The sequence below is a fragment of the Streptomyces sp. NPDC016851 genome, assembly GCF_055562795.1.
Map to the genome: position 1 here is coordinate 56078 of NZ_JBVHEP010000004.1, position 222726 is coordinate 278803.

The window sequence follows — 222726 nt, forward strand, 5'->3', positions numbered from 1 at the left end:
TGGCCGCCTGGGGCAGCGACCACACCGTGGGCGCCTCCCTCGTCACCGGCATCGGTGTCGTGGAGGGAGTGGAGTGCCTGATCACGGCCAACGACCCGACCGTGCGCGGGGGCGCGAGCAACCCCTGGTCGCTGAAGAAGGCCCTGCGCGCGAACGACATCGCGCTCACCAACCGGCTGCCCTGCATCAGCCTGGTGGAGTCCGGCGGCGCCGACCTGCCCTCCCAGAAGGAGATCTTCATCCCCGGAGGTGCCATCTTCCGGGACCTGACCCGGCTGTCCGCCGCCGGCATCCCCACCCTCGCGGTCGTCTTCGGCAACTCCACCGCCGGAGGCGCCTACATCCCCGGCATGTCCGACCACGTGATCATGGTCAAGGAGCGGGCCAAGGTGTTCCTCGGCGGTCCGCCCCTGGTGAAGATGGCCACGGGGGAGGAGAGCGACGACGAGTCCCTGGGCGGCGCCGAGATGCACGCGCGCGTGTCGGGCCTCGCCGACCACTTCGCCGTCGACGAGCACGACGCGCTCCGGCAGGCCCGCCGCGTGGTCGCCCGCCTCAACCACCGCAAGGCGTACGGCGATCCGGGCCCGGCCGAGCCCCCCAAGTACGACGCCGACGAACTCCTCGGCATCGTCCCCGGCGACCTCAAGAGCCCCTTCGACCCACGTGAGGTCATCGCCCGCATCGTCGACGCCTCCGACTTCGACGAGTTCAAACCGCTGTACGGGACGAGCCTGACCACCGGCTGGGCCGCACTCCACGGCTATCCGGTCGGCATTCTGGCCAATGCCCAGGGGGTCCTCTTCAGCGATGAGTCCCAGAAGGCCGCCCAGTTCATCCAGCTCGCCAACCAGCGCGACATCCCGCTGCTCTTCCTGCACAACACCACCGGCTACATGGTCGGCAAGGAGTACGAGCAGGGCGGCATCATCAAACACGGCGCGATGATGATCAACGCGGTCAGCAACAGCCGCGTCCCGCACCTCTCGGTCCTCATGGGCGCCTCCTACGGCGCCGGCCACTACGGCATGTGCGGCCGGGCCTACGACCCGCGTTTCCTCTTCGCCTGGCCCAGCGCCAAGTCGGCCGTGATGGGCCCGCAGCAGCTCGCGGGCGTGCTGTCGATCGTCGCCCGCCAGTCGGCGGCGGCGAAGGGACAGCCGTACGACGAGGAGGCGGACGCCGCCCTGCGCGCCATGGTGGAGCAGCAGATCGAGTCCGAGTCGCTGCCGATGTTCCTGTCCGGGCGGCTGTACGACGACGGCGTCATCGACCCGCGCGACACCCGCACCGTCCTCGGCCTGTGCCTGTCCGCCATCCACACCGCCCCCTACGAGGGCGCGCGCGGCGGCTTCGGCGTCTTCCGGATGTGAGGAACCCTCAGTGATCACTTCTGTGCTCGTCGCCAACCGGGGCGAGATAGCCTGCCGCGTCTTCCGCACCTGCCGCGAGCTCGGCATCCGCACGGTCGCCGTGCACTCGGACGCCGACGAGAACGCCCTCCACGCGCGCGTGGCCGACACGGCCGTACGACTTCCCGGAGCCGCGCCCGCCGACACCTACCTGCGCGGCGACCTGATCGTGAAGGCGGCCCTCGCGGCCGGAGCGGACGCCGTGCACCCCGGCTACGGCTTCCTCTCCGAGAACGTCGGCTTCGCCCGGGCCGTCCTGGACGCGGGCCTGGTCTGGATCGGCCCGCCCCCGGAGGCCATCGAGGCGATGGCGTCCAAGACCCGCGCCAAGCGGCTCATGGGGCTGAAGCCGCTCACCGACGTCACCGAGGCCGACCTCCCGGTCCTGGTGAAGGCGGCGGCGGGCGGCGGCGGACGCGGCATGCGCGTCGTACGGCACCTGGCGGACCTGGACGCCGAGTTGGCCGCCGCACGGGCCGAAGCGGAGAGCGCCTTCGGCGACGGCGAGGTCTTCGTCGAGCCGTACGTGGAGAACGGCCGCCACGTCGAGGTGCAGATCCTCGCCGACACCCACGGCACCGTCTGGCCGCTCGGCACCCGCGACTGCTCCCTCCAGCGCCGCCACCAGAAAGTCGTCGAGGAGGCCCCCGCCCCCGGCCTCTCCGAGGAACTCCAGGAGGAACTGAGCGCCCTCGCCGTACGGGCCGCCCGAGCCGTCGACTACGTGGGGGCCGGCACGGTCGAGTTCCTCGTCGCCGACGGCAGGGCCCACTTCCTGGAGATGAACACCCGCCTCCAGGTCGAACACCCCGTGACGGAAGCCGTGTTCGGCCTCGACCTGGTCGCCGAACAGATCCGCGTCGCCGAGGGCCACCCCCTCGACCACACCCCGCCACGCGCGCGTGGCCACGCCGTGGAGGCCCGCCTCTACGCCGAGGACCCGTCCCGCGACTGGTCCCCCCAGGCCGGCCGCCTGCACCGCCTCGCCCTGCCCGAGGGCATCCGCCTCGACACCGGCTACACCGACGGCGACGACATCGGCGTCCACTACGACCCCATGCTCGCCAAGGCCGTGGCCCACGCCCCCACGCGCACGGAGGCGATCCGCAAGCTCGCCTCCGCCCTGGAACGGGCCGTCATCCACGGCCCCGTCACCAACCGCGACCTCCTGGTCCGCTCCCTGCGCCACCCGGAGTTCACCGCGGCCCGCATGGACACCGGCTTCTACGACCGCCACCTGCCGCACCTGACCGAGCCGTCCCCCGACCTGCACGCCCCCCTGGCCGCCGCCCTCGCCGACGCCCAGGGCCGCTCCCGCTTCGGCGGCTGGCGCAACGTCCCCTCACAACCGCAGACCAAGCGGTACGCCGTGGCCGGGCAGGAACACGAGGTCCACTACCGGCACACGCGCACGGGCCTGGAGGCGGACGGCGTACGGGTGGTACACGCCGACGCGCACCTCGTGGTCCTCGAAGTGGACGGAGTACGGCGCAAGTTCGAGGTGGCCACCTACGGCGACCGGATCCACGTGAACAACACGGCCCTGACGGCCCTGCCCCGCTTCCCCGACCCGACGACCCAGCACGCCCCCGGCTCCCTTCTGGCTCCCATGCCGGGCACGGTCGTCCGCGTGGCCGAGGGTGCCACCGCGGGGAGTGCCGTAAAGGCCGGAGACCCCCTCCTCTGGCTGGAGGCGATGAAGATGCAGCACAAGATCACGGCCCCGGCCACGGGAACGCTGAGTGAGTTGTGCGTCGTGGCAGGACAACAGGTCGAGCCGGGCGCGCTGTTGGCAGTGGTGAAGGAGACCCCTTAGGGGCGCGGGGCTGCATTGATATGCGGCTCCGCCGCGTGAGCGCGACCAGCCACACACCACCCGCACCCGAAAGGACTCCCATGGACACCGAAGACCACAAGGCCCTCCGAGAGGCCGTCTCAGCCCTGGGCAACCGCCACGGCCGCGGATGCGACCCCGCACAACTCTGGTCCGACGCGGGAAAACTCGGCTACCTCGGCGTCAACCTCCCCGAGGAATACGGAGGCGGAGGCGGAGGCATATCCGAACTCTCCATCGTCCTGGAAGAACTCGGCGCGGCAGGCTGCCCCCTCCTCATGCTGGTCGTCTCACCAGCCATCTGCGGCACGGTAATAGCCCGCTTCGGCACAGACGCCCAGAAACAACACTGGCTCCCCGCCCTGGCAGACGGCACCCGCCTCATGGCCTTCGGCATCACCGAACCCGACGCCGGCTCCAACTCACACCGCATCACGACCACAGCTCACCGCGATGGAGACAACTGGATCCTCAACGGCCGCAAGGTCTTCATCTCCGGCGTCGACCTCGCGGACGCGACCCTCATCGTCGGCCGCACCGAGGACGCCCGCACCGGCCGCCTCAAGCCCTGCCTGTTCATCGTCCCGCGCGACGCGCCCGGCTTCACCCGCCGCCCCATCGACATGGAACTCAACGCCGCCGAGAAGCAGTTCGAGCTGACGCTGGACGACGTACGGCTGCCCGCCGACGCCCTCGTCGGCGACGAGGACGCGGGGCTGCTCCAGCTCTTCGCCGGCCTCAACCCCGAGCGCATCATGACGGCCGCCTTCGCGATCGGCATGGGCCGCCACGCCCTCGCGAAAGCCGTCGAGTACGCCCGCGACCGACAGGTCTGGGACACCCCCATCGGCGCCCACCAGGCCATCGCCCACCCCCTGGCCCAGGCGCACATCGACCTCGAACTCGCGCGCCTGATGATGCAGAAGGCGGCCCGGCTGTACGACGCCGGCGACGACATGGGCGCGGGCGAGGCCGCCAACATGGCGAAGTACGCGGCGGGGGAGGCCTGTGTGAAGGCAGTGGACCAGGCCGTGCACACCCTCGGCGGCAACGGCCTCACCCGCGAGTTCGGACTCGCCTCGCTGATAACGGCCGCGCGCGTGGCTCGTATCGCCCCGGTGAGCCGGGAGATGATTCTCAACTACGTCTCCCACCAGACCCTGGGCCTGCCCAAGTCGTACTGAGACGGCCCGCGCGAGGAGGAACCATGTTCCGCAGCGAGTACGCAGACGTTCCGCCCGTCGACCTGCCCATCCACGACGCCGTCCTGGCCCGGGCCGCGGAGTTCGGCGACATCCCGGCGCTGATCGACGGCACGGACGGCACCACCCTCTCGTACGAGCAGGTGGACCGGTTCCACCGGCGCGTCGCCGCCGCCCTCGCCGAGGCCGGGGTGCGCAAGGGCGACGTCCTCGCCCTGCACAGCCCCAACACCATCGCCTTCCCGACCGCCTTCTACGCCGCCACGCGCGCGGGCGCCACCGTCACCACCGTGCACCCGCTCGCCACGGCCCAGGAGTTCGCCAAGCAGCTCACCGACTGCGCGGCCCGCTGGATCATCACCGTCTCGCCCCTGCTGGACATCGCGCGCCGGGCCGCCGAACTCGCGGGCGGCGTACACGAGATCTTCGTGTGCGACAGCGCGACCGGACACCGCTCCCTGATCGACATGCTGGCGTCCGCCGCCCCGGAGCCGCAGGTCGCCATCGACCCCGTGGAGGACGTGGCGGCCCTGCCGTACTCCTCCGGGACCACCGGCACCCCCAAGGGCGTGATGCTCACCCACCGGCAGATCGCCACCAACCTCGCCCAGCTCCACCCGGCGATACCCGCCGGACCGGGAGACCGTGTCCTGGCCGTTCTGCCCTTTTTCCACATATACGGGTTGACGGCCCTGATGAACGCGCCCCTGAGGCAGGGCGCCACCGTCGTCGTCCTGCCCCGCTTCGACCTGGAGCAGTTCCTCGCGGCCGTCCAGAACCACCGCATCACCGCCCTCTACGTGGCCCCGCCGATCGTGCTGGCCCTCGCCAAGCACCCGGCGGTCGCGCAGTACGACCTGTCGTCGCTGAAGTACATCATCAGCGCCGCCGCACCCCTGGACGCCCGCCTTGCCGCCGCCTGCTCGGAGCGGCTGGGTCTGCCGCCGATCGGCCAGGCCTACGGCATGACGGAACTGTCGCCCGGCACGCACGTCGTCCCGCTGGACGCGATGAGCGACGCGCCGCCCGGCACCGTCGGCAAGCTCATCGCCGGCACCGAGATGCGCATCGTCTCCCTCGACGACCCGGACAAGGACCTGCCCGCCGGCGAGTCCGGCGAGATCCTCATCCGCGGCCCGCAGGTCATGAAGGGCTACCTCGGCCGCCCCGACGCCACCAGCGCGATGATCGACACCGACGGCTGGCTGCACACCGGCGATGTGGGGCACGTGGACGAGGCTGGCTGGCTGTTCGTCGTCGACCGCGTCAAGGAACTCATCAAGTACAAGGGCTTCCAGGTGGCCCCCGCCGAGTTGGAGGCCCTGCTGCTCACCCACCCGGGCATCGCCGACGCCGCCGTCATCGGCGTGTACGACGACGACGGCAACGAGATCCCGCACGCGTACGTGGTCCGCCGGCCCGACCGCACCGACCTGTCCGAGGCGGAGATCATGATGTACGTCGCCGAGCGCGTGGCCCCCTACAAGCGGATCCGGCACGTCACCTTCATCGACGGCGTCCCCCGGGCGGCCTCCGGCAAGATCCTCCGCCGACAGCTCAGGGAGCGGGCATGACTCTGATCGGCAGGGCACGCGCGCGTGCCGTGGAAACCCTCACCCTCGACTCGCCCCACACCCGCAACGCCCTGTCGGCCGCCCTCGTCGGCGAACTGGCCGACGCGCTCGCGGACGCCGGCCGGGACCCCGGCGTCCGCGCGGTCGTCCTCACCCACACCGGCAACACCTTCAGCGCGGGCGCGGACCTCAAGGACCCGCCGCCCCCCGAGGCGCTGGTCGCCCTGCTCCGCCGGATCATCGACCTGCCCAAGCCGGTCGTCGCCCGGGTCACCGGCCACGTCCGCGCGGGCGGCCTCGGCCTGCTGGCCGCCTGCGACATCGCCGCCGCCTCCACCGAGGCCACCTTCGCCTTCACGGAGGTCCGCATCGGCGTCGCCCCCGCGGTCATCTCCCTGCCGCTGCTGCCGCGCACCGACCCGCGCGCCCTGTCCCGGTACTACCTCACCGGCGAACGCTTCGGTGCCGCCGAGGCCACCGCGACCGGCCTGCTCACCACCCACGCCGACGACGTGGACACCGCACTGGCCCCCATCCTCGACGGCCTGCGCAGATCCGCCCCCGACGCCCTGGCCGAGACGAAACGGCTGCTCACGGCTAGGGTGCTGGAAGCCTTCGACCGGGACGCGGCCGTCCTGACCGCGCTCTCGGCCCGGCTGTTCTCCTCCCCGCAGGCCCGCGAGGGGATGACGGCCTTCCTCGAACGACGGGATCCGGCATGGGTGGTGTGAGGACATGGGCGGTGTGAGCACGGTCGACCGCGCGGAGAGAGACCGTGCGGAGCGAGTCCCCAAGCAGGACCGCAGCCGGGCCACCCGGCAGCGGCTCCTGGAAGCCGCCGTGTCCTGCCTCGCCGAACACGGCTGGGGCGGATCCACCGTCTCCGTCGTCGCCGAACGCGCCGGCGTCTCCCGCGGCGCCGCCCAGCACCACTTCCCGACCCGCGAGGACCTCTTCACGGCGGCCGTCGAGTACGTCGCCGAGGAACGCTCCACGGCCCTGCGCGCCCTGTTCCCCGAGGGCGCGGCCGGAGACCGGCACGCGGTCGTCGCGGCCCTCGTCGACCTCTACACCGGGCCGCTGTTCCGCGCGGCTCTCCACCTCTGGGTGGCCGCCTCCAACGAGGAGCAGCTCCGCGCCCGCGTCACCGAACTCGAATCCCGCGTGGGCCGCGAGACCCACCGCATAGCCGTCGACCTGTTGTCCGCCGACGAATCCGTCCCCGGCGTCCGCGAAACCGTCCAGGGCCTCCTCGACATGGCCCGCGGCCTCGGCCTGGCCAACCTCCTCACCGACGACGCGGCCCGCCGGGAACGGGTGGTCGAGCAGTGGGCGGGGCTGCTGGAGCAGGCGCTGGGCAGCCGCTAGAGGGCGTCCGCCCGGAGATGCCCGCCCGGAGATGTCCGCCCAGGGACGTCCGCTCAGGGACTGAGCCGCTCCACGCGCCAGCTCCCGTCCGCCCGCTCCACGTACCGCAACCGGTCGTGCAGCCGGTTCTCACGGCCCTGCCAGAACTCCACCGTCTGCGGGGCCACCCGGAAACCGCCCCAGTGCGGCGGCACGGGCACCTGCTCGCCCTCGGGATAGCGGGCGGCCAGCTCGGCGTACGCCCCGTCGATGTCCGCACGCGTGGCGATCACCGAGGACTGCGCGCTGGCCCACGCCCCGAGCTGCGATCCGTGCGGCCGGGTCCGGAAGTACGCCGCCGTCTCGTCCCGCCCGGTCCGCCGCGCCACCCCGGTGACGATGACCTGCCGGGCCATCGGATGCCAGGGGAACAGCAGCGAGACGTACGGGTTCTCCGCCAGGTCACGGGCCTTGCGGGAGTCGTAGTTCGTGTAGAAGACGAAGCCCTGTTCGTCGAAGTGCTTCAGCAGCACCGTGCGGGAGCTGGGCCGGCCCTCGGCGTCGGCCGTCGAGACGATCATGGCGTTGGGCTCGAACAGCCCGCCGTCCGTCGCGGCCTGCTTGAACCAGCGCGCGAACTGCTCGACGGGGGTGGCGGCCAGCTCGTTCTCGGAGAGGCCCTCGGCCCGGTACTGCTTGCGCATCGAGGCCAGGTCGAAGGGGACGGCGTCGCGGTCGGTCACCCGGTCATCTTGCCGTATGGACGGTGTCCTTCGTCACTGCCTGGCACTGAGTGCCGTGAACCCTCCCCAACGGTGGCACTCGGGGATATCGTTTCCGTGCCGTTCCGGTTGGGTGACCGCCAGCCGCACGGGGCATCACAGGGGAGACCTTCCGGGACCGCGAGTCGCCGCACACGACCGTGGATCTCCGGACGGCCGCCCGCTTCGCAAGCTGACTGACACATGGTTCGTTCGTCCCACCCCACATCACACCATCTGTCGCTTACATCACGAGGAGCCGCCTGATGTCCGACTTCGTACCCGGGCTCGAGGGAATCGTCGCGTTCGAGACGGAGATCGCCGAGCCGGACAAGGAGGGCGGCGCCCTGCGTTATCGGGGCGTCGACATCGAGGACCTCGTCGGCCACGTCTCCTTCGGCAACGTCTGGGGCCTGCTCGTCGACGGCGCCTTCAACCCGGGCCTGCCGCCCGCCGAGCCGTTCCCCATCCCCGTCCACTCCGGCGACATCCGCGTCGACGTCCAGTCCGCGCTGGCCATGCTCGCGCCCGTCTGGGGCCTGAAACCCCTCCTGGACATCGACGCCGAAGAGGCCCGCGAGGACCTGGCCCGGGCGGCCGTCATGGCCCTGTCCTACGTCGCCCAGTCGGCCCGCGGCCAGGGCCTGCCGATGGTCCCGCAGCGCGAGATCGACAAGGCCCACTCGGTCGTCGAGCGCTTCATGATCCGCTGGCGGGGCGAGCCGGACCCCAAGCACGTGGCGGCGGTGGACGCCTACTGGACGAGCGCCGCGGAACACGGCATGAACGCGTCCACCTTCACGGCCCGCGTGATCGCCTCGACCGGCGCGGACGTGGCGGCGGCCCTGTCGGGAGCCGTCGGCGCGATGTCGGGCCCCCTCCACGGCGGCGCCCCCTCCCGCGTCCTCGGCATGATCGAGGAGATCGAACGCACGGGAGACGCCGAGGCCTACGTCAAGAACGCGCTCGACAAGGGCGAACGCCTCATGGGCTTCGGCCACCGCGTCTACCGCGCCGAAGACCCCCGCGCCCGAGTCCTGCGCCGCACCGCCCGCGAACTCGGCGCCCCCCGCTTCGAGGTCGCCGAGGCCCTGGAGAAGGCGGCCCTGGCGGAACTCCACGCCCGCCGCCCCGACCGGGTCCTGGCCACCAACGTCGAGTTCTGGGCCGCCATCGTCCTCGACTTCGCCGAGGTCCCCGCCCACATGTTCACCTCGATGTTCACCTGCGCCCGCACGGCCGGCTGGTCCGCCCACATCCTCGAGCAGAAGCGCACGGGCCGCCTGGTCCGCCCCTCGGCCCGCTACACGGGCCCCGGCTCCCGCAACCCACGCGAGATCGAGGGCTACGAGGACATCGCCCACTGACCCGACTCACACACGGCCTCACCCCGCTCGGGGTGAGGCCGTGGCGCACGTCTCACCCCGTGAGCCGGTCCAGCTCCTCCCCGATCGCCTCCCGCAACGGGCCGTGCCGCGCCCCGAGCGCATACCGCTCCCCGCTCCACATCTCCCGCGGATAGAGCCACACGGGCCGCCGCACGAGATCCTCGGGCTCCCAGTCGTACCGCGGCCACACATGCGCGTGCAGGAACCCGTCGGCGTTCCCGAGGATCTCCAGATTGACCCGCCGGAACCCCGACTCCACCCGCCGGCAGGCCCGCTCGACGGCTTCCCCCAGCCGCTCCATGTCCCCCAGAAACGCCAGCCGCCTGCTCCGCGGCAACTCCGACAGCCGCTCCACAGAGGGATCATCGGTCAACAACACCGAGTAGCCGGGCAAAAACTGCACATCACCGATCGCCGCGAACCCGGCGTCCAGCCTCCGCATCACGGCCGGATTCTCACCCCGCAGGGCGCTGCCGATCCGGTCGTCGCGCCACTCACCCACCACCATCGCCCCCCTCGAAAACGCAGACGACCCGCGAGCCTGGTCCTCCGGAGGAGGGCCGGCCGGACGTACCGGCGGCTCGCGGGTCGGGTGACTGCTGGAGATTGGGCCGGCTGCACGCTTCGCTCACGCGCTGGTCCGGCACCGCACTGTGTGTGGTGTCGGGCCGCTAGCCCGCAGCCACCTCACGCGTCCGGTTCTCATACATCTGCCGAACCACCTCCCTTCTCGTGTACCTGGAACCCTAGGAAACGGTCCCGCCTCGGATCAACCGATTTTCTGAGACCTTGACCCCATGACGCAGCGACAGGCGATTCTCAGCGGTTCGGTGTTCGAGGAGCGGATCGGATACGCCCGGGCCGTGGTGGACGGGGACTGGGTGCATGTGTCGGGGACGACCGGGTTCGACTACGCGGACATGACGATCTCCGACGACGTCGTGGAGCAGGCCGAGCAGTGTCTGCGGAACATAGGGGCCGCGCTGGAGAAGGCGGGATGTTCGTTCGCGGACGTCGTGCGGGTGCGGTACCTGCTGCCGGAGCGGGAGGACTTCGAACCGTGCTGGCCGGTGCTGCGGGCGTGCTTCGGTGAGGTGCGGCCGGCCGCGACGATGGTGGTGTGCGGGCTGGCGGACGCCCGGATGAAGATCGAGATCGAGGTGTACGCGCGCCGCGGGAGTGGTACTGGGGGTGTGGCGTTGATCGACTGAGTCCGCGGCAGGCCGCCGTCAAGGCGTTGACGTGGGGATCGCCGCCGTACAACGATTCCTTCAATGTTGTGGGAACTTGGTGTGCGCTGGGTCACGTTCCAGTTGAATGATTGCAAGTAGCGAACCGACGTGACGTACGTGCGGACGCAAGCCTGCAGGGGGTCCAGGTGAGTGCTTCCCGGCGTAGTGGGACCACCGACGAGTTGGGGCCGGACGAGCCCGAGCGGGACGGTTCGGACGGCTCGGACCTGCTCGCCGCGCTGCTGGACGGCATGGACGCGGCGCTGTGCGCCTTCGACGCCGACGGGGTCGTGACGCACTGGAACCGCGAGGCCGAGCGGATTCTGGGCTGGAGCGCGGACGAGGCCGTGGGGCGGCGGGGCTTCGCCGGGTGGGCCGTGCGCAGCGCGGACGCCGAGGAGGTCGAGGGGCGGCTGATGTCCGCCATGCATGCGCCGGGGCGCCAGGTCCACGAGTTCGCGCTGCTGACGAAGGACGGCGGGCGGGTCCTCGTACGGATGCAGTCGGCGGCCGTGCGGGGTCCGGACGGAAAGCCCGCGGGTGTGTACTGCGCCTTCAGCGAGGTGCACACGCAGATCGATCTGGAGCGGTCGATCGCCCTCAGCGAGGCGCTGTTCGAGGACGCCAGCTGGGGTGTCGTGCTGGTGGACGTCGACCTGCGGCCCGCCGTGGTGAACGCGCACGCGGCCCGGGCGCTGGGCACGGGGCGTACGTCCGTGCTCGGGCGGCCGCTCGGGGAGCTGCTCACGCAGGGCGTGGAGGAGCTGGAGAGCGCGCTTCAGCATGTGCTGGCCGAAGGCGCGCCGCCCGCGCCCGCCGAGGTGTGGGTGACGGTGCGCGCATCGGAGGGGGAGCGGCGGCGGTGCTGGCGCAGCGGTTTCCTGCGGCTGGCCTCGCCACTCGCGGAGGAGCCGGTTCCGCTGGGTGTCGGCTGGCTGTTCCAGGACGTGACGGAGGCCAAGCAGAGCGAGCAGGAGGCGTCACTGCTGCGGTTCCGCACGCAGCAGCTGCACCGGGCCTCGCGGGCCGCCGCCGAGTGCGAGGACCCGGCGGAGGCCGCGACGGTCCACCTGGACTTCGCGCTGGCCGGTTTCGCCGACCACGCGGTGATCGACCGGGTGGCCGGCGGCGCGCTCGGCGACGCGGAGACCGAGGGGCCGGTTCGGCTGGTGCGGGTCGCCGAGACACCCTCCGGCGCGCCGGGGCCGAGCAAGCTCGCCGACCGCGCGGGTCTGCCCGTGCGGTACGCCGAGGGGCATCCGGCCCTGCAGTGCGTGGAACGCGTCGGCGCGCTGCGGGCGAGCGCAGGCACGATCCCGCCCGAGCAGGCCCGGGAGTGGGCGCTGGCCCGCCAGTGGCCGCCGGACGCCGTGCACGCCCTGTGCGCGGTGCTGCGCAGCCGGGGGCGGACGCTGGGCGTCGTGACGTTCCTGCGGGGCGCGGGGCGCAGCGCCTTCGAGCGGTCCGACGCGATGTACGCGGAGGACGTGGCGGTCCGGATCGCCGCGTCGCTGGATCTCGCGGGGCTGTGGGACGAGGAGTGAGCGGCGGTCAGTGCCGGTAGAAGATCCGGTCCCGGTATTGCTCCATGACCCGCGCGTTCCAGTCGTGGCCTCCGTCGACGTTCCCGGAGCGCAGCAGCGGCGGTTCTACGCCGCGGTCGGCGAGGGTGGCGGCCGTCGTCGCCATGACGGCCTGGAGGAGGGCCGAGGTGACGACCGTGGAGGCGGGGGCGAAGGGGGCGGGGACGGTGTCGAGGGTGAGTTCCGCGTCGCCGACGGCGATCTTCGAGTCGAGGACGAGATCGCAGTGGTCCTTGAGGTACGTCCCCGAGGTGTGCCGCGACGTCGTCTCGGAGGCGTACGCCACCGACGTCACGCCGATGACCCGCACGCCCAGGGCGCGCGCGTGCAGGGCCATCTCCACGGGAAGGGCGTTGCGCCCCGACAGGGAGATGATCAGCAGGGCGTCGCCCGCGCGGAGCGGGGAACTGTCCAGGACGGCGCTCGCGAGGCCGTCGACGCGTTCCAGGGCGGAGCCGAGCGGCGCGGGCATGACGTCGACGCCGACGACACCGGGCACGGCCAGCAGGTTCATCAGGGCGAGACCGCCGGCGCGGTAGACGAGGTCCTGTGCGGCGAGGGAGGAGTGCCCGGCGCCGAAGGCGAAGAGGCGGCCGCCGTTCTCGACGGTGTCGGCGAGGAGCGTCCCGGCCGCCGCGATGCTGTCGGCCTCCTCGTCGCGGACCCGCCGCAGCAGGCCGATCGCGGCGTCGAGGAACTGGCCGGCCGGCGCGCGGTCGCTCATACGGGGTCCCTTCGGGCTGGGCTGGGGCCGAGTGTCGCGCATCACGGTGCGGTCTGGACCAGTGCGGTGTCAATACGGCCGTGAAAGGCTCCGCCGTACCCCGGCGCGGGCCCGGATAACCTTCGCTTTCCCTCCCGCGGCACGGTTGTCGGTGGTATCCGGCAGAATTGAGTGCAGGGCCAGCGCACACGCCGGTGAGCCGTCCAGCCTCCGGCAGATCTCACTCGAGGGGCACGTATGTCCGGACTGATCGACACCACGGAGATGTATCTCCGCACCATCCTCGAGCTGGAGGAAGAGGGCGTGGTCCCCATGCGCGCCCGTATCGCCGAGCGGCTGGACCAGAGCGGGCCGACGGTGAGCCAGACCGTGGCGCGGATGGAGCGCGACGGCCTGGTGTCCGTCGCCAGCGACCGGCACCTGGAGCTCACCGACGAGGGCCGCCGTCTCGCCACGCGCGTGATGCGCAAGCACCGCCTCGCCGAGTGTCTGCTCGTCGACGTGATCGGCCTGGAGTGGGAGCAGGTCCACGCCGAGGCGTGCCGCTGGGAGCATGTGATGAGCGAGGCCGTGGAGCGCCGCGTCCTGGAGCTGCTGCGGCACCCGACGGAGTCGCCGTACGGCAACCCGATCCCGGGTCTGGAGGAGCTCGGCGAGAAGGACGGCGCCGACCCGTTCCTGGACGAGGGCATGGTGTCGCTGGCCAGCCTCGACCCGGGCGCCGAGGGCAAGACGGTCGTGGTGCGCCGGATCGGCGAGCCGATCCAGACGGACGCGCAGCTGATGTACACGCTGCGGCGCGCGGGCGTGCAGCCCGGCTCGGTGGTGAGTGTGACGGAGTCGGCGGGCGGTGTGCTGGTGGGCAGCGGCGGCGAGGCGGCCGAGCTGGAGTCGGACATCGCCTCCCACGTGTTCGTCGCCAAGCCCTGATCCCGGTCCCGGGGTCCTCGCCAACTCACGTTGCCCGTGGGGTGGTTGTGGCGTTGGCGTGATCCCGTCGAATCCGGTATTCAGTCCGTCGAATGGCAGCGCCCGCTCGTTTCCCGTGCGACGCTGTCGCGTGAGGCATATGACCTGAGGGCTCTTGGCCGCGGCTCGACAGCGATGTCACCCGGCCGGGGAGGGGGCGCGAGGATGTGCCGTGGACAAGCGGAGGGCCCCGGCGCCGTGTGGCGCCGGGGCCTGTCCTCCCCTGTGCTGACCCGGAGCCCCGAGCTCTCAGGGTCATCCCCCGCGGACCGGTTTCCCCGAGCGGTCCGCCCCCCGCTGAAGATCTCCCCTCGGCCGAGGCGATCAATCCTTGAGGGCGGTCACTCGAACGAGGGGTGTTGCCCGCGAGAACGGCCTCTTCGAATGGCCATTCGATAATCTGCGAGTGACGTACCGACCGGAACGTGCGCTAACAGGGATGTGCGCTCCGGCAGGAACGCAAGGAACCACAAGAACCACAAGAACCACAAGGAACGGCAACAGGCACAGCAGGCAGAACACGGTTCACAGGACCGACCGGCCCGAGACGGCCACGGTCCGCGCGAAGCTGGGGGGTGCCAGGGCATGGCGCGACGCATCGACGTGACCGGGACGGGCGGCGTACGCCTCGCGGCCTGGGAGTTCGGCGACCCGCCCAAGACCGATCCAGCCGGATCCGGGCCGGCGCGGGACGTGCCCGACGGCTCCCCGGGCGTGCTGTTACTGCACGGCCTCATGGGCCGCGCCTCGCACTGGGCGTCCACCGCCCGCTGGCTCTCCGGCCGGTACCGGGCGGTCGCCCTCGACCAGCGCGGCCACGGCCGCAGCGACAAGCCCCCGCAGGCCTCCTTCACGCGTGACGCCTACGTCGACGACGCCGAGGCCGCCCTCGAACAGCTCGGCCTCGCCCCGGTCGTCCTCATCGGCCACGCCATGGGCGCGCTGACCGCCTGGCAGCTCGCCGCCAGGCGCCCCGATCTGGTCCGTGGCCTGATCATCTGCGACATGCGGGCCTCCGCGCTCGGCGCCGCCTCGCAGCGCGAGTGGGACCAGTGGTTCAAGTCCTGGCCGCTGCCGTTCGCCACGCTCGCCGACGTCCGCAAGTGGTTCGGCGAGGACGACCCCTGGGTGGAGCGGCCCAACCCGGCCCGCGGCGAGTTCTACGCCGAGGTGATGTCCGAGTCTCCGGACGGCTGGCGTCCGGTCTTCGACCCGGAGCAGATGCTCCGCTCCCGCGAGACGTGGGTGTACGACGCGCACTGGGAGGAGCTGGCCCAGGTCCGCTGCCCCGCCCTGGTGGTGCGCGGCCTCGACGGCGAGCTGGGCCGGGCCGAGGCCCAGGAGATGGTCCGCGTCCTGCCCCGCGGCCAGTACGCGGAGGTGGCCGACGCCGGCCACCTGGTGCACTACGACCAGCCAGAGGCCTGGCGCGCGGCGATCGAACCGTTCCTGGACGCCCTCAGCACCGACTGAGGCCCCCCAGGCCCCCCAGGACCCCCGCTCACCCCTTGCTGACCGCCGTCAGGATCTCCGGCAGCCGCCGGGCCGTCTGCGGAGCGGCGAGCCGCAGTCCCGCCGCCGTGAGCACCGCCGCGTACCCGGTGCCCACCGGCAGCAGCAGCCACGCCCAGTCGTCGCCGTCGGCGCTCAGGTTCAGCCAGATCGTGAGCGCGATGACGGGTGCGCACAGCAGCGCGGCGGCGATCATGCCGCCGAAGATGGAGATCCAGGCGAGCCCGGTCTGCCCGGGGGCGACGTTCTTGTAGCCCTCCTGCGGGATGGAGTAGGGGAAGCGGGCCGATGTCCACGCCCCCGTCGCGAGCATCGCGCCGAGCAGCGCGAAGGACAGCCCCAGCGCCTCGGGCAGCCGCCGCCAGTCGCCGAGCATGGCTGTCGTCACGAGGGTGACGAGCGTGGCGTACGGCAGGGTGATCAGCAGCAGGGCCAGGGCGCGGGCGCGCAGCTCGACGTAGGCGTCGCGGGTCGACGAGATCGTCATCGCGACCATCCAGAACGCCGAGGTGTCCTGACCGAACTGGTTGTACATCTGGATGCCGAGCATCCCGGCGGCGAAGCAGGCGAAGTACACGGACCCGGTGCCCTGCCACGCGTTGAACACGGGCACGATCAGCCCGATGGCCAGCGATGTCACCCACGCCGCCTTGGTCTTGGGGTCGCGCCACACGTATCGCAGGCTGCGCTCCATGACCGTCCCCGTACGGCCCGCCGGCAGCAGCCGCCCGAGCCCGGTCGACGAGCGCTCGCGGGCGGCCGACTCGGCGGCCGGCAGCGTCGACCCGTCGGGCGAGGTCATCAGCCGGGTCAGATGCCGCGACCACACGGCGAGCAGCGCGGCCAGCGCGCCCGCCGTCAGCGCCAGTTGCGCGAGGGCGCGACCGTACGCCCCCTCGCCCACCGCGTGCACGGCCCCGACGGCCGACGCGGGCGGCACCCACTGCAGCACGTCCGCCACCGGGTCGAGCTCACCCAGCCCCGACGCCCCGAGCCGCTGCGCACCGAAGTTGACGACCTGCGCCCCGATCGCGATGACGAGCCCGCTCAGCACCGCGAGGTCCCGCCCCTTGCGGCTGGTCAGCAGCCGTACGTTGGCGGCGGCCACGGCCCGCGCGAGAGCCACGCACACCAGCAGCGCCAGCGCGACGGCGACCACCCCCACCGCGAACGCCGCCCCGCCCCGGGCCACCGCGACCACGGAACCGACCAGCAGACACAGCGTGAACAGCGGCCCGATGCCGACCAGCGACGCCACGAGCAGCGCCCGCACCAGCGGCCGGGGCCGCAGCGGCAGCATCACCAGCCGGGTCGGATCCAGCGTCTCGTCACCACTGGGGAAGAACAGCGGCATCACCGCCCAGCCGAGCCCCAGCACCGCCGCCGCCAGCACGACCAGCGACTCGACGTGCGCGTGCCCGCGCAGCGCGATCAGACCGATCAGCTGCAGCGCGGCGAACAGCAGGGCACAGACCGCCGACGCGATGTAGGCGGCCTTCCGCCCGCCGGACTGCCGCAGCCCGTTGCGCAGCAGCGACAGCTTCAGCCGTACGAAGACCGGGGTGATCGTGGCGTCGCTCACCGGGACCCGCCGCCCAGCCAGTCGAGATCGGATCCGGCGTCCCGGCTCTGCGCCCCGACGAGCTCCAGGAACGCCCGCTGCAACGAGGGCGCGTCACCCCGCACCTCCGCGAGCGTCCCGTGCGCGCGGATCCGCCCGGCGGCCATGACGGCCACCCAGTCGCACAGCGACTCGACGAGCTCCATGACGTGGGAAGAGAACACGACCGTGGCGCCGGAGGCGGTGTACCGCTCCAGGACGCCCCGGATGGTCTGGGCGGAGACGGGATCGACGCCCTCGAACGGCTCGTCCAGGAACAGCACTTCGGGATTGTGGAGGAGAGCCGCGGCGAGCCCGATCTTCTTGCGCATGCCGGTCGAGTAGTCGACGACGAGCTTGTGCTGCGCCCCCGCCAGATCGAGGACGTCGAGGAGCTGCGTGGCCCGCTTGTCGACCTCGGCACCGGGCAGCCCGCGCAACCGCCCGGTGTACGCCAGCAGTTCCCGCCCCGACAGCCGCTCGAACAGCCGCAGCCCCTCCGGCAGCACCCCGATCCGCGCCTTCACCTCGACGGGGTCCCGCCACACGTCGTGCCCGACCACCTCGACGGTCCCGTGGTCGGGCCTGAGCAGCCCGGTCACCATCGACAACGTGGTGGTCTTCCCGGCCCCGTTCGGCCCGACGAGCCCGATGAACTTGCCCGCGGGCAACTCCAGATCGACCCCGGCAACAGCAACCTGCTGCCCGAACCGCTTCCAGAGCCCCTGCACACGCACAGCGCTGGATCCCACCGCGTCTCCCTCCGTCACCTTGAACCCTACGGTGGAGAAGCGTCCCTAAAAGGGGCGCGGGGAACTGCGCGAGCAACCGAACACAACCCGCGGCCGCCACGAAACGGCAACCAGGCAGACGAACAGGCGCTTACCGATCCCTGCCGCACGCATAAGCCAACGGCGAGATCAACTCCTCCGCATCCGGCAGCCACCGATTCGCAGGCGTAGGCCGGCAGGCCCACTGCACAGCCCCCCGAGACCCGAACCGCGTGGGCGGCGCAGCCACGTACGCGCCCTCACCCAGCACCGTCAGATCCAGCGACGACAACGACCACCCCAGCTTCCGCACCAGATCAGGCACCTTCACGGAGGCCCCCGGCAGCACGAAGAACTCCATCCGCCGATCCGGCGTGAGCGTCACCGGCCCCAGCGTCAGCTCCATCCGCTCCATACGCGCCAGCGCGAGAAACCCGGCGGTCTCCGGCACGGAGATCGCGTCGAACGTACGCCCCGTCGGCAGCAGGATCGACGCCGTCGGCTGCTTCTGCCACATCCGCCGCGCGACGGTCGCACTGCCCGTCGCCTGCGACTCCCAGTCCGGACGCGCCGGGTGTGACCCGGGCGCCGGGCACGCGGCGTCACCGCAGGAGCAGCGCTGAGCGCCGTCGGCGGCTTCCAGCCAGGTCCCGGGGAAGACGTCCCAGTGGCGCTCCTCGGCGTAGCGGACAGCGGTCTCCAGCAGCGATTCCCCGCGCTGCTTCGGGATCTGAGCGGCTTCGGTGCCGGCGATCGTCTCTTCCACGATGAACACAACTCTGGTCGTCACCAGGGGTTACGCCCGCTCGCGTGCGCGGGGAGGAGCATCGCCCCTGAGGTCGGGGCGCATGGGTGCATGTGCGGGGGCGCGCAGGAGGAACCGTGGCCGGGGCTGGGTAGCCACGAGGGGGGCCGGCAACAGCCGTTACCCCGGCAATCCTCACATGCCTCGCATTTTCGCCTGGTCGGCGGGGCATTGATCTTCACGGCCGGAACTTTTCGCTGGGACGCGAGGGGCCCGGCCGCGGAAGACACGTCAACTCGGTGCGTGGGCAGGCACCGCAGCCACAGGGGGTACGCCATGGCCGCAAGGCCGCTCGTCGCCAGGCAGCCGAACGAACGGCTCCAGGCGCTCATCCAGGAAGCCGGATGCTCCAACGCCGGCCTCGCCCGCCGGGTCAACATGTGCGGTGCGGAGCACGGCCTCGACCTGCGCTACGACAAGACGTCGGTGGCGCGCTGGCTGCGTGGGCAGCAGCCACGGGGACGGGCACCGGCGATCATCGCCGAGGCGCTCGGCCGCAAGCTCGGCCGTACGGTCACGATCGACGAGATCGGCATGGCCAACGGCAAGAACCTCGCCTCGGGTGTGGGTCTCCAGTTCTCGCCGACGGTGCTGGGGGCCATCGAGCAGGTCTGCGAGCTGTGGCGCAGTGACGTGGGGCGGCGGGACTTCCTGTCCGGCTCCTCCGTCGCCGCGTCCGCGCTGGTCGAGCCCAGCCGCGACTGGCTGATCTCCGCACCCGACGGCCAGGTGGCGCGCTCGGCCGGGCCGCGGGTCGGGCAGTCCGACGTGCAGGCGGTGCGGGCCATGACGCAGGCGCTGGTGGATCTCGACCACCAGTACGGCAGCGGGCATGTCCGGCCGGTCGTCGTGCACTACCTCAACAGCGTGGTCTCGGGGCTGCTGGCGGGGTCGTACCGGGAGGCGGTCGGGCGGGACCTGTTCGCCGCGGTGGCCCGGCTGACCGAACTCGCCGGATACATGGCCGTGGACACCGGGCAGCCCGGTCTGGCCCAGCGCTACTACATCCAGGCGCTGCGGCTGGCCCAGGCGGCCGGGGACCGGGGCTACGGCGGGTACGTGCTCGCCGCCTCCATGAGCCATCTCGCCGCTCAGCTCGGAAACCCGCGGGAGATCGCGCAGTTGGCACGGGCGGCGCAGGAGGGGGCGCGGGGGCGCGTGACGCCGCGCGCGGAGTCGATGTTCCACGCGGCGGAGGCGCGCGGGCACGCCCTGCTGGGCGACGCGCGCGCCGCCCAGTCCAGCGCCGGGCGCGCGGTGAGCGCCCTGGAGGCGGCCGACCCGGACACCGGGGACGACCCGGCGTGGATCGCGCACTTCGACGAGGCCTATCTCGCCGACGAGTTGGCCCACTGCCACCGGGATCTGGGGCAGGCCGAGGCGGCGGCGCGGTGCGCGCAGGAGTCGCTGGCCGGGCATCCCGAGACGCGGGCGCGCCGCCGGGCCATCGGTTATGTGCTGTTGGCCACGGCGCAGGTGCAGCAGCGCGAGATCGAAGAGGCCTGCAACACGGGCATGAAGGCCGTCGAACTGCTGGAGGGGCTGCGCTCCAACCGGGGTGCCGAGTATCTGGAGGACTTCCAGCAGCGACTGGAGCCGTACCGGGAGGAAGCGGTGGTCAGGGAGTTCGGGGCGCGGCTGGACCTTCAGACGGCGGCGTGAACACGGGGTCTGCGGATGCGTGAACGTACGGGAACGGCCGCTTGACGCGAAGGAGGTGACGGGGGCGGCGTGCCGTGACCCGGTTTTGTTACCGCGCTCACAGGGCAGGAGGTCGCGTCCTGTGCTGCGTGGCACGGGGCTCAGGGGACCCGGTAGCGTGACCCGACGATTCACAAGGTCCCCCATTAGTAGGAGTCCCGGTGACGCAGAGTGGACAGGGCGAGGAGCCCTCGGCGCGCCCCGCGCGCGAAGGCATCGTGCTGCCCTCCGACGGTGGCGAGCCCCTGCTGCCGGGCATGACGGGCGGACCGGGTGACGCGCCCGCCGGCCGCCGGTCCGGCCCGCCCCCGACCGGCCAGGCCCCGGCCTCCGCCCCCGCCGAGGGGCAGACCTGGGGCCAGCCGTGGGGCCCCGACCAGCAGCCCCCGTCCGCGCAGCCGGGCCAGAGCTGGCAGTCCCCGCCGCCCCAGCAGTGGACGGAGCCACCGGCATGGGATGCCCAGCACCCCGCCCCCGGCACACCGGGCCCGGGCGAGCTGCCCCCGGAGGGCACCCAGCCCCCGAACCCGTACGCCGGCACCTACGGCCCGCCCGCGGCCGCAGCCCCGCTCCCTCCGGAGGGCGCGTACGGCTCCGCCGGCACGGCGGGTTCACACCCCCAGGGCACCGACGCGTACAGCTCCCCTGCCGGGGCAGCGGGCTCTCAGGGCACCGCCGGGTACGGCACCGGTCCTGCCGGACAGCAGCCGCATCAGGCTGACGCGTACGGGCCCGGGTCTGCCGGTGGGCAGGCGCCTCAGCAGTCCGGCGCGTACGGGCCCGGATCCTCCGGTGGGCAGCAGCCGCAGCAGGCCGATGCCTACGGGCGCGGCCCCGCGGGTGGGGATCAGCCGCAGCAGTCCGGTGCCTACGGGTCCGGGTCCTCCGGTGGACAGCAGCCGCAGCAGGCTGATGCCTACGGGCGCGGCCCCGCAAGCGGGCAGCAGCCCCAGCAGTCCGGCGCCTACGGGCCCGGAACCTCCGGCGGACAGCAGCCGCAGCAGCCCGGCGCGTACGGGCCCGCCGCTGGGCAGTCGCCGCAGCAGGCCGATGCGTACGGGGCTCCCGCCGGAGGCGCCCTGCCCCCGGCCTCCGGTGCGTACGGGCCTGCCGGTGGGCAGTCGCCCCAGCAGAACGACGCCTACGGGGCCGCTGCCGGGCGTGCCCCGCTGCCCCCGGCCGTCGACGAGGGGGCGACCCAGTATCTGCCGCCCGTCGCCTCCGGCCCCGCCGATGAAGGGGTGACGCAGTACATACCCCCGGTGGGCCCGGGCGCGCTGCCGCCCGAGATGCCCGCCGAGCAGGACTCCGAGGCCACGCGGTTCCTGGGGACCGGGCCGTTGCCGCCCGCCTCGAACCCGGACGCCGAGGCGACGCAGTACATCGCGCCGGTCCCCGGCGGGGGCCAGCAGCCGCCCGCCGGGTTCGAGAACCTCTTCCGCAGCGAGTCCGGTGCCGAGAGCCCGGCCGCGGCCACCCAGCAGATACCCCGCTTCGAGCAGCCGGAGCCGCAGCCTTCCTACGCCCCGCCCGGCGGCGGACGGCCCGGCCGTGGCGGCCGGACCGGCTCGCGTGTGCCCGTCATCGCGGCCGTCGGCATCGGCATCGCCGTCCTCGGCATCGGCGCCGGCGCGCTGCTCGCCGGCGGCGGAGGCGGTGACGACGACGGCGGCGACAACAACAAGACCGTGGCCGCCTCGGCGCCCGCGACGGACGGTTCCGCCTCGCCGTCCGCGGACCCGGCCCGCGCGCAGGCGGTCGAGCTGGACAAGCTGCTCGCCGACAGCGGCGACAGCCGCAGCACGGTGATCAACGCGGTGGCCGACGTCAAGGGCTGCGACAACCTCGCCCAGGCCGCCAAGGACCTGCGGGACGCGGCCAAGCAGCGCAACCAGCTGGTCACCCGGCTCTCCGGCATCGCGGTCGACAAGCTGCCCGAACACGCCGCGCTGACCACCGCCCTCACCAAGGCGTGGCAGGCCTCCGCCTCGGCCGACAACCACTACGCGGCCTGGGCCGACCAGACCGCGGGCAAGAAGGGCTGCAAGAAGGGTCAGGCCCGCGTCACCGGCCAGACGCAGGCCGGCAACCGGGCCAGTGGTGTCGCGAGCACGGAGAAGACCAAGGCGGCCCGGCTGTGGAACGGCATCGCGAAGACGTACGGCCTGACCGAGCGCCAGCCCACGCAGCTGTGAGGCGACCGGAGCTCAGCAGGTGACCCAGTAGGCGACTCAGTAGTTCACGTCGGCGTTCTGAAGGGTGCTCGTCGTGTCGACGAAGCCCTTCCGCGCCGACACCAGCCGTCCCTCCCGCACCACCTGAAGGGTCACGTTCGCATTGACCAGGCGCGGGAAGCCGGCGGCGGCGAGCTTGTCCTGGAACCGCCACTGGAGCGTCGGCGTGAGCCCGCCCGTGTCGACCCGGAGGCCGTCGTCGAGGGCCTCCGTGACCGTGTCGGCGGTCACCTCACCCCCGCCGAGCGACTCGATGACCTTGTGGAACGCCGTGTAGGCGATCCAGGTGGTCTGCACTCCGGCGTCCGCGGGGTCGATGCGGTTGTCGTCGAAGGCCTCTTCCTTGATCACCCGCTTCATCGCGTCCCAGCGGGGATCGCTCGCCACCGGGTACCAGCCGGTGATGTACGAGCCCTCGTACGGCCCCGACGCCCCGCCGGTCGCGTCGATCACCGTCTGGTCGACGCTGCCGAGCACGGTGGCCGTCCGTACGTCGGGGTAGTCCTCGCGGGCCCGGCGGAAGGAGTCCATGAAGGTGCCGTTGCGGTCCCCGAGCGCGGGCACCACACACCCCGCGCTCCCCGGGTCCCCGGTCGTGGTGCGCAGTGCGAGGTCGGCCTGGCCGTCGTACTCGGTGGCGTCCTCCGCCGCCCGCTGGTCCCGCGCGGGCTTGTGCCCGCCCGCCTTCAGGCCGGAGTCGAGCAGCGGGGGCAGCTGGTCGCCCGTGATGGTGTCGGGCCGGATCAGCGCCACGGGCCCGCAGTCACCGGCGAGCGCGCTGCCGAGCCCCGCGAGCAGCGCCGGCTGGCCGCCGTTGACGGGGTAGGACAGCGGGCTGGTGAACTCGGCGTTGGTGATGCCGTAGCCGCCTATGTACGGGATTCCCGCGCCCTCCAGCGACGGGAAGAACGAGTCGGCGTACTGGCTGTAGGATCCTACGACCGCGACGGCGTTCTCCTTGACGGCCCGTCGGGCGCACTTGGCGGCGGCCACGCTGTCGTTGTGATCGTTGCAGGTCAGCACGTTGAGCTTGCGGCCGTTGATCCCGCCGTGGGTGTTGACCCAGCGGGCGTAGGCGCGGGCGAAGGCGGGCATGCCGGGCTTGTTGGTGGCCTTGGTGTCCTGTGGCGCCCAGGTCATGACGGTGATCGGGTCGTCCCCGGCATCCCCCGTGGTGCCGGGGACGACCCCGCAGCCGGCGAGGAGCGACGCGCACGCGACCGCCGTGCCCGCGGAGAGGACGCCGGATCTGGCGTGACGGGTGAGGAGGCCGGGGAGGAATGTGCTGCGCTTGCGTCGCCTGCCGGTCATGACTCCGCACGATTCCGCCACATGACTAACCCGTGAGTGATCTCCGGTCAACGATCGGTGACGCGCAGGTGAATTGCAGGGGTCGGTGTGACCGATGTGAAGGGGAACGTACGATCGATGACCGTGCAAGCTTCGGAGAACTCTTCCCGTCGTGGCCGTCGCTCATCCACCATGGGCGGCATGCCTGTCAATGACATGCCGTGGTGGCGCTGGCGCAGCAACGTGCGCTCGGCGCTGCACATGCTCTCGGATCCCGTGTTCCAGCGGGACGTCTGGCTGGCCGGCGTGGACGGCTACGGCGACGTGACCGACGCGGTGTACCGGCTGGTCGAGGACACCTGGCTGGACCACTGGTCCGCCGAGAAGTACGTCGGCACGATCTTCCGCGACTCGCAGGAGGCGGCCCTCGTCGACACCGCCGTGCTGCGGGTGCTGCGGATCATGCACCAGGTCGGGCCGGACGCGCCGGTCGCCGCGTACCTCGAGCACCAGGCGTGGCCCGACGCGGTCCAGGCGGCCCGGGACGCGCATGTCCGGCTGTCCGTGAGTGACGGCGACGAGCCGGACGCGCCGCCGCGCAGCCTGGAGGTGCTGCAGATCATGACGAGGTCCGCGTAGCGGGACGATTGCCGGTGGTCTCGCACCTTGTGGGAACCTGTCCTGCATGAACGAGCAGTCCACCAGCGCCGCGGCCCCGGCCGACCAGTACGTCCTCACCCTCTCCTGTCCGGACAGGAAGGGCATCGTGCACGCCGTGTCGAGCTATCTGTTCATGACCGGCTGCAACATCGAGGACAGCCAGCAGTTCGGCGACCACGACACGGGACTGTTCTTCATGCGGGTCCACTTCTCGGCGGAAGCGCCGGTGACCCTGGACAAGCTGCGGGCCAGCTTCGCGGCGATCGGTGATTCCTTCCAGATGGACTGGCAGCTCAACCGGGCCGACGAGAAGATGCGCATCCTGCTGATGGTCAGCAAGTTCGGGCACTGCCTGAACGATCTGCTGTTCCGGGCGCGGACCGGGGCGTTGCCGGTGGAGATCGCGGGTGTGGTGTCCAACCACACGGACTTTGCGGAGCTGGTGGGCTCGTACAACATCCCCTTCCACCACATCCCGGTGACGAAGGACACGAAGCCGGAGGCAGAGGCCCGGCTGCTCGACATCGTGCGGGAGGAGGGTGTCGAGCTGGTCGTGCTCGCGCGGTACATGCAGGTGCTGTCGGACGACCTGTGCAAGGCGCTCGCCGGGGGGATCATCAACATCCACCACTCGTTCCTGCCGAGCTTCAAGGGCGCGAAGCCGTATCACCAGGCTCACGCCCGGGGTGTGAAGTTGATCGGGGCGACTGCTCACTATGTGACCGCTGATCTCGATGAGGGGCCGATCATCGAGCAGGAGGTCGAGCGGGTTCGGCACGACGTGACGCCGGAGGGGCTGGTCGCGATCGGGCGGGACGTGGAGTGCCGGGCGCTGGCGCGGGCCGTGAAGTGGCATGCCGAGCGGAGGATTCTGCTCAATGGGCGGCGGACTGTGATTTTCGCCTAGGAGCTCGGGGGGTTCCGGTTGCGTGGCGGGTGCGGGTGGAGTGTGGCTTGTCGCGCAGTTCCCCGCGCCCCTAAGTCACTCACATCCTGCTCAGTGAAGCGGCCGCGAACAGGACATCCCTGATCGCCTCCCTGTCTCCCACCTGGCCCGCCGCCGCCTCCTGCGGAGGTACGTGGCCCGCTGCCAGGCGGCAGAACTCGACGCCGTCCAGGGCCACGTGGGCGACCTCGTGCTCGGCCGAGCCCTTCGCGGCGGGGGAGTCCAGGGGGATCAGCCACTCGCCGCCGCCCGAGCCCTCGATCTCCAGGCGGAGGCTGCGGCCCGGTTCGCCCGCCGTCACGAGGTGGCGGTGGTGGGCGGGTGCCGCCAGGCCGTTGCGCCGGCGGTGGGCCAGGACGTCCGGCAGCATGCGGGCGGCCAGGTCGATCATGCGGTGCAGATGGCGCGGCGAAGGCGGGTCGTACGGGTAGTCGACCGCGTCCGCGATGTCCTCCGCGTGCACCCAGCACTCGAAGGCCCGGTCGAGCATCGCGTCGTGCAGGGGCAGCTCGAAGTCGCCGTACGGCACCGGCAGCCCGCCGACGCCGCTGCCCGTGAAGGACACCGTGCGGACGAGGTTGTGGCTCTGCTCCCGCCAGGGCGCCCGCACGGCACGGGTGGGCGGGAAGTGGGAGGCGCTCCAGTACGCCTCGGTGCGGGCCGCCGGGGTGGGCCGCCGGGACGTGACGTCGCCCAGCGGGTCGTCCAGGCCCAGCGCGACCGCGACCAGCCCGTCCACACTGAGCAGGTGCGCGATGACGCCGGCGACGGTGGTACGGCGGCTCGTGGCCTCGTCGCCCCGGAACCAGCGCAGCCGTACCGGCGCATGCCACTCGGCGTCGCCGAAGTCCTGGAGCAGGGCGTCCAGCCGCGCGGTCTCGGTGTCGTACGCGGCGGCCCAGTCCGGTACCGGGATGCGCGGCGGGCGGCGCTCCAGGCAGGACTCCAGGACCCGGGTGCGCAGGCCCGGGTCCAGGTCGAGGCTGTCGGGGCGTTGCAGCAGCCCGACCGCCTCGCGCAGCCGCCGCGCCTCGTCGGCGCACGCGCCGCACTCGCCGAGGTGCTCCTCGACGGCCGTGGCCTCCTCCGCCGAGCACGCGGCCAGTGCCCAGGCGCCGAGCAGGGCCTTCAGCACGGGGTGCTCGAACACGGGCCGTGCGGGCGGCGGCTGTGCGGCGTCACCGGGATCCTCCAGCGCGGGCAGCGGCAGCCCGGTGTCCTCGACGGAGGCCCGGGGCGTGGGGATCCGCGGCGGGCGCCGCGGTTCCTCGTCATCACCGTCGTACGCCTCGAACCGGTCCGGCCCGTTCACCCCGCACCCCCGTGTCCGGGCGGTGCGCCGGGTGCCTCCGAGTCGTGGGCGGTGGCCAGGAGTTGCAGGCCCAGGCGGAGGCGGCGGCGGGCCTCGTCCTCGGTGATGCCGAGGTCGGTGGCGGTCTGGCGGTAGTCGCGGCGCTGGAAGTAGGCCCGCTCCAGGGCCGAGCGCAGCGGGACCGGCATGGACTGGACGATGTAGTCGGCGCGGGCGGCGACCGAGGCCCGGCGCACGGTGTGCTCCAGTTCCTCCGCGGAGCCGGAGCCCTCGAGGGCGAGCGCGGCGGTCTCGGTGGCGCGCAGGCGCTGGACGGCCAGGCGGTGGGTCAGCGTGGCGACCCAGGTGCGCAAAGGGCCCTGTTTCGGGTCGTAGGTGTCCGGATGCTCCCAGACGTGGATGAAGACCTCGCGTGTGATGCCGTCGGCGGCGCGCTCGTCGCCGAGGACGCGGTGGGCGAGGCCGTGCACGAGGGAGGCGAACCGGTCGTAGAGCTCGCCGAGGGCGGCGGCCTCCCCGCGGGCGAGCCGCTGCTGCATCTTGCGGTCCCAGCGAGGCGGTACGTCTTTTTTCGCCATGCGGCCCCCTCACCCCCTGCTCGTGTCCCGCGCCCGTGCCCTGTCCAGCCTGTGTCCGACGTCTCCCCGAATGTAGTCGGCACGTCCGGTAGCGCACGCCCCTTTGTGGCAATGTGCGCCCCCTGACCGGCCGCAGGTGGTAGGGGACCGCCGCGGCGCGCGCCGAGTGCCGTCGGGCCGCGCCTACCCAGCCCTCCTCCGATCAGACCTGACTGAAGAGGATCGAACAGGAACGAAGTCGACTAAAACAAGCCTCTTCTGCGAGGGATCCGTTTTTCGGCTTGTGTTTCAGGGAACGGCCGCTGGGCAGCCGCGCTCAAGGAAGCGTAGGGACTGCTTCCGTTTTGGCGATCGAAGGGCGTGGTGGTGACCTTCAAAGTGACCGGCGGTGAGCAGGGCGAATGGGCCGTGCTCCAGGTGTCGGGCGAGCTGGATCTGGTGACGTCGCCGGTGCTGCGGCAGCGTGTGCACGACGCGGTGGCCGAGGGGCACCACTGTCTTGTCCTCGACTTGTCCGAGGTGTTCTTCTGCGATTCCAGCGGCGTCGGCGTGCTGATCGCCGCCCGCCGGCTGATCCGCTCCTGCCAGGGCCGGCTGCGGCTGGTGCTGCCCGCCCGGGGTGCGGCCGACGGGTCGCATGTCAACCGGGTCCTCGGCGCGCTGGGCGTCCGCAGGCTGTTCGACGTGTACGGCGATGTGGACGCGGCCCTGGGCGACGAGGGCGAACCCCTGTCCGCGTGAGGAGCCGGTGACGCACGGTAGGGCGAGTGTTGCCGTTCCGACACGCCGTTGTCCCGGAATTCCCCCGGTCTTGGCACAAGTGACGTTTTCCCGCGCCCGAACGGCCCCCTCCGTCGTACGCTCCGAGCGAGAAGCACCCCACCTGACGTAAGGCGGCCCGAAAGAGACATGGTCAGCAGCGAGTACGAGCGCAGGATCGCCGCCCGGTTCGCCACCTTCGACCAGGACGGCAACGGCTACATCGACCGCGAGGACTTCTACGGCGCGGCCAAGGCGCTGCTCGCGGAGTTCGCCGTGGCGGCCCGGTCCGACAAGGGCCAGGCGCTGTACGGCGGCGCCGAGGGCTTCTGGCAGGGCATGGCCGGGATCGCGGACCGCGACGGAGACCAGCGCATCACGCGCGAGGAGTTCGTCAACGGCGCGGTCAAGCGGCTGCGCGACAACCCCGACCGCTTCGCCGAGATCGCCCGTCCCTTCCTGCACGCGGCCCTGGACGTCGCCGACACCGACGGTGACGGCGCGGCGACGGTCGAGGAGGCCGCCCGCGTCCTGACGTGCCTCGGCGTCCCCGAGGACGTCGCCGGCCCGGCCGCCGCCACGCTCGACACGGACGGTGACGGCAAGGTCGGCGAGGCCGAGGTCGTGTCCGCCTTCGCCCGCTACTTCACCGTGCCCGAGTAGCCGCCCCGGGCGCCGGGCGTCACGTGCCCGCATAGCGCTCGCGCAGCTTGTACTTCAGCACCTTCCGCAGGGTCTCGCCCCGCGGAAGGGAGTCCACCACCTCCAGCCGCTCGGGCAGCTTGTGCACGGACAGTCCCTCCGCGCGCAGGAAGGCGGTCGCGGACGCGAGCGTCAACACCTCGGCTTCCGGGGGCTGTTCCACCACCGCGCACACCAACTCCCCGCGCGCCGCGTCCGGCAGCCCGATCACCGCCACGTCCCCGACCGCCGGATGCCGGTGCAGCAGGTCCTCGACCTCCTGGGCCGAGATGTTCTCACCCTTGCGGATGATCACGTCCTTCAGCCGGCCGGTGAGGACCAGGTGCCCGGTCTCCGTCAGCCGCCCGAGGTCGCCGGTGCGCAGGAACCCCTCCTCGTCGAAGGCCTCGGCCGTCTGCCCGGGGTCCAGATACCCCCGGCACACCGCCTCCCCGCGCAACCGCACTTCCCCGTCCACGATCCGTATCTCCATCCCCTCCGGCGGCCGCCCCTCGGTGGTCGCCAGCAGCTCGGGGGTGTCGTCCGGCGACCCCATGGTGATCATCGGCACCTCGGTCATGCCGTAGCCGTGGGTGAGTTGCACGCCCATCTCGCGGACGACGGCGTGGTACAGCTCCGGCGGCTTGGGCGCCCCGCCTCCCGCCAGCAGCCGCAGCGAGGGGACGACCGGAACGCCCGGCTGTTTGCGCTGCTCCGCCAGGAACATCGAGTAGAACGCCGTCGAGCCGCCCGCCATCGTCACCCCGTGCGCGCGGTACGCCGCCAGCGCCTCCGGCAGCGCGAACTGCTCGAACAGCACGGCCGGGAAGCCGTACAGCAGCAGCATCACCGTGTAGTCGGGCCCGCCTATGTGGGCGTACGGGAAGGCGATCGACCCCACGTCGTCCGCCGAGGGGCGCAGCGCGTGGGCGAGGCAGGAGCCGCCCGCGAGCAGGGAACGGTCCGTGTGCAGTACGCCCTTGGGGGCGGAGGTCGTGCCGGACGTCCAGTAGATCCAGCGGACGGCGGTGCCGTCACAGGGCGGGGGAGGCAGCACGGACGGATCGCCGTCGGGCAGGGCGTCGTAGGCCTCGAAGACGCCCCTCGCGCCGAGCCGCCGGGCCATCTCCGTGTGGTCGAAGCCGCGCCACACGCCCGGCACCGCGAAGAACTCCGCCTTCGACTCGCGCAGCGCGAAGCCGACCTCGCGGTCCCGGTAGAAGGGGATCACCGGGGTCTGCACGGCGCCCAGGCGGGCCAGCGCGAAGGAGAGCAGGGCCGTCTCGATGCGGGTGGGCAGCTGCCAGGAGACCACCGTGCCGGGGCGTACGCCCATGCCGTACAGGCCGGCCGCGACCCGCTCGGCGCGTGTCCGCAGGGCGCCGAAGGTGAGCGCGCGGTCGTCCTGGAGGAAGAGCGGACGGCCGGGGGTGAGGGCGGCCCGGCGGGCGACCAGCTCCCACAGGGTGCGGGACGAACTCAGGGCGTGCGGGGTCTCGGTCACGGCTGCCCCCTGCTGCTTGGCTGACGGGTCGTCAGGTGGGATGCTATCTGACGCTGCATCAGATAAGTACCGTCCGGCGGAGGGGACCCATGGCGACCGAACTGCCCCGCATCATCAGCGTCGACGACCACGTGATCGAGCCCGCGCACCTCTTCGACACCTGGCTGCCGGCCAAGTACCGCGACCGCGGGCCGAAGGCGCTGACCGCCGGCATCGGTGACCTCGCCTACGTCGGCGGCAAGTACCGCATCACGATGGATCCGGACGGCCCGCCCACCGACTGGTGGATCTACGAGGACCTGAAGTTCCCGTACAAGCGCAACATCGCCGCCGTCGGCTTCGACCGGGACCAGATGACCCTGGAGGGCATCACCCGGGACGAGATGCGGCGCGGCTGCTGGGACCCCAAGGCACGGCTGGAGGACATGGACCTCAACCATGTCGAGGCCAGCCTCTGCTTCCCGAGCTTCCCCAGGTTCTGCGGCCAGACCTTCGCCGAGGCGCACGACAAGGAGGTCGCCCTGGCCTGCGTGCGCGCCTACAACGACTGGATGGTCCAGGAGTGGTGCGGGGACAGCGGCGGGCGGCTCATCCCGCTGTGCCTGATCCCGCTGTGGGACGTCGGCCTGGCGGTCGCCGAGATCCGGCGCAACGCCGCGCGCGGTGTGAAGGCGGTGACCTTCTCCGAGATCCCCACCCACCTCGGGCTGCCGTCCATCCACTCCGGCTACTGGGACCCGTTCTTCGCGGTCTGCGAGGAGACCGGGACGGTCGTCAACATGCACATCGGGTCCTCGTCCCAGATGCCGGCCGCCTCCCCGGACGCCCCGCCCGCCGTCCAGGCCTCGCTCAGCTTCAACAACGCGATGGCCTCCATGATGGACTTCCTCTTCAGTGGGGTCCTGGTGCGCTTCCCGCGCCTCAAACTCGCCTACTCCGAAGGGCAGATGGGCTGGGTCCCGTACGCCCTGGAGCGCGCCGACGACGTCTGGGAGGAACACCGCGCCTGGGGCGGCGTCCGCGACGCGATCCCCGAGCCGCCGTCGACGTACTACTACCGGCAGATGTTCTGCTGCTTCTTCCGCGACAAGCACGGAGTGGCCTCGATCGACGTCGTGGGCCGCGACAACGCCACCTTCGAGACCGACTACCCGCACGTCGACTCGACCTTCCCGCACACCAAAGAGGTCGCCCTCGACCATGTGAAGGGCCTCGACGACGAGACGGTGTACAAGCTGATGCGGGGCAACGCCATCCGGATGCTGGACCTGGACCTCGACCGCTGATGGACCTGTCGGACACGCCCGAGGAGGCGGAGTTCCGGGCCCGGCTGCGGGAGTGGCTCGCGAAGACGCTCCCCGGACTCCCGGCCGAGCCGTCCCCCGACGACTGGCCCGGGCGGCGGGCCTACGACCTCGGCTGGCAGCGCAGGCTCCACGACGCCGGGTACGCCGACGTCCACTGGGACGCCTCCCCGGCCATCCGGCTGATCTTCCTGGAGGAGACGGAGAAGGCGGGCGCGCCCTACGTGGGCGCCAACTTCGTGGGGCTGCTGCACGCCGGTCCGACGATCGCCGCCGAGGGCACGGACGAGCAGCGGGCGCGCTGGCTGCCGCCGATCCTGCGCGGCGAGGAGGTCTGGTGCCAGGGCTTCAGCGAACCGGACGCCGGCTCCGACCTCGCGGCCCTGCGCACGCGCGCGTGGCGCGACGGCGACACCTACGTGGTGACCGGCTCCAAGATCTGGACCTCCCACGCGGAAGTCGCCGACTGGTGCGAGCTGTTGGTCCGCACCGACCCCGAGGCGCCCAAACACCGGGGCATCACCTGGCTGGCCATGCCCATGGACGCGCCCGGCATCACCGTGCGGCCGCTGCGCACGCTCGCCGGGTCGGCCGAGTTCGCCGAGGTCTTCCTCGACGAGGTGCGGGTGCCGGTCGGGAACCGGGTCGGGGACGAGAACGACGGCTGGCGCGTGACCATGGTGACGCTGTCCTTCGAACGCGGCACGGCCTTCGCCGGCGAGGTCGTCGCCTGCCGCCGCGTCCTCGGCGAACTGGCCCTCGCGGCCCGCGAGAACGGCCGCTGGGACGACCCCGCGCTGCGGCGCCGGCTGGGCAGGCTGCACGCCGAGTTCCGGGCGCTGTGGCGGCTGACGCAGTGGAACGTGAGCGCGGCGCAGGCGTCGGGCGGCGTGCCGGGCGTCGGCGGCTCGGTCTTCAAGCTGCGGTACTCGCACGCCCGCCAGGAGCTCTACGACGCCGCCGCCGAGGTCCTGGGCGCCGACTGCCTCGACCTGGACCGCCCCTGGACGCCGGCCCGCCTCTCCTCCCTGTCGTACACCATCGCGGCCGGCACCTCGCAGATCCAGCACAGCATCATCGCCGAGCGGATCCTCGGCCTGCCGAAGGGACGGTGACCGTGCGCTTCCGGCTGACGGACGACCAGCGGGCCTTGCGGGACGCGATGCGGCAGCTGCTGGCACGGCACTTCGACGGGGCGGCGCTGCGGTCCGCCGCGCAGGGCCCCGCCCGGCTCGACCGGGCGCTGTGGCGGGCCCTCGGCGACGCCGGGTTCTTCGCGCTGCGGTTGCCTCAGGCCCAGGGCGGGGTGGGACTCGGGCTGCCGGAGGCGGTGTTGGTGTTCGAGGAGGCGGGGCGGGTGCTGCTGCCCGGGCCGTTGGCCGCCACCCATCTCGCGGCCGGTGTGGTGCCGGGTGCCGCCACCGGGGAGACGGTCGTCGCGGCCGTGGACGGCGGGCTCGTGGAGTGGCCGGCCCAGGCCGACGTCGTACGGGGTGACACCGCCGGAGCCGTGCCGGTGCGCTCCCTCGACCCGCTGACGCCGCTGCACCGCGTGCCCGGCGCCGTGGCGGCGGACCCGGACCCCGTCGCCGTCCTCCTCACCGCCGCCGAGCAACTGGGCACGGCCGCCCGTGTCGGCGAACTGGCGGTGCAACACGCCCGGGCGCGCGAACAGTTCGGACGGCCCGTCGGGAGCTTCCAGGCGGTGGCACACCTGTGCGCCGGGATGCTGGTCCGGTCTCGGACGGCCCGCGCGGCGGTGTACGCGGCGGCCGTCACGGCGGACCCGGTCGACATCGCCGCCGCCCGTCTGCTCGCCGACGACGCCGCCGTGCGCGGCGCCCGCGACTGTCTCCAGGTGCACGGCGGCATGGGCTTCACCTGGGAGTCCGAGGTCCATCTCCATCTGAAGCGCGCATGGGTTCGAACCCAACGTACGGGCGGTGTCACGGAGAGTGAGGAGATTCTCGCGGCCGCTCTGGCGGCCGGAGCGGCCTGACAGGCCCTCTGGCTGCGGAGTCGCCGAATATGCCCGTGGAGATGTCGCGGATCGTGGCATCGCGTGATCACGGAGCGTTGATACCGGCTTGTGTCCCCGGAGCGACTCGTCACGGCCCGGAGTCGACTGCGGGCTCCGGTACGTTGTGTGAGATGCGAGTGGTTCTGAGCGCGGTACGACCCAGTCGGGCCGCCTGTTCGACTCCCCGCAGCGAGCGTCGCACAGTATGCCGCACGGGTACTCCTTCGCGCTGGAATATGCCCGAAGCGCTTGTTGGGGTGACTGTACGTCAACCATGCTGTCCCACAAGGGATTCACGTTCCGTGATCCTTGCCCCGGCCGTTGTTCTGGCCATGCAGAAAATGGCTACGATCGTGGCCTTCGTGAGGCGCGAGCCTAAGTGTCCGCCGGTTCGGATGGTGTGAGCGGTGCAGGTGCTTCAAGTGCAGCTGGAGATCCGGCCCGACCCCGCAGAAGTGGGGCGGGCCCGGCGGTGGGCCCGCTCCCGCCTGGCCGGGTCGGGCATACAGGCCGACGAGCCGCTCGCCGAGACCCTGATCCTGCTCGTCTCGGAGCTGGTCACCAACGCCGTGGTGCACACCGGCCGGCCCGCCGTGCTGCGGCTGTCCCTGCCGCACGCGGTGACGGAGGAGGTCACCGTCCGCCTGGAGGTCGCCGACCGCAGCGGCCGGGCCCCCGTGCCCCGGTGCGCGGACGACGACGCGACCGGCGGCCGGGGCCTCGCCCTCGTCGACGGCCTCGCCGACCGCTGGGGCTGGAGCGTCGAGAGCACCGGCAAGCGCATCTGGTGCGAACTGGACCGGTGCTCGAAGTCCCCCGGGGTCACGGCGGCGTGCGGAGGCGGCGCGGTGGCGTACGGCGGCGGGGCGTCCTTCGAGGGGCTGGCGTACGAGGCGGTGTGAGGCGGGCCGGGGCTGCTTGCGCTCCCCGTCCGTGACCTGCCGGGTGCGAGGCGCACGAGGTGCGGTGTACGGCGGCACATGCCGCGCGGTGTTGCGGCGAAGCCGGGGCACGGTCGCACGGCAGGACCGCCGTTTTCGTCATGGCATGCGGCGATGCGCCGGGATGTGCTTCCGTGCGCGCCCATGGAGAAAGCCGCATACGCCACAAATCCCCGAACGGGTGTTGACGCCTCGTGACCGTTTGCTCACGCTTGTGGGCAGCGATTCGCCGTGAGGGGACGGCGAGGGCCGGCGACGGCGGCCCTCGGCGAGTGTGAGTCGTGACTCGGCGTCGGCTCCCCGTCAGGGCCACGGGAGCCGGGGCGGGAGCGCCGGAGTCGGGTGGCGGCGCGCGCTGTCGTGCTCGGGGCGAGCAGCGCGGCGCCGCCATCCAGCTTCCCGGGGGCGGGGTGGCGGCCTGGCGTGCGGGCTACAGGACGGCGACCGGGGCCACCGGTGAGCCGGTCGCTCCCGTGAACGGCTCGGGCGTCGCCGCCAGCAGGAACGTGTAGCGGCCCGTTTCTCCACAGGCTGTGGACAACTTTTCGAGATCCCAGTTCTGGCCCTGCGGCATCCCCATCTCCACCAGATGCAGGGCGTGCACCGGCAGCCACAGGCCCTCCACCTCGGGCGGGAACACCTCGAAGGTGAGGGTGTCGTTGGCGACCGCCGCGACATCGCGCGCGTGGAACCACTCCGGCGTCCGGATCGACAGCCCCGGCGACGGATACGCGTACCCGTGCCGGTCCCCGGCCAGGCAGAGCTGGACCTGCCCCGTCCGTACGAGCACGATGTCGCCGGACCGCACGCGCGTACCGGCCAGGTCCTCGGCCGCGTCCAGGTCCTCGGGCGTGACGGCGTGCCCGCCGTCGAGCCGGTCCGTGCCCCGGGCCCGGGCGACGTCGAGCAGCACTCCGCGCGAGACGAGGTGCCGGACCTTGTCGATGCCGCTGAACTCGGCGCCGTCGTGCGGGGTGATGGAGTGCGCGGGGCGGCCGTTGTAGAGCCTGCCCGAATGCGAGACGTGCGGCAGCGCGTCCCAGTGGGTGGCCGCCTGGAGCCCCATGGTCACGGCGTCGTCGCTGCACGCGACGGTGCCCGGGCCGAAGAGCTCCTGGTTGATCTGCACCATGACGTGCAGCGGGTCGATGCGCCCCGGGATCATCCCCGTCTGGACGCCGTCACGCCTCAGGGGCAGCGCGAGCGGGATCCGGCGACCGTTGCGGACCGTCGCCGCGGCCTGACGGACGACCTCGTCGGTGATCAGGTTCAGCGTGCCGAGCTCGTCGGTGTCTCCCCAACGCCCCCAGTTGTTCACGCGCTTGGCGATGTCGTGGAACGCGTCCGGCAGCGACATGAGTCCTCCCCGGGGGCTTGTGTTCCCGTATCTGACGGGTCGTAGAATCTGGAGTCCGCGAAATCTAACGGTCCGTCAGAAACCGTGGGACGGGAAGGGGCCGGGCGTGGGGAACTTCTTGGCAGGCAAGGTCGTCGCCGTCACGGGCGCCGGGCGGGGCATCGGCCGGGCGGTCGCGCTCGCGGCGGCGGCGGAGGGGGCGAAGGTCGTCGTCAACGACTACGGCGTGGCGGTCGACGGCGCCTCCCCGACCAGTGAGGTCGCCGAGGCCGTGGTCAAGGAGATCGAGGCGGCGGGCGGGGAGGCGGTCGCCGTCGCCGACGACATCTCCACGATGGCGGGCGGGCAGCGGGTCGTCGCCGTGGCGCTGTCGTCGTACGGGCGGCTCGACGGGGTGGTCTGCGTGGCCGGGATCCTCCGGGAACGGATGCTGTTCAACATGACCGAGGAGGAGTGGGACCCGGTCGTCGCGACGCACCTGAAGGGCACGTTCACGGTGTTCCGGGCCGCCTCGGCGGTGATGCGCAAGCAGCGCGCCGGCACGCTGATCGGCTTCACCAGCGGCAACCACCAGGGGTCGGTGTCGCAGGCCAACTACAGCGCGGCCAAGGGCGGGATCATCTCGCTCGTGCGGAGCGCGGCGCTGGGCTTGCACAAGTACGGGGTGACCGCGAACGCGGTGGCGCCGGTCGCGCGGACGCGGATGTCCGCGGGTGTTCCGGTGGAACTGGCGGAGATCGGGGAGCCGGAGGATGTCGCCGCGCTGGTGGTGTATCTGCTGTCCGAGGAGGCTTCCCGGCAGGGGATCACGGGGCAGGTGTATACCGCCGCCGGAGCCAAGATCGCCGTGTGGGCGCAGCCGAGGGAGTTGCGGGCCGTGTACGCCGAGGGCGGTACGTGGACGCCGGAGCGGATCGCGGAGGTGTTGCCCGGGTCGGTGGGGGTGGATCCGATGCCGATGCTGGAGCGGGTGCGGGAGATGGAGCGGGCGGCTCGGGAGGGGGAGCGGCCGAACGCCCAGTAGCTCGGGGGTGCGTGTGGTGGGGCGGCTGCGGGTGCGTTGTGGTTTCTCGCGCAGTTCCCCGCGCCCCTCAGGTTGCTTCGCAACCCGCGGGCAGTCGTGCCTCCCCCAGTGCCTTAAGGGCCTGGGAGGTGCCCCCAGGCGGCACGGGTGGGCGCGGGCGGCACCCCGTAGCGCCGGGTTGCGCCACCCACCCGGCATCAGCCTCATCGCAGCAGTCACTTTGGACGAGGGGCGGCAATCGTGGATTTCGGGTTCGCGCAGGACGACGAGGACTTTCGGGGCGAGGTCAGGGACTGGCTCGCCGCGCATGCCGAGGGGGCGAGTGATCGCCGTTCCTGGGAGCGCACGCTCGGAGCGGCCGGGTGGATCGGGATCGGGTGGGGTGCGGGCGGGTACGGCAATCGCACCGCCACGCTCACCCAACAGGTCGTCTGGGCCGAGGAGTACGCCCGGTCGGGAGCGCCCCCGCGCTCCGGGCACATCGGTGAGAACCTCCTGGCCCCCACGCTCCTCGCGCACGGCACCGAGACGCAGAAGTCCCGCTTCCTGCCCCCGATCGCCGCCGGTGAGGAACTCTGGTGCCAGGGCTACAGCGAACCCGGCGCCGGCTCCGACCTGGCCGGGGTCCGTACCGCGGCCGTGCGCGAGGCGGACGGCCGTACCTACCGCGTCACCGGGCAGAAGATCTGGACGTCACTCGCGCACGAGGCCGACTGGTGCTTCGTGCTCGCCCGCACCGAGCCCGGTTCGCGGCGACACCGCGGACTGACCTTCCTCCTCGTCCCCATGGACCAGCCGGGCCGCATCGAGGTCCGCCCCATCCGGCAGCTGACGGGCACCAGCGACTTCAACGAGGTCTTCTTCGACGGGGCGCGCGCGGAGCACGTCGTCGGCGGCGAGGGCAACGGCTGGCGCGTCGCCATGAGCCTCCTCGGCTTCGAGCGGGGCGTGTCCACGCTGGCGCAGCAGATCGGGTTCGCCGAGGAGCTGGGCAGCGTGGTGCGGGCGGCCGTGGAGTCGGGTGCGGTCGGGGATCCCGTCGTACGGGAACGGCTCGTCCGGCAGTGGGCCGAGCTGCGCACCATGCGCTGGAACGCCCTGCGCACCCTGGGCGGTTCGGGCGACGCGGGGGCCCCGAGCGTGGCGAAGCTGCTCTGGGCCGGCTGGCACCAGCGGCTCGGGGAGCTGGCGGTGCTGGTGCGGGGCGCGGCGGCGAGCGCCGGTCCGGCGGACTGGTCGGTGTCGTCGCCGTACGCACTGGACGCGGCGCAGCACCTCTTCCTCTTCTCCCGGGCCGACACCATCTACGGCGGCTCGGACCAGATCCAGCGCACGATCATCGCCGAGCGGGTGCTCGGCCTGCCCAGGGAGCCCAAGGGAGCCGCGTGATGCGAGGCGTGATCTTCGACGGGAAGCAGGTCCGGGTCGTCACGGACCTGGAGGTGCGGGAGCCGGGGCCGGGTGAGGTGCGCGTCGCGATCTCCGCGGCGGGGCTGTGCCACAGCGATCTGTCGGTGGTGGACGGGACCATACCCTTCCCGGTTCCCGTGGTGCTGGGCCATGAGGGAGCGGGTGTGGTGGAGGCGGTGGGGGAGGGCGTCACCCATGTCGCGCCCGGGGATCACGTGTCCCTGTCCACGCTCGCGAACTGCGGTACGTGCGCGGAGTGCGACCGGGGGCGCCCGACCATGTGCCGGCAGGCCATCGGGCGTCCCGGCCGGCCGTTCCGTCACGCCGGCCTGCCGGTCCACCAGTTCGCCGCGAACTCGGCGTTCGCGGAGCGCACGGTCGTGAAGGCCGTACAGGCGGTCCGGATCCCCGAGGACATCCCGATGGCGTCGGCGGCGCTCATCGGGTGCGGGGTGCTGACGGGGGTGGGCGCCGTGCTGAACCGGGCGCGGGTCGACCGCGGCGACAGTGTGCTGGTGATCGGGACGGGCGGCATCGGCCTGAACGTGTTGCAGGGGGCGCGGCTCGCGGGCGCCCTGCGGATCGTGGCCGTCGACGCCAACCCGGCGAAGGAGGACATGGCACGCCGCTTCGGCGCGACCCACTTCCTCACCTCGACGGAGGGCGTGCGGGACGTCCTGCCCACGGGCGCGGACCACGCCTTCGAGTGCGCCGGCCGGGTGGAGCTGATCCGCCAGGCGATCGACGCACTGGACCGGCACGGCCAGGCGGTCCTCCTCGGGGTGCCGCCGGCCACGGCCGAGGCGTCCTTCCGCGTCTCGTCGATGTACCTCGACAAGTCCATCCTGGGCTGCCGCTACGGCTCCTCCCGCCCCCAGCGGGACATCGCCCTCTACGCCGAGCTGTACCGCCAGGGCAGGCTGCTGCTCGACGAACTCGTCACCCGGACCTACCCGGTCGAGGACTTCGAGAAGGCGGCGGCGGACGCGGAGGCGGGGCGGGTGGCGCGCGGGGTGCTCACGTTCTGACGGCCCCCGTGTCTCTGGCGGTCCGGAAGGTCCGCCGGTAGGCGGTGGGCGTGACACCGAGCGCCGTCTGGAGGTGCTGGCGCATCGACTGCGCCGTGCCGAAGCCGGCGTCGCGGGCCACCTGGTCGACGGACCGTTCGGTGGTCTCCAGCAGGTGCCGGGCCCGTTCCACGCGCTGCTGGGTGAGCCACTGGCCCGGGCTGACGCCGGTCTCCTCGCGGAAGCGGCGGGTGAACGTGCGGACCGACATGGACTCCTGGGCGGCCATGTCGCGCAACTGGACCGGCTCGTGGAGGCGGCCCAGGGCCCAGGCGCGGGCGGTGGTGGTGGAGGCCTGCTGCGGATCGGGCACCGGACGCTCGATGTACTGCGCCTGACCGCCGTCGCGGTGCGGCGGTACGACCGTACGACGGGCCACGTCGTTGGCGACGGCGGTGCCGTGGTCCCGGCGCACCATGTGCAGGCACAGGTCGATGCCGGCCGCGACGCCCGCCGAGGTCAGCACGTCGCCGTCGTCGATGAACAGCACGTCCGGGTCGACCCGGACCTTGGGGAAGAGCCGCTGGAGGCGCGCGGCGTCGGCCCAGTGGGTCGTGGCGGGGCGGCCGTCGAGGAGTCCGGCGGCGGCGAGGACGTAGACGCCGGTGCAGATGGAGGCCAGCCGGGTGCCGGGCCGGAGGAGGGCGAGGGCGGCGGCCAGTTCGTCGGTCAGCACGCCCTCGTCGTAGACCGGGCCGAGTTCGTACGACGCCGGGACGATCACCGTGTGGGCGTCGGCCAGGGCCTCGGGGCCGTGCGCGACGTGGATGGCGAAGTCGGCGTCCGTCTCGACCGGGCCCGGCGGGCGGACCGAGCAGGTCACGACCTCGTACAGGTGCCGTCCCAGGGCGTCCTTGGGGCGGCCGAAGATACGGTGCGGGATGCCCAGCTCGAAGGGGAGCAGCCCGTCGAGGGCGAGGACGACCACGCGGTGGGGGCGGAAGCCGGCGGCCGGGTCCGGGGCCGGACTGGAGTGGCTGGCCGATGTCATGGCCCGATCCTAGCGAATGCTGTCTTCCGGGCCACTCGATGGAGTCTGTCGCGGGCCGGAAGCTCTATGTCGTGACCCAGACAAGCGAAGCCGCAGCAGTCGCACCGCAGCCGCCGAAGCCGGGCCGCGGCGGCCGCCGCATACGTGTGCACCGGGCCTGGTTCGTCGCCGCCGTCACCTTCGTGACGATCATCGGCGCGGCCGCCTTCCGTTCCGTGCCGGGCCTGCTCATCGACCCGTTGCACGAGGAGTTCGACTGGTCGCGCGGCACGATCAGCGCCGCGGTCTCGGTCAATCTCGCGCTGTACGGTCTGACGGCCCCGTTCGCGGCGGCCCTGATGGACCGCTTCGGCATCCGCCGGGTCGTCGCGGTCGCCCTGACGGTCATCGCGCTCGGTTCGGGTCTCACGGTGTGGATGACGGCGGCCTGGCAACTGATGCTGTGCTGGGGCCTGCTGGTCGGCCTCGGCTCCGGCTCCATGGCGCTGGCGTTCGCGGCGACCGTCACCAACCGCTGGTTCACCGAGCGGCGCGGCCTGGTCACCGGCATCCTCACCGCCGCGTCCGCCTCCGGCCAGCTGATCTTCCTGCCCCTGCTGTCCTGGATCGTCGAGCGGCACGACTGGCGCCCTGCGGCCGTGACGGTCGCGCTCGCCGCCCTCGCCGTCGTCCCGTTCGTCTGGCTCCTGCTGCGCGACCACCCCGCGGACGTGGGCCTGAAGCCGTACGGCGCCACCGAGTTCGTACCGAAGCCCGCACCGGCCCCCGGCGCCGCCCGCCGGGCCGTGACCGTCCTGTTCTCGGCCGCGCGCACCGGCCCGTTCTGGCTGCTCGCCGGCACTTTCGCGATCTGCGGCGCCTCGACCAACGGCCTGATCCAGACCCACTTCGTGCCCGCCGCCCACGACCACGGCATGCCCCTGACGACCGCCGCCTCACTGCTCGCGGTCATCGGCGTCTTCGACGTCGTCGGCACGATCGCCTCCGGCTGGTTCACCGACCGCTTCGAAGCCCGGCGCCTGCTCGCCGTCTACTACTCCCTGCGGGGCATCTCGCTCCTCTTCCTGCCCCTGCTCCTGGTGACACCGAGCGTCCAACCCCCGATGATCTTCTTCATCGTCTTCTACGGCCTCGACTGGGTCGCCACCGTCCCGCCCACCCTCGCCCTGTGCCGCGAGCAGTACGGCGAGGACAGCGCGATCGTCTTCGGCTGGGTCCTCGCCTCCCACCAGGTCGGCGCTGCCCTGGTCGCCTTCCTCGGCGGCGTCGCCCGCGACGCGTTCGGCTCGTACGACGTGGTCTGGTACGCGTCGGGGGCGTTGTGCGCGGTGGCGGCGCTGATGGCGTTGGTGATCCGGCGGCGGGGGGTGGGGCCGGGGGTGGAGGCCGTGGCCTGAGAGCGGGCTCTCGCGCTTTCAGGCGGCAGGGCCGGGCTCGGTGAACGCTCGTCGGCTGTGCAGGAGCAGCTCGCGCAGGGCGGGGCCGTGCGGGCTCTTCCACACCAGGGCGAGCAACGCCGGTGTGTCGACGTCGTCGATGGGGCGTGCGGTGAGCCGGTCGCGGTGGTGCGCGGCCATCGACTCGCTGAGGACGGCGACGCCGAGCCCGCGGACGGCGAGGTCGGCGATGGCGTCCGCGGAGCCGGCTTGCAGGGTGATCGCGGGCTGCAGGCTCTGCGCGGCGCAGGCACGGTCGAACACGGTGCGCAGACCCGTGCCGGGTGGCATGCACACGATGGGGTGGGCGGCCACGTCGCGCAGAGTGACCCGCCGCCGTTTCGCCAGGGGGTGGTCGGCCGGAACCGCTGTGACGAGCCGCTCGCTGATGATGGTCAGCGCGTCCAGCCCGTCGGGAGGGGCGGTTGCTGTCCCGATGAGTGCCAGGTCGATGGTGCCGGCGCGTACGCCCTCGACGAGCCGGTCGGAGTTGTCCTCCAGCAGGGCGATCTCCACGCCCGGATGCGCGCGGTGGAATGCGGCGAGGGCGTCGAACAGCGGCGTGACGGTGCAGCCGATGACCATCCCGACCGTGAGCCGGCCCCGGATCAGGTCGGTGACCTCACCCACCGCCTGCCCGACCGCCTCGGCCGCGGCGAGCGCGGCACGGGCGTGTTCGAGCGCGGCCTTTCCCGCGACGGTGAGGGTGGCGGTGCGCGCCGACCGGTGGAACAGCTCGGCGCCGAGTTCGCGCTCCAACTGGCGGATCTGCGCGCTGACGCCGGACTGGCTGATGTGCACGCGCTCGGCCGCCCGCGTGAAGTTCTGCTCTTCGGCGACGGCGACGAAGTACTCCAGCTGCCTCATTTCCATGACTGCGAATTCTAGTTTCCAGAAGAACCATCTGTTGGACTTCTGGCTGACGGGCGACGAGGCTGGAAAGCGCAAGGGAGCACTGGAAGGCACTGAAGCCCGACGTCAGGAGGTATCCGTGCCGGAGTACGAGAAGGCCATGCGGCCCGAGGACATCACCCGCTTGTTCGTCGAACGCTCCAACGCCGGTGACGCGGCCGGGGTCGCCGCACTGTACGAAGAGGACGCGGTGCTGGCCTACCCGCCCGGTGAACGGACGGTGGGCCGGGAGGCGATCCGTGCGCTGTGGGAGAAGGTGCTGGCCGGCCGTCCCCGCTTCGAGCCGGAAGAACCGCTGCCGACGCTGGTCAGCGACGGCATCGCCCTCACCTCGACCCCACCGAAGGACGGCACCGGCGCCCGCGCCCAGGTCGTCCGTCGCCAGCCCGACGGAAGCTGGCTACGCCTGCTCGACCAGCCCGAGTTCGTCCCGCCCGGCCGCTGAGTTCCTCGTCCCCTCGCCGATGACCTGGTCGGACACCACCTCCAGGACTGCGGTTGTGGAGCAGGTATCGATCAATCTTCGTCGGGACGCCACAGCCAGCGCAGAGCGTCCGGCAGCAGGACGCCGCCGTGGTTGGGGCTGTGCCCGCCGTCTCCCAGGACAAGACGGAAGTCGTAGCCCGCTTCAGCGAGAGCGGCTGCCACGCGCAGGTTTTCGGCGAGCCAGTTCCACTGTGGCTCATTCCAGTGCAGGTCGCGGTGGCCGCCTTGCATGAAGATGCGCAGCGGCTTGCGCGGGACGCGGGAGATGAGGTCTGGGTAGGGGTTGCCGTCCGGCATCTGCGCGAAGCTGGACAGGTATCCGATGACGCGGCGGAACTTGTCCGGACGCAGCCACGCGGCGGTGAAGGCGCAGTTGCCACCGCTGCTCCCGCCGCAGATGCCCCACCTTTCGGGCGACTGGGCGATGGTGTAGCGCTCCGCGACCTGCGGGATGATCTCGGTGAGGAGGAAGGTGACGTACCGGTCGTCGAAGGCGTCGTACTCGTTGTTGCGGTTCTTCGGGTTCTCCGCATCGGGGAAGACGCCAGGATCGACGAACACGCCGATGGTGACAGGGATGTCGCCGCGGTGAATGAGGTTGTCCAGGACGATCGCGCCGCGTACCTCCCCTGCGGGGTCCAGGTACCACCATCCGTCCTGGAACACCATCAAGGATGCCGGTTCCGCCGGGTCGTACTGTTCAGGCACGTGTATCCAGAACTTCCGGAAGGTTCCCGGGTAGACCTCGCTGTCCCTCCACTCGAGCTCGACCGTCTCGCCGGCGGGCACACCCGGCTGTGGAGCGGAATCGGGTCCGTGGACGTAGCGCACGTCCGACTGGTCGATCGGAAGTGGCTGGTAGGGCATCTCGATGGTCACGGGGAGACACCGTAGGGCGATCACCACCCTTGACCGCAATGCAGTTTCCTGGACCGGTGGCGCCGGGGTCTTCGCGGTGCTGGTAGGCCGACGGCGTCGAGCCCCTGGCGGGCTGGGCCTATCCTGAAACCAGCACATTCGCCTCTTGGAAGGTCCGTCGATGACAATCGGCATGGTTCTCGGTGACGTGGTCGTCGTGGCGTCGCAGGTTCGTTCACGTTCGGCCTACCGAGGAGTTTGCCGTGTCCACGATCCACTGGGTCGATGCTCAACCCCGTTCCGCCCGCTGGCATTCTGAGTCCGGGCTGCCCCTGCCCCGTCGGGTCGTCGTCGCCGACGACCGGATGAGGGCCGCCGTCGCTTACCGGCTGGCCTGTGAGGGCACCGCGTTGTTGTGGCGCGGGGATTTTCAGAACGCGCGGCAGTTGTTGCGTGCCATGGACCGTCGTATCCGTAGTGCCGCGCCCGGTATCGCGGGGACGCCCGCCGAGACTTTTCATCTGTACCGGCGGTTTCGTGCTCACCGTGCACGCGTGCTGGGGAAGCTGCTCGTGTTGCTGGAGGGCGAGTACGTACTGGCTCTGCGGCGGGCGCCCGATGTGCGCGTGGCGTGCCGTGAGGCGTACGGGCCGCCCGGCGGGGACATGGCCGTCGCCCTGACCGAACTGCTGGGTGTGATCAGTGCCCGGCAGTGGCGGGAGAAGGGTGTGGAGGTTCCGGCACTGGGGGCACGGATTCATCCGCACTACGGGGTGTTCGCACCGACGAGGAGTGAGTACGTCGACCTGGTCGCGCAGGCGCCGTTGCCAGGCCCTGGCATGCGTGCCGCGTTCGACCTGGGTACCGGCACCGGTGTGCTCGCCGCCGTGCTCGCCCGGCGAGGTGTCCGGCAGGTCGTGGCCACGGATGTCAGCGCCCGGGCGCGGGCGTGTGCCCGGGACAACGTCGAGCGGTTGGGGCTCGGGTCGGTGGTCCGCGTCACCGGGCCCGAGCTGTATCCCGACGGGCGCGCCGGCCTGGTGGTGTGCAACCCGCCCTGGCTCCCCGCTCGCCCCGCCTCCGACCTCGACCTCGGTGTCTACGACGCGGGCGGCGGCATGCTCCGCGGGTTCCTCGACGGGCTCACCGGCCGGCTGGAGCCGGGCGGTGAGGGCTGGCTCGTGCTGTCCGACCTGGCCGAACGCCTCGGGCTGCGCAGCCGGGAGGAGCTGATGGCCGCCGTGGAGGGGGCCGGGCTGCGGGTGATCGACCGTCTGGACACCCGCCCGCGCCACACGCGCGTGCGGGACACGGACGATCCGCTGCACGCCGTACGGGCCGCCGAGGTCACGTCACTGTGGCGGCTGGCCGTCGCCTGATCCGTACCGGCCCGATCAGTCCGACAGCCGCGCGAAGCGCCCCCGGTGGAAGAGCAGCGGTCCCTCCGGAGCCGGATCGTCGGCGGCCGTGCCGAGGGCGTCCACCCGGCCCACCACGATGAGGTGGTCGCCGCCGGTGTGGACGGCGTGGACCGCGCAGTCGATCCAGGCGACGGCACCCGACAGGCGCGGCGAGCCGGACACCGGCGCCGCGTCGTACACCACCCCCGCGAACTTGTCCGCGCCGCTCACCGCGAAGGCGCGGCACAGCTCGCCCTGGTGGGCCGCGAGGACGTTCACGCAGAACACCCCGGCCCGGGCGATACGCGGCCAGGTCGTCGATGTGCGGCCGACCATGAAGGCGACCAGCGGCGGGTCGAGGGAGAGGGAGGTGAAGGACTGGCAGGCGAAGCCGGCGGGGGAGTCGGTGGGGGTGGCGGGGGATGCCGTGATGACGGCCACTCCCGTCGCGAAATTTCCCAGGACGCGGCGGAATTCCGCCGGGTCGACGGGAGCGCGTTCGTCCTCGCCGACGCACCGCAGGTCGGGGCGCGGCAGCACTTCGACGGGCTCCGGCGCGGCGGTGCGGACCGACCGGAGGTAGCGGACGGCGGCTTCGGCCATTCCTGCTTGTCCCATCACACCTGCATTGAAGCTGACGGAGCGTCAGATAGGAAGGTCCGGTGGGGCCCGATGGTGTCAGTTGCCCCGGTACTTCGGGCTCCGCCGCTCCACGAAGCTCCGTACTCCCTCCTGCGCGTCCGCCGTCGTCATGTTGATCTCCTGCGCGGCCGCCTCCGCGGCGAAGGCCGTGGCGCGGTCGGTGTCGAGGGAGGCGTTGACGAGCTGCTTGGTCAGGGCGAGGGCGCGGGTCGGGCCGGTGGCGAGGCGTTCGGCCCAGGCGCGGGACGTCTTCTCCAGGTCGGCGTCCGGGACGACCCGGTTGACCAGCCCCATCCGCTCCGCGTCGGTCGCCGTGAGCGCGTCGCCGAAGAACATCAGCTCCTTGGCGCGCTGCGGGCCGATGAGGCGGGGGAGGAGGTAGGCGCCGCCGGCGTCGGGGACCAGTCCGCGTCGTACGAACACCTCGATGAAGCGGGCTGATTCGGCCGCCAGGACCAGGTCGCAGGCGAACGCCAGATGCGCGCCCAGCCCGGCCGCCGTGCCGTTGACCGCCGCGATCACCGGCTTCTCGCAGTCCAGGACGGCGGCGATCAGGCGCTGGGCGCCGGTGCGGAGGGTGCGGGCGACATCGCCGGCGACGCGGGCGGCGGGCGCTGCGGCCGTGGCCCGGAGGTCCGCGCCGGCGCAGAAGCCGCGGCCTGTTCCCGTGAGGACGATCGCTCGTACCTGCGGCGACGCGGACGCCTCCGACAGGAGCCGGACGATCTCGTCCCGCTGGGCCGGCGTGAGGGCGTTGAGGGTCTCGGGACGGTTGAGGGTGACGGTGAGGATGTGGTCCGCGGTGGTGTGCAGGACGGCGGGTTCCGTCATCGGCTGCACACCGCCAGGGCGTCCAGCGCCACCGCGCCCTGCCCCTGGGGCAGCACCATGAGCGGGTTGATGTCCAACTCGGCGAGCTGGTCACCGAGTTCCAGCGCCATGCGCTGTACGCGCAGGACGACCTCGACGAGTGCGTCCAGATCCGCCGGCGGCCGGCCACGGACCCCGTCGAGCAGCGCCCGCCCCCGCAGCCCGGCCAGCATGTCGCGCGCCTGGTCCTCGCCGAACGGCGGCACCCCTACGGCGGTGTCGCGCAGGACCTCGACGAGGACCCCTCCGAGGCCGACCGTCACCGTCGGCCCGAACAGGTCGTCGTGCGTGACTCCGACGACCATCTCGACGCCGTGCTCGACCATCTGGCAGACCAGTACGCCGTCCAGCGGGACGTCCTCGTAGCGGGCGATGTCGGTCAGCTCCCGGTAGGCGTCGCGGACCTGGCTCGCCGAGGTGAGCCCGATCTTCACCAGGCCCAGTTCGGTCTTGTGGGCGATCCGGGCGCCCGAGGCCTTCATCACCACCGGGTAACCCACCAGCCCGGCCGCCCGTACGGCCGCCGCCGCGCTGGTCACCAGCTGCTCCCGCGGCACGCGGATGCCGTACGCCCGCAGCAGCTGCTTCGCCGCGTGCTCGCTGAGCTGTTCGCCGGGCCGCATCAGCGCCTGGGCCTTGCGGTAGGAGGGGGAGGGGGTGCGGGGGGCGTCGTCGAAGGGGGAGCGGTAGCCGGTCGTGAAGCGGTGGTGGGCGAGGTGGGCGCGGACGGCGGTGAGGCAGTTGCCGACCGTGCGGAAGGTGGCCACGCGGGAGGAGCCGAGCAGGACCTCGCGGTAGGCCGGCTCGGTGCCGACCGGTGAGCCCCACACCACGCACACCAGCTTGTCGGTCTGTTCCGCCGCGTCGACCAGGTCCTGGACGAGCCGGTCGCTGAGCGGGGGGAACGGCCCGGTGATCGGGCAGATGAGCACGCCCACCTCGGGGTCGTCGAGGATCGCGTCGATGATCTTCCGGCCGCGCCGGTCGCCGACCGGGTGACCGCCGTTGTCGACGGGGTTGGCGACGCTCAGGTACTCGGGTATCCACTGGTGCAGCTCGGCCTGTTTCGCCTCCGACAGGACCGGCAGCCGCAGGCCCGCCTCAGTCGCCAGGTCGGCGACGTGCGCGCCCGTGCCGCCGGAGATCGAGTAGACGACGACCCCGTCGGCGCGCGGTGGGCGGGCCCGGGCCAACAAGGCGGCCGTGTCCTGGAGTTCGTCGAGCCCGTCGACGCGGATCACGCCGTACTGCCGCAGCGCCGCGTCCACCACGGCGTCGGCGCCGGTCAGTTTGCCGGTGTGGGAGGCGGCCGTGCGGGCGCCGGTCTCGGTGCGGCCCACCTTGACGGCGACGACCGGCACGCCGCGCCGGGCGGCCCGGTCGGCGGCGAGCAGGAAGGAGCGGCCGTCCTTCAGCCCCTCCAGGTAGCAGGCGACGGCGCCGACCTCGGGCTGCTCGGCGAAGTAGGAGAGGAAGTCGGCGCTCTCCAGGTCGGCCTCGTTGCCGGTGGGCGCCCAGTGGGAGAGCCGGATGCCGAGTTCCTGGAGCGCGAAGAGGGGGCGGCCCTGGTGGCCGGACTGGGTGATCAGCGCGATCGCCGGGCCCTGAAGGTCGTCACGGAACCGCTCGAAGGCGTTGAGGTTGGTGTTGGGGCCCAGCAGCCGCATCCCGGACCGCTCGACGGCGGCGGCCAGTCGCCGCTGGGCGGCCTCGCCCTCCGGCCCTGTCTCCGCGAACCCGGAGGCGAAGACGACCGCGAACCGGGCCTTGGCCTCGGCCAGTTCCTCGACCACGGGGAGGGGGTCGCCGACCAGCACCACGGCCAGGTCGACCTGTTCGGGCAGGCCGGCGACGGAAGGGCAGCAGGGCATGCCGAAGACGGACGGGCGGCTCGGATGCACCGGATACAGCCGGGCCCCGACCCGTTCCGCCCAGTCGGCCAGTTGCCGCGTGATGCCGGTGTTCGGTCGCCCCTCGGCATCGGACGCGCCGATCACGGCGACGGACCGGGGGCGGAAGAAGCGGTCCATGTCGGGTACGTCCGCGTGCAGTGGACGCCCGCTGACATCGAGGTCTCCCGTCCGGGCCGGCCTGCCGTGCACGACGGGCCCGGGCCGCTCGCCACAGGCGAGAGCCCGGGTCCGGCGGGAGTCGGTGGTGAGGGTGCCGTGGGTCGATCCAAGCATCGTTTCCGCCCGCTCCTGTGAGACAGCCGCTAACTGACGCCCTGTCAGATTATCCGAACCGGCGTGATGTCAGGAACGGTTGAGCGCGGGTGAAGTTGCCGCCGGGTGTACGTCCGTACGCCGTGTGCCACGCTGAGCCCATGAGTGAGGCCGCCTCCGGTATCCGGCTGATGACCATGAACGTGCTGGCGCCGCAGTACGCCGACGGTGCGCGCCGGCGGGCGGTCCTGGCCCGCGAGATCGAGCGCCAGGACCCGGACGTGCTCGCGCTGCAGGAAGTCGCCCCCGAGGACGTGGCGGCGCTCGTCGACGCCGGCTGGCACGTCGCCGCGCACCCTCGCCGGTCCCCCGACGGTGTGGGCGCCGTCCTGGCCGCCCGCCACCCCTTCGGGCACACCGTGACGGACCCCCTCCAGGTGACCGAGCGCACGGCGCACACCAGCTGGTGCGGAGTCGTCGCCGCCGAGCTACGGCTTCCCGAACCCTTCGGCACGATCCTCGTCGTGCATCACAAGCCGAGCTGGCCCTACGGCTACGAGTACGAACGGGAGTTGCAGGCGCTCGCCACCGCCAGGCTCGTGGACGGCGTCACCGCCGAACGCCCCGTGCGCCACACCGTCCTGCTCGGCGACTTCGACGCCACCCCCGAGGCCGCCAGCCTGCGCTTCTTCCAGGGGCTGCAGTCGCTCGACGGCATGAGCGTCTGCTTCCAGGACACCTGGTCGGCCGTGCACCCCAAGGAACCGGGCCCCACGTTCAGCCCGGCCAACCCGCTCGTGCGGCAGGGGGACATGCCCGAGGCCTCGGATCGCCGTATCGACTACATCCTGCTCCGGTGCGGCCCGCACGGCCCCACCCTGCGGGTCTCCTCGTGCCGGCGGGTCCTGGTGCGACCGGTGGACGGCGTGTACGCGAGCGACCACTACGGCCTGGTCGCCGACCTGACACTGCCCGATCACCCTCCGGGCCGGTGGGCCTAGGCGGTGTCCCCCTGGCCCGGGAGCCGTGACACGCTCCCCGAGCCGTCCCGGGCGATGGCCTTCGCGATCTTCATCGCGTCGATCGCCATCTCGCGGAGCATGCCGCTGATCGGGTTGGTGAAGCCGGTGAAGTACAGGCCGGGGGCGGTCCGTGGGCTGCGCGGGCCCTGGACGACGGGCTTCCCGCGGGCGTCGAGTACGTCGAGGTGGCCGACGAGGCCCTCCAGGGCCCGGGTGTAGCCGGTGGCCGCGACGACGGCGTTCGGGGAGAGGCGGCCGCCGTCGGCGAGGACGACCTTGCCGTCCTCGAAGCCCTCCACGGCCGCCACGACCTCCACCCTGCCCGTGCGTACGGCGTCGATCAGGCCGACGTCCTGGACGGGCACGGCGCCCTCGGTGACCCGGGTGTAGAGGCCGGTGTCGGGGCGCGGCAGGCCGTGGGCGGACAGGTCGGGCACGCTCAGTCTGCCCAGCTGCCGGGCCATCCGGTCGACCAGGCCGACCGGCAGGTGCCGTGCCATGACGCCCGAGTACTGCGCGGCCCAGCCCGCCGTCGAGCGCCGCAGGATGTGCGGGACGGTGCGGATGGACAGCCGTACCCGGGCGCCGCCGTCCGCCAGGTCCACGGCGATCTCGGCGCCCGTGTTCCCGGCGCCCACGACGAGGACCTCGCGGCCCGCGAAGGGCTCGGCGTTGCGGTAGGCGGACGCGTGCAGGAACTCGCCGGTGTAGGTGTCGCGGCCGGGCCAGTCGGGCACGCGGGGCGTGTGGTTGTAGCCGGTGGCCACGACGACCGCCGCGCCGGTCAGTTCCCGGCCGCCGGTGGCGTGCAGCAGCCAGCCCGTGCCGTCGGGTGCGCGCTCGATGCGGGAGACCTCGACGCCGGTGACGACCTCGAGCCGGTGGTGCTCGGCGTACTTCTCCAGGTAGCGCACCACGTTGTCCCGGGACACCCACCGCCCGAACCGCCGTGGCATCGGCAGCCCGGGCAGGGACGACAGCCGGCGGGTGGTGTGCAGGTGCAGCCGGTCGTAGTGGCCGCGCCAGGACGACCCGACGCGGTCGGACTTCTCCAGGACGACGGCCCGCATGCCCCGGGCCCGCAGCGCGTACGCGGCGGAGAGCCCGCCCGGGCCGCCGCCGATGACGTAGACGGGGCGGTCGGGTGCGGGGGGTGCGGGGGAGTGTGTGGGGGGTGTGGAGTCGGCCATGAGCGGGAGCGTAGCCACGGACCCGCTTGATGGGTCTCGGTCAAGACCGGAATTGGTTTCGGATTGATCACGGCTGTGGCAGGACGGGGTGGAGCTGGTGGGCCGGCGGGCCCGGTTGTGGTGAGCCGGTGATCGATCCCGACGGATCGCAGGGTGCGGCCTCCTGCGCGGACGGGGAGTTCGGAGGCCGCGGCCCTCCTCCCGGGTGACAATCGGGGCATGGCAACGGATCTTCACGAGCTGCTGAGGTCGCTGCGGGTCTGGGACCCGCAGGTCACTCGACTGCCCTCCTTCGACCCGACGACCGCCCCCGACACCCCGCTGCCGCTCTTCACCGAGTGGTTCGCGGCGGCGGTGGCGGCCGGGCAGACCGAGCCGCACACCGTGTCGCTGGCGACCTCCGACGAGTCCGGCCTGCCCGACGTACGGATCGTCATGCTGCACGGCGCCGACGAGACCGGCTGGTCCTTCGCGTCCCACGCCGGTAGCCGCAAGGGCCGCCACCTCGGCGCCCGCCCGTACGCCGCGCTGTGCTTCTACTGGCCCGTCCTGGGCCGGCAGGTACGGGTGCGCGGCCCGGTGTCGTCGGCTCCGTCCGAGGAGGCCCAGGGCGACCTCCACGCCCGCTCGACGGGCGCGCTGGCCGCGGCGCTGACCGGCCGCCAGAGCGAGATCCTGGGCTCGGTGGAGGAGATGGCACGGGCCTCGCAGGCGGCGTGGGAACGGGCCCGGAGCGAGCCGGAGGCACCCGTACCGTCCTGGACCCTGTACCGGCTGCGGCCGGACGAGGTGGAGTTCTTCCAGGGGGACGAGGCGCGGCGGCACGTACGGCTCCGCTACCGGAGCACGGCTGAAGGGTGGACGCGGGAACTGCTGTGGCCGTGAACGGGCCCGGGGTCAGCGCGCGTTGCGCATCCCGAGAATGTAGGCCGCGGTGAGCGCGACGGCACGGTCTTCGTCGTGCGACAGCTCCGCGAGGGCATGTGACGCCGTGCTTCCCGGGATGTCCGCGAGCGCCTGGGTCAGCCGTCGACGTGCGGACGATCCGACGGTGCCGTCGGCCAGGCGGTCGACGAGCCCGGCGGCGATCCGGTCCGCCGACGCGGGACGACTCGCCAGCGCGCTCAGCGCGTCGGCCGCGTCGACGTCGTTCGCCGCCTCGACGATCATGTCGATGAGCGTGGGGACCGCGTCGGCCACGCCACGTGCCCCGAGCGCCACGGCCGCGTACCTGCGGACCACCAGGTCGGGGTGTGCGAGGGCGTCCCGCAGCAGTGCGGTCGCCTGACCGTCCGGAATCTCCGCGAGGGACTGGACGGCACGTTGGCGCACCTCGGCCGCCGGTGAACCGAGGCCCTCCGCCAGCAGCGCCGGTGCGCCGTCGCCCGATCGTGCCAGAGCCCATCGAAGGGCCCCGGCGACGTTCGGGTCGGTCTCGCTCAGCACCGCCTCGACCAGTGCTTCCACCGGCACCGGAACCTCGTCGACGGAGGACAGCGCCGCGCGTTGGCGCGTTCCGGCGCTCTTCGACCCCAACCCCTGCAGAAGCGCGACGACCTGGAGGACGTCCTCCCAGGCGGCGGGTTCCGCGGCACCGATCCGGCTCAGTCGCGTGAGCAGCTCCGTCTCGGCCGCGATGCGTTCCCGCGTCCGGCGGACGAGGTCGTCGACGAGTCCCGAGGGCGTGAAACCGGGCTCGTCGAGCCCGCGCTTGACCTCACGCAGCGAAAGCCCGAGCGACCGCAGGCTCTCGATGTGGAAGATCCGCCTGACGTCCTCGCCGGAGTACTCGCGATAACCGGCGTCCGTACGACCCGTGGGCCGCACCAGGCCGAGCGATTCGTAGTGCCTGAGCATGCGGGCGCTGACCCCCGACCGCCGTGCCACATCACCGATCAGCACTGCCTGTCATCCCTCCTGGCGGGTCGGGCCGAGAGCCACGACGCGCTTCGCCTCCTCGACCGCGAACTCGAACCCGGCGTCCGGGTCACGCGACAGCCGTTCCGTGGCGAGCGCATGCGCGCGCACGCCGGGGTCGGGATCCGCCGTCGCCGCGCGCAGGCACGGCATGATCCCCTCACCGAGCGCGATCAGCGCGCGGCTGAGACTCAACTGCGTCTCACGGTCACCGCGCCCGAGCTGAGTCACCAACACACCTGCCAGTCCCGTCTGTTCACCTTCGGGCACGAGAACGGCCGCTGCCCGCCAGGCGCTCCGGGCCACCTCGTCGTCGGTATCGGTCAGAAGTGCCCGTGTGATCGCGGGCCAGACCTGCCGATCCCCGATCTTGGACAGCGTGTGCAATGCCTGGCTCCGTGCCTGCGCACGCTCCGAGCGGAGTTCCCCGAGAAGCTCGGGGACCGTCATCGACGCAGGGTGGCGGGTGAGCGCCCAGGTGAGCATGTCGCGGACGTAGAACTCCGGCTCGACCGCGCATCGTTCGATGAGCTTGCCGATGAACCGCGGGTCAGGGGCTGTGCCGACGGCCAGCGCCGCTCGCAGCCGCACGGACGAGTTGTTGTCCTCCAGGCACTGGAGACCTTTCATCGGGACCACCTCCTCGCCACAGTGAAGGCCTTGTCACGGTGTCAAGGTCAAGCGGTTACGGCCGGCCCCGTGAAGTCGTACACCGCGAAGTCCGCCACCGGCCGGTATCCGATGCGCTGGTACAGGCCGTTGCTGGTCGGGTTGGACAGGTCCGTGAAGAGGAGCACCTCCTGCGCTCCGGCGGCCAGGGCGGCGCGGCTGACCTCGGCCGTGGCGGCGCCCGCGTAGCCGCGGCCGCGCAGGTGGGGCGGGGTGTAGACCGGGGCGACGCGGATCTGGCCGGCGACCTGAGGGGTCCTTCCGGCCATGGCGGCCAGGGTGCCGTCGGGTGTCTCCCAGAACGTGATGCCGCCCTGCGCGATGCGGGCGTCCGCCCACTCGCCGGCGTCCCGGAAGACGCCCGAGCCGACGGCTGCGACGAACTCTTCGTGCCAGCGGACGAGGAGCTCCCGGTCCGCCTGACCGGCGACGCGGGGACCGCCGGGCGGAAGGGGACGGGGCACGGTCAGGGTGCCGAGCCGGTAGAGCCGGTTGCGCTCCCGGAGGGTGGCCGTGGCGCCTGTGTGCCGCTGCCAGGCCTCGGCGAAGGCGGTGGCGGTGTCGCGGTCGGCGTGCACGCCGGGCAGGCGTTGCCCGAGGGCGGCCAGCCGCGCGGCCAGCGCGTCGGCCTCCTCGACCGTCAGAACGGTGAGGTTCAGCCGGTGCGGTGGTGTGCGGAAGAAGGTCGCCCGGACCGCGCCGTCCTGCTCCAGCAGGCCGAACTCCGGCACTCCGTCGCCGTAGACGTGCGGGCCGCGCGTGCGCAGGTTCTCCGTGACGGTCAACGGGAGGGTGTGCAAACCCGGTCGGGAGCGCAGGAAGGCGTCGGCCCGGGTCAGGAAGGCGTCGAGGTCCTGGGTGAGGTGCCAGTCGTCGGTGCGCATGTCTCATGGTGCCGCCCGCGCCCCGGCTCATGCCCGCGAATTACTCCCCGTGCCCGCGGCGCGCACACCGGTTACGCGTCCGGTTCGGGATCCGTCGCCAGCCGTGCGTGCAGGTGGGCGTCCCGGAACGCGTCGTGCCGGCCCTCCTCGAAGATCGCCCCGCGCAGGGTCCCCTCGTACGCGAACCCGCACCGCTCGGCGATCCGGCAGGAGGCGTCGTGGCCGACGGCGTGGTCCAGTTCCAGCCGGTGCAGGCCGAGTTCGGTGAGGGCCCAGTGGGCGGCGAGCAGCAGGGCCCGGGTGGCGACGCCCTGGCCGCGGGCCTCGGGGAGCACCCAGTAGCCGACGCGGGCGACCTTCAGGTGGTACTTGATCTCGTTGACGCCGATGTGCCCCAGGGTGGTGCCGCTGCGGGCGTCCGCGACCCGGAACGACATGGACGTGCCCTCCGTCGCGCTCTGGGCGCGCGCGAGCAGCGACTCCCGGGCGCTCGCCCGGTCCGTGACCAGCCTCAGCGGGGTGTTCCAGCGCTGGAACTCCGGGTCCCGCATCCCGCGCAGCCACGTCTCGACGTCGGCGCCGGACGTGGGGTCCCAGGGGAGTAGACGAAGGCCGCGGCCGTGGATTTCCGGGAGGGGGCCGGTCAGGGACCGGTCGCGTATGGGGGCCATGGGGCCATTCAAGCGCGTGGGGCGGCGCGGTTCACCCGTGTTCCGGGCCCGGCACGACCCGGAACACGGGGATCCCGTCCCGGAACGCGACCTCCAGTTCCGCCCCGGCGCACAGCTCCCCGGCCGGCGGTTCCCCCGTCGGCGGTTCTCCCGTCGGGGGTTCTCCGGTCGGGGGTTCTCCCGCCCCCACGATCTCCGTCATCATCCGCGGCCCCTCGGCGAGATCGACCACGGCGGCGACGTACGGGGTGCGCTCCGCGAAGGGTGGCAGGTCGTTGCGGTGGACGACGGACCAGGTGTAGAGGGTGGCGCGGCCACTCGCGGGCTCCCAGGCGACGTCCTCGCTCCAGCAGTGGGGGCAGAACTCGCGCGGATAGTGGTGGGCCCGGACGCAGGCCCGGCAGCGGCGGATCAGCAGCCGGCCCTCGGCGGCCGCGTCCCAGTACGTCCGGGTGAAGGCGTCCGGCTCGGGCAGGTCGAACCGCCCGGCCATCAGAACAGCCCCAGCGCGCTGTCCAGCGACCAGGTCTGCCAGGACATCCCGAACAGGCCGACCACCGACATCAGCGCCATCATCGAGTTCTGCCCCTGCTCGGCCACTTCGTGGATCATGAGGGTGAAGTAGAGGGCGTTGAGGAGGAACCCGCCGGCCAGGGCGATCGGGGTGAGGAAGCCGGTGATCAGGCCCAGTCCGAGGGCGAGTTCCGCGTAGACGACGACGTACGCCATCGCGCGCGGGTGGGGCGCGACCACTTTGTCGAAGCCCGACCGTACGGCGCCCCAGCGGTGCTCGGCCGCTATCCCGGCCGCCCACGTGATGCCGGTGCCGCGTGCGAACCAGGCCTTGCGGTCCTTGTGCCGCCAGCTCTCCAGCCACCACAGCCCGAGCCCGATCCGCAGCACGGCCAGCCATTCCGCTCCGCTGAGCCAGATCGTGTCCATGCCCATGCTCCCGCATCGCCGCAACCCGACACTGAGACCTGACGGTACGTCAGATAATGCGCGTGGAACAGGCCTTGTCGCGACCCAGCGGGTATTCGAGCCGGTCCCGTCGGCGTACGCCGTCCCGGACAAGTCCGCGGCGGGGGCGGTCGGTTGATCCGCGATTCACGACGAGCCGCGCCGCTGGATGCTGGTCCTGGCGGTGTTGCGGATCCGCTTGGTGCGACCGCCGTCGGCGAGGATCTCGAGGGCGGCGGCGTCGGCGCCCGACGATTCAGCCGTTTTGAGCTGGAGCCAGTTGGATGACTCGAGCAAGGCGTCGGGACGCCATGGCCGCCCCAGCGTGACGGCCCGGAAGAGAGACCACTCGCGCAGGCGCTGGGTCAGGAACGGATGGTGCGTCGTGGCCCGGGTCATCATCTCGGCCCAGGGCTCGTAGGCGGGTCCGGGGTGGAGTTCGGCGGCCCGGCGGTCAAGGTGCCGCAGGACGGCGGACCGAGCCATCGAAGGGTCCGGGTCGGTGAGTACTTCGCTGACCAGGCCGGCCTCGTCGGCGTCGGTCACCTGCTCCAGCGCGCTCAGATAGGCCCGGAAGCGGAGGTGCTCGGCTGGTTCCTCGGGCGGTGCGTCGGGGTGGTTCATGCGGCCTGCTCCCGGCTTCCCGGCCCGCGCTGCGAACGCGGGCCTACTGCGATCCACAAGTCCTAGGTGAGGTGTTTGACCCGGCGCAAGGTCAGGGCGGTCTCCACGGTCAGCACACCGTCGAGTACACCGATCTTCTCCCTCAAGTACGTGTAGAGCTCGCCCGTACCGGAACTGCCGACGAAGGCGACGAGGTTGGCCTGGCCGGTGGTGGCCGCGGCGAAGCGGACCTCGGGGTGTTCTGCCAGCGCCCGTCCGACAGCATCGAGCGCGGAGGGGGTGACGGTGAGCCAGAGCATCGCGCCGACGCCATGGCCGAGAGATTCGCTGTCGTGCTGCACGTCGCAGTAGAGGACACCCGTGGAGAACAGGCGCTCCAGGCGCCGCTTGACCGCGGACTCCGACTGTCCGGTGCTGCTCTTCAGCTCGCTGAAGGTGGCTCGTCCGTCCCGCCGCAGCACGGCGACCAGCGCCTCGTCGGCTTCATCGAGCAAGACGGCGGCAGCGGTCGGCTCGACCCGCGCGGGACGCAGTGCCGCCTCCTGGCCGGGATCGAGGGCCTGCGTCTTGTCGAGCCAGCCGCGTGGGCCGCCGTAGAAGGAGTGCAGCAGACAGTGGGCACTGACCGAGATCACGCGGGGTGTGCGCTGCAGGCGGTCGAAGAGCAACTCGTCGCGCTCCTGCGGGCTGCGCGGCTTCAAGGCGCACAACACCTCGGTGCCGCCGGAGATCAGATCGATGTAGGAGATGTCGGAGCGCCGGGCCAGTGCCTTCGCGAGCTGTTCCGCCACGTCGGGGGTGCAGCGCAGCCGGACGATCCAGGTCTGCCGACCGAGCAGGCGTTCGTCGGTCATGCCGACCACCCTCAGCCCGGCGGTGGTGCGCAGCTTGCGGAAGCGGCGGGCGATGGTCTGGTCGGACACCCCGAGGACCTCGGCGATACGGCTGAACGGCGCCCGTCCGTCGACCTGGAGGGCATGGAGCAGCTTCCGGTCGAGGGCGTCGAGGGAATGGGACTCCACCGGTTGTCTCCTGCTGCGAGAAGGTGATGCTCACGGTATGTCGTAACTGCAGTGCCATGCCGTATCCGCGGCGCCCGCGTGACCCGGGACCGGGGCGGGGGAGCAGTCGGTCCCGGGCCAGTACGTGATGTGCGGCGGTCGCCGTCACCGCTCCTGATGGTTGGCCTGCAGGGCGGGCCCGGGCGCGGGCTGGTGCGCCCCGGGGCCGGTGGCGTGACGGCCATGGACGGCACCCACGCCGCCGGTGGCCGGAGGGGCCGAGTGCTGCGGGCGGCGCAGCAGGAGCACCCCGACGACGGCGGCCAGCAGGGCCAGGACGGCGGAGACGATCAGGCACAGCTGGAGTCCGTCGACGAATGCCCCGGACAGGGCGCCCAGGACGCGGGGGGTGTCGGCGCCGAAGTCCGTGCCGCCGACGGCGCTCAGTCCGCCGGTGTCCGCGACCGCGGTGGCGTGCCGGACCGTCGATTCGGCCAGACCGGCGTCGGTGAGGTGACCGGGCAGGGCGTCCACGGCCTTGGCGGACAGCAGGGCGCCGAGGATGGCGGGGCCGAGGGCGGCGCCGACCTGACGGAAGGCGTTGTTGCCGGCCGCGGCCATGCCGGCCTGGTGGTGCGGTACCGAGCCGACCGCGGTGGCCGTCATCGGAGTGATGACGAAGGCCATGCCCAGGCCGAGCAGGGCCAGCCGCCAGGCCAGGGAGCCGAACGAGGTGTCGGTGCCGATCGTGGTGAGCGACAGCAACGCACCCGCGGTGACGAACAGGCCGCCGGGGATAAGAACGCGTGGTGAGATGCGGTGCGTCAGATGCCCGACGGGCCGGCCGAGCAGCAGCGGCATCATGGAGACCATCAGCAGCCGCCAGCCCGACTCCAGGGTGGAGAGCTGCTGCACCGTGCCGAAGTAGAGGCTGAGGGCGAAGAAGAACCCGATCAGTCCGAGGAAGCTGATCATGGCGATGACGGTGGTGGCCGTGAAGGCCGGGCTGCGGAACAGCGTCAGGTCCAGCATCGGACTGCCGGCGCGCCGCTCCACCAGGACGAACGCGACGGAGCTGACCGCGGCGGTGGACAGGGCCACCATCACCTTCTCGTCCGTGAAGGAGGCGACGCCGCCTTCGATGATCCCGTACACCAGGGCGGTGATCGCCAGTGCCGCGGTGATCTGGCCCGGCCAGTCCAGTCGGCGCGCGCCCGGGGCACGGGAGTCGGCCAGCAGTGTCGCCGCGCATGCCATGGCGAGCAGCGAGGCGGGGATGGGCAGGAGATAGATCCAGCGCCACGCGAAGTGGTCGAGGATCACTCCGGCGATGACGGGACCGATGGCCAGCGCCGCCGTGAGCGACGTGGCCCACAGGCCGATGACCTTGCCGCGTTCACGTGGGTCGGGGACCGCGTGGCTGATCAGCGCCAGTGTCGTGGGCAGCAGCGCGGCCGAGCCGAGCCCGGCCAGCGCCTGACCGACCCACACGACCTCGATCGACTGTGCGCACAGCGCGACCAGGGCCCCCAGCCCGCTGAAGCCCAGGCCCGCCTGGAACACCTTCTTGCGGCCGTGGACATCACCGAAGACGCCCGCGGTCAGGATCAGGGCGGCCATGGGCAGCACGAACGCATCGGACACCCAGGAGAGTTGCGAGGTCGATGTGTCCAGCGCCCGCTGGATGGCGGGCAGACTCGCCGAGACGGTGGTCACCGGCAGATAAGCGACGAACACACCGACACAGGCCATGACGAGCGTGGCCGCCCGCCGCTCCTGTGGCGCGTTCGCCGTTGTCGTGACGTTCACGGAACTCTCCCTTACAGCGCCGGGCGCTGCGGTCGGCTGACTTTCGCCGCCACCTTCCGACCGCCGGGGAGTTGAAGCCAGCCACTGCCTCGATGTCCCGGGAATCCGACATCAGGGCCCCTGATATCGAGGAATTCCGACACCGAGGCGCAGACTGCTGAGCAGTTCAGGATTAACGGGCTCAGGATCCTGACGGAGTCTGTGTGGCGTCGTGGCGCCCGCGGGCGGCGCGAATGGCGTTCCGGTGAGTGTCGGCCCAGGTGTTGAGGGCGCTCAGCGGTTCGAGGAGCGTGCGGCCGAGTTCGGTCAACTCGTAGTCGACGCGGGGCGGGACCGTGGCGTGAGGAGTACGGGTGACCAGGCCGTCGCGGGCGAGATTGCGCAGGGTCAGGGTGAGCATGCGCTGGCTGATTCCCTCGATGGCGCGGTGCAGTTCGTTGAAGCGGTAGACGCGTTGTCCCAGGAGGATGACGACCAGCACGCTCCACTTGGTGCCGACGAATTCGCAGATGTCCTTGATCGCGCAGTCGCCGTCGGCGGGGACGGGCACGGGCACATTCAGGTGCGTGGCTGACATCAAAGTGCCTCCTTACGGCGGACCTCATGCTCACCTAATTTGAGGTTGCGCACAAGAAACGACCATTGGGGCGGCCTGCGCGGCTGTCCCCTCCGGCCGCATGCCCACGCTCCGGCCGGAGCCTTTCGAAGGGCACGTCCCAGATGTCTTTGTCACTCGACCCCGCCGGTCAGGACCTGCTGTTCCGCGAGGCCCGTACCCCGCACGCCTTCACGGACGAGCCGGTCACCGACGACCAGATCCGGGCCGTCTACGACCTGGTCAAGTTCGCCCCCACGTCACTCAACCAGCAGCCCCTGCGCATCGTCCTCATCCGGAGCCCCGAGGCCCGCGCCCGTCTGGCCCCGTACATGTACGACGAGAACCGGGACCAGCTGCTCGGCGCACCGCTCAACGCGGTCCTCCTCGCCGACAACGAGTTCCACGAGCAACTGCCCCGCCTGTTCCCCGTCTTCCCGCAGGCCAAGGACCTCTACTACGCCGAACGCCCGGCGCGCGAGCAGTCCGCCGCGTTCAACGCGGCCCTTCAGATGGGGTATCTGATCCTCGCGATCCGGGCCGCCGGCCTGGCTGCCGGGCCCATGACGGGCTTCGACTTCCCGGGCGTCGCCAAGGAATTCGCCGGCCCCGACCACAGCGTGGTGGCCGTGATGAACATCGGCCGGCCGGGCGAGAACGCCTTCTTCCCACGCCTCCCGCGCCTGGACTACGACGAGGTCGTGACCACCGTCTGACCGGCAGGAATGCCCTTCCCGCACCCTGGCACCCCCCGCACCCCCGCAACCGAGGCCGCCCTTCCGGTGGCCGAAAGGAAGCTGAAATGAGCGCTTTCCTCCTGTTCGAGAGCAAAGAGATCATCGACAACCAGAAGATGGAGGAATACAAGGCCCAGGTGCTGCCCGTCGTCGCCAAGTTCGGCGGCATCTACCGCGTCATCGCGGGAAACCCGTCGAACGTCGAGGGTGACTGGCACCCCGCCTACCTGGTGATGCTGGAGTTCCCCTCGGTCGAGCAGGCCAAAGCCTGGTACGACTCGCCCGAATACGAGCCGCTGAAGCAGCTGCGTCTGGCGAGCGCCCGCGGCACCGGCGTGCTCATCGAAGGGCTCCCGGCCGCCGGGTGAGCCGGGTGTCACCGGCCCCCGGAAGGGCCCCACTGCTGTGCCCACAATTCAATTCGTTCCGTCAAGGGCGACAATCATCACACCCTTCCGTGGGCCATGAGCACGGTTTTGCCGGTGATACGTTTGGCAGTGAAATGACAGGGCGGCGCTGTTTTCCCGCGCCGGTAATCCGTCGAAATTCAGGAGACTGGCACATTGGCCAAGGTACTCATCATCGCGTCCGATGGCACCGCCATCGATCACCTCGACTATGCCTATTTCCGCATGCTGGAGGAAGGGCTGGAGGTGACGATCGCCGCCCCGCGCAAGGGGCAGGTCAAGAGCAGTGTGCACTGGGGCGGTCCCGACACCTACCTCTACTACATCGAGCGACCGGGCTACGTCCTGCCCGCTCATGCGTCCTTCGACGAAATCGATCCCACGGAATACGACGGCATTCTGCTGCCCGGCGGCCGTGCTCCCGAATACCTGCGCAATGACGAGCGCTGCCTTTCGATCGTGCGCCACTTCATCGAGAGCGGAAAGCCGGTGGCCGCCCTGTGCCATGCCCCGCTGCTGCTCCTCGCCGCAGGTGTGACAGGGCGGTCGATGGTCTGCGCGGACGACATCGCGGTCGACGTCACCTCGTCGAAGAACACGTATGTGGAGAACAAGGGCGAGGCCCCCGGGCAGCCGGACCACGTGGTCGACGGCAACATCGTCACCGCGCGCGGCTGGTGGCACTACCACTCCTGGGTCCGGGAGTTCCTCAACCTCCTGCAGGAGCGTGGCGTCGAGCCTCTGAGCAGGCCCGCTTCGCGCCCGTCCCGTGTGCTCATCCTCGCCGGCGAGCACTCGAGCGCCGGACAGCTGTCGTACGCGCTCGAACGCACCCTGGAGGCAGGCCACTCGGCGACCGTCGCCGCGCCGGAGAAGACCGTCCTCAAGACCATCATCGACCCGCGGGAGGAGGGTTGGGATCCGAGCGAGGAGACGCCCGGACCCTACAACTTCGAGTCGCTGGGCTTCCTGATCCCGTCCGACCTCACGATCGACGAGGTCGACCCCGCTGAGTTCGACGCCCTGCTCATCCCGGGCGGCCGCGCCACGGAGTACCTGCGCAACATCCAGGGATTCCGTGACACCGTCCGGCACTTCGTCGAGCACGACAAGCCGGTCGGCGCCATCGCCGAGGGCGCGCGCCTGCTCCTGACGGCCGGGGCGACGGGGAGGAAACTGACCGGCCTGGACATGATCCGGTCAGAGATCGCGCACGACAACACCTACGTGGCCGGGGGCGACGTGGCCGTCCAGGACGGAAACATCGTCACGGTCTCCGCCCGGCCGTACTACCACGTGTGGATGAGCGAGTTCCTGCCGCTGCTTCCGTAGGGGCGCGGCACAGCGCACCGGTCGCGGAGAAGGCGCCTGCCTGCTCCGCGACCGGTGGGGCTTCGACCGCCGAAGAAGCTGATCTACTGTGCGTCATGCCGTTGTTGCTACTGGACTTGGACAACACGCTCGTCGACCGTGACGCGGCCTTCCGCGCCGCCGTCTCCGGCTTCCTCGCCGAGCACGGGCTGCCCGCCTCCGACCTCACCTGGGTGATGGCCACCGACGCCAGCGGCTACACCGCTCGGCACGACGTCGCCACAGCCCTGACCGAGCGGTACGGCGACGCGGTGCCCACCGCCGCCGTCCGTGCTCTGCTCGACACCGGTGCCGCCGATCGCGTCGTCCTGGCGCAGACCGCGCGTGACGCGCTGGGCAGAGCGCGGGCGCACGGCTGGACTTGCGTCATCGTGACCAATGGGCGCACCGTCCAGCAGGAAAAGAAGATCCGGAACACCGGACTCGATCAGCTCGTCCAGGGCTGGGTCGTCTCCGAAGGCGTCGGCCACAAGAAGCCGGCACCGGAGATCTTCCAGGCGGCAGCGGCCCTCGTCGGCCTCCCCCTGCCGGGCGCGTGGGTCATCGGCGATTCACCGCACGCCGACATCGCGGGCGCCGACACGCTCGGTCTGCGGAGTGTGTGGGTGTCGGACGGACGTGTCTGGACCGAGGACTCCTACCGGCCCACTCATGTCGCCGACGACGTCGCCTCCGCTATCGACCACGTCATCAGCCGGCGACCCTCCCCGCCTCCTCCCGCGCACGCAACTCCCCGTGGAGACGGGCGAACACCGCGCACACCAGCGGCATGACCAGCGGGGGCAGCAGGAGGAGCGCCACGGCCGTGGGCAGGATCAGCACGAGTACGCCGGTGATCCACACGTTGTCGTCGCTGAGCCACAGCATGCCGAGACCGGCGAAGTGGGCCAGGGGAGCGGCCGCGTACCGGGCCAGTCCGAAGACGAGCACCGCGGCGGCGGTGACCAGCGTGCCCAGGCCGAGGACGCGCCGGCGTGCGCGGCGGGTCAGCACCCAGGAGCGGTACAACGCCGCGAACGGGGAACGGCCCTCCAGCACCGTCTCGGCCGTGGCGAGGGACAGGCGGAAGTACAGCAGCGGGCCGAGGCACCCGACGGCGATCGGCAGCACCCAGCCCACCAGCGTGTACTGCGGGGTCGCGGTTCCGTGCAGGGGCGTGGGCTCGACACCGGGCACCTTGCCGCGCTCGACCAGGTCCCACCACATCAGGGCCGCCACCGCTACGACGCCCACCGCCAGTGCGGTCAGCGCGTTGACCACGAGGGCCGCGGGGAGGCGTCCGCGGGTGCGTCGCCACAACTCCCGGGCGGTCAGCGGTCCGCCGTCGCTCCTGGCGTGCGCGTCACCGACGGCGTACGCGCTGTGCAGGACGGAGAGGACGACGAGGCCCAGGACGAGCAGCAGCAGCGAGACCACGGCACCCGCCCGTACCAGCGGGGGCATGCCGCCGTCGGCGTAGGCCACGTAGGAGTCCTCGTTGGCGATGTTGGTGTCCGCGTAGTCCCGGACTGCCTCGAAGGTGTCCCACGTCTCCCAGAATCCGCCGGCCACGATCGCGCAGCCGAGCACGGCCGTCAGGGCGGACACGTGGAGGGTGAAGCCGTACAGCGCGCGGGGGTGGCGTTTGACGACGTCGAGCGCCCCACCGAGACTGCCGGCCGGCTGGTTTCCCTGGTGTGCCATGCCTGGCGTGACCTCCATGCGGCCCGGTAGCGGTGAAGGTCAAGACGCCGTGTGGGGTGCGTGGGGTTCCCGGGGGCCCAGGGCCCGGACAGGCCGGTCACCCCGCCCCCAGCACCACCGTCCCCGACGAGCAGAACCACCCACCCGTCCCGGACGCCACCCCCAGCCGCGGCAGCGCCCCGTCGGCGCCCCGCCGCACCTGCCGCTCCCCGCCCTCTCCCCGCAACTGCCGAACCGCCTCCACCAGCAGGAACAACCCCCGCATCCCCGGGTGCTGCGCCGACAGCCCGCCCCCGTCGGTGTTCACCGGGAGGCCCCCGCCGTCGACCCGCAGCCGGCCCTTCTCCACGAACGCCCCGCCCTCGCCCTTCCCGCAGAAGCCGAGGTCCTCCAGCGTCACCAGGGTCATGTAGGTGAACGCGTCGTAGATCTCCGCGAAGTCCATCTCGTCCGGCCGTACGCCCGCCCGCTCGAAGGCCAGCCGTCCGCTCACCGCCGCCGGGGACACCGTGAAGTCCGCCCACTCGGACATCGCCGCGTGCGAGACGTGCTCCCCGCTGCCCAGCACCCACACGGGCGACGTACGGCAGTCCCGTACGTACTCCTCCGCCGCCAGCAGCACCGCCGCACCGCCGTCGGAACGGACGCAGCAGTGCAGCTTGGTGAAGGGGTCGGCGATCATCGGGCCGGCCAGGACCTCGTCCACCGTGACGGGGGTGCGGAACATCGCCTCCGGGTTCAGGGCCGCGTTGGCCCGGGCCTGGACCGCCACCTGAGCCAACTGCTCGATCGTCGTGCCGTACTCGATCATGTGGCGGCGGGCCGCCATGGCGTACTTGGCGATCAGGGTGTGTCCGTAGGGGACTTCGAACTGCAGGGGGCCGCGCGTGCCGAAGGACAGCGTTCCGGTGCGGCGGCCCGCCCGTACGTCCGCGCGGGCCGTCGAGCCGTAGGCGAGCAGCACCACGCGTGCGTGCCCGGCCGCGATCGCGTCCGCCGCGTGGGCCGCCATGACCTCCCAGGTGGAGCCGCCGACGGAGGTGGAGTCGACCCAGGTCGGACGCAGGCCCAGGTACTCGGCGACCTCGACAGGGGCCAGGGTGCCCAGGCCCGCCGAGGCGAAGCCGTCGACCAGCGAGCGGTCCAGGCCCGCGTCGGCCAGGGCGCGCCGGGCCGCCTGGGCGTGCAGGGCGTACGGGGTCGCGTCGTCCACGCGGCCGCAGTCCGAGAGGGCCACGCCCACGACGGCCACTTTCCTCCGGGCAACCATGAATCTGACGGTACATCAGATAACGCCGGGCACAACCACGGCGTGACTCTGGGCATCCCCGCCCCTCCGCCCTAACATGACGCACCGTCAGATGCGGAGGTGCTACCCCCATGGACGCCCGCTTCACCCCCGAACAGGACGAGATCCGCCGCACCCTGCGCGAACTGATCCACAAGCGGTGCGGCCCCGAGGAGCGGCGGGCCGCCACGGGCGCCCCGGCCGGACACGACCCGGCCCTGTGGACCGCCCTCGCCGAACAGCTCGGCCTGCCCGGACTGGCCCTGCCCGAGCCGTACGGCGGCGTCGGCTGCTCGGTCACCGAGCTGGCCCTGGCCTGCGAGGAGACGGGCCGGGCCCTCGCCCCCTCCCCGCTGCTCGCGACGGCCGTTCTCACCGCCCCGCTGCTGCTCGCCCTCGGCACCGACGCCCAGCGGGCCGCCCTTCTCCCGCGGATCGCCTCCGGGACCCTCACCGCGGCCCTCGCGATACCGGGCCCCGCCCTCGCCACCGCCCTCGGACTCACCGGCCGCGACCCGCGCGGGGAGTGGGCCGGCGGCGGGCGGGCCGGGGGTGTGCAGGCCCGGCGGGCCGACGGCGGCTGGCGGCTGTACGGGCAGGCCGACCAGGTCCTCGACGGGCACAGTGCCCAGCTGCTCGTGGTGGCCGCGCACACCGGCGGCTTCGCCCGCTCCCGTGTCCTGCTCTTCCTCGTGCGCGATGACGCGGCCGGTGTCACCCGCGTACGGCAGACCGCGCTCGACAGCACCCGTCCGCAGGCCCGTGTCCAACTCCGCGACACGACCGCCGACTTGCTGGGCAGCGCGGACACCGACGCCCTCCCCGCCCTCACCCGGCTCGGCGACACCGTGGCCGCCTGTCTCGCCGCCGAGGCCGTCGGAGCCGCCGACCGGGTGCTGGAGAGGACCGTCGAGTACGTCGGGCAGCGCGAGCAGTTCGGGCGGCCGGTCGGTTCCTTCCAGGCGGTCAAGCACCGGCTGGCCGATGTGTACGTCCAGGTGCAGGCGGCCCGCTCGGCGGCGTACTACGCGGCCTGGGCGGTCTGCCGCGGCGAACCGGCCGGCGGTCTCGCGCTCGCCCAGGCGCTCCAGGCCCTGCGCTCGGCCGCCGCCGAGGGGATCCAGCTGCACGGCGGCATCGGTTTCACCTGGGAGCACGAGGTTCACCTGTACTTCAAGCGTGCCGCGGGCGACGAGCTGCTGTTCGGGCCGGTGCACCGGCTGCGGGCGCACGCCGCCGACGTGGCGCATGTCTTCGAGGAGGCCGGCCGATGAGAGGCGTGCGGTTCGTGCAGAAGGTGTCCTCCACCCGGGGGTTCGCGCGTGTGGCGCCGCACGTCATCCCGGCCCTGGACCGGGCCGTGCACCGGCTCACCCGCGGAAAGGTGCTGCTCAGCGCGCAGCTCCTGCCGGGAGTGGTGCTGACCTCGACCGGGGCGAAGAGCGGCCAGCCCCGTCGTACACCGCTGGCCTGTATGCCGGAGGACGGCGGACGCGGCTGGATCCTCGTCGGGTCGAACTTCGGGCGGCCGGGACACCCCGCCTGGAGCCACAACCTGCTCGCGCACCCGGACGCCCGCATCAGCTGGAAGGGCCAGGACATCCCCGTCACGGCCCGGCTGCTGGAGGGCGCGGAGCGGGCGGCGGCCTGGCAGGCATTGCTGGCGTTCTGGCCGCCGTACGCGGCGTATCAGGCGCGGGTGGAGCGGGAGATCCGGCTGTTCAGGGTCGTACGACGGTAGGAAGCGCGACAGGCGGCGGTCCACTCGGGTGGACCGCCGCCTGCCAGACAGGACTTGGATACGGGAAAAGGGCCGGGACCGGCCGGCCGGGCTACTTCGTGGGCTTCCTGCCCGTGACGCCCAGGTGCACCAACAGTGCGAGGTTCGGCTTCAGTTCGGCCTGCTTCACGCCCCAGGAGGAGAAGCCCTTCTGGTGGGAGGCGACGGCCGCGAGCATCGCGACCAGCGAACCGGCGACCGCCGCCGGGTTCACGTCCTTGTCGACCCGGCCCTTGGCCTGGAGCTCGGCGACGGCGTCCGCGAGGGAGTTGTTCACCGAGTTGAGGATCTTCATCCGGAGTTTGTAGAAGCGCTTGTCGCCCTCGGCGGCACCGAGATCGACGACCCGGAGGATGGCGTCGTTCTTGCGCCAGAACTCCAGGAACCCGTCGACGAGTTCCTGCGCCGTCTGCCAGCCGGCCTTGCCGGCCCAGGAACGGCCCTGGAGGAGCTCCGTCAACGCGGCGCCCTCCGTCGCCATTTGCTCGGCGATCTCCAGGACGGCGCCCTCGACGTCCGGGAAGTACTGGTAGAAGGTCGCGGGCGAAGTGCCCGCCTTCCGGGCGACATCGATGACTTTGACGTCCCGGTACGGGGAGGAGCTGAGCATCTCGCTGAGGCAGTCGAGCAGCTTCTGCCGGGTCGCCTGCCCACGCCTACCGGCCACGCGGCCGTCGACGGTACGCACTTGTCCTGTCATGCCGTCAGCTTACCGAGGCGTGATCGGGGCGCGATTCGGCCGACTGCAAATGGGGTGTAAGGGAGTGCGGGGGCTGGTGTGCCTGGTCTGCGGGGTGCGGCAGTCCCGGTTACGTTGTCGGCATGGCCGAAAACAGGGCATCGGTGTACGCAGAGGGCGTTCCCTGCTGGGTGGACGCGCAGCTTCCCGACGTCGAGGCGGGCAAGCGGTTCTACGGTGAACTTTTCGGGTGGACCTTCGAGGACTGGTTCGGGCCCTTCGCGCAGGCGCTGAAGGACGGCGAACCCGTGGCCGCGCTGGTCCGCAAGATGGACGGCCGGCTGCCCACCGTGTGGACGGTGTACTTCTCGACCCCCGACGCGGCGGCCCTGGCCCGTCGTGTCCGGGCGGCCGGCGGGCAGGTCGTCTCGTCGCCGGTGCCGGCCGGGGAGCTCGGCGTCACCGCCCTGGTCACCGACCCGGAGGGGGCCGTCTTCGCCCTGTGGCAGCCGGACGAGCACCCCGGCTTCGGCCGGCGGCACGAGCCGGGCACCTTCGCCTGGGCCGAGCTGTACGCCCGGGACACCGAGGCGGCCAACGCCTTCTACGGCGATCTCTTCCAGGAGGCCCTGTTCGGGCCGGACGCCGAGCCCGACGTCGGCCGCGCCCCGGTCACCGACGTGTTCCCGGCCGAGATGCCGCCCCACTTCCTCGTCCACTTCGCCGTCGAGGACGTACCGGCCGCGCTGGAGGACGTCACACGCCTCGGCGGCCGGATCCAGGCCCCGCCTTTCGACACCTCGTACGGGACGGTCGCCGTCGTCACGGACAATCAGGGGGCGTCCTTCGCGCTGCTGCACCGCTGAGCAGGGCAGATCGGGCAGTGTTTGGTCATTGTTTGATCGCCTGTGTACCGAGACATCCCAATTGTCACCGGGTTCGCAACCAGGGCTCCGGCCAGGAAGAATCGGGGTGCGTGCCGCCATGGCGGTGCGGTGGTGAGACGCTGCACGGGGTCGCGTGGAACATGTGGCTTGGCGCGGCTCGTACGGGGAGGTGGCAGGCAGAGTGGTGGATCAGCTGACACAGCACGATCCGCGGCGGATCGGGCCGTTCGAGGTGCTGGGACGGCTGGGTGCCGGCGGCATGGGGCTGGTCTATCTCGCGCGCTCGGCGTCCGGCCGGCGCGTGGCGATCAAGACCGTTCGCACGGAGCTCGCCGAGGACCAGCTGTTCCGGGTCCGCTTCACGCGTGAGGTGGAGGCGGCCCGCGCCGTCTCCGGCTTCTACACGGCCGCGGTCGTGGACGCCGACCCGCGCGCCGCCGTGCCGTGGCTGGCCACCGCGTACGTTCCCGCGCCCTCCCTCGAAGAGATAGTGAACGACTGCGGGCCGCTCCCGGCCCAGGCGGTGCGCTGGCTGGCGGCGGGCGTGGCCGAGGCGCTCCAGTCCATCCACGGGGCGGGGCTGGTGCACCGGGACCTCAAGCCGTCGAACGTCCTCGTCGTCGAGGACGGCCCCCGGGTGATCGACTTCGGTATCGCATCGGGCGTTTCGAACACACGTCTGACGATGACGAACGTCGCCGTGGGCACGCCCGCCTACATGTCCCCCGAACAGGCCAAGGACTCCCGCAGCGTCACGGGCGCGAGCGACGTCTTCTCCCTCGGCTCCATGCTGGTCTTCGCCGCCACCGGGCACCCGCCCTTCCATGGCGCCAACCCGGTCGAGACCGTCTTCATGCTGCTGCGCGAGGGCCCGGACCTGGAGGGCCTCCCGGACGAGCTGCGGCCGCTCATCGAGTCCTGTATGCAGATGGACCCGACGGCCCGCCCCAACCCGGCCGACCTCCAGGCCCAGCTCGCCCCCCACCTCTTCGGCTCCGGCTCCGACGACAGCGGCACGGCCTCCGCGTGGCTGCCCGAGCGGGCGGTGAGCCTGATCGAGACCCGCCGCAACGGCCGCCCGGCCGGCAAACCCGCCCCCGGCGCCGGCCGCAGCGGCGGCGGACGCCCCGCCCCGGGCCCCGCCCCCATCCCGCCCCCGCCCTCGCACGACCCCGTCGTCCCGGCGCCCGTGCCCGCCCCGGTCGGCGGCCCCGACACCGGCCCCGTCCGGCTGGCCGGCGCCCAGGTGCCCATCGGCCCGGGCCCGCGCGTCGCCGACGTCCGCGCCGCCGCCGTCAAGGCGCCCCCACCCGAGGCCGCCCTCGCCGCCTCCTGGGCCAAGCCCCGCCCCGGCGTCAACGGCACCGACCCCGCCGTGGGCCCCGCCGTCGCCGCGCCGCCGGCCCCGGCCGCGCCGCCCGAGCAGGCGAGCGGCTGGCGGCCCTGGCGCTTCCGCATGTCGAACGACGTCTGGGGCACCCCCTCCGTCGACGGCGACCTCGTCTACGTCACCTCCTTCGAGGTGCACGCGCTGGACGTGGCCACCGGCCGCCGCCGCTTCAAGACCCGGGACGTCGCCTGGTCCATGGCGGTCGCGGACGGCCGTATCCACGCCTCCGACGGACCCACGCTGTTCGCCCTCGACGCCCGCGAGGGCGCCGACCTGTGGCGCCTCCAGACGGACGCCTGGGTCTACTCGCTCAAGGCCGAACGCGGCACGGTCGTCACCGGCACCCGGGGCGGAGGCGTCCAGGGCTGGGAGGCCTCCAACGGGCAGAAGCTCTGGGAGGTCACCGGCTGCCAGAGCGACTTCGAGTCGCCCGAGGCCGGGCCCGCCCTGCACGACGGCACGGTCTACGTGTGGCAGGACGCCCGGCTGCGCGCCCTGGACGCCCGCACCGGCGACGAGCGCTGGTCGTACCCCATCGGCGACGCGGCCTCCTGCGGCGGCGTCCCGGTCCGGATCGCCCCGGCGAACGACGGCTACGTCTACGTCTGCGCCGGCACCCGCGTCCTCGCCCTCGACGTGGCCGCCGGGCACGTGAAGTGGCACTTCGAGGCCCCGGCCGTCTTCCTCTCCCCGCCCACGTTCGTCCCCGGCCCGGCCGTCACCGGCGGCGGCATCTACCTCGCCGACTACCTCGGCACGGTCTACGCCCTCGACGCCACCGACGGCCGGGACCGCTGGCGCATCGCCACCGAGTCCCGGGCCTCCGTCGACCCCGTCCTGGTCGCCGCCGGCCATGTCCACGTGGGCAGCGGCAAGGGCCTCTACACCCTCGACGCGGTCACCGGCACACCCAAGTGGCGCTTCCAGGCGGGCGGCGACATCGTGGGCGCCCCCTCGGTGGCCGAGGGCCGTATCCACTTCGGCTCCACCGACCACCTGCTCTACACCCTGAAGGCCGACGACGGCCGGCTCCGCTGGAAGCTCGCCACCGGCGGCGAGATCACCGGCTCCCCGGTCGTGCGGGACGGAGTGGTGTACGCGTGCAGCAAGGACCGCTGCGTGTACGCGCTGGACGCGGAGAAGGGCACGGGCACGGCGCGCACCAGCTAGGGACTGATCACGCGGGGCGTCAGTCCCGCAGCTCCGTCAGGAAGTCCAGCAGTGCCTCGTTCACCTCGGCGGGCCGCTCCTGCTGCGTCCAGTGGCCGCAGCCCGGCAGCACGAGCGGCTTCCGGCGCAGGTTCGGCATCAACTCGGGCAGCTTCTCGATCAGTTCGGGCGTGCCCGGGAAGGCCGGGACCAGATCCCGGTCGCCGTACACGTACAGCGCGGGCGGGGACACGACCGCTGCCTGCCAGGGGGCGGTCAGCTCCCAGTTGCGGTCCAGGTTGCGGTACCAGTTGAGCGCGCCGGTGAAGCCCCGCGCGTAGCTGTCGGTGAGGGCGTCGAGGTCCTCCTCGGTCAGCCACCCGGGCAGCACCTCGGGGTCGGGCGCGTCCGCCAGCCAGCCGCGGTCCGGGTCGACCAGAGCCTGCTCGGGGCGTCCGGCGCCCGGGGCGTCACCGGAGGCGGAGTACAGCAGCTTGCGCAGGGTGGCGCGGGTGTCGGCGGTGAACTCGGCCTCGGCGACCCCGGGCTGCTCGAAGTAGTTCCAGTAGAAGCGCCCGCCGAACCGCTCCCGCATCGTCTTGAGCGGCGGCTGCGCGCCCCGGAACGGCGGCGGCACGCTCAGCCCCGCCACCCCGCGCACCACGTCCGGCCGCAGCAGCGCGGTGTGCCAGGCCACCGGCGCTCCCCAGTCGTGCCCGACGACGAACGCCCGCTCCTCGCCCAGCGCGTGGACCAGCCCGACCACGTCGCCCACCAGGTGCAGGATGCTGTACGCCGCCACGTCCTCGGGGTGATCGCTGCGCCCGTATCCGCGCTGGTCGGGCGCGACCACCCGGAAACCGGCCTCGGCCAGCGGAGCGAACTGGTGCCGCCAGGAGTGCCAGGACTCCGGGAACCCGTGCAGCAGCACCACGAGCGGGCCCTCGCCCTGCTCCGCGATGTGCAGCCGTATGCCGTTCACGTCGATCATCCGATGCTCAACCACCCGTCGAGCATACGCGTGTATGGGTAAACGATTCCCTGGCGCAACCGGTCCTGGGCGTGACCGGCGGCTCAACGCAACCGGTACTCGCGCCGCCGCCCCGCGAACAGCCGGGCCTGCTCCTCACCCGTCGCGTTCCCGAGCGCGATCAGATGCGGTGCCTGTGCGACGCCCCGGGAGCGCCCCGCCTCACTCGCGGCCCACAGTGCCCGCACGGTCCCCTGCACGGCCTCGGCCGGATACCCGGCGAGAACGGCGGCGCACGCCCGCGCCGCCCCCAACGCCTCGCCCTCCGCGACGAGTTCCGACACCAGCCCGATCTCGTACGCCCGCCGGGCGGAGATCCGCTCCGCCGTCCCCATCAACGCCATCCGTGCGACCTCCCCGTACGGCATGCGCTGGGCCATCAGGACGGTCTCGTAGGCGCTGACCATGCCGTAGGTGGTGTGCGGGTCGAAGAACGCGGCGGTGGTGTCGGCGACCAGGAACTCCGCCTCCCCGAGCAGGTAGAAGGCGCCCCCGCAGGCCATCCCGCGCACGGCGGCGACGACCGGCTTCCACAGGTCGTTCGCCTTCGGCCCGATGCCGAGCAGCGGATCGTCCTGGGAGTAGGGCGAGTCCGGCTGCGGCACGACGGCGTCCCGGTCGATGCCCGTACAGAAGGCCCGCTCACCGGCCCCGGTGAGAACGACGGCCCGCACGGAGTCGTCGAACCGCAACTCCCGCCAGACCCGCGCCAGATCACCGGCCATCTCCAGATCGACGGCGTTGAGCCGGTCGGGCCGGTTCAGGGTGACGACGGCGACACCGTTGTCCTTGTCGGTACTGACCAGGACCTTGCTCATGGCCGCTCCGGGACCCATCGGGGAAGCCCGTCGTCGAAGACGGCCCGCACCCGGGCGCCGATCCTCAGACGGTCCGCCGGGAGGGAGCCGATCGGCTGGCCGGGACCGGCGACGAGGTTGCCGACGAGCCGGATGCGCGGCGCCTCGTCGAGTTCGACGACGACCACGTTGTACGGCGCCAGTTCGGCGTAGCCGGGCAGCAGCGGCGGATGCGGGACGACGTACGACCAGACGCGGCCCCGGCCGGACATCCGGCGCCACTCGGTCTGGAAGGACTGGCAGTGCGGGCAGCAGGGCCGGGGCGGGAAGCGGAGCTCACCGCAGCCGGCGCAGGCCTGGACCCGCAGCTCGCCCAGGGCGGCGTACTCCCAGAAGGGGGCGCCGTCGGTGTCGGTGACGGGACGCAGCATGTCAACTCCTCAGCAGCACGGCGGAGGTCGGGACGCCCTCGCCCGCGGTGACCAGACAGACCGAGGCGCCCGGCACCTGCGCGGTACTGGTCCCGCGCAACTGCTTCACCCCTTCGTTGACGAGGTTGAAGCCGTGGACGTAGGCCTCGGACAGCCCGCCCCCGCCGGTGTTCACGGGCAGCAGCCCGCCGGTCTCCAGCGCCCCGCCCTCGGTGAACGCCCCGCCCTCGCCCCGCCCGCAGAAGCCGTAACCCTCCAGGGACAGCAGGACCAGGGGCGTGAAGGCGTCGTAGATCTGGGCGACGTCCACCTCCTGAGGTGTCAGGTCGGAGTGCTTCCACAGATGCCGGGCGGCGGCCCAGGCCGGGCCCGTGAGGGGGTCGTCGTTCCAGTAGTTGACCATGCCGTGGTGCTGGGCGGGGAGCGACTGGGCGGCGGAGTGGACGTACACGGGCTTGCGGCGGCAGTCCCGGGCGCGCTCGGCGGAGACGACGACACAGGCCAGCGCCCCGTCCGTCTCCAGGCAGTTGTCGAAGAGGCAGAGCGGCTCGCTGATCCAGCGGGACGTCATGTACATCTCGCGGGTGAGGGGCCGGTCGTACATGATCGCGGCCGGGTTCTGGTTGGCCCGGTTGCGGCAGGCCAGGGCGACGTTGAACAGGTGGTCCCGGGTGGCCCCGTACTCGTGCATGTAGCGGCGGGCCAGCATGGCGATCTCGTCGACCGGCCGGAGCAGTCCGAACGGGCGGGTCCACTGGGCCGGAGTGGGCAGCTGGACGGCGGTGTTCGTCCACGGCCGGGGCCCGCTGCCCCGCTTGCGCGACCGCCAGGCGACCCCGACGCTCGCCTGCCCGGCGGCGACGGCGGCGGCGAGATGGGCGACCGTGGCACACGAACCGCCGCCTCCGTAGCCGACTTTGCTGAAGAACGTCAGGTCACCGAAGCCGCAGGCCTTCGCCAGCTCCACCTCGTCCGTCTCCTCCATGGTGTAGGAGGCGAGGGCGTCGACCTCGCCGGGCGCGATCCCGGCGTCGTCGAGGGCGGCCAGGACGGCACGGCAGGCGAGGGTGCGCTCGTCCTCGGGGAGCCGCTTGGCGAAGGGCGTCTGGCCTATGCCGACGATGGCGGTGGCGTCCTTGATGCCGCCCGATCCTGCTGCCATGCTGCGCGCACCTCCGGGCCGAACGGTTCGCTGACAGGCCGTCAGATTACAGCTAATCTGACGGACAGTCAGCTCCTGTGCCGGCTACTGCTGGGGAGGCTTGCGGTGCGAGCGGATACGGAGTGGGGAAGCATCCCGGGCCTGGTGCGCGCGGCGGCCGAGCGGTACGCGGACGTCGAGGCGGTCGTCGAGGGCCGTACCCGGATCACCTACGCGGAGCTGGGCGCCCGCGTGGAGCGCGCGGCGGCGGCCTGCCTGGCGCACGGCGTCCGACCGGGCGACCGGGTCGGCATCTGGGCGCCGAACACGCTCGACTGGATCGCCGGCGCCCTGGGCGCGGTCACCGCGGGCGCGGTGCTCGTCCCGCTGAACACCCGCTTCAAGGGCACGGAGGCGGCGGACGTGCTGCGCCGCAGCGGGGCCAGGCTGCTGTTCGTGACGGGCACGTTCCTCGGCACCTCGTACGTGGCGTCGCTGCGCCGAGCCGCCGGGCAGGGCCCGGGCACCGGACCGCTGCCCGGCCTGCCGGACCTGCAGCACGTGGTGGTCCTCTCGGCGGACGCCCCGGCCGACTTCCGCACCTGGAAGGACTTCCTGGCGAGCGGAGAGACTGTCGCGCCGGCACAGGTGCGGGCGAGGGCGGACGCGGTCGACGGCTCCCGGCCCTCGGACATCGTCTTCACCTCGGGCACGACGGGCCGCCCGAAGGGCGCGGTCATCACCCACGCCCAGACGCTGCGCGCCTACGACATCTGGAGCGACCTGGCGGGCCTGACCCGGGGCGACCGCTACCTCATCGTCAACCCGTTCTTCCACACCTTCGGCTACAAGGCCGGGGTGATCGCCTGTCTGATGCGGGGCGCGACGATGATCCCCCAGCCGGTGTTCAACGTGAACACGGTCCTCGCCAACATCGCGGCCGAACGGATCTCCGTGCTTCCCGGCCCGCCGACCCTCCTCCAGTCCCTCCTCGACCATCCGGCACGGGACGCCCACGACCTGTCGGCACTGCGCCTCGTGGTGACGGGAGCGGCGGTGGTGCCGCTGACGCTCGTCGAGCGGCTGCGCGGGGAACTCGGCGTCGGCACGGTCCTGACGGCCTACGGCCTCTCCGAAGCGGGCGGCGTCGTCACGATGTGCCGGCGCGGCGACGACCCGACGGTGATCGCGTCGACGTCGGGCCGCGCGATCCCCGGCACCGAGGTCCGGGTCGTGGACGGGCGGGGCGAGCCCCTGGGACCCGGCACACCGGGCGAGGTCCTGGTCCGCGGCTTCAACGTCATGACCGGCTACTACGAGGACCCGGCGGCCACCGCCGAGGTGCTCTCGGAGGACGGCTGGCTGCGCACGGGCGACGTGGGCGTCCTGGACGCCGGGGGCAACCTGCGCATCACCGACCGCCTCAAGGACATGTTCATCGTCGGCGGCTTCAACGCCTACCCCGCCGAGATAGAGCAACTCCTGAGCGTCCACCCGGACGTGGCGGACGTCGCGGTGATCGGCGTCCCCGACGCCCGGCTGGGCGAGGTCGGCAAGGCGTACGTCGTACGGCGGCCGGGCGCACTGCTGACCGCCGACGACCTGATCGCCTGGTCCCGCAGGGAGATGGCCAACTACAAGGTTCCGAGAACGGTGGAGTTCGTGGCGGAACTGCCCCGCAACGCGAGCGGAAAGGTCGTGAAGGGCGCGTTGCGGGACGGCCTGCTCAGCGGTCGGCCGGCGGCAGCGCCGGGGTCCCGGTGACGGACATGACCAGGGAGTACAGGGTGGTGTCGGCGGCGATGAACAGCCGGTTGCGCCGGGGGCCGCCGAACCGGATGTTGGCCACCGTGCCGGGCACCAGGACTCGGCCGAGGAGCGTGCCGTCGGGGTCGTAGCAGTGCACACCGCCGTGCAGGGCGGCGGCCCACAGGCGCCCCTCGTCGTCGAACCGGATGTTGTCGAACGTGCCGTCGCGGCACTCGGCGAAGACATCACCGCCGGTCAGGGTGGAGTCCGGCCGGACGTCGAACACGCGGATGTGATTGGCCAGGCTGTCCGACACGTACAGCTTGCTCTCGTCGGGGGAGAACACCAGCCCGTTCGGCCCCTGGAACCCCTCGGCGGCCACCCGCACCTCGCCGCTGCCCGGGTCCACGCGGTACACGTTCCGGGCCCCGATCTCGCTCTCCCCGCGGTGCCCCTCGTAGTCGGTCGCGATCCCGAACTCGGGGTCGGAGAACCACACCGACCCGTCGGACCTGACCACGGCGTCGTTCGGGCTGTTGAGCCGCTTCCCCCGGAACCGCTCGGCGATCACCGTGACCGACCCGTCGTGCTCGGTCCGGGTCACCCGCCGGTTGCCCTGCTCACAGGTGATGAGCCGCCCCTGCCCGTCCAGGGTGTTCCCGTTGGGATACCCGGCGGGCGAGCGGAACACCCCGACGGACCCGGTGGTCTCGTCCCAGCGCAGCAGCCGGTCGTTCGGGATGTCACTCCACAGCAGATACCGCCCGGCCGGCACGTACACCGGCCCCTCGGCCCACCGGCACCCCTCGAAAAGCGTCTCCAGCCGCGAGTCCCCGGCCTGACACCGCCCGCTCCGAAACCGCTCGTCGAGGGTCTCGTACGTCTGCGGTTGCTCCCCAGGCATACCCCGCCACCTCACCCTCGGTCCAACTCTCGATCTGCCCGACCACTATGCCGCCCACCGCTCCCACTCACCCCCGCCAACACGGGGAAACTGGAGCGTATGGGCGCCTTGCGGCTCCTGTTGCCTGGGAAACTCACCTGCCCCGTGACCCAATCGCTCCAACCCCCTCCCGGTATCCGTGCGGAGCGAGGTCCCCTGGAAGCGGAGAGAGTGTGCGGACCTTGTGGACTCCCGTGCGTCGCCCTGTGATCGGTGTCTCCCACGGCTGACGTATCCGCCGCGCACAAGGCAAACTGGCGTGGTTGCTCAGGATGTCTAGGGGGACTGCATGGACGGTGTACCGGACGGTGTACCGCGCGTACCGGAGCAGCGGCGTTCCGACTCCTCGGCGGAGCCGCCGAAGTCGCCGGAGTCGGTGGAGTCGGGGGGATCGACGGCGCGGGCGGCGCTGCGCTTCGGCGTGCTCGGACCGGTGCGCGCCTGGCGGGGCGACGAGCCGCTCGCCACCGGTTCCCCCCAGCAGCGCGCCCTGCTCGCCGCCCTGCTGCTGCGCGAGGGCCGTACGGCCACGGCCGCCGAGCTGATCGACGCCCTCTGGGGCGAGGAACCGCCCTCGCAGGCCCTGGCGGCGCTGCGCACGTACGCCTCCAGGCTACGCAAAGTGCTGGACCCAGGCGTCCTGGTCAGCGAATCCGGCGGGTACGCGGTACGGGACCTCGGCGACGGCGCCCTGGACGTGACCGTCGCCCAGGACCTGGCGACCGAGGCGGAGAAGGCCCGGTCGGCCGGCGACCTCTGCCACGCCCGCGAGGTGCTGCGGCAGGCCCTCGCCCTGTGGGACGGGGAGACCCTGGCCGGCGTGCCGGGCCCCTACGCGGAGGCACAGCGCGTCCGCCTGGAGGAGTGGCGGCTCCAGCTCGTCGAGTCCCGGCTGGACATGGACCTGGAGCAGGGCTGCCACGCGGAGGCCGTCTCGGAGCTCACCGCCCTCACCGCGGCCCATCCGCTGCGCGAGCGGCTCCGCGAGCTGCTGATGCTGGCGCTGTACCGCAGCGGCCGCCAGGCCGAGGCCCTCGCGGTGTACGCCGACACCCGGCGCCTGCTCGCCGACGAACTGGGCGTGGACCCGCGCCCCGGCCTGAGCGAACTGCAACAGCGGATCCTCCAGGCGGACCCGGGTCTCGCCGAGCCCTCCTCACCGGCCCCCGAGCCGGCCGCCGTCCCGGTCCGTCCGGCCCAGCTGCCCGCGACGGTGCCGGACTTCACCGGGCGCTCCGGCTTCGTGCGCGAGCTCGGCGACATCCTGGCCGCGGCCGAGAACCGGGTCATGGCGGTCTCGGCCCTGGCCGGCATCGGCGGCGTGGGCAAGACGACCCTCGCCGTGCACGTGGCCCACCAGGCGCGCGGGGCGTTCCCGGACGGGCAGTTGTACGTCGACCTCCAGGGCGCGGGCGCCCGGGCGGCGGATCCGGAGACGGTCCTGGGCTCCTTCCTGCGCGCCCTCGGCACGGCCGACACGGCGATCCCCGACTCCCTGGAGGAGCGCGCGGCGCTGTACCGCTCGGTCCTGGCCGGCCGCCGCGTCCTGGTCCTGCTGGACAACGCCCGCGACGCCGCCCAGATCCGTCCCCTGCTGCCCGGCACGGACGGCTGCGCCGCACTGGTCACCTCCCGGGTGCGGATGGTGGACCTGGCGGGTGCCCATCTGATCGACCTGGACGTGATGTCGCCGGACGAGGCCCTGGCCCTGTTCACGAAGATCGTGGGCGAGGAGCGGGTGGCGTCCGAGCGGGAGGCCGCCCTGGACGTGGTCGCGGCCTGCGGCTTCCTGCCGCTGGCGATCCGTATCGCGGCCTCCCGCCTGGCGGCCCGCCGGACCTGGACGGTGTCGGTCCTCGCGGCGAAGCTCGCCGACGAACGCCGCCGCCTGGACGAACTCCAGGCCGGCGACCTGGCGGTGAAGGCCACCTTCGAACTGGGCTACGGCCAGCTGGAGCCCGCCCAGGCCCGCGCCTTCCGCCTGCTGGGCCTGGCCGACGGCCCGGACATCTCCCTCCCGGCGGCAGCGGCGGTCCTCGACCTTCCGGTCGAGGACACGGAGGACCTCCTGGAGTCCCTGGTGGACACGTCCCTGCTGGAGTCGGCCGCTCCCGGCCGCTACCGCTTCCACGATCTGGTGCGGCTCTACGCGCGTGCGTGCGCGGAGAGGGACGAGCAGACGCCGAGTGAGCGCGCGGCGGCACTGTCGCGGCTGCTGGACTTCTACCTGGCGTCCGCGGCCGGGGTGTACGCGATCGAGCGGCCCGGCGACGGGCTGGTGGACCGTCTGGAGCCGGCCTCCTATCCGGGCCTGCGGTTCGACAGCCGGCACGCGGCGCAGGACTGGCTGTACGCGGAGGCCATCTGCCTCCTCGCGTGCGTACGGCAGTCCGCGGGGTTGCCGGACACCCTTCCCCGGGCGATCGACCTGTTGTGGGCCGCGCACGACCTGTCCGAGTCGGGCGCCAACTCCCGGGAGTACGAGGCGACGGCCGAGGCGCTCCTGGACGCGGCGCGGCAGTTCGGCCTCGCGCGGGCGGAGGCCCGGGCGCTCATGACGCTCGTCAACGTCCACCACGTCGGCGGCCGCTTCGAGCGGGCCGACCAGGAGGCGGAACGGGCCATCGTCCTCGCGCAGCAGGCCGGCGACCTGCTTCCCGTCTGCTGGGCGACCAACGCACGCGGCATCATCGCGCTCTACCAGAACCGGCACGAGGACGGCGAGGAACACCTCTCCCGGGCCATCGAGCACTTCCGGGCCCTGGGGGACCGCCCCGGCGAGGCCGCCGCGCTGTGCAACCTCTCCCGGATCCACCTCGCGACCGGGCGGACCCAGAGCGCGGTCGCCCTGGCCCAGGAGGGCATCGACATCTACGACGCCATGGGCAACTCCATGCGCGGGGCGAACGCCCGCTACGCCCTCGGCCTCGCCCTCACCCAGAGCGGTGAGCTGGGCGACGCGGCCGGCCGGCTCCAGGAGGCGCTGGAGGTGTTCCGGGACAGCAGGCAGCGCCTGTGGGAGGGCATGAGCCTGTTCCGGCTGGCCGAGGTGGATCTGGCCGCCCGGCGTCCCGCACAGGCCGCCGCCAACGCCGAGATGGCACTGACCGTGCTGCGCGGCATCGGCGGGGACTGGCGGCGGGGCAACGTCCTCACCGTCCTCGGCCGCGCGCTCAGCGGTATAGGGCAGACCGGCCGGGCCCAGGTGTGCTGGCAGGAGGCGGCGGCGATCTACGAGGAGCTGGGCTCGCCCGAGGCCGCCGAGGTGCGCGCGCTGCTGTCGCCGGTGCGGGCGGCCTGAGGTCCGGGGCACGCGTTCATCATTCGTTTATCGCTCCCCGCCATGCTTGAGGCAGTCGATCCGTCGCGTCGGGGGGCAGACGGGTCACTGCGCAGGGCCTGCCACCACGGAACTAGGGTGAGCGGCCCGGGCGGGTCCGCACGGCCACCCTCGGGGGAGTGACCGGGCGGGCCCGCCGACCACTGCTTGATCCATGCCAAGGGGAGTTGACGATATGGGCGACGAGCTCAAGCCGCAGGACCTGCACGCCACGGGCGGCACGGACGGCGAGGCCTCGACGGAGGACCTGCACGCCACGGAAGAGGGGGCCGTGAAGAAGCAGGACCTGCACGCCACCGACGAGCCGCTGGAGACCAAGGACCTGCACGCCACGTCGGAGCCCTTCAAGCCGACGAAGTAGGCGACCGGCGCAGGCGACGGGGGAAGGCGACGGGGGCGAGCAAGCCACCTCCACACGGGGTTCGGCCGCGGCGGCGCGGAGGGGGAGCCGTCGCGGCCGAGGTGTGTCCGCGATGACCTGGGTGCCTCGCGGAAGCCCGAGAGTTATCCACAGGCCGCCAAGCCGTACCGTATTCCTGCGATCTTGGCGGCATGGAGGAACGGAAGGCGCTGCGGGAGTTGGCACAAGGCGGCGTGCTGCTCACCTGCCGCGCCCTGGAAGCCGGTTGGCCCGCGCGGAGCCTCACTCGTGCCCTCAGGTCGGAGGGCTGGGGCCGCCTGCAGTCGGGTGCCTGGGTGGAGCCGGGCCGGGCCCCGGACCTGCCCACGCGGCTCCGAGCCGTCCAGCTGCTCAACCCCCGACTTGTCGTGAGTCACCGTTCCGCTGCCGCACTGTGGCGTATCGAAACCCTCACCCCGACCGCCGAGGCGTGCCTGGAGTTCATCGACCCGGCCCTCAGCTTCCGCGGCAAGGTCAAGGACGTGCGCGTCCGTCGGACGCTCCTCGAGGGCGGGGACGTGGCGTTGCGGTACGGCCTGCGGCTCACGAGCCCGCTCCGGACCGTCGCCGACCTGCTTCGCTCGCTCCCGAGGGACGACGCGCTCGTGGCCCTGGAGTCGGCGGTGACCTACCGCCGGGTCGGCGGGGTGCGGCGGGCGCCCCTTGTCGCCGTGGACGCGGTGGTGGCGGCGCTGGCTTCCCCTTCGCAGGGTTCGGCGAGAGCCCGCCGATGGCTCGGCCTGTGCGACCCCCGGGCCGGGTCGCCGGCCGAGACGGTGGCCCGCCTGCGCATGGCCGACGCCGGCCTCCGGCCCGAGAGCCAGGTCCAGCTGTTCACCCCTCTCGGCCGACGAGTCGTCCTCGACTTCCTCTTCCGGCGTGAGGGTCTGGCGGTCGAGATCGAGGGGTACGCCTACCACGGCACACGCGAGGCTCACCGACGGGACGTCTCCCGCTTCAACCAGGTCCTCCAGTGCCCCGAGGTGCGCAGCCTCCTGCGCTTCACCGCCCAGGACGTGTTCCGTAACCCGGACCAAATGATCAAGGAGATCCGCGCGGCCTTGCTCGCTCCGGGGTGAGGGGAGGGGGATCGGAGCAGGTGGGCCAACGGGTGACGGACACGCCCAGGTGCGCTGTGGCCGGCGGCGCCCAAACGCTCCAGTACCCGTAGCTGACGGGTCGTCAGATCAGCGCTACCGTGGGCCCATGGACACCCACGAGAGCACGTTTCCGCTGATCATCTCCGTGGACGACCACACCGTGGAGCCCGCGACCGTCTGGCAGGACCGGCTCCCGGAGAAGTACCGGGGCGTCGGTCCCCGGATCGTCCGTGCGCCCGTGAAGGAGATGACGTTCCTGGGCGGGCGCTTCAAGCCCGTGATGGGCGCGCCCGGGGACGACGGTCCCGTCGGTGACTGGTGGGTCTACGAGGACCTCCGCCGGCCCCTGACCCGCCTGGACACCGCCGTCGGGTACGACAGGGACGAGATACGCCTGGAGGTCATCACCTACGAGCAGATGCGGCCGGGCTCCTACGACGTCCCGGCGCGGCTCGCCGACATGGACGTCAACCACGTCCAGTCCGCCGTGTGCTTCCCGACGTTCCCGCGCTTCTGCGGCCAGACCTTCACCGAGGCCAAGGACCACGAGCTGGGGCTGCTCTGCGTCCGTGCCTACAACGACTGGATGGTGGAGGAGTGGTGCGGGCCCGAGGCGCACGGGCGGCTCATCCCGCTCACCCTGATCCCGCTCTGGGACCCCCAGCTGGCCGCCGAGGAGGTCCGGCGCAACGCCGCCCGCGGGGTCCGTGCCGTCGCCTTCTCCGAGATCCCGCCCTACCTCGGGCTGCCCTCGGTCCACACCGATGACTGGGACCCCTTCCTCGCCGCGTGCGACGAGACCGGCACGGTCGTCGCCATGCACATCGGCAGCAGCAGCCGGATGCCCTCCACCTCCGCCGACGCCCCGCCCGCCGTCAGCTCCACCATCACCTTCGCCAACTGCTGCTTCTCGATGGTCGACTGGCTGATGAGCGGCAAGTTCGAGCAGTTCCCGAACCTCAAGGTCATGTACGCCGAGGGGCAGATCGGCTGGATTCCCTACATCCTGGAGCGGGCCGACGTCGTGTGGGAGGAGAACCGCGGCTGGGGCGGCGTCGCCGACAAGGTGCACCGGCCGCCGTCCGAGTTGTTCGCCGAGCACGTCTACGGCTGCTTCTTCGACGACGCCTTCGGGCTGCGCAACCTGGACGCGATCGGACTGGGCAACGTCCTCTACGAGACCGACTATCCCCACTCCGACTCCACCTGGCCCAAGTCCCGTGAGGTCGGCGAGGCGCAGATGGGGCACCTGGAGCCGGACGTGGTCGAGCGGATCGTGAGGCGGAACGCGATCGAGTTGCTGGGCCTGACCGACGACGGACTCTGGGACGGGGGGCGGTGAGCCTGGCCTACGGGATCCAGCTCCCGGTCCAGTCCCAGAGCACGATCTACGCCGAGCCCTGGGAAGCCGCCGCCGGGCCCGAGGACCTGCTCGCCGTGGCCCGTGCCGCCGACCGCGCCGGTTTCGCCTACCTGGCGTGCTGCGACCACGTCGCCATCCCGCGCCGCCTCGCGTCCGCGATGAGCACGGTCTGGTACGACCCGGTCGCCACTCTCGGCTTCCTCGCGGCGGCCACCGAGCGGACCCGGCTGCTCAGTCACGTCGCCGTGGTGGGGCTACGGCATCCGCTGCTCACTGCCAAGCAGTACGCCACCCTCGACCATCTGTCCGGCGGGCGGGTGGTCCTCGGGGTCGGGGCCGGGCACGTGCGGGAGGAGTTCGAGGCGCTGGGGGCCGACTTCGAGCGGCGCGGCGCCGTGCTGGACGAGTCGATCGACGCCCTGCGCGCCGCCCTCGGGCCGGAGGAGTTCCCCGAACACCACGGCAAGTTCTACGACTTCGAGGGGCTCGGGCAGCGGCCCCGCCCGGCGCAGGACCGGATCCCCGTCTGGGTCGGCGGTTCCTCGCCGGCCGCTCTGCGGCGGGCGGCGCTCAAGGGCGACGGCTGGCTGCCGCAGGGAGACCCGAGGGATGTCATGCCGGACCGGATCGCGCGGGTGCGGCGGCTCAGGGAAGAGGCCGGGGTCGAGGGGCCGTTCACCGTCGGGGCCATCGCCGAGCCCCTGTACGTCGGGGCGGCGGGCTGGGACGTCGGGCGGCGGACGGTCAGCGGGCCCGCCGAGGCGGTCGCCGAGTCGCTGCGGGCCTTTTCCGCGATGGGAGTGGACCAGGTCCAGGTGCGGTTCCGCAGCCGGAGCCGGGCCGAACTCGTCGCGCAGATCGAGCAGTTCGGTGAGGAGGTCGCGCCCCTGCTGCCGTAAGCGCGTTCCTTGAAAGCTTGAACATGTCCACGTCGATCTCCGTATGTACGGACGTACGGACACGTACGGACTCGTACGGCTTCGGCGGAAGGACACAATGGCGTGCGCACTTCCCGGAAACTCTCCGTCGCCCTCGCCTGCCCGGAGGGCCCCTGGCCGCATCCCGACTGGCCGTCCCCGGACGACCCGTACGTCGAACGGGCGGTGAGCCTGCGTCCGCCCCCGCCCTTCCGGGTCCCGGGCGGCGTCGACGTCGTCGTCCTGCGCTGCGCCGAACCGGTCGACGCACTGCGGCAGTTGAGGGCCGGCGGCGTGCCGGTGATCGTGATCGGGCCGGACCGGGATGCCGAGACCATCGTGGAGGTGTTCCGGTCCGGCGCCGGGTACCTGGTCGAGGGCGACTACTGCACCTGCATGCTCTCCTCGGCCGTCGTCGGGGCCACCATCGGGCACACCTACCTCTCCCCGGCGGCCTGCGCGGCCCTGCGCGAGGGGGCCCGGCGGGCGTCCACGCAGGACACGGCGCTGGAACGGCTGCGCGGGCGACTCTCCCCGCGCGAGCGGCAGATCATGGAGCTGCTGTCGACCGGGCTGGGCGCGCAGGAGATCGGGCTGCGGTTACGGCTGAGCGAGAAGACCGTCCGCAACAACCTCAGCAACATCTACGCCAAGCTGGACGCACGCGGCAGCACGGACGCGGTCCTGAGGTGGCTGGGAGCCGCGCCCGTGCTTCGCATCTGAGAATCTCGGGAAGCGGTTCTTCTACTCCGCTCTTCTACTCCGCCGGAATCTCCGACAGCGGGATCTCGACATCGGTGACGTTCGCGCCGGCCGCACCGAATCCCGGTTCGGACCGCAGGGCGCGCGTGGAATTCTTCAGACCCGACGCCTCAGGCGTTCCGCACTTCACGTTGCGCAGCCACAGCCGCCCGTCGGGAGTGCCGTTCTTCAGGATCTGCGGATAGAAGACGTGCACGCTCGTGGCGCCCTCGCCCGGGGAGAAGAAGACCTTGCCGCCGTCCTGCGCCTCCTTGTACGTGGCCTTGAGGTAGCCGCTCACGTCGGTGCGCTTCGCGGACCACATGAAGAACCCGACGCTGTCGGGCTGCACGGTGTCCGTCCTGCTGAACTGCAAGCTGGTCGTCTTGTCGTCACGCGTGATGTTGATCTCGGACGTGCTGAACTTCGCGCCGATCTCGAAGAACGAATTGCCGAGTTTCGTGTCGGCGCCCGCGGTGAATCCGTCCTCCAGCTGAGTGGTCCTGGTGACGGACGTGCTCACGTTGAAGGTCTTCGAGGCGGTGCTCGTCGATCCGCAGTTGTCGGTCACCGCGGAGACGCGCTGATTGGGGCCGAGGCTGTTCCGCTTGAACTGGACGTCGACGAACTCGCAGTTCTCCAGCTTGTCGGAGTCGGCCGCGCAGTCGGCGGTCACTTCGGAGGGGGTGGCGGCACCCGCGGGATTCATCAGCGGTACGGCCACCGCGACGGCCGCGACCGGGGCCAGGGCGAGGGTGATGCGCTTCTTCTTGCTCCGGTGGCTTCTCGAGCGGCCGATGCGTGTCATGGGGTTCTCCTGTGGGGGAAGGAAGGCTGCGGTTGTGTGGGGGAAGGAGGGCTGCGGTCGGTCAGCGGTCGCTCAGCAGTCGCTCAGCAGTCGGTCAGTACGGCCTTGGAGGTGCCGTCCACGACCCCCGGGGCACCGGCCGCGCCCGGCAGCACGACCGGGCCCTCGACGACCTCCGGCGCCACGAAGTTCTGTTCCGGAGTGGCATTGGTGACGGTCGTGGCCTCACGGGCGTCGATCCGCACGCGCCATTCGCCCGTCATGCGCTGCATCTTCGGCGTGAACTCCATGTGGAGGACCTTGCCGACGGGGACTTCCCGCTGTTCCGTGTCGCCGGCGGTCGCCGACCTGACGGTCATGTCGAGCGTGCCCTTGTGCTTGACCCAGGATCCGCTCAGCGCCCCGAAGAGCCCTCCGGCGCCGCCCTGCTGGGTGGAGGTGTACTTGCCCTGGCCCTGTGCGGTCGTCGCCTGCCAGGTGACCGACACCTTCGCCGGTTCGGTGGCGTCGGGTTCGCAGTTCGGGAAGTCGATGGAGGCCTTTTCGGCCGGTCCGTCGAAGGTCTCGAACTTCGTCTCGACGAAATCGCAGTTGTCGGAGGCGAAACTCGGTCCGGCGATCGGGTGGCCGCCGAAATCGGAGATGGACTGCTGCTTTCCGTTGAGCACCTTGGCCCGCTGGCACATCGTCATGATCTGCTCGGGTGTCTTCTCGTCGGCGGCGTTCGCCGACGGCAGCAGCACCGTGGCCACGGCGCCACCGGTCACGAGAGCCGATCCGATCGCGACGATCCTGATCTTCCTGTTCTTCAGTCTTCTCTTGGCCATGGGCCCGATCCTGGAAGGTCCCGACCGGCCTCGACAGGGTCAAACATCCCTACTTGCGGGTTACGTGAGATTCGCCTCAGCAACGGCCAGGTCTTGCATCTGACGCTTCGTCAGGTATGTCGGTACGATGCCCAGTCCACCGTGTCCACCGCGCGAAGGGGGCTGCCATGGGCAAGCTCGACGGACGGGTCGTCATCATCACCGGAGCGGCGCGCGGCCAGGGCGAGCAGGAGGCCCGGCTCTTCGCGGCCGAGGGCGCCCGGGTGGTCGTCGCGGACGTCCTCGACGACCAGGGCGAGGCCCTCGCGAAGGAGATCGGCGCCCGGTACGTCCACCTCGACGTCGGCCGGGAGGACGACTGGCGGGCGGCCGTCACCGCCACCGAGGAGGCGTACGGCCGGGTCGACGGGTTGGTCAACAACGCCGGCATCCTCCGCTTCAACTCCCTCCTCGACACCGCCCTCGACGAGTTCATGCGGGTTGTCCAGGTCAACCAGGTGGGCTGCTTCCTCGGCATCAGGGCCGTCGCGCCCGGCATGGCGGACGGGGGCACGATCGTCAACACCGCCTCGTACACCGGTCTGACGGGCATGGCGGCGGTGGGCGCCTACGCGGCGAGCAAGCACGCCGTGGTCGGGCTGACCCGGGTCGCCGCGCTGGAGCTGGCCGGGCGGGGGATACGCGTCAACGCCGTCTGCCCGGGCGCGATCGACACGGCGATGTCCAACCCGGCCCGGCTGGACCCGGCCGCCGACGCGGAGGAGACGGCCAGGGGGCTCGACCGGCTGTACCGCAAGCTCGTGCCGCTGGGGCGGGTCGGGCGGCCGGAGGAGGTGGCGCGGCTCGCCCTGTTCCTGTCGTGCGAGGACTCCTCCTACATCACCGGGCAGCCGTTCGTGATCGACGGGGGCTGGCTGGCGGGCGTGAGCGTCATCTGACCCGCCGCTCGGGCCTCTGACGACCTGTCAGCTATTGACGCTCCCGTGGAGCGGTGGAACAGTCGGAGCCATGTATCTGACGGCCCGTCAGAACAGACTCGTGGGGCGGTGAATCTCCTTGGAATTCGGGGTCTTCGTACAGGGATACGTGGGCAAACGGGCCGAGACCGACCCGCTCGCCGAACACAAGGCGCTGATGGAGGAGACCGAGTACGTCATCCAGGCCGACAAGTCGGGCTTCAAGTACGCCTGGGCGTCCGAACACCACTTCCTGGACGAGTACTCGCACCTGTCCGCCAACGACGTCTTCCTCGGCTACCTGGCACACGCCACGGAGCGGATCCACCTGGGCTCGGGCATCTTCAACCCCCTCGCCCCGGTCAACCACCCGGTGAAGGTCGCCGAGAAGGTCGCCATGCTCGACCATCTCAGCGAGGGGCGGTTCGAGTTCGGCAGCGGCCGGGGTGCCGGCTCGCACGAGATCCTGGGGTTCATGCCGGGGGTGACCGACATGAACCACACCAAGGAGATCTGGGAAGAGACCATCGCCGAGTTCCCCAAGATGTGGCTCCAGGACGAGTACGCCGGCTTCCAGGGCAAGCACTGGTCGCTGCCGCCGAGGAAGGTCCTGCCGAAGCCGTACGGCAGCTCGCACCCGGCGATGTGGTACGCGGCCGGGTCGCCGCCGTCGTACGCCATGGCCGCGAAGAAGGGGCTGGGCGTGCTCGGATTCAGCGTGCAGAAGGTCTCCGACATGGAGTGGGTGCTGGAGCAGTACAAGACGGCGATCGTGGACGCCGAGCCGGTCGGTGACTTCGTCAACGACAACGTGATGGTGACGACCACGGCGATCTGCGCGCCCACGCACGAGGAAGCGGTGCGGATCGCGGCGAACGGGCAGCTGCACTATCTGCCGTCGCTGGTGTTCCGGTACCACGACACGTTCCCGCGGCCCGAGGGGTTTCCGGTGTGGCCGGAGACGCTGCCGGAGTACACGGAGGAGTTGGTGGAGGTCCTCATCGAGGAGGAGCTGCTGATCTGCGGGGATCCGGACGAAGTGCTCACGCAGTGCAAGCGGTGGGAGCAGGCGGGGGCGGACCAGTTGAGTTTCGGGCTGCCGGTGGGGGTGCCGAAGGAGGAGACGCTGCAGACGATTCGGCTGGTCGGGGAGCATGTGATTCCCAAGATCGATACGGATCCTGTGCATCGGACTTCGCGGTTCCGGCAGGGGGCCTGAGCGTTCGTTGGCGGGGGCGGCGTGCGTCGTGGCTGGTCGCGCAGTTCCCCGCGCCCCTATAGGGCAACGGTCTCAAGGGAGTTGAGTGGTCATGCTCGATCACGTCATCAAAGGCGCGACCGTCGTCGACGGGACCGGTGGGCCCGGACGTGTCGTCGACGTAGGCATCCAGGATGGGCGGATCGCCGTCATCGGCGAGGTCGATGGGGAGGCGCGCACCACTGAGGACGCCGCCGGCCTCGTCCTCACCCCCGGCTTCGTCGACCCCCACACCCACTACGACGCGCAGCTCTTCTGGGATCCGTACGCCACGCCCTCCCTCAACCACGGGGTCACCACCGTCGCCGGCGGGAACTGCGGTTTCACCCTCGCGCCGCTGCACCCGGACCGGCCCGAGGACGCCGACTACACGCGGCGGATGATGTCCAAGGTCGAGGGCATGTCGCTGGTGGCGCTGGAGGAGGGGGCGCCCTGGAACTGGCATTCCTTCGGGGAGTACCTGGACGCCCTGGAGGGGCGGATCGCCGTCAACGCCGGGTTCATGGTGGGGCACTGTGCGCTGCGGCGGTACGTGATGGGGCCGCAGGCCGTCGGCGGGCAGCCGACCGGGGAGCAACTGGCGGCGATGGTCCGGCTGTTGCGGGAGTCCATGGACGCCGGGGCCTGGGGGCTGTCCACCACCCAGTCGACCAGCCACTCCGACGGCGACGGGAAACCGGTCGCCTCCCGGCACGCCGGGCCGGCCGAGCTGCTGGCGCTGTCGCGGGCCGTCGGGGAGCACGAGGGCACGCAGATCGAGGCGATCGTCGCGGGCTGTCTGGATCAGTTCAGCGACGCCGAGATCGACCTGTTCGTGGAGATGAGCGCGGTGGCGGGGCGGCCGCTGAACTGGAACGTCCTGACCATCGACGCGGCCGTGCCGGAACGGGTGCCCCGGCAGCTCCTGGCGAGCGAGCAGGCGCGGAAGGCGGGCGGCCGGGTCGTGGCGCTCACCATGCCGATCCTCACGCCGATGAACATGTCGCTGGGCACCTTCTGCGCGCTGAACCTCATCCCCGGGTGGGGGCCGATTCTCGGGCTGCCCGTGCCCGAGCGGATCGAGAAGCTCCGTGACCCGGACGTACGGGACGGGATGCTGCGGCGTGCCCGGTCCAAGGAGGCGGGCGTTTTCCGGCGGCTGGCGAACTTCGGGCGGTACGTCATCGGCGACACCTACAGCGAGGCGAACGCCGGGCTGACCGGCCGGGTGGTCGAGGACATCGCCGAGGAGCGCGGGCAGGAACCCTTCGCTTGCCTGGTGGAGATCTGCGCCAACGACGGGCTGCGCACGGTGCTGTGGCCGATGCCGCCCGACAACGACCCGGCGTCCTGGGCGCTGCGGGCGGAGACCTGGCGGCACGAGGACGTGCTGCTCGGCGGGTCCGACGCGGGCGCGCACCTGGACCGGATGTGCGGGGCGCCGTACACGACCCGGTTCCTCGGGGACTGTCTGCGCGGCCGGAAGCTGGTCGGTCTGGAGCAGGCCGTGAAGATGCTGACCGACGATCCGGCCCGGCTCTTCGGTCTGCGCGAGCGGGGGCAGGTGCGGGAGGGCTGGCACGCCGACCTCGTCCTGTTCGACCCGGAGCGGATCGGCGCGGGCCCGGCCACCCTGGTGCACGACCTGCCGGGCGACAGCCCACGGCTGGACTCCCGTGCGCTGGGCGTGCGGGCCGTGTGGGTCAACGGGGTCGCGGCGATCCGGGACGACGTGGTCACGGGTGCCGTGCCGGGGCGGGTGCTGCGCTCCGGCCGGGACACGGCGACGGTGAGCACGAGGTGACGGCACGGCAGTCGCTCTTCGTCGGCGGCTCCTGGGTGGAGCCGGACGGCGGCCACTACGAGGTGATCGACCCGGCGACCGAGCAGACCGTCGGGTGGGCGCCGGAGGCCTCGCGGGGTCAGGTGCACGCGGCCTGCGCCGCGGCCCGCGAGGCCTTCGGGCCGTGGTCGGCCACGCCCGTGGAGGAGCGGGCCGCGGTCCTCGCCCGCGCCGCGGACATCATCCGGGACCGTCTCGTGCCGTACGCCGAGCTGGCCCGGGCGGAGACGGGCGCGACCACCGGCACCGCACGCGCCATGCAGGTCGGGGTCGCCGCCGCCCGCTTCCGGCGCTACGCGCGCGTGGAGCCCGCCGAGTGGGCGATCCCGCCGCAGATCAACGAGGCCGGGCCGATGGGGCGGGCGGGCGTCATGGGCGCACTCGCCGTACGCCAGCCGGTCGGGGTCGTCACCTGCATCACCTCGTACAACAACCCCTGGGCCAACCCGGCGGGCAAGATCGCCCCGGCCCTGGCGATGGGCAACACGGTCGTGGTGAAGCCGGCGCCCCAGGACCCTCTGTCGGTGTACCGGATGGCGGAGGCGCTGGAGGCGGCGGGTGCGCCGCCGGGGGTGGTCAACGTGGTCAGCGGTGCGCATACCGAGGTCGGTGAGGCGGCCGTGGCGTCGGCGGACGTCGACATGGTCAGCTTCACCGGCTCCACGGCGGTCGGGCAGCGCATCGCCGAGGTGTGCGGGCGCGGCATGAAGCGGCAGTTGATGGAGCTGGGCGGAAAGGGCGCGGCGATCGTCCTCGACGACGCCGACCTCGGCTCGGCGGTCTCCGGCATCGGCACGACCTTCTCCTTCTACAGCGGCCAGATCTGCACGGCACCGACCCGGGTGCTGGCGCAGCGGGGCATCTACGACCGCCTGGTCGAGCAACTGGCCGCGTACGCACGCCGATTGAAGGTGGGAGACCCCCGCGAGCCGGACACGGTGGTCGGTCCGGTGATCTCGGCGGCGCACCGGGACCGGGTGGAGTCGTACGTCGAACTCGGCCGGAAGGAAGGCGCGACGGTCGTCACGGGCGGCAACCGCCCCGCCCTGCCGACCGGCTTCTACGTCACCCCGACCCTCCTCGCCGACTGCACCAACGACATGCGTGTGGCCCGCGAGGAGATCTTCGGCCCGGTGGTGGTCGTCATCCCCTTCGAGGACGAGGAGGAGGGCGTGGCCCTGGCCAACGACACCGACTACGGCCTCATCGACTACGTCTGGTCGGGCGACGTGGCCAGGGCCTTCCGGCTGGCCCGGCGCCTGCGGGCAGGCGGCGTCGGCGTCAACACCGTGGGCCGCAACATGGAGGCCCCCTTCGGCGGCTTCAAGAAGAGCGGCGTCGGCAGGGACGTCGGCTCGTACGCCCTGCACGCGTACAGCGAGGTGCAGGCGATCGTGTGGCCGGGGTGAGGGCCGCGCGCCAGGGGGTGGTCAGTCCGTCAGATCCACGCGCACGGTCAGCAGATCCGTCCCGAACGCCCGGACCCCCAGCCCGTTGACCCTCGGCAGCCGCCGCAGCCGCGCCACCGGATCGTCGTCCGGCAGCAGATGCGCGACGCCCGTGTGCCACCGCCCCCGGATCCGCACCCGCACCCGCGGATCGGCCTTGATGTTGCGCACGTACTGCGACCGTTCCCCGAACTCCGACACCAGCCAGAAGGATTCACCGACGCGGCGACCGCCCACCGGGGTGCGGCGGGGCAGGCCCGAGACACGGCCCTTCGTCTCCAGGACGGACTGGAGGGGAAGGCGCCGCATGAGCGGGTTGACCCGGCGCTGGAAGGCCGTGGCGGCCCGGAATCTCAGATCGGCGAGGCGGGACATCGTCGGGGGTCTCCTTGGCGCGAAGCTCTGCCCTCGGATCACGCGGCGGTCTTGGCCGACCGAGCGTAGGAGAGCAGGGCGCGGAACGCGGTGTGGCTGGTGGTGATGACGACTTGGGGCGGGTCGGGGCGGTCGGTTATGTGGACGGAGTCGGGGCTGACGGATATGTGGACGCAGGCCTCCCCTTCTTGGCAGTGAGACGACTTCTGCCAGTGGTGCGTGGGCATACCGGCTCCTTCACAGGTTCTGGGCGATGGCGTGGATCAGGTCCCGGGACTTCTCGGGTCTGAGCGCGGCGGCCTCGACGACGTCCAGGAGTCGTCGGTACCTCTCCAAATGTGCCTCGGCGTCGAGCAGTACGGGACCGTGAAACTGGTCCAGTTGTACGGTGTCCAGCTCCGGTACGGGACCGCAGAGGTAGTTGATGGACTGGCCTGATCCCGGGAACGCCCCCACGTCGAAGGGAAGTACCCGAAGGGTGATGTGCTCCCGCTCGCTCATGCCGATCAGATGCTTGAGCTGCTCGCGGGCCACCCGTCGGCCCCCGACCCGCATGTGCAGGGCGGCTTCGTGGATGACGGTGCTGTACGGATTCGGGTTCTCGCGGAACACCACGTCCTGGCGTTTGATGCGGTGCGACACGCGGTGCTCCACCTCCGGCGGGGTGGGAGTCGGGATCGCCTGACTGAAGATCTCCCGGGCGTGCTCGGTGGTCTGGAGCATGCCGGGGATGTGCGAGGTGAAGGCGGTACGGATGGCCGATGCGTGATGCTCCAGCTCGGCGAGGGTGAGGAGCCCCGACGGAAGCACCTCGCGGTACGAGTCCCACCACCAGCCGCGTGTCTTCTCACCGGCCATGTCCACCAGGGCGTCGATGTAGGGCTGGTTCGTACACGAGTACACGTTCGCCATGGCCCGGACCCGGTCCGGGCTCACTCCGAACCTGGCCGACTCGACGTTGCTGAGTTGACCCGAGCTGGTGCCGAGCATCTGTGCGGCCTCGGTCGAGGTCAGGCCGGCCCGCTCGCGGAGTTTGCGCAGTTCGGTCGCGAGCCGGACGCGTCGGGCCGTTGGCGCGGGCCTTGGCGTCATGAGACCTCCTCCTACTGGACGTGCCGGTGCTTGTCACTCACACGAGGGGGATAACGCCGAGATTCTTCGAAAGCTCGCAAAGCAGCTTTGCAGAGCCCCTATCTTCATTCCCGGGCACCGTAGGCAAGACCCCAACTCCCCTCAGCAACCGGAGACTTCCGATGGCCACCGTATCCCCGTCCTGGAACTACACCCTGCACCTGCCGCACGATCCACGCGCACCCGGCATCGCGCGCGGCACCCTCAGACTCATTCTCGCCGCTCACGAGATGCCCGAACTCGTCCCGACGGCGGAACTCCTGGCCGCCGAACTGCTGGCGAACTCGCACTGCCACACCAAGGGGCCGTACGCCCTCCGCGTCCGCTCGGCGGAGCCCGGCCGGCTCCGTGTGGCCGTATGGGACACAGACCCTCGTGTCCCGCCCGGCTTCTCGAACGGAGGATCCCCGGCGCCCCCACCAGACGCCGAGCACGGCCGCGGCCTCCCCCTGGTCCGGGCCTGCGCGGACGCGTGGGGCGCGTCGGTGCTCCGCGAGCTGGGCGCGTCGAAGGGCGGCAAACTGCTGTGGGCCGAGTGCGGGGGCGGAACGGCGGCGTGGTGAGCGGGGCTGTGCGGGCCGTAGGTCTCACTGACGCCCGAGAAAGATCGGGTTCGTGAACGCGGCCAGCACCCCCGGCACCGGCCCCGCCGCCGCCTCGTGCCGCAGTTCCGCCCGTACGTACGCCGCGTACGACGGCGTCGTCCGCCACTCGACGGCACCCGAGCCGGACACCGGCAGCGGGGCGCTGGTGTGCAGCGCGCCCTGGTCGGTGACGAAGCGGACCGTGCAGCGCGGGGCGCCCGTGACCTCCAGGCGGACGGTGACCGGGGTGTCGCGGTCCACCCGCAACCGCTCGCCGATGCCCGCGTGGGCGCCGCGCCCGCCGGACGCCCGGAACGACAGGTCGACCTTGGCGGACTCGGCGACGTACGACCGTCCCGCCCGGATGCCCTCCTGGATGGCCTGCCGGGTCAGGTCGTCGGCCAGGACGACCGTCTGCGGGTGCCCGACGGCGTCCGGGTCGCGGTGGGCGTCGCTGCTGCCCATCGCCGGGATCCAGTCGCGCCCGTCCCGTACGGACGCCACCAGCATGCTGTCCCAGTCGGCGAGGGTCACCTCGTCGTCGGGCGTGTAGGGGCCGTTCCACACCTCGACCGCGTCCGCCTCGCCGAAGCCGAACTTCCAGTTGCAGCCTACGCACGTGGCGTGCGGGTGGGCCGGGACGACCAGGCCTCCGGCGCGGCGGATCCGGCCGGCGAAACGGCCGAAGCGGTTGTCGCGGGCCCGGTAGCGCCAGTCGACGAAGGTGCCCGGGTCGGTGCCGAGCGCCACCACGTGGCCGTTGCGCGTGGTGACCTCCTCGCCCAGCATGACCAGCAGGTCGTCCCCGGCCACGTCCGACCAGTGGGCGTGCGCGGAGTGCGTGTTGTGCTCGGAGGAGTTGATGAAGTCCAGGCCCGCCGCCCGCGCCAGTGCCCCGATCTCGGCGGGGGTGCGGCGGCCGTCGGAGTACCAGGAGTGCAGGTGGCAGTCGCCCCGGTACCAGGCACGGCCCCGGCCCCTGGCCCGGTCCGGCGGGTACACCGGCCGGGCGGTCTCACCCGGCTCGCCGTACGTCAGCGTGATCGTGATCTCGTACGACAGGCCCTGCGGGGCGACCGTGTACGGGCCGAGCGCGATGTGCCAGGTGCCCTCGCGCACCGGGCCCGGGAGGTAGCCCGGCGTCGCCTCGTCCGCGCGGATGAAGAACTCCGTGCGCGCCCCGCCCGACCAGCCCCGGAAGCCCCGGCCGCCGAGCTCGGTGCCGCGGTCGTCGAAGATGCCGATGTCGAGGGCGTTGCCGGTCGTGCCGGCCGGGACGGACGGGCGGTCGTAGCTGTAGGCGACCTTGAGCTCCCGGACACCGGCCGGGATCTCGACGGGCACGTACACGAAGTCGGGGGAGCCGGGCGGCAGGGTGCCGCGCACCGTTCTGCTCTCCTGCTCCCCGTCGGCCGCTGAAGCGAAGCTCACGCTTCCCAACGTAAGCGCGGCGGCCGCTCCCGTCACGAACAGAGCGCGCCGGCCGAGCCCGCCGTGGTGGTCCTCGCACATGCTGCTGCTCCCCAGTGTCGTCCGCTGACATGGCATGGGTGGTGCGGGGGTGGTGCGGTGCAATCCTTGTATTGAGCCGTGAACCGGCGTGCAAGGGAAGGGAATCCGGGGGCGGGAAACAGCCGAACAACGGCGCGTCGGCACCTGCACCTGGTGATGCCGACCGGTCGGTATCGACAGTCACGCGCCCCTCAGGTACAGATGACTCATGCGCATCGCCGTGACGATCTTCCTCACCGACGAGACGATCACTCCGACCCGGCTCGCACGCGAGCTGGAGGACCGTGGTTTCGCCGGGCTGTATCTGCCCGAGCACACGCACATCCCCGTCGAGCGGACCACCCCGTACCCGGCGGGCGGCGAGCTGCCGCGCGAGTACGGCCGTACGCTCGACCCCTTCGTGGCGCTCGGCCAGGCCGCCGCCGTCACCGAGCGGCTCGGGCTCGGCACGGGCATCACGCTCGTCGCCCAGCACGACCCGATCGACCTGGCCAAGCAGGTCGCGACCGTCGATCACCTGTCCGGCGGCCGGTTCACGCTCGGGGTCGGCTTCGGCTGGAACGTCGAGGAGGCCGCCGACCACGGCGTGACGTGGCGCACCCGGCGTGAGCTGGTGCGGGACCGGATGGCGCTGATGCGGGCGCTGTGGTCACAGGAACCGGTCGCGTACGAGGGGGAGTTCGGCGGCGTCCGGGCCAGTGACGCGTACCCCAAGCCGGTCCGCAAGCCGCGCGGCCCGGTCGTCGGCCCGCGCACGCTCCTCGGCGGGGCGGCGGGGCCGAAGCTGTTCGCTCACATCTGCGAGTACGCCGACGGCTGGCTGCCCATCGGCGGGCGCGGTCTGGCCGAGTCCCTGCCGCTGCTGCGCGCCGCGTGGACCGACGCGGGCCGCGATCCCGAGGCCCTGCACGTGGTCCCGTACGCCGTCCACCCCACCCCGGGCAAGCTCGCGCACTACGCGGACCTGGGCATCGAGGAGGTCGTGGCGCAACTGCCGCCGGCGGGGGAGGCGGAGGTGCTGAAGGCACTCGACGGGCTCACGCGATATCTTCCAGGTACCTGACAACTCGCTGACAACTCGCCGAGCTGACCACTCGGCCCGCACACAGGGGGAGAGCACGGCGTCATGAGGCTTGCCTGGTTATCGTGGCTCGCGCGGCATTTCACCGAATACGGCTACAGCCAAGGGCTGTTGCGCGGCTCCATCGGCACATCGGCCGTGCTCGTGACCGCCGCGCTGGTCTGGTTCGGCCTGCAGCACCGCAACAGGCCCTTCGCCGTGGCCCTCAGCGGTCTCGTGTCCGCTCTGGGCATCGGGTGGCTGGCCTTCCACTGACGGGGTCCGGCCGAGTTGATCAGCGCGATCGTATGCTCGAAGGATGACGACTTCCGCGACCTCCGGAACCGGCCCCACCGAGAACTCCATGCGTCGCGCCCTGAAACGGGCCAGGGACGGCGTCTCCCTCGACGTCGCCGAGGCGGCCGTCCTGCTCCAGGCCCGGGGTGCGCACCTGGAGGACCTGGCGGCCTCGGCCGCCCGGGTGCGGGACGCGGGGCTCGAGGCGGCCGGCCGGCCCGGCGTCATCACGTACTCCAAGAGCGTCTTCATCCCGCTGACCCGGCTGTGCCGGGACAAGTGCCACTACTGCACGTTCGTCACCGTCCCCGGCAAGCTGCGCCGGGAGGGCCACGGGATGTTCATGTCCCCCGACGAGGTGCTGGACATCGCCCGCAAGGGCGCGGCCCTGGGCTGCAAGGAAGCCCTCATCACCCTCGGCGACAAGCCCGAGGACCGCTGGCCGGAGGCGCGCGAGTGGCTCGACGCGCACGGCTACGACGACACCATCGCCTACGTCCGCGCCATCTCCATCCGCATCCTGGAGGAGACGGGCCTGCTGCCCCATCTGAACCCGGGCGTCATGTCCTGGACCGACTTCCAGCGGCTCAAGCCCGTCGCGCCCAGCATGGGCATGATGCTGGAGACGACCGCGACCCGCCTCTGGTCGGAGCCGGGCGGCCCCCACTACGGCTCCCCCGACAAGGAACCGGCTGTCCGCCTGCGGGTGCTCGAGGACGCCGGGCGCTCCTCCGTCCCCTTCACCTCCGGGCTGCTCATAGGCATCGGCGAGACCTACGAGGAGCGCGCCGAGTCCCTGTTCGCGCTGCGGAAGGTCTCCCGGGCCTACCACGGCGTCCAGGAGCTGATCATCCAGAACTTCCGCGCCAAGCCGGACACCGCGATGCGCGGCATGCCCGACGCGGAACTGGACGAACTGGTCGCCACGGTGGCCGTCGCCCGACTCCTCATGGGCCCGAGCGGCTGCATCCAGGCCCCGCCCAACCTCGTCGACGACGAGTACGAGCGGCTGATCGGCGCCGGCATCGACGACTGGGGCGGGGTGTCCCCGCTGACCATCGACCACGTCAACCCCGAGCGGCCCTGGCCGCAGATCGAGCAGCTCGCCGAGAAGTCCCGGGCCGCCGGGTTCGAGCTGCGCGAACGGCTGTGCGTGTACCCGGAGTTCGTCCGGCGCGGCGAGCCCTGGCTGGACCCGCGGCTGCGCCCGCACGTGGCGGCGCTGGCCGACCCGGAGACCGGGCTCGCGCGCCCGGAGGCCCTGCCCGAGGGCCTGCCGTGGCAGGAGCCGGAGGAGGTCTTCGTGGCGTCCGGCCGCACGGACCTGCACTCCTCGATCGACAGCGAGGGCCGCACCTCCGACCGCCGGGACGACTTCGACGAGGTGTACGGCGACTGGGGCGCCCTGCGCGAGGCGGCCGCCCCGGGCATGGCCCCCGAGCGCATCGACACCGACGTACGGCAGGCCCTGCGCACGGCGGCCGACGACCCCACGAAGCTCACCGATGACGAGGCGCTGGCCCTGCTGCACGCGGACGGCCAGGCCCTGGACGCCCTCGCGCGGGTCGCCGACGACGTACGCAAGTCGGCCGTCGGTGACGACGTCACCTACATCGTGACCCGCAACATCAACTTCACCAACGTCTGCTACACGGGCTGCCGGTTCTGCGCCTTCGCCCAGCGCCGCACCGACGCCGACGCCTACACCCTGTCCCTGGACCAGGTCGCCGACCGGGCCCAGCAGGCCTGGGACGTCGGCGCGGTGGAGGTCTGCATGCAGGGCGGCATCCACCCGGACCTGCCCGGCACGGCGTACTTCGACATCGCGCGGGCGGTGAAGGAACGCGTGCCCGGCATGCATGTGCACGCCTTCTCGCCGATGGAGGTCGTCAACGGCGCGACCCGCACCGGCATGTCGATCCGGGAGTGGCTGACCGCCGCCAAGGAGGCCGGCCTGGACACCATCCCGGGCACGGCCGCCGAGATCCTCGACGACGAGGTCCGCTGGATCCTGACCAAGGGCAAGCTGCCCGCGGCCGATTGGATCGACGTCGTGACGACGGCCCACGAGCTGGGCATCCGCTCGTCCTCGACGATGATGTACGGGCATGTCGACCAGCCCCGGCACTGGCTCGGGCATCTGCGCACCCTGGCCGGCATCCAGCAGCGCACCGGCGGCTTCACCGAGTTCGTGACGCTGCCGTTCGTGCACACCAACGCGCCCGTGTACCTGGCGGGCATCGCCCGCCCCGGCCCGACCATGCGGGACAACCGCGCGGTCACGGCCATGGCCCGGCTGCTGCTGCACCCGTACATCCCCAACATCCAGACCAGCTGGGTGAAGCTGGGCACCGAGGGCGCGGCCGAGATGCTCCGCTCGGGCGCCAACGACCTCGGCGGGACGCTCATGGAGGAGACCATCTCCCGCATGGCGGGCTCCTCCTACGGCTCGTACAAGTCGGTCAAGGACCTCATCGCGGTGGCCGACGCCGCGGGCCGCCCGGCGAAGCCCCGGAACACCCTGTACGGGGAGGTCCCCCAGGAGCGGCAGCGGGCGGCGGAGGCGTCGGACGGGCATCTGCCGGAACTGCTGCCGGTGCTGGACTGAGCCACCGGCCGGGACCTACCGGCCCCCGGCGTCCGCCGGCTGCTGTGCCGTCACGGCACGGTCGGGCGCGGCGCCGGGGCTGTTCGGCGGTGGGAGAGCCGTGCCCCGGCCCAGCCAGAGCAGGAGCAGGCCGAGCGTGCAGGCGATCGCCGGCCAGTAGACGTAGCGGAAGTCCGTCGCGGGCATGATCGGCAGATAGCCGAGGATGTAGGCCGCCGAGCTGATGCCCAGTGCCCGGACCGGCATGGAGAACCGGCCCTTGCCCGGGCGGATGGCCAGCACCAGCGCGACGGCGAGCCAGAACCATCCGCGGAACAGCCACCGCACGTCCGTCACCATGCCGTTGACGTATGTGCCGAGCATGTCCTCCAGCCGGGGATGTGCCACCTCGAGGCCCATGTCGTTGCGGCTGATCCCCGCTTTGTACGGGTCGTCGGTCTCGAACAGCAGGGTCGTGAAGAGCCGCAGCCGGTACTGGAGATAGTCCGGCACATGCCCGCTCATCTCGCGCAGCCACAGGGACGTGATCTCGCCCGAGTCCCCGCGCAGCCCGTCCGCGGGGCGTTCGTAGCAGGCCCAGTAGGCGTCCGACAGGGCCCCGACGCGCTCGCACTCCTGCGCCGACGCCACGAGCCGGTCCCTGAGGTCGCGTGGCACGTCCGCCGTCCGGAGCTCGTCCACCGTCAGTACGTGGACCAGGTCGTCGAGCATGATCTGTGCTTCCTGTTTCGTCCCGAGAGGCCCCGCGAACAGGGAGATGGCGGCGCTCGGTACGACCAGGGCGGCCACGAGCGCCGCCGTGCACGTCACCCACGTACGGCGTCCGGGGGCGCGCCACAGGGCGAGGACCAGCATGACGAAGACGGGGAGCGCGGCGAAGAAGGCGTTCTTGCGCACCAGCATGGCGTATGCGAGGAACAGCACGCCCAGCCAGAGCAGCCCCCACCGCACGGCGGGACGAGGAGGCCGGTCGTCCCGCAGCCGCAGCCCGGTGAGCGCGACCGCGCACGCGGCGAGCAGCGCGACCGCCGCGTGGACGTCCTTCCACACCACCCCGACGAACGTCAGCACGAAGGGAGCCAGACCGAGGCCGAGTACGGCGAGCGAACCGCCGCGGCTCGCGGTCAGCTCCCAGACGCACCAGGCCAGCACCCAGAGCGCTCCCCAGAAGAGAACGGCCTGGAGGACGAGCATGGACGTGATCGAGCCGGTCACCGCGATGAGCGCACGCCACACCAGGCTCAGTACGGGCGGGTGCCAGTCGGTCAGGGGCGTCTTCCCCTCGGCCTGCCGGAGCTGGTCGAGGCTGTCGGGACTCAGGTAGCCGGGGGCGAACACGAGGATCGTGCCCAGGCAGCAGACCGCGGCGACGGCGGCCAGCCCCCAGACCCAGCGCTGCTCACGCGGCAGCCATGGCATTTGTCCCATATGCCGGATGCTAGCGGGTCGCTGACGGCCCACGGCTCAGGGTGCGACGAAGACGTAGCGCCGGTAGGCGTAGAAGCGGAACAGGGTCGCGAGCGCCCAGCCGAGGATGCGGGCGGTGTTGTCGCTGAGCGCCGAGTCGAGCCCGAGCAGTTGCCGGGACGCGAAGACCGTGCCCGCGGTGATGGCGAGTCCGACGCCGTTCGCGACGAGGAACAGGCCCAGTTCGCGGGAGACCTGCTCGCGGTGCTGGTGGCGGTAGGTCCAGTAGCGGTTCCCGGCCCAGCTGAAGAGCGCGGCCGCACTCGTCGCGACGACGGACGCCTGGACGGGAGAGCTCCCCATCGGCCCACCCCGGGCGCCGCCGGGCAGGCCGAAGACCAGCAGGTTGTAGCCGCCGTTGTCCACGACGAAGGCCAGCGCCCCGACGACGGAGAACTTCGCGGCCTCACGCCAGATACCCCGGACGGCATCACGGACCGAACGTGTCACAGAGGTGAGAACCGGCACAAAGCGAGAGTAGCCACCCGGCGCGCCCTCACCTCATGGACGCGCTCATACCGCATGATTTCCCCCATATGTGACTATTTGGCACCGGCTCGCATGCTCGGATGCTCGGATGCTCGGATGAGGAGTGGGGAGTGGTTGTGGAACCGACGATCGCGTGTGTCGTGCCGTGCCACAACGAGGAGGCGGCCGTCGGCAAGGTGGTCCGCGACCTGCGCGCGGCCCTCCCCGAGGCCGTCGTCTACGTCTACGACAACGCCTCCACCGACCGCACCGTGGAGGTCGCCCGCGCGGCGGGCGCGATCGTCCGGCAGGAGCCCCGCAAGGGCAAGGGCAACGTCATCCGCCGCGCCTTCGCCGACGTCGACGCCGACGCCCTGCTCATCATCGACGGCGACGACACCTACGACGCCTCGCGCGCCCGGGACATGGTGGACCTGCTCTTCGAAGGGCCCTACGACCAGGTCGTCGGCGCCCGCCGGGTGACGGACGACGGCGCCTACCGGACCGGACACGCGGTCGGCAACAAGGTGCTCACCGGGGCCGTGCGGTCCCTGTTCGGCAACGACGTGACCGACATGCTCAGCGGCTACCGGGTCTTCTCGCGCCGCTTCGTGAAGTCCTTCCCGGCGCTGGCCCGGGAGTTCGAGACCGAGACCGAGATGACGATCCACGCCCTCCACCTGCGCCTGCCCACGGCGGAGGTGCTCGTGAACTACCGGGTCCGCCCCGCCGGCGGCGAGAGCAAACTGCGCACCTACCGGGACGGCTGGCGCATCCTGCGGGTCATCCTCGACCTGGCCCGCCGGGAGCGCCCCTCCCTCGTCCACACCGTGATCGCCGGCGTCCTGGCCCTGATCTCGGTCGTCCTCGGCACCCCCGTCATCGCCGACTTCGTCCGCACGGGCACGGTGCCCCGCGTCCCCACGGCGATCCTCGCCGCCGCGATCATGACCATCGCCGCGCTCGTCCTGCTCGTGGGCTACATCCTCGAGTCGCTCACCCACATGCGGCAGGAGCAGACCCGGCTGGTGCACCTCTCCTACCCGGCCCCCGTCCGCACCCCGCTCTACACCGCCCACGGAGCCGGCACCGGCCCCGTGCCGGTCCGCAAGACCGTGGACGGCCCCTGAACCGCCTGGGGAGCGACGGGCTCGCAGTACGATGATCGGAACCCCCGCTCCGCGGGGTCCCGTGACTGAGGAGATGCGTGCCCGTGCCTGCCCGACTTCCTTCGTGGGCCTGGGCGACCGGGCTGACCGTGGGAGCGATAGCCGCGGTGACGGTCCTGGCCGTGCAGGCGGACCAGGGCCCCCAGCCCGCCGCCACCTCGGCCAAGCCGAGCGCCTCCGCGTCGGCGGAACCCACGCCCTCGGCTTCGGCCCCGGCGAGGGTGCCCGACGGCTCCGGCACCGGCCGGCGCATCGTCTACTCCCTGGCCGAGAAGCGGGTGTGGCTGGTCGACGCGAGCGAGGCGACCCGCCGTACGTTCGCCGTGTGGCCGGGCACGGTCAGCCCCGACCCGGGCACCTACACGGTCTCGTCCCGCACCGAGGCCACGACCGGCTCGGACGGCGTCCGCATCGAGCACATCATGTACTTCGCCGCGAAGTCCGGCGTCTCCGTCGCGTTCTCCAACGCGGTCGACGGCGCCTCGCCGCCGCCCGCCGACTCCGGCGCCAAGACGGGCGGGGTCCGGATGCGGAAGGCGGACGGCACGGCACTGTGGGCGTTCGGCACGGTCGGCACGACGGTGACCGTGGTCAAGTAGGGGCAGGGGTCAGGCAGCCGGGTCCGACTGCTTGGACGGCAAGTGGTTGACGATCAGCACGAGCCCGCTGAACAGGAACACACGGGTCGCGGCGTCCAGCCCGTTCCAGCTCTTCGACTGCCACATCGAGAACCACTCACCGCCGATCGCGATGAACCCGGCCCCGAACAGCAGCAGCACCATCAGCAGCCCGTAGGTGGACATCCGCCGCGCCTGCTGCTGGTCCCGTCTGGCCCACAGCCAGGTCCCGTATATGAGGACGAGCGCGGCGACGGTCTCCCAGACGATGATCAGGACGTAGGCGGTGTCCTGAAGTGCCGTACTGGTGACGGCCCGCCACATCAGGTCCTCGTCCTTGAACGTGGTGTCCATGGCGAGAACATGGCGGACGAACTGCTGGTTGGTGCCGAAGTCGGTGATGTTCCCGAACGCGACCAGCGCCATGTAGAGCGCGACCGAGGCGGTGAGCAGGGCGGCGGCCAGAGGCAGCGCGCCGCGGCGTGAGGTTGGGGAGGTGGCCATGGCGATCATTCTTCCCGAGCGGCGGCGGCCGACGCGACACAATGACGGTGGTAGCCGGACGGGCGAGGCGAGGGGACGTACGGATGGCGCAGGCCAGACCTTCGATGCAGGACCTGATACGGCAGCGGACCCGGGCCGGTTTCGTCGGCCGGGCCGCTGAACGGGCCTTGTTCCGCGCGAACTTCGGCACTCCTCCGCAGGACGAACGCCACCGCTTCCGCTTCCACGTCCACGGCAACGCGGGCGTCGGAAAGACCTTCCTCCTGCGGGAGTTGGAGCAGATCGCCCGCGAACAGGGCGCGCTGACCGCGTACGTGGACGACAGCGCCGGCAGCGTGCCGGAGGTGATGGCGGAGATCAGCCGTCAGTTCACCGTGCAGGGCCGCCGGTTGAAAGAACTCAACCGCATGCTCGCCGCCCACGACGAACGCAGACACGAGGCCGAACTGGCCGCGCTCGCCGCCCTGGACGCGCAGGCGGAGGACGCGGGTCCCTCGGCGGGCGGCAGGATCGTGGCCCGGGCCGGGACGGTCGCGCTGGGGATGGTCCCGGTGGTCGGCCCCCTCGCGGGCCTGCTCGATTCCGAGGAACTCGCGGGCGGAGTGGACCGGTTCCGGGAGAGCGTGCTGGCTCGCTTCCGCGACCACGAGGACGTGCGGCTGGTCCTCGCCCCGGAGCAGGTGCTCACACCGGTGCTCCTGCGCGAGCTCACGGAGGCCGCCGCCGCCTCGGCTCCCTGGATCGCCCTCTTCCTCGACACGTACGAGCGGACGGCCCCCTACCTGGACCGCTGGCTGCACCAGGCGATGGTCACCGACCGCTACGGCGCCATGCCGGCCACGGCCGTCGTGGTCACGGCGGGCCAGCGCCCCCTGGACACGGCCCTGTGGGGCGGTCTGACGGACTTCGTGACGGACGTCGCGCTGTCCCCCTTCACCGAGACGGAGGCCCGCGGCCTGCTCGCCGGCAAGGGCGTGACCGCCGAACCGGTCGTCGAGGAGGTGCTGCGCCTCAGCGGCGGGCTCCCCGTCCTGGTCTCCACCCTCGCCGAATCCCGCCCCACCGACCCGGACGACGTGGGCGATCCGAGCGCCACGGCGGTGGAACGCTTCCTGAGGTGGGAGCGGGACCCGGCACGACGCGCGGCCGCACTGGCCTGCGCGCTGCCGAGATGGCTGGACGCGGACGTGTTCCGGGCCGTCACCGACTGCCCCCAGGACCAACTGGAGCCCCTCTACGCGTGGTTGCGGGGCATGCCGTTCGTCGTCGAGCGCGGCGGGGGAGGCCTGCGCTACCACGACGTCGTACGGGCACCGATGCTGCGCGCGCAGCGCAGCCGGTCGCCGCGCGGGTGGGCCGAACGGCAGCGGCACCTGGCGCGGACGTTCGGCGGCTGGCGGGAGGAGACCGAGGCCGGCGGGGCCGAGCCGTGGTCCGACGAGACGTGGCGGAACCTGCGCCTGGCCGAGGTGTACCACCTCCTCTGCGCCGGTGAACGGGACGCCCTGCCGCAGGCGCTGCGGGACTTCGTCCACGCCTGCGACGCCGGTGCGGGCGTGGCCGCGCAGTGGGCGCGTGCGCTGGTGGACGCCGGACACGACGCGGACACGGCGGCGGTGGCCGAGTGGGGCACCGACCTGACGGCGGCCCTCGACGCGGAGGGCGTCCTCACCGCACTCGGCCTGCTCCTGCGCCGCGCGGTGCTCGACACGCCCACTCAGGCCCGGGCCCGGGCCGTACGGGGTGACGAGCTGCGCGGCCGGGCCGCGTACCCGCAGGCCCTCGCCGAGTACGACCGGGCCGTCGCCCTGGATCCGGAACTGGCCGTCGCCTACCGTCACCGGGCCGGAATCCGCAGGGAGCTGGGCGACGACGAGGCCGCGATCGCCGACCTTGACCGGGCCGTCGCGCTGGAGCCGCACAACTCCTGGTACGTCGCCCTGCGCGGCGAACACCACCGGCTCGCCCGGCACGACGCCGAGGCCGTCCGGGACCTGAGCGAAGCGATCCGCCTCGATGCGGCCAACGAGTTCGCCTGGGCGTCCCGGGGAGCCACGCACGAACGCCGCGGAGACCTGGACGCCGCCCTGAGCGACCTGGGCCGGGCCCTGGACCTCAAGCCGGACTACGCCTGGGCGCTCGCCCGCCGCGCCCGGGTCTGGCGCGCGCTGGCCGACCCCCGACGCCAACTGTCCGACCTCGACCACGCCCTCGCCCTGAGCCCCGACTGGCCCTGGGCCCGCTGCGAACGCGGCGACGCGCTGCGTGCCCAGGGCCGCGACGAGGAGGCTGTCGCCGACTTCGACCGTGCGCTGTCCCTGGACCCCGCCTACGCCTCGGCCTACGCCAGCCGGGGCGCGTCCCACACCGCCCTCGGCCACCACACGGAGGCCCTCGCCGACCTGAACCGGGCGGTGGAACTCCGGCCGGGGTACGTCTGGGCGTTGTGCCGCCGGGCGGTGGTGCAGGCGCTCATGGGGAGGTTCGGCGAGGCACGGGCCGATGTGGAAAGCGTCCGCGAACTGGACTCCGGGGCACTGGAACGCCTTTCGGATACCGACTGTGCGGTACTCGGGTCCATCCTCGCCGAGTGAACGGCGTGCGAATTACCTGTGTGTGAATGTAATTCGACGGTGACCTATTGAGTGGCGGCGGGGTAGCCTTTGAGCCAAGAGGCTTGTGGTCTGGTCGAGTTTTTTTGGGAGCCTCAACACCCCTGCATGCAAAGGAGGCATCGGTGTTCGACGAGCGCAAAGAAGCGGAAATGAGGCTCTACTCGGAGGCCTTGGCCCGGGAACTCGCTCTGAAGAAGGAGCGAGCGGAGGCCGAAGAGGACGACAGCGTCGCCGAGGAAGCGGCCCCCGCCCAGGACTGAGACTCAGCGCCTCACAGCGAACTCCAGGAATTCGGACCAGGCACCGTCGGTAAATGCCAGGCGGGCGGCGTCCTTGTTCTTGGAGTCGCGGATGTGGATCGTGGAGTGGGGGGTGGGGGATATGGCGACCTCGACGCAATCGGGGCCGTCGTTTCCGCTGTAGCTGCTCTTGATCCACGTCAGTGGGGTGGGCGTCATGTCTCTTCTCCCAGCACTTTTTCGATGAAGGCCAGTGACTCGCGAGGCGAGAGGGCCTGCGCCCGGATCATGCCATAGCGCATATCGAGAACCTGTACGTCTTTTGGGTCGCTGATCACGCGGTCGTACAGCTGGCTCTCCGTGTGACCGAGCGCCTTGCCGTCCTTGAGCTTCAGCAGCCTGAACGAGCCCATTACAGCCGCGTGGTCCTCCCGGTCCGTGGGTACTACTTGAATCTCGACGTGCCGCAACTCCGCTACCTCCAACAGGTGTTCGAGCTGTCGGCGCAGAACCATCTTGCCCCCGAAGGGGCGCCGCAGTGTCATCTCTTCCTGGACAAAGGTGACCAGCGGGCGGGGAACCCGATCGAAGACGACCTTCCGTGCCATGCGCGCGGCCACGTGACGCTCGATCTCGTCCTCGGTGTAGGCGGGCCGCCGCATCGCGTACAACGCCTGGGCGTACTCCGGTGTCTGCAACAGCCCGTGGATGTGCAGAGCCGCGTAGGCCCCTAGCTCGACTGCCTGGTCCTCCAGCTTCGTCAGGTCCCGCACGGTCTTCGGATACCGGGCCTCCTCCACATCCTTCTTCATCGCCGAGATCTTGCCCCCGGCCCCAAGCGCCTCGTCGGCCTTGTCCAGGAAGTCCGGCTTGGGAATCCGTCTCGCCCGCTCCACGGACGAAACCATCTCCTCGCCGTACCCGATGGCCGAACCCAGCTCCGGCTGCGTCAACCCCGCGGCCTCGCGCCACATCTTGATCTGCCGCCCGACCGTCCTGAGCACGGCCGCCGCTTCCTCGTCCTCCACGCCTTCCCCTCCTGACGTACGAGCCGTACGACCCCGCCACGCGTCCGGACAGTCACTCTCCGTACCGGGGTCGTTGCTGTTCAGGGTAGGGAGGTGCGGCCACGCTGGGTGACATGAGCCGGAAATCCCCCGCCCAAATCACCGCCCCCACCCGTCACTTCGCGGTGCAGCTGTCCGCTACTCGAAGAGGTGCTCGACTGGCCCGGCTGCTCACCGAACGCCAACTCGACGACTGGGGCGAGCCGTACGAGGCTGCCGCGCAGGTCGTGGCGGAGCTGGCGTCCAACGCCGTACTGCATGGCCGGGTCCTGGGCAGGGACTTCCGGCTGCGACTGACGCTACGCGCCGATCGCACGCTCCGTATCGAGGTGACCGACGCCCGGGGCGACCGGGTCCCGCGCCTCCCGGCCCGGGCGGAGCAGGACGCGGAGGGCGGACACGGCTTGCGCATCGTCCAGGCGTACGCGAACCGCTGGGGCGTGGTGGAGGCCCCGGCCCACGGCAAGACGGTATGGGCAGAACTGCCCATGACACACAGGGACTTGTGCGATGCCACCGATCTAGGGTGATCCCATGGATGTTGGGGCGGTCTTGATAGCCGTGGCCGGTGTGGCGGGCACGCTCGGGGGCGCGTTGCTCACCCAGCAGGGTGCCGAGAGGGCCAAGAGGCGTGAGCTGGAGATGACCCAGGCCATCCAGGAGGCCCGCGAGAATCGGGAGCTGCGGCGGCGCTGCTATTCGGAACTGCACCGCGAGGCACGGCAGTTCTGCACGGCGCTGAGCCGCCATCTGTACGTCCTGCGCGACCGTGCGCCCGGCGACGAGGACATACAGGTGCTGGAAGCCGCCAAGGACGCCCACCGGGATCGCTGGTCAGAGGCGCTGATGATCGCGCCTGACACGGTGATCGCCCCGGCCGGCGAGGTGAACGGCGCTCTTACCAGGGTCTACGGACAGGTCAAACGCCTGGAGCAGGGCAACCCACGCCCTGGCGAGAGCACGCGGTCGGCCGCCGAGGCGCAGCATGACATCTGGGCACTGATAGCTGCGATGAGGGAAGCGATGCGCCGCGATCTGGGCGTGACGGGAGACCCCGGAGTGCGGCTGCGTTCTTCCCAGGATGCCGACGCCCTGCTGCGTGACTTCGCGGATCCGAGCGAGGACCCCGGTACGTGACACGTCCCGCGCGAGGCACTGGGGACCCTGCGCGGGACGGACGCGGTCGATCCGGACGGCGATGATGATCAGTGCTCCCCGTGGTGGAGGTCGGCGACCTCGCGGGTGGCATCGGCGATGGCCCGGAAGTCCTTCTTGAGGATCGCGCCGTGATTGCTGGCGACCTTCGCGGCGATCCGGACGTTGGGGTTCTGGGCCGTCACCGCGTCGAGGCCGGTGCGGATCCGTTCCTGCTCGTCACCGCGGCTGCCGAAGGACGTACCCGAAGCGACCACGTACCGCACCGGGACCGTGATGCCGCCCAGCACGGGCCCCAGCTCCCGCTCCCGCGACAGCCTGCCGAGCTCGATGTTGCTCTCGGCCTGCTGCGCGGCGGTCATCCGCGGGGTCAGGCCCGTCGGGCGCAGCAGCGGCATGAACCAGCCCAGGCGCCGGAACAGCTTCCGGATGCGCTGCTCCGTGGCCTCGTCCAGCCAGTCGTAGGGGAACGCGCCGTCGACCAGGACCGCCCCCATGGCACGCTCCGGGTTCCGGTGGGCCCAGTGCGCCGCGACGACCGCTCCGTAGGACCAGCTGACCACCAGTGCCCGGTCCACGCCCCGGGCCGCGAGAACGGCGTCGACATCCCGGACGGCGGCCTCGAAGGAGTAGTCCGCCGAACGCTTCGACTTGCCGCGGGCCCGCTCGTCGTAGGTGATGTGCCGCCACCCTGGCCCCAGTTCGGCGATGACCCGCCGCCAGTACCCCTGGGTGGCGAACTGGCCGTTGAGGTAGATCACCGGGATCCCGGGCCCGCCGGTGTCGGTGACGGCCAGGGCCGTGTCGTCGACCGGCACCATGCCGGTCCAGGTCGAACCGGTCGCGGGCGTGCTGTTCTTCGTCATGTTTCCCCCTGGTGATGGGCTCGGTCGGACGGTTCTGGCGCTGTTCGTTCAGAGGCTGCGGGCGGTGATGTCGCCGTGCGCGGTGGTGGCGCGGATGCCAAGTGCGGTGGTGCCGTCGTTCTTGAGGGAGTTGCTGACGCGGCCGTAGCCGGTGTCCGCGTCCAGGGCGGCCGAGACGCCGGCGGCTGCGACGACCGAGATGTCACCGGACTGTGTGCGCAGCACGACCGTGCCGCCCAGGGCCTCGGCGATCCGGATGTCGCCCCTCTCGGTGCTGATCTCCGCCGGGCCGCCCAGCCGGCCGACCTCGACGTCACCGTCGCTCGCGGTGAGCCGGACGCTCGCGGCCTCGTCGATCTTGATGCTGCGGTACGCGCCCTCGAAGACGATGTCGCCGAGCCGCCCGACGCCACGCAGCTCGGCGCTGTCGGCCCTGGCCTCGACGCGGGAGCCTGCGGGCAGCCGAACGGTGACCTCCACCGCCCCGGAGGGGCCGAGGAGCCGGCCGGCGGCGGCCGAGGCCCTGATCCGCAGGACACCGTCGGCGTAGGTGACGGCGGTCTGCTCGGCGGCCTTGGTGTCGCGGCCCTTGGAAGCGTCGGCGGGCAGCACCTCGACGGTGGTGTCGGCGCGGTCCGCGGCGATGAACTGGACACGTCCGGCGGGGATGTCAAGGACGGCGGCGACCGGGGCGGGGGTGTCGAACTTCTGCATCGTGCTCTCCTCTGGCTCGTTGTTTCGAACAATGGAAAAGCTACGTTGCGTTCGCCGATTAGGCAATGACTTCGTTGCGCGAAGATGTGATAGCTACAGGTCATCGCCTCATAATCGTTGCAACGGCTTGGAAATCAAAGCAACGACCCGAGAGAGGTCGTTGCAATAGATGGAAAGTGAACGCACTGCGGGCGGCCCGCCGTCCCCGTTCGATTACAGTGCTGAGCTGTCGTACGTATGGACGGTCCCTGGGAGGTCAAGGTGGGTGCGACTGCCGGTGCCGTCTGGGGGCGTACGGAGCAGCAGGACTTTCGCAGCCGGGTGCGCGGCACGTTGCTCGGGCTGGCCGTCGGGGACGCGCTGGGCGCGCCCGTGGACGGGCTGGGCATCGACGGGATCAGGGAGGCGTACGGGGCGGAGGGGCTGGTCGATCTGGCTCCCGCCTACGGCAGACGCGGCGCCGTCACCCATCTCACCCAGCTCACCCTCTTCTCCGTCGACGGGCTGATCCGGGCCCAGGTGCGGCGGGACACCGGCGCCTGGCACCCGCCCACCGACCTGCACCGGGCCTACCTGCGCTGGGCCGCCACCCAGCGGGACTGGGGACCCGACCTGCGGCGCAAGGACGACGGGTGGCTCGCGCGAGAGGAGTGGCTGTACGCGCGCAGGGACCCGAGCAAGGCGCTGCTCCTCGGACTCGCCGACGCGACCATGGGGACGCCCGAGGCGCCCAAGAACCCCGGTGAGCTCGGGCCCGAGGCCGCCGCCCGGTCCGCCCCCTTCGGGCTGCTCGTGGGCTGGGAGCCGCAGCTCGTCGTCCAGCTCGCGGTGGAGTGCGCGGCGCAGACCCACGGCCACCCCACGGCGTATCTCGCGGCGGGCGCGTACGCAGTGATCGTGCACGCGCTCGCCCTCGGGGAGAGTCTCGACGGCGCCGTGCAGCGCGGCTTCGCGCTGCTGGCCGCCCGGCCCGGGCACCAGCCCGTGTCGGACGCGCTCCAACACGCGCTGGGTGCCGTACGGCAGGGGCTGCCCGGGCCGGAGCGCGTGGCGGAACTGTGCGGGGCCGGGACGGCGGAGAGCCTCGTCGGTGCCGCCGTGTACTGCGCCCTCGTCGCCGCCGACGTCCGGCACGGACTGACCCTCGCCGTGAACCACGACGGCCCCTCCGCCGCCACCGGCGCGCTGACGGGCGCGCTGCTCGGCGCCCTGCACGGCGAGACGGCCCTCCCTCCGGCCTGGCTGGCCGAGCTGGAGGGCCGTCCCACGATGCTGGAACTGGCCGACGACTTCGCCATGGAGATGACCCAGGGCCCGGCCCTGCACAGCCCGGCGGGCGCGTCGCCGGGGTGGCTGGCGCGGTATCCCCGGGCGTGAATCCGGGCCCCGGTTCCCCTCGGGCGAGACGGCGCAGCTCCGGCGGGTGTACGTGAGCCCCGGGCGCCGGCGGCCGGGGCATCGTGAAGGGCGCGAAGCGCCTCTTCACCAGGGGCGCGGGGAACTGCGCGACCAGCCACAACGGACCCGCAGCTCCCCACAGCCGGACCGTCAGCGCCCCGCCGCAGGGCGACCGCGCCGCAGGACCGGCCGCCCCTCCTGGCGTACGTACTCCGCGCTACTCCTTGCGCGCCGCCCCCACCACGCCGTCCGCCGGCTCGGCCGGCGTCGGGATCGCGGCCGACGCCGCACCGTCGCCGTCCGTGTTGATCTTCTCGATGAGCGCCAGCCGCTCCGGGGTGTCCTCCGGCTTGATGTAGCCGACGAGGATGTAGAGGACCAGCGACACCGCCAGCGGGATCGACACCTGGTACTGGAGCGGCACGCCGCCCTCGACGTTCCAGTGGATCGGGTAGTTCACCAGCCAGAAGGCGAGCAGGCCCATCGACCAGCTGACGAGGGCCGCCGTCGGGCCGGAGCGGCGGAACGCCCGCAGCAGGCCCAGCATCATCGGGATCGCCATCGGGCCCATCAGACCGGCCACCCACTTGATGACGACCGTGATGATGTCCTTGAACGCGGGGGAGTGGACCTGCGTCGCCGCCGCCATGGACAGACCGAGGAAGACGACCGTCGCGACCCGGGCGACCCGCAGGCCCTGGCTCTGGTTCCAGGCCCGGGCCCGTGCCCAGATCACCGGCGCGCAGTCCCGGGTGAACACGGCCGCGATGGCGTTGGCGTCCGAGGAGCACATGGCCATGGTGTGCGAGAAGAAGCCGACGATGACCAGGCCCAGCAGACCGTGGGGGAGGAGCTGTTCGGTCATCAGGGCGTAGGAGTCGGAGCCGTCGGTCTTCTGCGACTCGACCAGCAGCGGGGACATCCACATGGGGAAGAACAGCACCAGCGGCCAGACCAGCCAGAGGATCGCCGAGAGGCGGGCTGACCGCTCGGCCTCCTTGGCGTTGGGCGTGGCCATGTAGCGCTGGGCCTGGTTGAGCATGCCGCCGTTGTACTCGAAGAGCTTGATGAAGAGGAAGGCCAGCAGGAAGACCGTGCCGTACGGGCCGACCAGCGGTTTCTCGTGGCCCTGGAGCTCGGGGGAGTCCCAGACGCCGAAGAAGCCGCCGTGGTCGTCGAGGCGTACGAACACCGCCACGAACATCGCGATGCCTGCCAGCAACTGGATGATGAACTGGCCGAGTTCGGTCAGCGCGTCCGCCCACAGGCCGCCGATCGTGCAGTAGATCGCCGTGATGCCGCCGGTGATGAGGATGCCCTGGTTGAGGGAGATCCCCGTGAAGACGGACAGCAGCGTCGCGATCGCCGCCCACTTCGCGCCCACGTCCACGATCTTCAGCAGCATGCCGGACCAGGCCAGCGCCTGCTGCGTCTTCAGGTCGTACCGGTTCTTCAGGTACTCCAGCGGGGAGGCCACATGAAGCCGGGAGCGGAGCCGGTTGATGCGCGGGGCGAACAGCTTCGACCCGATGGCGATGCCGAGGGCGATCGGGAAGGACCAGGTGACGAAGGACGTGACGCCGTAGGTGTAGGCGATGCCCGCGTACCCGGTGAACATCACCGCGCTGTAGCCCGACATGTGGTGCGAGATGCCGGAGAGCCACCACGGCATCTTGCCGCCGGCGGTGAAGAAGTCGCTGACGTTGTCCACGCGTTTGTGCGACCAGACGCCGATCGCGACCATCACGGCGAAGTAGCCGATGAGCACGGCCCAGTCGAGACCGTTCATGAGTCCCCTTCCACGGGTGCGCCGCCAGGGTCAGGCATGTGAACTCTGGGTTCGGTGACGTGCGCACGGCAAGGAAGGGGAAGGTCAAGAGACCGTAAAAAAGTTCGGTGAGATGACTTGCGTTTATGTACGTGAACCGCCCGCGCACCGTGCCGTCTGGCTGGAAATCGCCCTCAGCGCATCAGCTCGCCCGCGTTCACCAGCAACGACTGGCCCGTGATCGCCCGCGCGCGGTCCGAGGCCAGGAACACCGCCGCGTCCGCCACGTCCGCATCCGTCGCCGGTTCCGGCAGCGCCATCCGATCCGTCAGCCTGCCCAGTACCTCTTCCTCCGACACGCCCTCCCGGCCGGCGGCGAACCGCACGTACCCCTGCACCGCCGGTCCCCACATCCAGCCCGGCAGCACGGTGTTGACCCGGATCCGGTACGGGCCCAGCTCCCGCGCCAGCGAGTACATCGCGCTCGTCAGCGCACCCTTCGACGCCGCGTACGCCGCCTGCCGCACCTGCGAGGGAGCCGCCACCGCCGACTGCGTCCCGATGAACACGACGGACCCGCCGCCTTGTCCGAGCGACGGCAGGCAGGCCCGGGTCATCCGCAGCGTGCCCAGCAGGTTCACGTCCAGGACCGAGCGCCAGGCCTCGAAGTCCGCGTCCTGCAGACCACCGAAGTGGCCGTCCAGCGCGGCCACGTGCACCACCGCGTCGATCCGCCCGAACCGCTCCCGCGCCAGCCCCGCCAGCGCCTCGCACTGCGCCTCGTCGGTGATGTCGGTCGCCCGGTACGCCGTGCGCGACCCGTCCGGATCGAGCTCGGCGGCCGTCTTCGCCAGATTCGCCTCCGTGCGGGCCCCGAGCACGGCCCGCCCGCCGTCCCGCACGACGGCCGCCGCCACCTGTCGCCCCAGCCCGGGCCCGACCCCCGACACGACGACCGTCTTCCCCACGAGCAGCGACATCGAAGCCTCCCCGGAACCCTGGCGCATCACCTGACGGAGCGTCAGAGTATGAGCCAGCCGCCAACAGAGGGGAAGGACATGAGCGACGACACCCGCAGCGAGCTGTACGCCGAACTGGCCGCCGTCGGCCCCTACGGCACCCACCCCGGCCACGCCCTGATCACGATGGTCGAACCGCACCCGGGCCACGAGTACGCCTACAACCGCTGGTACGAGGACGACCACTACTACGCCGGCGCGATGGCCATGCCCTGGATGTACGCCGGCCGCCGCTGGGTGGCCACCCACGACCTGCAACTCCTGCGCTACCCCGAGAAGTCGGCGGTCGCCCAGCCCGTCACCACGGGCTGCTACCTGTCCACGTACTGGATCACCGCCGGCCGCTACGACGACCACATGCGCTGGACGGTCGCCATCAACAAGCGCCTCAACCGCGACGGCCGCGTCTACCACGACCGCACCCACGTCCTCACCGCGTTCCAGGACCACGAGGCGACGGTCTACCGGGACGGGGCGGCGGGCCCGCGCGACGTCCACGCCCTCGACCACCCCTACGCCGGCCTGGTCCTCCAGGTCGTCGAGGCCGGCACCCCCGAGCAGCGCCCGCACCTGCTGGAGTGGCTGCGCTCCCGCCACCTGCCCAAGCGGCTCGCCGGCTCCCCGGCGGCGATGGTGACCGTCTTCCGCCCGACCCCGCTGCCCGGCGACCGCATGACCTACGTCAAGCAGGTCGAGGGCGTCGACACCCGGCTGACCCTGCTGTGGTTCCTCCAGACGGACCCGAGGGAGTGCTGGGACCCCTGCTTCACGGGCCTGGACGCGGCGGTGGCCGAGTCGGGGCTGGGGAGAGTGGAACTGGTGGCGCCGTTCATCCCGACCGTGCCGGGCACCGACACCCACGTGGACCGGCTCCGCTGAGGGTCAGCGCAGTTCCTCCGGGCAGGGCGTTCCCCTGGGCAGCTGGTACGGGGCCGCAAGACGATACGTGCCCGCCTTGGGGGCCAGCAGCTCCGTCCACTTGTCGCCGTGGGCGTCCTCCTCGGTCTCCATCAGGCAGCCGTTGACGTTGACGTACGTCTTCGGCTCGTCCTCGGGACGCTCCTTGGAGGCCTGCGTCTCCTGGGGCGGCTTCAGGCTCTTGCCCTCCGCGTCGACGATGCTCAGCCAGGGGGAGTACGGGATGCGGACCAGGATGCGGCCCGGCTTCTTCACCCGCAGGATCATCTCGCCCTGCTCGGCCCGGTCGACGACGGCGTTCGGCTCGGCGAGGGGCGTGGGGGCGGTCACCTTGAACAGCTGCCAGTTGGCATCGCCCCAGACCTGGGTCAGATACGGCAGCCCGCGCCGCACCAGCGCCCGCTCCCGCTGACCTCCGTCACCGTCCGGCTCGTCCTTCGGCAGCACCACGTAGTGGACCGCCCAGCGCTTCAGCCACTCGTGGTAGTTCGCCGAGTTGAGTGTGTCGTCGTAGAAGAGGGGGTTGCGCTCCATGTCGGCCTGCCGGTTCCAGCCGCGGGCCAGGTTGACGTACGGGGCGAGCGCGGAGGCCTCGCGGTGGGAGCGGGCGGGGACGACCTCCACCCGGCCCTTCTCGGCGCCGACCTCCTGCAACTCGTTCACCAGCGGCGCCAGCTCGCGCGACCAGGACGCCGCCGGGGCCGTGTGCACGATGTCGTCGACCGTCTTGAAGCCGATCCACACGGCGAAACCGACGAGCGCGACGACGGCCGCGTACCACTTGCGGCTCCGCGGCACCGTGAACGGCAGCGCGGCGACCAGCGCCACCCCGGCGAACAGCATCGCCAGCCGCGTGATGTTCGAACCGATCTGGGAGCTGACCAGCCACACCAGCACGACACCCAGCCCGTACACCGCGGCCGTCAGCCGGACCGTCTTCCAGTCCTCCGGCACCAGGACGAAGACGAGGACCGAGAACGCGAGCGGCAGCAGCACCGAGCCGATCATCATCGGCTGCGTCCCCGAGAACGGGAACAGCCACGCCGACACCGCCACCACCGCACTCGGCGCCAGCCCCAGCGCCCACGCGCCCGGCCGCCGCTTCTGAAGGAACAGCGCCACCGCGACCAGGCCCACGAACAGGCCCGCGACCGGCGACGCCATGGTGGCCAGCGCGGCCAGCGGCGCCGCGGACAGGGCCTTCGCCCAGCGCTTGTACCGCCACCGGTACGGCCAGCAGAACACGACCGCGACCGCGCCGAGCGCGAACATCATGCCCAGACCGAACGTCACCCGCCCGGACACCGCGTTGCAGAACAGCCCGAACACGCCCGCCATGGACGCCCACAGGGGATTGCGGACGGACCGGCTGCGCAGCAGGAGCAGGGTCAGCAGCCCCGCCGAGACCGTCCCCGCGATCATCATCGTCGTCCGCACGCCGAGCACCGACATCAGATACGGCGACACCACGCTGTACGACACCGGGTGCATCCCGCCGTACCAGGCGAGGTTGTACGCCGAGTCCGGGTGCCGGCCGACGAACTCGGCCCAGGCGTCCTGCGCCGCCAGATCGCCGCCGCTGTTCGCGAACGTGAAGAACCAGAGGACATGGAGCAGTCCGGCGAGCCCCGTGACGGACAGGACCGGGTGGCGCAGCATGCGCTCACGCAGCGTCAGTACGAGGGTGTGCAGCCGGTCCTCACGGCCGTCCCGGCTGCCGCCTTCCCCGGCTGCGGGCAGGGGTATTCGCGGGCCGGCGGATACCGGGCCCGGATCGGCGTCGTCGGCGCGTGTCGGCTCCGCAGTGGCCACTCGAAGGCACTCCCCGTCGTCCCGTCTTCTGTTCTCGTCTTCTCTTCCCGGCCGTGCCCCGTTGGTCAGCGGTTCACAGCCGCGCCGCGACGCTAGCACGCACCCCGCCGGGCGGCGCCCGGACGGGCCGTTACCGGCGGGGTGTGGTGCTGCGGGCCGGCGAGCCGGCCCGGCTCTCAGCTGAGGCGGGTGAGCTTGTCCGCGAAGCCAGGCTCCACGAGGTCCTTCTGGAGGGCGACCGGAACCTTGACCGCGCTGGCGCTGCCGTCACCGACGGTGAGCGTGCCCACCTTCGTGCCGGCCTTCGCCGTGTGCGGCAGCTCGTCCGCGGCGAACGTCAGCTTGACCGACAGGCCCGCCCAGCCGACGGCCGTGACGTCCTCGGTGACGGCGACCGGCGTACGGCCGCCGAGACCGTCGTCCGCGTAGCCGACGATCGTGCCCTTCTTCAGGATCGTCGCCGACTCCAGCGCGCCCTGCGCGGCCTTGATCAGCTTGTCGCCCTCGTGCAGCGCGGCACCCAGGATGGTGTTGTCCGGGCCGCCGGCGGGCTGGCGCACCACGGCGCCGACGATCCGGCGGATCTCGCCGTCGACGTCCTTCCTCGCCGAGAAGACGAGGTTGCCGAGCGCCGAGGTGGTGGTGCCGGTCTTGATGCCGGTGACGTCGTTGTAGCCGACCAGGCGGTTCCAGTTGTCGTGCTTGGTGCCCTTGTAGTCGACGTACGACATCATCGCGGCCACCTCGCGGAAGGCGGGCTGCTCCATGGCCGCCTTGCCGAGCTTCACCTGGTCCACGGCCGTGGACACGGTGGTGTTGTTCAGGCCCGACGGGTCGGTGTACGTCGTGTTCTTCATGCCGAGGTCCTCGGCGGCGTCGTTCATCTTGCCCACGAACGCCTTCTCGGAACCCGCGTCCCAGCGGGCGAGCAGGCGCGCCACGTTGTTCGCGGAAGCGATGAGGATGCTCTCCAGGGCCTCCCGCTGGCTGATCTTGTCGCCCTTGGTGACGTCGACGGTGGACTCCTGGCCGGCGTCGGACTGGTCCTCGGCGGCCTGGTCGATCTCGATCTTCGGCCCGTCCTCACCGCTCTTGAGCGGGTGGTCGCGCAGGATCACATAGGCGGTCATGACCTTGGCGACGCTCGCGATCGGCACGGGCTTCTGCTCGCCGGACGACCCGAACGAGCCGATGCCCTGCACGTCCAGCGCGGCCTGGCCCTTGGCGGGCCAGGGGATGTCGACCTTGCCGCCCTCGAAGGTGTAGCTCTCCTCGGCGGTGAGGTCCAGGGTGGGCGCCGGCAGCGGGCGCACGCTCTGCGCGACGCCGATGAGGACCACCAGCAGCAGCACCAGCGGCGTCCAGATCTTCACCCGGCGCATGGCCGTCCGCAGCGGGGTGTCCGGCGGCGGCGGGGTGTTCGTCAGCTCGGCCAGCAGATCCAGCGGCGGCCGGGGCGGCAGGGGCTGCTGGGTGGTCCGCTCCGGGCCGACGGCGGGCACGGCGGCGGTGGCGTCGGCGGGGGCCGGTGCAGGCGGGGTGGCCCGTCCGTCGGGGGCGGCCTGTCCGGCCTGTCCGGCCTGTGCGCCGGACGCCGGCTTCCGTGTCGACGGGTCGTCCAGCGGCTTGAGCGCGACGAACTTGCTGGTCCGCTCGGCTTCCTTCTCGGGCGCGTCCTTGGTGGCACCGCCGAGTTTGAGCATGGTGGTGGGCTGATCGACCGGGGGCCGCACGGCCTTGAAGACGGCGGTGGGCTGGTCGACGGGGGGTGCGGCGTCGCCCTTGTCGGTGTCGGTGCCGGTGCCGGTGTCCGAGTCGTCGGACTCGGCGGCCTCGGAATCGCCCGCGTCGCCGGTGGCGGAACGGTCCGCCTCCGGCTCGTCGGCCTCTTCGTCCCGGTCCCTGGCACCGTCCTCGGCACCGTCGCCGGCGTCTTCGGTCTCCCAGTCCTCCCGGGCGTCCGCGTCGGCCTCAGCGGGCTTCTCAGGCTTCTGGGCGTCCGTGTCGGCCTCTGCGGCCTCTTCCGCCCTCTCAGCCGCCTCCTGGCCGTTCTCAGAGCCCTTGTCGGCGTCCTTGTCGGCCTCCTTGGCCGCCGCAGGCTCCTCGTCCTGGTCGGCGGAAGCGACCCACGCGGCCACGGCGTCCCGCAGCCGCCCGTCACTGGCGGCGGCGTCACTCTCGCCCGGCTCGGCGTCAGCCGCCGAGTCCGCGCCGCTCGCGTCGCCCTCGTCCCGCTCGGCGTCAGCCGTGTCCGCGGCGTCGGCGTCGCTCTCGTCCGGCTCGGCGTCACCGGCATCCTGCTCGGCGTCAGCCGCCGAATCCGCCTCGTCCGCGTCCCGCTCGGCGTCAGCCGTGCCATCGGCCTCCACGTCACCGGAGCTCGGCTCGGCGTCCGTCACCGTCTCCTCGACGCCCGCGTCGCTCTCGTCCCGCTCGGCGTCGCTGTCGTCCGGCTCGGCGTCCGCCGTCGAGTCCGCCTTGTCCGCGCCCCGCTCGGTGCCCGCGCCGCTCACACCTTGCTCGGTGTCAGCCGCCGAGTCCGCTTCGTCCGCGTCCTGCTCGGCGTCAGCCGTGTCCGCGGCGTCGGCGTCGCTCTCGTCCTCCTCGGCGTCACCGGCGTCCTCCTCGGCGTCCGCCGCCGAGTCCGCCTCGTCTGCGTCCTGCTCGGCGTCAGCCGTACCCGCCGGATCCGTGTCACCGGTGTCCCGCTCGGCCTCAGCCGGCGTCACCTCGTCGTCCACGTCGTCCGCGTCGTCCGCGTCCCGCTCGGCGTCAGCCGCTCGCTCCGCGTCCGGTGTGTCCGTCGGCTTCTCCGCCGTGCGGGTGGAGAACACTCGGGTCGCCGTGTCGGCGCCGCCGCGCTTCGTGGACCTCTCCGTGTCCCGGGCCACCGCCAGGCGCGGATCGCGCTTGGGTGGGGCCTCGCTCCTGGCCTCGGGAACCGGACTCGCGCTCCCCGACGTCGGTTCTGCCGACGACTCGCGCTGCTTCGACCTGTCGGGGGACTCGCCCGCCACCGATGCCTCCTCCTCGCGCCGCACTCCCCGCGTGCGCGTACCGAACCGTGAACCGCCGCCCGTGACACCGCTTCCGGCGCTGTCCGAACCATGTACCAGTGTCCTGTGCGCGCACTGAACCCACTCGGTAGACGAGAACGACATACCTACTGGTTCCACTACGAACCGGTCACGCACCCTCGACAGACCAATGTGAGAGGGGTCACCCTGTCATTCATCCACGCGGGGAGGCATGGATGGGCAGGAGCCGCAGAACACTTCCGGAGGAGCTTCTGTTGCTGGCATTGGACCCGACCACGGGTACCACTGCGCAGCCGCAGTCGCTCGACCTCGGTCTGGCCGGAGCACAGCTAGTGGAGCTGGCGCTGGCCGGACGGATAGCCCCAGACGGGGATCGTATCGCCGTGGTCGTACCACGGCCGACTGGAGATCCAACGTTGGACTGCGCGTTGGAGTTGCTGCGTAGGCGCGGCGCTCCCGTGCGGGCAGTGAACTGGATTGGCGGGCCGCGTCTCGGGCTCCGCCAGACCTACCTCTCGCATCTGGAGCGGTGCGGCATGGTGCATGCCGTGGCGGGCCAGATGTGCGGAGTGCTGCCGACGACTCGCTACCAGGCGACGGACACGGAGATCAGCCGGGAGATCAAGGCCCGGCTGGACTCGGCGATCCGCACCGGCGTACCGCCGGACCCGCGGACCGCCGCGCTCGCCGCCCTGGCACACGCGGTCGGCCTCGGCAAGCACCTGTATCCGGGCAACGAGGGGCGTTCCTCTCGGTCCCGGCTGCGGGACCTGATCAGGCACGACCCCATGGGCGGTCTCGTCGCGCACGCCGTGATGGACGTCCAGAACGGCGTGGCGGCGCAGCCGCGCCGCAGCCCGGCCCCGTCCGGCCGTCAGGCCGCCGGCGGAGCCAGGTCCGCAGCGGAACCCGCCCGAGGCGTTCCGATGCAGCCGCGCCACGGGAGCATGGCGCGCGCCGTGGCCCACTGAGCCGCGGACCCACAGCACCACGCAGCACCCCAGAACCCGGTCACGGGAGCCGCTGTCCGAGCGGGGCGGGGAGAGCACACACTCTCCCCGCCCCGCTCGGCGTGCCCTGTCCTGTCCGAACTGGCGTGTACCCGTCGCATATCCACCGTTTCCCAGCGGTAGGAAGCACCTTGGTGGCAGTCTGCTCAACAGCAGATACGCAAAGTAGAGGCACGCAGCCGGAGGTGCACGTCCCGTGGCGTCCAATGTCAATCCCACCGTCAGGCGGCGCCGGCTGGGCCAGGAGCTGCGCCGGCTCCGTGAGCTCAAGGGCATGACGGCCGAGGAGGTCGCCGAGCGACTGCTGGTGTCGCAGTCGAAGATCAGCCGGCTGGAGAACGGCCGGCGCAGCATCAGCCAGCGCGACGTGCGGGACCTGTGCGGGGTCTACGAGGTCGAGGACCAGCGGATCGTCGACTCGCTGATGCAGATGGCCAAGGATTCGCGCCAGCAGGGCTGGTGGCATGCCTTCGGGGACATCCCCTACAGCGTCTACATCGGCCTGGAGACGGACGCCGAGTCGCTCAGGGTCTACGAACCCCAGATCATCACCGGCCTGCTGCAGACGCGTGCGTACGCCGAGGCCATCATCCGGGGCGGCTCGCCCGAGGCCTCGGAGGCGGACAACGACAAGCGCGTCGAGGTCCGGCTGCGCCGGCAGGGCCGTATCACCGCCGAGACGGACCCGCTGCGGCTGTGGGTGGTCCTGGACGAGGCGTCCCTGCACCGGACCGTGGGGAGCCGGCAGGTGATGCGCGAGCAGCTGGAGCACCTCATCGAGATGTCGCAGCTGCCCCACATCACCGTGCAGGTGCTGCCCTTCGAGGTCGGCGCGCACGCCGGCATCAACGGCCAGTACTCCATCCTGGAGTTCGCCGACGCGGCCGACTCCAGCGTGGTGTACATCGAGGGCGTCACCAGCGACCTGTACCTGGAGAAGCCGCTGGACGTGCAGAAGTACACGGTGATGTACGAGCACCTGCGCGCGCAGTCGCTGAACGTGGACCAGTCGCGGCAGCTCATCGAGCGCCGGGCGAAGGAGTACGCGCGCTGACCGTCCGCGGCGCAGGTCCGTGGCGCAGGTCCGTGGCGCGGGACCTTCCGTCCGGCAAAGTGCGGGATGCTACACCCCTGACACGCCTGACTGGAAGTCTCCCCTGGAATATGCCATCCAGTCGAGTGAATGACTGCTCCGTACGAGGATGTTGGCGAGTAGCGTCGATCACGCCAACCACCAGCACGGGTTGGCGTAAACGCAACTGCTACGGAGCGAACATGGCAATTCGTCTGGGCGCCACGGAAACGTGGACGACCTCCTCCTACACCAACAACAACGGCGCCTGTGTGATGGTCAGGTCGACCGTCGAAGAGGCCCTGGAACTCGGGGACACCAAGGTCCCCGAGGGTCCCAAGCTGGCGTTTCCCGCCGACGCGTGGAGCGCCTTCGTGGCCTCGGTCAAGGCCTGAGCCACGGCTCGACAACAGCACAAGCACCACCGAAAGAGCCCTCTCGACCAGCTTCGCCGTCCTTGCCGAGAGGGCTCCGCTTGTGCCCGCGCGCTCCTGAGGGCGATCAGCTCACGGGGAACGCCACGTCACACACCGGGTCCTCGGCTCCCGCCGCCTCCCAGTCCGCGAAGTACAGCTCCCGGCACGGTCCGGCCGGGGTCAGTCCCTGAGCCGCCATCCACTCCTCCACCGCTTCGAACGCGGCCAGGATCTGCGGGTGCGCCACCTGCGCCTTGGTGATCCTGGTGTACGCCAGCCGCTGGGCCGGCTCCACCCGCACCGCCGTTTCCCAGGCCCGCCCGTGCCGCTGCGCCCATGCCCGCGCCGCCGTCTCGTCGGCGACCGGCACGCACGCCTCGGCGGGGCCGTCGCTCTCCATCGACACCTCGGCGTGGTAGGCGACGTACGGCACCCCGGCCACGCCCCCGCACTCCCGGGCCGCCGCCTCCAGGCGGCCCAGCGACGCCCCGATCCACGCGGGCAGCTCGTCCGCCAGCGTGTGCCGCTTCTCGGTGATCACGATCTGCGCCGGCATGTCCACCGTCTCGACCTTGAACTTCCCGTACATCTCGGAGCTCCTCCCCGACAGTCGTCCACGGAGGTATGCGGCGAGCGTCCGCTGCCCCGCCACCCGCGCCTCGACGTCCGCCCAGTACGCGCCGAGCAGTTCGGCCGCCGTCGGCCCGTCGCCCGCCGCGACCACCTCGGCGATCCGGGCGAGCGGCATGTCCAGCTGCCGCAGCAGGGCCACGAGCCGGGCCTGTTCGACCTGGCCGGCGCGGTAGTAGCGGTAGCCGGTGGCCTCGTCGACGTACGCCGGGGACAGCAGTCCCAGCCGGTCGTACAGCCGCAGCGCCTTGGCCGACAGCCGGGCGCGCGCGGCGAACGCCCCGATGGTGAGCAGGTCACGGTCCGGTGCGTCCACCACGGCATCCTCCGTCATCGGGCGGCTCTTCCGCCCGATGACGAGGAGGCTCGACCCTGCCCCAAGGGCAAGGTCAACCGGGGCGGATGTCAGGCCAGCTGTGCCTCGATCGCCGCCACGACCTCGTCCGACTCGGGCTCGGTCTGCGGGGAGAAGCGGGCGACGACCGTGCCGTCCCGGCCGATCAGAAACTTCTCGAAGTTCCAGCGGATGTCCCCGCTGTGCCCCTCGGCGTCGGCGAAGCCGGTCAGGCGCTCGTACAGCGGGTGCCGGTCGTCGCCGTTGACCTCGACCTTCTCGGTCATCGGGAAGGTCACGCCGTAGGTCGCCGAGCAGAACTCCGCGATCTCCTCGGCGCTGCCGGGCTCCTGCCCGAGGAACTGGTTGCAGGGCACGCCGAGGACGGTGAAGCCGCGCTCGGCATAGCGCTCGTGGAGCTTCTCCAGCCCGTTGTACTGCGGGGTCAGGCCGCACTTGGAGGCCACGTTCACCACCAGTACCGCCTTGCCCGCGTACTGGGACAGGTCGGCGGAACCGCCCTGGAGGGCAGCGATCTCGACGTCGAGGGGAGAGGAACCGTTGTCAGTCGTCATGAGCGGATGCTAACTCCGGCGGGTGTCGGGCCGACCGGTTCCGGCCTCCACCAGCACCTGCCCCGCCGCCGTCCGCGCGTACAGCACGGACCGGCCCGCCCGCCGCCGCTCGACCAGCCCGGCGTCCAGCAGCACCCTCAGATGCCGGCCGACCGAGCCGAGCCCCTGCCCGGTCATGGCGACCAACTGGCTGGTGCTCAGCGGGGAGTCGAGGAGGACGAGCACACCGGCCCGGGCGGCCCCGAGCAGTGCGCCGAGGCTCGCGGGCACGGTCCGGCCGCCGGGGTCGGTGAGCACGCCCGCGCACGCGTAGATCACCGCGTACCGGTCGGGCTCCTCCCAGGACACCCAGCCGGTCTTCGGGGTCACCGGCACGAACAGGAGCTCGGCGCCGGAGATCTCGCGGGGCGGGTACTCGTGCAGGTTCACCTGGAGCCGGTTGTCACCCAGCCACCGGGTCCGGCCCGGCCGCAGTGCGTCCAGCGCCGCCGCCCAGCCGCCCCGGCTCACCTGCGCGGTACGGGCGACCACGTCCGCTTCCAGCACCCGCCGGCGCCGGTCCCAGTCCGGCCGTACGGTCTCGGTCCAGACGTACGTGAGCAGACCGGCCGCGCGCTCGGGGAGGTCGTCCCGGTCCAGGTCGGCGGGAAGCGGGGCGGCCAGGGAGGTCCGCAGATGGGCGCGGGACTCGTCGGGGCGGGCCGCCCGCACCCGTGCCACCCCTTCCTCGAAGGTCTCCCGGTCCCTCGGGGTGGGCGTGAGGAAGTCGGCGATCCAGGACCGGCCAAGACCGGCGCGGACGAGCAGCGCGGTCACGGGGTCGGCGGCCAGCCGGGCCCGGTAGCCGGGCAGGTGGTGGCGCAGCCAGGCCCGTTCGCCCGGGTGCGCGGGTGTGGCCCGGTGCAGCAACTGGAGGCAGGCGAAGGTCTCGGCGAGCGGGGAGAGCACGAACCGGCTTGCCGCCAGGGTGTCGGCGTTGACCTGCCACCAGCCCACGCGCACCCCCGACGTTTCGCACCTGCGCGAAACAATAACCACGCGATCCGGGCCGCCGGAGACTCCCCGCATGCGCAGCTACCGCGAACTGTTCCGTACCCCCGAGTTCACCCCGTTCTTCCTGGCCGCGTCGGCGCAGACGGTCGCCGAGACGATGGGCGGACTGGCGCTGGGCACCCTGGTCTACCGGGCGACCGAGTCTCCGCTGCTGTCCGCGGTGAGCATGTTCGGCTCCTCGCTGGTGCAGGTACTGGGCGCGACGCTCCTGCTCTCGGCGGCCGACCGGCTGTCCCCGCGCGCGGCCCTCACGGCCCTGCCCCTCCTCTTCGCGGCCGGCACGGCGGCCCTGGCCCTGCCCGGCTTACCGATCTGGGCCCTCTTCGCGATCGTCCTGGCCATGGGGCTGGCGAAGTCGGTGGGCGGGGGAGTGCGCTGGGGCCTGCTGAACGAGATCCTCTCCAAGGACGGCTATCTGCTGGGCCGCTCGGTGTTCAACATGATGAGCGGCCTCATGCAGATCGCCGGATACGCGACCGGTGGCGCGCTCGTGGCCCTGCTGTCCCCGCGGATCTCCCTGCTGGCATCGGCCGCCCTCTACCTTCTGGCGGCCGCGGTCGTCCGCCTCGGCCTGACCGGCCGCCCACCCCGTGCGGCCGGCCGCCCCTCGGTGTCGGCGACGTGGCGCGCCAACGCCCTGCTCTGGTCGTCCGCACCCCGCCGCCAGGCGTATCTGGCCCTCTGGATCCCCAACGGCCTGGTCGTCGGCTGCGAATCCCTCTACGTCTCCTACGCCCCCGACTCCGCCGGCACCCTGTTCGCCTGCGCGGCGCTCGGCATGCTGGCCGGGGACGTCCTGGTGGGCCGCCTGGTCCCACCGCGCCTGCGCCCCCGCCTGGGCTTCCCGCTCCTGCTGCTCCTGGCCACCCCGTACGTGCCCTTCCTCCTGCACCCGCCCCTTCCGCTGGCGGCAGCCGCCGTCACCCTGGCCTCGGTCGGCTTCGGCGCGAGCCTCGTCCAGCAGGAGCGCCTGGTGGCCCTGACGCCCGACGCTCTGACGGGCCACGCCCTGGGCCTGCACTCGGCCGGCATGCTCACGATGCAGGGCGTGGCGGCGACACTGGCGGGCTCGCTGGCCCAACTGACCTCTCCGGCGGGGGCGATGACGGCGATGGCGACGGTGTCGGCCGGGGTGACGCTGGCGCTGATGGCGGCGGCACGGCGGGAGCGGGGGGCGATGGCGGCGGTGTCAGGACAGTGAGCCGCTGCGGTCGCCGGTCCGCCGCTCGGCCTCCACGAACACCTCGGGAACCTCGTTGTCGGCCACGACCCGTGACAGCAGGACGGCCAGCCGCTCCCGTTCGGCGCCGGTGAGCCCGGACGGCAGGGCCTCCATCCGGCGGCAGGTCTCGTCGTGGAACTTCTCGGCGAGCGCGGCGCCCTCCCGCGTCAGCGCCACCCGCACGGCTCGTCCGTCGCGCGGGTCGGCCTCCCGCCGCACCAGTCCGCGCCGCACCGTCCGGTCCACCAGCCCGGTCAGGCTCGACTTCGCCAGCCCGAGCATCTCGCCCAGCTCGCCCATGCCGTACGGCTGCGGCATCAGCACGCAGAGCAGCTGCCCCTGCTGGGGTGTCAGCCCGTATGTCCGGCCGGCCTCCGCGTACACCCCGTCGACCAGGAACGCCGCCCGTACGAGTGCGGCGACCACCCCCACCGGCCCGGTTGCCCCTTTCCCCATCGGGTCAGAGTACCGACCGGTCAGTCCCCGCGCGGGTCACTCCTCGTCCGGGGTGCTCTCCTCGGGGGCACCGCCCTCGATGAGCCGTTCGGCGATGTCGTCGGCCCACTCCTGGGCCCAGCGGCGGAGCCCGGCGACGGCCTCGGCGTCGAGGCCCTGGGCGGTGAACGCGCTGTCGTCGAGCCAGTCCGTGCCGGTCAGCCGGGCCTGGAGGTCGGTGAGGTCGAAGGGCTCGGGGGTGTGCCGGCGGCCGAGTTCCTCCAGTTCCGGGTGGCTCCAGCGGGCGGAGGCGGCGTGGACGTCGACCAGGTCGCGGGCGAGTCCGCGGTCGGCCAGGTCCCGCACGCGGGTGCCGACCAGGTCGTCGAGGGAGAGCGCCGGCCCGAGCTCGGTCGTCACCGGCGGACGCCACAGCACCTCCTTGTGGAGGCCGACCTCGTACTCCTCACCGGTCGCCGCGTCGGTGACGAGGAACTGGGCGGACAGCGGATCGCTCTCCAGCGTCCGCACGAGCCGGCCACGCGCCACCAGGCCCGTCCGGACGGTGTCGGCGATGTCGTCCATCCCGGCGGGGTGCTCGGTGGCGAGGTCCACGTCCCGGCCGCCCCGCCGCACCAGCCCGTGCGCCAGCACGGCGTATCCGCCCGCGAGGACGAGGCCGTACGCCTCACCCACCGCGAGAAGATCACCGACGAGCCGCCGAACCGGCTCGGGGGCGGGGGGTGCGGACATGTCCTGATTATCGCGTGGGGGATCATCAGGGGCGCGGGGAACTGCGTGACCAGCCCCCACGGCGCCGCACGTCAGAGGCAACGGATCCCTACGGCTTCCGGCCCACGCCGCAGTACGCGTCCACACCGGCGGCGTCGGCATCGGCGGGCTCCGGCCGCCACTGAGGCACCCGTACCACTCCCGGCTCCGCCAGCTCCAGCCCGTCGAAGAACCCGGCGATCTCGGCGACCGGACGGACGTGGTACGGCACGGCCCCGCTCGCGTTGTAGGCCTCGGACGCGGCGATCATGCCCTCACTCGTCGCGGTGCTGTCGCTGATCACCAGGTGACTGCCGGACGGCAGTCCGGCCATCAGCCGCCGCACCAGCTCCCGCGCCTGCTCGTGGTCGGCGACATGCCCCAGCGTGTTGAGGATCATCAGACCGACCGGCCGGGACAGGTCGAGCGTGCCCGCGGCGGCCTTCAGGACCGCCTCCGGGTCGTACAGGTCGGCGTCCAGATAGGCGGTCCTGCCCTCCGGCGTGCTGGTGAGCAGGGCATGGGCGTGGGCCAGCACGATGGGGTCGTTGTCGACGTACACGATCCGGGAGTCCGGTGCCACGCGCTGGGCGACCTCGTGCGTGTTGTCGGCGGTCGGCAGCCCGGTGCCGACGTCCAGGAACTGCCGCACGCCCTGCTCCACGGCCAGGTACCGGACGGCCCGTCCCAGGAACCGGCGGCTCGTGACCGCCACGTCGACCAGGCCCGGGAAGATCGACTTGATCTGGTCGCCGATCTCCCGGTCGACCTCGTAGTTGTCCTTGCCGCCGACGAAGTAGTTCCAGAAGCGGGCGGAGTGCGGCTTGGACGTGTCGATACGGGCACGCAGGCTGTCGTCGGGCACGGCGGGGCCTCCTGGGGGTGGGGAAGGGGGACCGTCCACCAACCTAGGTGAACTCTCCGGCCGGACGCGGATGTTGTCCGGTCCCGCCACCGGGCCGGCGTGGGGTTTCGGCCACGCGGCCACGCGGGAGCGCGGCCGCGCCCGTCACACCCCGCCCGAGGCGAAACCGCCCAGGCGCCGGCCGGCGGACCCGCTGTCGTTGCCCGGCCGCCGCGTCGCCAGCCAGATGCCCCGCCCCAGCGCCCACAGGACGAGCCCGGCGGCGACCGGCGTACCGAACATGAGCAGCAGCCCGGCTCCGATGTTGGCCCCGACGACCCCCGCGGTCAGGATCCGCCACCCCACACCGGCCATCAGCCCGACGACCACCAGCGGCCCGAGGACCCCCCACCACCGCCGGTCCATCGCGCCCCGCCGCGCACTCCGTACGAGCACCGCGGCACCGACCCCAGCCAGCACCAGTGCGAGGCCCCCGACGCCGGCGGCCACACCGTCGCCGATGTCCCACGGCTGGAAGGCGTGGTCGAGTTCGCCGGCCGGCAGCCCGTCGTAGTTCTGCTGACCCATCAGTCCCCAGGCGGCGACCGGCGCCCCGAGAACGAGCGCGACCCCGGCCGACAGCATTCCCCGTGTCTTCATACGGCCATGGTCACGCGGGTGGGGCGGGGTCGTCATGAGCACGTGTACTCAAGTAGGGCGCCCTACTCGCCTCCCCTCCCGAGGGGTGCGGTGGGCAGCCCGAAGTGCTCGGCGATGACGCGGATCGTGTGGGTGCCGTCCGGGTTGAAGTCCGGGTCGGTGTCGTAGCGGGTGGCGCGGCCCACGATCCCCTGCTCCAGGAACTGCCGTATGAACAGGTCGGCCTGGCTGCCGAAGCGGCGGGACTCGCGCCGCGCACCGACGTTGAAGAGCGACACGGCGAAGCCGCCGCGGCTGTAGGCGAACTGGTACGGGTGCTCGGAGCAGTGGGGCACCGCGTACCGGTCGCCGCACGAGCAGGCGGGCGTGGACGCCAGGAACACCATGTCGACGTGGCTCTGGTCGCGCACGCGGTCCTGGTACCGGAAGCCGGTGATGTACTGGCCGAGTTGCTGGACGGCGCCGCCGTCGGGGGTGGTGTCCGGGTGGTGCGTCAGCCAGGCCCAGCCGTCCGCCGTGCCGGAGGCCGTGGGCGGCAGGCCCTCCTCGCCGAAGAAGCCGGTGAGGTCGGCCAGGGGGATCCCCCGGCAGAACGTGAGGAAGGCGGCGGGCGCGAGCCAGGTCATCGGTCCGTCACCTCCGGGGACAGCGGCGGCGAGGGCAGGTCGAAGAAGCCGGCGACCGCCCGGACGATGCGGTCGTGGTCCTCGTAGTGGTGGTCGAAGCAGTCGTGCCGGGCGTCGTCCGCCTCCGCGCACTCGGCGTCCGGCCCGATCAGGTTCGCGGCCAGCAACTCGGCGGACAGGTAGTCGGGGTTGTCCCCCAGCCGCTGCGTCAGGTCCTCGAAGCTGAACCAGGTGATCAGCCGCCCGTCCCGGTAGTACTCGAAATGCGGCGGGTGCGCCTTCGCGCTGCACGGCTCGGTCACGAACACGACGAGCTCGGCGCCCGCGCAGATCTGCCCGTAGGGCACGGGGTCGTAGTCCTCGACCTCGGCGTTGAACATGTCGTGGACGACCCACACCCACCCGTCGGCCTCCCCGCTCACCAGCGGCTCCCGCTGCAGCCCGCGCAACCCCTCGGCCAGCGTGTCCGGTGTCATCCCGCGCGCGAGCACGAGATTCACGTCGTCGTGCCGGCCGGATTCCAGGACCGGGCCGGGCACATGCATCCATTCAGGCATGCGCCGCATCGTAGGAGCAGGCACTGACAACGGGCCGTGCGGTCCGGTCCTGCCCGGGTGGCGCGATGGCCCCTGGAGGCCATCGCGCCGTTCGCTCAGCCGGGGGCCACCGCGCGCCCCGTCTGCGGGGAGATCATCCCCGCGCACAGGCCCCGGGCCGCCAGCCCCTGGGCGATGCGGGGGATCGCCGCGAGGCTGTTGGCGGACCAGTCGTGCATGAGGATGGTCTGGCCGTTGGTGAGGCGGGCGGCGGCCTGGACGATCGCCTCGGTGCTCGCGCCGTTCCAGTCCCGGGAGTCGACGTCCCAGATGATCTGGGTCAGGCCGTGGCGGGCCGCGACCGACTTCACCGTCGCGTTGGTCTCGCCGTACGGGGGGCGGAACAGTTTCGGTGTGCCGCCTCCCGCGTTGGCGATGGCCTGCTGGGTCCGGGAGATCTCGGAGTCGATCTGGGCCTGGCTCAGGCCGGTCAGGTGCGGGTGGGTGTAGCTGTGGTTGCCGATCCACATGCCGGCGGACACCTGGGCCCGGACCAGGGACGGGTTGGCGGCGGCGTTCTGGCCCTGGTTGAACATCGTGGCCCGCAACCCGTTCCGGCGGAGTGCGTCGAGCAGCCCGGTCGTGTTGCCGGACGGGCCGTCGTCGAAGGTGAGGCCGACGTATCCGGTGCAGGCCTCGGCCCGGGACGGGGTGGCGGTGGCGGTTGTCGTGGTGGTGGCCGTGAGGGCGGCGGCCGCGGCCGTCGTGAGGACGGTCAGCCTCGTGAGCAGGGCGCGGAGCGGGGACGGTGGTGTGGTTCCCATCGTCAGCGCACCGTGATGTTGGAGTTGCCGCTGCTCTGGTAACCCTCCGTCGCCATGATCATGTAGTACTTGAAGTTGCCCAGGGGCATGCCGGCCCGGGCCCAGGCGTCGAAGTGGTTGCCGGCCGTGATGGTGCCGCCCGTCCTCCTGGTCTGCCGGACGCTCCAGTACTGGTCGAAGGTCCGCACGCCCTCGACGGACGGGGCGTTGTACCGGGTCGTCTTGTAGATGTCGTACGTACCGCCGTCGCTGGTGACGGTGCCCTTGTACTGGCCCGTGGGCCGGTACGTGCCCCAGTTGTCGACGATGTAGTACTCGACCAGCGGGTTCGCCGTCCAGCCGTAGAGGGTCAGGTAGGCGTTGCCGGACGGGTTGAACGTGCCGGAGTAGTTCACGGTGCGGCGGGCGCCGTTGCTCCAGCCCTTGCCGGCGACGAAGTTGCCGGTGTTCCGCCATGACGTGCTGTACCTGCCGCCGGCGGACAGGGTCATGGAGACCGTGCCCGGGGCGTCGGTCCAGAAGGAGTAGAAGTAGCCGTTGTCGGTGCCGGTCCGGTTCTGGGTGATGACCGTGTCGGCGTGGGCGGTGCCCGGCATGCCGATGGCGGCGAAGGCGACCAGCAGCATGGTGCAGGCGCTGCTGATGAGCAGCCGTAAGCGGCTCGATGACTTCTCCATGGGGGTGCTTCCTCCTCGTCCTCGTGGGGGTCGGTCGATGGGGAGCCTGTGTCATCGGGAGTGTTGGCCGGGCCCTGTCAACTGTCAATGCTTTCGGTGAGAGTTGCGAAATATTCGTCGGCGATCGAGGGGAGGTCGTGGGGCGGTCGTGGGGGATTCGCCCGGTTACGTGGGTAGTTAGTGGGTCGTGGTGGGGCCGGGTGGGTGAGTTCCCTGCCCTGGTGGTGCGGAGGGCAGGGTTCCGATACTCGAATGTTTCGGGCTGTTTCCGGATCAGGCTTCCGGATCACATCCTCACGCCGGCACCGGCACCACACTGCGCCCCGTCTCGTGGGCGTACAGCGCCGCCCGGTCGTGCAGGGCCGCGTGGACCGCCATGTGGGCGTCCCTGCGGCGCTGGGCGGGGCCGTCGGGGAGGTGGAGGATGCCCGCGTTGCCGCGGGAGCCGCGCTGGACCTCGGCGGTGCGCGGGATGCGCAGGGACTCGTAGCGGGACAGGCGTTCCGGGATCGCCGGGACCGGCGCGCCCGCCAGGCAGGCGGCCAGGTCCATCGCGTCCTCGATCGCCTGGTTGGCGCCCTGGGCCATGAACGGCAGCATGGGGTGGGCCGCGTCGCCGAGGAGGGTGATGCGGTTCGTGGACCAGGTGCGCAGCGGCGGGCGGTCGTGCAGGGCCCACTGGTGGGTCGACTCGACCGCGTCGACGATGTCGGCCACCAGACCCGTCCATGTACCGAAGACCGCGCGCAGCTCGTCCGGGTCACCGGGCCGGGACCAGGACTCGCGCGGCGGGGCGTCGGAGGGCAGCGGCACGGTCGCGGCGTAGCTGAGGTACGCGCCGGACGCGACGGGGTAGCACACGAAGTGCCCGCCCGGGCCGAGCCACAGCCGCACCAGGCGTTCACGGGCCTCCGCCGGCAACGCGTCCACCGGGACCAGACCGCGGTAGATGCCGAGGCCCGAGTAGACCGGCTCGTCGCGGCGCAGCGTCTCACGGACCGTGGAGTGGATGCCGTCCGCGCCGACCACCACGTCCGCCTCGCGGACCGTGCCGTCGTCGAAGGCGAGCCGGACGCCCGCGCCGTCCGGGAGTTCGCGCGCCGCGCTCAGGCGCCGGCCGAGGCCGAGACGCTCCCGGTCGATCAGGGACAGCAGCGCGTCGTGCAGATGCGCCCGGTGGATCGTCAGGTACGGCGCCGCGAACAGGCGCTCGCACTCCGCGCCGAGCGGCGTGCGCGCGATGGGCCGCCCGTTCCAGCCGCGTACCTCCATCGCCTCGATGCGCACCGCGTGCTCCTCCAGCGCCGGTCCGAGGCCGAGGCGCAGCAGGGGCCGGATCGCGTTGGGGGAGAGCTGGACGCCCGCCCCCACCTCGGCCAGTTCACGGGTCTGTTCGTGGATCACGTACGGCGTGCCGTTCGCGGTCAGCGCGCCCGCCAGGGTCAGTCCGCCGATGCCCGCGCCGACGACGGCGACCACCGGCCGCTCCCCGCCGGCCGGGCCCGCGGGGTTCCCGGGCTGCCGCCGCCCTTCTGTGTCTTCGCCCAACAGCACCTCAGGGACCGCCTTCCGGGTCTTCGCGCCACGTCCGCGCACCACCGTGGTGCGCGCTTGGGACGTGGACGCACTGTCATCGGTCGAGTCCCGAGCATGTGGCGCCCGCCACCGGGCGGCAACGTCCCGCCCCGCCGTGCTGACAACTGTCGCCGCTTGCGTGACGGACGTCATCGAAACCCCGGTCACCCCTGCTGCCGCACCCCCGCCCGGCCCTAACTTCCAGGAGAAGACGACCCCATGACGCACGACACCTGGAGGCACGCCGTGACACGCGAACGACGAGTGGAGCGACCGCGGTGACCGCGGTGGCCGTCGATGGCCTGCTCAAGAAGTACGGGGACCACGAGGCCGTACGCGGCGTCGACTTCACCGTCGAGGAGGGGGAGATCTTCGCCCTGCTCGGACCGAACGGCGCCGGCAAGACCACCACCATGGAGATCCTGGAGGGCTTCCGGCACCGCGACGGCGGTGACGTACGGGTCCTCGGCCGCGATCCCGGCGACAAGGCGGACGGGCGCGTGCTGCGCGGGCAGATCGGCCTCGTGCTCCAGGACATCGCCGTCGAGCCGTACCTGTCGGTGCGGGAGACCATCGCCCGCAACGCGGGCTACTACCCGGCCCCGCGCGGCGTCGACGAGGTCATCGACCTCGTGGGGCTCCAGGAGAAGCGGGACGCGAAGGTCAAGGACCTGTCCGGCGGGCAGAAGCGGCGGCTCGACCTCGCCCTCGGCGTGATCGGCGACCCGAAGCTGCTGTTCCTCGACGAGCCGACCACCGGCTTCGACCCGGGCGCCCGCCGCGGGGCCTGGGAGGTCGTACGGAGCCTGCGCGACGCCGGCACGACCATCCTGCTGACCACCCACTACATGGACGAGGCGCAGGCCCTGGCCGACTCCGTCGCCGTCATCGCCGCCGGGCGGATCGTCGCCACGGGCACGCCCGACACCATCGGCGGGCGGGACACCGCCCTCGCCCGGATCCGGTTCGCGCTGCCGGCCGGTGCCGCCATCGACGACGTGCCGATCCCGGTCAGCGACGCCGAGGACGGTCTCGTCACGGCCGAGGCGAAGGAGCCGACGGCCGCCCTGCACCGGCTCACCTCCTGGGCCCTGGACCGGGGCACACCGCTGGAGCGGCTGACCGTCGAGCAGCCCACCCTGGAGGACGTCTATCTGGGGATGACCAGCTCGTACGTACAGCAGGACGCCTCGTCCCCGTCCACCGGGCGGGACCGCACACCGTCCTCGGCGGCGCGTGCGCGCCGGGGGCGCCGACCCGGACGGAGCAGCCGATGACCAGCACCCTGCCCCCCACGACCACCGCCACCGGACGGCGGGCCCCACGCGCCGGGCGGGAGCGGCCCGACGAACGCGGCTCCCTCGCCCTGCTCGCCCACCAGATCCGCTACGAGCAGCTGTCGTTCTGGCGCAACCCGCAGTCGATGGTGTTCACCTTCGTCCTGCCGATCGTGATCATCTCGGTCTTCGGCGCCGTGTTCGCCGGCAGCGAGGGCCAGGACTTCTTCTTCGGCCTGAGCGGCCTCGAGTACTACACGCCGACCATCGCCGCCGTCTCCGTGCTGGGCGCCTGCTACGGCCAGCTGGCGATCGTCCTCGCCATGCGCCGGCAGACCGGCGTCCTCAAGCGGCTGCACGCGACCCCGCTGCCCGCCTGGGTGTACTTCGCGGGTCTGCTCGTGCACTGCATCGTCGTCAGCGTCGTCGACGTGGCGCTGGTGATCGGCGTCGGACGGCTCTACGGCGTGCAGTGGCCGTCGGAATGGGCGGTCCTCGCGCTCACCCTGGTGCTCGGCGCGGCCAGCTTCTGCGCCCTCGGCGTCGGGGTGGCCTCCCTGATCCGCAACTCCGAAGCGGCGCCCGCGGTCGTGCAGTTCATCCAGTTCCCGCTGGTGTTCATCTCCGGCAGCTACTTCCCGATCCACTCCGAGGTGATGAACACCATCGCCGGGGTGCTGCCGGTGAAGCCGTTCAACGACGCCATGCTCGCGGCGTTCGCGGACGGCGCCGGCGTCCAGTGGAAGGAACTGGCCGTGCTGGCGGCCTGGGGCGTCGTCGGCGCCCTGATCGCCGTGCGCAGCTTCCGCTGGGACCCGCGCCCCGAGTAGAGGCGACGAGACCCGACCACATCGAGGGGGCCTCCCGGAGGCCCCCTCGGCGCTTCCCGCCGACCCCCACCCCCACCCGCCGCCATCAGAAGGGGCCCCACCATGTCCGTGGACCACACCACCCGCCCGAACCCCGCCCTCAGCGGGACCTGGCGTCTCGAACCGGCCGGCTCCACCGTGGAGTTCACCGGCCGCCACTTCTTCTTCCTGCCCGTGCGGGGTTCCGTCCCGGTGCGCTCGGGCCGTGCCGAGCTCGGCCCGGACGGTGTGCTGGTGCGCCTCGACGCCGCGGCCGGCGCGGCGGGCTTCGAGAGCGGCAACCCGCAGCGGGACACGGCCGTGCGCGGCCCGCGCTTCCTGGACGCCGAGCGCTTTCCCGAGCTGCGCCTCACCGGTGAACGACTCCTCGACGAGAACGGCTCGGGCCTGGCCGGCCTGCTGGAGGTCAAGGGCCGTGCCACGCCGGTGACGTTCACGGTCGACGAGCTGACCGTGCGGGGTGAGCGGGCCGTCGTACGGGCCGGCGCCCTGGTCGACCGGCACGCGTGCGGGGTCGGCGGCATGCGCGGCCTGGTCGGAGCGGAACTGCGGGTGCGGGTGCGGGCCGAGTTCGTACGGGAGGGATGAACGGACACGCCGAGAGGCCCGGCCGGTGAGGGGATTCCGGCCGGGCCTCTCGCGTGGTCGCCCACGGGGGGCGGGGGAATCACCCCGTGGGGGCCGGGGCGGGGGCCGGCTCGGATGCCGGGCCGGATGCCCGGGCCGCTACCGGGGCCGGCAATGGGAAGACGTGGGACAGCCAGGCGTAGGTGCGCAGTTCTTCCAGCATGCTCAGGCCGAGGCGGTTGTGGAGCATGTGGGCGTGCGAGAAGAGGATCATGCCGGGATGGACCGGCGAGTGGCGCCGGATCTCGGCCGCGTGGGCGGTCAGGGCCTCGTACCAGTCGGTGAACGGCCCGTGGGCGTCCGGTGAGACGCCCGCCGCGGCCGGGTCCTGGTCGACCTCGGTGATCCGGTCGAGCAGTTCGCCGGGGTGCCCGGCGTCCCGCGCCCACGCCTGCCAGGCGTCCCGGCCCCGGGCGAAGTAGTGGGCGCGCTCGGCCGGGCCGCCGAGGGCGACGGCGGCGGACAGCGTGCCGCGCAGGGCGAGCCGGGCACGCCGCGCCTCACTCGTGACGAGTGGGGCCAGCCGCAAGGCGAGTGCACTGGAGCGGTGGAAGAGCGCCTCGGCGGCCGGCATCAGCGTGCGGCCGCCGTAGCGCTCGTACTCGGGGTCGTAGTCGGCGCGGTGCACGCCGGGCGGCAGCAGCGCCTGGACGGTGGCGTTGACACCGGTCTCGCCGGCGGCGGCGAGCCGGGCCGCGCCCTCCTGGTAGGTCTCCCGCGCCAGCGGCTCCTCGCCGGGCGCGAGCCGGCCCGCGACGGCGAGCCGGTCGCGCAGGGCCTGCTCCGCGCGCGCGTACGCGTCCGGGGACAGGCCGGCGATCCGCAGCCGCAGGTGAGGACCCGACTGCCAGTAGCGGATGAAGAACCAGGGGGTGCCGGGCGGCAGTTCGCCGACCGTCGGACCGATGACGTCCGTCAGGACCCGGTCGTGAGCGCTGCGGGCCGTGGTGCCGAGGTGCAGGTGCCAGGCGCTCCAGTCGTGCGGTGCGGTGGTGGGCATACGCGTTCCTTGTCGGTCGGTGGGGCTGTTCCAGGGCCTTACGTGCGCAGGTCCAGCACGGCACCCCCGGTCTCGCGCGGTACGCCGACCACAGCGGACAGGACGATCGTCTCGTCCTCGCCCAGGCCGACGACCTCCTTGGTCTGGATCTCCTTGAACGCCCGGACCGGCCGGGCGAAGAGGCCTTCGGCGGCCGCGGCGAGGCACAGTCCGTGGACCGCCCAGCCGCAGGCGTGCTGGGCGGCGCTCCAGCCGGTGGGGCCGAAGCGGGCGAACAGGTCGCGGGGGCGGACCGAGAAGAAGACGGTGAGGGGGGCGTTGGCGATGCCGCAGCCGTTGACCGGCGTCAGGCCGTATCCGTAGTTGGCCTCCAGGCCCGCCGGAGCGGTGGGGTCTTCGCGGAGCAGGTGTGGGGTGCCGTGGTGGACGCGGTGGACGCCCGGGGTGTGGCCGTCGATGTGCTGGACGACCGCGGTGACGGTGACCGCGTCGAAGGCGGCGGCGAGGATCGGGTGCGGTGGGGGGACGCCCAGCCAGGCCAGGGCGGTGGTCAGGGCTCGGGTGGGCAGGGGGGTGTGGCACTGGGCCGAGTCCATGCCGTGCAGGGATCTCGGCATGCGGCCGGAGTGGCGGTGCCAGAGGAGTTCCGACCAGGTGGGGGTGTGATGGGAGCCGGGGAGGGTGGGGGGTACGGCCGTGGTGAAAGGTGCGGGTTGTGGGGGGCTGGGCGCGCAGGTCCCTGCGCCCCTTGGGGCACTTCTGTTGACGTGGATTACATGGCTGAGGGACGGATCACCTGCAGGGGCCGGGGTCTCTTGCACAGACGGCCGGTCTGCCGGGGGATGTGGCTCGCCCACGTCGACCAGCCACGGCAGCGACCACTCCCAGGTGTGCTCCACGCCCAGTTCGCGCAGCAGGTCCGGGCCGGACTCCGTCGGGGGCGTGAGCGTCGCCGGCACCCCGAAGAGCTCCAGGCCCAGGCTCAGCGCACGCAGCACCATGCCCGTCTCGATCGCCACCAGTGAGCCCCGGAACCACTGGTACGCCAGCGGGATCGACGTGTAGCGGCCGGTCAGCGCGATGCGGGTGGGGGTGCCCGTGCCGGGGCCCGTGAGGGTGTGGCGCGTGGGTTCCAGGAGGCGCCACGTCCCGTCGTCGCCCGCGAAGGCGTGGACGGGGAAGAGGCAGCGCGGTGAGGCGTAGGGGCGGTGTTCGTTGTAGGGGTTCTCCGGTTCGCGGCGCAGTGGGGCGAACGTCGCCGTCAGGGCGTGCAGCAGGGCGTCCGGTGTGGCAGGGCCGGGGGTCGGGACGCGCGGGTACGGCAGGGCCGACAGGCGGTCGGTCGTGCCCGTCGGCAGCACGGTCGCCGGCCCCGCCGGGCGCGGGGGCGGGGGCGGCACGTGGGAGTCCGGGGGCGGGGTGCTCGCCCAGGTCCACGGTGGTGGTTCCGGGCGGTCGTCCCCGGCGCCGTAGGCGTACCACAGGGGCTCGCGGGCGATGCTGTTGTCGCCCTCGGGGCCCGGGAGGTCGACCGGGGCGCGCCGCACCCAGGGCTCGGCCGGGGCCGTCACGGGAACGGGTGGGGGTCGTAGGGGATCGCCCGGTGCTCCTGGTCCGTGCCGCGCAGGGCGGCGCGGAGCCGGGGCAGGCCGTCCAGGCGCTGCTGGGCGTGGCCGAAGCACATCGGCACGATGCCGGGGACCACGGCACGGGCGACCGCGATGCCGGCGTCGGCGTGCTCCCGGCTGGTCTGGTCGACGACGACGATCCGGTCCAGGCCCGCGTCGGCGAAGAGCGAGGCCACGTACCGCAGGGTCTCGCGCACATCGCCGTGCGCGGCACGCTCCAGCCGGCCCGGCCAGTCGGGGAACGCCTCGTCGAGCGTGACGGCCGGGCCGCCGAGCCCGGCCAGGGCGCGGTCGCGGGTCTCGGGGATGGAGGAGAACCGGACGTGGTCCTCCAGTTCCTCCACGCGCCACGGGTCCTCGACCATCCGCTCGACCTGCTCCCGGGTCCAGTCGACCGGGTTCGTGACCAGCTGGGCGACCTCGCGCAGGGCGCCGCGGATCGCGGACTCGGGCTCGGCCCCGGAACCGGCGGAGGAGAACGTCGCCGGGAAGGGGTTCTTCTCGTTCACGGCGATCACCCACACCACCGGCAGGCCGATGTCCCGGGTGGCGACCAGGAGATGGACGTCGTAGCCGCGGGCCCGGATCAGTTCGACCATGGCCCGGCTCGTGGGGTCGGTGAGCGTGGAGACCGGGACGTGGGGGAGCGGGCGCGCCCGGTACCAGGACGTCAGGAACGCGTCCCGCTCCGCCAGTTCGAACAGGGCGTGCAGGGCGGCCTCTTCGTAGTTGGCGCCGACCGCGCAGCCGCTGGAGCAGTCGAAGAAGTAGTGCCTGCGGTTCGCGGCACCGGCCACGCGGGCGGCGCGCCGGTCGCGGCGGAAGGCGTACTCGTACTGGTAGAAGGCGTGGTCGGCCGGGACCAGCAGGGGCGTGCCGTCGGCCAGGTCGTGGCCCCAGGCCCAGTCCACCGGGGTGTCGTCCGTGAACGGAGTGGCCCTGCTGGTGGGGTGGGCGAGCTGCTCGGCGGTGTAGCGGCCGAGGCTGCCCGGGTCGACGGCCTGCCCGGCGACCTCGCGGTAGGAACGGCCGGTGACCAGGGGGATGTCGTACGGGTAGCCGCCGAGCCGCTCGTACGCCTCCAGGACGGCGACCGGTTCGGTCTCCGCGAACGTACGCGCCCTGCCGTGGCCCATCGCCGGGGCGTCCGCGACGACCGCCATGCTCATCGCGAACGGGGCGTGCGACTCGCGCAGGATCGCGCGCACCGGCCCGAAGCGGTCGTCGACGAGCCGGTCGCGCAGGAAGCCGGGCTCGACGAGACGGCTCGCCGCGGTGCGCGTCGCGTCCCCGGGTACGGCGGGCCGGGAGCGCAGGGGACGGGGCGCCGGGGGCCCGGTGCTCACCAGGTCCTCGGGGGACGGGCCGCAGACCGGGCAGTGGAAGCTGCGGGCGATGCGGTGCCGGCGGGTGCCCCGGACGGTCACCGAGTAGGCCTCGCCGGGTGCGAGGGGGCGGTCCGCCAGGTGCTCGAGGCCGGTGCGCAGCAGGTCGGGCAGGAGGGGGGCGGGGGCGGCGGGGACCCGCGTGGCCTGGGTGAGGTCGCCTACGAGGGGGTGGTCGAGGACGGTGCGTTCGCGCACCTCCGCGCAGGCGGCACAGCCGGAGGTGGTGTCCGGCACCCACAGGGGGCCGACCATCACCTCGTCGTCGTACACCCGCACGGACAGGTGGGGTCCCCGCGCCTGGGTGAGGCGGTCGCGCTCCCAGGCCATGTCCCAGCCGAGGTTGACGGAGACGGTGGCCCCGCTCGCGCGGGCCAGTGGGGCGAGGGCGGGCAGCCAGTCGTCGTACGCCGTCGGGGGCAGGGCGGGGCCGGCGTGCACCGCGGTGGTCGGGTCAGTGGTCGGCATCGGCGGGCTCCTCGGCGGTGCGGTCGGTCGGGACGGTCACCGGGCCGTGCCAGAAGGGGAGTTCGCCGAGCACCGGGTCGGTGCGGCGGGGCTGCCCCCGGTAGCCGTCGAGCGCGGTGAGCTGCTCCCGCAGCGCGGCCCGGGCGGTGTCGTCCGCGGTCAGCAGGGCGTCGGTGGAGAGCCGGCCGGCCGTGCCGCCGGTCTGGGCGACGGCGAGGGCCGTGCACAGCGCGGCGTACGTGGCCTCGGCTGGGGTCGGGCCCCAGCCGGCGCCGAGCGGCCGCCCGTCGACGGTGACCTGGGCCAGCGGCCAGCCGACACCGGGGTACCGGGCCACGGTGAGCAGGGGGGCGGTGCCGCCGGGCAACGACTGCAACTCGGCGCGGATGCGCCGGCCTTCGGCGTGCAGCGGGGCGTCCGCCTCGGGGACGAAGGCCTGCTGGTCCCCCGCGAGGTGACGCAGGGCGCCGTCGAGCAGCCAGTGCTCCTGGGTGAGGCCCGCCGCCGGGGTGCCGGACGTGCCGGTGGCGCGGTCGCGCAGGGCGGCCAGGGCGGCGGCGATGGTCGCCGTCTCCTGGTGCGCGGCCCAGGCGGTGACCGTGCCCGTGCGGTCGGCCCGGTGCTCCGCCGCGCGCAGGGCGAGGGGCATCTGCGGCAGGTGCTCGCCCCGCGCGGAGGCGAACAGGCCGGTCCAGCGGGCGGTGAGGACACCGGCGGCCTCGAGCGCGGCCTCCGGTGCGGGGAGGGGCTCGGCGGGGGCGTCGCCGAGACGGACGGCGACCGCTTCGTGCACGGGGACGCCCGTGACGGTGACGCGGTCGGCCGTCAGATCGGGGCCGTGGACGACATGGGCCTCACCGGGCTCCGCGACACCCGTGAGGGTGTCGGTCAGGAGCTGTGCGGCGAGGGCTCCCGCGAGGGAGTGGGCGACGGGCCCGGCCGCCGGTTCGACGCCCTCGGCGTCCGCCCAGGCCCTGGCCCGGTCCCGGAAGACCTCCCAGACGCCGGGCGCCACACCGACGGGCCCGACGAGCACCGGCCCGGGACCGAGCAGCACGGGCACGTGCAGCGTTCCGTCCTGCTCGGTCCAGGTCCGGTCACCGTCGAGGAACTCGACGACGACCCGCGGCACGCCCTCGGCCCCTCCTGGTGCTGTCACCGCCGGGACGCCGACGGGAGCTCCAGCACCGAATCCGTACACCGCCGGGTCGCCGGCGGGGGTTGTGGTGGTGGGTTCGTGCACCGCCGGGTCGCCGACGGGGGTTGTGGTGGTGGGTTCGTGCACCGCCGGGTCGCCGACGGGAGTTGTGGTGGTGGGTTCCTGCACCGCCGGGTCGCCGGCGGGGGTCAGGGTCTCGGGTTTGCGCGCCGTCGGGTCGCCGACGGGGTTTCCGACACCTGGGCCGTGCACCGCCGGGTCGCCGACGGGAGTTCCAGCACCGAATCCGTACACCGCCGGGTCGCCGGCGGGAGTCGTGACGGTGGGTTCGTGCGCCGCCGGGTCGCCGGCGGGCGTCGTGGTGGGCCCGGGCACCGCCGGGGCGCCGGCGGGGATCAGGGGACGGGGGCCGCCCACGGACCCGCCGCCGGACAGCAGCGAGGGGTCGGCGAACATCGCGGGGTCGCAGACGGGGACCAGTGGCCGCGACGCGTCGTGGACGGTGGTCGCCGTCACGTCGGTCACGCCCGCCCGGCGCAGTCCGCGCAGGGCCGGAGCGGTCGCCGTCGCGGGGCCGTGCAGTCGTACCCGGGCGCGGCGCAGACGGGCGAACGCCGCGTACGGGTCGTCGAGGCGGGCGGTGAGACGCGCCAGCGTCCCGGCGTGGCGGGCGGCCACCTCGGCCGGCGGCTCCGGCTCGGTGAGCGCGGCCGGGTCGAGCAGCAGGCCGTTCTCGCGGAGCTTGGTGAGCAGGTGCCGTACCGCCGGCCGGGCCCGCTCGGTGCCGAACCCGGCGACCAGGGCGTCCTCCGTCGTGCCGACCCGGAGCAGTGGGACACAGCCGTCCGCCACCGCGTACAGCAGCTCCGAGCCGCGCAGCACGAACTGTCCGCGCGTCCCGCTGAAGTAGACACCCCCCGGCACGGGCGCGTAGTGCAGCCCGGGCCGGGCCTTGAGCACCGCGGCGCGGACCGTCCCCGCCGGGCTCCTGTCCAGATCGGTCACCGTCACGGCCGGACCCCTTCCGCTTCGCCGTTGTTCACCGGGTCGTACACGAACCGCCCCCCGGCCCTGCGCCCCACTTCCAGCACCCACTCGGTCGCGTGCGTGCCGTCCGCGACGCCGGGCAGGGCCTCCTCCAGGTAGCTCGTACCGGCCCCGCGGCGCTCCAGCATCCGAGGCAGGACCCGCACCGCGAGCGCGCTGGACAGATCGACGTACTGCGGCTTCTGCTGGAGGCGCTTGGACTGGACGTCGGGGGCGCCGACCGACAGCGGGCCCTCGTCCTCCGGCGCCGACTTGATGACGACCTCCTCGGGGACGCCGTAGCGGGCCCGCCACGCGGTCAGCGCGAGGAGCCGCTCGTGTTCGTCGGGGCCCGCGGCCACCGCCGTGTCCAGTTCGGCGCCGCCGTACCAGCGCCGCCGCCCGATGAGGACGTCGCCTACCGCCATGCGCGGCGCGACGCGGGTCCGCTTGCCGTCCCACGGGGACGTCACGTGCCAGGAGTTGGGCAGGCTGTTGAAGAGCCGGCCGCTGATCACCAGGCCGGAGGCGACCGACAGCGGCGGCGGGAACAGGCCGGGGTGGCCCGTGCCCAGCGGCAGCACCCGCAGCGGGGCCCCGTCGGCGTCCTCGACCCGCAGCGTGTCGGTCTCCGGGTCGTGTGCGAGGCGCAGGCCGAACCAGTCCTCGGAGGTGAGGCCGCCCGGCAGTACCGGCGTGTGCGCGTTGACGTTGAGGCGGTGCAGGCCCAGGTCCTCGGTGAGGCGGGTGCCGTCGTGGCCGTAGAAGCGCCGCAGGTGGTCGGCGAGGCGGGGCAGGGCGTGGCCGCCCTGGCGGCGGTCGGCCTCCAGGAAGCGGGCGTACAGCATGCCGTGGCCCGGCAGTCCGTCGTTGAGGACGAGCTGGTCGCCGGCCTGCTGGAGCAGCACGCCGTAGATCAGCGGGTCGCTGCGGAAGCGGTCGGGCAGCGACCGGGTCAGTTCGGCGACGTCCCCCGCGGTGAGCCTCAGGGTCTCCTCACCGGCCTGGGCCGTCTTCGTCAGGAGGGCGTGCACCTCCTCGGACAGCTCGCGGCGCAGCAGGTACATGCGCTCCAGGCAGCCGTCGGCCGGTCCGATCCCGGACAGCGCGGCGGCCTGCCCGGTGCCCTCGGGCCCGTACACGGCGGCCATCGCGGCGGCCCGCCGGGAGACCTCCCCGACGATGAACGCGGCGTGCTCGGCGAGCGGCACGTTCGCCCCGGCGCCGAACCGCTCCACGAACGCGGCGGTCATCAGGACCCGTACGTCGTGCAGCCAGTCGAAGACCGTCAGCAGCTCCACCGCGGGGCCGAGGTCGGCCAGCGGGGCGTGCCAGTCGGCGGCCGCCACCTTCAGCGGCGGCATGACGTAGTCCTCCTCGACGGTGATGTGCGCCGGGCGGCCCACCGCCTGGCTGAACCGGCCGAGGTCCCCGCGCAGTTCCGCCAGCAGCGCGCCCCGCTCGGCGGCAGGAGCCTCGGTCACCCGGGGCAGCCCGGCCCGCACCCGGCCCGCCAACTCCCGGACGCCGGGGCGCTGTTCGGACTCGGGCAGCGTCAGCAGGTCGTCGTAGTCGCCGGCGGCGGTCTGCTCCTCGGGCCGGCCGAAGGTGCACAGCACGCCCTGGTGCAGGGCCTGCCGGACGCGCCGCTCGGCCTCCTCGGCGGAGCAGCCGGACCGGCGGGCGACGTGCGCGACGACCGCCGGGAACCTGCGCGGCCCCATGGACAGCGCGTCGAGCAGATCGCCGACGGGCCCGTCGAGCGGCACGGCGAGGCGGTGCATGCCCTGCTCGGAGAACTTCAGGAAGTACAGCTTGCCCGTCTCCGGGTCGGGTGCCGAGGTCGGCGGCATCCCCACCCACAGGCTCGCGAGGTCCGTGCCGTCGGCGGGCAGACCGCCGAGCACGTAGTGCAGCATGACCCGGTCCAGGCCCGGCATGGCCCGCGCGCCGGTGAAGGGCACCTCGCCGGGGCGCACGGCCTCCGGGTCGCCGGCCGGGGCCGGTTCGGCGATGCCCACCGCGGTGAACCGGGAGAGCGGGCTGGTGCGCACCATCGCCCGGGTCACGTACTGGATCAGTCCGCGCTCCGACTTGCGGGTGCGGGCGGACACCTTGCCCGGGCCCTCGACCGCGGCGCGGTAGCGCTCGGCCTCCTGGTGCACCTCGGGCGCCACGAGGGCGAGGGAACGCAGCAGGTCGCCGTCGCCCAACAGGGCGGCCAGGACGGTGCGTTCGCGGTCGGCCGCGGCGGGGTAGCCCGCCGTGATCGCGGTGCGCAGCCGCTCCCGTCCGGCGTGGGCGGCCAGCCAGCGGGTCACCGAGGGGGTCGCCTCCGGGCCCTCGGGCGTCTTCTTGGGGGCGCGGCCGTTATGGATGGCGCGGCGCAGCGCGATGAGCTCGCGGCGCTCGGTGTCCGAGGCGGCCCCGCCGATCCGCTCGTACAGCTCCTGCGAGCACACCTCGGCGGCTTCTGCCAACTCGGCTTCGGCGTAGGCGAGTTCGCCGAGCAGACGGCGCTGTTCCGGGTCGGCGAGGCGGGCCCTGCGCAGCGGGTTGACGCGCAGGAACCACTGGGGCTCGGGGCTGGTCATCGCAGGGCTCCCGTCGGTTCCGTGGTGGTGAGGCGCTCCCGCCAGCTGCTGCCGAGCACCTCGTCCACCGTCTCGGCGAGGGCGAAGCACATGTAGTAGCGCTGCATCGGCGAGACCGTGAGCAGGGGAAGCTGCTGGTAGAAGAGGTTCGTCAGCAGGCGGTAGGCGGCGAAGAACGGGGACGGGGTGCTGATCGCCCCGGAGCCGTGCACGGTCCGGTGGAAGTCGGTGTCCGGCTGCTCGCCGCGCGGCACCGCCGTCTCCGCCCCGGGCGGGCCCATCCGGCTGCGGTCGACGCCGTCGGTGACGGAGTCCAGCAGATCCGGGGTGAGGGCGCCCGTGGCGACGGCGTGGTCCAGGACCCCGGCGCCGTAGGCGAACGCGGTGCGCCACCGGGCGGCCGCCGGGGACACCGCGCCGCTCAGCCGCTGTTCGACGACCTCGCGGATCCGGGGCGCCTCCTTGGCGAGGCGCTCGGTGAAGACCGGGCGCATGTCCTTGCGCGGAGCCGCCCAGGCGAGGAACGCCTCCACGTGCGACCGGGGCGAGAACACCCCGTAGGCCGGCCCGAGCGCATGGGTGTCGACGAGGGCGGCGAACGCCTCCGCGAGGCGGACCGTGCCGCTGCCCGGGTCCTCGGCCAGGTCCTCGATCATGGACAGCACCGGCGTCGCGAGGGCGCCGTACACCACGGTCCGCAGGGCGTCCAGGCGTGGCTCCCGGGAGCGCAGCGCGGGGTCGCCGGGGGCGACGCGCAGCACCGCGCCGTGCTCGCGCAGCGGCAGGTACGGGGGCTCCACCGCTTCGAGCCGGCCGAACTCCCGGGCCTGCTCCAGGTACACCTCCTCGGTCAGCGCCCGGGCCGGGTCGAGGGGGCCGGCGTCCAGCCGGGCCTCGATCCCCGCCCAGTCGACGGCACCGCCGGGCGCCCCCGCCCCGGCCGGGGCGAGCACGTCGACGTGCGGTCCGTGCAGCCAGCCGCGCCGCACCTGTACGCCGGGTACGCCCCGCTCGCCCAGTTCGCGGGCGACCGGGACGACGTGCCGCGCCAGCCAGGCCGGTGTCACCGGCATCCGGGTATGGAGCCGCACCCCCGTCAGGCCGGCGGAATCCGGCCTCACGGCAATGCGCTCCGGAGCGTCAACCCCCATGTCCTTTCACCTTCCGAGAAGTACCGCAATGAATTCGAGAACGTGAGTCACATCATTGGCGCCGGAAATTCGAGTCGGAAGGGAAAACGGTCCGGCGCTTACATACGTCATCGTTTCCGTGACGCCCGGCCGGAGCCGAGTGATCGGAATGTTCTATTCCGTTTCAGGGGCGTCGGAGGGCTGGCCGAAAACCGCCAAGAACGCGGATGCGCCGGTGTATTCTCCGCGAGTGACATCTACGTCCCCCACAACGCCCCCCACCCCTTCCGCGACGGACGCCGAGTGCCTCGCCCTCACCCGCAACCTGCGCCGCAGGGGAGTTCTCGTGCTCTCCGTGTTCGCCCTGGTGTGGGCCGTCGCGGCGGCCTCCGGGACCGGTTCGGCGACGGACGTCGTCCCGCTGGGCATCGAGGTGGCGGCGCTCGTGCTCACGGCGGTGGCGATCTACCTGGGGTATCGCGAGGGCGCCTCGCCCTCGCCCCGCATGGTGAGCCTGCCGGCGAACTGGGCGCGTGGCGTGGGCATCGTCAACTCCGTCGAGCTCGTGGCCATCTTCGCCGTCATCGCCGTGTCCAACGCCTCGGGTCATGCCGAGGCCGTCCCCGCGGGCATCGCCCTCGTCGTGGGACTGCACTTCTTTCCGCTCGCCCGGCTGTACGACCAGTGGCAGTACCGGTGGACGGCGGCACTGCTGACGGCCGTCGCGGTCGTCGGCTTCGTCCTCGTCGCCGCCGGCCTGTCGAGCGAGACCGTGCGGATCGTGGTCGGCCTGAGCAGCGCGGTGGTGCTGTGGGCCTCGTCGTACCACCTGGCCGTGCGCGGCTGACGTCCCCCACGGCCTGAACGCAAGGATGTGCCCGACCGGCCGAGGCCGGGCAGGCGCATCCTTCTGCGTTCACGCTGTCGTGCTCAAGCGGTCACGCGGGCTCAGCAGGCCGAGCAGGTGCTGGACGACGAGGAGGAGGTGCCGATCGAGCCGCTGGAGGCGCCCATCTCCGGCAGGGCGACGCCGTCGGTGACGTCGAGCGTTTCCAGCTCGTCCGCGTCGAAGCCCTCGAACGCCTGGTCCACGTCCTGGTTCTTGATGCCGTCGGTGCTCATGTCGAATCCTTCCGGGAGTCCGTGGTGAGGGTGGGTCAGCAGGCCGAGCAGGTGCTGGAGGACGAGGAGGAGGTGCCGATCGAGCCGCTGGAGGCGCCCATCTCCGGCAGGGCGACGCCGTCGGTGACGTCGAGCGTCTCCAGCTCGTCCGCGTCGAAGCCCTCGAACGCCTTGTCCACGTCCTGGTCCTTGATGTCCTTGGCGGTCATTCGCTTTCCTTCCGTCGAGCCCGGAGTTCCCTTGCGGGAAATGCCCGGACATTGATTCCTGGTTCGCCTTCCGGAATTTCTTTCGTTTCCGTCGGGCTGTGACATCCATATTGCTCGGGTCGTCATCCCGGCGCCAGGGTTTCCGGGTGCCGGCTGACATTTATCACGGGGCGAATGACTTTTCGTCGCCGCCCTGCTTTCCGGAGCCGTCGGGCGGAATTGCCCATTCAGGGCTGTTGACCATGTGCCATTCCCCGCCCGGGTCCGCGGGCAGCTCCGTCCCCGCGGCCGGCGTACCCAGCAGGAAGTCGCCGACCGAGGACTCCCGGAGGTAGTCCAGGCCCAGGACGCGGGCGGACAGGTCGGCGTCGCCGTTGCCCAGCCCGCAGGGCGCCAGGCCCATCGCCGTGGCCACCAGGTACATCGTCTGGTAGAGCACCCCGGTGTGCCGCAGCGTCGTCGCGTACGCCATGGCCCGGTACTTCCACGCCATGCGCTGGAACCGCGAGGTCACCGTGAAGAGCACGTCGGGGCTGACCTCGAAGCCCACGGAACGGGACGCCACACCCAGCAGCGCCCGCCGGTCGGCCTCCGCGGCGCTGACCAGGACGAGGCGGTGCGCGTACGAGTCGTAGTGGTAGACGCCCGGTTCCAGCCCGGCGCAGCGCAGCACCGTGACGTACAGCTCCAGTTCGTACAGCGAGCCGCCGCTCGGGTAGGGCCGCGAGACGACCTCGTCCTCGCCTGGCGCGTCCGGGCCGGGCGTGCGGCGCACCCGGACCCGCTGCACCCGGTACAGGAACTCGCCCAGCTCGCGCGCCGTCAACGCCCGCTCCCCGAAGGTGCGGTGGGAGCGGCGGGACTCGACGGCGGCGGTCAGGGACGGGTCGCGGGCCTCGATGTCGGCGCGGCGCGGACGGTACAGCTCGGTGGCGGGGCCCCGCGGCGCGGGTTTCACGGCGGGCTGCGGGTCGATCTCGCCCCGGTAGGGGTAGAGGGCGCCGAAGGCCTCGTCGTAGCGCCCGGAGCGGATACGCGAGTGGAACAGCAGATCGTGGAAGTCCCACTGCCGCAGCACCGGTTCGGTGTCGGAGGCGAACGTGCCGTCCGGGCCGGCGAGTTCGGCGAAGCCGAGACCCACCAGATGGGACAGGACGTCCAGGGTCTCCGCCTCGCTCAGCCCGGTGGCCTCCCCGGCGCTGCCCGCCCGGCCCGGCTGTCCCAGGGCGGCGGCGAGCTCGCGGGCGGCCCGGTCGACCAGCACGGCGCGGAACGTCACCAGGGGTGACTCCAGGACGAGGACCCCCTCGCGCGAACGGCAGAAGGCGAACCGTGAGAGGCGGACGCGCGCGCCTGCCGCCACGCCCACGACCCGGTGCCGGGCGTCCCGGGCGGTCGGCTCCAGCCGGACCAGCTCCCGGCGCAGCGGCGGCTCGTCGTGCGTGAGCACGCTGTACGCCAGCAGATGCCCGGCCCGTTCCAGCAGCGCGTCGGCCCGCTCCCGGCCGGCGCCGTCGAGTCCCTCGTACAACTCCTCGCGCGGCAACGGGCCCTCGGCCAGCCGGTGCAGGACGGTGCGCAGCGGGCCGCGCACCGGGCGCAGCGCGAGGGAGGTGACGGGCCCCCGGAGCAGGGCGGTGCCCGTGCTGTCGTCGAACGTCACCCGCACGTCGGTGCGCAGCGCCCGGGCGGCGCACTCGGGGGGTTTCTTCGTGGTCGCGGGAATCATCGGGCCTCCGGTACGGACTCGTGTGGATCGACTCGTGTGGATCGATCCGGGTGGATCGATTCGGGTGGATCGCCTGTCGAAATCCACTCTGCGGCCCGCTACACCGCCTCCTCGCTCACCGGCCGCACCGAATGACAGTCACCATTCCCTCTCGTGACCGAGGTCATGGAATGCGTGACAGATGACAGGGACGGACTTCAATCGCTCGGACATTCGGCGCCCAAAGCGCATGCTCGGAACACGAATTCCAACCCGCACGCCCACCGACAGAGAAGGAAAACCCCGTGTTCACTCGTCGACATGCGATACGTCTCGGTCTGACCACCGGCGCCGTCGGGGCGGTCGGCGCGGCGGGCGGGGTCTTCCGTACGCTCACCGCCGGGCAGCAGGCCGCGGCCGCGACCCCGGCCGCCGCGAACGCCGCCGCGGCCGCACCGGTCGAACCGTTCTCCGTGCCGCTGACGATCCCACCGGTCCTGGCCCCGTACCGCCGCACCAGAACCGCCGACTTCTACCGCGTCACGATGCGCCGCGCCGGCGTGGAGATCCTGCCGGGCACCCGCACCGACGCCCTGACCTACAACGGCTCGTTCACGGGCCCCACCATCCGTGCCCGCACCGGCCGGACCACCGTCGTCCAGCAGATCAACCGACTGGACATGCCGGCCTCGGTGCACCTGCACGGCGGCAACAACCCCGTGGCGCACGACGGCGGCATGATGGACACCATCGCGCCCGGCGGCAAGCGGACGTACGTGTACGAGAACGAGCAGCCCGGCGCGACCCTGTGGACGCACGACCACGCGCACCACATGGAGTCCGAGCACGTCTACCGGGGACTGTCGGGTCTCTACCTGCTGCGGGACCCCGCCGAGGACGCGCTGGGCCTGCCGTCGGGCAGGTACGACATCCCCCTGGTCCTGCGGGACGCGCACTTCGACGGCAACGCGCAGCTGGTCTACACGATGGACGACGCGGAGAACCGCACGACCATCCTGGTCAACGGCAGGCCCTGGCCGTACCTGAAGGTCGAGGCCCGCAAGTACCGCTTCCGGCTGGTCAACTCCTGCAACCTGCGCATCTTCGTCCTGGCGCTGTCCGACGGCTCGGCCACCCAGCACCCCGTGCGGCAGATCGGCACCGACGGCGGCCTGCTCGCCGCCCCCGCCGAGACACCCGTGCTGGTGCTGTCCCCGGGCGAACGCGCCGACTTCGTCGTCGACTTCTCGAAGTACGCCCCCGGCACCAAGCTCACCCTCGCCAACATGCTGGGCCCCGGCCCGACCGAACTCGTCGGCCAGGTCATGCGGTTCGACGTCGGCGAACGCACCGCCGACACCAGCAGGGTGCCGGACACCCTCGCCACGCTGCCGGCCCTGGCGAAGCCGACCGTGGAGCGCAGCTTCGACCTCTCCATGGACGAGCCCGGCTCCGGCGGCCACCAGGCCTACATCAACGGCAGGACCTTCGACCCGGACCGCATCGACACCCACATCGAGTGGGGCAGCACCGAGGTGTGGACGGTCACCAACAAGAGCGCCACCGTGCCGCACAACTTCCATACGCACCTGGTGCAGTTCCGCATTCTCGAACGGGACGGGCAGCCGCCGTATCCCGCGGAGACCGGCTGGAAGGACACCGTGCTGCTCTTTCCCGGCCAGACGGCCAAACTCCAGCTCACCTTCGATTCGCACCGCGGTGTTTATCCGTACCACTGCCACATGATCGACCACAGCGCCATGGGAATGATGGCGCAAATGAAGATCTCTTGATGTCAGAACCGGTTCCGAACCGTTCTCTTGTTTCTCGGAAAGGAGGACCATGACCAGCGAAGCAATTCCCCGCCCCTATGCCCGCCGCGTTCTCGCGGCACTGGGCCGGGACCCGACCCGTGTCGTCCTGCACCGGCCGGACACGACGGTGACCGCCGGCGCGCTGCGGGCGTCCGCCCTGGGCAGCGCGGCGCTGCTGCACTCCCAGGGCGTCCGTCCCGGCACCACCGTCGCCATCCTCACCGGCCCCAACCACCCGCTGATGCTCAGCGCCCGCTACGCCGTCCACCTGCTCGGCGCCACCTCCGTCTACGTCCGCTCGATGAACCCGCGCACGGACACCGAGACGTTCTCGGTCGCCACCCAGACCGGGCTGCTGCGTGACCTCGGGGTGTCGCTGCTGCTCGTGGACGAGGCGGACGAGGAGAGCGCGGCCCGCGGCCGGTGGCTGGCGCGGCGGCGGCCCGGCCTGACCGTGCGGGCGATCCCGCGCACGGCGGACGGGCACGACACCGTGCCGCCGGCCCTGTCGCCGCGCCCCGACGACCTGGCCGTCGTCGACTTCACCAGCGGCAGCACCGGCCGGCCCAAGATGGTCGCCCAGCGCTACGGCACGCGCGAGCACCTGGTCGGCCGGCTCGCCTCCGGCCTCGATCCGAGGGGACCGGCGACGCTGCTGTCCGTCACGCCGGTCAGCCACACCACGGCGCCCATGGCCGACGCCGTGCTGTGCGCGGGCGGCACGGTCGTCCTGCACGACGAGTTCGACGCCGACGCGACCCTGGCGGCGATCGCCGAACTGGGCGTGACGGACGTCTACTTGGCGGTTCCCCACCTGTACCGCCTGCTCGACCACCCGCTCGTCACCTCGTACGACCTGTCGTCCCTGCGCCGCATCACCTACAGCGGCACCCCGGCCGCGCCCGAGCGGGTCCGGCAGGCGGTCCGGGTCTTCGGCGACGTACTGATCCAGGTGTACGGCACGACGGAGGCGGGCGGCATCAGCAGCCTCACCCCGCTCGACCACCGCGAGCCGGAACTGCTGGGCTCGGCCGGCCGGCCCTTCCCCTGGGTGCGCGTCGAGATCCGGGCACCGGACTCGGGCACCCCGCTGGGCCGCGGCCAGACCGGCGAGATCTGGATCAACTCGCCGACGGTGTCCGCCGGTTACCTCGACGACGCGGAACTGACCGCGGCGACCTACCGGGACGGCTGGCTGCGCACCGGCGACCTCGGCCACTGGGACCGCTACGGCTATCTCCGTCTGAACGGCCGGGTCGGCGACGTCATCAAGCACGGCGGCCTCAAGCTCGACCCGGCCGCCATCGAGGCGGCCCTGCTGAAGCACCCGCAGGTGCGCCAGGCGGCCGTATTCGGGGTACGCGACGAGGACCTGGTGGAACAGGTCCACGCCGCGGTCGAACTCCACTCGGGCGCCGGCCACACCTCCTGCGACCTGCGCGACTACGTGGCAGCCACCCTCACCCCCGAACACGCCCCCCTCAGCATCTCGGTCTGGCCCGAACTCCCCCTCACGCCCACGGGCAAACCGGACCGCACCCGCTTGCGCTCCGCCACGGCCCCGGTACGCCCTCGCCCGGCACCGGAACCACCCGGAAGGGACCCGCAACCCACGGCACATGCTCCGGCACGGCCGTCCCTGGACGGGGGCCCGGTGGCGCGGTCTTCTCCGGGCGGTCCGGTGGCGCGGTCTTCTCCGGGCGGTCCGGTGGCTCCGCGCCCGCCGGAAGGCTTGGCGCACCAGCCCTCGGCGGACGGCCCGGCACCACCGCCCCCGGCTGGGGCCCCGGTGGTTCCGCGCCCGACGGACGGTCTGGCGCCCCTGCCCTCGGCGGGTGGCCTGGCCCGACTGTCCCAGGCGGGGGGCCTGGTGGCTCCGTCGTCGGTGGGTGGCCCGGTGGCTCCGCAGCACGCGGACGGTCCGGCGCCCCAACCTCCCTCCAGCGGTCCGGCGCCACCGTCCCCGGCTAGGGGCCCGGTGCCTGTGCCTCCGGCCGGGAGTCCGGTGCCTGTGCGCAGGGCGGACGGTCCGGGAGCCCCGCCTTCCGTCGGTGGGGGGCCGGGGCCCGAGCCCCGTGAGGGGTGTGGGGCCGGGCCGCCCGGGGCCGGCGGATTCGCCGGAGCAGACGTCCGCCGGGGCACCGAGCCGCGCAGGCGTACCGATCCGCGCAACAGAAAGGGCATCCCATGACCGCGTTCGGCCACTTCGCCAGGGCACTGAGGCTGCGGCGGCTCTACCGTCACAGCACGGCCGGCCTGATGATCACCCCTCTCGACCACTCGATCAGCGACGGACCCCTCGTCCCCAAGGGCACGAGCCTCGACCACCTCGCCGGGCAGCTCGCCGCCGGCGGCGCGGACGCGGTCGTCGTGCACAAGGGCAGCGTCCGCCACATCAGCCCGGAGCGGTTCGCCGCGATGTCGCTGATCATCCACCTCAACGCGTCCACCAGCCAGGCCCTCGACCCCGACGCCAAGTACGTGGTGACGCAGGTCGAGGAGGCCCTCCGGCTCGGCGCGGACGCGGTGAGCGTCCACGTCAACGTCGGCTCCGACGACGAGCGGCAGCAGATCGGCGACCTCGGACGGATCGCCGACGCCTGCGACCGGTGGAACCTGCCGCTGCTCGCCATGGTGTATCCGCGCGGCCCCCGGGTCACCGACCCGCGCGACCCGGACCTGGTGGCGCACGCCGTCACCGTCGCCTCCGACCTGGGCGCGGACCTGGTCAAGACCGTCTTCCTCGGCTCGACCGCGGAGATGCTCGACCTGACCGCGTCCTGCCCGGTGCCCGTCCTGGTCGCGGGCGGTCCCGCGATGCCCACCGAGGAGGACGTGCTGGCCTACGTCCGGGACGCCCTGGCCGGCGGCGCCGGCGGGGTGGCGATGGGCCGCAACATCTTCCAGGCCTCCGATCCACGGCGGCTCGCCGCCAAGGTGGCCCGGTTGATCCACCACTTCCCGGAGCAGCACTTCGCCCCCCTCGCCTTCCCGGCGGACGCACACCGGGACGAGCGACTGACCCCCGATCACCTGGACGCCCCGGCCCACCTCGGCGCGCCCGGCTCCCCGCTCGACCGCGACACCCACCACCTTTCCCACGCTTCACACTCGACAGGAGGTCCGCATCATGACGGACGCGAAACTGTGCTGGCTTGACATCCGAGGCGCCGGCACCGCAACCCAGGCCGTTCTCGAAGAGGCCCTGCACCAGCGCATCGACGGCATCGTCGCCGCCGACCCGACCGTCTTCACCGGCCTGCCGCCCACCGTCCGCAAGGTCCTGCTCTTCGAGGACGGCCTCGACTCCGTCCCCGACGACCTGGGCGGAGCCGACCTGGTGGTCGTCCCGGGCCCCCGCGAGGACCGGGCCGCGCTCCAGCAGGCCCACCCGGACGTCGAGTTCGGCCGCTACGTGGAGATCGTCGACGCCGACACCCTGGAGGACGCCTGCCTCGCGGCCCGCCTGGAGCCGTGGAGCGTGCTGGACTTCCGCGACCCCACCAAGATCCCGCTGGAGATCGTGATCGCCGCCGCCACCGGCGCTCCCGGTTCGATCATCACCACCGCGTCCAACACCGAGGAGGCCGAGATCGTCTACGGCGTCCTGGAACTGGGCTCGGACGGCGTCCTGATGCGGGCCAACACCGTCGGCGACGCGACGGCCCTGCGCACCGCCGCCACCGCCCGGGGCGGCGAGATCGACCTGGTGGAACTGACCGTCACCCGGACCACGCACATCGGCATGGGGGAGCGGGCCTGCGTCGACACCACGACCCACTTCCGCAAGGACGAGGGCATCCTCGTCGGCTCCCACTCCAAGGGCATGGTGCTGTGCGTCAGCGAGACCCACCCGCTGCCGTACATGCCGACCCGCCCGTTCCGGGTCAACGCCGGAGCGCTGCACTCGTACACCGTCTCGCAGGCCGGCCGCACGCACTACCTGAGCGAACTGCACGCCGGCAGCAAGGTGCTGGCCGTCGACGTCAAGGGCCGCACCCGGCCCGTCAGCGTCGGCCGCGTCAAGATCGAGACCCGGCCGCTGATCTCCATCGACGCGGTCGCCCCGAGCGGGCAGACGGTCAACCTGATCCTCCAGGACGACTGGCACGTCCGGGTCCTCGGCCCGAACGCGTCGGTCCTCAACTCCACGGAGCTGAAGCCCGGCGACACCATCCTCGGACACCTGCCCACGGCGGACCGTCATGTCGGCTACCCGATCGACGAGTTCTGCCTGGAGAAGTGAGCGCGGCACCCGGCCCGACACCAGACGCCGTAGCGACCGCACCAGCCACGGGCCCCACCGGCCCGTGCCGAGCGCTCGCCCGGCCCCGCCCCGCCCCGGCACCCCACGTGCCGGGGCCGGCGCGCGTCCGCCCCCGGCCGGCAGGGCCCCCGCACCCGCCACCCGCGCGCCACGCCCGCTCACCGTCGTCCCGGCCCCGGCCACCGTCGCCCCGGCCCCGGTCCCGGTCACCGTCGCCCCGCTCCCGCTCCCGCTTCCGCTCCCGGTCGTCGCCCCGGTTCCGGTCCCGGTCACCGTCGCCCCGGCCCCGGTCCCAATCACCGTCGCCTGGGTCCCGCTCCCGCTCCCGCTCCCGCTCTCCGAGCCCGCCACCCCCGACGTGCCCCGGCTCACCGTCGATCGCTCCCCGGCCCCTTCACCCGCAGGCACCGGCACAGGCATCGGCACAGGCACGCGCTCACCCCCTCCCCCTCCCGAACCGCCCCTCACAGCAACCCGTGTTCCCCGGCGATCCGCGCCGCGTCGAACCGATTCCGTCCGCCCAGCTTCTTGATCGCGGCTGACGTCAGATTCCGTACCGTTCCCGCCGCCAGATACAGCTCGCCCGCGATCTCCTTCACGGTCGCCCCGCCGGCCGTCAGCCGCAGCACGTCCATCTCCCGGGTGCTCAAAGACAACTCCCCGACGGCGACGGGCCGCAGCAGCGACGGATCGACGGTCAGACAGCCGCCCGCGACACCCATGAGCGTCGTGACGAGCTGGGGCAGCCGGGCGTTCTTCGGTACGACGCCCAGGGCGCCGGCCGCCACGGCCCGGTCAACGACCGACGACGTGGCCGCCCCCACCATCAGCGCGACCCCGCACTTGGGGTGCCGGCTCCGTACGTCGGTGGCGACGCGCAGCGACTTGCCGCCCATCGTGGACTCGCCCAGCAACAGCACCGTCGGCCGGTGCCGTTCCACGGCCGGCTGGACGGAGTCGTACGACGTGGCCAGGCCGACGACCTCCAGTCCGTCGACGCCGTTGAGCGTCTCGGCGAAGGCCTCCAGCACGAGTTGGTGATCACCTGCGAGGACTATGCGTATCGACATGCTCGACCCCCGTACGGCAGGACTAAGGCAAAGACTCGGGAAAAACAGCGGAATTGACGGTGTGGCAGATCCGGGTCAGACGGAGGGGGCGCGCCACGGCTCGTGCAGCCGGGCCAGCCGCTCCACCACCGCCTGGGCCGCCTTCTCGAGGCTGGAGCCGTCACGCCCCACGTCGACCTCGATGTGCTCGGCGCCGGCCGGCAGGGAAGCCGCGACGACACCCGACAGGACGCGGAAGAACGGGGCCAGTTCCTCGCCTCCGCTTTCGCCGGGGACGACCACGACGCCGGCGGTGACCGGCCCGAGGTCGGCGGCGATCTGACCGGTCAGCGCGGCGAAGCTCTCCGGCCGTTCCACATCGGCTTGATAGGGCAGTGCGACCAGTCCGATTCCGGCCAGTTCCTTGCACAGGAACGCCGCGTTCGTGGCGGCGTCGTCACCGCGCCCGGGATGCCCCGCGCCGACCACCGCGACGGCGGCACCCAACGCGCAGAGCTGACTGGCGACCAGCCGCCCGACGCCGGTGGTGCCGTCGACGACAAGGGCGACACAGCCGTGCAAAGGCGGTAGTACATGTGCGACTGTGTGCGACATCGGAACTCCTGACCGGGTAACGTGGCCAATATGTGAACGATCTGCGGGGGTCCTTCGCATGCCTTGCGACGCTCCTCCGTGCCGCGTCGCCGCACCGGAAGTCGGCGCGGCCGCCCGGTCCGGACATGTGGTTCGCATGTGGTTCAAGGGGGAGGCGCCACGTGGACGAGGTTTCGCCACTCGATCAGCAGACCCTCGCGGTGTACCGCGCGATCCTTTTCCACAAGCAACATGATCCGGACAAGCTCGCCGAGCTCCTCGACATCAGCTGCGACGAGGTGCACAACGCGCTCACGCGCCTGTCCGACCTGTCGTTGCTGGCCCCGTCGCAGGACTCACCCGGCACCCTGCGCGCGGTGAACCCGTCGCTCGGCCTGAAGGTCCTGCTCCAGCGGGAACAGGACGAACTGGCCTGGCGGCAGCAGCGCATCGAGCAGAACCGGGCCGCGCTCGCGGCGCTCGCCGCCGAGTACACGGCGTCGGCCGGGTCCGGCTCGGACGGCACGGAACAGCTCGACAACGTGGACGAGATCCGCACCCGGCTGGAGGCGCTCGCCGAGTCGTGCCAGCAGGAGTCCTTGGTCTTCCACCCCGTGGGCGGCCTGACCAAGGAGGCGATCGAGGCGTCCCGGCCGCTGAACGAGCGGGCACTGGCCCGGGGCGTCCGCTTCCGTTCGATCTACCTCGACAGCGCCGTCAACGACCGGGTGACGAGAGCCCACGCCCAGTGGATGGCGGAGCACAACAGCGAGATCCGCACGTCCCCGACCCTGCCGATGCGGCTGCTCATCATCGACACGACCGCGGCCATCGTGGCCAACCTGCCCGGCCAGACGGGCCCCGCGGCCCTGATGTTCCACAGCCGGCCGGTGGTGCTCGCCATGCGGGCGCTGTTCGAGGCGTACTGGGAACACGCGAGCCCGTTCCATCAGAACTCCTCACCCGACGACGACCCGCAGGGGCTCACCCCGCAGGAGCGCAAACTCCTCCAGCTCCTCGCCACCGGCCTCACCGACGAGGCGGTTGCCCGGGCGCTCGGCATCGGAGTCCGTACGGAGCGCCGCATCATGGCGGAGCTCATGGAACGCCTGGGCGCTTCCAGCCGCTTCGAGGCGGGAGTCCAGGCGGCCCGCCGCCAGTGGATCTGACGGCCGGCCGTCGCGCGGTCCGCCGGATGCGCGGAGATCACCGCTCTGCGTTCGGACCGGGCTGCCATGTGAAGTCCTCGGTGCTGTCGGCCGGCACCCGGTGCCAGGTGAAGTCGTCACCGCCGTGCCCCGGACCCGGGATCCCGATGAGGTCGGTGCCGCCCAGGGGCAGCGGAGTCCAGGTGAAGTCGTCGGGCGAACCGGGCAGGTGCGGCAGCGGCGGCAGCACGTCGCCGACGGAGCGGTCCGCCTGCGAGACGGCCGAACCGGCCGCCTGCGTCCCCTCGGCCTGCTCGGCGGCCTGCGCCGGCACCGCCCAGGCGAGCGTGGCCAGCACGGCCGAACCGAGGACGACGGCGGCGGAACGACGGTTGGTGGTACGGATCATGGCTGGTCTCCATTCCATGCGTGAGTCAGGACCTTTGTGACGATGCATGGAGCCAGTAGTGCTTCAGCTCCCCCGGACCGTTCCGCGTTCCCCGCGCTTCCCGGCCGCTGATAAGAGAGAACCATCCCGCCGCCCCCGCTGTCCGCATCCGGCCACGCCAGGAAGCTGCCTGGCAGGGAGTTGCACGCCGGGGCCCCCTCAAGGAAGGCCGACGGAGAAGACGCGCAGATGATGCACGCCATCGAGGACATCGAGCAGGAGAGAGGCCGGCTGTCACACCGGCCGGCAGCAAAGGACGCGCCCTGCGTTCTGAGCGCCTTCGACCTGCGGACGAGCTGCCCGGTCGACGAGTTCGGCCGCAGGGTGCGTTCCGTGCTGGACCCCGCCCTTCACCTGGCGCTCTCGCAGCCGTTCGAGGGGGAGGACCTTCCCGTCGGCGAGATCCCGGACTGGTTCGTCGCCGCCTGCCGTGGAGGGACCGGGCCGGTCCCCGACTTCGCGGCCCGGGGCAGGGAGCGTTACACGGCCGCGACCGGGCAGGGGCCGTGGGACCTGCAGGAGTGGCTGTACCAGTTCGACCCCGCGTCCGAATTCCGGGGGTGGGCCTGGTGGGACCTGACGCGGTCGGGGGACCGCCGAGCGCGGATCCGCGTCGACTCGTGGGGCGAGTCCTTCTTCGCCTGTGACGAACTCCGGTGGCTCGCCCACGTCTCCGGCGCCGAGGAGGTCAGCGGTCCGGCCTTGGTGAAGTCCGCTCCTCTCGTTCTCCCGGAGCAACCTCACTCCGGTGGCGCGTGAGGGGTCGGGTCCTGGGGCCGGGGGCTGTCCCCCCCTCGCGGGCGGTGGCTCGCCGGATGGGCGGCGGCGGGTGTGAGAAGTGATCGTGTACCAACGGGTTTTCACGACGGGCTTCCCGCTCGCCGGGCGACCACGAAGACGGATCACGAAGGGGGAACGGTGAAGCGTCCTACGGAGCACACTCCGGCCCGCCGCACGCTGCTGGCGGCCGGCATGGCGGCAGCAGCCGGTGCCGGAACCGTGTGGGGTACGACGGGGAAGGCCGTCGCCGGCGGGTGGAGGGGACCGGTGGCGTACGGGGCGGTGGACGCCGAAGTGGCCCGCCTGGAGGCCGGTTTGATCGAGCTGCGGCGGGACCTCCACCGGCACCCCGAACTGCCGGGGGAGGAACGCCGTACCGCCGACGTGGTGGCCCGGGAACTGCGAGCGGCCGGGCTGAGCGTCACCACCGGGATCGGCGGCCACGGCGTGGTCGGCGTCCTGCGCGGCACGCGCCCGGGAGGGACGGTCGCGTACCGGGCCGACATGGACGCCGTGCCGCCCAAGGACATCGTCGGGGGCGGCCAGGCCGTGGCCCACCTCTGCGGGCACGACATCCACACGACGGTGGCCCTGGGCGTCGCCAAGGTCCTGGCCCGGCTGCGGCGGGACCTGAGCGGCACGGTGGTGTTCCTCTTCCAGCCCGCCGAGGAGAGCCTGTCCGGAGCCCGCGCACTGATCGAGGCGGGCGTGCTGGAGCGCACCGGTGTCGAGGAGATCCACGCGCTGCACTGCGGGCCCTTCCCCGTCGGCCGGTTCGCCGTGACCGGAGGCTACGGGATGCCGGGCCAGGACAAGGCGGAGGTGACGCTCCAGGGCCCGGACGCACCCGAGGCCGCGCGGCGCCTGGCCGGCGAGATCGGCGCGCTCGCCACGGTGACACCCCCGCAGACGCCCGCGGACATCGAGCGGATGGTCACCGACGCCCAGACACCCGACGGCCCGCTCGCCCGCTTCGTCGCCCTCCGGGCCTCGGCGCAGGACGCCAAGGTGAGCGTGTCCTACCGCTGCTGGCCGCAGGAGCGGTACTCGGAGATACGCGGGGAGATCCGCCGGCTGGCCACGTCGTACGCGGGAGCCGCCGTGCGCTTCCCCGCCGAGCCGTTCCCGGCCCTGGTCTGCCCGGAGTCCGACGCCCGCGCGCTCGCGCGCCACCTGCGCCGCGCACCGGGCCGTGACCCGGTCACCACGCTCCACTCCGCGTTCCCGCCCTTCAGCGGCGAGGACTACGCCCTCTACCTGGACCGCGTCCCCGGCACCTACACCTTCCTCGGCGTCCGCAGCCCCGGCGCCCCCGTCACCACCGCCTACCCCCACTTCCCCGACTTCGCGCCGGACGAACGGTCCATCGGCATCGGGGTACGGGCGATGGCGGGGTGGCTCGCCCAGCGGAGTCACCGTTAGGGCGTCCCGTGGGGGAGCGTCAGTACGGAGCCGGTGTGCAGCGTGACGCGTATCGGTGCGAAGTCGACCGCGTCCACGGGGGACTTGCCGGTACCCGGATTGCGGGCGTAGCGCGGATGGGCACCGGCACTGATCTGCCAGCGCAGCCGGTGCCCGGCCGGGAAGCGGTAGGCGGTGGAGCTCATCCGCACGGTGACCTCCGAGGGCGCCTGCCCCACCGTCTCCAGCCGGGCCAGCCCGTCGCAGACGTTGACGGAGCGCCCCTGCGCGTCCACGTCGCACAGGCGGGTGAAGACGTCGGCGTACCCGGTGTCCGTGGAGACGCTCAGCCGCGCGGAGACGGGACCGAGGAGATCCAGGGGTTCGGCCAGCGGCGGCCCGGTGAAGGTCAGGACGTCTTCCCGCCTCTCCAGGGGGCTGTTGTCACGGGCACCGGCCGTCCGGGAGAGCAGGGGCCCGCCGATGGACGGCGTGGGGTCGGCGGGGTCGTAGCTCAGGGACGCCAAGGGGGCGGTGCCCGCGCCGCTCACGCCGCCCGCGGACCCCGCGTCGGCTCGCCGGCCGAGATGCCCGTCCGCGGTCGGAACCCATGAGGTGGTGGCGGCGGGGACGGACGGCCAGTCGTCGAGGTCCCGCCACACGTCCTCGCCGCCGACGTGCACACGCACCCGCGTGGGACGCAGCCCGGAGGGCTCGCCGCACAGGTGCGCGCGCAGCCAGGCCAAGCTTTCGGCGAAGACCTCGGGCCAGCCCTGCTGCAAGGCGGAGGCATGGGTCCAGGGCCCGACGAGCAGGGCGGTGTCGCATCCGGCCCGGCGCAGCCGCGCGTACTGCTCGAAGGTCTGGTCGACCAGGGCGTCGTACCGTCCGGTGATCAGGCTCGTCGGGACGCGCAGCCCCTCGGCCGCCCGCGCCAGGGACGCGCCGTCCCAGTACGGGGCGTCGGCGTCCGGGTGCGTCATCACGTCGTCCAGCCACGGCACGTCGCCGAGGACGGACGCGTACGCCCCGCGCAGGGGCCGCGCGGTGACGATGTCGCGCATACGGCGCTGGAAGCGCAGTGTCGCCCCGGCGAACGGCGCGATCCCCTGGTGCTGGTACGTCATGCCCAGGCCGACGAGCAGGGCGTTCTCCAGCCGGAGAGCGCCGTCCGCGTAGAACAGGGCGTAGGGGTCGTGCAGACCCACCTGCACCACCATGGCCTTCAGCTCCGGCGGCGGGTCCAGGGCGAGCGCCCACTGGACGTATCCCAGATAACTGGGGCCGATCGTCCCCAACGTCCCGTCGAACCACGGCTGTCGGCGCAGCCAGGACACCGTGGCCCGGCCGTCGGCGGCCTCGTTGCGCCACAGGTCGAACACGCCGCCCGAGCCGCCGGTGCCGCGGCAGCTCTGCAGGACCACGTGGAAACCCTGCTCGGCGAAGAGCATGCCGTACATGGGCGACCAGGGCAGGCCCCTGCCGTACGGCGAACGCACCAGGAGGGTCGGGAAATCGCCGGCCGTCCGGGGGAAGTAGTGGTCCGTGACCAGCGGACTGCCGTCGGCGCCCGGCACGACCAGCCCCGGCTCCCACCCGACGTCGTGCCGCTTGTCCGGCAGGCCGCGCCACATCGCCCTCATCATCCGCGAGGACAACGGCGGCTTCCCACGTCGTGATGCCATGGTTCCCTCCTCCATTCTCGTACGTCGTACGAGAATAGAGGATGCTTGGATGGCGACGCAGCTCCACGCCCTCCTCGACGGTGGAGGGCGATGCACGGGACGGGAGGACGAAGACGGTGACGCGTGACGGCGGTGGGCCCCGAACCCCGGGGACCGACCCCCAGCAGCTGTGGCTGACCCCCGAGCAGCCCCGCAGGGGCCGCAGGCCGGGCTTCAGCCGCGAGGCGATCACGGCGGCCGCCGTCGCCCTGGCCGACGCGGAAGGGCTCGAAGCGGTCACCATGCGCCGGGTCGCCGCACAGGTCGGAGCCGGAGCCATGTCGCTCTACAGCTACGCCTCCGACAAGGAGACGCTGCTGGAGCTGATGGTCGACCACGTCAGCGGCGAACTGCCGGCGTCGGAACCTCTCACCGGCGACTGGCGCGCCGACCTGAAGACCATCGCCCACCGTCAGCGCGACCTCATGCTCCGCCACCCGTGGCTGCCCGCCGCCCTCTCCACCCGCCGCAGCCCGGGCCCTCACACCCTGGCGTTCCTGGAACACGCCCTCGCCGCCCTGCGCCCCACCGGTCTGGACGGCGCGGCGAAGCTGGAGGTCTTCGCCCAGCTCACCGCGTTCGTCGCCGGACACGTCACCTACGAGATCACGCAGGCGGCAGCGGCCAGGTCCCCCGACCGGGCCGCGGCGGAAGCCCGCTACCTCGCCACCGTCGCCGCGGACGGCCACCACCCGGAACTCGCCGAAGCCCTCGCGGCCCCCGCCCGCACCGTGACGCCCGACGCCACCTTCAGCCGCTTCCTCAACCGCCTGATCGACGGCCTCACCGCTGACTGACCGACGGCCTCAAGACTGACTGACCGACGGCCTCACCACCGCCTGTTCGGGGTCAACTGCGGGGCAGGAAGAGGCGGGAGAGGACGGCGGTGGCCAACAGGAGCGCGGCGACGGCGAGCAGGCCGATGCGCATGCCCGGGAGGGAGAAGTCCCCGCCGGGGCCGGCGAGCAGACTGCCGAACAGGGCGACGGACAGTGCGCCACCGGTCTGGCGAAGGGAGTTGAGCAGCCCGGACGCGGTGCCCGCGCGCTCCTGCGGGACGGCGTCCATCAGCAGCGCGGTCACCGCGGGCACCGCCAGCGCCCCGCCGACACTCAACGGCAGCAGCAGGACCAGTACCAGCCACACCGGGGTGTGCGCGGCCAGCGGCAGCAGGGCCAGCATCGCCCCGGTGAAGACCAGCTGCCCGGCGACGATCACCGGCCGCCGCCCGATCCGCTCCGCCAGCCGCGGCGACACCAGGTTGGTCGCCGTCACCACGGCCGACATCGGCACGAACATCAGCCCGGCCGCGATCGCCGACATCCCGCGCAGCTGCTGGTAGTACAGCCCGAGCAGGAAGATCCCGCCGTAGAAGGCGGCGTTGATGGCGAAACCGACCGCGAGCGGGACGGCCACCCGGCGGTCCCTCAGCATGCCCAGCGGGACCATGGGCTGCCGGTGCCGGGCCTCCACCAGGTAGAAGGCGTACCCGGAGGCGAGGGCGAGCGCGGCGGCGGCCAGGACGGGGCCGCTGGTCCAGCCGAGGTGGCCGCCCTCGATCACCGCGAAGGCCAGCCCGGCCAGGGCCAGTACGGCGGTGAGCTGACCGCCGCCGTCCAGTGCGGCGGGCCGGCGCGGGGAGCGCGGCACCCGCACCAGCAGGCCCAGGATCACCGCACCCACCGGGAGGTTGAGCAGGAAGACCGCCCGCCAGCCGGCCGAGTCGGTGAGCAGCCCGCCCAGCACCGGGCCCGCGGCCATCGCCACCGAGCCGCCGACCGTCCACAGCGCGATGGCGCGGGCACGTGCCCGGGAGTCGTCGTAGGCCTGCCGGATCAGCGCCAGCGAGGCCGGCATCACGATCGCGGCGGCGGCGCCCTGCGCTACGCGCGCCCCGACCAGCACGCCGATGCCGGGTGCGAGCGCGCAGCCGAGCGAGGCGAGGGTGAACAGGGCGACGCCCCACGCGTAGGCGCGACGGGCGCCGATGCGGTCGGCGAGGGCGCCCGCGGAGAGCATCAGGGCCGCGAACATCAGGGTGTAGGCGTCGACCACCCACTGCAGCCCGGCCATTCCGCCGCTGAGGGAGTCCCGGATCGCGGGCAGCGCGATGTTCACGGCCGAGACGTCGACGGTGATCACGGTGAACCCGAGCAGCGAAGCGACCAGCGCGACGCCGCCGCGCCGCGGCAGTGCCGGGCCCTCGGCAGGCGGCGACCCGCTTGTCCGGGCCGGGGACGGAGACGGGGCGGGGACGGCCGGCATGGTGAACTCCTGGTGCGAGGGACGACTTCACAGCGAAGACCGGGCGGGCGGCCGCAGCCCGTTTCCGAGGCCGCGGACCGGTGTCACGCACCCCCTGGGCCCCGGCGGACGGGCCGCCCGCTCCGGCAACTCGACTCTCCTCCCGCACGCGGCCGCGCGGCAGACCGCGCTGTACCCGGGGTGCGGCATTCCAGGCCCTGACACGGCCCCCCACGCTCCCCGACCGCCTGCGACAATGGCGGGATGGCAGCAGCGGACACGAGGGGCACGGAGCTCGGCCGATACCTGAAGGCCCGCAGGGCGCAGGTACGCCCGGAGGACGTCGGTCTCCCGGCCGGCGCGGGCCTGCGCCGCACTCCCGGACTGCGCCGTGAGGAACTGGCCGCGCTGGCCGGAGTGAGTGTCGACTACTACATCCGTCTGGAGCGCGGCCGGGAGACCAACCCTTCCCCCGCCGTCGTGGACGCCCTCGGCCGCGCCCTGCGGCTGCGGGGCGACGGTTACGAACGCCTGCACGAGCTCGCGGAGCTGGCCTCCGGCCGGCCCTCCGAGCTGCCGGCCTGCTCGGACCACACCGTCCGCGAGTCGGTCCTGCGGATGCTGGAGTCGGTGCGCCCGCTGCCCGCGTATGTGGTGAGCCGCTACAACCGCCTCCTGGCCGCGAACCCGCCCGGCCGACGGCTGCTGCCCGGGCTCTGGGACTGGCCCGAGAACCAGCGCAACCTGACCCGCTACCTCTTCCTGCACCCGGTCGGCCGGACGCTCTACGAGCCGTGGGAGGAGACCGTCGCCTCCTCGGTGGCACACCTGCGGGCGGTCGCCGGGGCCGACCCGGACGATCCCGAGCTGACCACGCTCGTCGGCGAACTGATGCTGAAGTCGGCGAAGTTCGCCCAGCTCTGGGAGCGGTACGACGTCTGCGAGCGCGGCGGCGGGCAGAAGTGCTTCCAGCACCCGAAAGCCGGCCCGATGACCCTCACCTACGAGGTCATGCGACTGGCCCGGACGGGCGGCCAGCGCATGGTGGTCTACCAGGCGGCCCCCGGCACCCCCGACGAAACGGCCATGCTCCGCCTGGACCCCGCGCACACCCACACGCAGCCACCCCCCTCGGATTCACCCACCGAGCCCCGCCCCGCCCCCGACCCGTCCCCGATCCACGCCTCGACGGGCTGACCCCTGCCGCTGGTGCCGCCGCCGATCCCGCGTAGCGGTGTGAGCACGCTTGTTGCCCGGCCCGCGCATGGGCTACCCGGGGATGGTGCCGGGGTCGACTCCGGTCAGGTCGCAGCTCGCTTCCCACACAAGGGTGGTGAGAACGCCGTGGGGGAGAAACCCCGTTTCAGTGGCTCAACACGCCCAGGCCGAGACGTCGGCGTTGTACGACTTCGCCTCTGAACACCCTTGTCAGGTGACCACGTGCGAGCACGGAGCCCAGTGAAGCGGACTTGGACGGTGCTCGTTGATCCCAGGCCTGTAGGTATGCGCCGGCCTTGACTTCGATGCGCAGTCCGTCGTCGGTCTCGACATCGTGGCTTGCCCATTCCACACGAGGCTTGTGGGAGCCGACCGCCTGGTGGACCAGAAATTCGGCGAGCAGACCGCGTGTGTTGTTCATCCCGAGGTCAGGCATGGCGAACCGCCAGAAGTCCACCACGGTTGCGTCCGGGACGCCGACGATTGCCTCGTCGCCGCGGAGCGGGGGCATGGGACGCGGAGTCAAAGGAAGACGGGCAGACTGCTTCATGGGCCGCAGTCCGCCAGGTCGGCCGGACCGGCCACACTGCTGGCCTGGCCGCTTCGGCCATACGAGGATGCTGCCCATGCGCCGCACTGATGAAGAGCGCGAACTGCTCAAGTTGACCCGCCGCTACGTCACAACCGACCGCCGGTATCTCAAACTCGGCGGCGCCCTGCTCGGCATCAGTGGCCGCGACCGGGCAAGGTTCATGCGGAAGCTGGGCAAGGCTGCCCATGAGATTGCTCCTCGTGAACTGGCCATGCTGCTGCTCGACCGAGGGTGGCGCGAGAGCGGAACAGCAGCCTGGCTCATCGCCGTTGCCGGGAGGACCGAATTCCGGGAACGTCTCGGCGACCTCCTGCTCGCCAGTAAATGGCCCTACGCGGGGCAGGCGTACTGTGTCGCCCTGGCCACCTTCGGCACCTCTGCCGACGCCGATCTCCTGGTTGCTTACCTCGACCGCTATCTGCGTCGCCCTGACCTCGACTATGACCAGACAGCTGCCCTTGGCGCGCTCCTGCTGCTCGACGCCAAGAGGGGTACCGACCATGCGGCCCGGTTTCTCGCCCCGGATGGACTTTGGCAGCAGTGGATCGACGGGCCGCCAGGCAAGGACGGCGATGACCCCGACGAGTATCGAAAGTTCATGGGTCTTCTCTGCGCTTTCGCTGACGAAACTGCCAGCCACTGGCCGACACGCAGGCACGGTGTGGCCCCACACCGAAGGTGACCTCGCCCCGGCAGAGCGGCCGTCCGGCACGATGGCTCCATGGATCAAGGTGTGGCGGCTGTGATAGCCGGACTCGCTGGAACTGCAGGTGCGTTAGCCGGAGCCATTGCGGGCATGAGGGGTGCCCGACTGGGGGCTCTCAAAGCTGTGGAAGCCGCCCGTCTGCAAGTGAAGGACCAGGCTCGAGCCGAGCACCGGCATTGGGTACGTGAGCAGCGTCGACAGGCCTACACCCGTACCAGTCACCTGTACGTCGAAGTCCTGCACACCCTTCGTCACTGTGCGGACGCACTGCGTCGGAGCCAAGAAGACGAAGCCGCCGAACGGTTGCCGCTCACGAACCGAGCGGTGACGGATCTCCAGATCGCAGTCTTCGACCTCCGCCTCTGGGGACCGCAAGAGGTCGTATCCGTCGCGAAGGACTTGCGACGCAGCGCCAACCAGGCTCTTGACGCCCTGGTCCGATGGCATGACGCGATGGCGTCGCACCAGGAGTGCGAGCACCTCCGACGCGAGTACGACGAGGCTGTGGACATGCTGGGCGATCCCTATGCCGACTACATGACAATCGCGGCCCGCACGCTGGGCGATCCGTCGTCGACATGAGCGCTCGCCGTCAGCGGGCCCGCAGCCGTTCGCCGGGCTCTGGAATGCGGGGCGGCACGTAGCCGTCGTCCTCCTTGGGATCCGGTTCCGGCGCCGGATACGGCATTGTGTTCGCCGGTCCACCCCGCCCCCTTTCGGCGGACGGCTGCCGCGATGCCGCCCGACACGCCACCAGCACATCGGAACGCGCCGCCTCGCCTCCCGAGCAGCACGCCTGTCACCATCATCGAGTTGACCGGCAGCGCCCGTGTCGCCGATCCGACGGACCCTCACTCGGGACGCGGTCCGAACCACGGGGGATGGACGTCTGTGTTGTACGCACACGAGGTGATCCTGAACGAACTCGCACAAGGGCTCAGGCCGGTGGCCGACGGCGTCGAGTGGTTCGAGTGCCTGCCAGAGCCCGACCAGCGCCAAGTCCTGCACGCACTGGTGCTGTTCTGCGGACAGGCCCGCGCCTGTGAAGAGGACGTGCCGGAGAGCATCGCGCGCTCCGGCATCCGCCCCACTCGCACGCCGGCGGTGATGCTCACGAAGTGGCGCTTCGGAATGGAGGCACTTCCGGCCTACGAACTCACGCCTTCCTTCCGCCTGCTCATCGCCCTCTTCAGCATCGCCGACACCCGCAGGCGGACGCTGTTCTGCGTCGGGGGATGTGCGCACGCGTGGCACAACCTGCCGGATCAGCCACGCGACGCAACCTAAGACGACTCGTACCGCCCAGTGACGGCTTGGACAACGGCTCGGTGGCCCCATCGTCGACCTAAGGATCGGGCCGACGATTCGGCCCGCGATTGCCACGCGGGCCAGTGGGCTATGAAGCACTCATGAGTCTGACCGGTCAGCTGGCGACGTTGCTCGGCGTGGCGTTGGGTGCCGTCTTGTCGATGGCGACAACCATGGTCGTCGAAAGGGCCCGATGGCGCCGGGAGCAGTCCGTCCGGTGGGATGAGCGGCGTCTGAACGCGTATGCCGAGTACGCCCACGCCGTGAAGGTAATCGCCCACCGCTACCGGCGGATCGCCGTCGCCAAGGGCATCGCTGCGAGCGGAGCCGCGCCGCTGGAGCCCACCGACGAGGTCCTCGCCGAAGTGGCGGAGGCCGAGGTGCAACGCTCGGCACTCGCGGAGACGGTGTGGCTGCTGGGGGACGTCAAGACGAACACGGCCGCTGTCAGGCTGAACCACTGTCTGTGGCATCTGGAGTGGCTGGCCCGGGAGCTTCCGACAAGAGACCAGGGCGGCTGGGACCAGGCGTACGAGGAATTCCGGCAGGCTCGGCACCGTTTCCTGCAACTGGCTCGCGTCGGCCTCGGCGTACGAGGGACGCGCATAGCGGAGTCAGTCCCCTGGCCACCACCCTGGAAGGGCGACCTTTCCCAAAACCCCGGATCTTGACCATCACGCCTTCGGGAAGGCAGGACGGAGGCCCTGGCATGATCACGGCGTGACCAGTGACCGTGTGCGACCCGGCCCCGGCAAGTGCGTTCTCTTCGACATCGACGGCACGTTGATCGACGCCGTGGACAACCAGCGCCGGGTCTAGGCCAGTTGGGCGGAGCGATACGGGCTGGACGCGACGGAGGTCTACCGGGTGGCCCTGCGGACACGGCCGATGGAGACCTTCGCCACCGTGGCTCCGGACCAGGATCCAAGGGAGTGCCTGGCTGTGCTGCACGAACTGGAGGACGAGGACGTCCGGTCCGGCGTCTATGCGGCCTTCGACGGCGCGTCGGAGCTGCTGGGCACCCTGCCCTCGGGGGCGTGGGCGCTCGTGACCTCCAACTACGAGCACCGGGTGCGCGGGCGATTCGCCCGGACGGGCCGGCCGGTCCCGGGCGTCATCGTGGACGCCGCCGCGGTGGACGAAGGCAAACCCTCGCCCGTGCCCTACCTGTCGGCCGCCGAGCGGCTCGGTGTCCGCCCCGAGACCTGCCTGGTCATCGAGAACGCCCCGTCCGGAGTCGAAGCAGGGCTGCGGGCCGGCATGACGGTGTGGGGGCGTCAACACCGCGGCTGCGGTGCCCGGCGTGCACCGGCACTTCGCGAGCCTGCGCGAAGCGGTCCCCGGCATCCTCGCCTTCGCCCGGCCGGAGGGATCCGCCGGAGCGGAGTGATCACGGCACTGCGGTGTGCGGGCGCAGACGCGGTTCGCTTCGGGCGGGCGGCCGTGGAGCCCGTCCTGGGAGACCGGCCGCTCCGCAGCTGTGCGACCGCCGGTCCATGGCGTGGACGGACAACCGGTCTGGATCTTGGCTCTGGGACGATGCCCCGCATGACTGATGGGATACGGAACGCGTATCTGGAGGCGGCCGAGACGGCCGTGGACCTGCTGGCCACCGAGCAGGTGGCCCACTGCTGGAAGGACGAGTCCGTGCTCGCCGGGATGTCGGTGGGCGGGCTGGCCGGTCACCTCGCTCGGAGCGTCCTGCAGGTCGAGTGGTTTCTCGACGGCCAGGTGCTCGGCGCGGAACCGGTGTCGCCGGTGCGGTACTACGCGCGACTCGTCGGCACATCGAAGCCCGACTCGGCACTGAATGTCGGGGTGCGTACCCGCAGCGAGGAAACAGCCGCCGCTGGTCCCGCCGCCGTGGCTGATCAGGCACGGATGGCGTGGGAGCGGCTGACGCTACGCCTGAGCACGGAACCGGTCGATCGACGGGTGGAAGTCCTCCACCGGCCGGGAGAAGAGATGCTGCTCGACGGCTACCTGCAGACCCGTTGTGTCGAGCTGGCGGTGCACATCGAAGACCTCGCGCTCAGCGTGGGCACTGATCACCGGGCGCCGGACGCCGCCCTCGCCACAGCGGTGGACGTCCTCGTCGCGGCCGCCCGCGACCGGCACGGCGACCAAGCCGTGTTGCATGCGCTGGCCAGGCGCGAGCGCGACGTTCACCAGGCCCTGCGCGTGCTGTAGCCCGGGTTCGAGGTGCTGCCGGATCTGTCGCCGTCATAACGGTGCCCTCATTTCGCGGCTACGACCCGGACCAGCGTGCAAGGAGGGACCGGTGGCTAGCCGACCGTCCGGCATGTCGCACGGAGTTCGATACTTCGTTCAGCGATCGAAAGGTATGGCCATGCCTGCCGGGCGTCAATATCTCTGCCGAAGAAGTCCGCTTTCGCGTCGGGCGACCGGCAGCCCGTCAGCCTCGCCCGCAGCACCGCGTTACCCAAATGTGATGGCCTGCTTCTCGCGCAACCCCTTGACCAGGAGTGACGCTGGGCGCTCATATGACCTCCCCATCACTGACCACTTGAGGGAGGTACGGCCGTGGCACATCCGGCGCACAGCGGCACCTCCTTCGCAGGTGGCGGCCAACGATTAGACGGCCCTCCCTAGGCGACTTCTCAGACAGCACTTCTTGTCGCGGAAGCCGGGCGAGACGACCGCCCGTACTCCCTGCGACGCGGCCCGACCGGAACACCTCCGGTCGTCATCGAGCCCGGACTCATCGCCCCGTCGGCGACTCATCACCGCGCCGGCCGCTCCCGGCCTCACCACGCCCAGACCACCCTCTGACGGCACGCGCCACGCATGTTCAATATTTCGAACGTTGGCCGGTCCTCAGAACATCATCACCTCCACGCTTCCCGACGGAACGTCAGAAGCCGCAACAACCGAGTCCATTCCCCGGGCCGGCTCAACGAAGGAGATCAAGCATGCTCAGCAGAAGGAACTTCCTCACCGCGGCGGTCGGCGTGGCGGCTGCGACCGGACTCGCGGCCTGCGCCAAGGAGGACGGCAGCTCCACCGCCGCCGCCGGCAGCGGCGGCGGCAGCAAGGCGATCACCCTCGGCTTCTCCCAGGTCGGCTCGGAGAGCGGCTGGCGCACCGCCAACAGCGACTCGGTGAAGTCGGCCGCGAAGGAGGCGGGTTACACCCTCAAGTTCTCCGACGCCCAGCAGAAGCAGGAGAACCAGATCTCCGCGATCCGCAACTACATCGCGCAGAAGGTCGACGTCATCGCCTTCTCGCCGGTGGTCGTCACCGGCTGGGACGCCGTGCTCAAGGAGGCCAAGGCCGCGAAGATCCCGGTGGTCCTCACCGACCGCTCCGTCGAGACCTCCGACGACTCCCTGTACGTGACCCTGGTGGGCTCCGACTTCACGGACGAGGGCCGGCGCGCCGCCAAGATCCTGGAGAAGGTCCTGGAGAAGGCGGGCCACAAGGGCGCCGTGAAGATCGCCCAGCTGGAGGGCACCACCGGCGCCGCCCCCGCGATCGAGCGCGCCAAGGGCTTCAAGGAGGTCATGGAGGCGGACCACGCGGACGACTGGAAGGTCGTCGTCAGCCAGACCGGTGACTTCACCCGGGCCGGCGGCAAGCAGGTCATGGCGGCCTTCCTCCAGTCCAACCCGGACATCAACGTGCTCTTCGCGCACAACGACGACATGGCCATCGGCGCCATCCAGTCCATCGAGGCGGCCGGCAAGAAGCCCGGCAAGGACATCCTCATCGTCTCCATCGACGGCGTGAAGGACGGCTTCGTCGCCATGTCCGAAGGCAAGATCAACGCCATCGTCGAGTGCAACCCGCTGCTCGGCCCGCAGCTGATGGAGGTCGTGAAGAAGGTCAAGGACGGCGAGACGGTCGAACGCTGGATCAAGACCAAGGAGAGCGACTTCATGCAGGACCAGGCCAAGGACGCGCTCCCCACCCGCAAGTACTGACCGACCGTCCCCACCGGCGGGAGCCTCCGGCCGGCCGGCATCCCCCGGCCGGGAGGCTCCCCGCGGACCTGGACCATTCACGAGGAGCGCTGCCATGGCAGAGCCGCAGCCCGTCCTGGAGATGACGGGCATAGTCAAAGAGTTTCCGGGGGTACGGGCTCTGTCGGGCGTCGACTTCCGGCTCTTCCCCGGCGAGATCCACGCCTTGATGGGCGAGAACGGCGCGGGGAAGTCCACCCTCATCAAGGTGCTGACGGGCGTCTACTCCCTGGACGGCGGCACCATCACCCTGGACGGCGAGTCCGTACGGTTCGGCAGCCCGCTCCAGGCGCAGCAGGCCGGCATCAGCACGGTCTACCAGGAGGTCAACCTCTGCCCCAACCTGTCGGTGGCGGAGAACATCTTCATCGGACGCGAACCCACCCGCGCCGGCCGCATCCAGTGGAAGCGGATGCGCAAGGAGGCGGCGGAGCTGGTCGACCGGCTCGGACTCGACATCGACGTCGCCGCGCCGCTGTCCTCGTACCCGCTGGCCGTGCAGCAACTGGTCGCGATCGTACGGTCGGTGGGCACCGGGGACCGCGACGCCGCGGGATCCGGCACCAAGGTGCTGGTCCTCGACGAGCCGACCTCCAGCCTCGACCGCGACGAGGTCCTCGAACTGTTCCGCCTGATGCGGCAGTTGAGGGACGAGGGCGTCGCGATCCTGTTCGTGTCGCACTTCCTCGACCAGATCTACGAGGTCTGCGACCGGATGACCGTCCTGCGCAACGGCACCCTGGTCGGCGAGCACCTGGTCCGCGACCTCGACCAGGTCGGGCTGATCGAGCTGATGATCGGCAAGGCCCTGGACCAGCTCGACGAACTGGCCGAGCACCAGATGCACTCCGACGTCGGCGAGACCCTGGTCAAGGCCGAGGGACTCGGCCGCACCGGCGGGATCGCCCCCTTCGACCTGCAGATCAACAAGGGCGAGGTGCTCGGCCTCGCCGGCCTGCTGGGCTCGGGCCGCACCGAACTCGCCCGGCTGCTGTTCGGAGCCGACCAGCCCGACAGCGGCAAGGTGACCATCGGCGGCAAGCAGGTCTCGATGAGCGCCCCGAACGACGCCATCGCGGCCGGTGTGGCGTTCTGCTCGGAGAACCGCAAGAGCGAGGGCCTGGTGCCCGACCTGACGGTGCGCGAGAACATCATCCTCGCCCTCCAGGCGGCCCGCGGCTGGACCCGGCCCATCCCGGCCTCCCAGCGCGACGAACTAGTCGCCAAGTACATCAGGGCGCTGGACATCCGCCCGGCAGACCCGGAAGCCCGCGTGGGCCGGCTCAGCGGCGGCAACCAGCAGAAGGTACTGCTCGCCCGCTGGCTGATCACCCAGCCCAAGCTGCTGATCCTGGACGAGCCGACGCGCGGCATCGACATCGGCGCCAAGACGGAGATCCAGAAACTGGTGGTGTCCCTCTCCGAGGACGGCATGTCGGTGCTCTACATCGCGGCCGAGCTGGAGGAGGTGCTCCGGCTCAGCCACACCATCGGAGTGCTGCGCGACCGCCGGCTGGTGGCGCGGCTGACCAACGGGCCGGAGATCACCACCAGCAAGATCCTCGAGACCATCGCGAGCGGAGAACACCAGTGACCACCACCTCCCGCTGGCGAGCACTGACGCATCACCACCTGTTCTGGCCGGTCGCGGTCCTGATCGCCCTGCTGCTCGTCAACGTCCCCTTCACGCCCGACTTCTTCTCGGTCAACATGACGGACGGCCACCTCTACGGCAGCCTCGTCTCCATCGTGCTGTTCGGCTCACCGCTGATCCTGGTCGCGGTCGGCATGACCCTGGTCATCGCCACCGGCGGCATCGACCTCTCCGTCGGTGCCGTGGTCGCCATCACCGGCGCCCTGACCTGCTCGTACATCAGCGACCAGGCCAACCAGAACACCCTGTCCGCGGTGTTCCTGGCGATGGGCATCGGGCTGGTGGCCGCGGTCGTCTGCGGACTGTGGAACGGCTTCCTGGTGGCCAGGATGGGAATCCAGCCCATCATCGCGACCCTCATCATCATGGTCGCGGGCCGCGGTGTCGCCCAGCTGATCACCGACGGCCAGATCATCACCGTCAACAGCGAGCCGTACAAGCTGATCGGCGGCGGCTACTGGCTGACCCTGCCCTTCTCCATCTTCGTCGTGGCCGCGGTGGTGGCCGTCACCGTGGCGCTGACCCGCCGCACGGCGCTCGGCCTGCTCGTCGAATCGGTCGGCGGCAACGCCGAGGCCAGCCGCCTGGTCGGCATCAGATCCACCCGCATCAAGATCATGGTCTACATGTTCTGCGCGCTGTGCGCGGGCATCGCGGGCCTGATGATCAGCTCCAACACCTCGGCCGCCGACGGCAACAACGCCGGACTGTGGATCGAACTCGACGCGATCCTCGCCGTGGTGATCGGCGGCACCTCGCTGCTCGGCGGCCGGTTCTCCATCGGCGGCACGGTCGTCGGCGCCCTCGTCATCCAGACCCTGACCACCACGATCTACACCATCGGCGTGCCGACCCAGACCAACCTGGTCTTCAAGGCCGCCGTCGTCATCGTCGTCTGCCTGCTCCAGTCCCCGAAGTTCCGGGCCAAGGTCTTCGGCGCGAAGGGCCCCAGGGGCCCGCGCCAGGACGCCGCCCCGGTGGAGCCCGCTCCGGCGCCCGACGCCGCCCCGAAGATGGAGGTGTCGCGATGAGCGCGACCACCCAGACCCCCAAGGCGGCTCCGCGCGGCAGCACCGCCTCCCGCGCCCGTGCCACGCGCCTGCTCGGCGACCGGCGTCTGCCCGTTCTGGTCACCGCCGCCCTGTTCATCGCCATGTACCTCGGTGGCCTCAGCCGGTACCAGAACTACGGGTTCGGCGAACCCCAGGTGTTCCTCAACCTGTTCATCGACAACGGCTATCTGCTGGTCGCCGCCATCGGTGCCACCTTCGTCATCATGTCGGGCGGCATCGACCTGTCCGTGGGCTCGATGATCGGCTTCACCACGATGTTCACGGCGTGGCTGGTGGAACGTCAGGGACTGCCGCTGCTCCTGGTCGTCCCCCTCGCACTGGCCGTAGGCGCCTTCGGCGGCTTCCTGATGGGCTACGTCATCCACAACTTCGAGATCCAGCCCTTCATCGTCACCCTCGCCGGGCTGTTCCTCTTCCGCGGGCTGTGCCTGGTCATCAGCAAGGAGTCCATCTCCATCAACGACGCCTCGGTGGGCACCCTGGCGCAGACGCGGGTGTCGCTGGGCTTGGGGGACCTGTCGATCGGCGCCCTCGTGGCCCTGATCGTCCTCGCCGTCGCCGCCTACGTGCTCCACTACACCCGCTTCGGACGCCGTGTGTACGCCATCGGCGGCAACGAGCAGTCGGCCCTGCTCATGGGCCTTCCCCTGGGCGGCACGAAGATCGCGGTGTACACGGTGAGCGGCTTCTGCTCGGCCCTGGCAGGCCTGCTGTTCATGCTCTACATCCAGTCGGGCGACCCGCTGCACGCCGTCGGCATGGAACTCGACGCCATCGCCGCCGTGGTCATCGGCGGCACCCTGCTGACCGGCGGTTCCGGCTACGTGCTGGGCACACTCTTCGGTGTCCTGGTGCTGGGCCTGATCAAGAGCGTCATCACGTTCGAGGGGACGCTCAGCTCCTGGTGGACGAAGATCGCGACAGGTGTGCTGCTGTGCGCCTTCATCCTCATCCAGCGGACCATGACGTCACGCCGCAAGACCTGACGGGCCAAGGCACGGCGAGAGTCAAAGGAAGGACAGGAAATGCACACGCGCGTGCTTCTCTCACGGCTGTCGGCGATATTGCTCGCCGCCTGCCTCCTCTTCACAGGCCAGGCCCTGACCACACCTGACCGGGCCGCCGCCGCCGACCCGGGCTACCTGATGACGCACTTCATCGGGGAGGGGGCGACCGGTCAGCAGATCTACTTCTCGCACAGCACGGACGGCCTGAACTGGAGCGACCTCAACGGCGGCGGGATGACCCTGCGTTCCACGGTGGGAACCCGTGGGGTGCGTGACCCCGCACTGGTCAGAGCCCCCGGCGGTGACAAGTACTGGATCATCGCGACCGACCTGTGCATCGGCTGCGGGCAGTCATGGGACGACTCCATGAACAACGGCAGCCGCAACCTCGTGGTGTGGGAGTCGACGGACCTGGTCACCTGGTCGCAGCCGTGGCTGCTCAACGTCGCCGGCGCGATCCCCGACGGCCGCAACGCCTGGGCACCCGAGGCCATCTGGAACCCCGAGACCAACGACTACGTCCTGTACTGGGCGACGAACGCGACCCGGGACGGCGTCCTCAAGCACCGCATCTACTACGCCCGTACCACCGACTTCCGCACCATCACCACCCCGCAGCTCTACATCGACCGCCCCGGCACCCAGAACATCATCGACACCCAGATCGTCGAGGTGCCGTCCGGCGTCGGCAGCCACCGCTACGTTCGGGCCTCCGGCGACGGCCAGATCACCCTCGAAGGCAGCAACTCGATCCTCGGCACGTGGACCGACCTCGGCAACCTCTCCGGCATCGGCCTGACCGGCTCCCAGGTCGAAGGCCCGATGTGGATGAAGTTCAGGGACCGCAACGAGTGGACCCTGTACCTCGACCAGTACGCCTCCGGACGCGGCTACATGCCGGTCACGACGACCAACCCCTCCGCCGCCGGCACCTACCGCCTCCCGGCATCGGGAAGCTACAACCTGGGCGGGACGAAGAAGCGCCACGGCGCGATCCTCCCCCTCACGGCCGCCGAGGAGAGCCGCGTCCTCGCACGCTGGCCCAACACCCCGGCCAAGCGGCTCCAGTCGTTCAACTTCCAGGACCGCTACGTCCGGCACACCAACTTCGACATACGCATCGACCAGAACGTCACCGGCCCGGACGCCCAGTTCCGGCCCCGCCCCGGCCTGGCGGGCTCGGGCACCGTCTCCTTCGAGTCGGTCAACTTCCCCGGCCACTTCCTGCGGCACGCCGGCTACGACTTCCAGCTGGCCTACAACGACGGCACCCCCCAGTTCGCCGCGGACGCCACGTTCCGCCAGGTCACCGGCCTCGCCGACGCATCCTGGTCCTCGTTCCAGTCGTACAACTTCCCCGACCGGTACATCCGCCACTACGCCTACGAACTCCGCCTCGACCCGATCACCACGGCGACGGCCCGCGGCGACGCGACGTTCCGAGTGACCAACTGACCGGCGGCAGTTGCTGCGCTGACCTGTAGGGGAGTGGCGTCGGGGGCCCTGGTCCCACCCGGGCCGGTGCCCGCTGTTCCCCGTGGTTCCCCGTGGCTCGGAAAAGTTCCAGCGGCTCGTCGACAGGATCGCAGCTGAGCCCGAAGGTGCCCGTAGTCTCATGCCCCGGTTGCGGCATTGCCCCCTCGTGCCGGGAGGCGCGGCACATGGTCCACCCACGCCATGTCGGCCGTCGTGACGAGCGACTGGCCGGCCACGATCGCGGGGGTCACACCGGTGAACGCCACGACGTCCCGGTGCAGATGTGACTGGTCGGCGTAGCCGCAGTCGGCCGCGACCCTGGCCGCCGCCTGGCCCACGGCCAGCCGGGTGGCGGCCCGGTCGAAGCGGACGAGCTTCACGGCGCGCTTGGGCGGCAGGCCGAGCTGCGCGTGGAAGCGGGACCACAGGCGCTTGCGGCTCCAGCCCAGCTCGTCGGCGAGCCCCTCGACCCGCACCTGGCCGTGCCCGGCGACGATACGGTCCCAGGCCCAGGCCAACTCCGGCTCGATGGCGGGCCCCGCGGCGGACAGCCGGGCGAGGATCGCTTCGACGAGCGCGAAGCGTTCCTCCCACGAGGCGGCCTGGGCCAGCTGCTCGCGCAGCCGGGCCGCCCGCCGCTCTCCCCACAGGTCGTCCAGGGCCACCACGGAACTCTCCAGCTCAGCAGGGCCCACCCCCAGCACGGCGCGCGCGATGGCGGGGGACAGGCGCACCTGCACCCACTCGACGTTCGCCGCCCGCACCCGCGCCGCACCGCCGACGCCGAACCCGAGCCCGGTGACGAGGCTGCCGCGGTGCTGCCGCCCCGTCGACTCGTCGATGCCGAGCGCCGCCTCACCGCAGGCCAGCGCCAGCGTCAGCACCGGGTGCGGGTCGAGCCGGTGGTCGACCGGAGCGGGGCCGCGGTCGCGGAACCCCGCCAGGACGACGCCGGGTACGCGGCTGGGCCGGACCGGGCGCGTGACCTGCCACACGGGGGCAACGACGCGTCGGCGCACGGCAGTTGACATGCGTCCATGCTACGGGCCCGCCCGGACGGAACATTTCTTCAATCCAGCGGGCCGAAGCCGCGGCGAAGGTGAGCGCATGACTTCCACCGGAACCACCGCGCCGCCACCACCGGGCGTGGCCCGTCTGTTGCGCCCGTACGCGGGTGGCTTCGCCGTCGTCGTCGTCCTGCAGGTCATCGGCGCTGTCGCCGGCCTGGCGCCGCTCCTCGCGGTCGTCGAGCTCGGCCGTACGCTGCTGGCGCCGGGGCCGGCCGACGACGGGCACGTGCGCGACGTCGTGCTCGCGGGCGCGGCAGGACTGCTCGTACGGCTGCTGTTCACGGCCGCCTCGTCCGGCGTGGGACACCTCCTCGACACCCGGGTGCAGCTGTCGCTGCGCCGGCAACTCGCCGCGCGGCTCGGTCGGGTGCCGATCGGCCGGCTGGCGCGGCGGCGCACCGGGGAGCTGGCGAAGCTGGTGGGTGAGGACGTCAGCGCCGTGCACCCGCTCATCGCGCACACGCCGGGCGAGCTCGTCTCGGCCTTCGTGGTACCGCTGGTCTCGCTCGGCTACCTCCTCACCGTGGACTGGCGGCTGACGCTGATCACGCTGATCCCCGTGCTGCTGGCGGTCGCGCTGGTGCCGCTGATGATGACCCCTGCGCGGCTGCGCGAGCAGAAGGAGTTCGACGCCGCGATGGGGCGGATCTCGGCGTCGGTGGTCGAGTTCGTGCAGGGCATCGCGGTGGTGAAGGCGTTCGGCGGGTCGGAGCGGGCGCACGGCAAGTTCCGTACCGCGGTGGATGACTTCACCCGGAGTTTCTACCGGATGGTGCGCGGTCTTGCCGGGGTCGCCGCCGGGATGCAGGTGGCGCTGTCGCCGCCGTTCGTGCTGCTGGCGGTGCTGGTCGGCGGCGCGTACCGGATCACCGGCGGTGGGCTCGCCCCGGCGGACCTGCTGCCTTTCCTGCTGCTCGGCCTCGGGCTGACCGCGCCCGTGGCCGCGCTCGGGCACGGCTTCGACGACCTGCAGGCCGCGCGGCGCGCCGTCGGCCGCATCCGGGACGTACTCGCCGAGCCGTCGCTGCCCGAGCCCGTACGGCCGGTGGTCCCTGAGGGACACCGGGTGGAGCTGCGGGACGTCCGCTTCGGGTACGAGGGTCGCTTCGGGTACGAGGGTGCCGCGGCCGGGCGCGAGGTGCTGCGCGGTATCGACCTGGTGCTGGAGCCGGGAACGATCACGGCCGTGGTCGGGCCGTCCGGCAGCGGCAAGTCCACGCTGGTGCAGCTGCTGCCGCGGTTCTACGACCCGACGCACGGCTCCGTGCTCCTCGGCGGCGTCGACCTGCGTGAGGTGGGCAGCCAGGAGCTGTACCGGCGGGTGTCCTTCGTCTTCCAGGACGTTCGGCTGCTGCGCGCCTCGGTCGCGGACAACATCGCCCTCGCCGTCCCGCACGCCGACCGCGACGCCGTTGTCCGCGCCGCACGCCGGGCGAGCATCCACGACCGCATTCTCGAACTGCCCCGCGGCTACGACTCGGTGATCGGCGAGGACGCCCGCCTCTCCGGCGGCGAGGCGCAGCGCGTCTCGATCGCCCGCGCCCTGCTCGCGGACGCCCCTGTCCTGGTCCTCGACGAGGCCACCGCCTTCGCCGACCCGCAGACCGAGCAGGCGGTGCGCGAGGCGCTGGCGCAGACCCGGGAGAAGCGGACGACGCTGGTCATCGCCCACCGCCTGGAGACGATCGCCGACGCCGACACCGTCGTGATGCTGCGCGACGGCGAGATCGTGGAACGGGGCACGACCGAGGAACTCCTCGCGCGAAACGGCGCATTCGCCGAATTCTGGAAGATCCACGCCGGTGCCACGGAAGCCGGTGCCACGGAAGCCGGTGCCACGGAAACCGGTGTTGCCATGGAAACCGGTGCCATGGAAGGGGAAGAGGCCCGATGATCAGCACACTGCTGCGTGTGCTCGGCCACGAGTACGCCGGACCGGTGCGCCGCACCGTCGCCCTGATGACGGCGACCGCCCTCGCCGAGGGACTGTCGTACGCCCTGCTGGTGCCCGTGCTGCGCGCGCTCTTCGGCAGCACACCCGAGGACGCCCGGCCCTGGCTGGCCGCCTTCGGCGCGGCGGTCGCGGTCTACGCGGTGCTGCGGTACGTCAGCGACCGCTCCGGTTTCCGCGTGGGCACGACGATGCTGCACGGCATGTACGAGCGCCTCGGCGAGCACCTCGCCCGGTTGCCCATCGGCTGGTATCAACACCCCGGCCGCACCGGCGAGATATCCGTCCTCGCCGGCCAGGGCGTGTTGCAGGCGATGAGCGTGATCGCGCACCTGCTGGCGCCGTTCATCTCCGCCTGTGTGACGCCGCTGACGATCGTCGCCGTGATGCTCGCCGTCAACTGGCAGCTGGGGCTTGCCGCCCTGGCTGCTGTGCCGTTGGTAGCCGCGGTCCAGCTGCGCACGGCCCGCGCGACGACGGCGACCGACACGCAGCGCGTGGAACGCGAGCGTGCGGCCACCGGCCGCGTCATCGAGTACCTCCAGGCCCAGCCGGTGCTGCGCGCCGGCGGCCGCACCGGCGAGCGATTCGTCCTGCTGGACGACTCCCTGAAGGAACTCCACCGCGCCGCGCGTCGCTCCACCATCTCGGCGCTGCCAGGTGTGCTGGGTCTCGCGGTCACCGTGCAGGCGGTGTTCACCGCGCTGCTCGCACTCGGTGCGTACCTCGCCCTCGGCGGGGACATCGGCGCGGCCGAGGTGCTCGCGGTCCTGGTGCTCGCCGCCCGCTGCGCCGACCCCCTTCTGTCGCTCGCCGAGATGAGTGGCGGCATCCGCGCCGCCCGCGCCGAACTCACCCGCCTCGACGACGTCCTCACCACCAAGCCGCTACCGGAGCCTCGCGCGCCGCGCGAACCGGCCGGACACGACATCGCGTTCGACGCGGTCTCCTTCCGGCACGGCGACCGCACGGTCGCCGACGGGGTGACGCTGTCCGTGCCCGAGGGCCGGCGGCTCGCCGTCGTCGGGCCGTCGGGCGCGGGCAAGACGACGCTGCTGCAGCTGCTCGCCCGCTTCTACGACGTCGACGCGGGCGCGGTCCGGATCGGCGGCGTGGACGTACGGGAGATGGACACCGCGGCGCTGATGGCGCGGATCGCCATCGTCTTCCAGGACGTCTACCTCTTCGACGGCACGATCGAGGAGAACGTACGCCTCGGCCGCCCGGACGCCACCGACGCCGAGGTACGGGCCGCCGCCGCCGCGGCCCGTCTCGACGAGGTGATCGAACGGCTGCCCGGCGGCTGGTCGACGGACGTGGGCGAAGGCGGGGCTCTGCTGTCGGGCGGCGAGCGGCAGCGCGTCTCCATCGCCCGCGCGCTGCTGAAGGACGCGCCGATCGTGCTGCTCGACGAGGTCACTTCGGCCTTGGACCCGGTGAACGAGGCGGCCGTGCACGCCGGCATCGAGGAGCTGATGGCGGGCCGGACCGTGGTGATGGTGGCGCACCGCATGGGGACAGTGCGCCGGGCCGACCGCGTCGCCTTCCTGGACGACGGGCGGGTGGTCGAACAGGGCAGCCACGAGGAGTTGCTGCGGCGCGCCGGCCGGTACGCCGCGTACTGGAACCTGTCCCTGGCCGGGGCGGCGCGGGACTGACACGGCCGTGCAGGTTGTTGCCCCCAAGTTCTTTTTCGGCCGTGCTGCAAGCCGGCCGTACCGCGGGCTCGCGCGACCCCAGCACAGAGATGCCGGTCCGGAGTCCGCGATGGGTCATGCTGATCCGCCGATTCCCGTGAGACCACCCGCCCAGCCCCGCCCCGCCCCGCCTTCGGGGTGGGGCGGTCGGCATCTATGTGGCGCTACGGCCGGGGTGAAGTCCGAGGACCGGGGGCCGAGTTTTTTCAGAGTGACCCCCGGGGTCGCTGAAAAACGCATCCGGCCTCGATGATCGTCCCCCGTACGAGCCGCACCGCCCACAGCTGCCCGTCCACCGGGCACCGGTGGCCACCGGGGGCCCGGGAGCAATGCTGTCCAGCTCCGTCCGGCATGGAATCCGACCGCACATCCGACGACCAGGAGAAACGAGACGTGATACGTATCCCGCGCATGACGGCCGCCATGACGGCCGCCATGACGGCCGCCGTGACGGCCGCCGTCGCGATGGCGTGGGGATGGCCGGGCGCAGTACAAGCCGCACCCGGCCCGGAGCCCCAGAGACCGTCCGCCGACGCCTCGCCGCACCTGCCCGACGGCTGGAGGATCACCGGCTCGGGCGGGACGGAGAAGCTGGAGTGGCGCTCACCCGGCCGGGTGCCGATGGGCGGTGCCCGGATCGAGTTCCGCAGTGGGAGCCGGCTGCTGGGGCATCCCGCGGCTGCCGCGGACGGGCGCACCTTCCGGCTTCCGCTGGACGGGGTACGTCTCGGGCAGGCGCGGGATCTGCGGGTCGAGGCCGCGGGACGGCGGCTGGACGCGGAGGGAGCGAAGGGAACGGACGCCGGGCGCGCACGCGCCCTCGAAGGCTCTTCGCCCGCGTCGCCGCTGACGGGAACCCCGCCTGCGAACCCCGTCAACAAGATCGATCCCGGTGTCGCCGGAAAGTTCCGTACCGTCCAGGGCGAGTACTCCCTGCCGTCGGTGCGCCTGCCGGGGCTGGACACACCGGTGGAGATGAAGGCCGTGGTCGTGGCGCCGACCGGTGCCACGGGCCGTCGGCCATTGGCGCTCTTCCTGCACGGCCGCCATGACACCTGCTTCGACACGGAAGGAACGCTGACCGCGGAGTGGCCGTGCGGCACCGGCAAGAAGCCGGTGCCGAGTTACCGCGGTCACCTGCACGACCAGAAGCTGCTGGCTTCCCAGGGCTATGTGACGGTGTCGGTCTCGGCCAACGGCATCAACGCCCAGGACGTGGTGAAGGCGGACGGCAGCGCAGGGCTGCGGTCGTCCCTGATACGGCTGCACCTGGGGCACTGGGCGGACTGGGCCGCCGACCCGTCCAAGGCACCGGCGGCCGTGCGCAAGGCGCCCCGAGCCGACCTGGGACGTGTGCTGCTGGTGGGGCACTCGCGAGGAGGTGAGGCCGTCAACCGGGCCGCTCTGGACAGCCTGTACCCGCCGCCCGCCGCGCAGGACGGCTACCGGGGCCGCGTCCGCTGGACGATTCGCGGCACCGTCCTGATAGCCCCCTCCGCCCTGGCCCAGAACCCCGTCCCCGACGTGCCGTCCATGACGATCCTGCCGGGCTGCGACGGCGACATGCCCAATCTGCAGGGCGAGACGTACGTCGACGGCACGCGTGGTGTCAGCCGCGGCAAGGCCCTGCACAGCGCGGTCTACATGGTCGGCGCGAACCACAACTACTTCAACACCGAGTGGACTCCCGGCCAGGCCGCGGCCTTCGCAGAGGACGACTTCACCTACTCCGGCGACCACGACGACCGGTTGTGCTCGAAGGGCGCCAAGACCCGTCTGACCGCCAAGCAGCAGCAGAAGGCGGGATCCACCTACATCGCCGCCGCGGCCCGGCTGTTCGTCGCCCGGGACGACCGGGCCCGCCCGTTGATCGACGGCTCCGGCGTGCGCGCCGCCTCCGCCGGGCCCGCCCGGGTCTACACCCACGCCGTCGGCGCCGGGCGCGGCGGAGCCTTCCTGCCGGCCCCCTCCGTCACGGTCGGCGGCGGCAGACTGTGCGCCCAGGTGGACACGGACCCGGCCACCTCCTGCCTGCCGTCCCGCCTCCAGGATGCCTCGCCGCACTTCGCTTTTTGGGAGACGCAGAAGGAGCCCGGCCGCTACGCGCTCGCCATGAACTGGACCAAGTCCGGCGCCGCCACCCGGCTCAGCCCCGCTCGCCCGGTCTCCCTGTCCGGCGCCAAGGCGCTGACCCTGCGGGTGATCGTGCCGCCCAACACCACCGGCACCCGGCTGGACGTGTCACTCTCCGACGCATCCGGGAAGCGGGCCACTCTCGGCCGCGTCCGCGTCGACGGCCTGCCCGGCACCAGCCGGACGTCCTCGTACTGGGCGCGCGAAGTCCGCGTACCGCTGTCCGCCGCGGCCAGGGCCGGACTCGACCTGGCACACGTCAAGACCCTCCACCTCACCCCCCGCACCTCGTCCGGAAAGGCGTGGCTGGTGGACGCCTGGGGCTGGCGCCCCGGCACCCCCGCGGTCGAGCCGGCTCGACTCGCCCGCGTGGACGTCGGCCGTACGACCGTCAAGGAGGGCGGCCCCGGCACGCGCACCTATCAGGTGCCGGTGACGGTCTCCGGCAAGGGCAGCGGCCAGATCCGGGTGTTCGCGGACGAGCCGGGACACAAGTACCCGGTCGTGCGCACGGTGACGGTTCGCCCGGGCGCGCCCGTCAACGTACGGATGACGGTGAAGGGCGACGACCGCTACGAGGACGAGGTCGACCGTCCGGTGTTCGTCAAGGCGGTCCACGGCGCGGTGGTCGGCTCCCATCGCGGCAAGATCATCGTGGAGAACGACGACCCCAGGCCCACCATGCGGGTGACACCGGTCGCCGACCGCGTCACCGAGGGCAGGCAACTGATCTGGCGGATCAGCCTGTCCGCAGCAGCCGACGAAACCCTCTACGGAGACCTGTGGATCCGGCCCGTCCGCCGTGGCGCCGAGCTGTCCACCAAGGATGTCTCTCCCTCGTGGCTGAAGGAGAACTTCGACGTCTCACCCGGTCCGCAGCGGGCGCTGTCACGGCTGCCGGACGACCCTCGTCTGTCGTTCGAGATTCCCGCGGGCAGCCGGAGCGTCGACGTGAAGGTGCCCACCATCGCCGACCGGGTGACCGAGCCGGTCGAGTCCCTTCTGCTGCGGCTGAACACGGCCGACGGCGACAAGGACGTCAAGGGGCCTGAGGTCACCGGCACGGTACGGGACGCGACATGACGCGGCTCAACGGCCCCTCGGCGTCGCACGGCTGACTCCGCAGGCAGCTGCACGAGGCGGGCATGGCGCTGCCACCTTCCACACGGAGTCAGGACTCGCCTCCGGCGCCGGCCCCGGACCATGATCGGTCCGGGGCCTCCCGCCTGCTGGACCCCGGCAGGATCGAACCTGCGGCACGCCCTTTAGGAGTTCGATCTACCCTCTTCCTGGTCGGGACTTGCGTCGGTCAACGGTGCCGGACGTGGTTGCCGCGCGTCGCCCCCGTCCACGCTCGTTGATGTCAGCGTTACCTGCTGCGCTGTTCGGCCCAGTGCCTGCTGGCTCCCCACCTCGACAGACATTCGACTGCGGCAGCCAGAGACGCGCGTCTCACTGGTCTCGTGGAACTCGTTGAGCGACCGATTGAAGGTCTAGAACCTCGTTCAAGAGTTCATCCACACGCGCGAGAGTAACCACGGGATCTGACATCGCAGTTGGGAGTCCGGTAGCGGAGGAGGCATCGCCCGATGCGGAGGACCGGCCACCTCCCCGCGTCTCTGTTCATAGACCAATGCGCCACTATCAGGAGACTTGTGCGCTTCCAAGCTTGTTCGCTACGCTCCTCGTTGTCTTCACGGAGGCATGTCCTCAAGCACTAGGAACCGGTCTTCCTGGTTGAGACAAAGGACTCCCCTGTAGTCCCCGTGGCGCGTAGCAGTACCGCAATGGATGTACAGAACTCTCTCTTTAACGCTGGGGCCGGTAACAGCACGGAGAAGGGTGAAGTATGTCCAAGAAGGACAAACACGGCCGGGCTGCTGACGCTTACTCGAAGGCCACGGGCGCCTCCTACGTGGCATCCCGTTCTTGGGCTGAACAGGGATTCATTTCTCTGCGTCACCCATTTCCGATGCATCGCGATGAATCCCCCGAGAGCGTTGCTCAATTGTGCGTCGAGGCGACCGGGTGGGATGAAGGAGAGTGTCAGAAGTGGGCTGAAGAGGGGTTCATCTCGGCCGCTCTTCCGATTCCTGATGCATCAAGTGCGCCGCAGCGTCATCTTGAAGCGTACGTAGTTCACGTACTGGCTGATGCGCTTAGGGATGGGCAACTGGACGGCGCGGTCTTCGGCGTGACCCGCGTCAGGGCTCTGCCATCCTTCCCTGTCCTTTATCTCCACGCGGAAATGGCTGATGTGGTCGTTGCTGAAATCCTGCCAAGGTTTGAAGCGGGATATGGCGGCCTCAAGGGGGTCCCCGGCCTGCGCCCGACACCCGTGCCTGGGGGAGGCCTGGATCTTCGCCTGGTCGGGACAGGGGCACGCCTTCGATTGGTGAGCGAGAGGGCGGATTGGAAGCCAGTGCTGCCGGGGGACGTGCCTCCTGGCGACAAGATCGAGGAGGGGGAGGATTATCAAGAGGTTCGTCAACTCTGGCACTCTGAAGAGAGTCTCGATCCACTGGAAACGGATGAGCTGAGCTTCTGGAACATGGAACCTACGTCGCGCAGGAAGGAGGTAGTTGAGCGAAATTGGCTACTCAGTAGAATTCTGCGTAGGCCTGCCATCGTCAACCTTGCGGGCAATTCTCACGGCTGGGCGAACACGTACACGCACGCTTACGAGGATGTCGTAATAGAGTGGTGCTGTGGGGAAGACCCGCAGTATGTCAAATCTAAGCTTCTAGAAAGCGGGCTGGTCGAGCCACCGGCGGGTGTGGATATAGAGCCTGCTCCGGACGTTAAGCACCCCGAGACATTTTACTTCGGGTCTGGGCGAGCCTATGTGCGTCGGCTGTCGGATTGCCGTATCTCGGAGAGTTCGGCAGTACGTATCCGGGAGCGTATCCGCGAGAGGTATGTCCGATGATGCTCTTCGTCGGTTTGATCCTCGGTGTCTTGCTGTGCTCGTCAGTCCCACTCCTGTCGCTCTATCGTGATCTGATCATCATGCGCCATATTCGAGATATGATGGAAGGGTGCTCACCGAGGGAGCGATCTCGACTTTGCCGAGAACTCGTTGTGGCTCTCCAGGTATCCGAGTTTCGCGAACCAGGTCCCTCGACGGACTCACAGCAAGGCGAAGCGAGGTAGGTCCTCCGTGGCCGGCACCGGATAGAGCTGAGCTGTGAGGTCGGCGGCGTCCCAATGACAGAGGCAAGGACGCCATGGACCACGTCTGCTCGGCTTCGCCTGGGTCGACGGTGAGCGTGGTCGAGCAGCGGTATCACGCGGTCTTGGAGGACGCGTCCACAATTCCGCCGTCCAAGTTGTCGACCGCCCGGTGCGCCCTCAGCGGCGTTGTGCTGCGACTGCTCCGGTGTACGTCTCGCGTGTCAGGTCCTCGGGGCTGATGCCGAGCTCGGCGAGGACGGCGCGGATGTCGTTCAGGGCGGAGGCCAACTGGTCCTCTTCGACGAGTGTTTCGACTTCGAGGAAGGTGCCGTCGATCTCAGGGACGCGGACGAGGGTTGCGAGCATCCTGCGGCCGTGGGCCTCGAAGTCGTAGTTGCGGCAGTGCTTTTCGAAGGCGATGAACGGCACGTGCCCGAGACCGCGCAGGATGGCGTGTGTGGCCTCGGCGTCCTCGACGCGGGTCTCATGTTCAGGTTTGGAGCCTGAGGCCTCGTCCACTGCGGCGGCCTTGTGGGTGAGGACTGTGCGTGTTCCGTCCGTGCTGTGCACCGTGCGCACGCGCAGTTCCTCGCCGGCCTGGTCCAGGGAGCCGTCGGGTCGGTCGTAGTAGGTGTCTTGGTAGACCTCGACGCGGGCCGTCGTCAGTTTGTCGAGTTGCTGCGTGACCGTCTCGGGCGCGTGTACGCGGGCCTTCAACTCCGCCTCGATCACGGGTTCTCCTTTCCTCAGACCGTGCGCTGGGCGCTGTCGACGACGGCCTCGAACATCCTGCGAAAGCACCCCTCTGTGGTTCTCAGTTGAACTGTGTACGACAGCAGGGGGCGCTTCGGCGGTGTGGCGGAGCGACCCCTGCTTTCGGGCTGCTAGGGCAGCTCGCGGCGGACCAATGCCTGAGCGAACGGTTCTCCGGTGGCCCGGGCGTGGGCCATCCGCTCGCGCACCTCGCTGAGGGTGCGAGGGCGGTAGCCGGGGCCGCCGCAGCAGCTCTTGTGGAAGCGCACACCGGCGTGCAGCAGCACGGAGAGGGTGCGCCAGGCGGCGGTGTCTCGCCTCTTGGGTGCCGCGAAGGCGGAGCCGACGTGGATCAGTGGTTCGGCGCAGCGTGGACAGACCCGGTCGTGGTCGTGGTAGCCGGGGTAGGGCTGCTTGTACGAGGCCCGGCAGGGCAGGCAAACGTACGAGGTCTTTCCATGGGCCATGCGGGAAGGGTAGAGCCGCAACAGGGTCGGGCTCGACAGGTTTCCGGCATGCTGCACAGGCTCTTCAGTAAAGGTGGGGCGGCGACGGCTGACCGTTTTCGCTTCTACTCGCGGCCGCGGAGTTCTGCGTCGATGGCGTCAGCAGCATCCCTGGCGGCCAGGTCGCTGATCTCCCTGGGGACCTCGCGGTCGTCATACACGAAGAGTCTTGCGTCGACGACGTGGGTCTTCGGTTCAAGATCGCTGCTGCTCAGGATCAGCTGCCCGTGGTAGCCCCGGTAGCAAAGCTTCAGGGAAACCCCCATCAGGCCCTCCAAGCGGTCGACCAGCTTCTCGTACCGGCGCCGGGCCAGCTCGTCGTTCGCGGGCATCTCGCACAGCTCCCCACCTCTGCCCGCAGCGCCATGTGGGCCATATGTGTGCTGCGAGAACGAAGGCCCTCCCGTCCGACGGACGGAAGGGCCTCTGACCAGGTGCTTCTCTGTGCCCCCGGCAGGATTCGAACCTGCGACACCCGCTTTAGGAGAGCGGTGCTCTATCCCCTGAGCTACGAAGGCAGTGGCATCGGACGCAAGCAGCGGCGTGCCTGTGGTCTGGGAGGACCACAGGCGTCAGCGTACCGGATGCGGATCGGGCGGGTGTGGGGTCAGGTCAGAGGGACATGGGTGAAGCGGCCGGCCGTGCGGAGGTCCGACTCGATGCGGGCGGCTGTCGATGTGAGTTCGGGGAGGAGGTCCGTCACGCACTCGCGCAGGGTGTGGCGGCTGGCGTGCATCGCCGTGTTCAGGGCGGCCACCACCCGTCCGGACCGGTCACGGATCGGGACGGCGAGGGAGCGGAGGCCCTCTTCCAGTTCCTCGTCGACCAGGGCGTAGCCGAGTCGGTCCTGGTCGTGTGTGTCCGCCAGCAGGACTCGGCCCGGGGCCGTCGCGTGGGCCGGCCGACGCGTGCCCACGGTGATGTTCACGCTCATCACGCGGCCCGTCACCACCCTGGCCGTGTACTGGATCTCCTCGCCCGGGTCCACGAGCACCGCCAGCGCCGTCGACTCGTGGATGCGGGACGTCAGGTCGGACAGGTGGGGCTGGGCGATCTCGGGCAGGGACGTGCGGGAGAGGGGCGGGAAGCCCAGGGAGAGGACCCGGGGTGTGAGGGTGAAGGTGCGGGGGTTCGGGGTCGCGACCAGGCCCAGGTGTTCGTAGGTGATCAGGGCTCGGCGGGCCGTGGCCCGGGCCAGGCCCGTCGCCTGGGCCACCTCCGTGAGGGTCAGTTCCGGCCTTCCCTCGCCGAAGGCCGTGAGGACCGTCAGGCCGCGGGCCAGGGATTCGATGAAGTCGCGGCCCAGCTGCTGCTTGGACGCGCCCGTCCAGAGCGCCAGGTCCGAGGGGGGCGGGCCGGGCTCCGGGGGCGGCGTGCGGCGCAGTTCGCGTTCCATCTCCGTCACCGCGGAGCGCAGCCTCGGCAGCAGGGTCGTGCGCAGGTCGTGTGCCGTGTGGCGGCTCGTGTGGCTGACCACGCTCGCCACGCACGCGATCTTCCGGCTGTCGCCCGTGTGCCCGGACCGGACCGGGACCGAGACCGCCACCAGGCCCGGTTCGATCAGCTGGTCGTCCAGGGCCCAGCCGTTCGCTGCCGCTTCTTCCGTGCGGGCGGCGAAGGCCTCGTCGTCTCGTTCGCCCGCTCCGAACCTACGTGGCGGTACGGCCGTGAAGGACAGGTCCCTCGGGTCCGACGCCCTGCGGTTGCGCCAGCGCTGCCAGTCGGTGTCCGTCCACTGCGTCGCGAACAGCGGGCCCGGGGCGGTGCGTTCTGCGGGGAGCAGGTCGCCTATGCGGAAGCTCAGGGACATCGCGCGGCGGCGGGTCGCCTGGTGGATGAAGCGGATGCCGGCGCGGTCGGCGACCGCCAGGGACACCGACTCGTCCAGCTCGTCGGCCAGGGCGTCCGCGCGGGCGGAGAGGAGCGCGGGGAGGCGCAGGGCGGAGAGGTAGGCGTTGCCCAGTTCCATCAGGCGGGGGGCCAGGTGCACGTCCCGGCCGTCCACGCGGACGTAGTCCATGCGGGCGAGCGTGGCCGTGATGCGGTCGATCGTGGAGCGGGCGAGGCCGGTGGCGCGTTCCAGGGCGCTGAGGCTCAGCGTGCCGTCCGCCTCGGTCAGTTCCCGCAGGACCGCGATGCCGCGGATCAGCGGTGTGACCGCCTCCGTGGGCGCCCCGGCCCCAGTCCCGGCCCCGGCCCCAGTCCCGGCCCCGGTCCCGGCCCCGGTCCCGGCCCTGGAAGAAGGTGAGGCAGCCGCCCCCGTCCCCTCGGCCCGTGGGGCCGCCGCCTCGTGGGCGTCGTGCGTCGGCTTCGCTGGCATCGGCTCTCCGGTACGGCGGTCGCGGCAGGTGTGGCAGTCGCGGCAGGCCTACCGTAATCCGGAATTCGTCCGCCTACGGTGCGCTGATCGGCCCCCGCCAGCCGCTATCTGCCGCTACCTACCGCTATCAACCCCTGCCGGCCGCTGCTACCTCCTGCTACCTGCCGCTATCGCCTCCCGCGTCACCCGCACCCGGTAGTCCCCCTCCCGGTCCGCCCCCACCACCCTGATCACGATTCCCCTGCGCGGATCCCGGAACGTCTCCCCGGGCGCGAAGGGCGCGTCGGACAGTTCCGCGTGGACGTTCGGCGCACGGGTGCAGCCGCCGCTGTCGCGGCGGGAGTCCTGGACGGTGACCGGGCCCATGCCCGTGTCCACCGCGGCGTTGATCTTGTAGATCAGGATGCCCGGGCGGCAGACCGCCTCGTCGTTGCCGGCGCGGGTGCGCAGTTCGACGGCGTAGCCCGTCCCGCTGTCCAGGGGGAGGACGACCAGCTTGGAGCCGCCCCTGCGGGCCAGCGGCGTCAGGGTGTACTCCGTGGTGCCGGGGGCCGACACGCAGTGCACCTGCGCGGCGTCCAGCCAGCCCAGCTTCCATTTGTGCCAGCCGAGGAGGTCGTTGTTGGCGCCCCAGTCCTCGCTCATGATGTCCCAGTGGCCGACCGCGCCCCCGCCCTCCGCGGTGTACAGGTCGGGCAGGCCGAAGACGTGGCCGTTCTCGTGGGGGAGGACGCGGTAGCCGGTGCGGTGGTAGGAGCCGGAGCCGTCGTCCTGGCGGGAGTAGACGAAAGAGGCGTTGGCCACGGGTATGCCGTCGGCTTTCGGGGCCTCGGGGTTGCCGGCGAAGGTGACCGAGAGGACGGTGTCGAGGGCGGAGGGGCCCGCGTTGGGGGTGACCAGCACGTTCAGCAGGTCGTACTTGCGGAAGTCCACCTCGGGGTCGGCCGCGGCCACGAGGTCCTGGACCAGCGCGCGGTAGCCGGGGTCGAAGGGGGCGCCGCGCTCTATGCCGTACTCGCGGAAGGACTTCGGCATGCGCAGCCACTCCGGGATCGGGGCCGCGGGGCGGTAGTCGAGGCGGCCGTAGGAGCTGGTGCGGAACCAGTGGCGGGTCTGCGGGAAGAACTCCCGGTAGCGGTCCAGGGCCTTGCCCTCGCCGGGTGCGTCGGAGAAGTCGATCATCAGCGTGAGGGCGTGGACGGTGCCGGTGGAGCGGGCGTAGCCGTCGGTGGTGGGGATGCCCTCGGACATCTGGACCTCGCGGGCGCTGCTGATCAGGCAGGGGCCGTGCGCGGAGCTGCGGGACAGGGCGATCGGACCGGCACCGGCCGTGGTGGCGCCCGGGGCGAGGTGGCCCGTGCCGGCCGAGGTGCTGACCGTGAAGGTCAGGGCGGTCACGCAGGAGAGAGCGGCCAGGCGCCGCCGGGGTATCCGGCGGCCGGGCGGCCCCGGGCCGTCCGGCCGGGGTCGCTGGGGCTGTGGCTGCATGCCAGGGACCTGCAAGGGACCTCCCGCGCCACGGCAGCCTCCCGGTCTCCGGCTGCACCCATGCGATCACCCTGCGTCGAGGGGTGTGGGGGGCGCGCGTTGGAGGAGACCGATCGTGGGTTTCCCGTCGGTAGCGGTCCCGTCGACCCGGTAGTGGTCCCCGCGACCCGGAAGCGGTCCCATCCACTCGGTAGCGGTCCCCGCGACCCGGAAGCGGTCCCATCGACTCGGTAGCGGTCCCGCCGACACCGTGAGCCAGGTCACAAATAAAAAGCCCAGGTGCGGGAAATACCGGGGACCCGGTCCCCGTTTAGCCAAGTGTCCGAATGAAACGGGGAGCCTCTCCCCGGATCGCTTCACCACACACCAAGACCGCACCACCCACCCAGGAGTACGCCGTGCAGACCGCCACCCCCACACCGCGCAAGGCGCCCCGGCCCCGCGCCGACGCCCTGCGCAACCGGGAGCGGATCGTCACCGCCGCCCGCGAGATGTTCGTCGAGCACGGCCCCGAGGTGCCGCTCGACGAGATCGCCCGCCGGGCCGGCGTCGGCAACGCCACGGTGTACCGCAACTTCCCGGACCGCGACGCGCTCGTGCGCGAGGTCGTCTGCTCCGTACTGGACCGTACGGTCGCGGCGGCCGAGCGCGCGCTCTCGGAGACCGGGGACGCGTTCGAGGCCTTGGAGCGCTTCGTGCACACCTCCGCCGACGAGCGGATCAGCGCGCTGTGTCCGATGGTCTCGAGCACGTTCGACGAGAACCACCCCGATCTCGAAGCGGCGCGCGAGCGCGTGGAGCGGATCCTCGAGATGGTCATGAACCGCGCCAAGGCGGTCGGCCAGCTCCGCCCCGACGTCGGCGTCGGTGACCTGATGGTTGCCGTGGCCCAGCTCAGCCGGCCCCCGGCCGGTACGGCGTGCCCCAGTGCCGACTCCTTCGTACACCGTCATCTTCAGCTGTTCCTGGACGGACTGCGGGCCCCGGCCCGTTCCGCCCTGCCGGGCACGGCAGTGACCATGGAGGACCTCCGCCGAGCCTGACCAGCTGGACCGATCAGTTCCAGACGTCACCCCAGTCACCACACACAGAACTCACGGCCGACGCCGGTCGTCGAGTCGTCCCTCAACGCCACTTTTTTCTCAGTTTTTCCGTTTTTTCCGTCACCTTGTCCCGAAGTGGGTATCCCCATGTCTGAAACAGCCTCAAAGGCACTCGGCGCTCCGGCCGAACCGGATCCGGGCCGCTGGAAAGCGCTCGTCTTCATCGCGCTGGCCCAGCTGATGGTCGTCCTGGACGCCACCATCGTGAACATCGCCCTGCCCTCCGCCCAGCAGGACCTCGGCATCTCCGACGGCAACCGGCAGTGGGTCGTCACGGCCTACGCGCTCGCCTTCGGCGGTCTGCTGCTGTTCGGCGGACGGATAGCCGACCTGTGGGGCCGCAAAAAGGCCTTCGTCGTGGGCCTGGGCGGCTTCGCCGTGGCCTCCGCGCTCGGCGGCGCGGCCACCAACGAGGCGATGATGTTCGGCGCCCGCGCCCTCCAGGGCGCCTTCGGTGCCCTGCTCGCGCCCGCCGCGCTCTCCCTGCTCGCCGTGATGTTCACCGACGCCAAGGAGCGCGCCAAGGCGTTCGGCATCTACGGCGCGATCGCCGGTGGCGGCGGCGCCGTCGGTCTGATCCTGGGCGGCTTCCTCACCGAGTACCTGGACTGGCGCTGGACGTTCTTCGTGAACATCCCGTTCGCCATCGTCGCCGCGGCCGGTGCCTACTTCGTCATCCGTGAGCCGGAGGGCGGCCGCAACCGCTCCCCGCTCGACATCCCGGGCGTGGTCCTGTCCACCCTCGGCCTGGTCGCCCTCGTCTACGGCTTCACCCGCGCCGAGTCCGAAGGCTGGAGCGACTCCGTCACCATCGGCATGTTCGTGGCGTCCGCCGTCCTGCTCGCGACCTTCGTGGTCGTCGAGTCCAGGGTGAAGGCCCCGCTGCTGCCGCTGCGCGTGATCACCGAGCGCAACCGCGGGGGCGTCTACCTCTCCCTCGGTCTCGCGATCATCGCGATGTTCGGCCTGTTCCTCTTCCTGACCTACTACCTCCAGATCGTGAAGGGGTACTCGCCGGTCAAGACCGGGTTCGCGTTCCTGCCGATGATCGTGGGCATGATCACGGGCTCCACCCAGATCGGCACCCGCCTGATGACCCGGGTCGCCCCGCGCCTGCTGATGGGCCCCGGCTTCCTGGTCGCCGCGCTCGGCATGCTGCTGCTGACCCGGCTGGAGATCGGCTCCTCGTACGCGGCCCTGCTGCTGCCGGCGATGCTGCTGCTCGGCCTGGGCATGGGTACGGCGTTCATGCCGGCCATGTCGCTGTCCACGCAGGGCGTCGAGCCGCGGGACTCCGGTGTCGCCTCCGCGATGGTCAACACCTCGCAGCAGGTGGGCGGCGCGATCGGCACGGCCCTGCTGAACACGATCGCCGCCTCGGCGACCACGGCGTACGTCGCCGACCACATCGCCGGGGCGACCAGCCGGTCCCAGCAGCAGCTGGTCCAGCTGGAGGCCATGGTGGAGGGCTACACGAGCGCCATCTGGTTCGCCGTCGGCATCCTCGTCGTGGCCGCCGCGATCGCCCTGACCTTCGTCAACGCCGGCCGCCCGGGCAGCACCGCCGTGACCGGCTCCGGTTCCGGCGAGGGCGCGGCGGACGAGGTGCCGGTCCCGGTCGTCGCCCACTGACGGCCGTACCGGGAAAACCCCTTCGGGACCTTCCGTAGGTACGGGGAAGGGGACGCCTCGTACCTACGGATTCCAGGACCTGCCCCGGCTCAGCGGAGCCAGGGCAGGTCCGCACCGGCTTCGGCCGGCTGAAGTCCCTCGGCGATGATCCGCATGATCTCGCCGAGGGACTTCTGCTGTTCCGGGGTGAGCCGGTCGAAGACCGCCTGCCGTACGGCCTCCACATGGCCCGGCGCGGTCCGCCGCAGCACCTCGTAGCCCTCGTTCGTCAGCACGGCGAACTGGCCCCGCTTGTCGTCGGGGCAGTCCTCGCGGCGCACCCAGCCGTTCTTCTCCAGGCGCGCGATGGCGTGCGAGAGGCGGGAGCGGGTGATCTTCGCCAGCATGGCGAGCTCCGTCATCCGCAGCCGCCGCTGCGGCGCCTCGGCGAGCTTGACCAGAAGGCCGTAGTAGACGTGCGGCATGCCCGCGTCTCGCTGGAGCTGACGGTCGAGGTGGTCGTCGAGGAGGGTGGTCCCCTCGATGAACGAGCGCCATACCAGCTGTTCGTCGTCGGTGAGCCAGCGCGGTTCCGGAGGCTCTGCCACGGAGCCCGGGGTCGGTGCGGATGCGGGTGCCTTCATGTCTTCCACTCTACGTGGCCCCTCCTTGAACTTTAAACAAATGCCCCGTACAGTTTTGTTAGGGAACCATGTTTTGGAAGGAGCCGCAGCATGTCCGCCGCCACCCAGGAGCGCATGCCCGCTCTGTACCTGAGCCACGGCGCCCCGCCGCTGGCGGACGACCCGGTCTGGCCCGGCGAACTGGCGGCCTGGGCGGCCGGCCTGCCGCGTCCCCGGGCGATCCTGATGGTCTCCGCCCACTGGGAGGAGGCCCCGCTCGCCCTCGGCGCCACCGAGACCGTCCCGCTCGTCTACGACTTCTGGGGCTTCCCCGAGCACTACTACCGGGTGACCTACGAGGCCCCCGGCGCACCGGAGCTCGCCGAGTCGGTACGGAAGCTCCTGCGCGCCCCCGGGATTCCCGTCCAGGACGTCCCCGACCGGGGCCTCGACCACGGCGCGTACGTCCCGCTGGTCGAGATGTACCCGGAGGCGGACATCCCGGTCCTCCAGGTGTCCATGCCGACGCTCGACCCGGTCCGGCTTATGGAGATCGGCCGCAGGCTCGCCCCGCTGCGGGACGAGGGCGTGCTCATCGTCGGCTCCGGCTTCTTCACCCACAACCTGGCCGCGCTCCGGCAGGGCGGCACCCCCGCCTGGTCGGCGGAGTTCGACGACTGGGGCCGGCGGGCGCTGGAGGCGCGGGACGTGGACGCCCTGCTGGACTTCACCCGCAAGTCGCCCGCGGGGCGGCTGGCGCACCCGCGCACCGAGCACTTCGCCCCGCTGTTCGTGACCATGGGCGCGGCCGACGCCGCCGGTGAGCTGGACGCGCAGAAGTCGGTGATCGACGGCTTCTGGATGGGGCTGGCGAAGCGGTCGGTGCAGTTCGGCTGAGGCCGGGCCCTACATGAGGTCCTTCTCGTACCAGGCCACGTCCCAGTAGCGGCCGAACTTGCGGCCGACCTCCCGGTACGTGCCGACGTGCCGGAAGCCGAAGCGCTCGTGCAGCCGCGCCGACGCCTCGTTCGGCTGCGCGATGCCCGCGTAGGCACGGTGCAGGTCCTCCCCGGACAGGGCCTCGAAGAGGGCCTTGTACAGGAGGGTGCCGACGCCGCGGCGGCCGGCGCCCGGGGCGACGTACACCGTCGTCTCCACGGAGGTCACGTAGGCCGGCTTCGCCCGGAAGGGGCTGGACGTGGCGTAGCCCAGAATCTCCTGTGAGTCCGTATCCGTGGCAACCATCAGGCGGTACGGCCCGTCTACAGGGTGGGAGAGCAGCCAAGGGCGGCGCTCTTCCGGAGTGAAGATCGCGGTATCGAATGTGATCGCCGTCTCACGTACGTAGTGGTTGTAGAGGGCCGTGAGGGCTTCGAGGTCAGCCTCGACTCCCGGCCTGACCTGCACCTCTGTACGTTCCGTCGGCACCGCGCCTCCTCATCGGGCCCGACAGGGTACTGCATGATCCGAAAAATTGGAGGACGGGTTGGGAATTCTGTCCTGATTCCAGTCGTTGTTTCCATCGGATGCAGGGCACCCGAGGAGAGTCCGGAGAGTCCCGGAGACGGAGTCCAGCGTCCGAAGGACCACCCGCTGACCTCACCATCGCAAGGGAGCACGCATGGCAACCCGTGCCGTCGCCCGTCGTCAGTCCGCCACCGGCGAGACGGCCGACGCGGCAAGCAGTGTTCGCGCCCATGGCGGCGAGATCGCCGATCGCGACCTGGTCGGCATGTACCTCGACGAGATCGCGCGTACACCGCTGCTCGACGCCGCCAAGGAAGTCGAGCTGTCCCAGGTCATCGAAGCGGGTGTGTTCGCGCGGCAGGTCCTCGACGGGTACGAGGAGACCAAGGCGGACGCCACCCGTGAGGAGCTCGAAGCCCTGATCGCCGACGCGGAGCGGGCCAAGGACGTCTTCATCCGCTCCAACCTTCGCCTGGTCGTCGCCGTCGCCCGCCGCTACCCCCGCAGCGGTCTGCCCCTGCTGGACCTGATCCAGGAGGGCAACGCCGGCCTGGTGCGCGCGGTCGAGAAGTTCGACTACCGCAAGGGCTTCAAGTTCTCCACGTACGCGACGTGGTGGATCCGCCAGGCCATCACCCGCTCCATAGCCGACCAGTCCCGTACGATCCGCCTGCCCGTCCACCTCGTGGAGGAGCTTGGCCGGATCCGGCGGGTGCAGCGCGAGTTCAACCGCGAGCACGGGCGCGACCCGGAGCCCGCGGAGATCGCCGCCGAGCTCGGCTCGACGCCGGAGCGCGTCACCGACGTGCTCGACTGGGCCCGCGACCCGGTCTCGCTGAACATGTCGGTGGACGACGAGGGCGAGACCCAGTTCGGCGACCTCCTGGAGGACACCTCCGCGGTGTCGCCCGAGCAGTCGGTGCTCACGCTGCTGCGCAGCGAGGAGCTCGACGACCTCATCGGCCGCCTCGACCAGCGCACGGCCTCGATCATCAAGATGCGCTACGGCATCGAGGACGGCCGGGAGCGCACGCTGACCGAGGTCGGCAAGGAGCACGGCCTGACCCGCGAGCGCATCCGGCAGATCGAGAAGCACGCGCTGCTGGAGCTGAAGAAGCTGGCCCGCAGCACGGGGTTCGACGCGGCGGCGTGACGCCGACGCCCGGTGTTCGCCGGTGCCGGTGATGGCCGGTGCCGGCGTTTCGCCGAGGGGCGTCCGGACGTCCGGGTGCCCGGGGGCTCGGGCGCCCGGCTCGTGCCACGGCCCATGGGTGTTGTCCCAGTGCCTGTGGGTGACGGACGGTGCCCGCCCGGGGGCCCCGCGTACGCCGGGTGGCGAAAGACCGCGCAAACATGGCGATGTAACGCCGCTTCAACCCGCGGGGCACCGGGAACAAGACTTCCGGGCCCACCAGTTCGGGCCGGGGCCACGCCCCTGGCCCCCCAGAGCCAAGTCCCGTCGCACTCCCCCCGGCGCCGGGACTCTCCAAAAGCCGGGCTTCGGCGCCCCTCCCCCCGGGTGCCGGGGCCCGGCTCTCTGCGTGAGCGGGGAGCCCGCCTCTTCGCCGGTCGGGCATGTGAAGGGCGGGTCACCCCGTACCTGAACCACGGGGTGGCCCGCCAGATGGCAGATTGTGTCACATGGGCATAGCCTGCCGGGCGTGAGCAGCACCACCCCGACCCCTCCTCAGGCCTCGCTGACCGAGCGGCGGAAGGCCGAGACCCGTATGGAGATCGCCCGGGCCGCGGCCGGCCTCTTCGTACGGCACGGCCTGCGCGCCACCCGCGCGGAGGACATCGCCCAGGCCGCCGGCATTGCCCCGCGCACCTTCTACCGGTACTTCGCCACCAAGGAGGAGGCCGTCGCCCCGCTCTACGCGGCGGGCGCCCAGCGCTGGGCCGAGGCGGTACGCGCCGCCCCCGCCGACGTGGGGGTGCTCCGGGCCCTGGAGCACGGGGTGCGGCACACCCTCACACCGGGCGCCGGCGTCTCGGCGTCCTCCTGGGAGTGGGTCCGCACGCTCCTGCGCCTCGCCGAGGCGAACCCGTCCCTGCGCAGGGTGTGGGCGGAGGTGTGCCAGGCGTCGGAACGGACGCTGGGGGAGGTCCTGGCGGAACGGGGGACCAGGACCGGGCCTGCGGACGGTGACGACAACGTTGCCGCCGCCCCCGAGGCGCGCTTCACCGCCGCCGTCGCGAGCGCCGCCGTACGTACGGCCCTGGAGGGCTGGGCGGAGGGGGACGGCCCGGTGGAGGGCCCGGGCGGCCCGGCGGAACTCGCGCTGCGGAATCTGAGGGCGTTGCGGGACTTCCCCTGGGGGCCCTGATTTCCCTGGGGGAGTTCTGACCTGCTGGGAGCCCTGATCTTCCTGGGGGCCCTGTTCTCGCTGGGGGCCCTGTTCTCCCAGGGAGCCCTGATGGAGCCGGAAAGCGGCCCGGAGCCGGATACCTACTCCGCACCCGCACCCGCATCCGCACCCGCAGCCGCCGCCCTGCTCAACCGTGCCCCCAGCTCCCGTACCGCCCGCACGAGTTCCTCCGGCTCGCGGACCACGAAGTCGCACTCCAGCATCGCCAGCCGGAACGCCACCCACTGCACGGCGTCCCCGACGGACCCGCGCAGTCGGCAGCTGCCGGCGTCCAACGGCTCGGGCGTGCCGAGCCACTTCGGCAGCCGGGCGGCGACGAAGTCGGCCGGCGCGGCGAACGTGACCTCGAAGTCGTAGGACTCCTGCTGCCGTTGCATCGACTGCCGCAGGAACTCCGCCGCGTTCCCCGTCGGCAGCTCGCGCGGCACGAACCGCGCTCCCGTGGCGAACGGTTCGCTCACGCGGTCGACGCGGAACGTGCGCCAGTCGTCCCGGTCGATGTCGTACGCCACCAGGTACCAGCGGCGGCCCGTGGACACCAGCCGGTACGGCTCGGTCAGGCGCCGTGACTCGGTGCCGTCGGCCGCCCGGTAGGCGAACCGCAGCCGCTCGTGCCCGGCCGCCGTGGAGGCCATGACGGTCAGGGTCTCCGGCGCGATGCTCGGCCCGTCTCCGCTGGTCAGGGGAGTGGTCGCGGCCTGGAGTGTGGTCACGCGGTGCCGCAGCCGGCCCGGCAGCACCTGCTCCAGCTTGGCCAGCGCCCGCACCGACGCCTCGTCCAGGCCCTCCACCGCGTGCCCCGCCCCGGCGCGCAGCCCGACCGCGATGGCCACGGCCTCCTCGTCGTCGAGCACGAGCGGCGGCATGGCCTTGCCGGCGACCAGCCGGTAGCCGCCGTCGGCACCTTTGCTCGCCTGCACGGGGTAGCCCAGCTCGCGCAGCCGGTCGATGTCCCGCCGGACCGTGCGGCGGGAGACCCCGAGCCGGCCGGCGAGCTCGCCGCCGGGCCATTCGCGGGGCGTCTGGAGGAGGGAGAGGAGCGTCAGCAGCCGTGCCGGTGTGTCCGTCGTCATACCGACGAGGATGCCGCACCAGTAGGACACGATCTGACCTAATGGCCGTCTACCTTCTGGGCATGACCTCCACCGAGACTCCTCCTCTCAGCACCGCGGGCGGGACCGACCGCCGTCGCTGGTTCGCCCTCGCGATCGTGATGACCGCGGCCTTCATGGACCTCGTCGACGTGACGATCGTCAACATCGCCATACCGTCGATCCAGCGGGAGTCGGGTGCGTCCTTCGGTCAGATCCAGTGGATCACCGCCGGATACGCCCTGGCCTTCGCCGCCGGGCTGATCACCGGCGGACGGCTCGGTGACATCCACGGCCGCAAGCGGATCTTCCTCGTCGGCATCGGCGGCTTCACCCTCGCCTCCGCGCTGTGCGGCCTCGCCGTGAACCCGGAGATGCTGGTCGCCTCACGGTTCCTGCAGGGCGCCATGGCGGCGCTGATGGTGCCGCAGGTGCTGTCGATCGTGCACGCGACCTTCCCGGCGCACGAGCGGGGCAAGGTGTTCGGGCTGTTCGGCGCGGTCGTCGGGCTCGGGGCCGTGTCCGGTCCGCTGCTCGGCGCGCTGCTGACCGAGTGGAACCTGTTCGGGTGGGAGTGGCGCTCGATCTTCCTGATCAACCTGCCCGTCGGTGTCGCGGGCCTGATCCTCGGCAGCCGTTTCATCACCGAGTCCAAGGCGCCGCGGGCCCTGAAGCTGGACCTCGTGGGTGTCGCGCTCGTGACGCTGGGCCTGCTGATGCTGCTCTACCCGCTCATCCGCGGCCGCGAGCTGGGCTGGCCGGTGTGGGGGTACGTCTCGATGGCCGGCTCGCTCGTCGTCCTCGCGGCGCTGGTGGCGTACGAGCGGCGCAAGAGCGCACGGGACGGCTCCCCGCTGGTCGAGCTGTCGCTGTTCCGGGTCAAGAGCTTCGCGGCCGGGATCGCCGTCCAGACCGTCTTCGGGGTCGCGCTCGGCGTGTTCTTCCTGGTGTGGACGCTGTACATGCAGATGGGCCTGGGCTGGAGCGCGCTGAAGGCCGGGCTGACCGGGGTGCCGTTCTCGATCGCCGTGTCCGTGGCCGCCGGGATGTCGGTGCAGCAGCTGGTCCCGCGCTTCGGCCGCAAGGTGCTCCAGGCGGGCGCGCTGGTGATGGCGGCCGGAGTGCTGCTCTACCTCTGGGAGGCCGGGCACTACGGCCTGGACATCGCGCCCTGGCAGATGGCGCTGCCGCTGGTCGTGATGGGTGTGGGCATGGGCCTGATCGTCGCTCCGCTGACCGACGCGATCCTCTCCGAGGTGCCGCGCGAGCACTCCGGCTCGGCGTCCGGCCTGCTCAATACCGTGCAGCAGATGGGCAACGCGCTGGGGCTGGGCCTGGTGTCGGTCGTCTTCTTCGGCACGATCGGCGACCGGCTGCGTCCGGAGCAGGTGGGCCCGGCCTTCGCGGACGCCTTCCGGAACTCGCTGGGGTGGGTGGCCGCGGTGATGGGTGTGATCTTCCTGCTGATGTTCGCCCTGCCGAAGCGGCCGGCGCAGCACGTCGAGGGGGAGCAGGCGGCGGCGACGGAGCCGAAAGAAGCGGCGCTGGTCTCCTGACCACGTCTGCTCCCTCGTCTCCCTCGCCTCCCTCGTCGGAGGACGGGCTCGGCACTTGGGTGCCGAGCCCGTTTCCATTTCCGATCATGCCCGATTGGGTCCGAACCTGTTTACTTCGCGGAAATCTCGGCGTAGCCTCCCGCTGAAACCACACGTTCGGGCATAGGGCGGAGGCGAACAGACATGTACGCACCGGAGCGGCAGCAGGAGATCCTCCGGCTCGCCCGTGACGGCGGCCGAGTGGATGTCGTGTCGCTGGCCGAGGAGTTCCAGGTGACGGCGGAGACCATCCGCCGCGATCTGAAGGCCCTCGACCGCGCCGGACTGGTCCGCCGGGTGCACGGCGGCGCCATCCCGGCCGGGCGGCTCGACTTCGAACCGGACCTCGCCGAGCGCGAGACGACGGCCCCCGACGAGAAGGACCGCATCGCCAAGGCGGCCCTCGCGGAACTGCCGACCGAGGGCACGATGATCCTCGACGCCGGTACGACGGTGGCCAAGGTGGCCGCGGCCCTCCCGCTGGAGTCCGCCCTCACCGTCGTCACGCACAGCCTGCCCATCGCGGCCCGCCTCGCCGACCACCCCGGCATCCAGCTCCACCTCGTCGGCGGCCGCGTACGGCACCGCACCCGCGCCGCCGTGGACGCCTGGGCGCTGCGCGCGTACGGCGAGATCCGTGCCGACGTGCTGTTCGTGGCCGCCAACGGCTTCTCCGCCGAACACGGCCTGACCACCCCCGACCTCGCCGAGGCCGCCGTGAAGCGCGCGGCCCTGGCCGCCGCCCGCCGCGTGGTGCTGCTCGCCGACTCCTCCAAGCACGGCCAGGAGCACTTCGCCCGCTTCGGCGACCTGAGCGACGTGGACCTGCTGATCACCGACAGCGGGCTGAGCCCCGAAGACGCCGTCGCGATCGAGCGCGGCGGCACGGAAGTAGTGCGCGCATGATCCTCACCGTCACCCCCAACCCGTCCCTGGACCGCACCTACGAGGTGCCGTCCCTCGACCGCGGCGAGGTCATCCGCGCCACCGGCGAGCGGATGGACCCGGGCGGCAAGGGCGTGAACGTCTCGCGCGCGGTCGCGGCGGCCGGTCAGCGCACCGTGGCGGTCCTGCCCCTGGGCGGCGCTCCGGGCGCGCTCGTCGCCGACCTGCTCGACACGCAGGGCATCGAGGTCGCGCCGGTCCCGGTCGCCGGGGCCACCCGCTCCAACATCGCCCTCGCCGAAGCCGACGGCGTCCTGACGAAGATCAACGCGCCGGGCCCCGAACTGTCCGAGGCCGAGTGCGAACTGCTCCTGGAGACCGTACGGCAGCAGTCCCGCGACGCCGCCTGGATCGCCTGCTGCGGCAGCCTCCCGCGCGGCCTCGCCCCCTCCTGGTACGCCGACCTGGTCGCCCGCGCGCACGCCGCCGGCGCCCGGATCGCCCTGGACACCTCCGGGCCGGCACTGCTCGCGGCCCTGCGTGAGCGGCCCGACGTGGTCAAGCCCAACGCCGAGGAACTCGCGGAGGCCGTCGGCCGCCCCCTCGCCACCGTCGGCGACGCCGTGAAGGCGGCCGAGGAGCTGCGCGAGATGGGCGCCCGGGCCGTCCTCGCGAGCCTCGGCGCCGACGGGCAGCTGCTGGTCTCCGGCGAGGGCGCCTGGTTCGGCAGCGCCCGCGTGGGGGCGGTACGCAGCAACGTGGGCGCCGGTGATTCCTCCCTCGCCGGTTTCCTGATCGCCGGCGGCAGCGGCCCCGAGGCCCTCGCCTCCGCGGTCGCCCACGGCGCGGCGGCCGTCCAGCTGCCCGGCAGTGTCATGCCCGAGCCCGGCGACCTGGACCCGGCCGCGGTGACGGTCACGGCCCGGATCCCGGCGGACCGCGCGCTGAAGGAGCCGGTGTCATGACCTACGCCGAGCCGGCCGGTGCCCTCACGCACGCCGAGCTGCGCGCACCGTCCCGCGACCGGCGAGACGCCCCGTTAGCCGAGGCCGCTACGCCCACCCCCGTCACCCCCCTGAAACCCGTCACCCCCCACCGCACCCCCGTCCCCTCCCCGCCCATCCGACTGACCGGGCGATACGCGTGCTAAGGAGCCCGCGATGAGCGACATGATCACCGCGGACCTGGTCGATCTCGACCTGTCCGCCGACACCAAGGAAGCGGCGGCGCGTGCCCTCGCCGAGCGCATGGTGGCCCTGGGCCGGGTGACCGACCTGGACGGCTTCCTCGCCGACGTGGCCGCCCGCGAGGCGCAGATGCCGACCGGCCTCGACGGCGGCATCGGCATCCCGCACTGCCGCAGCGAGCACGTCACCGAGCCGACGCTCGCCTTCGGGCGCAGCTCCGACGGCATCGACTTCGGCGCGGCCGACGGCCCCGCCGACCTGATCTTCCTGATCGCCGCGCCGGCCGGCGCCGACGACGCCCATCTGACGATCCTGTCGTCGCTGGCCCGGCAGCTGATGAACACGGAGTTCACCGACGCCCTGCGCGCGGTGGGCGACGCGACGGCCGCCGCCGCGCTGATCCGCGGCGACGAGCCCGGCGAGCCCGCCGAGGCCGCCTCCGAAGACACCGTGGCGTCGGCGGGAGCGGCCTCTCCCGCCGCCGCCACGGTCACCGACGACGGCAGCGACGACACGACTGCGGGCGAGGAGCGCCCGTTCCGCATCGTCGCCGTCACCTCCTGCCCCACCGGCATCGCCCACACCTACATGGCGGCAGAGTCGCTGGAGAACGCCGGCCGTGAGGCTGGCGTCGAGGTCACCGTCGAGCCCCAGGGCTCGGCCGGCTTCACCCGGGTCGACCCGTCGGTCATCGCCGCGGCGGACGCCGTGATCTTCGCCCACGACGTGCCCGTACGGGAGAAGGAACGCTTCGCCGGCAAGCCGACCGTCGACGTCGGTGTGAAGGCGGGCATCAACCGCCCAGCGGAACTCATCGCCGAGGTCCGCGAGAAGGCCGCCCGCGGCGAGGTCACCTCCGGGTCCGCCCCGGCCACTCCGGTGGAGCGCTCCGGCGACGCAGGCGAGGGCTACGGCACCAAGCTGCGCAAGTGGCTGATGTCCGGCGTCAGTTACATGGTGCCGTTCGTCGCGGCGGGCGGTCTGCTGATCGCCCTCGGCTTCGCGATCGGCGGGTACAAGGTCGACAAGGCCCCGTCGGTGATGGACCACTTCATGTGGGCGCAGGCCGACAGCTGGGCGGCCCTGCTCTTCCAGATCGGCGGCGTCGCCTTCGGCTTCCTCGTCCCGGTCCTGGCCGGCTACATCGCCTACGGCATGGCCGACCGGCCCGGTCTCGTCCCCGGCTTCGTCGGCGGCTCGATCGCCCTGACCATCAACGCCGGCTTCCTCGGCGGTCTCGCGGCCGGTCTCATCGCCGGTGGCGTGGTCATCGCGATCCAGAAGGTGAACATCCCGACGGCGCTGCGCGGCATCATGCCGGTGGTGGTGATCCCGCTGATCTCCTCGGCGATCGTCGGGTTCCTGATGTTCGTGGTCATCGGCAAGCCCATCGCCGAGGCACAGAAGGGCATGACCGACTGGCTGAACGGCCTGTCCGGCAGCAACGCCATCCTGCTCGGCGCCCTCCTCGGCCTGATGATGTGCTTCGACCTCGGCGGCCCCGTCAACAAGGTCGCCTACACCTTCGCCACGGCCGGTATCGCGGTGTCCAGCCCCAGCGACTCCGCGATGAAGATCATGGCGGCGGTCATGGCGGCCGGCATGGTGCCTCCGCTGGCGATGGCCCTCGCCACCACCGTGCGCGCCAAGCTCTTCACGCACACCGAGCGCGAGAACGGCAAGGCCGCCTGGGTGCTCGGCGCCTCCTTCATCTCCGAGGGCGCGATCCCCTTCGCCGCGGCCGACCCGCTGCGCGTCATCCCGGCCTCGATGGCGGGCGGCGCGATCACCGGCGCCCTGTCGATGGCCTTCGGCGCCACGCTGCGCGCCCCGCACGGCGGCATCTTCGTGGTCCCGCTGATCGGCAACCCGCTGCTCTACCTGGTCGCCATCGCCGTGGGCGTCTGCGTCACCACGGCCCTGGTGGTCGTCCTCAAGGGCATGCGCAAGCCGGCGGGTACCGCACCGGGCTCCGGCGAGGCCGCGGCCCAGTCGGCGGAGGCGAAGCAGCCGGTGGCGGCGTGACGCCCCACGCCTGAGGGCCCTGGGTTCGCCCCTTTCGGGGTGTGTGAACCGTTCACGGCACCTGCGAGATAGATCACGAAAATCACGGCCCGGGACCGAAGTCCCGGGCCGTGGTGTCTACTGGGGCGCATGCCCGAGCACGCCTCCCGATGGCCCGAAGGCCACCCTCTCCCCGCCCTCCCGCAACAGCGGCAGACGGGCCACCGGTCGGACTCCGTGGAACTGACCCCCGAGGAGAGAGACGCCTTCGCCGAGCTGGTACGCCACCTCGGCGACAACGACTAGGACAGCTGCGCCGCCCGCCGCTCCATCGCCTCGCGTGCCGCGTCCTCGCTGGCGTACACCTCGCACATGTGCCGCCCGTCCGGCGTCGCCGTGTGCTCCACCTCCCAGAGGGAGAGCTCTGCGCCGTCGCGCAGCAGAAACGCGTGCTCGTAGAGCGAGTAACCCAGCCCGGCCCGGCCCGCGCGGCACGGGCGGCCGAAGGCCTGGGTGATCTGGTGGCCGGACGCCGTGGCCAGCAGGGCGGCCGTGTCCGCGCCCGGCCGGTCCGCGTTCTCCGCGCGGCGCAGTAAACGCCGCGCGTGGTCCGCCGAGTTGTCCCCGGCGTAGGCGTGCCGCGGCGCGGGGACCGGGGACAGCTGTACCGCCACCGGCAGCTCGAAGTCGGGTGTGTCCGGCGGCAGCGGCAGACGCGTGGTGGCGGCGCGCAGCTCCTCCTCGTCGACGTACACCTCGTGCTGCGGCTCGCTGCCCGGCGCCGTGTTGTGGACGAGCTCCCAGAGCGTGAGCGCACAGCCGTCGGCGAGCAGCCAGGTGTGCCGGTACGTCTCCCGGTGCAGTCCCGCGCTGTGGTGCGCGGAGTGCAGCGAACCGTCGTGCGCCAGCGCGCAGTCCAGCCGCCTTATCGTCTCGTCAGGCAGCTCGAAGGAGTTCAGGGCGCGGCCGAGGAGTCGCGCGAGGTGCTCCTCCGGAGACTCGGGCGAGTCGTGGGGTTCGTACGCTGCCGTCTCGTACGGAACGCTCAAGGTTTCTCCCGGCGTTGCTGCATGTCACCTTGTGGGTGCATACCGTAGCCCCTCGGTCGGACATCATGTCCGGGAACCGAGAAAACGTACGTCCAGGAAAACGCCCGGGCCGCGCGAAAAGTTCCCGCGCGGCCCGGTCGGTCCGTCAAAAAGCCCAGTTCGTACGATCGTTCAGCCGCTCAAGAGGCGCTGCCGGCGACCCACTGGCTCCAGTCCATGTTCCAGCCGTTGAGCCCGTTGTCCGGTGACACCGTCTTGTCGGGCGAGTTCTTGACGATCACCACGTCGCCGATGAGCGAGTTGTCGTAGAACCACTTGGCGGGCGTGTTGCCCCCGGCGCCCTGGACGTCCGCCAGGCCGACGCAGCCGTGGCTGGTGCCCTGGCGGCCGAAGGGCGGATTGCCCTTGTTGTACCAGTAGTTGCCGTGGATGAACGTGCCGGACGTCGTCAGGCGCATCGCGTGCGGCACGTCCGGGATGTCGTACTCCCCACCGAGCCCGACCGTCCGGCTGTTCATGCGGGTCTGCACGAACTTCTCGGAGATCACCATCTGCCCGTTGTACGTGGTGTGCTCCGGGCTGCCCGCCGAGATCGGGACCGTCTTGATGGTCTTGCCGTCCCGCACGACCGTCATGGTCTGCGTGTTGACGTCGACCGTGGAGACCTGCGAGCGCCCGACGGTGAAGGTGACCGTCTTCTTCTGCACACCGTAGACGCCGTTCGTGCCCTCGACGCCGTCCAGGTCGATCTTCATCGTGACCTTGGAGCCGGCCTTCCAGTACTCCTCGGGCCGGAAGTCGAGCCGCTGCGCGCCGAACCAGTGCCCGACGACCTTCTGCCCGCTGCTGGACGTGACCGTGATGTGCGACTGCACGTCCTTGCGGTTCGTGATCGCCTTGTCGAAGTTGAACGACACCGGCATGCCCGCACCGACCGTGGTGCCGTTGTCCGGCGTGTACGTCCCGATGAAGCTGTTCGCCGAGGTGACCGTCGTGAAGATGGAGTTCGCGGCGGCCGTACGGCCCTTCGTGTCCTTCGCGGTCGCCGATATCTGGTACTTCGTGCCGCGCTCCAGCTGCTCCTTCGGCTTCCAGGCCTTGCCGTCGGAGGAGATCGAGCCCGGCACGGCCTGACCGCTGCCCGACACCGTCATCTTCACGTCGGTCAGCTTCCCGTCGCTGACCTTCACGCCGGTCGAGTTGATGGAGGCGTCGGTCGAACCGTCCTTCGCCGAGATGGCGATCTTCGCGACGGACGTCTTCGCCGAGTCGCCGCCACCCTTGGCGTCGTCCTTGGCGTTGGCGCTGCCACCGCAGGCGGTGAGCGTCAGGGCGCCGACCATCAGGGCGGCACATGCCCCCAGTTTGCGCCGCGCTGCAATGTCCGGCGTTGTCACGGGCTGCTCCCAGTTCGTGTGATGTGCGTGGTCCGCTCCAGTACGTGGGAGAAGAGGGGCCGGGCGGCCGGTCGGGTTGCGTCCGACCGCCATGAGCGACATCACCGTTACAAGGCGGGGACAATGTCCGGCACTGCTGGGGAGCCGCTGTGCGGTGCCCGCCCGCTCAGCGGCCCGCGTACAGCTCCCCGTAGGACGGCCACGCCCCGCCCGGGCCGTCGACCGGTTCCGCGGCGCGCACGGCCCGCACGATCGCCCGCGTCACGACGTCCGCGCCCGCCGCGAGGATCTCGTTGAGGGCGAGCGGGTTCGCGGCGTCCAGGGCGCGGTCCCCGGTCGCCAGCGCGAACACCGTGTCCCCGTCGTTGAGGAGGTGCACCGGCCGCACCGCGCGGGCGATGCCGTCGTGTGCCGTACCGGCCAGCTTCTGAGCCTGCGCCTTCGACAGGTCCGCGTCCGTGGCGACCACCGCCAGTGTGGTGTTGAGCGGCGGAGCCGAGCTTCTCGCGGCCGTCTCGGTGAGGCGCCGCCGCGCGGCCTCGTGCACCCGCGCCTCCGGGTACTCCACCCGCCCCTGGAACAACTCCCCGTACAGCACCCCCGTCTCCGGATCCAGCACCGATCCCGCCGCGTTGGCCACCACCAGCGCGGCCACCGTGATCCCCGAGCCGAGCACGGTGCTCGCGCCGCCGACCCCGCCCTTCACGACCCCGACCACCGCCCCCGTGCCGGCGCCCACGCATCCCTCGGGCACCGGTGCGCCGGGCTCGCTCGCGGCGGCCGCCTCGACCGCCGCCCGTCCGGTGGCCGCGTCCGGCCGGGCCCGGAAGTCGCCGCCGCGCCCCAGGTCGAAGACACAGGCGGCGGGCACCACCGGCACGACATGCGCCGGATCCGCCCCGACCCGGATCCCACGCCCCCGTTCCTCCAGCCAGGCCATCACCCCCGAAGCCGCGTCGAGTCCGTACGCGCTGCCGCCGGTCAGCACGATCGCCTCGACCTTCCGCACCACGTTGCGCGGGTCCAGCGCGTCCGTCTCCTTCGTGCCGGGACCACCGCCCCGCACATCCACGGCGGCCACCGCCCCGCCCTCCGGGGCCAGCACCACCGTGGTGCCGGTGAGCCAGCCGTCACCGGCGCGGGTCGCGTGCCCCACCCGCAGGCCGGAGACATCCGTCAGAGCGTCCACCAGAGCGTCAACTGTCATGCGGCCCAGTCTTGTCCAGATGCCGGCCCATGCGGGCGTACCCAGGCGGTCGGTCCTTGTCGGCCCCCGGTCACCCGGTCGGCGTCGTCTGTCCGTCGGCTCGTGCGGCCCGGGCCGCCCTGCGCAGGGCCAGGGTCTCTCCCGCCACTACCGACAGCGCGCAGACCAGGCCCGCCGCGAGCACCGCCCAGTCGCCGAGGAACGTGCAGCAGATCACCAGCAGTGCCGTCGTCGGCAGCACCAGCTGCTGGGCGATGCCCGACTTGAAGTGGCGCGAGTGCAGGGCCCACAAGGTCAGCAGGTACAGGGCCGTCGGCAGGGTCACGGCGGCCGACGCCGCCAGCGTGGAGATGTGCGCCTTGCCGACCGTCTGTTCCACCGCCACCTCCAGTCCGGCCCCGATCGCGGCCGCCGAGGCGAAGACCAGATAGTGGCCGTAGCCCCACAGGAACGCCTGCCGGTTGGACCGCAGATGGCTGTGGATGGGCACGACGAAGTAGACCCACCACGCGGCGAAGATGATCAGCAGCCCGCCCGCCGCGATGGGGAGGAGCTCGCCCAGGGCGTCGTTCTCGTCGACGCCCGACTTCACGGCGACCGTGGCCGCGGCGATCGTCTCGCCGAGCACGATGATGGTGAACAGCCCGTACCGCTCCGCGATATGGCGCGGATGCCAGGACGTGGGACGGTCCTTCTCCGCCCACGGCGGCACGCACATCTCCAGCAGCGCCATCACCAGGAACCACCAGGGCCGGGCCCCCTCGGGCAGGAACAGCAGCCCCAGCCAGCCGACCTGGCACGCCAGCACGCCACCGGCGTAGCGCAGGGCAGTCGTCCGCTCCGGGCCCTCGCCGGCGCGGGCCGCCCGCAGCCACTGTGCCGCCAGGGCGAGCCGCATGATCAGGTAGCCCAGCCAGACCACGAAGAACTCGTGCTCCCCGAACGCCCGGGAGACACCCGCCGCGAGGACCAGCACACCGGCGATCTGCACCAGCGTGACGACCCGGTAGAGCACGTCGTCGTTGTCGTACGCCGAGGCGAACCACGTGAAGTTCATCCACGCCCACCACAGGGCGAAGAACACCATCGCGTAGTCGAGGATCCCCTCGCCCGCATGCCCCTCGGCGACGGCGTGCACCAGCTCGATGCCCGCCTGGGCCACCGCCACGACGAAGCACAGATCGAAGAAGAGCTCCAGTGGCGAGGCGGACCGGTGCGCCTCGTCCCGGCCACGGGCCGTGAGCCTGCGCAGCGGCCCCCGGTCGCCGGGCATGCCGGAGGGGCCGGGCGCAGGGGAGGGGACGGGCGGGGGAGCGGAGCTGGACGTCATGGTTCCCAGCACAACAGAAGGAGCGGGGAATTTCACCGCGACTTTCTCCGCGACCGTACCCTGGACGCATGAGCACCGCCCCCGATCCCGAGCCGCGCGCGCCGAAGCCCGCGCTGGTCTTCGACGACCCGCTCGACCAGCAGTCCTCCGACGACACCGACCGAGGCTGGGGCGAGCGCTCCGACGCCGGTGGCGGCGCGGCCGACCTCAAGCGCTTCCTCGACGAGAAGCCGCCCCACCACCTCTGAGCCGCCCGGGCGGCCGTCCGTAGCGCTACCGCCGGCGTTACTGCCGGTCGTGCCCGGAGCCGCGCTGTGCGACCAGCGCGTCCCGGATCTCCTTCAGCACCTCCAGCTCGGTCACCTCGATGACCTCCTGCGCGCCCTCCTTCGCCTTGCGGCGGGCCTCCAGCCGGGCCAGGTACTTCGCCATCGGCAGGACCATCAGGAAGTAGACGACCGCCGCGGTGATCACGAAGCTCAGCGCGGCGCCGAGGACGGAACCCCACAGGATCCGGATGCCCTCTTCGCCCTCGCACGTCGAGCTCAGACACGAGCTGTAGTGGTCGAGGTTCTTGGTCCCGATGGCCCCGACGACGGGGTTGATGATCCCCTTCACCACGGCGTTGACGATGTTGGTGAAGGCGGCGCCGATCACCACCGCCACGGCCAGGTCGACCACGTTCCCGCGCATCAGGAAGGCCTTGAAGCCCTCCCAGACGCTCGGATCCTTCTTCTCGCTCACCTCGGGGTCTCTCCTCGCACGAGCAGCTTGCGGAACAAAACGCTCCGCAACCTACGTCAACGGTGCTCCGAACGGAGCACCTGGGTCCGTCGAACGAGCGACTTGACGAGACCACGGACGTCACCACAGGGTCACCGCCAACCGGGCGGTGGTGCTCGCCCCGGCCAGCCGGGCCGCCGTGGCCCGCGGCACCGACAGCACGACCAGCGCCCCTGTGCCGCTCGCGCCCTCCAGTGGCTCCGGCACCTTCGTCACCCGGGCCCCGCGCGCGACCACCCGGGCATCGCCGCCCGAGACCGTCTCCTCGGCGGCGATGACGTCGACCCGGTCGCCGGGCCGCAGCAGCCGCACGGTGGCCGCGTCGGCGATCCGGACCGGGGCCGTCACCGCCCCCACGGCGCGACGCGTGCGCACGGGCTGCTCCCCGGACGCCGCGGCCGCGTGCGCGGGAGGCTGGGACCGGGGATGCCCACGGGCTCCGTCGGTACTCCGCGGTCCCGCCGCCACCAGCGCGGTCGCGGTGACCGCGAGCCCCACGGCCAGGGCCCGCCGCCGGTTGCGCACGAGCCGGCCGGCCCCGCCGCCGCGTACCCGTACGGGGTCGAACCGCGGCACCTCACGGGTCGCCGGCACCTCGGGGCCGGGCGGGCATGCGGCAGCAGACCAAGAAGGCAGGGTCGGGAACGAGGAAGACGGAGCGAGGGACATGGGGAACCACCACCTGTGAGGAGCGACCGGCTGGCGCTCCCCACGATGAGGCTTCGCGGCCCAGCCCGCTCAGGCCTGTGGACCTACCGCCGCCCTGTGGACAACTCCCTCACCCGAACGGCAACTTCCGCGCCCCACAGTCCGAACTCCAACCCCACAGTCCGCCACCTACGGCAACGCGAACCCCGGATCCATCCCGCCCAGGGCGTTCACGCACAGGCAGCCCCGCTCGTCCTCCTCCGGCAGCCCCGCCACGGCGTCGAACAGCACGCCCCGCAGCCGGTCCACGTTCGCCGCGAACACCCTCAGCACCTCGTCGTGCGAGACGCCCTCCCCGGTCTCGGCGCCGGCGTCGAGGTCGGTGACCAGGGTCAGGGACGTGTAGCAGAGCTCCAGCTCACGGGCGAGCGCCGCCTCGGGATGGCCGGTCATGCCCACCACCGACCAGCCCTGTGCCTGGTGCCACAACGATTCGGCACGGGTCGAGAAGCGCGGCCCCTCGATGACGACCAGCGTGCCCCCGTCCACCGGCTCCCAGTCACGGCCGCGCGCCGCCTTCAGCGCGACGGCCCGCCCGGCGGGGCAGTAGGGGTCGGCCAGCGACGCGTGCACCACGTTCGGCACCGTCCCGTCGGGCAGCGGCAGCCCGTCGAAGTACGTGTTCGCGCGGGACTTGGTCCGGTCGACCAGCTGGTCCGGCACCAGCAGCGTGCCCGGCCCGTACTCGGGACGCAGGCCGCCCACCGCGCAGGGGGCGAGCACCTGGCGCACGCCGACCGACCGCAGCGCCCACAGGTTGGCCCGGTAGCTGATCCGGTGCGGCGGAAGGTGGTGACCCCGCCCGTGCCGGGGCAGGAAGGCGACGCGCCGGCCGGCGATCTCGCCGAGGAAGAGGGAGTCGCTGGGCGGCCCGTACGGGGTGTCGACCTGGACCTCGGTCACGTCGTCGAGGAAGGAGTAGAACCCGGAGCCGCCGATGACGCCGATCCCGGCGTCCCCCTTGTTCGCCACGTTCGCCTTGTTCGCCATGCCCGCACCCTAACCGCAGGCGGAAACGCCGAGGACCCCGTCGCCGAAAGGCGACAGGGTCCCGTAAGAAACAGGCCTCGAGAAGCCTCGAGAAGCAGGCCTTACGCGGCGGTGCTGCTGCTGGTGGAGCTGCCGGTGCTCGACGACGAGCTCGAGCCGGAGCCGGAGCCGGAGCTGGAACCGGAGCCGGAGCTGGAACCGGAACCGGAACCGGAGTCCGAGGACGACGACGAGGAGCTCGACGACTTCGACGCCGGGGCGCTGCTCGACGAGGAGCCGCGGCTGTCGTTCCGGTAGAAGCCGGAGCCCTTGAAGACAATGCCGACCGCCGAGAACACCTTCTTCAGGCGGCCCTTGCAGCTGGGGCACTCGGTGAGGGCGTCGTCGGTGAACTTCTGCACCGCCTCGAGGCCCTCGCCGCACTCGGTGCACTGGTACTGGTAGGTGGGCACTGTCTTCCTCCTGGCACTCTCACTCGATGAGTGCTAACGACGATCCATCTTGACGTATTCCGGCCGTTCAGTCCACTGCCACCGGCACGCGGTGACCCACGCCACGCGCGACGGTGCGGCCCTGGGCGCGTCCCGCGAGGCGGGAACGCAGGGCCAGGAGAGTCGTCAGGGCGAGCACGGTACCGCCCATCGGCACCAGGAAACCGGCACCGTCCCAGAAGCGGTCCTCCAGTTGTCCGGCCACCGTGACGGCGGCCGCCTGGCCGAGTGCCACCGCGCCCGTCAGCCAGGTGAAGGCCTCGGTGCGGGCACCGGCCGGGACCAGGCTCTCGACCAGGGTGTAGCCGGTGATCAGGGCGGGCGCGATGCTCATGCCGACCAGCAGGCCGAGTCCGGCGAGGACCGGCACCGAGTGGGCGGCCCACAGGCCCGACGCGGTGAGCGCGAGCGCCGTGTAGCCGACGACGAGGCGCCGCTGCGGGGCCACCTTCCAGGCGATCGCGCCGCAGACCACGCCGGAGAGCATGTTGCCCGCGGCGAAGACCCCGTAGAGGACGCCGTTGAGGCCCGGTTCGCCGATCGACTCGGTGAACGCGGCCAGCGAGACCTGCATCCCGCCGAAGACGGACCCGATGCCCAGGAACGTCACGATCAGCACGCGCACCCCGGGGATCCGCAGCGCGGAAACGTGCTCCACGCGCGCGTGGCCGCTGCCGCCTCCGACCGAGGGCTGGGTGCTCTTCTGCGCGGCGAACAGCAGACCGCCGATCAGGGTCAGCGAGGCCTCCGTGACCAGCCCGGCGGCCGGGTCGACGGCCGTGCACAGGGCGGTGGCCAGCAGCGGTCCGACGACGAAGGTCAGTTCGTCCGTGACGGACTCGAAGGCCGCCGCGGTGGTCATCAGCGGCGAGTCCTTGAGCTTCACGCCCCAGCGGGCCCGCACCATGGGCCCGACCTGCGGCACCGAGGCACCGGTCGGGACGGCCGCCACGAACAGCGCCCACAAGGGGGCGTCCATGAGCGCCAGCGCCGTCAGCGTCAGCCCGGACAGGGTGTGCAGCAGCACGCCGGGGACCAGTACGGCACGCTGCCCGTAGCGGTCGGCGAGGCGGCCGCTGTAGGGCGCGAACAGGGCCATGGAGACACCGGTGACGGCCGCGGCGGCGCCCGCCGCTCCGTACGAGCCGGTGGTGTGCTGCACCAGCAGCACGATGGAGAGGGTCAGCATCGCGAACGGCTGGCGCGCCGCGAAGCCGGGGAGCAGGAAGGTCCAGGCGCCGCGGGTGCGCAGCAGCCGGCCGTATCCCGGGCGGGCGGAAGCCGTCGAGTTCTTCGACTTCTTCGAGGTGACCGTGGACGCCACGGCCCGTGCCTTTCTGCCGCCTGGTAGCGCGGGCCCGTGAGCGGGCGGCGCCGAGAGCTGTCCTCTTGCGCGGAACTGCGGTAGATGCCGGGGCCCGGTGAGGAGGGGTGACCCGACCGCCATACGGTCGCGCCAGCTCTGCGTCAGGCAGAGTTGGTTCGATCTTGGGGTGATGCCTTCATCGTACAGGCGCCTGGGGTGGCCTGCCTGTGAAAAAGAGCACTGCGGGCGCATCCGCCTGTGAAAGCAGGAGCATGAACGGCGCAAAACCGTCCCTACCGACTCGCCCCGTCCGTCCCGAGCCACCCGGCCAGCTTGCCGCCGTGGCCCACCGCGCGCAGCCGGCGCTCCGTGGCGTCCCGGACGGGATCCGTGGCCACGACGAGCAACTCGTCCCCGCGTTGCAGCACCGTCGTAGGGAGCGGAACGAACGATTGCGACTCGCGCACGACGAGCGTCACGGCGGCACCGGGCGGCAGCCGCAGCTCGGCGACCTCCACGCCGTGCATCTTCGACCCCTCGGGGATCGCCACGGACAGCAGATGCCCGCGCAGCCGCTCCAGCGGGGCCGACTCGATGCCGAGGTCGGCGGCCTCCGACCCGTCGCCCAGACGCAGCTTGCGGGCCAGCCACGGCAGCGTCGGACCCTGCACCAGGGTGTAGACGACGACCAGGATGAAGACCATGTTGAAGATCCGGCGGCTCGCCTCGACGCCCTCGACCATGGGGATGGTCGCCAGGATGATGGGCACCGCGCCGCGCAGCCCGGCCCAGGACATGAGGGCCTGTTCCTGCCAGGGGACCCGGAAGGGCTGCAGGGAGACCAGCACGCTCAGCGGGCGCGCCACCATGGTCAGCACCAGCCCGATGGCGAGCGCGGGGACGATGTCGTCGCCCAGCTCGTGCGGGGTGACCAGTAGTCCGAGCAGGACGAACATGCCGATCTGGGCCATCCAGCCCAGCCCGTCGGCGAAGCCGCGCGTGGCCGGCCAGTGCGGCAGTCGCGCGTTGCCCATGACCATCGCGGCGAGGTACACCGCGAGGAAGCCGCTGCCGTGGGCCAGCGCGCCCGCCGCGTACGCCACCACGGCGATGGCCATGACGGCGATCGGGTAGAGGCCGGAGGCGGGCAGCGCCACGTGCCGCAGCCCCCAGGAGCCGAGCCAGCCGACCGCGATGCCGATGGCCGCGCCGATGGCCAGCTCCAGCAGGATCACGCCCAGCAGCACGTACCAGTGCTCGACCGGCCCCGCCGTGGACAGCGAGACCACGAGGATGACCACCGGGGCGTCGTTGAAGCCGGACTCCGCCTCCAAGGTGCCCGTCACGCGCGCGGGGAGGGGGATTTTCCGCAGCACGGAGAACACGGCCGCCGCGTCGGTCGAGGAGACGACCGCCCCGATGATGAGCGCCTGCCGCCACTCCAGCCCGATCAGGTAGTGCGCGGCCGACGCCGTCACCCCGACACTCACCGCGACACCGACCAGGGCCAGTACCGTGGCGGCCGGCAGGGCCGGCTTGATCTCCTTCCACTTCGTGCCCAGACCGCCCTCGGCCAGGATCACGACCAGGGCCGCGTACCCGATGACCTGGGTCAGTTCGGCGTTGTCGAAGTGGATGTCGCCGATGCCGTCCTGGCCCATGGCGACGCCTATCCCCAGATACACGAGCAGGCTGGGGAGCCCGCTGCGCGAGGAGATCCGTACCGCTGCGACGGCGACGAGCAGGACGAGCGAGCAGACGAGCAGGAGCTGGTTGAGGTGGTGAACAGTCAGCGGCCGAATCCTTCCCTGGCCCACCCGCACGCGCGCGTGGGCTCACGTACATCGCACATGACGCTGTGGCGCATCGCGCCAACTACTTCGTTACCTTACCTAACTCTTGACGATTTCTTGACACTTCCGGGGGTGAGATCGAACGCTCGTCCGGGCTGGTTCCCGACTCCGCGTCAAGGGGCGCAAGGCCCTGCGCCTATCGTTGCTCCAGCGCTCAGTTAAAAGCACAGCCGAACCTGCCGCTCGACTTAGGACAGCAAGGACAGCGATGCCCCCGAACACCACCGCCTCCACGGGTCAGCAGCCCGGCAAGTCCGGCAGGAGAAAGGGGCGCAAAGCACGTCTGACCGTGCTCGTCCTGGTGCTGGCACTGATCGGAGGCCTCGCCTTCGGGGCGTACTGGTCCATCAGCACCGTCCGGGCCTCCTTCCCGCAGACCAAGGGCTCCCTCACGCTCAAGGGCCTCTCGGGACCCGTCGAGGTCAAGCGGGACGGCTACGGCATCCCGCAGATCTACGCCTCCTCCGACGCGGACCTGTTCATGGCGCAGGGCTTCGTCCAGGCGCAGGACCGGTTCTACGAGATGGACGTACGCCGCCACATGGCCTCCGGCCGGCTGTCGGAGATGTTCGGCAAGAGCCAGGTCGACAACGACGAGTTCCTGCGCACGCTCGGCTGGGAGCGGGTCGCCAAGGAGGAGTACGACACCAAGCTGTCGGCCGCCACCAAGAAGTACCTCCAGGCCTACGCCGAGGGGGTCAACGCCTACCTCCAGGGCAAGAACGGCGAGGACATCTCCCTGGAGTACGCGGCGCTCGGCTTCACCAACGACTACAAGCCACAGAAGTGGACCCCGGTCGACTCGGTCTCCTGGCTGAAGGCCATGGCCTGGGACCTGCGCAGCAACATGCAGGACGAGATCGACCGCGCCCTGCTGACCAGCCGCCTCGACCCGAAGCAGATCGCCGAGCTGTACCCGCAGTACCCGTACAGCCGGAACAAGGCGATCGTCCAGGACGGCCAGTACGACGAGCTGACGGGCGCGTTCGAACAGGGCGGCACGAGCGGCACCGGCGGCACGGGTGCCGGCACCGGCACGGGCACGGGCGGAACCGGCGGCACCGCCGCGGGTACGGCGGGCACGGCCTCCGGCACGGCTTCCGGCACCTCCGGGACGGCCTCCGGTACCGCCTCCGGCACCTCGGGCCTGGACAGCCAGCTCACCGGCCTCAGCGACGCCCTGAGCGACCTCCCGCCGGCCGTCGGCGTGAACGGCGACGGCATCGGCTCCAACTCCTGGGTCGTCAGCGGGAAGCACACGATCACCGGCAAGCCGCTGCTGGCCAACGACCCGCACCTGTCGCCCTCGCTGCCGTCCGTCTGGTACCAGATGGGCCTGCACTGCCGCAGCGTCTCCAGCGCGTGCCAGTACGACGTCAGCGGCTACACCTTCGCCGGCATGCCGGGCGTGATAATCGGCCACAACCAGGACATCGCCTGGGGTATGACCAACTCGGGCGTCGACGTCACGGACCTCTACCTGGAGAAGATCACCGGCGACGGCTACCTGTACGACGGCGAGGTCAAGCCCTTCGAGACGCGCGAGGAGACCATCAAGGTCGCCGGCGGCTCGCCCAGGAAGATCGTCGTCCGCGAGACCAACAACGGGCCCCTGCTGTCCGACCGGGCCAAGGAGCTCGTGAAGGTCGGCAAGAAGGCCACCGTCGACACCGCCGCACCCGACAGAGGCGACGGCTACGGCGTCGCCCTGCGCTGGACCGCGCTTCAGCCGGGCACCAGCATGGACGCCGTCTTCGCCATGGACCGGGCGAAGAACTGGACCGACTTCCGCAAGGCCGCCGCCCTGTTCGACGTGCCCTCGCAGAACCTGATCTACGCGGACACCGAGGACCACATCGGCTACACCCTGCCGGGCAGGATCCCCAAGCGCTCCCAGGACGACGACGGCTCCGTCCCGGCGCCCGGCTGGGACCCCAAGTACCGCTGGACCGGTTACATCGAGCAGGACGAGCTGCCGTACGAGTACAACCCGGAGCGCGGCTACATCGTCACCGCGAACCAGGCCGTGGTCGACCCGGACAAGTACCCCTACACGCTCACCGAGGACTGGGGCTACGGCACGCGCAGCCAGCGGATCACCGACCTGATCCAGTCGAAGATCAAGGACGGCGGCAAGATCTCCACGGACGACATGCGCCAGATGCAGCTGGACAACAGCAGCGAGATCGCCCGGCTGCTGGTGCCCACGCTGCTCAAGATCGACACCAAGAACAAGGACGTCCGCGAGGCGCAGAAGCTGCTGGAGGGCTGGGACTACACCCAGGACACCGACTCGGCGGCGGCCGCCTACTTCAACGCGGTCTGGCGCAACATCCTCAAGCTCGCCTTCGGCAACAAGCTGCCCAAGGAGCTGCGGGTCAAGGGCCAGTGCCTGTGGGTGAAGCCGGTCAACACCACCGGGCCCGCCGACGAGGCGGAGGACGTGCGCGAGTGCGGCGAGCGCGACCCGGACCAGGCGCAGCCCGACGGCGGTGACCGCTGGTTCGAGGTGGTCCGCAAGCTGATGGACCAGCCGAAGAGCGCCTGGTGGAAGACGTCCAAGGCGGGCACCCGCCCCGCCGCCGTCAACCGCGACCAGCTGTTCCGGCGCGCGATGATCGACGCCCGCTGGGAGCTGACCGCCAAGCTCGGCAAGGACATCGACACCTGGACCTGGGGCCGGCTGCACCGCCTGTTCCTGAAGAACCAGACCCTGGGCACCGAGGGCCCCGGATTCGTCCAGTACGCCCTCAACCGCGGCCCGTGGGAGCTCAGCGGCGGCGAGGCCACCGTCAATGCGACCGGCTGGAACGCGGCCGGCGGCTACGGCGTGGTGTGGGTGCCGTCCATGCGGATGGTCGTGAACCTCGGCGACCTCGACAAGTCCCGCTGGATCAACCTCAGCGGCGCCTCCGGGCACGCCTACAGCGCCCACTACGTCGACCAGACGGACAAGTGGGCCGACGGCGAACTGCTCCCGTGGTCCTTCTCGGACAAGGCGGTCGAGGACGGCACGGCCGACAAGCTGGTGCTCAAGCCGTGAGCCGCTGACACCGGAAACCGAAAGGCGGGCCGCCCCCCCCGCGGGGGGGGGCGCGTGCAAGTCAGCGCCCCCGCCCCCACCCCCCCCCCCCCCCCGGGGGCCCCCCCCCCGGCACCCGCCCGGCGGGCGGGGCCCCCGGGCCGGGGGC

At 71.7% G+C, this 222726-nt stretch carries 200 protein-coding genes, 1 tRNA gene and 2 pseudogenes (1 of these 203 running past the window's edge); 103 read left to right on the top strand and 100 right to left on the bottom strand.

The features are described from left to right. From ACZ3I3_RS08015 to ACZ3I3_RS08040, 6 genes are all read left to right on the top strand, one after another. Positions 1-1373, top strand: the 3' portion of a protein-coding gene (locus ACZ3I3_RS08015; RefSeq protein WP_467363465.1) for an acyl-CoA carboxylase subunit beta. Its footprint begins 226 nt before the window's first position; the window shows 1373 of its 1599 coding nt (coding positions 227-1599); its start codon lies beyond the left edge, outside the window; its stop codon occupies positions 1371-1373. A 10-nt stretch (positions 1374-1383) separates the two neighbouring features. Beyond that, positions 1384-3228, top strand: a complete 1845-nt coding sequence (locus ACZ3I3_RS08020; RefSeq protein WP_467363466.1) for an acetyl/propionyl/methylcrotonyl-CoA carboxylase subunit alpha — start codon at positions 1384-1386, stop codon at positions 3226-3228. Between the two features lie 80 nt (positions 3229-3308). Further along, on the top strand, positions 3309-4430 hold the full coding sequence (locus ACZ3I3_RS08025; RefSeq protein WP_467363467.1) for an acyl-CoA dehydrogenase family protein: 1122 nt from the start codon (positions 3309-3311) through the stop codon (positions 4428-4430). Positions 4431-4453: 23 nt separating this feature from the next. Next, entirely contained in the window at positions 4454-6022 is a 1569-nt protein-coding gene (locus tag ACZ3I3_RS08030; RefSeq protein ID WP_467363468.1) for a 4-coumarate--CoA ligase family protein, read from the top strand. Next, positions 6019-6753 (top strand): enoyl-CoA hydratase family protein, encoded by a 735-nt coding sequence (locus ACZ3I3_RS08035; RefSeq protein ID WP_467363469.1) that lies wholly within the window; start codon positions 6019-6021, stop codon positions 6751-6753. Before ACZ3I3_RS08030 ends, ACZ3I3_RS08035 begins: the two co-directional genes overlap by 4 nt. Positions 6754-6757: 4 nt before the next feature. After that, complete coding sequence (locus tag ACZ3I3_RS08040) at positions 6758-7390, top strand: TetR/AcrR family transcriptional regulator (protein WP_467363470.1); 633 nt, start codon at positions 6758-6760, stop codon at positions 7388-7390. Between the two features lie 53 nt (positions 7391-7443). On the opposite strand, the gene pdxH is transcribed toward ACZ3I3_RS08040, so the two are convergent. Continuing rightward, complete coding sequence (pdxH, locus tag ACZ3I3_RS08045; protein WP_010035799.1) at positions 7444-8112, bottom strand: pyridoxamine 5'-phosphate oxidase; 669 nt, start codon at positions 8110-8112, stop codon at positions 7444-7446. Positions 8113-8396: 284 nt separating this feature from the next. Between pdxH and ACZ3I3_RS08050 the strand changes: the two genes are divergently transcribed. Then, the gene (locus ACZ3I3_RS08050; RefSeq protein WP_467363471.1) at positions 8397-9497 is read left to right on the top strand and encodes a citrate synthase 2; all 1101 of its coding nucleotides are present in this window, start codon (positions 8397-8399) and stop codon (positions 9495-9497) included. A 52-nt stretch (positions 9498-9549) separates the two neighbouring features. On the opposite strand, the gene ACZ3I3_RS08055 is transcribed toward ACZ3I3_RS08050, so the two are convergent. Beyond that, positions 9550-10026 carry a diadenosine tetraphosphate hydrolase gene (locus tag ACZ3I3_RS08055; protein ID WP_467363473.1) on the bottom strand — a complete coding sequence of 159 codons (477 nt, stop codon included), beginning with the start codon at positions 10024-10026 and terminating at the stop codon, positions 9550-9552. Positions 10027-10315: 289 nt separating this feature from the next. On the opposite strand from ACZ3I3_RS08055, the gene ACZ3I3_RS08060 reads away from it, so the two are divergent. Together ACZ3I3_RS08060 and ACZ3I3_RS08065 are read left to right on the top strand one after the other, a co-directional pair. After that, entirely contained in the window at positions 10316-10729 is a 414-nt protein-coding gene (locus tag ACZ3I3_RS08060) for a RidA family protein (protein ID WP_467363474.1), read from the top strand. A 167-nt stretch (positions 10730-10896) separates the two neighbouring features. After that, positions 10897-12294, top strand: coding sequence for a PAS domain-containing protein (locus ACZ3I3_RS08065; RefSeq protein WP_467363476.1), 1398 nt, complete (start codon positions 10897-10899; stop codon positions 12292-12294). A 7-nt stretch (positions 12295-12301) separates the two neighbouring features. On the opposite strand, the gene ACZ3I3_RS08070 is transcribed toward ACZ3I3_RS08065, so the two are convergent. Further along, positions 12302-13057, bottom strand: a complete 756-nt coding sequence (locus ACZ3I3_RS08070) for an SIS domain-containing protein (protein WP_467363478.1) — start codon at positions 13055-13057, stop codon at positions 12302-12304. A gap of 237 nt (positions 13058-13294) precedes the next feature. Between ACZ3I3_RS08070 and ACZ3I3_RS08075 the strand changes: the two genes are divergently transcribed. Together ACZ3I3_RS08075 and ACZ3I3_RS08080 are read left to right on the top strand one after the other, a co-directional pair. After that, positions 13295-13987 carry a metal-dependent transcriptional regulator gene (locus ACZ3I3_RS08075; RefSeq protein WP_053671441.1) on the top strand — a complete coding sequence of 231 codons (693 nt, stop codon included), beginning with the start codon at positions 13295-13297 and terminating at the stop codon, positions 13985-13987. A 624-nt stretch (positions 13988-14611) separates the two neighbouring features. Further along, positions 14612-15499, top strand: coding sequence for an alpha/beta fold hydrolase (locus ACZ3I3_RS08080; protein WP_467363480.1), 888 nt, complete (start codon positions 14612-14614; stop codon positions 15497-15499). A gap of 28 nt (positions 15500-15527) precedes the next feature. Here the strand turns inward: ACZ3I3_RS08080 and ACZ3I3_RS08085 are convergent, their stop codons facing one another. The 3 genes from ACZ3I3_RS08085 to ACZ3I3_RS08095 all read right to left on the bottom strand — a co-directional run bounded on the left by ACZ3I3_RS08085 (position 15528) and on the right by ACZ3I3_RS08095 (position 18683). After that, positions 15528-17120, bottom strand: a complete 1593-nt coding sequence (locus tag ACZ3I3_RS08085; RefSeq protein ID WP_467363482.1) for a transporter — start codon at positions 17118-17120, stop codon at positions 15528-15530. Continuing rightward, entirely contained in the window at positions 17117-17908 is a 792-nt protein-coding gene (locus ACZ3I3_RS08090) for an ABC transporter ATP-binding protein (protein ID WP_338780226.1), read from the bottom strand. Before ACZ3I3_RS08090 ends, ACZ3I3_RS08085 begins: the two co-directional genes overlap by 4 nt. Positions 17909-18020: 112 nt before the next feature. Continuing rightward, a complete protein-coding gene (locus ACZ3I3_RS08095) occupies positions 18021-18683 on the bottom strand; it encodes a bifunctional DNA primase/polymerase (RefSeq protein WP_355844906.1) in 663 nt (220 codons plus the stop codon). 306 nt (positions 18684-18989) lie between these two features. Between ACZ3I3_RS08095 and ACZ3I3_RS08100 the strand changes: the two genes are divergently transcribed. Both ACZ3I3_RS08100 and ACZ3I3_RS08105 read left to right on the top strand, forming a co-directional pair. After that, a complete protein-coding gene (locus ACZ3I3_RS08100) occupies positions 18990-20375 on the top strand; it encodes a transcriptional regulator (protein WP_467363483.1) in 1386 nt (461 codons plus the stop codon). A 200-nt stretch (positions 20376-20575) separates the two neighbouring features. Beyond that, positions 20576-22609, top strand: coding sequence for a DNA polymerase III subunit gamma/tau domain-containing protein (locus ACZ3I3_RS08105; RefSeq protein WP_467363484.1), 2034 nt, complete (start codon positions 20576-20578; stop codon positions 22607-22609). A gap of 36 nt (positions 22610-22645) precedes the next feature. Here the strand turns inward: ACZ3I3_RS08105 and ACZ3I3_RS08110 are convergent, their stop codons facing one another. Further along, positions 22646-23959: an ABC transporter substrate-binding protein gene (locus ACZ3I3_RS08110; RefSeq protein WP_467363486.1), complete on the bottom strand. Its 1314-nt coding sequence runs from the start codon at positions 23957-23959 to the stop codon at positions 22646-22648. A gap of 117 nt (positions 23960-24076) precedes the next feature. Here ACZ3I3_RS08110 and ACZ3I3_RS08115 point away from each other — a divergent pair, with 117 nt between their 5' ends. After that, the gene (locus ACZ3I3_RS08115) at positions 24077-24577 is read left to right on the top strand and encodes an SCO4402 family protein (RefSeq protein ID WP_467363487.1); all 501 of its coding nucleotides are present in this window, start codon (positions 24077-24079) and stop codon (positions 24575-24577) included. A 46-nt stretch (positions 24578-24623) separates the two neighbouring features. After that, entirely contained in the window at positions 24624-25505 is an 882-nt protein-coding gene (purU, locus tag ACZ3I3_RS08120) for a formyltetrahydrofolate deformylase (RefSeq protein WP_467363489.1), read from the top strand. A gap of 79 nt (positions 25506-25584) precedes the next feature. On the opposite strand, the gene ACZ3I3_RS08125 is transcribed toward purU, so the two are convergent. After that, positions 25585-26856 carry a zf-HC2 domain-containing protein gene (locus ACZ3I3_RS08125; RefSeq protein ID WP_467363490.1) on the bottom strand — a complete coding sequence of 424 codons (1272 nt, stop codon included), beginning with the start codon at positions 26854-26856 and terminating at the stop codon, positions 25585-25587. After that, positions 26853-27434: a sigma-70 family RNA polymerase sigma factor gene (locus tag ACZ3I3_RS08130; protein ID WP_467363491.1), complete on the bottom strand. Its 582-nt coding sequence runs from the start codon at positions 27432-27434 to the stop codon at positions 26853-26855. Before ACZ3I3_RS08130 ends, ACZ3I3_RS08125 begins: the two co-directional genes overlap by 4 nt. Before the next feature lie 360 nt (positions 27435-27794). Between ACZ3I3_RS08130 and ACZ3I3_RS08135 the strand changes: the two genes are divergently transcribed. After that, positions 27795-28175: an STAS domain-containing protein gene (locus tag ACZ3I3_RS08135; protein ID WP_020272191.1), complete on the top strand. Its 381-nt coding sequence runs from the start codon at positions 27795-27797 to the stop codon at positions 28173-28175. Positions 28176-28343: 168 nt separating this feature from the next. After that, the gene (locus tag ACZ3I3_RS08140; RefSeq protein ID WP_467363492.1) at positions 28344-28856 is read left to right on the top strand and encodes an EF-hand domain-containing protein; all 513 of its coding nucleotides are present in this window, start codon (positions 28344-28346) and stop codon (positions 28854-28856) included. Between the two features lie 19 nt (positions 28857-28875). On the opposite strand, the gene ACZ3I3_RS08145 is transcribed toward ACZ3I3_RS08140, so the two are convergent. Next, complete coding sequence (locus ACZ3I3_RS08145) at positions 28876-30378, bottom strand: class I adenylate-forming enzyme family protein (protein WP_467363494.1); 1503 nt, start codon at positions 30376-30378, stop codon at positions 28876-28878. A gap of 89 nt (positions 30379-30467) precedes the next feature. Between ACZ3I3_RS08145 and ACZ3I3_RS08150 the strand changes: the two genes are divergently transcribed. The 4 genes from ACZ3I3_RS08150 to ACZ3I3_RS08165 all read left to right on the top strand — a co-directional run bounded on the left by ACZ3I3_RS08150 (position 30468) and on the right by ACZ3I3_RS08165 (position 34604). Continuing rightward, complete coding sequence (locus ACZ3I3_RS08150) at positions 30468-31664, top strand: amidohydrolase family protein (RefSeq protein ID WP_467363496.1); 1197 nt, start codon at positions 30468-30470, stop codon at positions 31662-31664. Then, positions 31664-32797: an acyl-CoA dehydrogenase family protein gene (locus ACZ3I3_RS08155; protein WP_467363498.1), complete on the top strand. Its 1134-nt coding sequence runs from the start codon at positions 31664-31666 to the stop codon at positions 32795-32797. The genes ACZ3I3_RS08150 and ACZ3I3_RS08155 overlap by 1 nt, the downstream gene beginning before the upstream one ends. A gap of 2 nt (positions 32798-32799) precedes the next feature. Continuing rightward, a complete protein-coding gene (locus ACZ3I3_RS08160) occupies positions 32800-33681 on the top strand; it encodes an acyl-CoA dehydrogenase family protein (RefSeq protein WP_467363999.1) in 882 nt (293 codons plus the stop codon). Positions 33682-34124: 443 nt separating this feature from the next. Then, positions 34125-34604 (top strand): ATP-binding protein, encoded by a 480-nt coding sequence (locus ACZ3I3_RS08165; protein ID WP_467364000.1) that lies wholly within the window; start codon positions 34125-34127, stop codon positions 34602-34604. A 469-nt stretch (positions 34605-35073) separates the two neighbouring features. Here ACZ3I3_RS08165 and ACZ3I3_RS08170 read toward each other — a convergent pair whose 3' ends face one another. Further along, positions 35074-36000 carry a cyclase family protein gene (locus tag ACZ3I3_RS08170; RefSeq protein WP_467363499.1) on the bottom strand — a complete coding sequence of 309 codons (927 nt, stop codon included), beginning with the start codon at positions 35998-36000 and terminating at the stop codon, positions 35074-35076. 106 nt (positions 36001-36106) lie between these two features. Between ACZ3I3_RS08170 and ACZ3I3_RS08175 the strand changes: the two genes are divergently transcribed. The 3 genes from ACZ3I3_RS08175 to ACZ3I3_RS08185 all read left to right on the top strand — a co-directional run bounded on the left by ACZ3I3_RS08175 (position 36107) and on the right by ACZ3I3_RS08185 (position 39462). Beyond that, a complete protein-coding gene (locus ACZ3I3_RS08175; RefSeq protein ID WP_467363500.1) occupies positions 36107-37024 on the top strand; it encodes an SDR family NAD(P)-dependent oxidoreductase in 918 nt (305 codons plus the stop codon). A 240-nt stretch (positions 37025-37264) separates the two neighbouring features. Beyond that, positions 37265-38413, top strand: coding sequence for an acyl-CoA dehydrogenase family protein (locus tag ACZ3I3_RS08180; protein ID WP_467363501.1), 1149 nt, complete (start codon positions 37265-37267; stop codon positions 38411-38413). After that, complete coding sequence (locus ACZ3I3_RS08185; RefSeq protein ID WP_467363503.1) at positions 38413-39462, top strand: Zn-dependent alcohol dehydrogenase; 1050 nt, start codon at positions 38413-38415, stop codon at positions 39460-39462. The genes ACZ3I3_RS08180 and ACZ3I3_RS08185 overlap by 1 nt, the downstream gene beginning before the upstream one ends. Here the strand turns inward: ACZ3I3_RS08185 and ACZ3I3_RS08190 are convergent. After that, positions 39452-40492: a GlxA family transcriptional regulator gene (locus ACZ3I3_RS08190; RefSeq protein WP_467363504.1), complete on the bottom strand. Its 1041-nt coding sequence runs from the start codon at positions 40490-40492 to the stop codon at positions 39452-39454. The two genes, ACZ3I3_RS08185 and ACZ3I3_RS08190, sit on opposite strands and share 11 nt — an antisense overlap. A 71-nt stretch (positions 40493-40563) precedes the next feature. Between ACZ3I3_RS08190 and ACZ3I3_RS08195 the strand changes: the two genes are divergently transcribed. Then, positions 40564-41889 carry an MFS transporter gene (locus tag ACZ3I3_RS08195; RefSeq protein ID WP_467363506.1) on the top strand — a complete coding sequence of 442 codons (1326 nt, stop codon included), beginning with the start codon at positions 40564-40566 and terminating at the stop codon, positions 41887-41889. Between the two features lie 18 nt (positions 41890-41907). Here ACZ3I3_RS08195 and ACZ3I3_RS08200 read toward each other — a convergent pair whose 3' ends face one another. Then, positions 41908-42801 carry a LysR family transcriptional regulator gene (locus ACZ3I3_RS08200; protein WP_467363507.1) on the bottom strand — a complete coding sequence of 298 codons (894 nt, stop codon included), beginning with the start codon at positions 42799-42801 and terminating at the stop codon, positions 41908-41910. A 118-nt stretch (positions 42802-42919) separates the two neighbouring features. On the opposite strand from ACZ3I3_RS08200, the gene ACZ3I3_RS08205 reads away from it, so the two are divergent. Next, entirely contained in the window at positions 42920-43285 is a 366-nt protein-coding gene (locus ACZ3I3_RS08205; protein ID WP_467363508.1) for a YybH family protein, read from the top strand. Between the two features lie 71 nt (positions 43286-43356). Here ACZ3I3_RS08205 and ACZ3I3_RS08210 read toward each other — a convergent pair whose 3' ends face one another. After that, the gene (locus ACZ3I3_RS08210; protein WP_467363510.1) at positions 43357-44205 is read right to left on the bottom strand and encodes an alpha/beta hydrolase; all 849 of its coding nucleotides are present in this window, start codon (positions 44203-44205) and stop codon (positions 43357-43359) included. A gap of 242 nt (positions 44206-44447) precedes the next feature. Here ACZ3I3_RS08210 and ACZ3I3_RS08215 point away from each other — a divergent pair, with 242 nt between their 5' ends. Beyond that, positions 44448-45563, top strand: a complete 1116-nt coding sequence (locus ACZ3I3_RS08215) for a methyltransferase (RefSeq protein WP_467363512.1) — start codon at positions 44448-44450, stop codon at positions 45561-45563. Between the two features lie 15 nt (positions 45564-45578). Here ACZ3I3_RS08215 and ACZ3I3_RS08220 read toward each other — a convergent pair whose 3' ends face one another. The 3 genes from ACZ3I3_RS08220 to ACZ3I3_RS08230 are packed head-to-tail and all read right to left on the bottom strand — an operon-like array spanning position 45579 to position 49282. After that, positions 45579-46202: a flavin reductase family protein gene (locus ACZ3I3_RS08220; protein ID WP_467363514.1), complete on the bottom strand. Its 624-nt coding sequence runs from the start codon at positions 46200-46202 to the stop codon at positions 45579-45581. 60 nt (positions 46203-46262) lie between these two features. After that, a complete protein-coding gene (locus tag ACZ3I3_RS08225) occupies positions 46263-47057 on the bottom strand; it encodes an enoyl-CoA hydratase/isomerase family protein (RefSeq protein ID WP_467363515.1) in 795 nt (264 codons plus the stop codon). Then, positions 47054-49282 (bottom strand): acetate--CoA ligase family protein, encoded by a 2229-nt coding sequence (locus ACZ3I3_RS08230; RefSeq protein ID WP_467363517.1) that lies wholly within the window; start codon positions 49280-49282, stop codon positions 47054-47056. Before ACZ3I3_RS08230 ends, ACZ3I3_RS08225 begins: the two co-directional genes overlap by 4 nt. A 140-nt stretch (positions 49283-49422) precedes the next feature. On the opposite strand from ACZ3I3_RS08230, the gene ACZ3I3_RS08235 reads away from it, so the two are divergent. After that, complete coding sequence (locus ACZ3I3_RS08235) at positions 49423-50262, top strand: endonuclease/exonuclease/phosphatase family protein (protein WP_467363518.1); 840 nt, start codon at positions 49423-49425, stop codon at positions 50260-50262. On the opposite strand, the gene ACZ3I3_RS08240 is transcribed toward ACZ3I3_RS08235, so the two are convergent. Beyond that, positions 50259-51473, bottom strand: coding sequence for a flavin-containing monooxygenase (locus tag ACZ3I3_RS08240; protein ID WP_467363519.1), 1215 nt, complete (start codon positions 51471-51473; stop codon positions 50259-50261). The two genes, ACZ3I3_RS08235 and ACZ3I3_RS08240, sit on opposite strands and share 4 nt — an antisense overlap. Positions 51474-51692: 219 nt before the next feature. Here ACZ3I3_RS08240 and ACZ3I3_RS08245 point away from each other — a divergent pair, with 219 nt between their 5' ends. Continuing rightward, positions 51693-52358: a pyridoxine/pyridoxamine 5'-phosphate oxidase gene (locus tag ACZ3I3_RS08245; RefSeq protein ID WP_467363521.1), complete on the top strand. Its 666-nt coding sequence runs from the start codon at positions 51693-51695 to the stop codon at positions 52356-52358. 12 nt (positions 52359-52370) lie between these two features. On the opposite strand, the gene ACZ3I3_RS08250 is transcribed toward ACZ3I3_RS08245, so the two are convergent. The 10 genes from ACZ3I3_RS08250 to ACZ3I3_RS08295 form a co-directional block, all read right to left on the bottom strand. Next, positions 52371-53375, bottom strand: a complete 1005-nt coding sequence (locus ACZ3I3_RS08250) for a HEAT repeat domain-containing protein (protein ID WP_467363523.1) — start codon at positions 53373-53375, stop codon at positions 52371-52373. A 6-nt stretch (positions 53376-53381) separates the two neighbouring features. After that, positions 53382-54020 carry a HEAT repeat domain-containing protein gene (locus tag ACZ3I3_RS08255; protein ID WP_467363525.1) on the bottom strand — a complete coding sequence of 213 codons (639 nt, stop codon included), beginning with the start codon at positions 54018-54020 and terminating at the stop codon, positions 53382-53384. Between the two features lie 47 nt (positions 54021-54067). Next, positions 54068-54943, bottom strand: coding sequence for a GNAT family N-acetyltransferase (locus ACZ3I3_RS08260; RefSeq protein ID WP_467363527.1), 876 nt, complete (start codon positions 54941-54943; stop codon positions 54068-54070). Between the two features lie 71 nt (positions 54944-55014). Next, entirely contained in the window at positions 55015-55614 is a 600-nt protein-coding gene (locus ACZ3I3_RS08265) for a GNAT family N-acetyltransferase (protein WP_467363528.1), read from the bottom strand. A gap of 31 nt (positions 55615-55645) precedes the next feature. Next, positions 55646-56107 carry a Zn-ribbon domain-containing OB-fold protein gene (locus ACZ3I3_RS08270; protein WP_467363530.1) on the bottom strand — a complete coding sequence of 154 codons (462 nt, stop codon included), beginning with the start codon at positions 56105-56107 and terminating at the stop codon, positions 55646-55648. Beyond that, entirely contained in the window at positions 56107-56556 is a 450-nt protein-coding gene (locus ACZ3I3_RS08275) for a DoxX family protein (protein ID WP_467363532.1), read from the bottom strand. Before ACZ3I3_RS08275 ends, ACZ3I3_RS08270 begins: the two co-directional genes overlap by 1 nt. 165 nt (positions 56557-56721) lie before the next feature. Then, positions 56722-57198, bottom strand: coding sequence for a hypothetical protein (locus ACZ3I3_RS08280; RefSeq protein WP_467363534.1), 477 nt, complete (start codon positions 57196-57198; stop codon positions 56722-56724). Between the two features lie 62 nt (positions 57199-57260). Then, entirely contained in the window at positions 57261-58220 is a 960-nt protein-coding gene (locus tag ACZ3I3_RS08285) for an Lrp/AsnC family transcriptional regulator (protein ID WP_467363536.1), read from the bottom strand. A gap of 144 nt (positions 58221-58364) precedes the next feature. Next, a complete protein-coding gene (locus ACZ3I3_RS08290) occupies positions 58365-60008 on the bottom strand; it encodes an MFS transporter (protein WP_467363537.1) in 1644 nt (547 codons plus the stop codon). Positions 60009-60189: 181 nt separating this feature from the next. Next, positions 60190-60585, bottom strand: a complete 396-nt coding sequence (locus tag ACZ3I3_RS08295) for a winged helix-turn-helix transcriptional regulator (protein WP_467363539.1) — start codon at positions 60583-60585, stop codon at positions 60190-60192. Between the two features lie 143 nt (positions 60586-60728). On the opposite strand from ACZ3I3_RS08295, the gene ACZ3I3_RS08300 reads away from it, so the two are divergent. The 4 genes from ACZ3I3_RS08300 (at position 60729) to ACZ3I3_RS08315 (ending at position 63891) form a co-directional block, all read left to right on the top strand. Then, the gene (locus ACZ3I3_RS08300; protein ID WP_467363540.1) at positions 60729-61319 is read left to right on the top strand and encodes a malonic semialdehyde reductase; all 591 of its coding nucleotides are present in this window, start codon (positions 60729-60731) and stop codon (positions 61317-61319) included. Between the two features lie 86 nt (positions 61320-61405). Then, positions 61406-61708, top strand: a complete 303-nt coding sequence (locus ACZ3I3_RS08305; RefSeq protein WP_467363541.1) for a DUF1330 domain-containing protein — start codon at positions 61406-61408, stop codon at positions 61706-61708. Positions 61709-61903: 195 nt separating this feature from the next. Then, positions 61904-63079: a DJ-1/PfpI family protein gene (locus ACZ3I3_RS08310; RefSeq protein WP_467363543.1), complete on the top strand. Its 1176-nt coding sequence runs from the start codon at positions 61904-61906 to the stop codon at positions 63077-63079. A 95-nt stretch (positions 63080-63174) separates the two neighbouring features. Continuing rightward, a complete protein-coding gene (locus ACZ3I3_RS08315; protein ID WP_467363544.1) occupies positions 63175-63891 on the top strand; it encodes an HAD family hydrolase in 717 nt (238 codons plus the stop codon). Here ACZ3I3_RS08315 and ACZ3I3_RS08320 read toward each other — a convergent pair. Continuing rightward, positions 63809-64801, bottom strand: coding sequence for a hypothetical protein (locus tag ACZ3I3_RS08320; RefSeq protein ID WP_467363545.1), 993 nt, complete (start codon positions 64799-64801; stop codon positions 63809-63811). The genes ACZ3I3_RS08315 and ACZ3I3_RS08320 overlap by 83 nt on opposite strands. Before the next feature lie 97 nt (positions 64802-64898). After that, entirely contained in the window at positions 64899-66071 is a 1173-nt protein-coding gene (locus ACZ3I3_RS08325) for a thiolase C-terminal domain-containing protein (RefSeq protein ID WP_467363546.1), read from the bottom strand. A 110-nt stretch (positions 66072-66181) separates the two neighbouring features. Here ACZ3I3_RS08325 and ACZ3I3_RS08330 point away from each other — a divergent pair, with 110 nt between their 5' ends. Both ACZ3I3_RS08330 and ACZ3I3_RS08335 read left to right on the top strand, forming a co-directional pair. Then, a complete protein-coding gene (locus tag ACZ3I3_RS08330) occupies positions 66182-67363 on the top strand; it encodes an acyl-CoA dehydrogenase family protein (RefSeq protein ID WP_467363548.1) in 1182 nt (393 codons plus the stop codon). Beyond that, on the top strand, positions 67360-67830 hold the full coding sequence (locus tag ACZ3I3_RS08335; RefSeq protein WP_467363550.1) for a nitroreductase family deazaflavin-dependent oxidoreductase: 471 nt from the start codon (positions 67360-67362) through the stop codon (positions 67828-67830). Before ACZ3I3_RS08330 ends, ACZ3I3_RS08335 begins: the two co-directional genes overlap by 4 nt. A gap of 91 nt (positions 67831-67921) precedes the next feature. Here the strand turns inward: ACZ3I3_RS08335 and ACZ3I3_RS08340 are convergent, their stop codons facing one another. Next, entirely contained in the window at positions 67922-68569 is a 648-nt protein-coding gene (locus ACZ3I3_RS08340; RefSeq protein ID WP_010035683.1) for a TetR family transcriptional regulator, read from the bottom strand. Between the two features lie 122 nt (positions 68570-68691). On the opposite strand from ACZ3I3_RS08340, the gene kbpA reads away from it, so the two are divergent. Both kbpA and afsK read left to right on the top strand, forming a co-directional pair. After that, complete coding sequence (gene kbpA / locus ACZ3I3_RS08345; protein WP_467363552.1) at positions 68692-69414, top strand: AfsK-binding protein KbpA; 723 nt, start codon at positions 68692-68694, stop codon at positions 69412-69414. A 202-nt stretch (positions 69415-69616) separates the two neighbouring features. Next, positions 69617-71995 carry a protein serine/threonine kinase AfsK gene (gene afsK / locus ACZ3I3_RS08350; protein WP_467363554.1) on the top strand — a complete coding sequence of 793 codons (2379 nt, stop codon included), beginning with the start codon at positions 69617-69619 and terminating at the stop codon, positions 71993-71995. A 19-nt stretch (positions 71996-72014) separates the two neighbouring features. On the opposite strand, the gene ACZ3I3_RS08355 is transcribed toward afsK, so the two are convergent. From ACZ3I3_RS08355 to ACZ3I3_RS08370, 4 genes are all read right to left on the bottom strand, one after another. Beyond that, positions 72015-72965 carry an alpha/beta fold hydrolase gene (locus tag ACZ3I3_RS08355; RefSeq protein WP_467364001.1) on the bottom strand — a complete coding sequence of 317 codons (951 nt, stop codon included), beginning with the start codon at positions 72963-72965 and terminating at the stop codon, positions 72015-72017. An 83-nt stretch (positions 72966-73048) separates the two neighbouring features. Continuing rightward, positions 73049-73822 carry an enoyl-CoA hydratase/isomerase family protein gene (locus ACZ3I3_RS08360; protein ID WP_467363555.1) on the bottom strand — a complete coding sequence of 258 codons (774 nt, stop codon included), beginning with the start codon at positions 73820-73822 and terminating at the stop codon, positions 73049-73051. Next, positions 73819-74232: a Zn-ribbon domain-containing OB-fold protein gene (locus tag ACZ3I3_RS08365; protein WP_467363556.1), complete on the bottom strand. Its 414-nt coding sequence runs from the start codon at positions 74230-74232 to the stop codon at positions 73819-73821. Before ACZ3I3_RS08365 ends, ACZ3I3_RS08360 begins: the two co-directional genes overlap by 4 nt. A gap of 1 nt (position 74233) precedes the next feature. Beyond that, a complete protein-coding gene (locus tag ACZ3I3_RS08370) occupies positions 74234-75394 on the bottom strand; it encodes a lipid-transfer protein (RefSeq protein ID WP_467363557.1) in 1161 nt (386 codons plus the stop codon). Positions 75395-75499: 105 nt separating this feature from the next. Here ACZ3I3_RS08370 and ACZ3I3_RS08375 point away from each other — a divergent pair, with 105 nt between their 5' ends. Then, positions 75500-77137, top strand: a complete 1638-nt coding sequence (locus ACZ3I3_RS08375) for a FadD3 family acyl-CoA ligase (protein WP_467363559.1) — start codon at positions 75500-75502, stop codon at positions 77135-77137. On the opposite strand, the gene ACZ3I3_RS08380 is transcribed toward ACZ3I3_RS08375, so the two are convergent. After that, complete coding sequence (locus ACZ3I3_RS08380; protein WP_467363560.1) at positions 77100-78026, bottom strand: SMP-30/gluconolactonase/LRE family protein; 927 nt, start codon at positions 78024-78026, stop codon at positions 77100-77102. The two genes, ACZ3I3_RS08375 and ACZ3I3_RS08380, sit on opposite strands and share 38 nt — an antisense overlap. A gap of 328 nt (positions 78027-78354) precedes the next feature. Here ACZ3I3_RS08380 and afsR point away from each other — a divergent pair, with 328 nt between their 5' ends. The 6 genes from afsR to ACZ3I3_RS08410 all read left to right on the top strand — a co-directional run bounded on the left by afsR (position 78355) and on the right by ACZ3I3_RS08410 (position 85908). Then, on the top strand, positions 78355-81366 hold the full coding sequence (gene afsR, locus ACZ3I3_RS08385; RefSeq protein WP_467363562.1) for an SARP-family global regulator AfsR: 3012 nt from the start codon (positions 78355-78357) through the stop codon (positions 81364-81366). 214 nt (positions 81367-81580) lie between these two features. Next, positions 81581-81766: a hypothetical protein gene (locus tag ACZ3I3_RS08390; RefSeq protein WP_356925993.1), complete on the top strand. Its 186-nt coding sequence runs from the start codon at positions 81581-81583 to the stop codon at positions 81764-81766. A gap of 191 nt (positions 81767-81957) precedes the next feature. Beyond that, complete coding sequence (locus tag ACZ3I3_RS08395; protein WP_467363564.1) at positions 81958-82884, top strand: hypothetical protein; 927 nt, start codon at positions 81958-81960, stop codon at positions 82882-82884. Between the two features lie 127 nt (positions 82885-83011). Further along, positions 83012-84247 carry an amidohydrolase family protein gene (locus ACZ3I3_RS08400; protein ID WP_467363565.1) on the top strand — a complete coding sequence of 412 codons (1236 nt, stop codon included), beginning with the start codon at positions 83012-83014 and terminating at the stop codon, positions 84245-84247. A gap of 2 nt (positions 84248-84249) precedes the next feature. After that, complete coding sequence (locus ACZ3I3_RS08405; RefSeq protein WP_467364002.1) at positions 84250-85167, top strand: LLM class F420-dependent oxidoreductase; 918 nt, start codon at positions 84250-84252, stop codon at positions 85165-85167. A gap of 102 nt (positions 85168-85269) precedes the next feature. Further along, a complete protein-coding gene (locus ACZ3I3_RS08410) occupies positions 85270-85908 on the top strand; it encodes a LuxR C-terminal-related transcriptional regulator (protein ID WP_467363567.1) in 639 nt (212 codons plus the stop codon). Positions 85909-85942: 34 nt separating this feature from the next. Here the strand turns inward: ACZ3I3_RS08410 and ACZ3I3_RS08415 are convergent, their stop codons facing one another. Next, positions 85943-86734 carry a hypothetical protein gene (locus ACZ3I3_RS08415; RefSeq protein ID WP_467363568.1) on the bottom strand — a complete coding sequence of 264 codons (792 nt, stop codon included), beginning with the start codon at positions 86732-86734 and terminating at the stop codon, positions 85943-85945. 83 nt (positions 86735-86817) lie between these two features. Continuing rightward, on the bottom strand, positions 86818-87561 hold the full coding sequence (locus ACZ3I3_RS08420; protein ID WP_467363569.1) for a hypothetical protein: 744 nt from the start codon (positions 87559-87561) through the stop codon (positions 86818-86820). A 167-nt stretch (positions 87562-87728) separates the two neighbouring features. On the opposite strand from ACZ3I3_RS08420, the gene ACZ3I3_RS08425 reads away from it, so the two are divergent. The 4 genes from ACZ3I3_RS08425 (at position 87729) to ACZ3I3_RS08440 (ending at position 93006) form a co-directional block, all read left to right on the top strand. Beyond that, complete coding sequence (locus ACZ3I3_RS08425) at positions 87729-88499, top strand: SDR family NAD(P)-dependent oxidoreductase (RefSeq protein WP_467363570.1); 771 nt, start codon at positions 87729-87731, stop codon at positions 88497-88499. A gap of 118 nt (positions 88500-88617) precedes the next feature. Beyond that, entirely contained in the window at positions 88618-89736 is a 1119-nt protein-coding gene (locus ACZ3I3_RS08430; protein ID WP_467363571.1) for an LLM class flavin-dependent oxidoreductase, read from the top strand. A 91-nt stretch (positions 89737-89827) separates the two neighbouring features. After that, a complete protein-coding gene (locus ACZ3I3_RS08435) occupies positions 89828-91558 on the top strand; it encodes an N-acyl-D-amino-acid deacylase family protein (RefSeq protein ID WP_467363573.1) in 1731 nt (576 codons plus the stop codon). Next, a complete protein-coding gene (locus ACZ3I3_RS08440; RefSeq protein ID WP_467363574.1) occupies positions 91555-93006 on the top strand; it encodes an aldehyde dehydrogenase family protein in 1452 nt (483 codons plus the stop codon). Before ACZ3I3_RS08435 ends, ACZ3I3_RS08440 begins: the two co-directional genes overlap by 4 nt. A 21-nt stretch (positions 93007-93027) precedes the next feature. Here the strand turns inward: ACZ3I3_RS08440 and ACZ3I3_RS08445 are convergent, their stop codons facing one another. From ACZ3I3_RS08445 to ACZ3I3_RS08455, 3 genes are read right to left on the bottom strand one after another with little or no spacing between them, the layout of a single operon-like run. After that, a complete protein-coding gene (locus tag ACZ3I3_RS08445) occupies positions 93028-93420 on the bottom strand; it encodes a nitroreductase/quinone reductase family protein (protein WP_467363575.1) in 393 nt (130 codons plus the stop codon). A 38-nt stretch (positions 93421-93458) separates the two neighbouring features. Continuing rightward, a complete protein-coding gene (locus tag ACZ3I3_RS08450) occupies positions 93459-93647 on the bottom strand; it encodes a DUF397 domain-containing protein (RefSeq protein ID WP_467363576.1) in 189 nt (62 codons plus the stop codon). A gap of 10 nt (positions 93648-93657) precedes the next feature. Continuing rightward, positions 93658-94512: a Scr1 family TA system antitoxin-like transcriptional regulator gene (locus ACZ3I3_RS08455; protein ID WP_467363578.1), complete on the bottom strand. Its 855-nt coding sequence runs from the start codon at positions 94510-94512 to the stop codon at positions 93658-93660. 161 nt (positions 94513-94673) lie between these two features. On the opposite strand from ACZ3I3_RS08455, the gene ACZ3I3_RS08460 reads away from it, so the two are divergent. Next, a complete protein-coding gene (locus ACZ3I3_RS08460; RefSeq protein ID WP_467363580.1) occupies positions 94674-95114 on the top strand; it encodes an ATP-binding protein in 441 nt (146 codons plus the stop codon). 24 nt (positions 95115-95138) lie between these two features. On the opposite strand, the gene ACZ3I3_RS08465 is transcribed toward ACZ3I3_RS08460, so the two are convergent. Continuing rightward, positions 95139-96647, bottom strand: coding sequence for a CehA/McbA family metallohydrolase (locus ACZ3I3_RS08465; RefSeq protein WP_467363582.1), 1509 nt, complete (start codon positions 96645-96647; stop codon positions 95139-95141). Between the two features lie 208 nt (positions 96648-96855). Between ACZ3I3_RS08465 and ACZ3I3_RS08470 the strand changes: the two genes are divergently transcribed. From ACZ3I3_RS08470 to ACZ3I3_RS08480, 3 genes are all read left to right on the top strand, one after another. After that, entirely contained in the window at positions 96856-97710 is an 855-nt protein-coding gene (locus tag ACZ3I3_RS08470) for an LLM class F420-dependent oxidoreductase (protein WP_467363583.1), read from the top strand. Between the two features lie 63 nt (positions 97711-97773). After that, positions 97774-97983, top strand: coding sequence for a hypothetical protein (locus ACZ3I3_RS08475; RefSeq protein WP_467363584.1), 210 nt, complete (start codon positions 97774-97776; stop codon positions 97981-97983). Between the two features lie 43 nt (positions 97984-98026). Next, entirely contained in the window at positions 98027-100612 is a 2586-nt protein-coding gene (locus ACZ3I3_RS08480; RefSeq protein ID WP_467363586.1) for a bifunctional FO biosynthesis protein CofGH, read from the top strand. 15 nt (positions 100613-100627) lie between these two features. Here ACZ3I3_RS08480 and ACZ3I3_RS08485 read toward each other — a convergent pair whose 3' ends face one another. Together ACZ3I3_RS08485 and ACZ3I3_RS08490 are read right to left on the bottom strand one after the other, a co-directional pair. Further along, entirely contained in the window at positions 100628-102040 is a 1413-nt protein-coding gene (locus ACZ3I3_RS08485) for a hypothetical protein (protein WP_467363587.1), read from the bottom strand. 36 nt (positions 102041-102076) lie between these two features. Further along, positions 102077-102529: a GtrA family protein gene (locus ACZ3I3_RS08490; protein WP_467363588.1), complete on the bottom strand. Its 453-nt coding sequence runs from the start codon at positions 102527-102529 to the stop codon at positions 102077-102079. A 149-nt stretch (positions 102530-102678) separates the two neighbouring features. Between ACZ3I3_RS08490 and ACZ3I3_RS08495 the strand changes: the two genes are divergently transcribed. Both ACZ3I3_RS08495 and ACZ3I3_RS08500 read left to right on the top strand, forming a co-directional pair. After that, positions 102679-103677, top strand: coding sequence for a glycosyltransferase family 2 protein (locus tag ACZ3I3_RS08495; protein WP_467363590.1), 999 nt, complete (start codon positions 102679-102681; stop codon positions 103675-103677). 83 nt (positions 103678-103760) lie between these two features. Then, positions 103761-104315 carry a hypothetical protein gene (locus ACZ3I3_RS08500; RefSeq protein WP_467363592.1) on the top strand — a complete coding sequence of 185 codons (555 nt, stop codon included), beginning with the start codon at positions 103761-103763 and terminating at the stop codon, positions 104313-104315. 9 nt (positions 104316-104324) lie between these two features. Here the strand turns inward: ACZ3I3_RS08500 and ACZ3I3_RS08505 are convergent, their stop codons facing one another. Continuing rightward, positions 104325-104837 carry a DUF2165 domain-containing protein gene (locus ACZ3I3_RS08505; protein WP_279540080.1) on the bottom strand — a complete coding sequence of 171 codons (513 nt, stop codon included), beginning with the start codon at positions 104835-104837 and terminating at the stop codon, positions 104325-104327. Between the two features lie 83 nt (positions 104838-104920). On the opposite strand from ACZ3I3_RS08505, the gene ACZ3I3_RS08510 reads away from it, so the two are divergent. Next, positions 104921-107431 (top strand): tetratricopeptide repeat protein, encoded by a 2511-nt coding sequence (locus ACZ3I3_RS08510; protein WP_467363594.1) that lies wholly within the window; start codon positions 104921-104923, stop codon positions 107429-107431. A gap of 284 nt (positions 107432-107715) precedes the next feature. Here ACZ3I3_RS08510 and ACZ3I3_RS08515 read toward each other — a convergent pair whose 3' ends face one another. Together ACZ3I3_RS08515 and ACZ3I3_RS08520 are read right to left on the bottom strand one after the other, a co-directional pair. Next, the gene (locus tag ACZ3I3_RS08515) at positions 107716-107910 is read right to left on the bottom strand and encodes a DUF397 domain-containing protein (protein ID WP_467363596.1); all 195 of its coding nucleotides are present in this window, start codon (positions 107908-107910) and stop codon (positions 107716-107718) included. After that, positions 107907-108719 carry a helix-turn-helix domain-containing protein gene (locus tag ACZ3I3_RS08520; RefSeq protein WP_467363598.1) on the bottom strand — a complete coding sequence of 271 codons (813 nt, stop codon included), beginning with the start codon at positions 108717-108719 and terminating at the stop codon, positions 107907-107909. The genes ACZ3I3_RS08515 and ACZ3I3_RS08520 overlap by 4 nt, the downstream gene beginning before the upstream one ends. 113 nt (positions 108720-108832) lie before the next feature. Here ACZ3I3_RS08520 and ACZ3I3_RS08525 point away from each other — a divergent pair, with 113 nt between their 5' ends. Next, the gene (locus ACZ3I3_RS08525) at positions 108833-109288 is read left to right on the top strand and encodes an ATP-binding protein (protein WP_467363600.1); all 456 of its coding nucleotides are present in this window, start codon (positions 108833-108835) and stop codon (positions 109286-109288) included. 4 nt (positions 109289-109292) lie between these two features. Then, a complete protein-coding gene (locus ACZ3I3_RS08530; protein ID WP_467363602.1) occupies positions 109293-109895 on the top strand; it encodes a hypothetical protein in 603 nt (200 codons plus the stop codon). Positions 109896-109963: 68 nt separating this feature from the next. Here the strand turns inward: ACZ3I3_RS08530 and ACZ3I3_RS08535 are convergent, their stop codons facing one another. Both ACZ3I3_RS08535 and ACZ3I3_RS08540 read right to left on the bottom strand, forming a co-directional pair. Beyond that, entirely contained in the window at positions 109964-110779 is an 816-nt protein-coding gene (locus ACZ3I3_RS08535; RefSeq protein WP_467363604.1) for an alpha/beta fold hydrolase, read from the bottom strand. Positions 110780-110827: 48 nt separating this feature from the next. Beyond that, a complete protein-coding gene (locus ACZ3I3_RS08540) occupies positions 110828-111493 on the bottom strand; it encodes a DUF4097 family beta strand repeat-containing protein (RefSeq protein ID WP_467363605.1) in 666 nt (221 codons plus the stop codon). Positions 111494-111754: 261 nt separating this feature from the next. Between ACZ3I3_RS08540 and ACZ3I3_RS08545 the strand changes: the two genes are divergently transcribed. After that, positions 111755-112870: an ADP-ribosylglycohydrolase family protein gene (locus ACZ3I3_RS08545; RefSeq protein WP_306966081.1), complete on the top strand. Its 1116-nt coding sequence runs from the start codon at positions 111755-111757 to the stop codon at positions 112868-112870. A 238-nt stretch (positions 112871-113108) separates the two neighbouring features. On the opposite strand, the gene ACZ3I3_RS08550 is transcribed toward ACZ3I3_RS08545, so the two are convergent. Continuing rightward, entirely contained in the window at positions 113109-114680 is a 1572-nt protein-coding gene (locus ACZ3I3_RS08550; RefSeq protein ID WP_467363608.1) for a sodium:solute symporter family protein, read from the bottom strand. A 173-nt stretch (positions 114681-114853) separates the two neighbouring features. Beyond that, the gene (locus ACZ3I3_RS08555) at positions 114854-115639 is read right to left on the bottom strand and encodes an SDR family oxidoreductase (protein ID WP_467363609.1); all 786 of its coding nucleotides are present in this window, start codon (positions 115637-115639) and stop codon (positions 114854-114856) included. A 78-nt stretch (positions 115640-115717) separates the two neighbouring features. Between ACZ3I3_RS08555 and ACZ3I3_RS08560 the strand changes: the two genes are divergently transcribed. Beyond that, positions 115718-116557 (top strand): hypothetical protein, encoded by an 840-nt coding sequence (locus ACZ3I3_RS08560; protein WP_467363611.1) that lies wholly within the window; start codon positions 115718-115720, stop codon positions 116555-116557. A 3-nt stretch (positions 116558-116560) separates the two neighbouring features. Here ACZ3I3_RS08560 and ACZ3I3_RS08565 read toward each other — a convergent pair whose 3' ends face one another. Then, entirely contained in the window at positions 116561-118408 is a 1848-nt protein-coding gene (locus ACZ3I3_RS08565; protein ID WP_467363612.1) for an MFS transporter, read from the bottom strand. Between the two features lie 176 nt (positions 118409-118584). Next, positions 118585-121425: a D-alanyl-D-alanine carboxypeptidase gene (locus ACZ3I3_RS08570; RefSeq protein ID WP_467363613.1), complete on the bottom strand. Its 2841-nt coding sequence runs from the start codon at positions 121423-121425 to the stop codon at positions 118585-118587. Between the two features lie 236 nt (positions 121426-121661). On the opposite strand from ACZ3I3_RS08570, the gene ACZ3I3_RS08575 reads away from it, so the two are divergent. From ACZ3I3_RS08575 to ACZ3I3_RS08585, 3 genes are all read left to right on the top strand, one after another. Then, positions 121662-122417 carry a GOLPH3/VPS74 family protein gene (locus ACZ3I3_RS08575; protein WP_086564380.1) on the top strand — a complete coding sequence of 252 codons (756 nt, stop codon included), beginning with the start codon at positions 121662-121664 and terminating at the stop codon, positions 122415-122417. A 235-nt stretch (positions 122418-122652) separates the two neighbouring features. Further along, entirely contained in the window at positions 122653-123510 is an 858-nt protein-coding gene (locus ACZ3I3_RS08580; protein WP_307175801.1) for a helix-turn-helix domain-containing protein, read from the top strand. Between the two features lie 221 nt (positions 123511-123731). Further along, positions 123732-123923 carry a DUF397 domain-containing protein gene (locus ACZ3I3_RS08585; RefSeq protein ID WP_086564378.1) on the top strand — a complete coding sequence of 64 codons (192 nt, stop codon included), beginning with the start codon at positions 123732-123734 and terminating at the stop codon, positions 123921-123923. Positions 123924-124029: 106 nt separating this feature from the next. Here the strand turns inward: ACZ3I3_RS08585 and ACZ3I3_RS08590 are convergent, their stop codons facing one another. The 3 genes from ACZ3I3_RS08590 to ACZ3I3_RS08600 form a co-directional block, all read right to left on the bottom strand. Beyond that, a complete protein-coding gene (locus tag ACZ3I3_RS08590) occupies positions 124030-124908 on the bottom strand; it encodes a MerR family transcriptional regulator (RefSeq protein ID WP_467363615.1) in 879 nt (292 codons plus the stop codon). A gap of 71 nt (positions 124909-124979) precedes the next feature. After that, a complete protein-coding gene (locus ACZ3I3_RS08595; RefSeq protein ID WP_467363617.1) occupies positions 124980-125483 on the bottom strand; it encodes a glutathione peroxidase in 504 nt (167 codons plus the stop codon). Between the two features lie 9 nt (positions 125484-125492). Continuing rightward, positions 125493-126479 (bottom strand): ArsR/SmtB family transcription factor, encoded by a 987-nt coding sequence (locus tag ACZ3I3_RS08600; RefSeq protein WP_467363618.1) that lies wholly within the window; start codon positions 126477-126479, stop codon positions 125493-125495. A gap of 70 nt (positions 126480-126549) precedes the next feature. On the opposite strand from ACZ3I3_RS08600, the gene ACZ3I3_RS08605 reads away from it, so the two are divergent. Next, complete coding sequence (locus ACZ3I3_RS08605; protein ID WP_467363619.1) at positions 126550-127737, top strand: MFS transporter; 1188 nt, start codon at positions 126550-126552, stop codon at positions 127735-127737. On the opposite strand, the gene ACZ3I3_RS08610 is transcribed toward ACZ3I3_RS08605, so the two are convergent. The 9 genes from ACZ3I3_RS08610 to ACZ3I3_RS08650 form a co-directional block, all read right to left on the bottom strand. After that, entirely contained in the window at positions 127726-128214 is a 489-nt protein-coding gene (locus ACZ3I3_RS08610; RefSeq protein WP_467363620.1) for a MarR family winged helix-turn-helix transcriptional regulator, read from the bottom strand. The genes ACZ3I3_RS08605 and ACZ3I3_RS08610 overlap by 12 nt on opposite strands. A gap of 36 nt (positions 128215-128250) precedes the next feature. Next, entirely contained in the window at positions 128251-128946 is a 696-nt protein-coding gene (locus ACZ3I3_RS08615) for a hypothetical protein (protein ID WP_467363621.1), read from the bottom strand. A gap of 88 nt (positions 128947-129034) precedes the next feature. Next, positions 129035-129829: an SAM-dependent methyltransferase gene (locus ACZ3I3_RS08620; protein ID WP_467363622.1), complete on the bottom strand. Its 795-nt coding sequence runs from the start codon at positions 129827-129829 to the stop codon at positions 129035-129037. 144 nt (positions 129830-129973) lie between these two features. Beyond that, positions 129974-130468 carry a hypothetical protein gene (locus ACZ3I3_RS08625; protein ID WP_467363623.1) on the bottom strand — a complete coding sequence of 165 codons (495 nt, stop codon included), beginning with the start codon at positions 130466-130468 and terminating at the stop codon, positions 129974-129976. Positions 130469-130530: 62 nt separating this feature from the next. Continuing rightward, entirely contained in the window at positions 130531-131094 is a 564-nt protein-coding gene (locus ACZ3I3_RS08630) for a hypothetical protein (RefSeq protein ID WP_467363624.1), read from the bottom strand. Beyond that, positions 131091-131651 carry a DUF6461 domain-containing protein gene (locus ACZ3I3_RS08635; RefSeq protein WP_467363625.1) on the bottom strand — a complete coding sequence of 187 codons (561 nt, stop codon included), beginning with the start codon at positions 131649-131651 and terminating at the stop codon, positions 131091-131093. The genes ACZ3I3_RS08630 and ACZ3I3_RS08635 overlap by 4 nt, the downstream gene beginning before the upstream one ends. 95 nt (positions 131652-131746) lie before the next feature. Then, entirely contained in the window at positions 131747-132454 is a 708-nt protein-coding gene (locus ACZ3I3_RS08640) for a polysaccharide deacetylase family protein (RefSeq protein ID WP_467363626.1), read from the bottom strand. A gap of 2 nt (positions 132455-132456) precedes the next feature. Next, positions 132457-133080 (bottom strand): glycoside hydrolase family 11 protein, encoded by a 624-nt coding sequence (locus tag ACZ3I3_RS08645; protein WP_467364003.1) that lies wholly within the window; start codon positions 133078-133080, stop codon positions 132457-132459. 345 nt (positions 133081-133425) lie between these two features. Next, positions 133426-134685 carry an FAD-dependent monooxygenase gene (locus ACZ3I3_RS08650; RefSeq protein ID WP_356925957.1) on the bottom strand — a complete coding sequence of 420 codons (1260 nt, stop codon included), beginning with the start codon at positions 134683-134685 and terminating at the stop codon, positions 133426-133428. Between the two features lie 299 nt (positions 134686-134984). Here ACZ3I3_RS08650 and ACZ3I3_RS08655 point away from each other — a divergent pair, with 299 nt between their 5' ends. The 3 genes from ACZ3I3_RS08655 to ACZ3I3_RS08665 all read left to right on the top strand — a co-directional run bounded on the left by ACZ3I3_RS08655 (position 134985) and on the right by ACZ3I3_RS08665 (position 137440). Next, on the top strand, positions 134985-135983 hold the full coding sequence (locus ACZ3I3_RS08655; protein WP_467363628.1) for an ABC transporter ATP-binding protein: 999 nt from the start codon (positions 134985-134987) through the stop codon (positions 135981-135983). After that, positions 135980-136813: an ABC transporter permease gene (locus tag ACZ3I3_RS08660; RefSeq protein WP_467363629.1), complete on the top strand. Its 834-nt coding sequence runs from the start codon at positions 135980-135982 to the stop codon at positions 136811-136813. The genes ACZ3I3_RS08655 and ACZ3I3_RS08660 overlap by 4 nt, the downstream gene beginning before the upstream one ends. Before the next feature lie 102 nt (positions 136814-136915). Further along, a complete protein-coding gene (locus tag ACZ3I3_RS08665; RefSeq protein ID WP_467363630.1) occupies positions 136916-137440 on the top strand; it encodes a YceI family protein in 525 nt (174 codons plus the stop codon). A 79-nt stretch (positions 137441-137519) separates the two neighbouring features. Here the strand turns inward: ACZ3I3_RS08665 and ACZ3I3_RS08670 are convergent, their stop codons facing one another. Genes ACZ3I3_RS08670 through ACZ3I3_RS08695 form a run of 6 tightly spaced genes read right to left on the bottom strand, consistent with a single transcriptional unit; the run spans position 137520 to position 147812 of the window. Then, positions 137520-138479: a thiopeptide-type bacteriocin biosynthesis protein gene (locus ACZ3I3_RS08670; RefSeq protein WP_467363631.1), complete on the bottom strand. Its 960-nt coding sequence runs from the start codon at positions 138477-138479 to the stop codon at positions 137520-137522. Between the two features lie 38 nt (positions 138480-138517). Beyond that, on the bottom strand, positions 138518-140050 hold the full coding sequence (locus ACZ3I3_RS08675) for a nitroreductase family protein (protein WP_467363632.1): 1533 nt from the start codon (positions 140048-140050) through the stop codon (positions 138518-138520). Beyond that, entirely contained in the window at positions 140047-141960 is a 1914-nt protein-coding gene (locus ACZ3I3_RS08680; RefSeq protein ID WP_467363634.1) for a TOMM precursor leader peptide-binding protein, read from the bottom strand. Before ACZ3I3_RS08680 ends, ACZ3I3_RS08675 begins: the two co-directional genes overlap by 4 nt. After that, on the bottom strand, positions 141947-144130 hold the full coding sequence (locus ACZ3I3_RS08685) for a hypothetical protein (RefSeq protein ID WP_467363636.1): 2184 nt from the start codon (positions 144128-144130) through the stop codon (positions 141947-141949). The genes ACZ3I3_RS08680 and ACZ3I3_RS08685 overlap by 14 nt, the downstream gene beginning before the upstream one ends. Beyond that, on the bottom strand, positions 144127-146739 hold the full coding sequence (locus ACZ3I3_RS08690) for a lantibiotic dehydratase (protein ID WP_467363638.1): 2613 nt from the start codon (positions 146737-146739) through the stop codon (positions 144127-144129). The genes ACZ3I3_RS08685 and ACZ3I3_RS08690 overlap by 4 nt, the downstream gene beginning before the upstream one ends. Then, the gene (locus ACZ3I3_RS08695; RefSeq protein ID WP_467363640.1) at positions 146736-147812 is read right to left on the bottom strand and encodes a hypothetical protein; all 1077 of its coding nucleotides are present in this window, start codon (positions 147810-147812) and stop codon (positions 146736-146738) included. Before ACZ3I3_RS08695 ends, ACZ3I3_RS08690 begins: the two co-directional genes overlap by 4 nt. A gap of 307 nt (positions 147813-148119) precedes the next feature. Between ACZ3I3_RS08695 and ACZ3I3_RS08700 the strand changes: the two genes are divergently transcribed. Beyond that, the gene (locus ACZ3I3_RS08700; protein WP_467363642.1) at positions 148120-148716 is read left to right on the top strand and encodes a hypothetical protein; all 597 of its coding nucleotides are present in this window, start codon (positions 148120-148122) and stop codon (positions 148714-148716) included. A gap of 101 nt (positions 148717-148817) precedes the next feature. Here ACZ3I3_RS08700 and ACZ3I3_RS08705 read toward each other — a convergent pair whose 3' ends face one another. From ACZ3I3_RS08705 to ACZ3I3_RS08715, 3 genes are all read right to left on the bottom strand, one after another. Then, a complete protein-coding gene (locus ACZ3I3_RS08705) occupies positions 148818-148991 on the bottom strand; it encodes a thiazolylpeptide-type bacteriocin (RefSeq protein WP_086563659.1) in 174 nt (57 codons plus the stop codon). Between the two features lie 35 nt (positions 148992-149026). Continuing rightward, complete coding sequence (locus tag ACZ3I3_RS08710) at positions 149027-149200, bottom strand: thiazolylpeptide-type bacteriocin (protein ID WP_467363643.1); 174 nt, start codon at positions 149198-149200, stop codon at positions 149027-149029. 163 nt (positions 149201-149363) lie between these two features. Beyond that, positions 149364-150929: a SagB/ThcOx family dehydrogenase gene (locus tag ACZ3I3_RS08715; protein WP_467363644.1), complete on the bottom strand. Its 1566-nt coding sequence runs from the start codon at positions 150927-150929 to the stop codon at positions 149364-149366. A 284-nt stretch (positions 150930-151213) separates the two neighbouring features. Between ACZ3I3_RS08715 and ACZ3I3_RS08720 the strand changes: the two genes are divergently transcribed. Genes ACZ3I3_RS08720 through ACZ3I3_RS08735 form a run of 4 tightly spaced genes read left to right on the top strand, consistent with a single transcriptional unit; the run spans position 151214 to position 156968 of the window. Next, positions 151214-152701 carry a multicopper oxidase family protein gene (locus ACZ3I3_RS08720; RefSeq protein WP_467363645.1) on the top strand — a complete coding sequence of 496 codons (1488 nt, stop codon included), beginning with the start codon at positions 151214-151216 and terminating at the stop codon, positions 152699-152701. Between the two features lie 49 nt (positions 152702-152750). Beyond that, positions 152751-154913 (top strand): class I adenylate-forming enzyme family protein, encoded by a 2163-nt coding sequence (locus tag ACZ3I3_RS08725; protein ID WP_467363647.1) that lies wholly within the window; start codon positions 152751-152753, stop codon positions 154911-154913. Further along, entirely contained in the window at positions 154910-155881 is a 972-nt protein-coding gene (locus tag ACZ3I3_RS08730; RefSeq protein WP_467363648.1) for a 2-amino-3,7-dideoxy-D-threo-hept-6-ulosonate synthase, read from the top strand. The genes ACZ3I3_RS08725 and ACZ3I3_RS08730 overlap by 4 nt, the downstream gene beginning before the upstream one ends. Beyond that, positions 155853-156968, top strand: a complete 1116-nt coding sequence (locus ACZ3I3_RS08735) for a 3-dehydroquinate synthase II family protein (protein ID WP_467363650.1) — start codon at positions 155853-155855, stop codon at positions 156966-156968. The genes ACZ3I3_RS08730 and ACZ3I3_RS08735 overlap by 29 nt, the downstream gene beginning before the upstream one ends. 485 nt (positions 156969-157453) lie before the next feature. Here the strand turns inward: ACZ3I3_RS08735 and ACZ3I3_RS08740 are convergent, their stop codons facing one another. Both ACZ3I3_RS08740 and ACZ3I3_RS08745 read right to left on the bottom strand, forming a co-directional pair. Next, entirely contained in the window at positions 157454-158059 is a 606-nt protein-coding gene (locus tag ACZ3I3_RS08740; RefSeq protein ID WP_467363651.1) for a response regulator transcription factor, read from the bottom strand. Between the two features lie 75 nt (positions 158060-158134). Beyond that, positions 158135-158653, bottom strand: coding sequence for a hypothetical protein (locus tag ACZ3I3_RS08745; protein WP_467363652.1), 519 nt, complete (start codon positions 158651-158653; stop codon positions 158135-158137). Between the two features lie 161 nt (positions 158654-158814). Between ACZ3I3_RS08745 and ACZ3I3_RS08750 the strand changes: the two genes are divergently transcribed. Next, positions 158815-159801 carry a helix-turn-helix domain-containing protein gene (locus ACZ3I3_RS08750; RefSeq protein WP_086564946.1) on the top strand — a complete coding sequence of 329 codons (987 nt, stop codon included), beginning with the start codon at positions 158815-158817 and terminating at the stop codon, positions 159799-159801. Between the two features lie 37 nt (positions 159802-159838). Here ACZ3I3_RS08750 and ACZ3I3_RS08755 read toward each other — a convergent pair whose 3' ends face one another. Next, positions 159839-160189 carry a hypothetical protein gene (locus ACZ3I3_RS08755; RefSeq protein WP_467363654.1) on the bottom strand — a complete coding sequence of 117 codons (351 nt, stop codon included), beginning with the start codon at positions 160187-160189 and terminating at the stop codon, positions 159839-159841. 228 nt (positions 160190-160417) lie between these two features. On the opposite strand from ACZ3I3_RS08755, the gene ACZ3I3_RS08760 reads away from it, so the two are divergent. Both ACZ3I3_RS08760 and ACZ3I3_RS08765 read left to right on the top strand, forming a co-directional pair. Then, positions 160418-160987 carry a hypothetical protein gene (locus tag ACZ3I3_RS08760; RefSeq protein ID WP_467363655.1) on the top strand — a complete coding sequence of 190 codons (570 nt, stop codon included), beginning with the start codon at positions 160418-160420 and terminating at the stop codon, positions 160985-160987. 213 nt (positions 160988-161200) lie between these two features. Beyond that, the gene (locus ACZ3I3_RS08765; protein WP_467364004.1) at positions 161201-162430 is read left to right on the top strand and encodes a M20 metallopeptidase family protein; all 1230 of its coding nucleotides are present in this window, start codon (positions 161201-161203) and stop codon (positions 162428-162430) included. Here ACZ3I3_RS08765 and ACZ3I3_RS08770 read toward each other — a convergent pair. Beyond that, the gene (locus tag ACZ3I3_RS08770) at positions 162427-164094 is read right to left on the bottom strand and encodes a CocE/NonD family hydrolase (protein ID WP_467363656.1); all 1668 of its coding nucleotides are present in this window, start codon (positions 164092-164094) and stop codon (positions 162427-162429) included. The genes ACZ3I3_RS08765 and ACZ3I3_RS08770 overlap by 4 nt on opposite strands. A 116-nt stretch (positions 164095-164210) precedes the next feature. Here ACZ3I3_RS08770 and ACZ3I3_RS08775 point away from each other — a divergent pair, with 116 nt between their 5' ends. Next, on the top strand, positions 164211-164930 hold the full coding sequence (locus ACZ3I3_RS08775; RefSeq protein WP_467363657.1) for a TetR/AcrR family transcriptional regulator C-terminal domain-containing protein: 720 nt from the start codon (positions 164211-164213) through the stop codon (positions 164928-164930). Between the two features lie 52 nt (positions 164931-164982). On the opposite strand, the gene ACZ3I3_RS08780 is transcribed toward ACZ3I3_RS08775, so the two are convergent. Beyond that, positions 164983-166398, bottom strand: coding sequence for an MFS transporter (locus ACZ3I3_RS08780; RefSeq protein WP_467363658.1), 1416 nt, complete (start codon positions 166396-166398; stop codon positions 164983-164985). A gap of 243 nt (positions 166399-166641) precedes the next feature. Here ACZ3I3_RS08780 and ACZ3I3_RS08785 point away from each other — a divergent pair, with 243 nt between their 5' ends. Further along, on the top strand, positions 166642-167574 hold the full coding sequence (locus ACZ3I3_RS08785; protein ID WP_467363660.1) for a helix-turn-helix domain-containing protein: 933 nt from the start codon (positions 166642-166644) through the stop codon (positions 167572-167574). Positions 167575-167740: 166 nt separating this feature from the next. Here the strand turns inward: ACZ3I3_RS08785 and ACZ3I3_RS08790 are convergent, their stop codons facing one another. Continuing rightward, positions 167741-168145: a hypothetical protein gene (locus tag ACZ3I3_RS08790; protein ID WP_467363661.1), complete on the bottom strand. Its 405-nt coding sequence runs from the start codon at positions 168143-168145 to the stop codon at positions 167741-167743. A 76-nt stretch (positions 168146-168221) separates the two neighbouring features. Between ACZ3I3_RS08790 and ACZ3I3_RS08795 the strand changes: the two genes are divergently transcribed. The 11 genes and pseudogenes from ACZ3I3_RS08795 to ACZ3I3_RS08845 all read left to right on the top strand — a co-directional run bounded on the left by ACZ3I3_RS08795 (position 168222) and on the right by ACZ3I3_RS08845 (position 179373). Then, entirely contained in the window at positions 168222-168869 is a 648-nt protein-coding gene (locus ACZ3I3_RS08795) for a DUF6000 family protein (protein ID WP_467363663.1), read from the top strand. Between the two features lie 39 nt (positions 168870-168908). Next, complete coding sequence (locus ACZ3I3_RS08800; RefSeq protein WP_467363665.1) at positions 168909-169475, top strand: hypothetical protein; 567 nt, start codon at positions 168909-168911, stop codon at positions 169473-169475. 327 nt (positions 169476-169802) lie between these two features. Beyond that, complete coding sequence (locus tag ACZ3I3_RS08805; protein ID WP_467363666.1) at positions 169803-170180, top strand: DUF5958 family protein; 378 nt, start codon at positions 169803-169805, stop codon at positions 170178-170180. 122 nt (positions 170181-170302) lie between these two features. Next, positions 170303-170872 (top strand): hypothetical protein, encoded by a 570-nt coding sequence (locus ACZ3I3_RS08810; RefSeq protein ID WP_467363668.1) that lies wholly within the window; start codon positions 170303-170305, stop codon positions 170870-170872. A gap of 172 nt (positions 170873-171044) precedes the next feature. Beyond that, positions 171045-171591: pseudogene (locus tag ACZ3I3_RS08815) on the top strand (HAD family hydrolase). A gap of 203 nt (positions 171592-171794) precedes the next feature. Beyond that, positions 171795-172391: pseudogene (locus tag ACZ3I3_RS08820) on the top strand (maleylpyruvate isomerase N-terminal domain-containing protein); the annotation flags it as partial. Between the two features lie 743 nt (positions 172392-173134). Beyond that, the gene (locus ACZ3I3_RS08825) at positions 173135-174145 is read left to right on the top strand and encodes an ABC transporter substrate-binding protein (RefSeq protein WP_467363669.1); all 1011 of its coding nucleotides are present in this window, start codon (positions 173135-173137) and stop codon (positions 174143-174145) included. A 94-nt stretch (positions 174146-174239) separates the two neighbouring features. Continuing rightward, positions 174240-175778, top strand: coding sequence for a sugar ABC transporter ATP-binding protein (locus tag ACZ3I3_RS08830; RefSeq protein ID WP_467363671.1), 1539 nt, complete (start codon positions 174240-174242; stop codon positions 175776-175778). Then, the gene (locus tag ACZ3I3_RS08835; protein ID WP_467363673.1) at positions 175775-176869 is read left to right on the top strand and encodes an ABC transporter permease; all 1095 of its coding nucleotides are present in this window, start codon (positions 175775-175777) and stop codon (positions 176867-176869) included. Before ACZ3I3_RS08830 ends, ACZ3I3_RS08835 begins: the two co-directional genes overlap by 4 nt. Further along, positions 176866-177897, top strand: coding sequence for a galactofuranose ABC transporter, permease protein YjfF (gene yjfF / locus ACZ3I3_RS08840; protein ID WP_467363675.1), 1032 nt, complete (start codon positions 176866-176868; stop codon positions 177895-177897). The genes ACZ3I3_RS08835 and yjfF overlap by 4 nt, the downstream gene beginning before the upstream one ends. 39 nt (positions 177898-177936) lie before the next feature. Further along, complete coding sequence (locus ACZ3I3_RS08845; protein ID WP_467363676.1) at positions 177937-179373, top strand: glycoside hydrolase family 43 protein; 1437 nt, start codon at positions 177937-177939, stop codon at positions 179371-179373. Positions 179374-179531: 158 nt separating this feature from the next. Here the strand turns inward: ACZ3I3_RS08845 and ACZ3I3_RS08850 are convergent, their stop codons facing one another. Next, positions 179532-180425 carry a helix-turn-helix domain-containing protein gene (locus ACZ3I3_RS08850; protein ID WP_467363678.1) on the bottom strand — a complete coding sequence of 298 codons (894 nt, stop codon included), beginning with the start codon at positions 180423-180425 and terminating at the stop codon, positions 179532-179534. Positions 180426-180501: 76 nt separating this feature from the next. Here ACZ3I3_RS08850 and ACZ3I3_RS08855 point away from each other — a divergent pair, with 76 nt between their 5' ends. The 4 genes from ACZ3I3_RS08855 (at position 180502) to ACZ3I3_RS08870 (ending at position 189174) form a co-directional block, all read left to right on the top strand. Then, on the top strand, positions 180502-182358 hold the full coding sequence (locus ACZ3I3_RS08855) for an ABC transporter ATP-binding protein (RefSeq protein WP_467363680.1): 1857 nt from the start codon (positions 180502-180504) through the stop codon (positions 182356-182358). Beyond that, positions 182355-184073: an ABC transporter ATP-binding protein gene (locus ACZ3I3_RS08860; protein ID WP_467363682.1), complete on the top strand. Its 1719-nt coding sequence runs from the start codon at positions 182355-182357 to the stop codon at positions 184071-184073. Before ACZ3I3_RS08855 ends, ACZ3I3_RS08860 begins: the two co-directional genes overlap by 4 nt. A 474-nt stretch (positions 184074-184547) precedes the next feature. Next, positions 184548-187328, top strand: coding sequence for an alpha/beta hydrolase (locus tag ACZ3I3_RS08865; RefSeq protein WP_467364006.1), 2781 nt, complete (start codon positions 184548-184550; stop codon positions 187326-187328). A gap of 766 nt (positions 187329-188094) precedes the next feature. Then, on the top strand, positions 188095-189174 hold the full coding sequence (locus ACZ3I3_RS08870; protein WP_467363683.1) for a hypothetical protein: 1080 nt from the start codon (positions 188095-188097) through the stop codon (positions 189172-189174). Between the two features lie 422 nt (positions 189175-189596). Here ACZ3I3_RS08870 and cyaB read toward each other — a convergent pair whose 3' ends face one another. The 6 genes from cyaB to ACZ3I3_RS08900 form a co-directional block, all read right to left on the bottom strand. Further along, complete coding sequence (gene cyaB / locus ACZ3I3_RS08875) at positions 189597-190151, bottom strand: class IV adenylate cyclase (protein ID WP_467363684.1); 555 nt, start codon at positions 190149-190151, stop codon at positions 189597-189599. A gap of 152 nt (positions 190152-190303) precedes the next feature. Further along, positions 190304-190639 (bottom strand): deoxyxylulose-5-phosphate synthase, encoded by a 336-nt coding sequence (locus ACZ3I3_RS08880; protein WP_467363685.1) that lies wholly within the window; start codon positions 190637-190639, stop codon positions 190304-190306. A 104-nt stretch (positions 190640-190743) separates the two neighbouring features. Continuing rightward, positions 190744-191010 (bottom strand): hypothetical protein, encoded by a 267-nt coding sequence (locus ACZ3I3_RS08885; RefSeq protein WP_467363687.1) that lies wholly within the window; start codon positions 191008-191010, stop codon positions 190744-190746. A 113-nt stretch (positions 191011-191123) separates the two neighbouring features. Next, positions 191124-191196: transfer RNA gene (locus ACZ3I3_RS08890), tRNA-Arg, on the bottom strand. Between the two features lie 89 nt (positions 191197-191285). Beyond that, a complete protein-coding gene (locus ACZ3I3_RS08895) occupies positions 191286-192998 on the bottom strand; it encodes an IclR family transcriptional regulator domain-containing protein (protein WP_467363688.1) in 1713 nt (570 codons plus the stop codon). 147 nt (positions 192999-193145) lie between these two features. After that, positions 193146-194486, bottom strand: a complete 1341-nt coding sequence (locus ACZ3I3_RS08900) for a M6 family metalloprotease domain-containing protein (RefSeq protein WP_467363690.1) — start codon at positions 194484-194486, stop codon at positions 193146-193148. A gap of 398 nt (positions 194487-194884) precedes the next feature. On the opposite strand from ACZ3I3_RS08900, the gene ACZ3I3_RS08905 reads away from it, so the two are divergent. Then, on the top strand, positions 194885-195529 hold the full coding sequence (locus ACZ3I3_RS08905; protein WP_467363692.1) for a TetR/AcrR family transcriptional regulator: 645 nt from the start codon (positions 194885-194887) through the stop codon (positions 195527-195529). A 147-nt stretch (positions 195530-195676) separates the two neighbouring features. Further along, complete coding sequence (locus tag ACZ3I3_RS08910) at positions 195677-197221, top strand: MFS transporter (RefSeq protein WP_467363694.1); 1545 nt, start codon at positions 195677-195679, stop codon at positions 197219-197221. Between the two features lie 89 nt (positions 197222-197310). Here the strand turns inward: ACZ3I3_RS08910 and ACZ3I3_RS08915 are convergent, their stop codons facing one another. Further along, entirely contained in the window at positions 197311-197844 is a 534-nt protein-coding gene (locus ACZ3I3_RS08915) for a MarR family winged helix-turn-helix transcriptional regulator (protein ID WP_467363696.1), read from the bottom strand. A gap of 90 nt (positions 197845-197934) precedes the next feature. Here ACZ3I3_RS08915 and ACZ3I3_RS08920 point away from each other — a divergent pair, with 90 nt between their 5' ends. Further along, positions 197935-198720, top strand: a complete 786-nt coding sequence (locus ACZ3I3_RS08920; protein ID WP_467363697.1) for a dioxygenase family protein — start codon at positions 197935-197937, stop codon at positions 198718-198720. A gap of 9 nt (positions 198721-198729) precedes the next feature. Here the strand turns inward: ACZ3I3_RS08920 and ACZ3I3_RS08925 are convergent, their stop codons facing one another. After that, on the bottom strand, positions 198730-199251 hold the full coding sequence (locus ACZ3I3_RS08925; protein ID WP_467363698.1) for a GNAT family N-acetyltransferase: 522 nt from the start codon (positions 199249-199251) through the stop codon (positions 198730-198732). 193 nt (positions 199252-199444) lie between these two features. Between ACZ3I3_RS08925 and ACZ3I3_RS08930 the strand changes: the two genes are divergently transcribed. Further along, a complete protein-coding gene (locus tag ACZ3I3_RS08930; protein WP_086564731.1) occupies positions 199445-200443 on the top strand; it encodes a sigma-70 family RNA polymerase sigma factor in 999 nt (332 codons plus the stop codon). Positions 200444-200951: 508 nt separating this feature from the next. Continuing rightward, positions 200952-201617, top strand: a complete 666-nt coding sequence (locus ACZ3I3_RS08935) for a TetR/AcrR family transcriptional regulator (RefSeq protein WP_467363700.1) — start codon at positions 200952-200954, stop codon at positions 201615-201617. A 122-nt stretch (positions 201618-201739) separates the two neighbouring features. On the opposite strand, the gene ACZ3I3_RS08940 is transcribed toward ACZ3I3_RS08935, so the two are convergent. Next, positions 201740-202732: a helix-turn-helix transcriptional regulator gene (locus ACZ3I3_RS08940; protein ID WP_467363702.1), complete on the bottom strand. Its 993-nt coding sequence runs from the start codon at positions 202730-202732 to the stop codon at positions 201740-201742. Between the two features lie 62 nt (positions 202733-202794). On the opposite strand from ACZ3I3_RS08940, the gene ACZ3I3_RS08945 reads away from it, so the two are divergent. From ACZ3I3_RS08945 to ACZ3I3_RS08965, 5 genes are all read left to right on the top strand, one after another. Next, the gene (locus ACZ3I3_RS08945; RefSeq protein WP_467363704.1) at positions 202795-204306 is read left to right on the top strand and encodes an MFS transporter; all 1512 of its coding nucleotides are present in this window, start codon (positions 202795-202797) and stop codon (positions 204304-204306) included. 183 nt (positions 204307-204489) lie between these two features. Then, a complete protein-coding gene (locus tag ACZ3I3_RS08950) occupies positions 204490-205251 on the top strand; it encodes a DeoR/GlpR family DNA-binding transcription regulator (RefSeq protein WP_356926425.1) in 762 nt (253 codons plus the stop codon). After that, positions 205248-206195: a 1-phosphofructokinase gene (pfkB, locus tag ACZ3I3_RS08955; protein WP_467363706.1), complete on the top strand. Its 948-nt coding sequence runs from the start codon at positions 205248-205250 to the stop codon at positions 206193-206195. Before ACZ3I3_RS08950 ends, pfkB begins: the two co-directional genes overlap by 4 nt. Before the next feature lie 195 nt (positions 206196-206390). Further along, entirely contained in the window at positions 206391-208442 is a 2052-nt protein-coding gene (locus ACZ3I3_RS08960; RefSeq protein WP_467363707.1) for a PTS fructose transporter subunit IIABC, read from the top strand. A gap of 129 nt (positions 208443-208571) precedes the next feature. Beyond that, a complete protein-coding gene (locus ACZ3I3_RS08965; RefSeq protein ID WP_467363708.1) occupies positions 208572-208727 on the top strand; it encodes a hypothetical protein in 156 nt (51 codons plus the stop codon). Here the strand turns inward: ACZ3I3_RS08965 and ACZ3I3_RS08970 are convergent. The 4 genes from ACZ3I3_RS08970 to ACZ3I3_RS08985 all read right to left on the bottom strand — a co-directional run bounded on the left by ACZ3I3_RS08970 (position 208724) and on the right by ACZ3I3_RS08985 (position 213404). Beyond that, complete coding sequence (locus tag ACZ3I3_RS08970) at positions 208724-209470, bottom strand: DUF6227 family protein (RefSeq protein ID WP_467363709.1); 747 nt, start codon at positions 209468-209470, stop codon at positions 208724-208726. The two genes, ACZ3I3_RS08965 and ACZ3I3_RS08970, sit on opposite strands and share 4 nt — an antisense overlap. A gap of 179 nt (positions 209471-209649) precedes the next feature. Then, positions 209650-210867, bottom strand: a complete 1218-nt coding sequence (locus ACZ3I3_RS08975) for a L,D-transpeptidase (RefSeq protein WP_467363710.1) — start codon at positions 210865-210867, stop codon at positions 209650-209652. Between the two features lie 166 nt (positions 210868-211033). Further along, positions 211034-212074 carry a P1 family peptidase gene (locus ACZ3I3_RS08980; RefSeq protein WP_467363712.1) on the bottom strand — a complete coding sequence of 347 codons (1041 nt, stop codon included), beginning with the start codon at positions 212072-212074 and terminating at the stop codon, positions 211034-211036. 70 nt (positions 212075-212144) lie between these two features. Beyond that, on the bottom strand, positions 212145-213404 hold the full coding sequence (locus ACZ3I3_RS08985) for a low temperature requirement protein A (RefSeq protein WP_467363713.1): 1260 nt from the start codon (positions 213402-213404) through the stop codon (positions 212145-212147). 68 nt (positions 213405-213472) lie between these two features. Here ACZ3I3_RS08985 and ACZ3I3_RS08990 point away from each other — a divergent pair, with 68 nt between their 5' ends. Then, positions 213473-213652 (top strand): hypothetical protein, encoded by a 180-nt coding sequence (locus ACZ3I3_RS08990; protein WP_010035397.1) that lies wholly within the window; start codon positions 213473-213475, stop codon positions 213650-213652. Between the two features lie 37 nt (positions 213653-213689). Here the strand turns inward: ACZ3I3_RS08990 and mscL are convergent, their stop codons facing one another. The 6 genes from mscL to ACZ3I3_RS09020 all read right to left on the bottom strand — a co-directional run bounded on the left by mscL (position 213690) and on the right by ACZ3I3_RS09020 (position 219505). Next, complete coding sequence (mscL, locus tag ACZ3I3_RS08995; protein WP_467363715.1) at positions 213690-214148, bottom strand: large conductance mechanosensitive channel protein MscL; 459 nt, start codon at positions 214146-214148, stop codon at positions 213690-213692. A gap of 120 nt (positions 214149-214268) precedes the next feature. Then, positions 214269-214856 carry a hypothetical protein gene (locus tag ACZ3I3_RS09000; protein WP_467363716.1) on the bottom strand — a complete coding sequence of 196 codons (588 nt, stop codon included), beginning with the start codon at positions 214854-214856 and terminating at the stop codon, positions 214269-214271. A gap of 168 nt (positions 214857-215024) precedes the next feature. Then, complete coding sequence (locus ACZ3I3_RS09005; RefSeq protein ID WP_467363717.1) at positions 215025-215885, bottom strand: S-methyl-5'-thioadenosine phosphorylase; 861 nt, start codon at positions 215883-215885, stop codon at positions 215025-215027. Positions 215886-215986: 101 nt separating this feature from the next. Continuing rightward, entirely contained in the window at positions 215987-216337 is a 351-nt protein-coding gene (locus tag ACZ3I3_RS09010; protein ID WP_467363718.1) for an FmdB family zinc ribbon protein, read from the bottom strand. Between the two features lie 67 nt (positions 216338-216404). After that, the gene (locus ACZ3I3_RS09015) at positions 216405-217700 is read right to left on the bottom strand and encodes an MFS transporter (RefSeq protein ID WP_467363719.1); all 1296 of its coding nucleotides are present in this window, start codon (positions 217698-217700) and stop codon (positions 216405-216407) included. Positions 217701-217975: 275 nt separating this feature from the next. Beyond that, positions 217976-219505, bottom strand: a complete 1530-nt coding sequence (locus tag ACZ3I3_RS09020) for a potassium/proton antiporter (protein WP_467363721.1) — start codon at positions 219503-219505, stop codon at positions 217976-217978. Between the two features lie 238 nt (positions 219506-219743). Between ACZ3I3_RS09020 and ACZ3I3_RS09025 the strand changes: the two genes are divergently transcribed. Then, the gene (locus ACZ3I3_RS09025; protein WP_467363722.1) at positions 219744-222578 is read left to right on the top strand and encodes a penicillin acylase family protein; all 2835 of its coding nucleotides are present in this window, start codon (positions 219744-219746) and stop codon (positions 222576-222578) included. The last annotated feature ends 148 nt before the right edge of the window (positions 222579-222726 follow it).

Coding starts and splice junctions, on each gene's coding strand:
- ACZ3I3_RS08025 (WP_467363467.1), top strand. CDS start 3,309: ATGGACACCGAAGACCACAAGGCCCTCCGAGAGGCCGTCTCAGCCCTG.
- ACZ3I3_RS08030 (WP_467363468.1), top strand. CDS start 4,454: ATGTTCCGCAGCGAGTACGCAGACGTTCCGCCCGTCGACCTGCCCATC.
- ACZ3I3_RS08035 (WP_467363469.1), top strand. CDS start 6,019: ATGACTCTGATCGGCAGGGCACGCGCGCGTGCCGTGGAAACCCTCACC.
- ACZ3I3_RS08040 (WP_467363470.1), top strand. CDS start 6,758: ATGGGCGGTGTGAGCACGGTCGACCGCGCGGAGAGAGACCGTGCGGAG.
- ACZ3I3_RS08050 (WP_467363471.1), top strand. CDS start 8,397: ATGTCCGACTTCGTACCCGGGCTCGAGGGAATCGTCGCGTTCGAGACG.
- ACZ3I3_RS08055 (WP_467363473.1), bottom strand. CDS start 10,026: ATGGTGGTGGGTGAGTGGCGCGACGACCGGATCGGCAGCGCCCTGCGG.
- ACZ3I3_RS08060 (WP_467363474.1), top strand. CDS start 10,316: ATGACGCAGCGACAGGCGATTCTCAGCGGTTCGGTGTTCGAGGAGCGG.
- ACZ3I3_RS08070 (WP_467363478.1), bottom strand. CDS start 13,057: ATGAGCGACCGCGCGCCGGCCGGCCAGTTCCTCGACGCCGCGATCGGC.
- ACZ3I3_RS08075 (WP_053671441.1), top strand. CDS start 13,295: ATGTCCGGACTGATCGACACCACGGAGATGTATCTCCGCACCATCCTC.
- ACZ3I3_RS08080 (WP_467363480.1), top strand. CDS start 14,612: ATGGCGCGACGCATCGACGTGACCGGGACGGGCGGCGTACGCCTCGCG.
- ACZ3I3_RS08100 (WP_467363483.1), top strand. CDS start 18,990: ATGGCCGCAAGGCCGCTCGTCGCCAGGCAGCCGAACGAACGGCTCCAG.
- ACZ3I3_RS08110 (WP_467363486.1), bottom strand. CDS start 23,959: ATGACCGGCAGGCGACGCAAGCGCAGCACATTCCTCCCCGGCCTCCTC.
- ACZ3I3_RS08115 (WP_467363487.1), top strand. CDS start 24,077: ATGACCGTGCAAGCTTCGGAGAACTCTTCCCGTCGTGGCCGTCGCTCA.
- purU (WP_467363489.1), top strand. CDS start 24,624: ATGAACGAGCAGTCCACCAGCGCCGCGGCCCCGGCCGACCAGTACGTC.
- ACZ3I3_RS08130 (WP_467363491.1), bottom strand. CDS start 27,434: ATGGCGAAAAAAGACGTACCGCCTCGCTGGGACCGCAAGATGCAGCAG.
- ACZ3I3_RS08140 (WP_467363492.1), top strand. CDS start 28,344: ATGGTCAGCAGCGAGTACGAGCGCAGGATCGCCGCCCGGTTCGCCACC.
- ACZ3I3_RS08150 (WP_467363496.1), top strand. CDS start 30,468: ATGGCGACCGAACTGCCCCGCATCATCAGCGTCGACGACCACGTGATC.
- ACZ3I3_RS08155 (WP_467363498.1), top strand. CDS start 31,664: ATGGACCTGTCGGACACGCCCGAGGAGGCGGAGTTCCGGGCCCGGCTG.
- ACZ3I3_RS08170 (WP_467363499.1), bottom strand. CDS start 36,000: ATGTCGCTGCCGGACGCGTTCCACGACATCGCCAAGCGCGTGAACAAC.
- ACZ3I3_RS08185 (WP_467363503.1), top strand. CDS start 38,413: ATGCGAGGCGTGATCTTCGACGGGAAGCAGGTCCGGGTCGTCACGGAC.
- ACZ3I3_RS08190 (WP_467363504.1), bottom strand. CDS start 40,492: ATGACATCGGCCAGCCACTCCAGTCCGGCCCCGGACCCGGCCGCCGGC.
- ACZ3I3_RS08200 (WP_467363507.1), bottom strand. CDS start 42,801: ATGGAAATGAGGCAGCTGGAGTACTTCGTCGCCGTCGCCGAAGAGCAG.
- ACZ3I3_RS08220 (WP_467363514.1), bottom strand. CDS start 46,202: ATGGGACAAGCAGGAATGGCCGAAGCCGCCGTCCGCTACCTCCGGTCG.
- ACZ3I3_RS08225 (WP_467363515.1), bottom strand. CDS start 47,057: ATGACGGAACCCGCCGTCCTGCACACCACCGCGGACCACATCCTCACC.
- ACZ3I3_RS08230 (WP_467363517.1), bottom strand. CDS start 49,282: ATGCTTGGATCGACCCACGGCACCCTCACCACCGACTCCCGCCGGACC.
- ACZ3I3_RS08235 (WP_467363518.1), top strand. CDS start 49,423: ATGAGTGAGGCCGCCTCCGGTATCCGGCTGATGACCATGAACGTGCTG.
- ACZ3I3_RS08240 (WP_467363519.1), bottom strand. CDS start 51,473: ATGGCCGACTCCACACCCCCCACACACTCCCCCGCACCCCCCGCACCC.
- ACZ3I3_RS08245 (WP_467363521.1), top strand. CDS start 51,693: ATGGCAACGGATCTTCACGAGCTGCTGAGGTCGCTGCGGGTCTGGGAC.
- ACZ3I3_RS08255 (WP_467363525.1), bottom strand. CDS start 54,020: ATGAAAGGTCTCCAGTGCCTGGAGGACAACAACTCGTCCGTGCGGCTG.
- ACZ3I3_RS08260 (WP_467363527.1), bottom strand. CDS start 54,943: ATGCGCACCGACGACTGGCACCTCACCCAGGACCTCGACGCCTTCCTG.
- ACZ3I3_RS08265 (WP_467363528.1), bottom strand. CDS start 55,614: ATGGCCCCCATACGCGACCGGTCCCTGACCGGCCCCCTCCCGGAAATC.
- ACZ3I3_RS08270 (WP_467363530.1), bottom strand. CDS start 56,107: ATGGCCGGGCGGTTCGACCTGCCCGAGCCGGACGCCTTCACCCGGACG.
- ACZ3I3_RS08275 (WP_467363532.1), bottom strand. CDS start 56,556: ATGGACACGATCTGGCTCAGCGGAGCGGAATGGCTGGCCGTGCTGCGG.
- ACZ3I3_RS08280 (WP_467363534.1), bottom strand. CDS start 57,198: ATGAACCACCCCGACGCACCGCCCGAGGAACCAGCCGAGCACCTCCGC.
- ACZ3I3_RS08295 (WP_467363539.1), bottom strand. CDS start 60,585: ATGTCAGCCACGCACCTGAATGTGCCCGTGCCCGTCCCCGCCGACGGC.
- ACZ3I3_RS08300 (WP_467363540.1), top strand. CDS start 60,729: ATGTCTTTGTCACTCGACCCCGCCGGTCAGGACCTGCTGTTCCGCGAG.
- ACZ3I3_RS08305 (WP_467363541.1), top strand. CDS start 61,406: ATGAGCGCTTTCCTCCTGTTCGAGAGCAAAGAGATCATCGACAACCAG.
- ACZ3I3_RS08315 (WP_467363544.1), top strand. CDS start 63,175: ATGCCGTTGTTGCTACTGGACTTGGACAACACGCTCGTCGACCGTGAC.
- ACZ3I3_RS08320 (WP_467363545.1), bottom strand. CDS start 64,801: ATGGCACACCAGGGAAACCAGCCGGCCGGCAGTCTCGGTGGGGCGCTC.
- ACZ3I3_RS08325 (WP_467363546.1), bottom strand. CDS start 66,071: ATGGTTGCCCGGAGGAAAGTGGCCGTCGTGGGCGTGGCCCTCTCGGAC.
- ACZ3I3_RS08330 (WP_467363548.1), top strand. CDS start 66,182: ATGGACGCCCGCTTCACCCCCGAACAGGACGAGATCCGCCGCACCCTG.
- ACZ3I3_RS08335 (WP_467363550.1), top strand. CDS start 67,360: ATGAGAGGCGTGCGGTTCGTGCAGAAGGTGTCCTCCACCCGGGGGTTC.
- ACZ3I3_RS08340 (WP_010035683.1), bottom strand. CDS start 68,569: ATGACAGGACAAGTGCGTACCGTCGACGGCCGCGTGGCCGGTAGGCGT.
- kbpA (WP_467363552.1), top strand. CDS start 68,692: ATGGCCGAAAACAGGGCATCGGTGTACGCAGAGGGCGTTCCCTGCTGG.
- ACZ3I3_RS08355 (WP_467364001.1), bottom strand. CDS start 72,965: ATGATCGACGTGAACGGCATACGGCTGCACATCGCGGAGCAGGGCGAG.
- ACZ3I3_RS08360 (WP_467363555.1), bottom strand. CDS start 73,822: ATGAGCAAGGTCCTGGTCAGTACCGACAAGGACAACGGTGTCGCCGTC.
- ACZ3I3_RS08365 (WP_467363556.1), bottom strand. CDS start 74,232: ATGCTGCGTCCCGTCACCGACACCGACGGCGCCCCCTTCTGGGAGTAC.
- ACZ3I3_RS08370 (WP_467363557.1), bottom strand. CDS start 75,394: ATGGCAGCAGGATCGGGCGGCATCAAGGACGCCACCGCCATCGTCGGC.
- ACZ3I3_RS08380 (WP_467363560.1), bottom strand. CDS start 78,026: ATGCCTGGGGAGCAACCGCAGACGTACGAGACCCTCGACGAGCGGTTT.
- afsR (WP_467363562.1), top strand. CDS start 78,355: ATGGACGGTGTACCGGACGGTGTACCGCGCGTACCGGAGCAGCGGCGT.
- ACZ3I3_RS08390 (WP_356925993.1), top strand. CDS start 81,581: ATGGGCGACGAGCTCAAGCCGCAGGACCTGCACGCCACGGGCGGCACG.
- ACZ3I3_RS08395 (WP_467363564.1), top strand. CDS start 81,958: ATGGAGGAACGGAAGGCGCTGCGGGAGTTGGCACAAGGCGGCGTGCTG.
- ACZ3I3_RS08400 (WP_467363565.1), top strand. CDS start 83,012: ATGGACACCCACGAGAGCACGTTTCCGCTGATCATCTCCGTGGACGAC.
- ACZ3I3_RS08415 (WP_467363568.1), bottom strand. CDS start 86,734: ATGACACGCATCGGCCGCTCGAGAAGCCACCGGAGCAAGAAGAAGCGC.
- ACZ3I3_RS08420 (WP_467363569.1), bottom strand. CDS start 87,561: ATGGCCAAGAGAAGACTGAAGAACAGGAAGATCAGGATCGTCGCGATC.
- ACZ3I3_RS08425 (WP_467363570.1), top strand. CDS start 87,729: ATGGGCAAGCTCGACGGACGGGTCGTCATCATCACCGGAGCGGCGCGC.
- ACZ3I3_RS08435 (WP_467363573.1), top strand. CDS start 89,828: ATGCTCGATCACGTCATCAAAGGCGCGACCGTCGTCGACGGGACCGGT.
- ACZ3I3_RS08445 (WP_467363575.1), bottom strand. CDS start 93,420: ATGTCCCGCCTCGCCGATCTGAGATTCCGGGCCGCCACGGCCTTCCAG.
- ACZ3I3_RS08450 (WP_467363576.1), bottom strand. CDS start 93,647: ATGCCCACGCACCACTGGCAGAAGTCGTCTCACTGCCAAGAAGGGGAG.
- ACZ3I3_RS08455 (WP_467363578.1), bottom strand. CDS start 94,512: ATGACGCCAAGGCCCGCGCCAACGGCCCGACGCGTCCGGCTCGCGACC.
- ACZ3I3_RS08460 (WP_467363580.1), top strand. CDS start 94,674: ATGGCCACCGTATCCCCGTCCTGGAACTACACCCTGCACCTGCCGCAC.
- ACZ3I3_RS08465 (WP_467363582.1), bottom strand. CDS start 96,647: ATGTGCGAGGACCACCACGGCGGGCTCGGCCGGCGCGCTCTGTTCGTG.
- ACZ3I3_RS08470 (WP_467363583.1), top strand. CDS start 96,856: ATGCGCATCGCCGTGACGATCTTCCTCACCGACGAGACGATCACTCCG.
- ACZ3I3_RS08475 (WP_467363584.1), top strand. CDS start 97,774: ATGAGGCTTGCCTGGTTATCGTGGCTCGCGCGGCATTTCACCGAATAC.
- ACZ3I3_RS08480 (WP_467363586.1), top strand. CDS start 98,027: ATGACGACTTCCGCGACCTCCGGAACCGGCCCCACCGAGAACTCCATG.
- ACZ3I3_RS08485 (WP_467363587.1), bottom strand. CDS start 102,040: ATGGGACAAATGCCATGGCTGCCGCGTGAGCAGCGCTGGGTCTGGGGG.
- ACZ3I3_RS08505 (WP_279540080.1), bottom strand. CDS start 104,837: ATGGCCACCTCCCCAACCTCACGCCGCGGCGCGCTGCCTCTGGCCGCC.
- ACZ3I3_RS08510 (WP_467363594.1), top strand. CDS start 104,921: ATGGCGCAGGCCAGACCTTCGATGCAGGACCTGATACGGCAGCGGACC.
- ACZ3I3_RS08515 (WP_467363596.1), bottom strand. CDS start 107,910: ATGACGCCCACCCCACTGACGTGGATCAAGAGCAGCTACAGCGGAAAC.
- ACZ3I3_RS08525 (WP_467363600.1), top strand. CDS start 108,833: ATGAGCCGGAAATCCCCCGCCCAAATCACCGCCCCCACCCGTCACTTC.
- ACZ3I3_RS08530 (WP_467363602.1), top strand. CDS start 109,293: ATGGATGTTGGGGCGGTCTTGATAGCCGTGGCCGGTGTGGCGGGCACG.
- ACZ3I3_RS08535 (WP_467363604.1), bottom strand. CDS start 110,779: ATGACGAAGAACAGCACGCCCGCGACCGGTTCGACCTGGACCGGCATG.
- ACZ3I3_RS08540 (WP_467363605.1), bottom strand. CDS start 111,493: ATGCAGAAGTTCGACACCCCCGCCCCGGTCGCCGCCGTCCTTGACATC.
- ACZ3I3_RS08550 (WP_467363608.1), bottom strand. CDS start 114,680: ATGAACGGTCTCGACTGGGCCGTGCTCATCGGCTACTTCGCCGTGATG.
- ACZ3I3_RS08555 (WP_467363609.1), bottom strand. CDS start 115,639: ATGTCGCTGCTCGTGGGGAAGACGGTCGTCGTGTCGGGGGTCGGGCCC.
- ACZ3I3_RS08560 (WP_467363611.1), top strand. CDS start 115,718: ATGAGCGACGACACCCGCAGCGAGCTGTACGCCGAACTGGCCGCCGTC.
- ACZ3I3_RS08575 (WP_086564380.1), top strand. CDS start 121,662: ATGGGCAGGAGCCGCAGAACACTTCCGGAGGAGCTTCTGTTGCTGGCA.
- ACZ3I3_RS08585 (WP_086564378.1), top strand. CDS start 123,732: ATGGCAATTCGTCTGGGCGCCACGGAAACGTGGACGACCTCCTCCTAC.
- ACZ3I3_RS08590 (WP_467363615.1), bottom strand. CDS start 124,908: ATGACGGAGGATGCCGTGGTGGACGCACCGGACCGTGACCTGCTCACC.
- ACZ3I3_RS08595 (WP_467363617.1), bottom strand. CDS start 125,483: ATGACGACTGACAACGGTTCCTCTCCCCTCGACGTCGAGATCGCTGCC.
- ACZ3I3_RS08605 (WP_467363619.1), top strand. CDS start 126,550: ATGCGCAGCTACCGCGAACTGTTCCGTACCCCCGAGTTCACCCCGTTC.
- ACZ3I3_RS08610 (WP_467363620.1), bottom strand. CDS start 128,214: ATGGGGAAAGGGGCAACCGGGCCGGTGGGGGTGGTCGCCGCACTCGTA.
- ACZ3I3_RS08615 (WP_467363621.1), bottom strand. CDS start 128,946: ATGTCCGCACCCCCCGCCCCCGAGCCGGTTCGGCGGCTCGTCGGTGAT.
- ACZ3I3_RS08625 (WP_467363623.1), bottom strand. CDS start 130,468: ATGAAGACACGGGGAATGCTGTCGGCCGGGGTCGCGCTCGTTCTCGGG.
- ACZ3I3_RS08630 (WP_467363624.1), bottom strand. CDS start 131,094: ATGACCTGGCTCGCGCCCGCCGCCTTCCTCACGTTCTGCCGGGGGATC.
- ACZ3I3_RS08635 (WP_467363625.1), bottom strand. CDS start 131,651: ATGCCTGAATGGATGCATGTGCCCGGCCCGGTCCTGGAATCCGGCCGG.
- ACZ3I3_RS08640 (WP_467363626.1), bottom strand. CDS start 132,454: ATGGGAACCACACCACCGTCCCCGCTCCGCGCCCTGCTCACGAGGCTG.
- ACZ3I3_RS08645 (WP_467364003.1), bottom strand. CDS start 133,080: ATGCTGCTGGTCGCCTTCGCCGCCATCGGCATGCCGGGCACCGCCCAC.
- ACZ3I3_RS08660 (WP_467363629.1), top strand. CDS start 135,980: ATGACCAGCACCCTGCCCCCCACGACCACCGCCACCGGACGGCGGGCC.
- ACZ3I3_RS08665 (WP_467363630.1), top strand. CDS start 136,916: ATGTCCGTGGACCACACCACCCGCCCGAACCCCGCCCTCAGCGGGACC.
- ACZ3I3_RS08670 (WP_467363631.1), bottom strand. CDS start 138,479: ATGCCCACCACCGCACCGCACGACTGGAGCGCCTGGCACCTGCACCTC.
- ACZ3I3_RS08680 (WP_467363634.1), bottom strand. CDS start 141,960: ATGCCGACCACTGACCCGACCACCGCGGTGCACGCCGGCCCCGCCCTG.
- ACZ3I3_RS08690 (WP_467363638.1), bottom strand. CDS start 146,739: ATGACCAGCCCCGAGCCCCAGTGGTTCCTGCGCGTCAACCCGCTGCGC.
- ACZ3I3_RS08695 (WP_467363640.1), bottom strand. CDS start 147,812: ATGCCGGTGACACCGGCCTGGCTGGCGCGGCACGTCGTCCCGGTCGCC.
- ACZ3I3_RS08705 (WP_086563659.1), bottom strand. CDS start 148,991: ATGAGCACCGACGGCATCAAGAACCAGGACGTGGACCAGGCGTTCGAG.
- ACZ3I3_RS08710 (WP_467363643.1), bottom strand. CDS start 149,200: ATGACCGCCAAGGACATCAAGGACCAGGACGTGGACAAGGCGTTCGAG.
- ACZ3I3_RS08715 (WP_467363644.1), bottom strand. CDS start 150,929: ATGATTCCCGCGACCACGAAGAAACCCCCCGAGTGCGCCGCCCGGGCG.
- ACZ3I3_RS08725 (WP_467363647.1), top strand. CDS start 152,751: ATGACCAGCGAAGCAATTCCCCGCCCCTATGCCCGCCGCGTTCTCGCG.
- ACZ3I3_RS08730 (WP_467363648.1), top strand. CDS start 154,910: ATGACCGCGTTCGGCCACTTCGCCAGGGCACTGAGGCTGCGGCGGCTC.
- ACZ3I3_RS08735 (WP_467363650.1), top strand. CDS start 155,853: ATGACGGACGCGAAACTGTGCTGGCTTGACATCCGAGGCGCCGGCACC.
- ACZ3I3_RS08740 (WP_467363651.1), bottom strand. CDS start 158,059: ATGTCGATACGCATAGTCCTCGCAGGTGATCACCAACTCGTGCTGGAG.
- ACZ3I3_RS08745 (WP_467363652.1), bottom strand. CDS start 158,653: ATGTCGCACACAGTCGCACATGTACTACCGCCTTTGCACGGCTGTGTC.
- ACZ3I3_RS08755 (WP_467363654.1), bottom strand. CDS start 160,189: ATGATCCGTACCACCAACCGTCGTTCCGCCGCCGTCGTCCTCGGTTCG.
- ACZ3I3_RS08760 (WP_467363655.1), top strand. CDS start 160,418: ATGATGCACGCCATCGAGGACATCGAGCAGGAGAGAGGCCGGCTGTCA.
- ACZ3I3_RS08765 (WP_467364004.1), top strand. CDS start 161,201: ATGGCGGCAGCAGCCGGTGCCGGAACCGTGTGGGGTACGACGGGGAAG.
- ACZ3I3_RS08770 (WP_467363656.1), bottom strand. CDS start 164,094: ATGGCATCACGACGTGGGAAGCCGCCGTTGTCCTCGCGGATGATGAGG.
- ACZ3I3_RS08780 (WP_467363658.1), bottom strand. CDS start 166,398: ATGCCGGCCGTCCCCGCCCCGTCTCCGTCCCCGGCCCGGACAAGCGGG.
- ACZ3I3_RS08785 (WP_467363660.1), top strand. CDS start 166,642: ATGGCAGCAGCGGACACGAGGGGCACGGAGCTCGGCCGATACCTGAAG.
- ACZ3I3_RS08790 (WP_467363661.1), bottom strand. CDS start 168,145: ATGAAGCAGTCTGCCCGTCTTCCTTTGACTCCGCGTCCCATGCCCCCG.
- ACZ3I3_RS08795 (WP_467363663.1), top strand. CDS start 168,222: ATGCGCCGCACTGATGAAGAGCGCGAACTGCTCAAGTTGACCCGCCGC.
- ACZ3I3_RS08800 (WP_467363665.1), top strand. CDS start 168,909: ATGGATCAAGGTGTGGCGGCTGTGATAGCCGGACTCGCTGGAACTGCA.
- ACZ3I3_RS08810 (WP_467363668.1), top strand. CDS start 170,303: ATGAGTCTGACCGGTCAGCTGGCGACGTTGCTCGGCGTGGCGTTGGGT.
- ACZ3I3_RS08825 (WP_467363669.1), top strand. CDS start 173,135: ATGCTCAGCAGAAGGAACTTCCTCACCGCGGCGGTCGGCGTGGCGGCT.
- ACZ3I3_RS08830 (WP_467363671.1), top strand. CDS start 174,240: ATGGCAGAGCCGCAGCCCGTCCTGGAGATGACGGGCATAGTCAAAGAG.
- yjfF (WP_467363675.1), top strand. CDS start 176,866: ATGAGCGCGACCACCCAGACCCCCAAGGCGGCTCCGCGCGGCAGCACC.
- ACZ3I3_RS08845 (WP_467363676.1), top strand. CDS start 177,937: ATGCACACGCGCGTGCTTCTCTCACGGCTGTCGGCGATATTGCTCGCC.
- ACZ3I3_RS08850 (WP_467363678.1), bottom strand. CDS start 180,425: ATGTCAACTGCCGTGCGCCGACGCGTCGTTGCCCCCGTGTGGCAGGTC.
- ACZ3I3_RS08855 (WP_467363680.1), top strand. CDS start 180,502: ATGACTTCCACCGGAACCACCGCGCCGCCACCACCGGGCGTGGCCCGT.
- ACZ3I3_RS08860 (WP_467363682.1), top strand. CDS start 182,355: ATGATCAGCACACTGCTGCGTGTGCTCGGCCACGAGTACGCCGGACCG.
- ACZ3I3_RS08865 (WP_467364006.1), top strand. CDS start 184,548: ATGACGGCCGCCGTGACGGCCGCCGTCGCGATGGCGTGGGGATGGCCG.
- ACZ3I3_RS08870 (WP_467363683.1), top strand. CDS start 188,095: ATGTCCAAGAAGGACAAACACGGCCGGGCTGCTGACGCTTACTCGAAG.
- ACZ3I3_RS08880 (WP_467363685.1), bottom strand. CDS start 190,639: ATGGCCCATGGAAAGACCTCGTACGTTTGCCTGCCCTGCCGGGCCTCG.
- ACZ3I3_RS08885 (WP_467363687.1), bottom strand. CDS start 191,010: ATGCCCGCGAACGACGAGCTGGCCCGGCGCCGGTACGAGAAGCTGGTC.
- ACZ3I3_RS08895 (WP_467363688.1), bottom strand. CDS start 192,998: ATGCCAGCGAAGCCGACGCACGACGCCCACGAGGCGGCGGCCCCACGG.
- ACZ3I3_RS08900 (WP_467363690.1), bottom strand. CDS start 194,486: ATGCAGCCACAGCCCCAGCGACCCCGGCCGGACGGCCCGGGGCCGCCC.
- ACZ3I3_RS08910 (WP_467363694.1), top strand. CDS start 195,677: ATGTCTGAAACAGCCTCAAAGGCACTCGGCGCTCCGGCCGAACCGGAT.
- ACZ3I3_RS08915 (WP_467363696.1), bottom strand. CDS start 197,844: ATGAAGGCACCCGCATCCGCACCGACCCCGGGCTCCGTGGCAGAGCCT.
- ACZ3I3_RS08920 (WP_467363697.1), top strand. CDS start 197,935: ATGTCCGCCGCCACCCAGGAGCGCATGCCCGCTCTGTACCTGAGCCAC.
- ACZ3I3_RS08930 (WP_086564731.1), top strand. CDS start 199,445: ATGGCAACCCGTGCCGTCGCCCGTCGTCAGTCCGCCACCGGCGAGACG.
- ACZ3I3_RS08940 (WP_467363702.1), bottom strand. CDS start 202,732: ATGACGACGGACACACCGGCACGGCTGCTGACGCTCCTCTCCCTCCTC.
- ACZ3I3_RS08945 (WP_467363704.1), top strand. CDS start 202,795: ATGACCTCCACCGAGACTCCTCCTCTCAGCACCGCGGGCGGGACCGAC.
- ACZ3I3_RS08950 (WP_356926425.1), top strand. CDS start 204,490: ATGTACGCACCGGAGCGGCAGCAGGAGATCCTCCGGCTCGCCCGTGAC.
- pfkB (WP_467363706.1), top strand. CDS start 205,248: ATGATCCTCACCGTCACCCCCAACCCGTCCCTGGACCGCACCTACGAG.
- ACZ3I3_RS08960 (WP_467363707.1), top strand. CDS start 206,391: ATGAGCGACATGATCACCGCGGACCTGGTCGATCTCGACCTGTCCGCC.
- ACZ3I3_RS08965 (WP_467363708.1), top strand. CDS start 208,572: ATGCCCGAGCACGCCTCCCGATGGCCCGAAGGCCACCCTCTCCCCGCC.
- ACZ3I3_RS08980 (WP_467363712.1), bottom strand. CDS start 212,074: ATGACAGTTGACGCTCTGGTGGACGCTCTGACGGATGTCTCCGGCCTG.
- ACZ3I3_RS08985 (WP_467363713.1), bottom strand. CDS start 213,404: ATGACGTCCAGCTCCGCTCCCCCGCCCGTCCCCTCCCCTGCGCCCGGC.
- ACZ3I3_RS08990 (WP_010035397.1), top strand. CDS start 213,473: ATGAGCACCGCCCCCGATCCCGAGCCGCGCGCGCCGAAGCCCGCGCTG.
- ACZ3I3_RS09000 (WP_467363716.1), bottom strand. CDS start 214,856: ATGTCCCTCGCTCCGTCTTCCTCGTTCCCGACCCTGCCTTCTTGGTCT.
- ACZ3I3_RS09005 (WP_467363717.1), bottom strand. CDS start 215,885: ATGGCGAACAAGGCGAACGTGGCGAACAAGGGGGACGCCGGGATCGGC.
- ACZ3I3_RS09025 (WP_467363722.1), top strand. CDS start 219,744: ATGCCCCCGAACACCACCGCCTCCACGGGTCAGCAGCCCGGCAAGTCC.